Annotated in this window: 195 protein-coding genes, 5 pseudogenes and 1 riboswitch (2 of these 201 only partly in view); of the genes and pseudogenes, 91 read left to right on the forward strand and 109 right to left on the reverse strand. The window is 62.2% G+C overall.

Annotation, left to right across the window (positions count from 1 at the left end; genetic code table 11):
• The 3 genes from C5J26_RS10120 to C5J26_RS10130 all read left to right on the forward strand — a co-directional run.
• A protein-coding gene (locus C5J26_RS10120; protein ID WP_105401632.1) for a DUF1236 domain-containing protein crosses the window boundary here: on the forward strand, positions 1-690 show its 3' portion. 117 nt of this gene lie to the left of the window's left edge; 690 of the gene's 807 nt are visible here — the last part of the coding sequence; the start codon falls outside the window, past its left edge; the stop codon is at positions 688-690.
• Positions 691-712: 22 nt separating this feature from the next.
• The gene (locus C5J26_RS10125) at positions 713-898 is read left to right on the forward strand and encodes a hypothetical protein (RefSeq protein WP_105401633.1); all 186 of its coding nucleotides are present in this window, start codon (positions 713-715) and stop codon (positions 896-898) included.
• Positions 899-971: 73 nt separating this feature from the next.
• Positions 972-1,370 (forward strand): DUF1236 domain-containing protein, encoded by a 399-nt coding sequence (locus C5J26_RS10130; protein WP_046669456.1) that lies wholly within the window; start codon positions 972-974, stop codon positions 1,368-1,370.
• Positions 1,371-1,466: 96 nt separating this feature from the next.
• Here C5J26_RS10130 and C5J26_RS10135 read toward each other — a convergent pair whose 3' ends face one another.
• The 4 genes from C5J26_RS10135 to mscL form a co-directional block, all read right to left on the reverse strand.
• A complete protein-coding gene (locus tag C5J26_RS10135) occupies positions 1,467-2,249 on the reverse strand; it encodes a polysaccharide deacetylase family protein (protein WP_105401634.1) in 783 nt (260 codons plus the stop codon).
• Positions 2,250-2,379: 130 nt separating this feature from the next.
• On the reverse strand, positions 2,380-3,414 hold the full coding sequence (gene galE, locus C5J26_RS10140) for a UDP-glucose 4-epimerase GalE (protein ID WP_105401635.1): 1,035 nt from the start codon (positions 3,412-3,414) through the stop codon (positions 2,380-2,382).
• A gap of 159 nt (positions 3,415-3,573) precedes the next feature.
• Positions 3,574-4,743: a pyridoxal phosphate-dependent aminotransferase gene (locus C5J26_RS10145; protein WP_105401636.1), complete on the reverse strand. Its 1,170-nt coding sequence runs from the start codon at positions 4,741-4,743 to the stop codon at positions 3,574-3,576.
• A 118-nt stretch (positions 4,744-4,861) separates the two neighbouring features.
• The gene (gene mscL, locus C5J26_RS10150; RefSeq protein ID WP_046638281.1) at positions 4,862-5,287 is read right to left on the reverse strand and encodes a large conductance mechanosensitive channel protein MscL; all 426 of its coding nucleotides are present in this window, start codon (positions 5,285-5,287) and stop codon (positions 4,862-4,864) included.
• A gap of 197 nt (positions 5,288-5,484) precedes the next feature.
• Here mscL and C5J26_RS10155 point away from each other — a divergent pair, with 197 nt between their 5' ends.
• Positions 5,485-9,000 carry a PAS domain-containing hybrid sensor histidine kinase/response regulator gene (locus C5J26_RS10155; RefSeq protein ID WP_105401637.1) on the forward strand — a complete coding sequence of 1,172 codons (3,516 nt, stop codon included), beginning with the start codon at positions 5,485-5,487 and terminating at the stop codon, positions 8,998-9,000.
• A gap of 198 nt (positions 9,001-9,198) precedes the next feature.
• A complete protein-coding gene (locus tag C5J26_RS10160; RefSeq protein ID WP_105401638.1) occupies positions 9,199-10,434 on the forward strand; it encodes an OpgC family protein in 1,236 nt (411 codons plus the stop codon).
• Positions 10,435-10,502: 68 nt separating this feature from the next.
• Here C5J26_RS10160 and C5J26_RS10165 read toward each other — a convergent pair whose 3' ends face one another.
• Together C5J26_RS10165 and C5J26_RS10170 are read right to left on the reverse strand one after the other, a co-directional pair.
• Positions 10,503-12,035, reverse strand: a complete 1,533-nt coding sequence (locus C5J26_RS10165; RefSeq protein ID WP_105401639.1) for a UxaA family hydrolase — start codon at positions 12,033-12,035, stop codon at positions 10,503-10,505.
• A gap of 33 nt (positions 12,036-12,068) precedes the next feature.
• Positions 12,069-12,770, reverse strand: coding sequence for a FadR/GntR family transcriptional regulator (locus tag C5J26_RS10170; protein WP_046638285.1), 702 nt, complete (start codon positions 12,768-12,770; stop codon positions 12,069-12,071).
• Positions 12,771-13,064: 294 nt separating this feature from the next.
• On the opposite strand from C5J26_RS10170, the gene C5J26_RS10175 reads away from it, so the two are divergent.
• The 9 genes from C5J26_RS10175 (at position 13,065) to C5J26_RS10215 (ending at position 22,052) form a co-directional block, all read left to right on the forward strand.
• A complete protein-coding gene (locus tag C5J26_RS10175; RefSeq protein ID WP_105401866.1) occupies positions 13,065-14,615 on the forward strand; it encodes a sugar ABC transporter ATP-binding protein in 1,551 nt (516 codons plus the stop codon).
• A 9-nt stretch (positions 14,616-14,624) separates the two neighbouring features.
• A complete protein-coding gene (locus C5J26_RS10180; RefSeq protein ID WP_105401640.1) occupies positions 14,625-15,653 on the forward strand; it encodes an ABC transporter permease in 1,029 nt (342 codons plus the stop codon).
• A 98-nt stretch (positions 15,654-15,751) separates the two neighbouring features.
• Positions 15,752-16,693 carry an ABC transporter substrate-binding protein gene (locus tag C5J26_RS10185; protein WP_046607376.1) on the forward strand — a complete coding sequence of 314 codons (942 nt, stop codon included), beginning with the start codon at positions 15,752-15,754 and terminating at the stop codon, positions 16,691-16,693.
• Positions 16,694-16,767: 74 nt separating this feature from the next.
• Positions 16,768-17,781 (forward strand): aldo/keto reductase, encoded by a 1,014-nt coding sequence (locus C5J26_RS10190; protein ID WP_105401641.1) that lies wholly within the window; start codon positions 16,768-16,770, stop codon positions 17,779-17,781.
• A 3-nt stretch (positions 17,782-17,784) separates the two neighbouring features.
• Positions 17,785-18,603: an amidohydrolase gene (locus tag C5J26_RS10195; protein WP_105401642.1), complete on the forward strand. Its 819-nt coding sequence runs from the start codon at positions 17,785-17,787 to the stop codon at positions 18,601-18,603.
• 4 nt (positions 18,604-18,607) lie between these two features.
• Positions 18,608-19,615: a zinc-binding alcohol dehydrogenase family protein gene (locus C5J26_RS10200; RefSeq protein ID WP_105401643.1), complete on the forward strand. Its 1,008-nt coding sequence runs from the start codon at positions 18,608-18,610 to the stop codon at positions 19,613-19,615.
• An 11-nt stretch (positions 19,616-19,626) separates the two neighbouring features.
• Positions 19,627-19,956: an L-rhamnose mutarotase gene (locus tag C5J26_RS10205; protein WP_105401867.1), complete on the forward strand. Its 330-nt coding sequence runs from the start codon at positions 19,627-19,629 to the stop codon at positions 19,954-19,956.
• Between the two features lie 66 nt (positions 19,957-20,022).
• On the forward strand, positions 20,023-20,757 hold the full coding sequence (locus tag C5J26_RS10210; protein WP_105401644.1) for an SDR family oxidoreductase: 735 nt from the start codon (positions 20,023-20,025) through the stop codon (positions 20,755-20,757).
• A gap of 17 nt (positions 20,758-20,774) precedes the next feature.
• Positions 20,775-22,052, forward strand: coding sequence for an L-fuconate dehydratase (locus C5J26_RS10215; RefSeq protein WP_105401645.1), 1,278 nt, complete (start codon positions 20,775-20,777; stop codon positions 22,050-22,052).
• A 30-nt stretch (positions 22,053-22,082) separates the two neighbouring features.
• Here C5J26_RS10215 and C5J26_RS10220 read toward each other — a convergent pair whose 3' ends face one another.
• Complete coding sequence (locus C5J26_RS10220) at positions 22,083-23,492, reverse strand: mannitol dehydrogenase family protein (RefSeq protein WP_105401646.1); 1,410 nt, start codon at positions 23,490-23,492, stop codon at positions 22,083-22,085.
• A gap of 285 nt (positions 23,493-23,777) precedes the next feature.
• Here C5J26_RS10220 and C5J26_RS10225 point away from each other — a divergent pair, with 285 nt between their 5' ends.
• Together C5J26_RS10225 and C5J26_RS10230 are read left to right on the forward strand one after the other, a co-directional pair.
• Positions 23,778-24,350, forward strand: a complete 573-nt coding sequence (locus C5J26_RS10225; RefSeq protein WP_105401647.1) for a hypothetical protein — start codon at positions 23,778-23,780, stop codon at positions 24,348-24,350.
• A gap of 96 nt (positions 24,351-24,446) precedes the next feature.
• Positions 24,447-25,730, forward strand: a complete 1,284-nt coding sequence (locus tag C5J26_RS10230) for a cystathionine gamma-synthase family protein (protein ID WP_105401648.1) — start codon at positions 24,447-24,449, stop codon at positions 25,728-25,730.
• 418 nt (positions 25,731-26,148) lie between these two features.
• Here C5J26_RS10230 and C5J26_RS10235 read toward each other — a convergent pair whose 3' ends face one another.
• The 6 genes from C5J26_RS10235 to C5J26_RS10260 form a co-directional block, all read right to left on the reverse strand.
• Positions 26,149-26,406 carry a hypothetical protein gene (locus C5J26_RS10235; RefSeq protein ID WP_105401649.1) on the reverse strand — a complete coding sequence of 86 codons (258 nt, stop codon included), beginning with the start codon at positions 26,404-26,406 and terminating at the stop codon, positions 26,149-26,151.
• A gap of 1,356 nt (positions 26,407-27,762) precedes the next feature.
• On the reverse strand, positions 27,763-38,145 hold the full coding sequence (locus tag C5J26_RS10240; RefSeq protein WP_371681909.1) for a M10 family metallopeptidase C-terminal domain-containing protein: 10,383 nt from the start codon (positions 38,143-38,145) through the stop codon (positions 27,763-27,765).
• Positions 38,146-39,148: 1,003 nt separating this feature from the next.
• Positions 39,149-40,606, reverse strand: coding sequence for an HlyD family type I secretion periplasmic adaptor subunit (locus C5J26_RS10245; RefSeq protein WP_105401651.1), 1,458 nt, complete (start codon positions 40,604-40,606; stop codon positions 39,149-39,151).
• Positions 40,603-42,750, reverse strand: a complete 2,148-nt coding sequence (locus tag C5J26_RS10250) for a type I secretion system permease/ATPase (protein WP_105401652.1) — start codon at positions 42,748-42,750, stop codon at positions 40,603-40,605. The genes C5J26_RS10245 and C5J26_RS10250 overlap by 4 nt, the downstream gene beginning before the upstream one ends.
• A 522-nt stretch (positions 42,751-43,272) precedes the next feature.
• On the reverse strand, positions 43,273-43,836 hold the full coding sequence (locus C5J26_RS10255; RefSeq protein ID WP_105401653.1) for a YdeI family protein: 564 nt from the start codon (positions 43,834-43,836) through the stop codon (positions 43,273-43,275).
• 109 nt (positions 43,837-43,945) lie between these two features.
• Positions 43,946-44,275 (reverse strand): hypothetical protein, encoded by a 330-nt coding sequence (locus C5J26_RS10260; RefSeq protein WP_105401654.1) that lies wholly within the window; start codon positions 44,273-44,275, stop codon positions 43,946-43,948.
• 824 nt (positions 44,276-45,099) lie between these two features.
• Here C5J26_RS10260 and C5J26_RS10265 point away from each other — a divergent pair.
• The 3 genes from C5J26_RS10265 (at position 45,100) to C5J26_RS10275 (ending at position 46,504) form a co-directional block, all read left to right on the forward strand.
• Entirely contained in the window at positions 45,100-45,378 is a 279-nt protein-coding gene (locus C5J26_RS10265; protein ID WP_105401655.1) for a type II toxin-antitoxin system ParD family antitoxin, read from the forward strand.
• Complete coding sequence (locus C5J26_RS10270; RefSeq protein ID WP_105401656.1) at positions 45,368-45,679, forward strand: type II toxin-antitoxin system RelE/ParE family toxin; 312 nt, start codon at positions 45,368-45,370, stop codon at positions 45,677-45,679. The genes C5J26_RS10265 and C5J26_RS10270 overlap by 11 nt, the downstream gene beginning before the upstream one ends.
• A gap of 228 nt (positions 45,680-45,907) precedes the next feature.
• Positions 45,908-46,504, forward strand: coding sequence for a hypothetical protein (locus C5J26_RS10275; RefSeq protein ID WP_172724119.1), 597 nt, complete (start codon positions 45,908-45,910; stop codon positions 46,502-46,504).
• A 55-nt stretch (positions 46,505-46,559) separates the two neighbouring features.
• Here the strand turns inward: C5J26_RS10275 and C5J26_RS33645 are convergent, their stop codons facing one another.
• Entirely contained in the window at positions 46,560-46,751 is a 192-nt protein-coding gene (locus tag C5J26_RS33645; RefSeq protein ID WP_172724120.1) for an SEC-C metal-binding domain-containing protein, read from the reverse strand.
• A gap of 110 nt (positions 46,752-46,861) precedes the next feature.
• Between C5J26_RS33645 and C5J26_RS10285 the strand changes: the two genes are divergently transcribed.
• From C5J26_RS10285 to C5J26_RS10305, 5 genes and pseudogenes are all read left to right on the forward strand, one after another.
• Positions 46,862-47,062, forward strand: a complete 201-nt coding sequence (locus C5J26_RS10285; RefSeq protein ID WP_105401659.1) for a hypothetical protein — start codon at positions 46,862-46,864, stop codon at positions 47,060-47,062.
• Between the two features lie 47 nt (positions 47,063-47,109).
• Positions 47,110-47,421 (forward strand): annotated as a pseudogene (locus C5J26_RS33650) (ArdC-like ssDNA-binding domain-containing protein); the annotation flags it as partial.
• 170 nt (positions 47,422-47,591) lie between these two features.
• Positions 47,592-47,915: a zincin-like metallopeptidase domain-containing protein gene (locus tag C5J26_RS33655; protein ID WP_371674821.1), complete on the forward strand. Its 324-nt coding sequence runs from the start codon at positions 47,592-47,594 to the stop codon at positions 47,913-47,915.
• Between the two features lie 1,591 nt (positions 47,916-49,506).
• Positions 49,507-49,809, forward strand: a complete 303-nt coding sequence (locus C5J26_RS10300; RefSeq protein WP_105401660.1) for a BrnT family toxin — start codon at positions 49,507-49,509, stop codon at positions 49,807-49,809.
• Positions 49,793-50,071, forward strand: a complete 279-nt coding sequence (locus C5J26_RS10305; protein ID WP_105401661.1) for a BrnA antitoxin family protein — start codon at positions 49,793-49,795, stop codon at positions 50,069-50,071. The genes C5J26_RS10300 and C5J26_RS10305 overlap by 17 nt, the downstream gene beginning before the upstream one ends.
• A gap of 289 nt (positions 50,072-50,360) precedes the next feature.
• On the opposite strand, the gene C5J26_RS10310 is transcribed toward C5J26_RS10305, so the two are convergent.
• The 4 genes from C5J26_RS10310 to C5J26_RS10325 form a co-directional block, all read right to left on the reverse strand.
• Complete coding sequence (locus C5J26_RS10310; RefSeq protein ID WP_105401662.1) at positions 50,361-52,577, reverse strand: 3-hydroxyacyl-CoA dehydrogenase NAD-binding domain-containing protein; 2,217 nt, start codon at positions 52,575-52,577, stop codon at positions 50,361-50,363.
• Positions 52,578-52,602: 25 nt separating this feature from the next.
• Entirely contained in the window at positions 52,603-52,803 is a 201-nt protein-coding gene (locus C5J26_RS10315; protein WP_105401663.1) for a hypothetical protein, read from the reverse strand.
• A gap of 28 nt (positions 52,804-52,831) precedes the next feature.
• Positions 52,832-54,040, reverse strand: coding sequence for an acetyl-CoA C-acetyltransferase (locus tag C5J26_RS10320; RefSeq protein ID WP_105401664.1), 1,209 nt, complete (start codon positions 54,038-54,040; stop codon positions 52,832-52,834).
• A 108-nt stretch (positions 54,041-54,148) separates the two neighbouring features.
• Positions 54,149-55,942: an acyl-CoA dehydrogenase C-terminal domain-containing protein gene (locus tag C5J26_RS10325; RefSeq protein ID WP_105401665.1), complete on the reverse strand. Its 1,794-nt coding sequence runs from the start codon at positions 55,940-55,942 to the stop codon at positions 54,149-54,151.
• Positions 55,943-56,432: 490 nt separating this feature from the next.
• Between C5J26_RS10325 and C5J26_RS10330 the strand changes: the two genes are divergently transcribed.
• From C5J26_RS10330 to C5J26_RS10340, 3 genes are all read left to right on the forward strand, one after another.
• Positions 56,433-60,350 carry a peptidoglycan-binding protein gene (locus C5J26_RS10330; protein WP_105401666.1) on the forward strand — a complete coding sequence of 1,306 codons (3,918 nt, stop codon included), beginning with the start codon at positions 56,433-56,435 and terminating at the stop codon, positions 60,348-60,350.
• A 248-nt stretch (positions 60,351-60,598) separates the two neighbouring features.
• Complete coding sequence (locus tag C5J26_RS10335) at positions 60,599-61,525, forward strand: sulfite exporter TauE/SafE family protein (RefSeq protein ID WP_037086641.1); 927 nt, start codon at positions 60,599-60,601, stop codon at positions 61,523-61,525.
• The gene (locus tag C5J26_RS10340; RefSeq protein ID WP_105401667.1) at positions 61,525-62,328 is read left to right on the forward strand and encodes a TIGR02186 family protein; all 804 of its coding nucleotides are present in this window, start codon (positions 61,525-61,527) and stop codon (positions 62,326-62,328) included. The genes C5J26_RS10335 and C5J26_RS10340 overlap by 1 nt, the downstream gene beginning before the upstream one ends.
• Here C5J26_RS10340 and C5J26_RS10345 read toward each other — a convergent pair whose 3' ends face one another.
• Positions 62,329-62,847 carry a helix-turn-helix domain-containing protein gene (locus tag C5J26_RS10345; protein ID WP_105401668.1) on the reverse strand — a complete coding sequence of 173 codons (519 nt, stop codon included), beginning with the start codon at positions 62,845-62,847 and terminating at the stop codon, positions 62,329-62,331. It abuts the gene before it with no gap.
• A 94-nt stretch (positions 62,848-62,941) separates the two neighbouring features.
• On the opposite strand from C5J26_RS10345, the gene C5J26_RS10350 reads away from it, so the two are divergent.
• The 4 genes from C5J26_RS10350 to C5J26_RS10365 all read left to right on the forward strand — a co-directional run bounded on the left by C5J26_RS10350 (position 62,942) and on the right by C5J26_RS10365 (position 65,470).
• A complete protein-coding gene (locus C5J26_RS10350; RefSeq protein WP_105401669.1) occupies positions 62,942-63,502 on the forward strand; it encodes a dihydrofolate reductase family protein in 561 nt (186 codons plus the stop codon).
• 210 nt (positions 63,503-63,712) lie between these two features.
• Complete coding sequence (locus C5J26_RS10355; protein ID WP_371681910.1) at positions 63,713-64,582, forward strand: alpha/beta fold hydrolase; 870 nt, start codon at positions 63,713-63,715, stop codon at positions 64,580-64,582.
• A gap of 82 nt (positions 64,583-64,664) precedes the next feature.
• Positions 64,665-65,102, forward strand: a complete 438-nt coding sequence (locus tag C5J26_RS10360; protein ID WP_046665450.1) for a universal stress protein — start codon at positions 64,665-64,667, stop codon at positions 65,100-65,102.
• Between the two features lie 116 nt (positions 65,103-65,218).
• A complete protein-coding gene (locus C5J26_RS10365) occupies positions 65,219-65,470 on the forward strand; it encodes a hypothetical protein (protein ID WP_041364525.1) in 252 nt (83 codons plus the stop codon).
• Positions 65,471-65,611: 141 nt separating this feature from the next.
• Here the strand turns inward: C5J26_RS10365 and pdeM are convergent, their stop codons facing one another.
• Together pdeM and C5J26_RS10375 are read right to left on the reverse strand one after the other, a co-directional pair.
• Entirely contained in the window at positions 65,612-66,352 is a 741-nt protein-coding gene (gene pdeM, locus C5J26_RS10370; protein ID WP_172724129.1) for a ligase-associated DNA damage response endonuclease PdeM, read from the reverse strand.
• Between the two features lie 32 nt (positions 66,353-66,384).
• Entirely contained in the window at positions 66,385-68,919 is a 2,535-nt protein-coding gene (locus tag C5J26_RS10375; protein WP_105401673.1) for a ligase-associated DNA damage response DEXH box helicase, read from the reverse strand.
• 201 nt (positions 68,920-69,120) lie between these two features.
• Here C5J26_RS10375 and C5J26_RS10380 point away from each other — a divergent pair, with 201 nt between their 5' ends.
• Positions 69,121-69,408: a glucosaminidase domain-containing protein gene (locus C5J26_RS10380; RefSeq protein ID WP_256386075.1), complete on the forward strand. Its 288-nt coding sequence runs from the start codon at positions 69,121-69,123 to the stop codon at positions 69,406-69,408.
• A 156-nt stretch (positions 69,409-69,564) separates the two neighbouring features.
• Here C5J26_RS10380 and C5J26_RS10385 read toward each other — a convergent pair whose 3' ends face one another.
• Together C5J26_RS10385 and C5J26_RS10390 are read right to left on the reverse strand one after the other, a co-directional pair.
• Complete coding sequence (locus C5J26_RS10385) at positions 69,565-70,092, reverse strand: RES family NAD+ phosphorylase (protein WP_105401675.1); 528 nt, start codon at positions 70,090-70,092, stop codon at positions 69,565-69,567.
• A complete protein-coding gene (locus C5J26_RS10390; RefSeq protein ID WP_105401676.1) occupies positions 70,089-70,478 on the reverse strand; it encodes a hypothetical protein in 390 nt (129 codons plus the stop codon). The genes C5J26_RS10385 and C5J26_RS10390 overlap by 4 nt, the downstream gene beginning before the upstream one ends.
• A 268-nt stretch (positions 70,479-70,746) precedes the next feature.
• Here C5J26_RS10390 and C5J26_RS10395 point away from each other — a divergent pair, with 268 nt between their 5' ends.
• The 3 genes from C5J26_RS10395 to C5J26_RS10405 all read left to right on the forward strand — a co-directional run bounded on the left by C5J26_RS10395 (position 70,747) and on the right by C5J26_RS10405 (position 72,340).
• The gene (locus C5J26_RS10395) at positions 70,747-71,166 is read left to right on the forward strand and encodes a hypothetical protein (RefSeq protein ID WP_105401677.1); all 420 of its coding nucleotides are present in this window, start codon (positions 70,747-70,749) and stop codon (positions 71,164-71,166) included.
• A 161-nt stretch (positions 71,167-71,327) separates the two neighbouring features.
• Positions 71,328-71,828 (forward strand): Rrf2 family transcriptional regulator, encoded by a 501-nt coding sequence (locus tag C5J26_RS10400; RefSeq protein ID WP_105401678.1) that lies wholly within the window; start codon positions 71,328-71,330, stop codon positions 71,826-71,828.
• A gap of 47 nt (positions 71,829-71,875) precedes the next feature.
• A complete protein-coding gene (locus C5J26_RS10405) occupies positions 71,876-72,340 on the forward strand; it encodes a carboxymuconolactone decarboxylase family protein (RefSeq protein ID WP_105401679.1) in 465 nt (154 codons plus the stop codon).
• 33 nt (positions 72,341-72,373) lie between these two features.
• Here C5J26_RS10405 and C5J26_RS10410 read toward each other — a convergent pair whose 3' ends face one another.
• The 3 genes from C5J26_RS10410 to C5J26_RS10425 all read right to left on the reverse strand — a co-directional run bounded on the left by C5J26_RS10410 (position 72,374) and on the right by C5J26_RS10425 (position 74,975).
• Entirely contained in the window at positions 72,374-73,015 is a 642-nt protein-coding gene (locus tag C5J26_RS10410) for a YitT family protein (RefSeq protein ID WP_105401680.1), read from the reverse strand.
• A gap of 476 nt (positions 73,016-73,491) precedes the next feature.
• Positions 73,492-73,824 carry a hypothetical protein gene (locus C5J26_RS10420; RefSeq protein ID WP_105401869.1) on the reverse strand — a complete coding sequence of 111 codons (333 nt, stop codon included), beginning with the start codon at positions 73,822-73,824 and terminating at the stop codon, positions 73,492-73,494.
• Positions 73,825-74,024: 200 nt separating this feature from the next.
• A complete protein-coding gene (locus C5J26_RS10425) occupies positions 74,025-74,975 on the reverse strand; it encodes a class I SAM-dependent methyltransferase (RefSeq protein WP_105401682.1) in 951 nt (316 codons plus the stop codon).
• 128 nt (positions 74,976-75,103) lie between these two features.
• Between C5J26_RS10425 and C5J26_RS10430 the strand changes: the two genes are divergently transcribed.
• Genes C5J26_RS10430 through C5J26_RS10440 form a run of 3 tightly spaced genes read left to right on the forward strand, consistent with a single transcriptional unit; the run spans position 75,104 to position 77,222 of the window.
• The gene (locus C5J26_RS10430) at positions 75,104-75,370 is read left to right on the forward strand and encodes a DUF6460 domain-containing protein (protein WP_105401683.1); all 267 of its coding nucleotides are present in this window, start codon (positions 75,104-75,106) and stop codon (positions 75,368-75,370) included.
• A gap of 1 nt (position 75,371) precedes the next feature.
• Complete coding sequence (locus tag C5J26_RS10435) at positions 75,372-75,860, forward strand: CAP domain-containing protein (protein WP_105401684.1); 489 nt, start codon at positions 75,372-75,374, stop codon at positions 75,858-75,860.
• A 3-nt stretch (positions 75,861-75,863) separates the two neighbouring features.
• On the forward strand, positions 75,864-77,222 hold the full coding sequence (locus C5J26_RS10440; RefSeq protein WP_105401685.1) for an MATE family efflux transporter: 1,359 nt from the start codon (positions 75,864-75,866) through the stop codon (positions 77,220-77,222).
• On the opposite strand, the gene C5J26_RS10445 is transcribed toward C5J26_RS10440, so the two are convergent.
• Both C5J26_RS10445 and C5J26_RS10450 read right to left on the reverse strand, forming a co-directional pair.
• Positions 77,198-78,289, reverse strand: coding sequence for a quinone-dependent dihydroorotate dehydrogenase (locus C5J26_RS10445; RefSeq protein ID WP_105401686.1), 1,092 nt, complete (start codon positions 78,287-78,289; stop codon positions 77,198-77,200). The two genes, C5J26_RS10440 and C5J26_RS10445, sit on opposite strands and share 25 nt — an antisense overlap.
• Entirely contained in the window at positions 78,286-78,636 is a 351-nt protein-coding gene (locus tag C5J26_RS10450) for a DUF952 domain-containing protein (protein WP_105435395.1), read from the reverse strand. The genes C5J26_RS10445 and C5J26_RS10450 overlap by 4 nt, the downstream gene beginning before the upstream one ends.
• A gap of 82 nt (positions 78,637-78,718) precedes the next feature.
• Between C5J26_RS10450 and C5J26_RS10455 the strand changes: the two genes are divergently transcribed.
• The 3 genes from C5J26_RS10455 (at position 78,719) to C5J26_RS10465 (ending at position 80,759) form a co-directional block, all read left to right on the forward strand.
• A complete protein-coding gene (locus C5J26_RS10455; protein ID WP_105401688.1) occupies positions 78,719-79,138 on the forward strand; it encodes a hypothetical protein in 420 nt (139 codons plus the stop codon).
• 87 nt (positions 79,139-79,225) lie between these two features.
• Positions 79,226-79,873, forward strand: coding sequence for a response regulator transcription factor (locus C5J26_RS10460; protein ID WP_105401689.1), 648 nt, complete (start codon positions 79,226-79,228; stop codon positions 79,871-79,873).
• 220 nt (positions 79,874-80,093) lie between these two features.
• The gene (locus tag C5J26_RS10465; RefSeq protein ID WP_105401690.1) at positions 80,094-80,759 is read left to right on the forward strand and encodes a helix-turn-helix transcriptional regulator; all 666 of its coding nucleotides are present in this window, start codon (positions 80,094-80,096) and stop codon (positions 80,757-80,759) included.
• Positions 80,760-80,792: 33 nt separating this feature from the next.
• On the opposite strand, the gene C5J26_RS10470 is transcribed toward C5J26_RS10465, so the two are convergent.
• Positions 80,793-81,677, reverse strand: coding sequence for a transporter substrate-binding domain-containing protein (locus tag C5J26_RS10470; protein WP_105401691.1), 885 nt, complete (start codon positions 81,675-81,677; stop codon positions 80,793-80,795).
• Positions 81,678-82,732: 1,055 nt separating this feature from the next.
• On the opposite strand from C5J26_RS10470, the gene C5J26_RS10480 reads away from it, so the two are divergent.
• From C5J26_RS10480 to C5J26_RS10495, 5 genes are all read left to right on the forward strand, one after another.
• Entirely contained in the window at positions 82,733-83,017 is a 285-nt protein-coding gene (locus tag C5J26_RS10480; protein ID WP_172724130.1) for a helix-turn-helix domain-containing protein, read from the forward strand.
• Positions 83,007-84,329 carry a type II toxin-antitoxin system HipA family toxin gene (locus C5J26_RS10485; protein WP_105401694.1) on the forward strand — a complete coding sequence of 441 codons (1,323 nt, stop codon included), beginning with the start codon at positions 83,007-83,009 and terminating at the stop codon, positions 84,327-84,329. The genes C5J26_RS10480 and C5J26_RS10485 overlap by 11 nt, the downstream gene beginning before the upstream one ends.
• 259 nt (positions 84,330-84,588) lie before the next feature.
• Positions 84,589-84,825, forward strand: coding sequence for a hypothetical protein (locus C5J26_RS32645; protein ID WP_172724121.1), 237 nt, complete (start codon positions 84,589-84,591; stop codon positions 84,823-84,825).
• Between the two features lie 12 nt (positions 84,826-84,837).
• On the forward strand, positions 84,838-85,119 hold the full coding sequence (locus C5J26_RS10490; RefSeq protein WP_245441137.1) for a hypothetical protein: 282 nt from the start codon (positions 84,838-84,840) through the stop codon (positions 85,117-85,119).
• 333 nt (positions 85,120-85,452) lie between these two features.
• A complete protein-coding gene (locus C5J26_RS10495) occupies positions 85,453-86,295 on the forward strand; it encodes a DMT family transporter (RefSeq protein ID WP_105401695.1) in 843 nt (280 codons plus the stop codon).
• Positions 86,296-86,489: 194 nt separating this feature from the next.
• Here C5J26_RS10495 and repC read toward each other — a convergent pair whose 3' ends face one another.
• From repC to repA, 3 genes are all read right to left on the reverse strand, one after another.
• Positions 86,490-87,764, reverse strand: coding sequence for a plasmid replication protein RepC (gene repC, locus C5J26_RS10500; protein ID WP_105401696.1), 1,275 nt, complete (start codon positions 87,762-87,764; stop codon positions 86,490-86,492).
• A 153-nt stretch (positions 87,765-87,917) separates the two neighbouring features.
• Positions 87,918-88,925: a plasmid partitioning protein RepB gene (gene repB / locus C5J26_RS10505; RefSeq protein WP_105401697.1), complete on the reverse strand. Its 1,008-nt coding sequence runs from the start codon at positions 88,923-88,925 to the stop codon at positions 87,918-87,920.
• A gap of 4 nt (positions 88,926-88,929) precedes the next feature.
• Positions 88,930-90,123 (reverse strand): plasmid partitioning protein RepA, encoded by a 1,194-nt coding sequence (gene repA / locus C5J26_RS10510; RefSeq protein WP_105401698.1) that lies wholly within the window; start codon positions 90,121-90,123, stop codon positions 88,930-88,932.
• Between the two features lie 345 nt (positions 90,124-90,468).
• On the opposite strand from repA, the gene C5J26_RS10515 reads away from it, so the two are divergent.
• A complete protein-coding gene (locus tag C5J26_RS10515) occupies positions 90,469-90,765 on the forward strand; it encodes an Imm53 family immunity protein (protein WP_105401699.1) in 297 nt (98 codons plus the stop codon).
• Positions 90,766-90,815: 50 nt separating this feature from the next.
• A pseudogene (locus C5J26_RS10520) lies at positions 90,816-91,550 on the forward strand (IS5 family transposase).
• 1,149 nt (positions 91,551-92,699) lie between these two features.
• Here C5J26_RS10520 and C5J26_RS10525 read toward each other — a convergent pair.
• Complete coding sequence (locus C5J26_RS10525) at positions 92,700-93,578, reverse strand: MBL fold metallo-hydrolase (protein ID WP_105401700.1); 879 nt, start codon at positions 93,576-93,578, stop codon at positions 92,700-92,702.
• Entirely contained in the window at positions 93,571-95,070 is a 1,500-nt protein-coding gene (locus C5J26_RS10530; RefSeq protein WP_105401701.1) for an aminotransferase class V-fold PLP-dependent enzyme, read from the reverse strand. The genes C5J26_RS10525 and C5J26_RS10530 overlap by 8 nt, the downstream gene beginning before the upstream one ends.
• 98 nt (positions 95,071-95,168) lie before the next feature.
• Here C5J26_RS10530 and C5J26_RS10535 point away from each other — a divergent pair, with 98 nt between their 5' ends.
• Positions 95,169-95,651, forward strand: a complete 483-nt coding sequence (locus C5J26_RS10535) for an Lrp/AsnC family transcriptional regulator (protein ID WP_105401702.1) — start codon at positions 95,169-95,171, stop codon at positions 95,649-95,651.
• A 246-nt stretch (positions 95,652-95,897) separates the two neighbouring features.
• A complete protein-coding gene (locus C5J26_RS10540; protein WP_105401703.1) occupies positions 95,898-97,772 on the forward strand; it encodes a methyl-accepting chemotaxis protein in 1,875 nt (624 codons plus the stop codon).
• A 147-nt stretch (positions 97,773-97,919) separates the two neighbouring features.
• Here the strand turns inward: C5J26_RS10540 and C5J26_RS10545 are convergent.
• The 12 genes and pseudogenes from C5J26_RS10545 to C5J26_RS10600 form a co-directional block, all read right to left on the reverse strand.
• A pseudogene (locus C5J26_RS10545) lies at positions 97,920-98,321 on the reverse strand (IS6 family transposase); the annotation flags it as partial.
• 345 nt (positions 98,322-98,666) lie between these two features.
• Entirely contained in the window at positions 98,667-99,068 is a 402-nt protein-coding gene (locus C5J26_RS10550) for a type II toxin-antitoxin system VapC family toxin (RefSeq protein WP_105401704.1), read from the reverse strand.
• Positions 99,068-99,304: an antitoxin gene (locus tag C5J26_RS10555; RefSeq protein ID WP_105401705.1), complete on the reverse strand. Its 237-nt coding sequence runs from the start codon at positions 99,302-99,304 to the stop codon at positions 99,068-99,070. Before C5J26_RS10555 ends, C5J26_RS10550 begins: the two co-directional genes overlap by 1 nt.
• Positions 99,305-99,701: 397 nt before the next feature.
• Positions 99,702-100,405: pseudogene (locus C5J26_RS10560) on the reverse strand (IS6 family transposase).
• A 145-nt stretch (positions 100,406-100,550) separates the two neighbouring features.
• Positions 100,551-102,107 carry a flotillin family protein gene (locus C5J26_RS10565; protein WP_105401706.1) on the reverse strand — a complete coding sequence of 519 codons (1,557 nt, stop codon included), beginning with the start codon at positions 102,105-102,107 and terminating at the stop codon, positions 100,551-100,553.
• 23 nt (positions 102,108-102,130) lie between these two features.
• Positions 102,131-103,609 carry an aldehyde dehydrogenase family protein gene (locus tag C5J26_RS10570; RefSeq protein ID WP_105401707.1) on the reverse strand — a complete coding sequence of 493 codons (1,479 nt, stop codon included), beginning with the start codon at positions 103,607-103,609 and terminating at the stop codon, positions 102,131-102,133.
• Positions 103,610-103,621: 12 nt separating this feature from the next.
• Positions 103,622-104,965: an ABC transporter ATP-binding protein gene (locus C5J26_RS33660; protein ID WP_105401708.1), complete on the reverse strand. Its 1,344-nt coding sequence runs from the start codon at positions 104,963-104,965 to the stop codon at positions 103,622-103,624.
• Complete coding sequence (locus C5J26_RS10580; protein ID WP_105401709.1) at positions 104,958-105,689, reverse strand: ABC transporter ATP-binding protein; 732 nt, start codon at positions 105,687-105,689, stop codon at positions 104,958-104,960. The genes C5J26_RS33660 and C5J26_RS10580 overlap by 8 nt, the downstream gene beginning before the upstream one ends.
• Positions 105,686-106,627: a branched-chain amino acid ABC transporter permease gene (locus tag C5J26_RS10585; protein WP_105401710.1), complete on the reverse strand. Its 942-nt coding sequence runs from the start codon at positions 106,625-106,627 to the stop codon at positions 105,686-105,688. The genes C5J26_RS10580 and C5J26_RS10585 overlap by 4 nt, the downstream gene beginning before the upstream one ends.
• Positions 106,624-107,490 (reverse strand): branched-chain amino acid ABC transporter permease, encoded by an 867-nt coding sequence (locus tag C5J26_RS10590; RefSeq protein WP_105401711.1) that lies wholly within the window; start codon positions 107,488-107,490, stop codon positions 106,624-106,626. The genes C5J26_RS10585 and C5J26_RS10590 overlap by 4 nt, the downstream gene beginning before the upstream one ends.
• Before the next feature lie 65 nt (positions 107,491-107,555).
• The gene (locus tag C5J26_RS10595; protein ID WP_105401712.1) at positions 107,556-108,758 is read right to left on the reverse strand and encodes an amino acid ABC transporter substrate-binding protein; all 1,203 of its coding nucleotides are present in this window, start codon (positions 108,756-108,758) and stop codon (positions 107,556-107,558) included.
• A 44-nt stretch (positions 108,759-108,802) separates the two neighbouring features.
• Entirely contained in the window at positions 108,803-110,248 is a 1,446-nt protein-coding gene (locus C5J26_RS10600) for an aldehyde dehydrogenase family protein (protein WP_105401713.1), read from the reverse strand.
• 142 nt (positions 110,249-110,390) lie between these two features.
• On the opposite strand from C5J26_RS10600, the gene C5J26_RS10605 reads away from it, so the two are divergent.
• Positions 110,391-111,314 carry a helix-turn-helix domain-containing protein gene (locus tag C5J26_RS10605; protein ID WP_105401714.1) on the forward strand — a complete coding sequence of 308 codons (924 nt, stop codon included), beginning with the start codon at positions 110,391-110,393 and terminating at the stop codon, positions 111,312-111,314.
• Here the strand turns inward: C5J26_RS10605 and C5J26_RS10610 are convergent.
• Entirely contained in the window at positions 111,299-112,414 is a 1,116-nt protein-coding gene (locus C5J26_RS10610) for an FAD-binding oxidoreductase (RefSeq protein ID WP_105401715.1), read from the reverse strand. The two genes, C5J26_RS10605 and C5J26_RS10610, sit on opposite strands and share 16 nt — an antisense overlap.
• A gap of 215 nt (positions 112,415-112,629) precedes the next feature.
• Between C5J26_RS10610 and C5J26_RS10615 the strand changes: the two genes are divergently transcribed.
• Genes C5J26_RS10615 through C5J26_RS10630 form a run of 4 tightly spaced genes read left to right on the forward strand, consistent with a single transcriptional unit; the run spans position 112,630 to position 118,396 of the window.
• Positions 112,630-114,714, forward strand: a complete 2,085-nt coding sequence (locus tag C5J26_RS10615; protein ID WP_105401716.1) for a hydantoinase/oxoprolinase family protein — start codon at positions 112,630-112,632, stop codon at positions 114,712-114,714.
• 6 nt (positions 114,715-114,720) lie between these two features.
• Complete coding sequence (locus C5J26_RS10620) at positions 114,721-116,709, forward strand: hydantoinase B/oxoprolinase family protein (RefSeq protein ID WP_105401717.1); 1,989 nt, start codon at positions 114,721-114,723, stop codon at positions 116,707-116,709.
• Positions 116,706-117,029 (forward strand): (2Fe-2S)-binding protein, encoded by a 324-nt coding sequence (locus C5J26_RS10625; protein ID WP_105401718.1) that lies wholly within the window; start codon positions 116,706-116,708, stop codon positions 117,027-117,029. Before C5J26_RS10620 ends, C5J26_RS10625 begins: the two co-directional genes overlap by 4 nt.
• A complete protein-coding gene (locus C5J26_RS10630; RefSeq protein WP_105401719.1) occupies positions 117,026-118,396 on the forward strand; it encodes an NAD(P)/FAD-dependent oxidoreductase in 1,371 nt (456 codons plus the stop codon). Before C5J26_RS10625 ends, C5J26_RS10630 begins: the two co-directional genes overlap by 4 nt.
• 18 nt (positions 118,397-118,414) lie before the next feature.
• Here the strand turns inward: C5J26_RS10630 and C5J26_RS10635 are convergent, their stop codons facing one another.
• Both C5J26_RS10635 and C5J26_RS10640 read right to left on the reverse strand, forming a co-directional pair.
• Positions 118,415-119,320, reverse strand: coding sequence for a LysR family transcriptional regulator (locus C5J26_RS10635; protein WP_105401720.1), 906 nt, complete (start codon positions 119,318-119,320; stop codon positions 118,415-118,417).
• Between the two features lie 56 nt (positions 119,321-119,376).
• Positions 119,377-120,702, reverse strand: coding sequence for an FAD-binding oxidoreductase (locus C5J26_RS10640; RefSeq protein WP_105401721.1), 1,326 nt, complete (start codon positions 120,700-120,702; stop codon positions 119,377-119,379).
• Between the two features lie 235 nt (positions 120,703-120,937).
• On the opposite strand from C5J26_RS10640, the gene C5J26_RS10645 reads away from it, so the two are divergent.
• Positions 120,938-121,414 (forward strand): Lrp/AsnC family transcriptional regulator, encoded by a 477-nt coding sequence (locus tag C5J26_RS10645; protein ID WP_037086105.1) that lies wholly within the window; start codon positions 120,938-120,940, stop codon positions 121,412-121,414.
• 53 nt (positions 121,415-121,467) lie between these two features.
• On the opposite strand, the gene C5J26_RS10650 is transcribed toward C5J26_RS10645, so the two are convergent.
• From C5J26_RS10650 to C5J26_RS10680, 7 genes are all read right to left on the reverse strand, one after another.
• Positions 121,468-123,126 (reverse strand): ABC transporter ATP-binding protein, encoded by a 1,659-nt coding sequence (locus tag C5J26_RS10650; RefSeq protein WP_105401722.1) that lies wholly within the window; start codon positions 123,124-123,126, stop codon positions 121,468-121,470.
• Entirely contained in the window at positions 123,127-123,975 is an 849-nt protein-coding gene (locus C5J26_RS10655; protein ID WP_105401870.1) for an ABC transporter permease, read from the reverse strand.
• Positions 123,972-124,964, reverse strand: coding sequence for an ABC transporter permease (locus C5J26_RS10660; protein ID WP_371681911.1), 993 nt, complete (start codon positions 124,962-124,964; stop codon positions 123,972-123,974). The genes C5J26_RS10655 and C5J26_RS10660 overlap by 4 nt, the downstream gene beginning before the upstream one ends.
• Before the next feature lie 79 nt (positions 124,965-125,043).
• Positions 125,044-126,654, reverse strand: coding sequence for an ABC transporter substrate-binding protein (locus C5J26_RS10665; protein WP_105401724.1), 1,611 nt, complete (start codon positions 126,652-126,654; stop codon positions 125,044-125,046).
• Positions 126,655-126,732: 78 nt separating this feature from the next.
• Positions 126,733-127,449, reverse strand: coding sequence for an HAD-IA family hydrolase (locus C5J26_RS10670; protein ID WP_172745820.1), 717 nt, complete (start codon positions 127,447-127,449; stop codon positions 126,733-126,735).
• A 235-nt stretch (positions 127,450-127,684) separates the two neighbouring features.
• Entirely contained in the window at positions 127,685-129,061 is a 1,377-nt protein-coding gene (locus C5J26_RS10675; protein ID WP_105401726.1) for an aspartate aminotransferase family protein, read from the reverse strand.
• A gap of 13 nt (positions 129,062-129,074) precedes the next feature.
• A complete protein-coding gene (locus C5J26_RS10680) occupies positions 129,075-129,911 on the reverse strand; it encodes a GNAT family N-acetyltransferase (RefSeq protein WP_105401727.1) in 837 nt (278 codons plus the stop codon).
• 326 nt (positions 129,912-130,237) lie between these two features.
• Here C5J26_RS10680 and C5J26_RS10685 point away from each other — a divergent pair, with 326 nt between their 5' ends.
• Both C5J26_RS10685 and C5J26_RS10690 read left to right on the forward strand, forming a co-directional pair.
• Complete coding sequence (locus C5J26_RS10685; protein ID WP_046636055.1) at positions 130,238-130,906, forward strand: haloacid dehalogenase type II; 669 nt, start codon at positions 130,238-130,240, stop codon at positions 130,904-130,906.
• A gap of 15 nt (positions 130,907-130,921) precedes the next feature.
• Positions 130,922-132,196: an FAD-binding oxidoreductase gene (locus tag C5J26_RS10690; protein ID WP_105401728.1), complete on the forward strand. Its 1,275-nt coding sequence runs from the start codon at positions 130,922-130,924 to the stop codon at positions 132,194-132,196.
• 92 nt (positions 132,197-132,288) lie between these two features.
• On the opposite strand, the gene C5J26_RS10695 is transcribed toward C5J26_RS10690, so the two are convergent.
• The 6 genes from C5J26_RS10695 to argE all read right to left on the reverse strand — a co-directional run bounded on the left by C5J26_RS10695 (position 132,289) and on the right by argE (position 138,903).
• Positions 132,289-133,746 (reverse strand): NAD-dependent succinate-semialdehyde dehydrogenase, encoded by a 1,458-nt coding sequence (locus C5J26_RS10695; RefSeq protein ID WP_105401729.1) that lies wholly within the window; start codon positions 133,744-133,746, stop codon positions 132,289-132,291.
• A gap of 23 nt (positions 133,747-133,769) precedes the next feature.
• Positions 133,770-134,810 (reverse strand): tartrate dehydrogenase, encoded by a 1,041-nt coding sequence (locus C5J26_RS10700; RefSeq protein WP_105401730.1) that lies wholly within the window; start codon positions 134,808-134,810, stop codon positions 133,770-133,772.
• Between the two features lie 11 nt (positions 134,811-134,821).
• Positions 134,822-136,285 carry an aldehyde dehydrogenase gene (locus C5J26_RS10705; protein WP_105401731.1) on the reverse strand — a complete coding sequence of 488 codons (1,464 nt, stop codon included), beginning with the start codon at positions 136,283-136,285 and terminating at the stop codon, positions 134,822-134,824.
• Positions 136,286-136,445: 160 nt separating this feature from the next.
• Positions 136,446-136,802, reverse strand: a complete 357-nt coding sequence (locus tag C5J26_RS10710) for a cupin domain-containing protein (protein WP_105401732.1) — start codon at positions 136,800-136,802, stop codon at positions 136,446-136,448.
• 24 nt (positions 136,803-136,826) lie between these two features.
• Positions 136,827-137,750, reverse strand: a complete 924-nt coding sequence (locus tag C5J26_RS10715; protein WP_105401871.1) for a glyoxylate/hydroxypyruvate reductase A — start codon at positions 137,748-137,750, stop codon at positions 136,827-136,829.
• 19 nt (positions 137,751-137,769) lie between these two features.
• Positions 137,770-138,903 carry an acetylornithine deacetylase gene (argE, locus tag C5J26_RS10720; protein WP_105401733.1) on the reverse strand — a complete coding sequence of 378 codons (1,134 nt, stop codon included), beginning with the start codon at positions 138,901-138,903 and terminating at the stop codon, positions 137,770-137,772.
• Between the two features lie 280 nt (positions 138,904-139,183).
• Between argE and C5J26_RS10725 the strand changes: the two genes are divergently transcribed.
• Together C5J26_RS10725 and C5J26_RS10730 are read left to right on the forward strand one after the other, a co-directional pair.
• A complete protein-coding gene (locus C5J26_RS10725; protein ID WP_245441138.1) occupies positions 139,184-140,059 on the forward strand; it encodes a GNAT family N-acetyltransferase in 876 nt (291 codons plus the stop codon).
• 203 nt (positions 140,060-140,262) lie between these two features.
• Positions 140,263-140,817: a DUF3299 domain-containing protein gene (locus C5J26_RS10730; RefSeq protein WP_105401734.1), complete on the forward strand. Its 555-nt coding sequence runs from the start codon at positions 140,263-140,265 to the stop codon at positions 140,815-140,817.
• A gap of 76 nt (positions 140,818-140,893) precedes the next feature.
• On the opposite strand, the gene C5J26_RS10735 is transcribed toward C5J26_RS10730, so the two are convergent.
• The 5 genes from C5J26_RS10735 to aztD all read right to left on the reverse strand — a co-directional run bounded on the left by C5J26_RS10735 (position 140,894) and on the right by aztD (position 146,506).
• On the reverse strand, positions 140,894-141,658 hold the full coding sequence (locus tag C5J26_RS10735) for an ABC transporter permease (protein WP_105401735.1): 765 nt from the start codon (positions 141,656-141,658) through the stop codon (positions 140,894-140,896).
• Complete coding sequence (locus C5J26_RS10740; RefSeq protein WP_245441153.1) at positions 141,658-142,572, reverse strand: ABC transporter permease; 915 nt, start codon at positions 142,570-142,572, stop codon at positions 141,658-141,660. The genes C5J26_RS10735 and C5J26_RS10740 overlap by 1 nt, the downstream gene beginning before the upstream one ends.
• Before the next feature lie 8 nt (positions 142,573-142,580).
• Positions 142,581-144,077 carry an ABC transporter substrate-binding protein gene (locus C5J26_RS10745; RefSeq protein WP_105401737.1) on the reverse strand — a complete coding sequence of 499 codons (1,497 nt, stop codon included), beginning with the start codon at positions 144,075-144,077 and terminating at the stop codon, positions 142,581-142,583.
• Positions 144,074-144,883: a (2Fe-2S) ferredoxin domain-containing protein gene (locus C5J26_RS10750; protein ID WP_245441139.1), complete on the reverse strand. Its 810-nt coding sequence runs from the start codon at positions 144,881-144,883 to the stop codon at positions 144,074-144,076. Before C5J26_RS10750 ends, C5J26_RS10745 begins: the two co-directional genes overlap by 4 nt.
• Before the next feature lie 96 nt (positions 144,884-144,979).
• Positions 144,980-145,174: riboswitch (cobalamin riboswitch) on the reverse strand.
• 93 nt (positions 145,175-145,267) lie between these two features.
• The gene (gene aztD / locus C5J26_RS10755; protein WP_105401738.1) at positions 145,268-146,506 is read right to left on the reverse strand and encodes a zinc metallochaperone AztD; all 1,239 of its coding nucleotides are present in this window, start codon (positions 146,504-146,506) and stop codon (positions 145,268-145,270) included.
• 342 nt (positions 146,507-146,848) lie between these two features.
• Between aztD and C5J26_RS10760 the strand changes: the two genes are divergently transcribed.
• Positions 146,849-147,832, forward strand: a complete 984-nt coding sequence (locus C5J26_RS10760) for a substrate-binding domain-containing protein (protein WP_105401739.1) — start codon at positions 146,849-146,851, stop codon at positions 147,830-147,832.
• A gap of 75 nt (positions 147,833-147,907) precedes the next feature.
• On the opposite strand, the gene C5J26_RS10765 is transcribed toward C5J26_RS10760, so the two are convergent.
• Genes C5J26_RS10765 through C5J26_RS10785 form a run of 5 tightly spaced genes read right to left on the reverse strand, consistent with a single transcriptional unit; the run spans position 147,908 to position 152,953 of the window.
• Complete coding sequence (locus C5J26_RS10765) at positions 147,908-149,173, reverse strand: ABC transporter substrate-binding protein (RefSeq protein ID WP_105401740.1); 1,266 nt, start codon at positions 149,171-149,173, stop codon at positions 147,908-147,910.
• Between the two features lie 25 nt (positions 149,174-149,198).
• On the reverse strand, positions 149,199-150,035 hold the full coding sequence (locus C5J26_RS10770) for a carbohydrate ABC transporter permease (protein ID WP_105401741.1): 837 nt from the start codon (positions 150,033-150,035) through the stop codon (positions 149,199-149,201).
• A complete protein-coding gene (locus tag C5J26_RS10775) occupies positions 150,032-150,964 on the reverse strand; it encodes a carbohydrate ABC transporter permease (RefSeq protein ID WP_105401742.1) in 933 nt (310 codons plus the stop codon). The genes C5J26_RS10770 and C5J26_RS10775 overlap by 4 nt, the downstream gene beginning before the upstream one ends.
• Complete coding sequence (locus C5J26_RS10780; protein ID WP_105401743.1) at positions 150,957-152,126, reverse strand: ABC transporter ATP-binding protein; 1,170 nt, start codon at positions 152,124-152,126, stop codon at positions 150,957-150,959. The genes C5J26_RS10775 and C5J26_RS10780 overlap by 8 nt, the downstream gene beginning before the upstream one ends.
• Positions 152,123-152,953: a metallophosphoesterase gene (locus C5J26_RS10785; protein WP_105401744.1), complete on the reverse strand. Its 831-nt coding sequence runs from the start codon at positions 152,951-152,953 to the stop codon at positions 152,123-152,125. Before C5J26_RS10785 ends, C5J26_RS10780 begins: the two co-directional genes overlap by 4 nt.
• A gap of 266 nt (positions 152,954-153,219) precedes the next feature.
• Between C5J26_RS10785 and C5J26_RS10790 the strand changes: the two genes are divergently transcribed.
• Positions 153,220-153,513, forward strand: a complete 294-nt coding sequence (locus C5J26_RS10790; protein WP_105401745.1) for a DUF982 domain-containing protein — start codon at positions 153,220-153,222, stop codon at positions 153,511-153,513.
• 65 nt (positions 153,514-153,578) lie between these two features.
• On the opposite strand, the gene C5J26_RS32650 is transcribed toward C5J26_RS10790, so the two are convergent.
• From C5J26_RS32650 to C5J26_RS10815, 5 genes are all read right to left on the reverse strand, one after another.
• Positions 153,579-153,911, reverse strand: a complete 333-nt coding sequence (locus C5J26_RS32650; RefSeq protein ID WP_172745821.1) for a hypothetical protein — start codon at positions 153,909-153,911, stop codon at positions 153,579-153,581.
• A gap of 830 nt (positions 153,912-154,741) precedes the next feature.
• Entirely contained in the window at positions 154,742-156,004 is a 1,263-nt protein-coding gene (locus C5J26_RS10800) for a type II toxin-antitoxin system HipA family toxin (protein ID WP_105401746.1), read from the reverse strand.
• Complete coding sequence (locus C5J26_RS10805) at positions 156,001-156,231, reverse strand: helix-turn-helix transcriptional regulator (RefSeq protein ID WP_105401874.1); 231 nt, start codon at positions 156,229-156,231, stop codon at positions 156,001-156,003. Before C5J26_RS10805 ends, C5J26_RS10800 begins: the two co-directional genes overlap by 4 nt.
• Positions 156,232-156,456: 225 nt before the next feature.
• Positions 156,457-156,783 (reverse strand): hypothetical protein, encoded by a 327-nt coding sequence (locus C5J26_RS10810; protein ID WP_105401747.1) that lies wholly within the window; start codon positions 156,781-156,783, stop codon positions 156,457-156,459.
• A gap of 237 nt (positions 156,784-157,020) precedes the next feature.
• Complete coding sequence (locus C5J26_RS10815; RefSeq protein WP_105401748.1) at positions 157,021-158,094, reverse strand: ABC transporter ATP-binding protein; 1,074 nt, start codon at positions 158,092-158,094, stop codon at positions 157,021-157,023.
• Positions 158,095-158,190: 96 nt separating this feature from the next.
• On the opposite strand from C5J26_RS10815, the gene C5J26_RS10820 reads away from it, so the two are divergent.
• From C5J26_RS10820 to C5J26_RS10850, 7 genes are all read left to right on the forward strand, one after another.
• A complete protein-coding gene (locus C5J26_RS10820; protein ID WP_046665516.1) occupies positions 158,191-158,868 on the forward strand; it encodes a GntR family transcriptional regulator in 678 nt (225 codons plus the stop codon).
• Positions 158,865-159,848, forward strand: coding sequence for an alpha/beta hydrolase (locus tag C5J26_RS10825; RefSeq protein ID WP_245441140.1), 984 nt, complete (start codon positions 158,865-158,867; stop codon positions 159,846-159,848). The genes C5J26_RS10820 and C5J26_RS10825 overlap by 4 nt, the downstream gene beginning before the upstream one ends.
• Positions 159,849-159,874: 26 nt before the next feature.
• Positions 159,875-161,074 (forward strand): sugar ABC transporter substrate-binding protein, encoded by a 1,200-nt coding sequence (locus C5J26_RS10830; protein WP_105401749.1) that lies wholly within the window; start codon positions 159,875-159,877, stop codon positions 161,072-161,074.
• Between the two features lie 66 nt (positions 161,075-161,140).
• Positions 161,141-162,064, forward strand: a complete 924-nt coding sequence (locus C5J26_RS10835; RefSeq protein WP_105401750.1) for a carbohydrate ABC transporter permease — start codon at positions 161,141-161,143, stop codon at positions 162,062-162,064.
• The gene (locus C5J26_RS10840; RefSeq protein WP_105401751.1) at positions 162,061-162,891 is read left to right on the forward strand and encodes a carbohydrate ABC transporter permease; all 831 of its coding nucleotides are present in this window, start codon (positions 162,061-162,063) and stop codon (positions 162,889-162,891) included. The genes C5J26_RS10835 and C5J26_RS10840 overlap by 4 nt, the downstream gene beginning before the upstream one ends.
• Positions 162,892-162,959: 68 nt before the next feature.
• Positions 162,960-163,841 carry a sugar phosphate isomerase/epimerase gene (locus C5J26_RS10845; RefSeq protein ID WP_105401752.1) on the forward strand — a complete coding sequence of 294 codons (882 nt, stop codon included), beginning with the start codon at positions 162,960-162,962 and terminating at the stop codon, positions 163,839-163,841.
• Positions 163,838-164,833 carry a Gfo/Idh/MocA family protein gene (locus C5J26_RS10850; RefSeq protein WP_105401753.1) on the forward strand — a complete coding sequence of 332 codons (996 nt, stop codon included), beginning with the start codon at positions 163,838-163,840 and terminating at the stop codon, positions 164,831-164,833. The genes C5J26_RS10845 and C5J26_RS10850 overlap by 4 nt, the downstream gene beginning before the upstream one ends.
• 124 nt (positions 164,834-164,957) lie before the next feature.
• On the opposite strand, the gene C5J26_RS10855 is transcribed toward C5J26_RS10850, so the two are convergent.
• The 10 genes from C5J26_RS10855 to C5J26_RS10900 form a co-directional block, all read right to left on the reverse strand.
• On the reverse strand, positions 164,958-165,473 hold the full coding sequence (locus C5J26_RS10855) for a ferritin-like domain-containing protein (protein WP_105401754.1): 516 nt from the start codon (positions 165,471-165,473) through the stop codon (positions 164,958-164,960).
• Between the two features lie 64 nt (positions 165,474-165,537).
• Positions 165,538-168,186: an aconitate hydratase AcnA gene (gene acnA / locus C5J26_RS10860; RefSeq protein WP_245441141.1), complete on the reverse strand. Its 2,649-nt coding sequence runs from the start codon at positions 168,184-168,186 to the stop codon at positions 165,538-165,540.
• 17 nt (positions 168,187-168,203) lie between these two features.
• Positions 168,204-169,538, reverse strand: a complete 1,335-nt coding sequence (locus tag C5J26_RS10865) for an aminotransferase class III-fold pyridoxal phosphate-dependent enzyme (protein WP_245441142.1) — start codon at positions 169,536-169,538, stop codon at positions 168,204-168,206.
• Positions 169,539-169,580: 42 nt separating this feature from the next.
• Positions 169,581-171,023, reverse strand: a complete 1,443-nt coding sequence (locus C5J26_RS10870) for a M20 family metallopeptidase (protein ID WP_105401755.1) — start codon at positions 171,021-171,023, stop codon at positions 169,581-169,583.
• An 18-nt stretch (positions 171,024-171,041) separates the two neighbouring features.
• Entirely contained in the window at positions 171,042-172,247 is a 1,206-nt protein-coding gene (gene rocD / locus C5J26_RS10875) for an ornithine--oxo-acid transaminase (RefSeq protein WP_105401756.1), read from the reverse strand.
• Between the two features lie 51 nt (positions 172,248-172,298).
• Entirely contained in the window at positions 172,299-173,906 is a 1,608-nt protein-coding gene (locus tag C5J26_RS10880; protein WP_105401757.1) for a dipeptide ABC transporter ATP-binding protein, read from the reverse strand.
• Entirely contained in the window at positions 173,906-174,721 is an 816-nt protein-coding gene (locus C5J26_RS10885) for an ABC transporter permease (RefSeq protein WP_046635743.1), read from the reverse strand. The genes C5J26_RS10880 and C5J26_RS10885 overlap by 1 nt, the downstream gene beginning before the upstream one ends.
• Positions 174,718-175,671 carry an ABC transporter permease gene (locus C5J26_RS10890; RefSeq protein WP_105401758.1) on the reverse strand — a complete coding sequence of 318 codons (954 nt, stop codon included), beginning with the start codon at positions 175,669-175,671 and terminating at the stop codon, positions 174,718-174,720. Before C5J26_RS10890 ends, C5J26_RS10885 begins: the two co-directional genes overlap by 4 nt.
• Positions 175,672-175,674: 3 nt before the next feature.
• The gene (locus C5J26_RS10895) at positions 175,675-177,246 is read right to left on the reverse strand and encodes an ABC transporter substrate-binding protein (RefSeq protein ID WP_105401759.1); all 1,572 of its coding nucleotides are present in this window, start codon (positions 177,244-177,246) and stop codon (positions 175,675-175,677) included.
• 36 nt (positions 177,247-177,282) lie between these two features.
• Positions 177,283-178,443: a C45 family peptidase gene (locus tag C5J26_RS10900; protein ID WP_105401760.1), complete on the reverse strand. Its 1,161-nt coding sequence runs from the start codon at positions 178,441-178,443 to the stop codon at positions 177,283-177,285.
• Between the two features lie 104 nt (positions 178,444-178,547).
• Between C5J26_RS10900 and C5J26_RS10905 the strand changes: the two genes are divergently transcribed.
• Complete coding sequence (locus C5J26_RS10905) at positions 178,548-179,432, forward strand: GntR family transcriptional regulator (RefSeq protein WP_105401761.1); 885 nt, start codon at positions 178,548-178,550, stop codon at positions 179,430-179,432.
• A 58-nt stretch (positions 179,433-179,490) separates the two neighbouring features.
• Here C5J26_RS10905 and C5J26_RS10910 read toward each other — a convergent pair whose 3' ends face one another.
• The 7 genes from C5J26_RS10910 to C5J26_RS10940 all read right to left on the reverse strand — a co-directional run bounded on the left by C5J26_RS10910 (position 179,491) and on the right by C5J26_RS10940 (position 188,759).
• Positions 179,491-180,369 (reverse strand): galactose mutarotase, encoded by an 879-nt coding sequence (locus C5J26_RS10910; protein WP_105401762.1) that lies wholly within the window; start codon positions 180,367-180,369, stop codon positions 179,491-179,493.
• Positions 180,356-181,543: a galactarate dehydratase gene (locus C5J26_RS10915; RefSeq protein ID WP_105401763.1), complete on the reverse strand. Its 1,188-nt coding sequence runs from the start codon at positions 181,541-181,543 to the stop codon at positions 180,356-180,358. The genes C5J26_RS10910 and C5J26_RS10915 overlap by 14 nt, the downstream gene beginning before the upstream one ends.
• 11 nt (positions 181,544-181,554) lie before the next feature.
• Entirely contained in the window at positions 181,555-182,787 is a 1,233-nt protein-coding gene (locus C5J26_RS10920; RefSeq protein ID WP_105401764.1) for a mandelate racemase/muconate lactonizing enzyme family protein, read from the reverse strand.
• Positions 182,784-184,544: an ABC transporter ATP-binding protein gene (locus C5J26_RS10925; protein WP_105401765.1), complete on the reverse strand. Its 1,761-nt coding sequence runs from the start codon at positions 184,542-184,544 to the stop codon at positions 182,784-182,786. Before C5J26_RS10925 ends, C5J26_RS10920 begins: the two co-directional genes overlap by 4 nt.
• A gap of 7 nt (positions 184,545-184,551) precedes the next feature.
• Positions 184,552-185,673: an ABC transporter permease gene (locus C5J26_RS10930; protein WP_105401766.1), complete on the reverse strand. Its 1,122-nt coding sequence runs from the start codon at positions 185,671-185,673 to the stop codon at positions 184,552-184,554.
• A gap of 9 nt (positions 185,674-185,682) precedes the next feature.
• Positions 185,683-186,669: an ABC transporter permease gene (locus C5J26_RS10935; RefSeq protein WP_105401767.1), complete on the reverse strand. Its 987-nt coding sequence runs from the start codon at positions 186,667-186,669 to the stop codon at positions 185,683-185,685.
• Between the two features lie 140 nt (positions 186,670-186,809).
• Entirely contained in the window at positions 186,810-188,759 is a 1,950-nt protein-coding gene (locus C5J26_RS10940; protein ID WP_105401768.1) for an ABC transporter substrate-binding protein, read from the reverse strand.
• Between the two features lie 195 nt (positions 188,760-188,954).
• Here C5J26_RS10940 and C5J26_RS10945 point away from each other — a divergent pair, with 195 nt between their 5' ends.
• From C5J26_RS10945 to C5J26_RS10970, 6 genes are all read left to right on the forward strand, one after another.
• Positions 188,955-189,239 (forward strand): hypothetical protein, encoded by a 285-nt coding sequence (locus tag C5J26_RS10945; RefSeq protein ID WP_105401769.1) that lies wholly within the window; start codon positions 188,955-188,957, stop codon positions 189,237-189,239.
• On the forward strand, positions 189,239-189,958 hold the full coding sequence (locus C5J26_RS10950; protein ID WP_105401770.1) for a FadR/GntR family transcriptional regulator: 720 nt from the start codon (positions 189,239-189,241) through the stop codon (positions 189,956-189,958). Before C5J26_RS10945 ends, C5J26_RS10950 begins: the two co-directional genes overlap by 1 nt.
• Before the next feature lie 45 nt (positions 189,959-190,003).
• The gene (locus tag C5J26_RS10955; RefSeq protein ID WP_105401771.1) at positions 190,004-190,834 is read left to right on the forward strand and encodes an NAD(P)-dependent oxidoreductase; all 831 of its coding nucleotides are present in this window, start codon (positions 190,004-190,006) and stop codon (positions 190,832-190,834) included.
• Entirely contained in the window at positions 190,831-191,712 is an 882-nt protein-coding gene (locus C5J26_RS10960; RefSeq protein ID WP_105401772.1) for an SMP-30/gluconolactonase/LRE family protein, read from the forward strand. Before C5J26_RS10955 ends, C5J26_RS10960 begins: the two co-directional genes overlap by 4 nt.
• 10 nt (positions 191,713-191,722) lie before the next feature.
• Complete coding sequence (locus C5J26_RS10965; RefSeq protein WP_105401773.1) at positions 191,723-192,649, forward strand: dihydrodipicolinate synthase family protein; 927 nt, start codon at positions 191,723-191,725, stop codon at positions 192,647-192,649.
• A gap of 284 nt (positions 192,650-192,933) precedes the next feature.
• Entirely contained in the window at positions 192,934-194,070 is a 1,137-nt protein-coding gene (locus C5J26_RS10970; RefSeq protein ID WP_105401774.1) for a polysaccharide biosynthesis/export family protein, read from the forward strand.
• A gap of 2 nt (positions 194,071-194,072) precedes the next feature.
• Here C5J26_RS10970 and C5J26_RS10975 read toward each other — a convergent pair whose 3' ends face one another.
• The 14 genes from C5J26_RS10975 to tssA form a co-directional block, all read right to left on the reverse strand.
• Positions 194,073-195,002: a serine/threonine-protein kinase gene (locus C5J26_RS10975; protein ID WP_245437505.1), complete on the reverse strand. Its 930-nt coding sequence runs from the start codon at positions 195,000-195,002 to the stop codon at positions 194,073-194,075.
• The gene (tagF, locus tag C5J26_RS10980; RefSeq protein ID WP_105401776.1) at positions 194,995-196,359 is read right to left on the reverse strand and encodes a type VI secretion system-associated protein TagF; all 1,365 of its coding nucleotides are present in this window, start codon (positions 196,357-196,359) and stop codon (positions 194,995-194,997) included. Before tagF ends, C5J26_RS10975 begins: the two co-directional genes overlap by 8 nt.
• Positions 196,360-196,369: 10 nt before the next feature.
• A complete protein-coding gene (gene tssM / locus C5J26_RS10985) occupies positions 196,370-199,867 on the reverse strand; it encodes a type VI secretion system membrane subunit TssM (RefSeq protein WP_105401777.1) in 3,498 nt (1,165 codons plus the stop codon).
• Positions 199,864-201,408 (reverse strand): type VI secretion system protein TssL, long form, encoded by a 1,545-nt coding sequence (gene tssL / locus C5J26_RS10990; protein WP_105401778.1) that lies wholly within the window; start codon positions 201,406-201,408, stop codon positions 199,864-199,866. The genes tssM and tssL overlap by 4 nt, the downstream gene beginning before the upstream one ends.
• The gene (tssK, locus tag C5J26_RS10995; protein ID WP_105401779.1) at positions 201,405-202,745 is read right to left on the reverse strand and encodes a type VI secretion system baseplate subunit TssK; all 1,341 of its coding nucleotides are present in this window, start codon (positions 202,743-202,745) and stop codon (positions 201,405-201,407) included. Before tssK ends, tssL begins: the two co-directional genes overlap by 4 nt.
• The gene (locus tag C5J26_RS11000; RefSeq protein WP_105401780.1) at positions 202,735-203,931 is read right to left on the reverse strand and encodes a type VI secretion system-associated FHA domain protein; all 1,197 of its coding nucleotides are present in this window, start codon (positions 203,929-203,931) and stop codon (positions 202,735-202,737) included. The genes tssK and C5J26_RS11000 overlap by 11 nt, the downstream gene beginning before the upstream one ends.
• On the reverse strand, positions 203,921-204,985 hold the full coding sequence (gene tssG / locus C5J26_RS11005) for a type VI secretion system baseplate subunit TssG (protein WP_105401781.1): 1,065 nt from the start codon (positions 204,983-204,985) through the stop codon (positions 203,921-203,923). Before tssG ends, C5J26_RS11000 begins: the two co-directional genes overlap by 11 nt.
• A 21-nt stretch (positions 204,986-205,006) precedes the next feature.
• Positions 205,007-206,785, reverse strand: a complete 1,779-nt coding sequence (tssF, locus tag C5J26_RS11010) for a type VI secretion system baseplate subunit TssF (protein WP_105401782.1) — start codon at positions 206,783-206,785, stop codon at positions 205,007-205,009.
• Positions 206,778-207,287, reverse strand: coding sequence for a type VI secretion system baseplate subunit TssE (gene tssE / locus C5J26_RS11015; protein ID WP_105401783.1), 510 nt, complete (start codon positions 207,285-207,287; stop codon positions 206,778-206,780). Before tssE ends, tssF begins: the two co-directional genes overlap by 8 nt.
• Positions 207,280-208,110, reverse strand: coding sequence for a type VI secretion system accessory protein TagJ (locus C5J26_RS11020; protein ID WP_105401784.1), 831 nt, complete (start codon positions 208,108-208,110; stop codon positions 207,280-207,282). Before C5J26_RS11020 ends, tssE begins: the two co-directional genes overlap by 8 nt.
• Positions 208,107-209,495: a type VI secretion system contractile sheath large subunit gene (tssC, locus tag C5J26_RS11025; protein WP_105401785.1), complete on the reverse strand. Its 1,389-nt coding sequence runs from the start codon at positions 209,493-209,495 to the stop codon at positions 208,107-208,109. Before tssC (C5J26_RS11025) ends, C5J26_RS11020 begins: the two co-directional genes overlap by 4 nt.
• A gap of 121 nt (positions 209,496-209,616) precedes the next feature.
• Positions 209,617-211,098: a type VI secretion system contractile sheath large subunit gene (gene tssC, locus C5J26_RS11030; RefSeq protein WP_105401786.1), complete on the reverse strand. Its 1,482-nt coding sequence runs from the start codon at positions 211,096-211,098 to the stop codon at positions 209,617-209,619.
• Between the two features lie 123 nt (positions 211,099-211,221).
• Complete coding sequence (tssB, locus tag C5J26_RS11035) at positions 211,222-211,737, reverse strand: type VI secretion system contractile sheath small subunit (protein WP_046635796.1); 516 nt, start codon at positions 211,735-211,737, stop codon at positions 211,222-211,224.
• An 89-nt stretch (positions 211,738-211,826) separates the two neighbouring features.
• Positions 211,827-212,897, reverse strand: coding sequence for a type VI secretion system protein TssA (gene tssA / locus C5J26_RS11040; RefSeq protein ID WP_105401787.1), 1,071 nt, complete (start codon positions 212,895-212,897; stop codon positions 211,827-211,829).
• 233 nt (positions 212,898-213,130) lie between these two features.
• Between tssA and tssH the strand changes: the two genes are divergently transcribed.
• From tssH to C5J26_RS11090, 10 genes and pseudogenes are all read left to right on the forward strand, one after another.
• Positions 213,131-215,911: a type VI secretion system ATPase TssH gene (gene tssH / locus C5J26_RS11045; RefSeq protein WP_105401788.1), complete on the forward strand. Its 2,781-nt coding sequence runs from the start codon at positions 213,131-213,133 to the stop codon at positions 215,909-215,911.
• Between the two features lie 43 nt (positions 215,912-215,954).
• Positions 215,955-216,431, forward strand: a complete 477-nt coding sequence (locus C5J26_RS11050) for a type VI secretion system tube protein Hcp (RefSeq protein ID WP_041365441.1) — start codon at positions 215,955-215,957, stop codon at positions 216,429-216,431.
• A 136-nt stretch (positions 216,432-216,567) separates the two neighbouring features.
• On the forward strand, positions 216,568-217,650 hold the full coding sequence (locus C5J26_RS11055; RefSeq protein ID WP_245441143.1) for a hypothetical protein: 1,083 nt from the start codon (positions 216,568-216,570) through the stop codon (positions 217,648-217,650).
• Between the two features lie 94 nt (positions 217,651-217,744).
• On the forward strand, positions 217,745-218,590 hold the full coding sequence (locus tag C5J26_RS11060; RefSeq protein WP_172745822.1) for a hypothetical protein: 846 nt from the start codon (positions 217,745-217,747) through the stop codon (positions 218,588-218,590).
• Between the two features lie 28 nt (positions 218,591-218,618).
• Positions 218,619-220,943 (forward strand): type VI secretion system tip protein TssI/VgrG, encoded by a 2,325-nt coding sequence (gene tssI, locus C5J26_RS11065; protein ID WP_105401790.1) that lies wholly within the window; start codon positions 218,619-218,621, stop codon positions 220,941-220,943.
• Positions 220,944-220,950: 7 nt separating this feature from the next.
• A complete protein-coding gene (locus tag C5J26_RS11070; RefSeq protein WP_105401791.1) occupies positions 220,951-222,018 on the forward strand; it encodes a DUF2169 domain-containing protein in 1,068 nt (355 codons plus the stop codon).
• The gene (locus C5J26_RS11075; RefSeq protein WP_172745823.1) at positions 222,018-223,649 is read left to right on the forward strand and encodes a DUF4150 domain-containing protein; all 1,632 of its coding nucleotides are present in this window, start codon (positions 222,018-222,020) and stop codon (positions 223,647-223,649) included. The genes C5J26_RS11070 and C5J26_RS11075 overlap by 1 nt, the downstream gene beginning before the upstream one ends.
• 1 nt (position 223,650) lies before the next feature.
• Entirely contained in the window at positions 223,651-224,283 is a 633-nt protein-coding gene (locus C5J26_RS11080) for a hypothetical protein (protein WP_105401793.1), read from the forward strand.
• A gap of 37 nt (positions 224,284-224,320) precedes the next feature.
• A complete protein-coding gene (locus C5J26_RS11085; protein WP_105401794.1) occupies positions 224,321-224,560 on the forward strand; it encodes a hypothetical protein in 240 nt (79 codons plus the stop codon).
• Between the two features lie 33 nt (positions 224,561-224,593).
• A pseudogene (locus tag C5J26_RS11090) lies at positions 224,594-224,949 on the forward strand (transposase); the annotation flags it as partial.
• Positions 224,950-225,126: 177 nt separating this feature from the next.
• Here the strand turns inward: C5J26_RS11090 and C5J26_RS11095 are convergent.
• On the reverse strand, positions 225,127-226,539 hold the full coding sequence (locus C5J26_RS11095; RefSeq protein WP_105401795.1) for a S8 family serine peptidase: 1,413 nt from the start codon (positions 226,537-226,539) through the stop codon (positions 225,127-225,129).
• A gap of 121 nt (positions 226,540-226,660) precedes the next feature.
• Here C5J26_RS11095 and C5J26_RS11100 point away from each other — a divergent pair, with 121 nt between their 5' ends.
• The 5 genes from C5J26_RS11100 to C5J26_RS11120 all read left to right on the forward strand — a co-directional run.
• Entirely contained in the window at positions 226,661-227,203 is a 543-nt protein-coding gene (locus C5J26_RS11100) for an RNA polymerase sigma factor (protein WP_105401796.1), read from the forward strand.
• Positions 227,204-227,232: 29 nt separating this feature from the next.
• On the forward strand, positions 227,233-227,940 hold the full coding sequence (locus tag C5J26_RS11105; protein ID WP_245441144.1) for a hypothetical protein: 708 nt from the start codon (positions 227,233-227,235) through the stop codon (positions 227,938-227,940).
• 75 nt (positions 227,941-228,015) lie between these two features.
• Complete coding sequence (locus tag C5J26_RS11110; protein ID WP_105401798.1) at positions 228,016-228,732, forward strand: DUF6065 family protein; 717 nt, start codon at positions 228,016-228,018, stop codon at positions 228,730-228,732.
• Positions 228,733-228,912: 180 nt separating this feature from the next.
• Positions 228,913-229,272: a hypothetical protein gene (locus C5J26_RS32655; RefSeq protein ID WP_172745824.1), complete on the forward strand. Its 360-nt coding sequence runs from the start codon at positions 228,913-228,915 to the stop codon at positions 229,270-229,272.
• A gap of 32 nt (positions 229,273-229,304) precedes the next feature.
• Positions 229,305-230,686, forward strand: the 5' portion of a protein-coding gene (locus tag C5J26_RS11120; protein ID WP_105401800.1) for an SLC13 family permease. Its footprint extends 97 nt past the window's final position; the window shows 1,382 of its 1,479 coding nt (coding positions 1-1,382); its start codon is at positions 229,305-229,307; the stop codon falls past the right edge of the window.

Raw genomic sequence — 230,686 nt, forward strand, 5'->3', positions numbered from 1 at the left:
ATCCTGCCACGCAAAGGCACCCCAGGCTCGGACGGTTCGTCCGGCGCCAAACAGGCTCAACCGCAGCAGGATATGGGCGCCACAACACAACAGCCACAGGGTTCGACCGGCGGTAATGACAAAATGAACGCCCAGGCCCAGGGCGGTGACCAGCAGCGCCTGAAGCCGAAGGGTGATAGGGCGGCTCAGGAGAAATCCGGCGATACCACGAAGACGCAAGCCGGCGACGCCCAGTCGCCCGCCACGGACAATACGGCGCAGCAGAAACCTGCCGACCAGAGCGGCAGCTCCACGACCGCCAATTCGGGCTCGGGCTCTGGAACGGATGCCACCAAGCCGGCAACCGACGACACCGCCCGCCAGAATAGCGGCGCCCAGCAACCCGGTTCCGATCAGGCTGCCACCGATAAACCTTCGAACGAGACGACCGGCAGCATCAATATCTCGGCCGAACAGAGGACGGAGGTGCGCAACATCCTCGTTCAGAACAAGGTCGAGCCGGTCGATGTCGATATCAATGTCGATGTCGGCGTCGCCGTTCCGACAACCGTGGAACTGCATCCGCTGCCGCCGCGCATCGTCGAGATCGTACCGGCCTATCGTGGTTACGAGTACTTTGTGCTGGCGGACGGCCGGATCATCATCGTCGAACCCTCGAGCCACAAGGTCGTCTACATCCTGGTCGGCTGAGCGCTGACCGCGGGAGAGAACCATGCGTGACCGGGAACCGACAGTGATCCATACGGGCGGCGGCGGTTGGGCCGTCGCCGCCATCCTGCTGATCGTGGTCATCGCAGGCGCGCTCTTCCTGTTCGAAAGCGGCTACCTCGCAAACCGCGATATCGGCATCAAGGTGACCCTGCCGAAGATCGAACCACCTGCGCCAGTCACGAGATAGCAGCCTCGATCGCATTCCACGGCGCGGCGCGAACCGCTCGCCCGCGTCACAACACCCAGAAGGAGAACCATCAATGAAGACCAAGATCCTTATTCTTTCCGCCGCAATGCTCGGCGTCCTCGCCCCTGTTGCTTCGGCCCAGCAAGGCACGGTCAATGGTGCGGCCGGCGGCGCTGTCACCGGTGCGATCATCGGAGGCCCGGTCGGTGCTGCCGTCGGCGGCGTCGCCGGCGCAGTTGCCGGGACCGCCATCGACCCGCCGCCGGAACGCGTCGTGACCTATGTGGAACAGGCTCCTGCCCCGGCATCGCCGGTCGTCATCAAGGAGAAGATCGTCGTCGGCAAGCCCATCCCCGAGACCGTCGTGCTGACTCCGGTTCCGGACAGCCCGAAATACGCCTATGCGGTGGTGAACGAACAGCGCGTGATCGTCGATCCGCAGACCCGCACGGTCGTGCAGGTCGTCCGGTAAATATCACCCATTGCCGAAACGAGATCGGGGAGAGACGGAATCCCGTCTCTCCCCGATCTGCATTCAAGGAAAAAATGGGGCCGAGAGACCGCGGCCTCACTGGGTCGTGTCGTCGTCGCCCATGCCGTCGACGTCGGAAAGGCGTACGAACTCGACGCCGCGCCGTTTCAGGGCAACGAGCGCGCGGGCCACGCCGTCGCCGGCCGCATGCGTGGGCTGGTTGATATGCGCGAGGACGACGTCGCCGTCCTTGGCGGCGGCGATGCGTTTTTCGGTGACGTCGGCACCGAGCAGGGAGCCACCGTCGCCGTTCAGCGAATACCCGGCGACCCGATAGCCCATATCGCGGATCTGGCGTATGGCCGAAGGATCATATTTGGCGGTCGAGCCGCGGAACCAGCGTGGTGCGGAAAAACCAGCCGCCAACATGGCATCAGCGCCGCCTGACACTTCCTGGTGAACCGCCTCGGGCGATCCGGCAGCGGCGATGCCATAGATCAGGACCGGCACATCGACCGCCGGCACATGGTTCTGGCCGTGGTTTTCCAGTTCGAAGAGGTCGAGATTCTGCAGAAGGATTGCGACCGACTGTGGGTTGTTTCTCAGCCAGCGGGCCGTAACGAAGATCGTCGCCGGAATTCTTTCCCGGACAAGCGTCGAAAGGATACGCTCGTCGGCTCTGCCCATGCAGGCATCGAAGGTCAGCGCCACCCGGGGATGGCTGGCATTGCCGGACCGGCTGACATGCAGATGCGGCTCGACCAGTTTGGGAGCGGGCACAGCATTCTGGGCCGCAGGTTTCTGGGGCGCCGGCATGTTTTCAGCCGTTGCCACGACCGGGAGAAGGGCAAGAAAAGCACAAAGAAGAAAACGTCGCATGGGATACCGATAACGGGGTGCCCCTCGCTTTATCGCCAAATGCTTAAGATCGCCATGCGACCGAATGGCCCGGATAAAGAAATGGAAAAAGGCCGGACAGTGCCGGCCTTTTGTCTTCTGACCGGGACCCTCAAAAGCGGGCCGACGCCAGCCTGCTCTGCAGCGACTTGAGGTCTTCGGCCTTGCGGGAAGCCAGGCCTTTCTCCCAGGAGATCGCAGTATCGACGATGAGATCGAGATCGTCGTGGCGCGGTTTCCAGTCAAGCAGCCGGCGTGCGAGCGTCGAATTGGCGACCACGCTTGCCGCGTCGCCCGGCCGGCGGGGTCCATAGCGGATTTCGAACTTGCGGCCGCCAACCCGCATCACGGCGTCCAGAACCTCCAGAACCGAGTAACCGCGGCCGTAACCGCAATTGGCGATCAGAGGCTCGCCGCCGCGACGCAGGTAGCTCAGGGCCTTCAGATGTGCGTCCACCAGGTCGGTGACATGAATGTAGTCGCGGATGCCGGTACCATCGGGTGTCGAATAATCGGTCCCGTAGACATCGACCCCACGGCGCTTGCCGAGTTCCGCCTCGCAGGCGATCTTGATCAGATGAGTGGCGCCTTCGGTCGACAGTCCCGTGCGGCCGAGCGGATCGGCACCGGCAACGTTGAAATAACGCAGCGCCACGAACCGGAAATCATGCGCCGCGGCGGCATCGCGCAGCATCATCTCCGACATCAGCTTCGACTGGCCATAGGGGTTCTTCGGGTGCAGGTCGGCGTTTTCGAAGACGGGGGTGTCGTCTTTCTGGTCTCCATAAACGGCAGCCGTCGAAGAGAAGACAAAATGGCGGATACCGGCGGCGACCGCGGCTGCGGCAAGCAGCCGGGTATTGCCGGTGTTGTTCTCGTAATAATCCAGCGGGTTGGCGACCGATTGCGGCACCACGATCGAGCCCGCGAAATGCAGGATCGCGTTGATGTCGTTTTCCGCAAAGATCTGCGAAAGAACGGCGCGATCGCCGACGTCACCGAGATAGAAGCGCGCCTCGGTCGGCACGGCCCAGCGGAAACCGGTCGAGAGCCGGTCGAGAACGACAACCTCCTCGCCCGCGTCGAGCAAAGCCCAGGCCATGTGGCTGCCGATGTAACCCGCACCGCCCGTTACCAGAACTGCCATGTCTATACTTCCCTGCTTTCTTATCGTTGGCAGGACAAAAACACGGGCCGTCTTCAACAATGCTTACCCGACGCTGGTTACGCCGGGTTTATCTCGGGTCAAGGCGAATGGACTCTTGAGCAAATCGCTCGAATTTTAGCGTTTGCGTGCCGGATCGGATCAAAGACGCTTGATATAGTCGGAGAGGCGGCCTGCGGCCTCTTCGATCTGCTTCGGATCGCGCAGGAAACAGGCGCGCAGGAAAAGCTCGCCGCCCTTGCCGAAAGCCGAGCCGGGCGCCAGCGCCACGCCGATCTTGTCGACGATATCGAGCGCCGCACTACGGCTGTCGGTGATGCCGTCCACCTTGACGAAAGCGTAAAGCGCGCCATCCGGCTTCAAGGTTTCGACCCGGTTGGTTGCGATCAGCGCGTCGCAGAGAATGTCGCGGGCCGTGGTCGCCCGGGCGATATTCGCATTCACGAAGTCGTCGCCCTGGTCGAGTGCCACCACGGCACCGCGCTGCAGGAACTGCGCCACGCCGGAATTCGAATACTGCACCAGGTTTTCGATCACCTGTCCCATTTCCGGCGGAGCGACGATCCAGCCGACCCGCCAGCCGGTCATCGACCAGTTCTTGGAGAAGGAATTGGCGAAGATGATCCGGTCGCCTTCCTCCATGATGTCGAGGAAGGACGGAGCCCTTGGCGCGCCGCCGTAATAATACCGGGCATAGATCTCGTCGGCGACGATCCAGATGCCGTGCTTGCGGGAAAGCGCCAGGATGTTCTTCAGGTCCTCCAGCGTCGCGGTCCAGCCGGTCGGGTTGGCCGGGGTGTTGATGAACAGGCCCCTGGTCTTCGGGGTGATCTTCGCCTCCAGCTTGGAAAGATCGAGCGACCAGCGGCCACCGACGAAATCGAGCGGCAGGCCGACGGAATGGGCGCCGGAGATCTCGATCGCCGAGATGATGTTCGGCCAGGTCGGCGACAGGTAGATCATCTCGTCGCCGGGAGATGTCACGGCCTGCACCGCCAGCATGATCGCGTGCATGCCGGAACCGGTGACGTAAAAATGCTCGACCGGCAGCGAGACCGAGAAATGCCGCGTGTAATAGTTCGACAGCGCCTGGCGCAGCTCGGGAATGCCGCGCTGCCAGGTGTAGAAGGTCTCGCCGCCCAAAAGCGCCTCGGTTGCGGCGCGATTGATGAAATCCGGGCTCGGCAGATCGCCTTCACCGGCCCAGAGCGGGATCAATCCCTCCCGCCCGCGGGCGTAGTTGAGGACCTCGACAATGCCGCTTTCGGGCGCTGCGACGGCGCGGGGGCTGAGACTGGAGATGATCGACATGGAATTCCCTTGAGGCTTGTTTCCCACATCCTTAGCGCAGGAAAGCCGCGGAATCCCATGATAATCCGTGACGCGGAGATCGATTCCGCTGATGATTCCTTGACGCGTGATCAAAAGATCACTTCGACTTCAGGAGGTCGCGGATTTCGGTCAAGAGCTGGATATCGGCCGGCGGCGGAGCCGGCTTTTCATCGGCCGGCTTCTTTTCGTCGGCAAGACGCATCCGGTTCACCGCCTTCACCATCAGGAAGATGATCCAGGCGAGGAGCAGGAAATTGATCATCACAGTGATGAAGCTGCCATAGGCGAAGACCGCGCCCTGCTTGCGTGCCTCTTCGAGCGCCGGAGCGTTCACAGCGCTCGAAAGCGGCAGGAAGTAGTTCGAAAAATCGAAGCCGCCGCCGGTGATCGCGCCAACGACTGGCATGACGAGGTCGTTCACCAGTGAATTGACGATGCCCGTGAAAGCGCCGCCGATGATGATACCGACAGCAAGATCGACGACATTGCCCTTGGCAATAAAGGAACGGAATTCGCTGACCATTGACATCGCCAATATCCCCCATGGCTTTTCAGCTTCGATAAAACGCAACATAGCGCTTTCTGCCGACGTGAAAAGATGGCGTCCGCCGAAGCCCTAAATACGATCGTCTATTGGACTTTTTGCCGAGAGGCTCCCTGATTCCCAAGCGCATGCTTTTCCCCTAATGTTTGAGGCTCAAAGCCTTTTGCGGAGGAGCAATGCTTCCGGGCTGGATCATTTTCGTTTCGGCTTTCGCCTATGTGCTGCTGCTGTTTGCAGTGGCGAGTTACGGCGACCGGCGGAGCCGTGTCTTCGGCGTGGCGAAGAACGGCCGGCCGATCGTCTATGCGCTGAGCCTTGCGATCTACTGCACCTCCTGGACCTATTTCGGCGGCGTCGGGCTTGCCTCGCAAAGGGGCCTGGAATTCACCGGCATCTATATCGGCCCGATCCTCGCCTTCACGCTCGGCATGCCGATCATCCGGCGCATCGTCGAGCTCGCCAAGGCCGAGAAACTGACGTCGGTCGCCGATTTCATCGCCGCCCGCTACGGCAAGAATTCCACCGTCGCGATGATCGTGGCGATCATCGCGCTGGTCGGCGCCGTTCCCTATATCGCGCTGCAGCTGAAGGCGGTGTCGAGTTCGGTGGCCGCCATGGTCAACCCGTCGGATTACGGCATCGGCAGCGGCAATCTCTATTTCATCGACCTGGCGCTGATCGTCACGCTGATGATGGCCTGTTTCGCGGTCATCTTCGGCACCCGCCACACGGATGCGACCGAACACCAGGACGGGCTGATCCTTGCGGTGGCGATGGAATCGGTGGTCAAGCTGCTCGCTTTTGCGACGGTCGGTTTTTCGGTCTTCTTCATTCTCTTCGACGGGCCGGCCGACCTGCTCGCCAAGGCATCGGAAAACATGCTCGTCGGTTCGGCGCTCGCCTACGAGACGCCGATCAGCCGCTGGCTGATCCTGATCGCGCTGTCGGCGTTCGCGATCATCATGCTGCCACGGCAGTTCCACGTGACCGTGGTCGAGAACCGCACCGCCAAGGAGCGCAAGGTCGCCGGCGCGCTTCTGCCGCTCTACCTCATCGCCATCAATATCTTCGTGCTGCCGGTCGCGATGGCCGGGCTGATCACTTTCGGCGGCACCGGCGATGCCGATCTCTACGTGCTGACCCTGCCGCTTGCCGGGGAACTGAAGGTCGTTTCGCTGATCGCCTTCATCGGCGGCTTTTCCGCCGCCACCGCCATGGTGATCGTCGAATCCGTGGCGCTTTCGATCATGGTGTCGAACGACATCATCATCCCGATCTTCCTGAGGCAACGGCTGATGGCCGCCCGCTCCGGCCAGCGCACCGACTTTACCCGCACGCTGCTGCACATCCGCCGCGTCGCGATCTTCGGCGTTCTCATCCTCGGTTATGCCTATTACCGCATGGCCGACAGCCAGTCTGGGCTTGCCTCGATCGGGCTTCTGGCGTTCGCGGCGATCGCCCAGGTGGCTCCTGCCCTCCTCGGCGGCCTCGTCTGGCGCCGTGCCAATGCCCGCGGCGCGATCCTTGGCATGTCCTTCGGCTTCCTCGCCTGGGCCTACCTGCTGTTCGTGCCGAGCCTCGGCGGCCCGGACAATTCCCATGTGGCGACCGCTGTCCTCAATTTCCTGTTCCCCGGCACCGGCATATTCTCCGGGCCGCAGACGGACTCGCTGGTCAACGCGACGATCTTCAGCCTGACGCTCAACATACTCGCCTTCGTGCTCGGCTCGTTGTCGCGCAATCCGCGGCCGGTCGAGCGCATCCAGGCCGGCATCTTCGTCAAAAGGCATCTGCGCTCGCAATTTGCCACGCGTGGCTGGAAGACCCGCGTCAGCGTCGGCGACCTGAAGACGGCGATCGCCCGGTATCTCGGCGAGGAACGCATGCGGCGCTCCTTCTCCAATTACGAGAAGACAGCCGGCCGCAAGTTCGGCGACGACCAGCCCGCCGACATGGCGATGATCCATTTCTCCGAACAGCTGCTCGGCAGCGCGATCGGCTCGTCCTCTGCCCGGCTGGTGCTGTCGCTGATCCTGCAGAAGGCCGAGGACACCAATTCCGACACCGCCTGGCTGCTCGACCAGGCAAGCGAGGCGCTGCAATATAACCAGGACATGCTGCAGACGGCGCTGTCGCAGATGGACCAGGGCATCGCCGTCTTCGACAGTTCCGAGCGGCTGACCATCTGGAACCGGCGCTTCCGCAATCTCTTGGATCTGCCGGAACAGGTCGGCCAGGTCGGTTTTCCGCTGGCCGACATGGTCGCCATCCTTTCGGAACGAGGCGATATCGCGGCAGCCGAGCAGGCGGAGGTGATCCGCCAGTTCCAGACACTCGACGCGCCCTTCTCGCTGGTGCTGAACGGTGGCGAGCGGATCGTCGAGGTTCGCTCCAATGCCATGCCCGACAAGGGCATCGTCGCGACCTTTACCGATATTTCCGAGCGGGTCGCGGCCGACCAGGCGCTGAAGCAGGCAAACGAGACGCTGGAACAGCGGGTCGGCGAACGCACCGCCGAGCTCACCCGCGTCAACAAGGAGCTTGCCGAAGCCCAGGCATCCGCCGACGAGGCCAATATCGGCAAGACCCGGTTCTTCGCGGCCGCCGGCCACGACATCCTGCAGCCGCTCAATGCCGCCCGGCTTTATTCCTCGGCACTGGTGGAGCGGCTCGGCACCTCCGACAACAATGGCTCGCTGGTCCGCAATATCGATTCGGCCCTGGAATCGGTCGAGGCGATCCTTGGTGCGGTTCTCGATATCTCCAGGCTCGATACGGGAGCCATGAAGCCGCGTTTCACCTCGGTACCGCTCGACGACCTTCTGAAACGCATCGAGACCGACTACGCGCCGATGGCCCGCGAGAAGGACCTGGAATTCGTCGTCATGCCGACATCGCTGAAGGTCCGCTCCGACACCAACCTGCTGCGCCGGCTGGTGCAGAACCTCGTCTCCAACGCGATCAAATACACGATCGACGGCAAGGTGCTGATCGGCGCGCGCCGGCGCGGCGACCAGGTGGTCATCGAAGTGCTCGATTCCGGCATCGGCATCCCGCCCTCCAAGTTTCGCACCGTGTTCAAGGAATTCGCCCGGCTGGACGAGGGTGCGAAGACGGCAGCCGGCCTCGGTCTCGGCCTGTCGATCGTCGACCGCATTTCGAGGGTGCTCAACCATCCGGTCCAGCTCGCCTCCACGCCCGGTCGAGGCACCGCCTTCCGGGTGCAGGTGCCGATGGACCTGACCGCATCGCAGACAATCCATGCCGCCGACCAGTTGGAACGCCGCAAGCGCTCGCAGCCGCTGAACGGGCTGCGGGTGCTGTGCATCGACAACGAGCCGCGGATCCTCGAGGGCATGGCGCTGCTGATCACCGGCTGGGGCTGCAAAGTCGGCCAGGCGGATTCGCTTGCCGCGCTCGACGACATCATCGAGCGACGCGAGCCGCCGCCGGAAATCATCATCGCCGACTATCATCTTGACGATGGCAACGGCATCGAGGCCGTTCTCAAGCTCCGCCAGAAGTACCAGGCGGACATCCCAGCGCTGATCATCACCGCCGACCGCACGCCCGAAGTGCGCGCCGAAGCGGAGCGTCACGACATCGGCGTTCAGCACAAGCCGGTGAAGCCTGCGGCCATGCGGGCCTACCTCACGCAGGTTGCAGGGGTGAAGCGCGTCGCGGCGGAATAGTGTGAACCTCACCCAACCCAGCGTTCATCCCAGAGTCATCACGGACTGTTTACAGTAGATCAGGTCTAAACGCCCAGATTGGGCTGGAACTGTCCGGCTTTTTGCCGCGTTTAGCCGCGTACATCCTGGCCCGCAGAGGCCTTACGGACCGAAAGGCGAAAGCCCATCGGAACCGGCAAAAGACGGAGACCGCGACCGATGAAACGCTTTGATATTATTGATGGTATGCGAGGATATTTCCTCGTTTTCATGGTGCTGAACCATCTGATCTTTGCCGGCGGCTATCTTCTGGTGAAGATCAACCACAATCAGCTCGCCTTCGTTGAAGACGCCCAGGGCTTCGTTTTCCTGTCCGGCCTGCTGATCGGCATGGTCTATGCCAAGAAGATGCTGAAGAACGGTTATGCGGCCGGACGGACGGCCATCTACAACCGGGCGTTCGAGCTTTATCGTTATGCGATGGGCATCGTGCTGGTTGTGCTGGTCGCGCAGATGCTTCTGCCCGGCGCCTATTCGATCTGGTTCAATTGGCTGGGTTACACGACCTTCGACGACCCGCTGCGTCTCGCAGCGATCGCGACCTTCCTCTACCAGCCGACCTTCATGGACATCCTGCCCCAGTATATCGTCTACATGCTCTTCGCGCCGATGCTGGTGAAACTCGTGCTGGAGGACAAGTGGCATTACGTGGTGGCCGGTTCGGTGATCCTGTGGATGGCGGCCCAGCTCGGCCTGCAGCAGATCGCCACGACACCGCTCAACGACATGGTCATGGGGGCGGACGACCAGGGCATCCGCGTATCGTTCAACCTGCTCGGCTGGCAGGTCGTGTTCTATTCGGGCCTCGTGCTCGGCGCGCTGACCTCGTCCGGCAAGATCAAGTGGAGCAATATCCTGTCGCCGGACAATACCTTCATCCCGAAGCTGGCGCTGCTGATGGTTCTCTTCTTCCTGCCGCTGCGCCTGATCACCGCGCATGAACTGATGCCGCCGCACATGATCGGCAAGTTCGCCTCGATGGAGATCCGCGCCGATTTCGGCCCGGTCTATCTCCTGAACTTCGCAGCCGTCGCCATGCTCGTCACCTGGCTGATCGTGGCGGGCCCGAAGCACAAGGCCGAATGGGTACGCCGGATCGCCGGTGCCATCACCTGGGTGTTCTCGATCAAGTACCTGCAGCTTCTCGGCCGCCACTCGCTCTACGTCTATGTGTGGCACGTCGCGATCGTCTATTTCGTCTACTATTTCGACGGACGGACGCCGGAGCTCGACGAGTTCACCAAGACGGCGATTGCGCTGGTCTCGATCGCGCTGCTGTCGCTGCCGGCCCTGTGGCGCGAACGCGACAAGCTGTTCGGCACGGCGGAACCGGCGCCGGTCAAGGTGCAGCAGCCGGTAAAGCCCGGCGCACCACAGCAGATGGTCATTCGGTAAGCCCGCTCCAGGCAAAATTAAGGGCAGTGGCTCAGGCCACTGCCCTTGGAATTTCGGAGAGGGGTATTTTACGTCACTGCCCCGACCTGCCACGGCACGAATTCGTTGTCGCCATAGTCGTAGATCTCGCTGAGCGTCTTCTTGCCCGAGGCGACCGCGATCACATCCTCGAAAATCCGCAGCCCCGCCTGTTCGATCGTCTCCTCGCCGGTGACGATGCCGCCGCAGTTCAAGTCCATGTCTTCCTTCATGTGCTCGTACATTTCGGAATTGGTGGCGATCTTGATGCAGGGCGACGGCTTGAAGCCCGAAACCGAGCCGCGGCCGGTGGTGAAACAGATGACGTTGCAGCCGCCCGCCACTTGCCCGGTCACCGCGACCGGATCGTAGCCGGGCGTATCCATGAACACGAAACCCGGTTCCGTGACCGTCTCGGCGAACTCGTAGACCGCCTTCAACGGCATCGAACCGCCCTTGGCGACCGCGCCGAGCGACTTTTCCAGGATCGTGGTCAGGCCGCCGAGCTTGTTGCCGTGTGACGGGTTGTTGTTCAGCTCATCGCCGTTGCGGGCGGTATAGTCCCGCCACCAGTCGATCCGCTGCAGAAGTTTTTGGGCGACGTCCGGCGTCACCGCGCGGCGGGTGAGCAGATGTTCGGCGCCGTAGATCTCCGGCGTTTCCGACAGCACCGTCGTACCGCCGTTGCGGACGATCAGGTCCGAGGCATAACCAAGCGCCGGATTGGCGGAAATCCCGGAATAACCGTCCGAACCGCCGCATTCGAGCGCCAGTTTCAGTTTCGACAGAGGTTGCGGCGTGCGCGTCGCGGCATTCACGCCGGGCAGCATTTCCTTGATGATCGCAATTGCCGCATCGATGGTCTTGCGGGTGCCGCCATGCTGCTGGATGTTCATGGTCCGCAGCCGTTCGCCCTCTTCCATGCGGTAATGTTCGAGGATCGGCGCGATCTGGTTGGTTTCGCAGCCGAGGCCGATCATCAGGATGCCGCCGAAATTCGGATGCCGTGCATATCCCTGGATGGTGCGGATCAGCAGCCGGTAACCTTCCGACTTGTTGTTGAGCGCACAGCCGCCACCATGGGTGAGCGCCACGACGCCGTCGATATTGTCGAAACCGTCCAACCCGCCCAGACGGTTGAAATAGTCGGCGATGTAGCGCGACACCGTGGCGGAACAGTTCACCGACGAGATGACGCCGATATAGTTGCGGGTGCCGGCGCCGCCAAGGCCCCGGTCATAGCCCATGAAGGTGCGCCGCTCGGCGTCCGGCAGCATGCCCTTTTCCTCGATATCGACGCTGAACTGGTGCTCGTGCTCCGAGGGCAGCATGGCAAGGTTATGCAGGTGTACATGGCTGCCGGGGGCGATGTCCTGCGTTGCGACGCCGATCACCTGGCCGTATTTCTTGACCTCGCCGCCGTTGGGTATTGCCCTGATCGCTACCTTGTGGCCGCGGCCGATCAGTTCGCGGGCCGCAAGGTCGCCGAAACCGGTCGGCGCGCCGGCCTGCATCGACCGCCGTGCGACACCCACGTCGTCGATCGGGTTCAAGATGATGATAGGTGAAGCCGCAAAATCCATTTTTTGTTTCCTCCCGAAACCGCCACAGGAATATCACCGTGTCTCGTGGTTCATCCAGCGCTGTTTCGATTCTTCCAGATGGGCATGCATCATCGCCTGGGCGAGAAGCGGGTTGCGTGTTTCCAGCGCCGCATAGATCGCCTCGTGTTCGGCCAGGGCGGCGCCCCAGGTCTGCGGGGTCTCGAACCGCACCCGGATCTGCGCCGACATCGGGCTGTGGCGCTCGTCGAACAGGTCGCCGACGATATGCGCCAGCACCGAATTGCCCGACTGGCTGGCGATGGTCAGATGGAAAAGCCGGTCGAGGTCGAGCGCCTTGCGCCCTTCGGCGATCTCCGTGCGCATCTGGTCGAGCGTCTGGCGCAGCGACCGCAACGTCTCCGGCGTGATCCTTGCCGCTGCGAGCAGGATGACCGCGCCTTCGACGGCGGCCCTTGCCTGCATCAGTTCGAGCGGGCTTTCGCCCATGGAGCCGCTTTGCCATGGCCGGCGGTCCGGCTCGGCCGTCACGTAGATACCCGACCCCATTCGGATTTCGACGCTTCCGTCGATCTCAAGCGCGATCAGCGCTTCGCGCAAGGACGGGCGCGAAACGCCAAGCTGTTGGGCAAGCTCCCGCTCCGCCGGCAGGCGTGCGCCGGCCGGAAACTGGCCGCCCTGGATCAGCACCCGGATCTGGTCGGCTATCTGCTGATACAGCCGCCGCGGTTCTGCCGTCTTGATGGGTCCGTTCATAAATTCGCCGTCCTGACAATGTGGCCTTACCATATCAGCAGGCGTGCGGAGAGCAACAAACAAATTTCAGTCGTTGATTTTCAACGACTTTAATCACTTTTGCCTCCTGTTCCTTTCGCCGTCACGGGTCGGCACGTGGGTTCTGAAAAAATTGGCTTGACCACTTCCGCCCTCAGGTTTACCCATTGTCAACGCCGGAGGGAGGAGCCGCCGGTGAATGGGCCTGACCGGCCCGGGGAGGCAAATGTGGAAAACCGTCCGGCCGAGCTTGGGCAGACTATGCATGGCGCCGCCATGCTGCCGGGCCGTGCCGCATCGGCTTCCAACACCCAGCCGCTGCTCCGCCTCGACAATATCAGCAAGGACTTCCCGGGCGTCAAAGCGCTTGCCAACGTCCATTTCGACCTCCGCCGCGGTGAGGTTCATGCGGTCTGCGGCGAAAACGGCGCAGGCAAATCGACGCTGATGAAGATCGTCAGCGGCGTCTACCAGCCGAGCGCCGGCACGATCACCTACAAGGGCGAGGAACGGCATTTCTCCTCGACGCGGGAATCCGAAGCCGCCGGCATCGCCATCATCCACCAGGAACTCAATCTCGTGCCGCACCTGACGGTGGCGGAAAACATCTATCTCGCCCGCGAGCCGCGCCGTGGTTTCCTCGGCGGAAGCTTCCTCGTCGACCGCAAGAAGCTGCGCGCCGACGCCAAGCGCTGCCTCGACCGGCTGGGGGTCGACATCAATCCGGATCGTCCGGTGCGGGGCCTGTCCGTCGCCCAGTGCCAGATGGTCGAGATCGCCAAGGCGCTGTCTCTCGACGCCGAAGTGCTGATCATGGACGAACCGACGTCGTCGCTGACCGAGCAGGAGACGCGGCTGCTGTTCAAGGTCATCCGCGACCTGAAGGCGTCGGGCGTCGGCATCGTCTATATCTCGCATAGGCTCGACGAAATGTCCGAGATCGTCGACCGGGTCACGGTGCTGCGCGACGGCCGCTACATCGCCACCGACGATTTTGTCGCCACCAGCATCGACGCGATCGTCTCCAAAATGGTCGGCCGGTCGCTGGAGGAGAAGTTTCCGGAACGGACCTCGGTCCCGAGCGACGAGGTCATCTTCTCGGCGCAAGGCCTTTCGCGCGCCGGCGTCTTCCGCGATATTTCCTTCACGCTGCGCCGCGGCGAGATCCTCGGCTTTGCCGGCCTGATGGGCGCCGGACGCACGGAAGTGGCGCGCGCTATCTTCGGCGCCGATCCGCTCGATACCGGCACGGTCACCCTGCATGGCCATACGCTGACCATCACCTCGCCGCGCGATGCGATCACCGCCGGCATCGCCTATCTGTCCGAGGACCGGAAGGCGCAAGGGCTGGCGGTCAAGATGCCGGTCGACGTCAACATGACGCTCGCCAACATGGAGGCGGTCTCGAACCGCTTCGGCCTGATCGACTTTGCCAAGCATGCCCGGGCGACGAAAGAGTACATCGATCTCCTGAACATCCGCACGCCCTCGATCAAGCAGCCGGTGCGGCTGCTTTCGGGCGGCAACCAGCAGAAGATCATCATCGGCAAATGGCTGTTCCGGAAGTCGAAGCTGCTGTTCTTCGACGAACCGACCCGCGGCATCGACGTGGGCGCCAAGCTTGCGATCTACCGGATCATGGACGAGCTTGCGGCAAACGGCATCGGCGTCGTGCTGATCAGTTCCGAGCTTCCGGAAATTCTCGGCATGACCGACCGCGTCGCCGTCTTCCACCAGGGCCGGATCACCGGCGTGCTGGAGACTGCGAAAACCGACCAGGAAGAGATCATGCGATACGCCTCCGGCTACGCTCGGTCGGCAGGATGAGGGCATAACATGGCTGAAATCACCGAAGTTTCGAAACAGAAGAGCGGCACGTTCAGCGACCGCCAGAAGGATATCATCCAGAAATTCGCCGCGCTCGGCAGCCTGTTCGTGCTGATCGGGGTGTTTTCGGCGACCAGCAGCGCCTTCTTCACCATCGACAACGGCATGACGGTGGCGCTGCAGGTGACCTCGATCGCCTTTCTCGGCATCGGCGCCACCTGCGTCATCATCACCGGCGGCATCGACCTGTCGGTCGGCTCGGTCCTGGCGCTTTCCGGGGTGGTCGCGGCGCTGGCGGTCAAGGATTTCGGAACGCCCGTCTGGCTTGGCATGATCTGCGGCATTCTCACCGGCTCGGCCTGCGGTTACGTCAATGGCATTCTCGTCACCAAGATGAAGCTGCCGCCGTTCATAGCGACACTCGGCATGATGCTGATCGCCCGCGGTGTGGCGCTGCAGATCACCGGCGCGCGGGCCGTCTCGGGGCTTGGCGAATCCTTCGGCGAGCTCGGTAACGGCTCGCTCTTCCGGGTCGTCACCATCGGCGACGACGGCTTCCCGACCATCGTTTTCCCCGGCATCCCCTACCCGGTCATCCTGATGATCGCGATCGCCATCGCCGTCTCCTACATGCTCAACCGCTCGGTGCTCGGCCGGCATATCTATGCGGTCGGCTCGAATGCGGATGCTGCGCGGCTTTCGGGCGTCAATGTCGCCCGCATCGTCAGCTTCACCTACGTTCTCTCCGGCACGCTCGCCGGCCTGACCGGCTGCGTGCTGATGTCACGCCTCGTCACCGCCCAGCCGAACGAGGGCGTGATGTACGAACTGGATGCGATCGCCAGCGCCGTGATCGGCGGCACCTCGCTGATCGGCGGCGTCGGCACGATTTCCGGAACCGCGATCGGCGCCTTCGTGATCGGCATCCTTCGCAACGGCCTCAACATGAACGGCGTCTCCGCCTTCACGCAGCAGATCATCATCGGCCTCGTCATCCTGGTCACCGTATGGATCGACCAGTTGCGCAACCGCCGCTGAGATAAGGGCACGCGGACCTTTACCCGCGAGACGTCAAGGGAGTGAGGAGCTCTCTAGAAAAACCGGCCGTTTCAGGCCAACGAAAAGAGGAGGAAGACATGAAAAAGCTTGCTGCCGCACTGCTGACATCCGTGATCGCACTGACTGCGTTCTCGGCTCAGGCTGGCGAAATCGCCGTGATCGTGAAGACCGTCAATTCCACCTTCTGGCAGAATGTCCAGAAGGGTGCCGATGCCGCCATGAAGGCCGGCGGGGGCAGCAACACCATGACCTTCCAGGGACCGGCTGCGGAATCCGCGATCGCCGACCAGGTCAACATGGTCGAGAACGCCGTCAACCGCAAGGTTTCCGGCATCGTGCTGGCGCCGTCCGATCCGGACGCACTGGTTCCGGCCGTCAAGAAGGCCTGGGAAGCCCGCATTCCGGTCATCATCGTCGACTCGCTGCTCGCCAAGGGATCCGAGCAGTATTACCAGTCGTTCCTCGCCACCGACAACAAGAAGGCCGGCGAGCTTGCCGCCAAGGCGCTGATCGACAAGGTGGGCAAGGAAGGCAAGATCGCCGTGATGTCCTACGTCGCGGGTGCCGGCTCGGAAATCGGCCGTGTCGGTGGCTTTACCGACTATATCAAGGCGAACTCGAAGCTGACCATCGTCGGACCGTTCTACTCGCAGTCCCAGATGGCGACCGCGCTCAACCAGACGACCGACGTGCTTGCCGCCAATTCCGACCTCAAGGGCATTTTCGGCGCCAACGAGCCGACGGCGATCGGCATGGGCCGCGCGCTGAAACAGTCCGGCAAGGCCGGCAAGGTGGTCGCGATCGGGTTTGACGGAAACCAGGACCTGCAGGAATTCGTGAAAGACGGAACGCTTTCCGCCATCGCGGTGCAGGGCTCCTTCCAGATGGGCGAACTCGGCGTCAAGACCGTGCTCCAGTCGATCAACAAGGAGAAGGTCGAAAAGTTCGTCGATACCGGTGTCGTCGTCGTCACCAAGGACAATATCGACAAACCGGAAGCCAAGAACGTTCTCTACTAACCTTACCCCCAGCGGGCGCGCATCGCGAATGGTGCGCGTCCGTGATCCTATTCCAAAGGACTTCGGACGATCCCATGAATGTCACCGAGCGCCGCAAGCTGCCCCACGCCTCCGTCGAATTGACCCAGATGGGGCTCGGCTGCGCGCAGATGGGCAGTCTCTACCACAAGACCTCCTACGAGGAATCGGCCGGCGCCTTTGGAGCCGCCTGGGAGGCCGGCATCCGCTATTACGATACGGCGCCCTTCTACGGATATACGCGTTCCGAACGGCGGCTCGGCACCATGCTGACGGACCTGCCGCGCGGCGACTTCGTGCTCAGCACCAAGGTCGGCCGGCTCATGCAGCCGGACGAGACGGTCGGCTCGCAGGAAGATGGGTATGTCGAGCCGCTGCCCTTCCGGCCGGTCTTCGATTACAGCTACGACGGCATCATGTGGTCCTTCGAGGCAAGCCAGCAGCGGCTCGGCATCCTCAAGCCCGATATTCTCTACATCCACGATATCGGCAGCATGACCCATGGCGACCGGCATCAGCACTACTGGTACCAGCTCACCGCCGGCGGCGGCTTTCGCGCGCTGAAGAAGCTGCGTGAGGAAGGGCTTACCAAGGCGGTCGGCCTCGGCGTCAACGAATGGGAGATCATCCGCGACGCGATGCAGGTCTTCGATATCGACGTCGCCATGCTCGCCGGCCGTTACACGCTACTTGAACAGCAGAGCCTTTCCTTCATGGACGACTGCGCCAGCCAAGGCGTCGGCATCGTGGTGGCCGGGCCGTTCAATTCCGGCCTGCTCGCCGGCAACCGCAAATTCAATTATACCGACGCTCCTGCCGATATTCTCGCCCGCGTCGACGTGTTGCGCGCGGCTTGCGAGGAAGAGGGCGTCAGCCTGCAGGCGGCGGCATTGCAATTCCCCCTCGCCCATCCGGCCGTGGTGACCGTCGTCTCCGGCGCACGCACCGCCGAACAGATCAAGTCGAATGTCGACTGGTTCGGAGAAGAAATCCCGGCCTCCTTCTGGTCACGCCTGAAAACCCGCGGGCTGATCGCCGATGGCGCACCGCTGCCCTGCCAGGGGGGCTGAACCATGCGGATCGACGCGCATCAGCATTTCTGGCGGATCGCGGACCGGACCGGCCAATGGCCGCCGGCCGAGCTTCAGGCAATTCACCGGGACTTCCTGCCCGGCGATATGCGCCCGCTTCTCGATGCCGCCGGCATCGACGGCACGGTGCTGGTGCAGACCATGGAGAGCGAGGCGGACACCGCCTTCATGCTCGATGTCGCCGACAAGACGCCCTTCATCCTCGGCGTGGTCGGCTGGACCGATATGAAGGCGCCCGGCGCGCCGGCAGCCATTGCCCGGCTGGCCCGGCATCCGAAGCTTAAAGGGCTGCGGCCGATGCTGCAGGATATCGCCGACGACCTCTGGATCAACGATCCGGCGCTCGATGCAGCCGTGGCAGCTATGTGCGAGCACAATCTGGTCTTCGACGCGCTGGTGCTGCCGCGCCACCTCGAACCGCTGCTTGCCTTCGCCCGGCGACACCCGGATCTGCCGATCGTCATCGACCACGGTGCCAAGCCGCCGATTGCTGAAGGCCGTTTCATCGACTGGTATGCGCGGATGAAAGTGCTCGCCGAACTGCCGAACGTTCATTGCAAGCTGTCCGGCCTGCTGACCGAGGCGGGCGACCAGAAGCCCCAGGCGGTTCGGCCCTATGCCGAAACCATTTTCGACCTGTTCGGCCGAGAACGGGTCATCTGGGGCAGCGATTGGCCGGTGCTGAGGCTTGCCGGAGATTACCAGACCTGGCTGGACCAATGCCTCGATATCGTGCCCGCCGACGCTCATGGCGAGGTCTTCGGCGGCAATGCCCAGCGTTTCTATCGACTCGGAGCGTAAGAGTATGCTGACTATCATCTGCGACGAACCAGGCAAACTCAGCGCCATCGACCGCCCCAAACCTCTTCGCGGCGAGGGTGAAGTGCTGGTGAAGCTGCGGCGCATCGGCGTCTGCGGTACCGACCTGCACATCTTCACCGGCAACCAGCCCTATCTCTCTTATCCGCGCGTCATGGGTCACGAGCTCGCCGGAACGGTCGAGGAAGCACCGGCCGGCAGTGCGCTTGAGGTCGGCGATACCGTCTCGATCATGCCCTATATCTCCTGCGGCCACTGCCATGCGTGCCTCAAGGGCCGGACCAATTGCTGCCGCAACCTCGGCGTCCTCGGCGTGCATCGCGACGGCGGCATGACCGAATATCTGAGCCTGCCGGAAGAATTCGTGCTGAAGGCCGAAGGCCTTTCGCTCGATCAGGCGGCCATGGTGGAATTTCTGGCGATCGGCGCCCATGCGGTTGCCCGCGCCCGGATCGAGCCGGGACAGAGCGTTCTGGTCACCGGCGCCGGTCCGATCGGGCTGGCGGTCGCGATCTTCGCGACGCTTGAGGGCGCAGCGGTGACGCTTCTCGACAGCCGTGGCGACCGGCTGGACTTCGCCCGCCAGCAGCTTGGGCTCGCCTCCACGGTTCGACTTGGTCCGGACGACCACGATCAGCTCTCAGGCCTGACCGGCGGCGACTTCTTCGACGCCGTCTTCGATGCGACCGGCAATCCGAAAGCGATCGAACGCGGGTTCGGTTTCGTCGCCCATGGCGGCACCTACGTGCTCGTCTCGATCGTTTCGAGCGACATCACCTTTTCCGATCCGGAATTCCACAAGCGCGAGACGACGCTGCTCGGCAGCCGCAATGCGACGGCCGCGGATTTCGAGCGGGTGATGCAGGCCATGCGCGAGGGCAGGATCCCCGCGGCCCTGATCACCCATAGAATGGTGCTGTCGGAAGTACCGGAACGTTTTGCAGGACTGACCGATCCGGCGGCAGGCGTCGTCAAGGCGCTGGTGGAAGTCTGAAGGAGGCGATGATGCAGCGAATGGGCATGGTGATCGGCATCGAGCCGCAGATGATCGCGGAATACAAGCGCCTGCACGCCGCCGTCTGGCCGGACGTGCTCGCCCTCATCAGCCGCGCCAACATCCGGAACTATACGATCTTCCTGCGCGAGCCGGAGAACCTGCTGTTCGGCACCTGGGAATATCACGGCACCGATTTCGAAGCCGACATGGCAAAAATAGCCGCCGACCCTAAAAATCAGGAATGGTGGTCTCTCACCATCCCTTGCCAGAAGCCGCTCGACAGCCGCAAAGAAGGCGAGTGGTGGGCGATGATGGAAGAGGTCTTTCATCTGGATTGAGGATCTCCTCAATCAGACTGACGGCCCGCCAAAACGGTATGAGAACCGGCAATTCGAGGATAAGACATGACGATCAGACTTGATGGAAAAACCGCATTGGTGACCGCCGCAGGCCAGGGCATCGGCCGGGCGGCGGCGCTCGCCTTTGCAGAAGCCGGCGCGATGGTCCATGCAACCGATATCAATGAAGGCTTGCTGGCTGCGCTGCCGAAACTCGACAACCTGAGAACCGCAAGGCTCGACGTGCTGGATAACGCGGCCATCGTCGCCTGTGTCGAGCGCATCGGCACGGTCGACATCCTCTTCAACTGCGCCGGTTTCGTTCACGGGGGCTCGATCCTCGAGATGAAGGACAGCGACTTCGATTTCGCCCTCGACCTCAACGTCCGGGCGATGATCCGCACCATCCGGGCGGTGCTGCCCGGCATGCTTGCGAAAAAGGACGGCGCGATCATCAACATGTCTTCCGTCGCTTCCAGCATCAAGGGCGTGCCGAACCGCTTCGCCTATGGCGTCACCAAGGCCGCCGTGATCGGGCTCACAAAATCCGTCGCCGCCGATTATGTGACCGACGGCATCCGTTGCAACGCCATCTGCCCGGGCACCGTCGAAAGCCCTTCGCTACAGGACCGCATGCGGGCCCAGGGCAATTACGATGAGGCCCGCGCCGCCTTCATCGCCCGCCAGCCGATGGGCCGGCTCGGCACTCCGGAAGAAATCGCCGAGCTCGCCCTCTACCTCGCCGGCGCCACCTATACATCAGGCCAGGCTTACGCCATCGACGGCGGCTGGACCATCTGAGGCAATACGAGAGAACCATGACCCGCATCACCGATCTCCGCGTCTTCGATCTTCGTTTCCCCACATCGCAGAGCCTCGACGGCTCCGACGCGATGAACCCGGACCCGGATTATTCGGCGGCCTATGTCATCCTCGATACCGATAGCGGAGATCTTGCCGGACACGGCCTGACCTTCACGATCGGGCGGGGCAACGACATCTGCTGCATGGCGATCAAGGCGATGCGGCATCTGGTGGTCGGACAGGAACTCGAAACCTTCGCCAAGGCGCCCGGAAAATTCTGGCGGCATCTGACCAGCGACAGCCAGCTGCGCTGGATCGGGCCGGACAAAGGCGCCATCCACCTCGCCACCGGCGCCGTCGTCAACGCCTTCTGGGATCTGCTCGCCAAGCAGAAGGGCAAGCCGGTCTGGCAGCTGGTTGCCGAGATGTCGGCGGAAGAGATCGCCGATATCGTCGATTATCGCTACCTGACCGACGTGCTGTCGCGCGAGGATGCGCTGGCGATCCTGAAACGGGCGGAAGTGGGCAAGGCGGAGCGCATCGAGGTGCTGAAGCGCGAGGGTTATGCCTGCTACACGACGTCGGCCGGCTGGCTCGGTTATCCAGAAGAGAAGCTGCGCCGGCTGTGCAGGCAAGCCGTCGATGCAGGCTTCAACCATGTGAAGATGAAGGTCGGCCGCGATCTCGAAGACGATATCAGGCGCCTGACCATCGCCCGCGAAGTGATCGGTCCCGACCGTTACCTGATGATCGATGCCAACCAGGTCTGGGAGGTCGGCCAGGCGATCGACTGGGTCAACAAACTTGCCTTTGCAAAACCCTTCTTCATCGAGGAGCCGACCAGCCCGGACGACATTGCCGGCCACCGCAAAATCCGAGAGGCGATCGGTCCCGTAAAGGTCGCGACCGGCGAGATGTGCCAGAACCGCATCATGTTCAAGCAGTTCATCGCCGAAGGCGCGATCGACATCGTGCAGATCGATTCATGCCGCATGGGCGGGCTGAACGAGGTGCTGGCGGTGCTGCTGCTCGCGGCGAAATACGGCCTTCCCGTCTGGCCGCATGCCGGCGGCGTCGGCCTGTGCGAATATGTGCAGCATCTGTCGATGATCGACTACATTGCCGTATCGGGCACCAAGGAAGGCCGGGTGATCGAATATGTCGACCACCTGCATGAGCATTTCGTCGAGCCCTGCATCATCGAAAACGCGGCCTATATGCCACCGGTGCGACCGGGTTTCTCGATCGAGATGAAACCGCAATCGATCGCCGACTACACCTTCAAGGGCTGATACAAGAGCACGCCCACGAGGATGCCGGCATCAGCCGGCATTCAGTTTTTCAAGCTCCGCGTTCACCTGCGCGCGCCATGCGCTGTTCTCCGTGAGAGCCTGGGGGAACAGGCCCGCAATCGCGAAGAAGGGTGCCGACGGATCCTCCGCCGTCATCCTGGCGGCGGCAGTCTTCAGCTCAGCCGCGCGCGGATCGTTGATCTCCGCAGTCTTGCGCGCATAGGCGATCCAGAGCGCCACAACGTAAGCCGCAGACGACGCATCTCCACCATTCGCCAGCGCTTCCACGGCGCCTGCGAAGATGCGCTGCGGCAGTTTCTGGGTGCCGTCCATGGCGATCTGCTGCGTCTTGTGGGCGATGGTCGGGTTCTCGAAGCGCTCGATCAGCTGGTCCATATAGCCGCCGAGATCGATGCCCGGCACCGGATCGAGTGTCTTCACCGCCTCCGCCATGTGGCGGCGCACCAGCGCCCGGTATTCCGGCACGGCCATCACGTCGCGGACGAATGTGAGGTCCTTCAACTGGCCGAGATAGGCAACCAGCGAATGGGAACCGTTGAGCAGCCGCAGCTTCATCTTCTCATAAGGCTCGACATCGTCGACGAAAAGCGCGCCGCCGGCCTCCCATTTCGGCCGGCCGGCCAGGAAATGGTCCTCGATCACCCATTGCATGAAGGGTTCCGTGCCGAGCGCCAGCCTGTCCTCGGCGCCGATCAGCGTTTCGGCAAGCTCCCGCGTCTCGTCGGTGGCGGCCGGCACGATGCGATCGACCATGCTGGACGGAAAGGCGCCGTGGCCGGCGATCCAGTTGGCGAGCGCCGGATCCCGGGCGCCGGCCAGTTCGATCACCAGCCGCCGCACGATCCGCCCGTTGGTCGGCAGGTTGTCGCAGCAAAGCACGGTAAAAGGCGGCAGGCCCGCGGCATGGCGGCGCGAAAGGCCTTCGACCAGATAACCGATCACACCTTTTGGCGAGGTCGGATCGTCAAGATCGGCCTTGACGGAGGGATGGGTGCGGTCGAGCCCGCCGGATACCGGGTCGATGCCATAGGCCTTTTCGGTGACGGTGATGGTGACGATCCGGATTGCCGGGTCGGCCATCAGCGCCAGGATTTCCGCCTGGTCCTCGACGCCCGACAGGCCTTTTGTGACCGAGCCGACGACCTGGGCGCTGTCGCCTGCGGCGCTGCGGGCAACCACAGAATAAAGCCCATCCTGCGCCGCAAGATCATGGACGATGTCGACCGAGCGTAAGCTGACGCCGACAATACCCCAGTCCCCGAACTCCGCGGCCAGCGCGGCATCCGTATAGACCGCCTGATGGGCGCGGTGGAATGCGCCAAGCCCGATATGCAGGATGCCGGGCTTCAGAAGAGCCCGGTCGAAACCGGGTGCGGTGACATGGGGGGCAAGTGCGGTGGAGGCGGAAAGGCGTGGCATTCTTTGATCATGATGCCCTGAAATACTCGCGGGCATCCTCCCTTATTGACGCCAGCAGTGATAGCCCTGCGCAAGTGCATGGGTCAACGGGCATAGTCCCGATACCTGCCCCCGAAAGCCGGAGATTCCAATCGGGGCGGCACGCAAGAGCCGGGAGCGGCGCTTTCAAAACATGCAAAATCTGATAGTGACGAACCATCGGGGCGCGGGGGCGCCCGGCACATCCACCGATAGACCGGAGACCGGCCGGGTCTTTGGCACGGACGTTGCGGACAGGGGGCATTCATGCGTTTTCTGGCAGTTGTTTCGGTGGCGTTCGGCTTGGCTCTGGCGGGCTGCTCGCAGGTAGCGGAAAAGGCGGAAAATGCCGCCAACCGGTCCTTCACCAGCTATGCGATGGGCCGCCCCTATGCGGAGGTGGCCAATGTCAACCAGTCGACCCTGGCGCGGCTTTCCGGCTCCGAGGCGACGTTCGGGCCGATGATCGGCACGACGCCGCTGAAGAACGGGATGACGATCTACCGGCATATCGCACCGGCAGCAACGACCGAGACCGGTTCGAGCTTCGGCGGGCTGGTCGGCCGCTCGACCGTGTCGCAGACCAACCGGCTTTCCTATTTCCTGGTCGGTGCCGACGGCATCATCAAGGACTGGGCGACCGGCGCGGTACAGGGCAATGTCAGCGACTGCGTGCAATATGTCGGCGGCATCATCAACCGCTGCGCCGACATGCGCCAGGTCGAGGCCTCGCTTGCACTCTACGACATGCGCGTGACGACCAGGGGCGGACAGCCGATCTCGGCCTGGGGAGAGCCGGCGGCGGCAGCCGCACCTCCGGCTGTGCCCGCGGCGCGCTGAGCCACCCGGCTTTCGCAGGTGGCGCCCCTTGGCGGCGGCTTTTCCGATATTATCTCCGGTCATGGCATCCGCTTTTTTCACGCCAGGAGACCGACAATGACCGCCCCGCATCCGTCCAAGACGCATATCGGCAATCACAAGCTCCATCCCGAAACGCAGATGCTGAACTACGGTTACGATCCGGAGCTTTCCGAGGGTGCGGTCAAGCCGCCGGTCTTCCTCACCTCCACCTTCGTGTTCAAGTCCGCCGAGGAGGGCCGCGACTTCTTCGACTTCGTCTCCGGGCGCCGCGAGCCGCCGGCGGGCACCGGGGCGGGGCTGGTTTATTCGCGCTTCAACCATCCCAACAGCGAGATCGTCGAGGACCGGCTGGCGGTCTATGAGCGCACCGAAAGCTGCGTGCTGTTTTCCTCCGGCATGTCAGCGATCGCCACGACGCTAATGGCGTTCGTGCGCCCCGGCGACGCCGTACTGCATTCGCAGCCGCTTTATGGCGGCACCGAAACGCTGCTTGCGAAAACCTTCCTCAACATGGGTGTCGCGGCGGTCGGGTTTGCGGACGGAGTCAACGAGCAGTCGGTGACGGCGGCGGCCGAAGAAGCGATGGGCAAGGGCCGCGTCTCGGTGATCCTGATCGAGACGCCGGCGAACCCGACCAACAGCCTGGTGGACGTGGCGATGATCCGCCGGGTGGCCGAGGCGATCGGCGAAAAACAGGGCCATCGTCCGGTGATCGCCTGCGACAACACGCTGCTCGGCCCGGTCTTCCAGCGGCCGATCGAGCACGGGGCGGATATCTCGCTTTATTCGCTGACCAAATATGTCGGCGGCCATTCGGACCTGATCGCCGGCGCCGCACTCGGTGCCAAGGCGGTGATGAAACAGGTGAAGGCGCTGCGCGGGGCGATCGGCACGCAGCTCGACCCGCATTCCTGCTGGATGCTTGGCCGCAGCCTGGAAACACTGTCGATCCGCATGGAAAAGGCCAATACCAACGCGCTCGCCGTCGCCGATTTCCTGCGCGGACATCCGAATGTCGAGAACATCCACTACCTGCCCTATCACGACCCGGCATCGCCGGTCGGACAAGTATTTGCGGCGCAGTGCACGGGCGGCGGCTCGACCTTTTCCTTCGATATCAGGGGCGGCCAGCCGGCCTCGTTCCGGTTCTTGAACGCGCTGCAGATCTTCAAGCTGGCGGTGAGCCTCGGGGGCACGGAATCACTTGCCAGCCACCCCGCGACCATGACCCATTCCGGCGTGCCCGCCGAGGTGCGCTTAAGGATCGGGGTGCTCGATTCGACCATCCGCCTGTCGATCGGCATCGAGCACCCCGACGATCTGATCGCCGACCTGACGATCGCGCTCGACAAGGCGTGACGGGCACATGGTGCCGCCTGGAGACGGCCGGCATAGGGCGCCGTCATTCGCCTGCGTTCGGGCCTGCCGCTGCCACCCTCGGCTCGTCGTCGCCCTCGCCGCCGAGCCGCCTCATACCCGCCAGCACCTTCCGCTAACGCGCACCACCGGGGCCGATACAGCGCGGGAAGGCGCCGTGGCAACCTGGCTTGGCGCGATGCGCTTCCGAAAGCAACCCCTCTGCAGGCTTGGCCCGGCGGCAGGAAGAACGGTCGCAGTTTTCCAGAAGCCGAGATAGGTCTTGAAATACTGATGAGCTTCTGGACCTCGCGGGATTTCCAGCTTTTCGCCAACGCTTTGAACTCGGCCCAGGCCGATCCGGGCAGATAGGGTGCTTTGTCCTTCCTCCAAGAGGCGCAAGCACTCCAACAGTTGGCGGTCAGTGGCCGCTGGCCTCGCGCAGGAGCCGAGATACAGCAGCCGATCGACGGTTGTTGGCTATCTCGGCAGCACCGAGCCGCAAAGGGCTGCCGAGGCGACCGCCTTCATTGCATGGCGGGATGCCGCATTGGACTACTTGTTCCAGAACTTCGCCGCCGACGAGGCCGGCGAAGCAGCGCCGTCGACCATTGAAGACTTCATCAGCGGCATAGGCGCCGATTGCCTTGCCGAGCTTCAAGGGAGAATAGCTGCCCATGCAAGGGCCTGCGCCGGTCCGCCGTGGTGCAGGCCCCCAACCTGACGCAGAACAAACAGGTTCAAAAAGAAGAGGGCTCGCCCGTTTTTCCCGTTCGAGCCCTCAACAGTCTCTTGGCGGTGGGAACATCGCAGATAACCTGAGATACGTCATCCCCCGTTCAGGTTACGCCAAATGACGTAATCTCGCTCGCCGGCATGCCGGTCTGGTGGCTCCCAGCCGCCAAGAAGGCGCGCTTTAACCGTCGCATGTACAGTGAGCGCGGCGGGATGTACCTCACCTCAACAGGTCGTGCCTCGAAGGGGTAGCTGTCCCGCACGGGTAGGGCAATCGTCGGTACGTCGCTGATCGGAGCCAAAGGCGCAACACCTCACGACCAGGAGGCGATCGACGACACGGTCGCTGGTGTGTGGGGGGATTGCCGGGGGACCGGCGTCTGGACGCAGGGCGAGTGCCTGGCACATGACCAGAAAACGGCGAAGACGTTGCGTCCCGGACAAAGATCCAGCCCGCCGCGGCAGAAGTGCCGTGCACGGCCTCTCCCGCAGGGGGTAACCGCCGAGACATCAAAGAGCAGCTGGCAAGCTTGACTGGACCGCAGGATGAGACAGGCTGCTCGGATTTCGGCATTTTGGAAACGTCATTACTCCAGCGATGCCAATGCTCGCAATGACCGCGAAGTTCGCAACGTATGGGACGATGCGTCTCCTTGGTGGAGCCTTTCTGCTCCGGGCAACTGGCCACGGTCCGTATGGACCCTCATCGTTGCTGGTGTAGTAAATCAGTCCAATCACCATATGCAGCAACACCGACAATGTAGCCATGGACAACCAAAGAAGACCGCTGGTTAGATAGCTCGCGCCGCAGGTTGCAAATGTACCAGCAATATCAATATCCGTGGCAGCAAGATAAATTCTCCTTACTGGATGAAACGCAACCATCGAAACTGCCAAATAGTAAACGGCTACGGCCTTGTCCCTCCAAATGCTCATTGTTATCGATCCATTTGCAGTTCGCCGTCTCAGGCCTGAAGATCCTAAGTAGTCCGGCGCCTTATCCCATGCGAGTTCCGGTGAGCAACGGGGGCATGGTATGCCGGCGGCGCCGCACGGGCATCCTTGTGTTCCCGTGAATGGCTTTGTTGGGTGAGACTAGCATACCCACCCAGTGTCGCGGCAGTCTTTGCATGCAGTCTTTGCAACCGGGGTGCTCGCGCCAGTGCTCGAAATGCACCGCGGCGGACGGACAGGTGACCTGTCCCTCATCCAGGGACGCTGGTCAAGGCACGCCCTGTCGGACAATAGATCGCCCCCACTCCTCCCCGGCAGGATTTCCCGCGGAGAGTCCGAGCGGAAATCAAGTAAACTGGAAATCCCCCAACTGAAGGCTTGATAAGAGCACGTTCTGCAGCGTGATGGTATTGTCCGCATCGGCCGTAATGAGCGTATCGCCGCCAGATTGGTTGGATGCGGCGAGAAGCGATGCCCAATCGGCAAAGATGCTGTCATCGATCTTGATCGTGTCATGTGCCGTACCGGTTGCCACGAAATTTGTGATCGTATCGTGGCCCCAGTCTGGCAGATACACGAAGATGTCTGCGGCCGCTCCACCAGTGAGAGTATCGTTGCCTGCGCCACCCGTTAGCGTGTTGGAGCCCGCACCGCCGACGATAAGGTTGTCGAGCTCGTTACCGATGCCCGTGAATGCTGCCTTGCCCGTATAGATGAGGTTTTCCACATCACCGATGGTGCCCAATGTGTAGCTGGCAAGAGAAACCCGCACGGTATCGATGCCTTCATCAGTGTTTTCGGTGACGGTATCGCCGGCGTTGTCGACCACATAGGTGTCGTCGCCGCTGCCGCCGATCAGCGTGTCGGCGCCGGTCCCGCCGTTCAGCGTGTCATTGCCCGCCCCAGCGGTGATCGTGTTGGCGGCACCATTGCCCGTGCCCGAGAAGTTGCCGGTGCCTGTGTAGGTGAGGTTCTCGATATTCGCCAGTGCCGCAATCGAGTAGGTAGCGAGCGACGTCCGGATCTCGTCCGTGCCGGCTCCGGCTGCCTCCGTAACCACATCGGTCGCCATGTCGACGATGTAGGTATCGTTGCCGAGCCCGCCGACCAAGGTATCGGCGCCCGCGCCACCATCCAGGGTATCGTTGCCGGTTCCGCCGGTAATGACGTTCGCCAATGAATTTCCTGTTCCGGAAAAATCGCCGGTACCCGTAAAGGTCAGGTTCTCCACGTTGGCGACGTTGGTCAGCGCATAGGCAAAAAGCGCCGTCTTGACCAGATCGGTGCCTTCATTGACCACCTCCGTGACGACATCGGCGGCATCATCAACGATGTAGGTGTCGTTTCCGACACCGCCGATCAATATGTCTGCTCCTGCCTTTCCATCCAGCGTATCGGCGCCGACGGCGCCCCTGATTGTATTGGCGAGGCTGTTGCCTGTTCCGGCAAATGCTGCTGCGCCGGTATATGTCAGATTCTCAAGATTGCCAGCAATCGTATAGGCAGCCAGCGCGGTCCGGACGGTATCGGTGCCCTCGTCGGCGTTTTCGGTGACGGCGTCGGCGGCATTGTCGACGATGTAGGTATCGTCGCCGGTACCGCCGATCAGGACATCGGCGCCAGCCTTGCCGTCCAGCGTGTCGTCGCCGTCGCCACCCGACAGCGTGTCGACGGCAGCCCCGCCGGTGATCGTGTTGTCGAGGGCATTGCCCGTCCCGGCAAAGGCCACCGTACCGGTGAAGGTCAGGTTCTCGACATTGTCGGCAAGCGTGTAGCTCGCCAGTGCCGTCTGCATCGTGTCAGTGCCCTCAGCGGCACTCTCGACGATGGCGTCGGCAGCGTTGTCGATGATATAGATGTCGTTGCCGCTGCCGCCGATCAGCGTATCGGCGCCGGCCCCGCCGTTCAGCGTGTCGTTGCCCGCCCCGCCGGTGATCGTGTTGGCAAGCACATTGCCGGTGCCGGCGAAGTTGCCGCTGCCGGTATAGACGAGGTTCTCGACATTGGCGGCAAGCGTCAGCGCGGCAAGTCCGGTCTGGACCGTATCGCTGCCCTCGTTTGCCAATTCCGTCACCACGTCGGTGGCGATGTCGACGATGTAGGTATCGTCGCCGGTGCCACCGATCAGCGTGTCGACGCCTGTCCCGCCATCCAGCGTGTCGTTGCCCGCAGCCCCGGTCAGTCTGTCGGCTGCCGCTCCGCCCTTGATAATGTTGTCAAGCGTATTGCCGGTGCCGGTAAAGGCTGCCGCGCCCGTCGAGGTCAGGTTCTCGACATTGGCTCCCAGCGTGTAGGAGGCCAGGTTCGTCTGCAGCGTGTCGATACCCTCGTCGGCATTCTCGACGACGATGTCGCCGGTACTGATGACATAGGTGTCGTCGCCCGCCCCGCCCTTCAGCGTGTCGACACCCGTTCCGCCGGTCATGACGTTGTTCAGCGCATTGCCATTGCCGGCAAAGGCTGCCGTGCCGGTCTTGGTGAGGTTCTCGACATCGGTCCCAAGCGTGTAGCTTGTGAGGTTCGTCTGCACCGTGTCGGTGCCCTCGTCGGCGTTCTCGGTAACGGTATCGCCGGCATTGTCGACGACGTAGATATCGTTGCCCGTGCCACCCGAAAGCGTATCCGCTCCGGCGCCGCCGTTCAGTGTGTCATTGCCCGCATCGCCAGAGAGCGTGTCGTCGCCAATTCCGCCGGTGATGACGTTGTCGAGAGTGTTGCCGGCGCCCGTAAAGCCCCCGCTTCCGGTGAAGGTCAGGTTCTCGACATTGGCGATCGCCGCCAGCGAATAGCTCGCAAGATCGGTCTTCATGACATCGGTGCCGCCGCCGGATGCCTCGACCACTACATCGCCCAGGGTATCGACGATATAGGTGTCATTGCCGCCACCGCCGATCAGCGTATCGGCGCCGGCCTTGCCGTCGAGCGTATCGGCCCCCGCCCCGCCGGTGATTACGTTCACCGCGCCATTGCCGCTGCCGGTAAACGCCGCCGTTCCCGTATAGGTCAGGTTCTCGACATTCGTTCCAACGACATAGCTCGCAAGCGTCGTCTGGACCGTGTCCGTGCCCTCGTTCGGGTTCTCGACGATGATGTCGGTCGCAACATCGACCACATAGGTGTCGTCGCCCACCCCGCCCGACATCGTGTCGGAACCTGCTCCGCCCATCAACGTGTCGGCGCCCGCGCCGCCGCTTAGATTGTCGGCAGCCGCGCCGCCCCGGATCGTGTTGTCGAGGCCATTGCCGATCCCGGTGAATGCCGCCACGCCGGTATAGGTCAGGTTCTCGACATCGGCGACCGCCGCCAGCGAGTGGTTGGCGAGTGCGGTCCTTATCGTATCCGTACCTTCATCAGTGTTTTCGGTGACAGTATCACCGGCGTTGTCGACCACATAGGTGTCGTCGCCCGCCCCGCCGATCAGCGTGTCGGCGCCAGCCCCGCCGTTCAGCGTGTCATTGCCCGCCCCACCGGTGATCGTGTTGGCGAGCCCATTGCCGGTGCCGGTGAAGTTTTCAGATCCCGTGTAGGTGAAATTCTCGATATTCGCCAATGCAGCAATCGAATAGGTAGCGAGCGACGTCCGGATCTCGTCCGTGCCGGCACCGGCTGCCTCCGTAACCACATCGGTCGCCATGTCGACGATGTAGATATCGTTGCCGAGCCCGCCGACCAACGTGTCGGCGCCGGCGCCACCGTCAAGGGTATCATTGCCGGCGCCGGCAATGATGGTATTCTTCTGCAAATTGCCAATGGCGCTGAAGTTGCCAGCACCGGTAAAGATCAGATTCTCGACGTTCGAGAATTGCACGAGAGAGTAGCTCGCGAGCGTCGTCTTGATGAGGTCAATGCCTCCTCCGACATCTTCGATCACCAGATCATCGACATTGTCGACAATGTACGTGTCGTTCGCGCGACCACCCTGCAGCGCATCCGCCCCAGCACCGCCATCAAGCGTATTCGCAGCCAGGAGAGAGCCGACGATCGTATTGTTCAAGCCGTTGCCTGTTCCAGTGAAGGCAGCCGTCCCCGTATAGCTGAGGTTCTCGACGTTGGCCCTCGACGCCAGCGAATAACTTGCCAGCGCGGTCCTGACGGTATCGATGCCCTCGTCTGCGTTTTCGGTGACGGCGTCGGCGGCATTGTCGACGATATAGGTATCGTCGCCGGTGCCGCCGATCAGGACATCGGCGCCGGCCTTGCCGTCCAGCGTGTCGTCGCCACCGCCGCCCGACAGCGTGTCGACGGCAGCCCCGCCGGTGATGACGTTGCTGAGGGCATTGCCCGTCCCGGCATAGGCCACCGCCCCGGTGAAGGTCAGGTTCTCGACATTGTCGGCAAGCGTGTAGCTCGCCAGTGCCGTCTGCACCGTGTCGGCGCCCTGCGCGGCACTCTCGACGATGGCGTCGGCAGCGTTGTCGATGACGTAGATGTCGTTGCCCAGACCGCCGATCAGCGTGTCGGCGCCAGCCCCGCCGTTCAGCGTGTCATTGCCGGTGCCGCCGGTGATCGTGTTGGCAAGCACATTGCCGGTGCCGGCGAAGTTGCCGCTGCCGGTATAGACGAGGTTCTCGACATTGACGGCAAGCGTCAGCGCGGCAAGTCCGGTCTTGACCGTGTCGCTGCCCTCGTTTGCCAGCTCCGTCACCACGTCGGTGGCGATGTCGACGATGTAGGTATCGTCACCGGTGCCGCCGATCATCGTGTCGGCGCCTGCGCCGCCATCCAGCGTGTCGTTGCCGGAACCGCCGGAAACGACGTTCGCCAAAGCATTCCCGGTCCCCACAAAGTCGCCGGCGCCAATGAAGGTCAACTTCTCGACATGGGCGATACTGGTCAATTCATAAGTGGAAAGCACCGTCTTGATCAGATCGGTGCCTGCGTTGGCGGCTTCGGAAACGATATCGTCCAGGTCATCGACGATGTAGGTGTCGTTGCCAACGCCGCCAATCAACGTGTCGGCGCCGGCGCCGCCGTCGAGGATATCGGCGGCCGCGCCGCCCCGGATCGTGTTGTCGAGGCCATTGCCGGTCCCGGTGAATGCCGCCACGCCGGTATAGGTCAGGTTCTCGACATCGGCGACCGCCGCCAGCGTGTAGCTGGCGAGTGCGGTCTTTATCGTATCCGTGCCTTCATCAGCGTTTTCGGTGACGGTATCGCCGGCGTTGTCGACCACATAGGTGTCGTCGCCGCTGCCGCCGATCAGCGTGTCGGCGCCGGTCCCGCCGTTCAGCGTGTCATTGCCCGCCCCAGCGGTGATCGTGTTGGCGGCACCATTGCCCGTGCCCGAGAAGTTGCCGGTGCCTGTGTAGGTGAGGTTCTCGATATTCGCCAGTGCCGCAATCGAGTAGGTAGCGAGCGACGTCCGGATCTCGTCGGTGCCGGCTCCGGCTGCCTCCGTAACCACATCGGTCGCCATGTCGACGATGTAGGTATCGTTGCCGAGCCCGCCGACCAAGGTATCGGCGCCCGCGCCACCATCCAGGGTATCGTTGCCGGTTCCGCCGGTAATGACGTTCGCCAATGAATTTCCTGTTCCGGAAAAATCGCCGGTACCCGTAAAGGTCAGGTTCTCCACGTTGGCGACGTTGGTCAGCGCATAGGCAGAAAGCGCCGTCTTGACCAGATCGGGGCCTTCATTGACCACCTCCGTGACGACATCGGCGGCATCATCAACGATGTAGGTGTCGTTTCCGGCACCGCCGATCAATATGTCTGCTCCTGCCTTTCCATCCAGCGTATCGGCGCCGACGGCGCCCCTGATTGTATTGGCGAGGCTGTTGCCTGTTCCGGCAAATGCTGCTGCGCCGGTATATGTCAGATTCTCAAGATTGCCAGCAATCGTATAGGCAGCCAGCGCGGTCCTGACGGTATCGGTGCCCTCGTCGGCGTTTTCGGTGACGGCGTCGGCGGCATTGTCGACGATGTAGGTATCGTCGCCGGTACCGCCGATCAGGACATCGGCGCCAGCCTTGCCGTCCAGCGTGTCGTCGCCGTCGCCACCCGACAGCGTGTCGACGGCAGCCCCGCCGGTGATCGTGTTGTCGAGGGCATTGCCCGTCCCGGCAAAGGCCACCGTACCGGTGAAGGTCAGGTTCTCGACATTGTCGGCAAGCGTGTAGCTCGCCAGTGCCGTCTGCATCGTGTCAGTGCCCTCAGCGGCACTCTCGACGATGGCGTCGGCAGCGTTGTCGATGATATAGATGTCGTTGCCGCTGCCGCCGATCAGCGTATCGGCGCCGGCCCCGCCGTTCAGCGTGTCGTTGCCCGCCCCGCCGGTGATCGTGTTGGCAAGCACATTGCCGGTGCCGGCGAAGTTGCCGCTGCCGGTATAGACGAGGTTCTCGACATTGGCGGCAAGCGTCAGCGCGGCAAGTCCGGTCTGGACCGTATCGCTGCCCTCGTTTGCCAATTCCGTCACCACGTCGGTGGCGATGTCGACGATGTAGGTATCGTCGCCGGTGCCACCGATCAGCGTGTCGACGCCTGTCCCGCCATCCAGCGTGTCGTTGCCCGCAGCCCCGGTCAGTCTGTCGGCTGCCGCTCCGCCCTTGATAATGTTGTCAAGCGTATTGCCGGTGCCGGTAAAGGCTGCCGCGCCCGTCGAGGTCAGGTTCTCGACATTGGCTCCCAGCGTGTAGGAGGCCAGGTTCGTCTGCAGCGTGTCGATACCCTCGTCGGCATTCTCGACGACGATGTCGCCGGTACTGATGACATAGGTGTCGTCGCCCGCCCCGCCCTTCAGCGTGTCGACACCCGTTCCGCCGGTCATGACGTTGTTCAGCGCATTGCCATTGCCGGCAAAGGCTGCCGTGCCGGTCTTGGTGAGGTTCTCGACATCGGTCCCAAGCGTGTAGCTTGTGAGGTTCGTCTGCACCGTGTCGGTGCCCTCGTCGGCGTTCTCGGTAACGGTATCGCCGGCATTGTCGACGACGTAGATATCGTTGCCCGTGCCACCCGAAAGCGTATCCGCTCCGGCGCCGCCGTTCAGTGTGTCATTGCCCGCATCGCCAGAGAGCGTGTCGTCGCCAATTCCGCCGGTGATGACGTTGTCGAGAGTGTTGCCGGCGCCCGTAAAGCCCCCGCTTCCGGTGAAGGTCAGGTTCTCGACATTGGCGATCGCCGCCAGCGAATAGCTCGCAAGATCGGTCTTCATGACATCGGTGCCGCCGCCGGATGCCTCGACCACTACATCGCCCAGGGTATCGACGATATAGGTGTCATTGCCGCCACCGCCGATCAGCGTATCGGCGCCGGCCTTGCCGTCGAGCGTATCGGCCCCCGCCCCGCCGGTGATTACGTTCACCGCGCCATTGCCGCTGCCGGTAAACGCCGCCGTTCCCGTATAGGTCAGGTTCTCGACATTCGTTCCAACGACATAGCTCGCAAGCGTCGTCTGGACCGTGTCCGTGCCCTCGTTCGGGTTCTCGACGATGATGTCGGTCGCAACATCGACCACATAGGTGTCGTCGCCCACCCCGCCCGACATCGTGTCGGAACCTGCTCCGCCCATCAACGTGTCGGCGCCCGCGCCGCCGCTTAGATTGTCGGCAGCCGCGCCGCCCCGGATCGTGTTGTCGAGGCCATTGCCGATCCCGGTGAATGCCGCCACGCCGGTATAGGTCAGGTTCTCGACATCGGCGACCGCCGCCAGCGAGTGGTTGGCGAGTGCGGTCCTTATCGTATCCGTACCTTCATCAGTGTTTTCGGTGACAGTATCACCGGCGTTGTCGACCACATAGGTGTCGTCGCCCGCCCCGCCGATCAGCGTGTCGGCGCCAGCCCCGCCGTTCAGCGTGTCATTGCCCGCCCCACCGGTGATCGTGTTGGCGAGCCCATTGCCGGTGCCGGTGAAGTTTTCAGATCCCGTGTAGGTGAAATTCTCGATATTCGCCAATGCAGCAATCGAATAGGTAGCGAGCGACGTCCGGATCTCGTCCGTGCCGGCACCGGCTGCCTCCGTAACCACATCGGTCGCCATGTCGACGATGTAGATATCGTTGCCGAGCCCGCCGACCAACGTGTCGGCGCCGGCGCCACCGTCAAGGGTATCATTGCCGGCGCCGGCAATGATGGTATTCTTCTGCAAATTGCCAATGGCGCTGAAGTTGCCAGCACCGGTAAAGATCAGATTCTCGACGTTCGAGAATTGCACGAGAGAGTAGCTCGCGAGCGTCGTCTTGATGAGGTCAATGCCTCCTCCGACATCTTCGATCACCAGATCATCGACATTGTCGACAATGTACGTGTCGTTCGCGCGACCACCCTGCAGCGCATCCGCCCCAGCACCGCCATCAAGCGTATTCGCAGCCAGGAGAGAGCCGACGATCGTATTGTTCAAGCCGTTGCCTGTTCCAGTGAAGGCAGCCGTCCCCGTATAGCTGAGGTTCTCGACGTTGGCCCTCGACGCCAGCGAATAACTGGCCAGCGCGGTCCTGACGGTATCGATGCCCTCGTCGGCGTTTTCGGTGACGGCGTCGGCGGCATTGTCGACGATATAGGTATCGTCGCCGGTGCCGCCGATCAGGACATCGGCGCCGGCCTTGCCGTCCAGCGTGTCGTCGCCACCGCCGCCCGACAGCGTGTCGACGGCAGCCCCGCCGGTGATGACGTTGCTGAGGGCATTGCCCGTCCCGGCATAGGCCACCGCCCCGGTGAAGGTCAGGTTCTCGACATTGTCGGCAAGCGTGTAGCTCGCCAGTGCCGTCTGCACCGTGTCGGCGCCCTGCGCGGCACTCTCGACGATGGCGTCGGCAGCGTTGTCGATGACGTAGATGTCGTTGCCCAGACCGCCGATCAGCGTGTCGGCGCCAGCCCCGCCGTTCAGCGTGTCATTGCCGGTGCCGCCGGTGATGGTGTTGGCAAGCACATTGCCGGTGCCGGCGAAGTTGCCGCTGCCGGTATAGACGAGGTTCTCGACATTGACGGCAAGCGTCAGCCCGGCAAGTCCGGTCTGGACCGTGTCGCTGCCCTCGTTTGCCAGCTCCGTCACCACGTCGGTGGCGATGTCGACGATGTAGGTATCGTCACCGGTGCCGCCGATCATCGTGTCGGCGCCTGCGCCGCCATCCAGCGTGTCGTTGCCGGAACCGCCGGAAACGACGTTCGCCAAAGCATTCCCGGTCCCCACAAAGTCGCCGGCGCCAATGAAGGTCAACTTCTCGACATGGGCGATACTGGTCAATTCATAAGTGGAAAGCACCGTCTTGATCAGATCGGTGCCTGCGTTGGCGGCTTCGGAAACGATATCGCCCAAGGCATCGACGATGTAGGTGTCGTTGCCAACGCCTCCAATCAACGTGTCGGCGCCCGTGCCGCCGTCGAGGATATCGGCGGCCGCGCCGCCCCGGATCGTGTTGTCGAGGCCATTGCCGGTTCCGGTGAATGCCGCCACGCCGGTATAGGTCAGGTTCTCGACATCGGCGACCGCCGCCAGCGTGTAGCTGGCGAGTGCGGTCTTTATCGTATCCGTGCCTTCATCAGCGTTTTCGGTGACGACATCGCCGACGTTGTCGACCACGTAGCTGTCGTCGCCGCTGCCGCCGATCAGCGTGTCGGCGCCGGCCCCGCCGCTCAGCGTGTCATTGCCCGCCCCACCGGTGATCGTGTTGGCAAGCACATTGCCGGTGCCCGAGAAGTTGCCGATGCCGGTGTAGGTGAGATTCTCGACATTGGCACTGAGCGCATAACTTGCAATCGCTGTCTGGACGGTGTCGGTTCCTCCATTCAGGTTCTCGATCACAATGTCGGTCGCGATATCGACCACATAGAGATCGTCGCCCACCCCGCCCGACATCGAGTCGGAACCAGCGCCTCCAATCAACGTGTCGTCGCCTGCACCGCCGCCAAGCGAATCATTTCCGCCGTTACCCCAAAGGGTATTGCTTACTTCGTTGCCGACAATCGTGTCGTGGCCGGAGCCTGCCTGAACATTCTCGACCAGCGACGCAAGGTTGTTGTGATAAAGCAGCGCGTTGAAAATGTTACCGCGGGCATAACCATTGTTCAGGCTACCGCCCAGGTCGGCCAACTGGGCTTGGGAAAAGAAAGAGTAGCCCCCGGCTCTCAGGTCGATTCTAAGCCGGGTGGTATAGGCGCTCAGGTCATAGGTATCGACGCCGCCGCCGTCCCAGATCGTTGCGAATATCCTGTTAGCATTGGGCGTGATGGCCGCGACGCCATTGACATAGGTAACGCCCTCATTCGGATTCCACTTATAGGTGGTATCGTCACCGTTGGTCGTATAGTCCGCGCCATACATTTCCTGCAGAGCGGCGATGTCGAGCATCATGAAGCTCTGTGGCGCACTATTCTGCTCGTATTCGTAGCCGTTCGGAACGTCTCCGATATATGTGCGGTAGGTCATGATCGTATATTCGAGAGAATCGTAACTGCTCGGCACGATCTTCGGATTGCCATTGCTGTCCGGTTCATGAGCATGTTTCAGGCCCAGAGCGTGACCCAGTTCATGCGCCAACGTATGTCCCGCATAGTTGCCGAACTCCGGAAACCGATAATCATCGTTAGTGCCAGCATATTCCGTCCCGAACCAGATATCGCCGCCGGCGCTGCCGGTGCTGGGAAAATAGGCCCATGCCGTCGAAAGATCAGGGTCGGATGACTGAGCAAATCGCACCGTTGCAGTGTTTACGTCTCCGACCACAAAATCGGCGTTGGTAAATCCTTCTATGGAGAAACCGTCATTCGCCGTGTTTCCATAGGATTGTTCCATGAGGATCAAGGCAGCAGCCTGCTGCTGCGAAGAAATCGAGGAGAAACCGAAATCTCTCTCTCCACTATACGAGTACGAGGTCGAGCTGGTGGGAAACGCATAGGTTATCGTACCGTCCCACGCGTAGCCGCTGATAAGCCCGTCGATTTTCTGATCTCCGGTCAAAGGCACATTCTTTGTGGAAGTGATAATGCCCGTCATAAAATCCCTGCCTGCTATTCTACTCGATCATGGGTTATGCAGCTTCCCTGTGCTCCAGGTGAGCGGCCGAAGCATTTATTGGGGAACCAGTGGACTACATATCCTAGTTCCCGATTCGAGTGAGGTTACGGATTCGTGCAATAAGCTCCAGAATCTGCATCGAACATATCCAAATTAACACTGACGAAAGCCCGAAGGCCCAAAAGTAATATATAATATCATAGTTCTTATCACCAAGTACATAGCTTGCGACTCTGCAGTTTTTATCAACGCAATCCCTTTGCCTGTACTTGTAAATCGCGAAACAAACAAACAACAGTGGAATAAAAAGTAGAAGTAGTCTAGCTACTATTGTTGAAGTCAATTCTTCAACTGGTGCTGACCTTAATTTCGAGTAGATTCCTGACATATTTACCATTAACACCAAAAGAAGAAAAGCCGAAAGAGAGGCAACCGAGAATTCACGAATATTAGGCTCGGATCCAAACACAAGGAGCGCTATTGATACGCAAAATGAGCAAATTATAGTTGCAGATAGCAGCACCACTCCCGTCGGCATCGATCTGAACAGAGATAAAGTATAGAAAAATGCCGCGGCACAGAGCATCGCGATTGATGCGGGTCCAAACGGCCAAGGGAGCGAAAGGTCCATTACATGTCCTTTTCCAAAGGGCGGGCACTTAAGTCTCAGTACATTCCACGACAGGCCGTTGCGTCCACCGCTTTTCCCTGTTCGATCGCGACCTGAGGAGAATGGTGCTCGGGGCCGGTAGCGCGAGTTGCCGGTATAGCCGCAAGCGGTTCATCGTTCATGCATCGCTTCCTCCGCGACCTCAACCAGCGGCGAAAACACATACTCGAGTATCCGGCGCTCTCCCGTGCGAACCTCCGCGGTCGCCGACATGCCCGAACTGAGCTTGAACTCGCGTCCGTCCGCCGAAACCCGGTCGGCATCCAGGCTCAACGTCACCGGAAACACCAGGTTCTGCATTCTTTCGGCGCCGCCGAAGACGCTCCCCGCAAGCCTTGCTGCGGCATCGCCTTCACGGCGCGCGGCGTCGGGTTCCGGAATGGCATCCGCCGCAATTTTCGTGACACGGGCCGGGATGGTGCCATAGCGGGTAAAGGGAAAGGCTTCGAGCTTGACGACGGCCTCCTGGCCAAGCTTGATAAAGCCGATATCCTTGTTCAAGACGTAAACCTCGAGTTCCAGTGCGCTGCCCTCGGGCACGACGCGCATGACGTCCTGACCGACGCTCACCACTTGCCCGACACTGGTGATCGACGATGCCTGTACCGTGCCGGCAATCGGGCTGCGCAGCGTCATCTGCTCCCGCGAATTTCTTGCCTTCGTCAGGCGCTGCTCAAGCTCCTCGACCCGACGCTCCGCATCGCCGAGTCGCGCGAGGTGGTCGCTTAGAAACGCCCGCGTTACCCTGTCCTTCTCCCGCGCAAAGACCTCGATGCTTGCCACGGCGTCGGCAAGCCGGCCCTCCTGCATTGCAAGCTGCGTCGCCTGCTCCTTCAGCGTTTCCGTCGCGTCGATGACGCTTGCCATCGTCCCGGCATCCTTTGACGCGAGTGCGCTACGCATCGTCACGCGCTCGTTCAGCGTTTCGACCAGGGAATTCTGAGCCGCAAGCGTCACATTCAGACGATCGCGTTCCACTTCCTTCTGGTGCTTCTGAGCCGCAAGCGAGGCGACTGCGGCCTGGTGTTGTTCAAGATCTCCCCGGAGAATGCCGTCTTCCCTCCGGCGCAGCTCATCGGGCACATCCGCGTCCCAGTCGATCATCGGCAACGGCGCGTTCGGCACGCGCGAATGGACATGATCCACGATCGCTTTGCGGCGCCGGACCTCGGCACGCATGGACGCCAGGCCCTTTGCCGCATCCGTCTCATCGGCAATGGCATCGGTCGGATCGAGCCCAAGGAGGATATCGCCCTTTTCGACATGGGTACCGTTTGGCGGCGGAAGCTCCTTCACCTTGCCGGTCAGCAGCGGCTGGACGACCTTGACGCGCCCGGTCGGCTGGAGTTTGCCCTGGGCGGCAGCGATAATGTCGATGCGGCCGACATAGGACCAGACCAAAGCCGTTGCGGTGAAGGCGCAAATGATCAGGATCAGCGCCATGCGCACCGGCGAGGGTGGCGTCTCCAGGACTTCCAGAGCGGGCGCCAGGAACTCGTGATCGGACCGCTCTGCGGGCCTCATCGGAAGGTCGGCATATCGGGCGGTCGTGGCGGGCGCTTTCCTCATGCCCCGCCCCTGTCGTTCTGCAGGGCCCAAAGCCGCGCATAAAGCCCGTCCGGACGCTTGAGCAGTTCCTCATGACTGCCCATTTCGGCAATCCGCCCATCCGCAATGCCGATGATCCTGCTGCACGGCCTGATGGCGGCGAGCCGGTGTGCGATGATGATCACCGTCCTGCCCCGAGCGATCTGGTGCATGTTCGTCTGGACGACCCGCTCGCTCTCATAGTCAAGCGCGCTGGTCGCCTCGTCGAAGATCAGGATCGGCGGGTTCGTCGCAAGAGCTCGGGCAATCGCGATGCGTTGCCTTTGGCCGCCGGAAAGGTTGGCGCCCCGCTCCTCGATCATCGTGTCATAACCCTGGGGCAGCCGGGTGATGAATTCGTCTGCGCCGGCGAGCTTGGCAACGGCGATCACCTGGGCGCGGTGCATCGCAGGATTTGAGAAGGCGATATTGTCGTGGATCGTCCGATTGAAGAGAAGGTTCTCCTGCAGCACGACACCGATGTGGCTGCGCAGCCAGGCCGGGTCGAGCTGCGAGAGGTCGGCGCCGTCGAGCAGCACCTGTCCCTCTTCCGGGATATAGAGGCGCTGGACGAGCTTGGTGAGGGTCGATTTGCCGGAACCGGAGGCGCCAACGATGCCGATGACCTCGCCGGGATGAATGTCGAGAGAGATGTTCTTTAAAACCTCGGGCAAACCGGGCCGGTAGCGGAATGTGACATTGCGAAACTGGATCATACCCTTGGGTGGCGGAAGCGCCATGCGGGCGCCGGGGTGCCGTTCGATCGGCGTGTTCAGGATGTCGCCAAGGCGGTCGATGGAGATCTGCACCTGCTGAAAATCCTGCCAGAGCTGCGACAACCTCAAAACCGGCTGGGTCACCTGACCGGCGATCATATTGAAGGCGACGAGCGAGCCGACCGAAAGTTCACCGTCGATGACCGCCTTGGCCCCGAAAAGCAGCAGGGCCGCCGTCGAAAGCTTGCTCACGTACTGGATGGCGTTCTGGCCGCCGGCACTGAGCAGCGTGGTATCGAAAGCCGTCCGTACATAGGCCGCAAGCTTTTCTTCCCATTGCGCCTGCATGATGGGCTCGACGGCTGAAGCCTTGACGGTGTGGACGCCGACGATCGCTTCGACGAGGAACTGCTGGCTAGCGGCACCGCGATTGAACTTCTCCTTGACCAACTCCCGCAGCGGCGGACGCACGACCATGCCGATCAGCATATAGATCGGGATCGCGGCAACCACGATCAGCGTCAGCTTCCAGGAATAGGCGAAGAGCACCGCGATGAAGACGAAGGTGAAAAGAAGATCGATCGCCGAAAACAGCCCCTGCCCGGTCAGGAAAGCGCGGATGGTCTCGAGCTCGCGCACACGTGCCACCGTCTGGCCGGCAGAACGGGTCTCGAAATAGCCAAGCGGCAGCCGCAATAGATGGTGGAACAGCCGCTGACCGAGTTCGACGTCGATCCTGTTGGTCGTATGGGCCAGCGCGTAAGTCCGCAGATATTGAAGCACGACATCGAAGAGGCCGATGATGGCGATGCCGGCCACCAGCACGAACAATGTCGAGTAGCCTTTGTGCGTCAGGACCTTGTCGACGACGACCTGGAAAAATAGCGGGGTCACCAGTGCGAATATCTGCACGAAAAGCGAGGCGAGCAGAACATGCGCCAGCGGCTTTCGATATCGCCAGATGGATGGCACAAACCACTTGAACCCGAATTCCCGCGGATCCGAGCCCTCGCCGCCGAGCCGCCGCCCGACGAGAAGGACACTCCCTCCGATCTCCGATGCGATGTCCTCTGGCTCGATTTCCCGATCGACCCGCGTGACGGGATCAATCAGCCGGTACTTTCCGGAGGGATTGAGGCCGCCAAGCACCTGGAAAGCACCGCCTTTCACCCGCACGATTGCCGGCACCGGAATTGTCCGCAGCCGACGTTCGCTGACCTTCTCGACCGGGCGGGCTCTAAGGCCAATCAGCCTGGCGGCACGCTGCAGATCAAGCGCCTGCGAGGGCCGGCCCTTCAGGGCGAGATCATGTTGCAGTTGCTGAGGGTCGGCTGCGATCCGGTAGAAAGCCGCAATGCCGCACAGCGCACGGAGGCCGGAGTCGAGCTGCTGCGAAACGACGCCATCCATGCCGCGAAACAATCCCCTGAGCGTTTTCTTTGCCTGTGCAAGGCACCCTTCCCCGCAGCCGTTGCCGACGGTTTGCGCCTGCAGATGTAGGCGGATTCACATCTGCAATCTATGGGAATATTGCACTCGCGAGATTTCGGGATGGCGTGTGACGTATTACCCACGACTCACAACCACGGCGCGACGCTTGCTACTCCATGATTACCGATACGGACACCCTGCTCCCTTTTCTCATTGTCTCGATAAGATCAATCTATGGCGTCGCAGTCACCTTGGATTTATCGCCAGAGATATCCCTAAGATATACAACTGTGATAAATTCTGATGCGAACGGTCGGTGTTAGTGGACTTCCACGCTTTTCGCCGAACCGCTGCGATCTTCTTGATGTAGCCAATGAGGCACTGGATGAACGCCGCGTATGCTCGTAGCGGAACTTTCCGCTATCAGCCCCAAAGCGGACCGGGAGGCCTCATTTCCTGGACAAGGTATAGGTTCTTTTTTGAATCGCCGCCTTGGGCCGCCTATTTGGGTTTTTCTAGTTTCGCGACCGCCTTTTCGAGCCGCGCGCCGCGGATTTCCGGGGTCGTAGCCTTGAGGAGCGGAAGCACCACCGCATACTGGCCGGTCTTGTCGAGCTTTTCGAAGGCGGCGGCGGCGGTGGCATTTTCAGCGAGCGCCGCCAGCAGGTCGTCCGGCAGGCCGGCCTCGCGCTGCGGCGCATAAGCGGCCGCCCAGCGTCCGTCGGCTTTGGCCGCCTCGACCTCCGCCAGCCCCGCCGGCTGCATCCGCCCGGCCTGCGTCAGCGCTGCCACCCGATTGACATTGAGCTTCGACCACGGGCTTTTGGCGCGACGCGGCGAATACCGCTGCAGATAGGAGGTCGCGTCGAAGCCTTTGCGCTGGCTGTCGATCCAGCCATGGCAGAGCGCCTCGTCCAGCGCCTCGTCGATGGTGATCAGGGTCCGCTTCGGATTCTTCTTGCCGATCTTCAGCCAGACGCCGGACGAGGTGGCATGGTGAGCGGAAAGCCAGGAGGCCCAATCCGCGGGATCGGTGAAGGCGACGGCTTCGGTGGCAAGGTCCATGGGCGGCTCCCGGTTGGCGAACTGCCGATCCAGATGGCAGCCATTGCTCGTTGGGTTGGAAGGATTGGCGGGGTGGCGGTCGGATGACAAGCCCCGGCGCCTGGCGCGATCAGTGGTAGCCGAGCGACCTCAACGTCATGTCCATCCAGAAGAAACCGGTGACCGCAGCCACGGCGATGATCGCAAACAAGATCCACCCCGCCGTCGTCAACGTGCTGCGCTCGACATCGCGATAGGGATAGCGGTTGCCGGTGAAGAGCAAATAGAGGCCGAAAACCGCGCACACCGCCAGCAGAACAACGACGCGCGGCATCCATGTGACGGTGTCGGCGTCCAAATTCGCCTGCTGAAGCGGCTGCCATATGGCCGACCACCCCACGGCCGCGCCGACAACCAGGGCCAGCAAGCCACCCAGACGATATTTTACCTCTCCAAACATGACCCCTCCTGCAACCTGAGATTTGCGAATGCGGGGAAGATAGAAGGAAAAACGGCGTTGGGGAAGCGCGCCGGGAGGCGGCAAGGAGTGCACATAGACGACGGACCCTTTCTCCGTTCCCCTGCAATTTCTCGATTTCGGCAGTGCCCAGTCCTTCCCGCTTTAGCAGGATGTCGTCATGAACCAGATTGTCATAAAGATCGGGAAACACGGCCATCCGCCAGTCATCCAGGCCCAACATGAAAAGCGGGTCCAATTGCGACGAAAAGGTGCGCTGGATAGAGGCATATCGATTGAGGGGGGTGCCTACAATTTGTAGATCATACGATTCCTTTAGCTTGCCACGCAAAGGCTCACCACTATCGGGCATAAGAAGTGTGCCCATGCTCTGGTTTAACGCCAAGACAGGAAGAATATCGGCTGGAAACGGCGCGGCCAGATGGATCATCAGCACCGCCTCGCGCGCGTAGGCGGTGCGCTCCATTTTAGGTAAATGTTTCCCCGATCCGTTTCGAAGCGATGGATTTTTGCCCCGGTACAGCACGGATCAACTTCGGTAGGCTCAACACGCGATAGGCGTGAGCCGCCAACCATTCTTCCGCCCAAATAATTGTTGGATCCATGCTGAAGACTAGCGTTCCGACGGCTACCTCTGGCAAGCGTCCCGCCTGCACACGGTCTGGACTGAAAGGACTTCACTACCGAGCATGCAGCAGTAGGTGGCGATAGTGAAGAACGGTCAACCTAAGCCAGCCTTCCATAATTGTTGCCGGCGCTGTCAGTTGGTGGTAATAATTACTACCATAAGCAGATGGAGGTCAACCATGGCCAATGTTGAAAAAGTCAGCGTCTCGATGACACCGCAGCACGCCGAGCTGTTACGCGATGCCGTCAAAAGCGGCGCTTATGCCAGCGGAAGCGAAGTCGTCCGCGAAGCCATGCGCGACTGGTCGGCCAAATGGATGCAGAAGCGTGAGGATATCGCCAAACTGCGAGCCATGTGGAACGAGGGCAAGGCCAGCGGTCCCGCTATCGACGTGGATTTTGACGCTGCGCTGGATGAAGCGCGCGAGGAACTGTCTGCCGCGACCGATGCCCGCTAGACTTGTTTGGACACCGAAGGCCCGTGCCGACGTCAAGAAAATCTACGTCGATATCGGCAAAGACCAGCCCCGCAGCGCGGAGTGGTATTTCGCCAATTTCCGCTACAAGGCGGAAATGCTGATCGAGCATCCTCGCTTGGGCGAGCGCCATCCGGAAATCTTCCGTACCGCCCGGATGCTGGTCGAAGCGCCTTATGTCATCCTCTATGAGACCCTGCCGGACACTGACGAGGGCAATATCCATATGGTCGAAATCGTGCGGGTGGTGGATGGTCGGCGCGACCTTTCAGCACTGTTTTAACGCCGAACGGCGTCTGCGGAACGCACGGTGCCGTCTGGCACTCCAAATAGAGTTTAAGGTTTTGCGAGCCAGATCTCCGCAGGCACCTGCGCCTCGACCCCCTAAAAACCGGCGTCGGACGGCGACCCATAGGCTGAAACCGGTTCAGGCCAGAAATGCCCATGAATCATGAACCAAATCGCAACTCACACCGCCTATTTTCCATTGTGGTGATAGGGGGCGAATGACATGATTGCAGATATCGCACGGGCAGCGACAACAGGATTCGGTGCCAGCTTCGGGCGTGATGTGTACAGATCAGCGAAGAAGAATCCGTTGTTGTTCGTCGCCATAGGGGCGGGCCTGCTTGTATTCGGTTGGCGCAACCTCTTCATGGGTATCGGCCGTAGCGCCCTTTATTTCTTCTTCGTGAACCTGATCGGCTCCTTGGTGATGATTGTCGTCGGTGGAGGCTTAGTCATGACCGCGGCCCTGATCTTCGAAGATAAGCATTCGGCATCAAATGCGGCGGTTGGCTGGGGATTCCTTGCAGTGAGTGTCCTTTCTCTGGTCGGCATCCTCTGGGGCCTCCAGAGCCGCCGGGCCAAGGCGCACCGCATCGGAATCGAACGCCGAAACGTGGCATTCCTCGCGGCGCACGGTTTCACCGACGCCGGTTTTGAAAGCACGAATCTTCAGGACGCCGAGGGGCATATTCTCAAGTTAATCGAGCAGACGGACGATCGCCTGGTATTTTCCGTTGCAGGGCGGCGAGGTTTGCGAGCCGCAATCCGTATCGAAGACGGTGAGATGGTATCTTATACGGGCGTCGTGAAAGCCGCCTGAGGGAAGAGATTTCGCCCCCCTGCAGTCCCGTATCCATCGTCTATCAATCCACCGACTACCTCCCCGCGATCCCGCCGTGGCAATGCTTGAATTTCTTGCCACTTCCGCAAAAACAACGGTCATTTCTCTTCGTATACCTTATCGCCAGCTGGTAGCTGATGCGGGCATTTTCCGCTTGCAGAAGTTCTATCCGCCTGCTGAGCTCCGGTGTCACCTGGATCTGCCCAACGCCACGCAGCGTGTTCATCAGGCCATTGTGCCTCTTCGCATTGTCAAAAAGAGCCTGGATTAACGGGGCATGGGCGAGTGCAAGAGGATGATTATCGTGGCGCACTCCTTCGTTTTCGAAATCATAGAATGCAGTGGGATCTTCAAAAAAAGGCGATGAGTGATGTCGGGAAACTGGGTGGGCGTAACATCCAGTCAATTTCCTGCGGCATCTTCATGAACGGCATGATGCTCAGCTCCGAGATACACGCCCGGCCACTCTCAGATCGCCCAGCCGAAGACAACCCGACCACCTTCGTTCTGGACCTTAAGGGCACCGGTATCCGGTAAGATTGGCAAAAGGCTTGACCTGCCTGCTTCGCAGGCGAGGCTTTCCCATGAAACAGGACATTTACGAGAAGATCACCAACCACATCGTCGCCGAACTGGAAAAAGGCGTCAGGCCGTGGATGCAGCCATGGAACGCAGAACATACGGCAGGCCGGATCACGAGGCCCTTGCGGGCAAACGGTGTTGCCTATCGCGGCATCAACACGATCATGCTCTAGTCGGAGGCGGTCACAAAAGGGTATGCCGCGCCGATCTGGATGACGTAGAAGCAGTGCGCGGAACTTGGCGGGCATGTCAGGAAGAGCGAACAGGGCAGCCTTGTCGTCTATGCCAGCACGCTTCACCGCAGCGAGGCCGACGAGGCGAGCGGGGAAGAGGTCGAGCGCGATATTCCCTTCATAAAGGGATACACGGTCTTTAACGTCGAGCAGATCGAGGGATTGCCGGAACAGTACACCCGACCGGCGCTGGCGATCCTTGATCCGGTGCAGCGCATGCGGATGCGGAGGCCTTCTTTGCTGCTACCGGCATCGAGGTTGGCCATGGCGGCAACCGGGCGTTCTATTCCGAAAGCGTTGACCGGGTGCAGATGCCATTCGTCGAGACGTTCAGGGATGCCGAACGCTATTACGCCACGTTGGCCCATCAAGAAATTCACGCGACAAAGCACAAGAGCCGCCTCGCCCGCGATCTTGGCCGAGCCAGCTCTGTGCGCATCTGGCATGGGCGTTTTACGAATTCAGGCTGGATTTCCTATGGCCTATTCGACGGCAAGACGTTTCGGACCCATATAGACAACTTCTTTAATCGCCGGAGGCTTGCCGGGGTGCCACCTTCCCCAAATCGTAGGTGACCTGGGAACGGCGTGCGAAGTTGGCTTTTGGAACGTGGTTTAACGGCACCATGGACGTGGTGTCGGCGGACATCCGTTTGCGCCACAGACAAAAGGAACGGCTAGGCCCTCAGAGATCAAGGTCTGCCCAACATCGCGGCCGTTCACCTTAAGCGTCCCGCAACTCCTACCATGATTGCACTTCTTGGTGCCCTCGGTCCCAGGCGCACATGCACAGGCAACAAGCTTCACATCGGTTGAGGTTGCCGTCGCCACCAATTCCCTGAGACGCTCGGTTGCCCTGTTTCCAAGCGCGGCCTCACGGGAGCATCGCGGTTCGAACTTCTCTGGCGTGTTGAAGCCTACCAAACGAACCCGAGTCCCGTCATCCAGACGTATCGTATCCCCGTCAGTAATGGAGAAATTTGCACCACCCCGCTTCGCCGAAGCTCCGGGCTGCGGCGCGACGGAAGAACTCTTGAGCGTAATGTCCTCGGTGGTCGCATCAGGGGCCAAAAAGATTCCGAGAAAACCAACGATCATCACCATTACCAACGAACCGAGCGTGAGCCCACGTCCAAGAGTGGGCACTGAGCGGAACGCACGCGGGGGCCGCAAGAGATAACGGGGACGGAATGGATTGCTGACGCGGAAGGGGTTGCGGTGCAGAGGATTTCGCCCGCGTGGGCGCTGAACTCTTGATGGGCCACGCGGCGACGGTGGATACGGCTCAGGTCGCGGATTGTCAGCAACAATCCCAAGGTTCGGCCGTTCCGTTGGCGTCTGCGTAAGGCGCTTCAACATGGAAAGCTGTTTGTCACTGAGCCTGGTTCGAATCCCGTAGCGACTGATCTTATTTCGAATATCGCTTAGAAAGCGCCTCTGCCAATCTGTCAGAATCTCGTTTGAGAGCACTTCATCGATTCGACCTTTCATTTCAGCAATTTCAGTCTCGCTTAGCATTCCTCATCCCGGACGGCTGTATCTCAGTGGCTTACACCAGGTCGAAGTTCTTTAGAATTGGCCGGAGCAAGCGTTAGCTCGTCTGCCTGCTGATAGTTGATGGCGAGACAGTAGATCACCTGCGATACCTTAAGTCTCTGACATAGGAATCGGACGATACCAGTAGCGAAGCTTAGATCACGCAGTTGCTCGAGGTCTTGGGGACACTTCTCCCGCACTTAGCGGGCGCTCGTCAATCCGGCCAGACTTCGCTCACGCGCAGGTCAGTATTGAGGATGCATATATGTTGTGAGGCAAGGGATAGCTGCCTGATATCCTCCGCCCGGCATGCTGTGCTGACGAGAACAAATCATCCGCACCACGTCTCCAAAGGCTCGGCAAGCAATGGTGGGGTATTTCTCATGCGGGCACGCAAAACCTGGGACAAGAAACGGTAAGACTACGCTGGCCTCACACGCACACTTTCTCGCACAGCTCGATTTCTGCTATATTTATTTCTTTATCGTCATATACATAGCTATTGGCCACATGGATTTTGATACCGCCGTTAAGCACCAACGGGGCGCAGGATCCGGTTTTGGAAAAGCATCTTCCTCCTTCATTTCTCCTCCTGTCTTGAACTCAGCGTATATTATGGCAATATACATCGATGATCGATTGGGAACGGATTGCCGGATTCGAGTGGGACGAAGGAAATGCCCGCAAGAGTGCCGACAAACACGACGTAAGCCAGAGCGAAGCCGAGCAGGTGTTTTTTAACGAACCGCTGCTGATGGTGCCCGATCTGAGGCATAGTTTTTCAGAGCAGCGCATTCATGCGCTTGGTCGCACCGATGACGGAAGGTTGCTCCATATTACCTTCACGCTTCGGGCAAACGAAACGAGAATCCGGGTGATCTCCGCCCGGGATATGAGCCGGAAGGAGCGGAGCTATTATGAGCAGGAGGCCTGATCCCGTGCCGCACTTCAGTACGGAAGCCGAAGAGCGGGCTTATTGGGAACACAATGATTCCGCCGATCATGTCGACTGGAGCAAGGCAGCCAAAGTGCGATTGCCGAACCTGAAGCCGTCGTCCACGTCAATCTCATTGCGTCTGCCCAACTCGCTTCTGGAACAGATCAAGGTCGCCGCTGGCAGGCGTGATGTCCCATACCAGTCGCTGATCAAGATCTGGCTTGCCGAGAAGATCGAGACATCTGGAGCAAAGCGATAGTCTCTCGAGCCGGCGTGGGACACGGCAATGAGGGATCCCGGTGGCACAGGACATGGCGGCCGGAAGCCTCTACCGCGAGAACCACGCTAGATATGCCGTGAGCGCAATTTTGCCTCCTATCGGTACAAAAGGCGCACGGGGTTGATCTTCGCCAAAGAGTGCGCCTAATGCATCCACGCAGCCGCCAACGGCGACGAGCATTGGGTGCCTGGTTCCTCAGACGCCGCAGCTCGATGATACGACCAGCACTGCCGGGTCCAGCCCGTCCTTGGAACGCCTGTTCGCAGCCTTACGCCGCCTCCCCCACCTTCGCATAGGGGTCAAACCGCCCGTAAAAGGTCTCGCCCTTCGCCGCCATGTCCTTCAGGAGCGGCGTCGGCTTGAAGTGCGGGCCGTAGCTTGCGGCCAGTTTTTCGCAGAGCGCGACAAAGTTCTTCACGCCCATGCCGTCGATGTAGGAGAGCGTGCCGCCGGTATAGGGGGCGAAGCCGAAGCCGAGGATGGAGCCGACATCGGCTTCGCGCGGATCGGTGACGATGCCTTCCTCGACGGTGCGGGCGGCTTCGAGCGCGATCGTCACCAGCAGGCGCTGTTTGAGGACGGCGACATCGACCTCCGAGGCCTTTTTCTGCGGGTAGAGGGTTTTTAGCTCGGGCCAGAGGAATTTCTTGGCGGGCTTGGCCGGGTATTCGTAAAAGCCCTTGGAATTCTTGCGGCCGCGACGGTCGAACACGTCGACCATCTGGTCGACCAGCGCCATGTGCTCCGCCTTGACCGCATTGGGGCCGAGATCGGCGATCGAGGCCTTCATGATCTTCTGGGACAGATCGACGGCGACCTCGTCGTTGAGCGATAGCGGACCGACCGGCATGCCGGCCATTTTCGCGGCATTTTCGATCATCGCCGCCGGCACGCCCTCGGTCAGCATGTCATAGGCTTCGTTGATATACCGGAAGACGCAGCGGTTGACATAAAAGCCGCGGGTATCGTTGACGACGATCGGGGTCTTCTTGATCGCGGCGACGAAATCGAGCGCCACGGCCAGCGCCTTGTCTCCCGATTTTTCGCCGAGAATGACCTCGGTCAGCATCATCTTTTCGACCGGCGAAAAGAAATGCACGCCGATGAACTGGTCGGCGCGCTTCGAATTCTCGGCAAGGCCGGTGATCGGCAGGGTGGAGGTGTTGGAGGCAAAGATGGTGGTTTGCGGGATGACCGCTTCGACCGCCTCGATGACCGCCTTCTTGACAGCGCGATCCTCGAACACCGCCTCGACGACGAGGCTTGCATCCGACAGCGTCTGGTAATCCGGCGTCGGGGTGATCAGCGACAGCAGCTTTTCGCCCTCCTCCTTGGTTATCCGGCCCTTGCCGACCTGATCGGCCACCAGCTTTTCGGAATGGGCCTTGCCCTTGTCGGCGGCTTCTTGTGTCTGGTCGATGAGGGTGACGGGAATGCCGGCGGCGGCCGTCACATAGGCGATCGAGGCGCCCATGAAGCCGGCGCCGACGACGCCGATCTTGGAGAATTCCGTCTTCGGGATACCGGCCGGGCGGCGAGCACCCTTGCCGAGTTCCTGCATGGAGACGAACAGCGAGCGGATCATCGAAAACGCTTCGGTGGTGCGCAGGATCTCGGTGAAATACCGCTGCTCGACCTTGAGGCCCGTATCGAAGGGGAGCTGCAGGCCTTCATAGACGCATTTCAGGATGGCGAGCGCACCCGGGTAATTGCCGGCGCTTTCGCGGCGCAGGATGGCGGGGGCGGCCGGCCAGAGCTGGGCCGCGGCCGGGGTCCAGATGCCGCCGCCGGGGACCTTGAAACCCTTTTCGTCCCAGGGGGCGACGGGTTTCAAGCCGTCCTTGATCATCTGCTTGGCGGCGTTGATCAGCTCGGCGGGCTCGACGACCTGGTGCACGAGGCCCATGGCCTTGGCACGCTGGGCGGTCAGCGACGAACCCGTCGTCATCATCTGCAGGGCATCCTGGGCGTTGGCGAGCCGCGGCACGCGCTGGGTGCCGCCGGCGCCCGGGAAGATGCCGACCTTGACTTCCGGCAGCGCGATTTTCACCGACTTGGAATTGGCGGCGACGCGGCCATGGCAGGCGAGCGACAGCTCGAACGCGCCGCCCATGCAGGTGCCGTTGATCGCCGAAACCCACGGTTTGCCGTTGGTCTCGACCTTGCGCCACAGCCACGACATGCGGCCGGCGGCATCGAACAGTTTTTGGGCGGCGGTGGCCGGGTCCCTTGCCTGTTCCTCGGCGAGCATCGAGAACATCGACTTGATCATGGTCAGATCGGCGCCGCCGGAGAAGGACGACTTGCCGGACGTGAACACGACGCCCTTGACGGCCGCATCCGCGACCGTCGCGTCGACGATCGCGTCGATCTCGTCCATCACCTCTATGGTGAAGACGTTCATGGATTTGTCCGGCATGTCCCAGGTAACGAGAGCAATGCCGTCCGCGTCGGTTTCGACGGTGAAGTTCTTGTAGGTGCTCATGATGGGATTTCCTCTTCCCTGAAATTCAGAATACGCCGAATGCGAGGCAAAGCCAGCCGACGAGAAGGAGCAGAACGACGAGAAGAACGAGATTACCGAGCTTCAGCGACCGGACATGGCCCGCAGAAACGGGGAGCGAGGCCTTTTCGTGCGCCTTTGCCATGTCCTTCGCCAGGTTATGCTGGGCGAACTGTTTCTCCACGTCGTTCTTCTGGCTCTCATACATGCCGCGTGCCTCTTGCTTTGCCGGCAGATCAGACCCGTTCGATAATCGTCGCGGTGCCCATGCCGGCGCCGATGCAGAGCGTGACCAGCGCGGTGTTGAGATCGCGGCGTTCGAGCTCATCCAGGACGGTGCCCAAAATCATCGCGCCGGTGGCGCCGAGCGGGTGGCCCATGGCAATGGCGCCACCGTTGACGTTGATCCTGTCGTGGGGAATCTCGAAGGCTTGGCAGTAGCGCAGAACCACGGCGGCGAAGGCTTCGTTGAGCTCGAAGAGGTCGATGTCCGAGATCTTCATGCCCGAGCGCGCGAGCAGCTTTTCGGTGACGTCGACCGGACCGGTCAGCATCAGCGCCGGGTCGGAGCCGATATTGGCGAAGTGGCGGATGCGAGCGCGCGGTTTCAGGTTCATGGCTTCACCGCCGGCCTTCGAGCCGATCAGCACGGCCGCGGCACCATCGACGATGCCCGACGAATTGCCGGCATGGTGGACATAATTGATCCGCTCGATTTCCGGATGGGCCTGGATGCCGACCGCTTCGAAACCGCCCATCTCGCCCGGCATCTGGAACGACGGGTTGAGCGAGGCCAGCGATTGCATGTCGGTGGTCGGGCGCATGTGCTCGTCGCGGTCGAGAATGGTCAGGCCGTTCTGGTCCTTGACCGGAATGACCGAGTTCTTGAAGTAGCCGGCGTCCCAGGCCTTGGCCGCGCGCCTCTGGCTCTCGACGGCATAGGCGTCGACGTCGTCGCGGGAAAACCCGTATTTGGTGGCGATCAGGTCGGCCGAGACGCCCTGCGGCATGAAGAAAGCCGGGAAATTGACCGACGGGTCCATGTACCAGGAGCCGCCGGACATGCCCATGCCGACGCGCGACATCGACTCGACGCCGCCGGCAATGACGATGTCGTCGGACCCGGCCGCGACCTTGCCGGCCGCGAAATTGACCGCATCGAGGCCCGAGGCGCAGAAACGGGAGATCTGCATGCCCGGCGCCCTGGTGGAATAACCGGCTTCGAAGGCGGCGGCCTTGGGGATGACGGCGCCAGCATCCATGACCGGATCGACGCAGCCCATGATGATGTCGTCGACATAAGACGTGTCGAGGCCGTTGCGGTCGCGGATCGCTTCCAGCGTCTTGGCAGCGAGCCGCACGGACGGTACTTCGTGCAGCGCCCCATCCTTCTTGCCGCGGCCGCGCGGCGTGCGGACGTGGTCGTAAATGAAGACTTCGGTCATGGTGTCATCTCCCTGGGTGGCAATTTATATTGCCTCAAATCTCGGACATGGGAGGAAAGCCCCTCCCCAGCCCTCCCCACAAGGGGGAGGGAGCGCGTCGGCGCAAAATCAAAACGCGTCGGCGGCCAGTTCCATCACGCTGTCGGCGCCGGCTTCGATGCGGACTTTCCGCATCGCGGTTTCCGGCATGATCTTTTCCATGAAAAACTTCGCCGTCACCAGCTTGTTCTTCAGGTAGTCGGCGCGGGCGTCGCCGGCGGCAAGTCCGGTCTGGGCTGCCTTGGCGATCTTGGCCCACATGTAGCCGAGCGTCACAATCCCGAAGAGGTGCATGTAGTCGGTCGAGCCGGCGCCGGCATTGTCGGGCTTGGCCATGGCGTTCTGCATGAACCACATGGTGGAGGCCTGCAGGTCGTTCAAGCCCTTCTTGAGACCCTTGGTGAAAGGAGCCATGTTCTCGTCGGCGCGGTTTTCCTCGCAGAAATCGCCGATCTCCTTGAACATCGCCATCACGGCGCGGCCGCCGTTGAGCGCCAGCTTGCGGCCGACGAGGTCGAGCGCCTGGATGCCGTTGGCGCCTTCGTAGATCATGGTGATGCGGGCATCGCGGACATACTGGCTCATGCCGTGTTCCTCGATATAGCCGTGGCCGCCGAAGACCTGCTGGGCCATGACGGCATGCTCGAAACCCTTGTCGGTCATCACGCCCTTCAATATCGGGGTCGCAAGGCCGAGGAGATCGTCGGCATTCTGGCGCTCGGCCGCATCCGGCGAGCGGTGGGCGATGTCGGATTTCAGCGCGGTCCACAGCAGGAAGGCGCGGCCGGCCTCGTTGAAGGCGCGGATGGTCATCAGCGTACGGCGGATGTCCGGATGAACGATGATCGGGTCGGCTTTTTTGTCGGGCGCCTTGGCGCCCGACAGCGAACGGCCCTGGATGCGCTCGCGGGCATAGGCGACGGCATTCTGATAGGCCGTCTCCGCAATCGACAGCCCCTGCAGGCCGACGCCGAGGCGCGCCTCGTTCATCATCACGAACATGGCGGCGAGGCCTTTGTTCTCGGGCCCGATCAGGAAGCCGGTCGCCTCGTCATAGTTCATGACGCAGGTGGAGTTGCCGTGGATGCCCATCTTGTGTTCGATCGCGCCACAGGTAGCGCCGTTGCGCTTGCCCAGCGACCCGTCGGCATTGACCATGAACTTCGGGACGATGAAGAGTGAGATGCCCTTGGTGCCCTCCGGCGCGCCTTCGATGCGGGCAAGCACCAGATGGACGATATTGTCGGTCATGCCGTGTTCGCCGGCGGAGATGAAGATCTTCTGGCCGGAAATCTTGTAGGACCCGTCGGCCTGCGGCACCGCCTTCGACCGGAGAAGGCCGAGATCCGTGCCGCAATGGGGCTCGGTGAGGTTCATCGTGCCCGACCAGGTGCCGGCGACCATGTTCGGCAGGTAGGTCTTCTTCTGTTCTTCGGAACCATGCACGAGGATCGCGGCAATCGCGCCCTGGGTGAGGCCCGGATACATCATCAGCGACATGTTGGCCGACGACATATATTCGCCGACGGCGGCATGCAGCGTGTAGGGCAGGCCCTGGCCGCCGAATTCCTCCGGGACGGCAAGGCCGATCCAGCCGGCCTGGCAATACTGGTCATAGGCCTGCTTGAAACCCTTGGGCACCGAGACCGTGCCATCGTCATGGCGGGTGCAGCCTTCCTGGTCACCGGAGAGGTTCAGCGGAAAAAGGACGTCTTCGGCCACCTTGGCGGCTTCTCCGATGATCGCTTCCAGCATGTCCGGAGTGGCATCGGCAAAGCCCGGCAGATTGCCGTAGCGCTCGATGCCGAGCACATCGTTGAGAATGAACAGCGTGTCGTTCACCGGGGCCTTGTACACTGGCATGGTCGAGCTTCCTCCAAATCCTCGTCTTCCGGATCCGCCTCGTGGCCCATGGCTCACGGCAGGATCCGTATTCCTCCTACCACAAATAATTGACGTTCGCGTAAACGTCAATTGCGACGACGGGAACTTCGGCGATCTACACCACCGCCATACCTCCGTCCCGGGCACAGTCTTAACGGACCGAACAGTTGCGAGGCTGGATGGGAAAGCCGGAAGATAGAGGCGGCAGGCGCAACGTCATCATCGCAAAGCCGCCAAAGACATCGAAAAGGTTAAAATTTTCGTCCGGGTTAACGACTTGTTTACCACGTCTCGCGAAATAGTGGGCTCTTAAGCGACGCAGTGCATTTATCACCAAGACGTCCCGCGTCCGCTGAAATGGCAGTCCTGCGCAAGGCATTTCTAATATACGACCCTTTGGGGATCATCCTATCCCTGAAACAAGGCCGGTACGAGAGCCAGCAGGTACAACGTCGAAACGAGCGAGCACATGAACGGATCACGACCGACCCCTTCCCGTCCCGGCGACCGCTCTTCCCTGGATGCGTTGAACCGCACCATCGAAGGGCTCGAGGCGCGTATCGAGGGGTTGATGTCTGGTACCGCACGCGACAGCCGCGCGCCGAAGCCTGCCGAGCCGCGCCAGGAGCGCCGGCCGACCGCGGCTCCTGCCTATCGCGAACCGCCGCTTGCAAGCGATCCGCTCGCCCAGATCCGCGAGCGCCAGCGCATGCTCGAGGCCAGCCGCGACCGTGCCGCCCGCCCCGAGCGCCAGCGTGCACCGGATCTGCGCCGCGAAGAACCGCGTCATGCCGAACCGCGCCGAACCGAGCTGCGCCCGCCTGAGGCCTACCGCCCGCCGGCGCGCCAGGCCCCCGTCCGTGCGGAAGCGCCCCGTTACACCGAACAGCGCCCCATCGCGCCGGCGCCGCGCCGCGAAGAACCCCGTCGCCCGGCCGCACAGCCGCGCATGCCGGCACCGCCGCCGCAGGTCGACAATGGCATGCGGGACATCGCCCAGGCGCTGATCGGCCTGCGCCAGGAGCTGAAGCAGGATATTTCCGACAGCGTCGCGCGAGAAATGACGGCGCTGCGCTCCGAAATCCGCTCGATCAAATCCATCGCCGAGGACCAGCATTTCACCGAGGACCTGCGCAGCGACCTTGCCCGGCTTGCCGAAGGCATCAGCCAGCTCGGCTACCAGGCGACGCCGGAGGCCGCCGGCCTGCGCCACGAATTCGAGGAACTGCGCGCCGTCATGGACGGCCTCGCCCGCGAAGATTCCGTGCGGCGGATGGAAACCCGCTGGCAGGGTCTCGAAGATCGCATGCACGGGCTGGACTCCACGGCCCTGCGCGAAGAGCTCGTCTCGCTCGCCTACCGCATCGACGACATCAAGGGCCAGCTCGGTGAAATGAGCGACAGCCCGGTGATCCGGGCGCTCGAACAGAAGCTGATCACGGTGGCGAGCGCCATGGAACAGCTCGGCTCGCGCATGCAGCCGAACGATTCGGTCATTGCCGAACAGTTCGCGACATTGGACGAGCGGCTGGACGAGATCAGCCGCGCGATTGCCGCCGGCAGCCGCGCCTCGGCCTCGGCCTCGATCGACCAATCCTTCCTGCAGCGGCTGGACGGACGGATCAGCGCGCTTGCCGACCAGATCGATGCGATAAGCCAAGCGACCCATGCCCAGTTCGATCCGACGGAAGCGCTGTCCGCCCGCATCGAGGCCTTGACCGGCCGCATCGAGGAACTCACCGACGAGCAGGCCGCGATGCGCCTGGAGGAACGGCTCGAACAGCTTTCGCTGATCCTGGAACAGGCCCAGAAACCTTCCCAGGACCCCGACCTTTCAGCCTACCTCGCCGATATTTCCCGCAAGATCGACGGCCTTGAGCAGGGGAGCGTCAGTGACGTGCTCGCCGAACGGCTCGACTATCTTGCCCGCCGGATCGAGGAAATCGCCTATCAGCCGCCGGCCCAGCCGGCGATCGACGAAAACGCCTTCGGGCGGATCGAAGACCGGCTGACTGACATTGCCGCCCGGCTTGACGAGGCCACGGCGTCGCCGCGCGGCGACGACGGCGCGCTCCGCAGTCTCGAAGACCAGATCGCCCATCTTTCGGTGCTGATCAGCCAGCCGCAGCAAGGTGCCGGCACCCTTCCCGCCGAATTCGAAAACCGCATGACGGCGCTCGAAAGCTATATGGCGACCAATGACGAATACATCATCGAGGCCGCCCGCCAGGCGGCCGAGACGGTGGTGGAAGCCTATTCGCGCAACGGCATGGCGGGCACGCCGGGCGCCGCCGCCGACATGGCGGCACTTTCGGCGCTTGCCGACGACCTTCGCCATCTCGAAGACCTGACCCGGCATTCGGACGACCGCACCCACCAGACATTCGAAGCCCTGCACGGCACGCTGGTGCAGATCGCCGACCGCCTGGACGGCATGGAAGAACGGCTCGTCGCCTCCGCTCATGCGGAGCGCGATCGCCATCACGAAGAACCGGCCCGTTACGAAACCCGCCCTGCCCCGGCCATGCCGGCGGCCGCGCAGCTTTCCGTCGCTGCAGCCGAAGAGCTGATGCGCTACGAGCTGGCGGAGGCCGAGGCGGACGAACAGCCGGCAGCGACCTTCGGTCACCGTGCAAAAGCCCCGGAAGAAGCATCCTCCGACGAAACGGTGCTTCGCGCCGACTATGCCGACACCAAAACCGCCGCCAAGGGCAATCCCGCCAGCGAAAAGCCCGCCAAGACCAGCCTTCTGACCGAGCTTTCCCGCCGCTTCCTGCCCGGCGGCAAGGGCGAGGCGCCGAAGGGTGGCCGCACCGTGATCGAGCCGACGCCGCCACTCGACCCCTCCGACGTGCTGCCGGCGGATCGCGAAAACGACCTTCTGGAGCCCGGCTCCGGCGCACCCGACGTCAAGAAGATCCTCGAGCGGGTTCGCGCCAGCCAGGTCGCCGGTGAATTCGATACCGACCGGACGAGCGCCGCGGAACGCGCCGACTATATCGCGGCCGCCCGCCGCGCTGCCAAGGCCGCTGCCCAGGAAACCGATCCTTCGCAGGGCGGTTCGCCCTCCAAGGATTTGCGCAAGGCCGCCAAGGCCTCCGCCAACAAGGGTTTCGGCGCCATGCTTTCGCAGCATCGCCGTCCGATCCTGATGGCCGTCGGCGCCGTGCTTCTGGTGCTGATGGCGATGCCGCTCGCCAAGACGCTGACAAGCGGCACGAAGGCTCCCGCGGCACCGGCCCCGACGATCGAGGCCCCCGCACGGCCGGCCGCACCGGCCAATATGAGCGGCAGCAACGGGATCCCGGCCGTCGAGGATCAGGCTGCGACCGACGGCGCCGAAAGCGACGCGGATATCGCCGACGCACCGACGCGACCCGTCGAACAAGCGCCGGCCCCCGCGATGGCGAACCATCTGACCGATCCGCGCCCGGCAACGGGCCAGCCCTCCGTGATGGAGCCTGCCGGCAACCCGCTTCCGGCCCAGAACAGCTTCGCGGCTGTGCCCAAGGCCGAGGCTCCGGCCGCGATCGTGGTTCCGGTCGGCATCGAACCGAAGTCGCTTGCCGACGCGGCCGCTGCCGGCGACCCGAACGCGCTTTTCGAGATCGGCGCTCGTTTTACCGACGGAAAAGGTGTGAAGAGCGATCTCTCGGAGGCCGCCAACTGGTACAAGCTCGCCGCCGACCGCGGCCTGGCGCCGGCGCAATACCGGCTCGCCAACCTCTTCGAAAAAGGCACGGGCGTTTCCCGCGACCTGACCAAGGCGATGACCTATTACAAGCAGGCCGCCGATGCCGGCAATGCCAGCGCCATGCACAATCTCGCCGTGCTCCAGGCTTCGGGCGCCGCCGGCCAGCCGGACTATGCCGCAGCCGTCTCCTGGTTCGCCAAGGCCGCTGACTTCGGCGTCGCCGACAGCCAGTTCAACCTCGCCATCCTGCTTGCCCGCGGCAACGGCGTGAAGCAGGATCTCGAGGAATCCTACAAGTGGTTCGCGGTCGCGGCCAAGGGAGGCGACAAGGACGCCGCCCAGAAGCGCGACGAAGTGGCCAACGCCATGCGCAAGGAACAGCTCGAAAGCGCCCGCGCCAAGGTCGACCAGTGGAAGGTGAAGCCGCTCGATCCGAAGGCCAACTCCATCAATCTCCCGGACGAATGGGCCTCCGGCAAGCCGCTCACCACGGCTTCGGTCGACATGGAAAAGGCGATCCGCAATATCCAGGCGATCCTGAACAAGAGCGGTTTCGACGCCGGCACCGCCGACGGCAAGATGGGCGCCAAGACCGTGACCGCCATCAAGGCCTTCCAGACCTCGGTCGGCCAGGAACCGAACGGCAAGATCACCGACGCGCTGGTCAAGGAACTACTTGCGAAGAACAAGTAAGTCTACTTACCCGACCGGGATCGGGGAGTTGCGCGATATTAATCACGCCCACACAAAAACGGTAAAATTGCCGCATTATCCAGCACTTGCGAATTGACTTGCAGCGGCGCCCGGGCGCATGACGGGTGACACCCTTCATGCCCTGTTCACATGGCATGTGAGATCACGTTTCCTTCGCCGCACCGGGCGGACAACCACATCGCGAACACCCGCGAGGGCGTCGCTTTTTGCCGTGTCGAGGTTCTGCCGTGACTGTCTACCTGCCGATCGCAGAGCTGTCGGTGAACATCTTCATCATTCTGGGCATGGGCGCGGCCGTGGGCTTTCTCTCCGGCATGTTCGGCGTCGGCGGCGGCTTCCTGATCACGCCGCTGCTGATCTTCTACAACATCCCGCCTGTCGTGGCGGTCGCGACCGGCGCCAACCAGGTCGTCGCCTCCTCGATTTCCGGCGCGATCACCCATTTCAGGCGCGGCACGCTCGACATGAAACTCGGCTCGGTCCTGCTTGTCGGCGGTCTAGCGGGCGCGACGGCGGGTGTCTGGGTCTTCTCGTGGCTGAGGCGGATCGGACAGCTCGACCTGTTCATCTCCTTGCTCTATGTCGTGCTGCTGAGCTCGATCGGCGCGCTGATGCTGCAGGAAAGCGTCCGGGCGATGCGCCGGGCGAAGAACAACAATCCACTGCCGATCAAGCGTCCCGGCCAGCACAACTGGGTGCACCGGCTGCCGCTCAAGATGCGGTTCAAGAAATCGAAGATCTATCTTTCCGCCATTCCGATCGTCGGGCTTGGCTTCGGCATCGGCGTGCTGACCTCGATCATGGGCGTGGGCGGCGGCTTCATCATGGTGCCGGCGATGATCTATCTCCTGCGCATCCCGACAAACGTGGTGGTCGGCACCTCGCTGTTCCAGATCATCTTCGTGACCGCCTACACGACCATGGTGCAGGCGGCGACCAACTATTCCGTCGATATCGTGCTGGCGACGATCCTGATGGTGGCGGGCGTGATTGGCGCCCAATACGGCGTGCGCGTCGGGCAGAAGCTGCGCGGCGAACAGCTGCGCGCGCTCCTGGCGCTGCTCGTGCTTGCCGTCGGCATTCGCCTGGCGGTCGGGCTGATCGTCACGCCGAACGACGTCTATTCGGTCGCGGTCGGGGGGATGTCCTACTGATGCGCCGTTTTCTCCGCACCGCCCTCCTCCTGCCGCTCCTGGCGCTCGCCTTCCCGGTCGAGGCGCAGGTGCCGTTCGGCCAGGCATCGGGCGTCAAGGAAGGGTTGGAGATCGGCACTTCGACCAGCGAAATCGCCATCGCCTCGGATTTCCGCGGCGCCGACCTGACGATCTTCGGGGCGCTCACCAATGCCGACGAGCTGTTCCTGGCGATTGGCCAATACGACGTGGTGGTGACGCTCGAAGGGCCGAAGGACTATGCGACGGTGCGCAAGAAGGAGCGCGTCTTCGGGATCTGGATGAATACCGAGGGGCTGACCTTCGAACAGGTGCCGGAAAGCTACTCGCTCGCCAGCACCCGGATGATCGACAGCATCGACGAGGCGCCGAGCCTCAACAATATCGGGGTCGGCATCGACCACCTGGCGCTGAACCCGGTCGGCTACATCCCCGATTCCGGCATGATCGGCGAGTTCCGCGACGCCTATCGGCGCCTGAAGCTGTCGAACGGACTTTACCAGCGCGACACGAGCGGCGTGCGCTTCGTCTCGTCGAGCCTGTTCCGCGCCTCGCTGAAACTGCCGGCCAACATCCCCGACGGGATGCACATGGTGCGCGCCTACCTGTTCAAGAGCGGCCAGTTGATCAACCAGCGGGAAATGCCGCTGCGGGTCGTCAAGACCGGCATCGAACAGGCGATTACCGACGCCGCCCACGACCGACCGCTCGCCTACGGTTTCCTCTGCGTGCTGATCGCCGTCATCACCGGCTGGGGCGCCAGCATCGTCTTCCGCAAGGACTGATCATTCCGCGGCATCGGCCGCCGCCGCGTTTCGAGCGACGACTTCGAGATAGGCGGCGCGCAGGCGGTCGAACACGGAAGGTTTGGCCGGATCGCGCGGCGCATGCAGATGCAGGACGCGCAGTTCGTCCATGAAATCCTCCCAGAGCGGCCGGCCGCCTTCCTCCAGCAGTTGCGCGCGGATCGAGAGTTCTTCGGAGACCGGCATGAAACGGCGGCCCCAGGCGCCCATTTCCGCAAAGATCGGCACCAGGCGGATCGACATTTCGGTAAGGCTGTAGATTCCCTTCTGCTTGTGGCTCGGGTCGTCCTCGCGGGAAAGCAGGCCCCGCTCGACCAGCCGCTTCAGCCGGTCGGCAAGGATGTTGGACGCGATGCCTTCCTCGGAATTCTGCAGCAGTTCACGGAAGTGACGGCGATTGCCGAACATGATGTCGCGGATGACGATCAGGCTCCAGCGGTCTCCCAGAACCTCCAGCGTCAGATTGATCGGGCAACCCGACCGATAGGTGTCGTTCATTTTTTTCTCCAATACCGCTTGCATTCTACAATCAGTTTGGCTAACTTTCAACCACTTGCATTTTGCAACTGGTTTAAACGCGATGGAGGATGACATGAGAAAGCTGGTGGCCTGGAACCTGATGAGCCTCGACGGTTATTTCGAGGGGGAAAAGCCGTGGGATCTCGCCTTCCACAACTATGCCTGGGGGCCGGAACTGGAAAAGCTTTCCGAACAGTTCGGCGAGGAAGGCGACCTCCTGGTATTCGGCCGCAAGACCTACGAGGGCATGGCAGCCTATTGGCCGACCGCCGAGGAAGGCAGCAAGGTCAAGAACTACATGAACAATATCGCCAAGATCGCCGTGTCGAAGACAATCAAGGATGCCCCCTGGAACAATACCCGGGTCGTCAGCGATCCGGTCGCTGAACTTACCAGGCTGAAAGGCGAGGACGGCAAGACGATCTTCATCTTCGGCAGCGCCGACCTGGTGGCCTCGCTGATGAAAGAAGGCCTCGTTGACGAATACCGGCTGTGCATCGCGCCGGTGCTTCTCGGCTCCGGCAATCCGCTCTTCAAGAAGGCGGAGCAGCAGACCGAGCTCAAATTGCTGAGCTCCAGCACAACGGCCAACGGCGCCGTGATCCTGGCTTACGCGGTGGCCAAGGCGGCCTGACGCCGCAGGCGAAGGGCGGGCTGCGCTGCGCGGCCGGATCTTCAGATCTGAGCCGCCTTCTCCCTTCGGCTAATTGCGCCTCACGGAGCGCGATATATGGTCACCGTTCCAGGGAGAAGGACGATGGCCGATACGGAATGCGAAGCGCCTGCGGATCGGGAAAACGACGGCGACGCCCGTTCGTCGCGGCCCGCCGGGCAGCCTGTCGGCATGGCCTGCCGGGACGGTATCACTCTCCACGGACACTTCTGGCAGGCACGGTCCCCGGCCATCGGCAGCGTCGTCGTCAATCCGGCGACCGGGGTGCTTGCCCGTTATTACCACTATTACGCCGACTTCCTGGCCGGCGAAGGTTTCGACGTGCTGACCTACGACTATCGCGGCATCGGCCTTTCGCGCCCCGGAAGCCTGAAGGGATGCGGCTATCGCTGGCGGGAATGGGGCGAGCAGGATTTCGACGCAGCGCTGAGGTTCATGGAAGCGGCAAGGCCGGGGCAACCGCTTTATGTGGTCGGCCACAGTATCGGCGGCTACCTGCCCGGGCTTTCGCCGATGGCCAAACGTATCGACCGGATGCTGACCATGGGCGCCCAATATGCCTACTGGCCGGACTATGCCAGCGGCCGCCGCCTGCGGCTGTTTCTGAAATGGCATGTGGTGATGCCAGCCCTGACTGCCGCCTTCGGCTATTTCCCCGGAAAGCGTCTCGGATGGCTGGAGGACCTGCCGGCGGGGGTGGCGAACGAATGGAGTTTTCGCGGCGCACGGATGGAGGCGACCCATCCGGCAGCGGAACGAGGCGATGTGCTGCGGCGGTTCGAAGCGGTGACGGCGCCGATCCTGGCGGTGACCATGTCGGACGACGACATCGGTACGGTGGCGGCAATCCGGCGCACGCTCTGTTATTATCGCAATGCCCAGGTGACGCAGGTGCTGCTGAACCCGGAGGATTACGGCCTGGCCGCCATCGGACATTTCAGCCTGTTCCACTCCCGGCACCGGGAAGGCTTCTGGCAGGATAGCCTTCGCTGGCTGCGGGACGGCATCAATCCCTGGTCCGGACATGTGATAACGTCGTAACGCCCGGGCCTGCGGCTTGCGCTGGATCAACGAATGATCCGAGGCACCTGCGATGATGTCACCAGATGAAAAGGAGGCACAAATGTTCAAACATGTTCTCATCCCGACCGACGGCTCTCCGCTTTCGACCAGCGCGCTGGAAAAAGCGCTCGACTTCGCACGTGAGATCGGCGCCGAAGCCACTGTTCTGGTGGTGATGGAACCGTTGCAGGTCCTAACGCTCAACCCGACGGGCATGGAAGTCGCCTATGCGGAATACGACCGCCAGAACAACGAGGCGGCCGACGGCATTCTCGCCGACGCGAAGGAAGCGGCGAAACAACGGCTGGTCGCCTGCGAAACGGTAAAGCTTGGCAGCCTCGATCCGGCGAGCACCATCGTCGAGACCGCCGGCACCTACCATTGCGACGTCATCGCCATGGCCTCGCACGGCCGCTCCGGTTTCAAGGCCTTCATGCTCGGCAGCGTGACGATGAAGGTGCTGGCGCATTCCAAGACGCCGGTGCTGGTTTATCGGTGAGATCTGGTCTACGCCGGCGCTGGCTGCGGATGTTCGTTCAAAACCGGCCGGTCATGCGGTGCTTTACACCTTCGATATTGCGGCGCACAATGCTCCCTTGGCCCGGGGGACAGCGAATGATGACCGTATTTGAAGGCCTAAAAGGGGAACTCGCCGCCGGCACGACCGTCTTGGCGCTGGTCGACTACAATGTCACCGAATTTCGCGACGGCGACAGTTGCCGTTATGTCGGGCACGTTCGCACCAAACCGTCCATTCTACGAACTGCACTGAACGCTCCGACCCTCCGGCTCGGCGGTCACCGCATAACCCTCAATGCGGTCGAGCATGAGGATTGGGTATCGTTTCATCTGGACAGGTTTCCTTAGAGCGGAACGCTGGTTGTTGGATCTGGTGAGATCGTAATCGTTGTCAGTCCAGCCTGTTCGGCGTCGTCAGGGCTGTCGATGATGGATGGCATCCGCGTCCGCGCATGTGGTAGGGCGCTTGGACAGGTTTAAACCAGACGGTCAGCCGATCAGATTGGCGTAGCGCACCGAATAGATGCGGTCGCGGCCGAGAAGATGTGCGACCAGGGCTTCGCGGTCGAACAGGCCGTGCATGGCCCGATGGCGCAGATCGAGACCGCCGGCAAGCACGCCGAAGGCCGGCATGAGGAGGCGGCTGCCGTCGCTGGCGAAACACGGGCGGCGGACGGATTTTTCGCGACGGCGGACGGTGGCCGACGGATGCAGGTGACCGGCGATCTCGCCCTTGCTTCCCCCCGGGCCGGAAATCAGGCTCGGCTCGTGGCGGAAGACGAGGCCGCCATAAAAGAGTTCGTCGGTGCAGGTGCCGGGCAGGTCGACCGTGCCGTCCGGATCATGGTTGCCGTTGATCCAGACCCACTCGCGGCCGCACGCCATGGTCGTGATCAGCGAACGCAGGTCGGCGGCAAGATGCTCCGATCCCTTGCGGTCGTGGAAATTGTCGCCGAGCGAGACGACGGTCTTCGGATCATAGCGGGCGATGACGGCGGACAGGATGTTGAGCGTGGCGATCGTGTCGTAGGGCGGCAGCATCATGCCGCGGCGGGCAAAGGCAGCACCCTTTTCCAGATGCAGGTCGGAGACGACGAGAACGCCGGTTTCGGGCAGGTAAAGACCTCCGAGCGGATCGCAGACGGCGAGGACGCCGTTCACGACGATCTCTTCCGCACCGGTTGCGGCAGGTCCCCCTGAAATCGTTCGCGCCAAGGCGAGGCGGTGCATCAATTCAACGTCTTCCAGTCCAGCGTACCGCATCAGCCAAGCGCCTCCGCGATCAGTTCGTCGGCGGCTTCCTGCAGCACCGCGTCGTGCGCCTCGCCCGGTACTGGCTCCTTGCCGATTTCCAGCATGATCGGAACGGCAAGCGGCGAAACGCGGTCGAGATCGCGGTGGGTGATGTGCCCCCTGATTCGCGCCAGCATATCGCCTAATCGGGCAAGATCCAAAAGACCGGATGCCGCATCCCGCCGCGTCGCTTCCAAAAGCACGTGGTCCGGTTCGTGGCTACGCAGCACGTCGTAGATGAGATCGGTCGAGACAGTAACCTGCCTTCCGGTCTTTTCCTTGCCCGGATGGCGCCGCTCGATCAAGCCGGAAATCACGGCGCAATTGCGGAAGGTGCGCTTGAGCATATACGATTCGTCGAGCCAGGCTTCCAGGTCGTCGCCGAGCATGTCCTCGTCGAAAAGGTCGGAGAGGCTCAAGGCACCGGCGCGGATCATCGCGCCGATATCGTTGAGGCCCCAGACGGCCAGCGAATAGTCGGTGGCGACGAAGCCGAGCGGCCGGGCGCCGGTCCGTTCCAGACGGCGGGTGAGCAGCATGCCGAGCGTCTGGTGGGCGAGCCGCCCCTCGAAACAATAGGCGATCATGAAGAACCGTTTTCCGCGCGGAAAGGTCTCGATCAGCAGTTCATCCCGGGCAGGCAGCATCGAGCGTTCGCGCTGGATGTTCAGCCAGTCGCGCACCTGGTCCGGCAACACGCCCCAGCGATCGGGATCGGCGAGCATGCCGCGCACCTGGTCGGCGAGATAGGTGGAGAGCGGAAATTTTCCGCCGGCATAGGCGGGGATTTTCGGATCCAGCGAGAAGGCGTTGGAGACGAGGCATTCGTTCTCGCGGATGCCTTCGAAGCGCAGCACCTTGCCGGCGAACAGGAAGGTATCGCCCTGCACCAGCTGTTCGAGGAAATATTCCTCGACCTTGCCGAGCGACATCCCGCCCCGACCGACGGTTCCCTTTGCCAGCCCTTGGGCATTGCGCTTCACCAGCCGGACATTGAGCTCGGTCGCCTCAACGATCGTGCCGAGGTTCAGGCGGTATTGCTGGGCGACCGCCGGATTGGAGACCCGCCAGCGGCCTTCCTTGGTTTTCCTGATCTTGGCGTAACGCTCGTAGGAGCGCAGCGCATAACCGCCGGTCGCGACGAAATCGACGATGCGCTCGAACATCTCCCAGGAGAGGTTGGCATAGGGCGAGGCGCTGGTGATCTCGTCGTAGAGTTCGACCGGATCGAAAGGTTCGGCGCAGGCCATGCCGAGCACGTGCTGGGCGAGCACATCGAGCGCGCCCTCGCCGACCGGCGGCGTATCCTGGGCGCCAAGATAATTGGCGTCGAGCGCCGCCTGGCACTCCATCACCTCGAAGCGGTTGGCCGGCACCAGGATCGCCTTCGACGGCTCGTCCATGCGGTGGTTGGAGCGGCCGATGCGCTGGGCGAGGCGGCTGGCCCCCTTCGGCGCGCCGACATGCACGACGAGATCGACATCGCCCCAGTCCATGCCGAGATCGAGGGTGGAGGTAGCGACGACAGCGCGCAATCTGTTGGCGGCCATGGCGGCCTCGACCTTGCGGCGCTGGCCGGCATCGAGCGAGCCGTGATGCAGCGCGATCGGCAGGTTGTCCTCGTTGATCGTCCACAGCGTCTGGAACAGCAATTCCGCCTGGAAGCGGGTGTTGACGAAGATCAGTGTCGTCTTGTGGCGCTTGATCTCCTCGTAGACCTCGGGAATCGCGTAGGTCGAGACATGCCCGGACCAGGGGATGCGGTCCTCGGTGCGCATGATGGTGATATCGGGTGCCGCGCCACCTGTGACATGCACGAGGCCGGCGGGCGGGGCTGGGTTTTCACCCTGCGGCACCAGCCAGCGCTGCAGGTCCATGGGATCGGAGACGGTGGCCGATAGGCCGATCGTGCGCATGTGCGGCGCGTGCCGGCGGATGCGGGCAAGGCCGAGCGACAGAAGGTGGCCGCGCTTGGAGGTGACCAGCGAATGCAGTTCGTCGAGGACCACGTATTTCAGGTCCTTGAAGAAACGCTCGGCCTCCTTGTTGGCCAGCAGCAGCGCCACCTGTTCCGGCGTGGTCAGCAGGATATCCGGCGGGTTGAGCTTCTGGCGCTGGCGTTTGGCCTGCGGCGTGTCGCCGGTGCGGTTCTCGATCGAGATCTCGAGGCCCATTTCGAAGACGGGCTTCATCAGGTTGCGCTCGATATCGACCGCGAGCGCCTTCAAGGGCGAGATGTAGAGCGTGTGGATGCCGGTGAAGGCGGAGCCGGGCGGGATCTTGCCGCGCCGCGTCAGATCGGTCAGCGACGGCAGGAAACCGGCGAGCGTCTTGCCGGCGCCGGTGGGCGCAATCAGCAGCATGTTTTCGCCGGATGTGGAGCGCGACAGCAATTCCAGCTGATGGGCGCGCGGCTGCCAGCCCTTCTCCGCGAACCATTTCTGGAACGGCCGGGGCAGAAGCGCGGCGTCACGGCCGGAGGAATGGGTTTCGACGATATCCACGCCGTTAAGTTAAGAGCGCGTCGTCGACATGGAAAGTGAGAGGATAAAATTCAACTCAAAAACGAATAAGCATCCTCTTCCACTTCTGGTTATTTACGATATTAAACAACCTATAGGGATATTTAAAAGGGGGAGCACAAGCATCCCTTTAGATAACCAGTTTTCCACCCTGATCCAACCATACCGGACATCCGATGTGGAATTTCCGCATTTGAAGCCGTTACACTTGCGATGTGGATTCTCGAATCTGGCTGGGGAGCGTCGATTCTCTCCCGAGAGCATATGAACTACGCGGGTATGAAATATCGCAACCAGATGCAGTCATACGCCACGCCCATCGAATACGAGGCGCATGACGGGCGAGACACCTATTGCAAATTCGCTTCGCTCGAAAACTTCATCCTGGGCTTCTGGGTCTTTCTTGCCGCGTGCCTTATAACGGATGGCGGAGGAAAGCGGCTGATCCCGCTGAATTTATCCATTTCGTAGGCCCGATATGGGCACAAAACACACAACATGCTAAGCAAAGATCTCGTCGATGCCATGAACTACGGCGGGATCGGCGACCGAGATCGGAGGACAGCCAGTCCGTCGTTGACGAATTCCGGAGCTGATCTCCGCGACAAGTCAACTTGAGGGATGTGGCTAGTGCGGCCAAGAAGATTGGTCACGCGGCAATCGGTTGTCTGGATCGTAAACGCATACTTCATCGCCTGTAACGAGGTTCGCTGGAAAAATCACAAGATTGGTTCCGCCAGCATGTCGTAGGGACGGAAAAAGAAGCCCGCGATAGCTGGCCGAGATTACCTCATCGGCCAACTTCCAAGACGGAGGCACCTTCTTATCAATGCGGGCGATCTTTCGCCATGCGCAGTCCCACTGTGCCCAAGCGACGTCCCAATGAAGCGGATCGAAGCCTTCCGACAGGTCGGCGACCTCGCCAAGCGTGATCTTGTACGCGGCAAGCGTAGCCGGCGGTGTGATGCTCGCGCCCTGTCGATATTCCTCGAGCGCGGTCTGGGGTCCCACGGAAAGATAGAGAGCCTCCACGCCGGGGCGATTGAAGCGGCCACCATCAATGGCAGCGCCGGCTCCGCTGGTCGGAAGAAATGCCCATTTCGGTGTCAGGTAGCGATGAAAGACCGCGTCCGGGCCAATGCCGGTGATCTTCACCCGCGCGCTCCATTCTCCAGATCTCGGATATAGGCTAGCACAGCCTCGATCTCACCATCGGCAACAAGCTCTGCCGCTGTGCGATAACCATAGTCGGCAATCGGTTCGTTTCGATACCAATAGATTGCCTTTTGAAGATCGCCGCTTAGCTCGGCTGCCGCCGAGATTGCCTTGATCACTTCCCGCATCCTGCCCTGCAGGCGCTCGGAGGACGGATTACGCAAGGTGTTGCGGTGAACGCCGGTCAACTCCGCGAGGTTCGCCACCTTGACGCCGAGCGCCTTCGACAGGCGCGACGGCGAAATATAAGGTGTCCGCGGCTCCTGAAGGCTATCGACAAACCCCGAAACGACTGCGTAAGGAGATGCTACCTGAGCCTGTGCCATTTCTAATCTCCGCTCACTTCAAAGCACAATATATGCACATTTTCACGCACATCAAGTTTCTTTGACAAGTAGAGCCTTTTCCTCGACGAATATTACAGCCACTCGCTCAGGGCCTGCGCGTCGAAACGGAGCTTGCGCTTTCGAGCGCAAGCCCTCGGCTGCCTGGCGCCAGCAGCGGGTCACTCAACTGCGACCATTTTAGTAGTAGCCGGTATAGTCGGGACCAAGATCGAAAGCCCTGGCCAGCTCCTCGAGAACGACGAGAACAATGGAAAGCAACATCTTCGGGCGCTCCAGACTTAAAGCCGTCGTTGCTACTTTTCCCATCGTGAAAGGGGTTGTTCCGTACGGTCTGGCAAAAGCCGATGACCTGCCAAAGCTCAGATGTGCCATCAGGAAAGGCCACTGGTCTAAAAGCCAGCGATCTATCGTCGCCGACGATCTGCTTTTTCGGGTTCGCCGCGATCAAAGCCGCAGCCGCTTCACATATTTTATTTTCTCCTTCCCATCGCTCTCGAAGTTGTCGCCATCCAGCCTCAGCGGGCGGACCAGGCTCCGTTCTCTTGAGGTAGCTGTTGGACTTAAGCGCATATTCAAAACGCGCGAAAAAGTAGAGAAAGTCAAAGGCGAGAGACTCCAGATCCTGACCAACGTCGTTTCTTCGCATATGCCCACCCACCGTTCCTAGAGAACTGTAATGCCGACGCCCAGGGAACTCATGGACGCCGCTTTTTAATCCATCAAATGCGGCACCGGAGATAATGCACGCCCCTTCTCCGGTTTTGGAATCAGGCTTGACTTACGCGTCCATATCGTGGATAAGTTTTATCCACGATATGGAGATGAGCGATGAAACTCGGCGACGGTGTCGAACAGGCGATCCACAGCATCAGCATGATGTCCAGCCTCACCGAAGGCGGGGTCCTGTCGGCCGCGGCGCTGGCGGAATTCCACGGGGTTTCGACCAGCTACCTGCTGAAACATCTCCAGGCGCTTTCGGGCGCCAGGCTGGTGGAAACGGTGTCGGGTCCGAAAGGCGGATACCGGCTCGCGAAGAAGCCGGCGGAGATCACGCTTCTCGATATCGTGCTTGCCGTCGAAGGACCGGCGCCGGCCTTCCGCTGCGCCGAGATCCGCCAACGCGGGCCGAACCCGCTGCCGGGACGGTATTTCACCAAACCCTGCGGCATCAACGCCGCGATGCTGAAGGCTGAAAAGGCCTATCGCGCCGAACTCGCCAAGGTGACGATCGCCGACATCCTGGCCGACCTCAACGCAACCGACGACGGCGGCATCGCCGCGCGCGGCTGCGCCTTTTTGGAACTCAACGAACGCAGAACCGCCCGCTAAGGGCCATAGGCACGCCGAAGGCGGCCAAAACCCCAAGGAGAAGACCCATGCATCAGCGTCTCAACATGCTCAAGGCCGCCCCGGAAGCCGTCAAGGCCGTCACGGCGCTCGAAAACTACGTGCAGGCTTCCGGTCTGGAGCGCCGCTTCATCCACCTCATCAAGCTGCGCGCCTCGCAGATCAACGGCTGCGCCTATTGCGTTGACATGCATGTGAAGGAATCACGGCATGACGGCCTTTCGGAACAGTGGATCAACATGATGTGCGTCTGGTGGGAATCGCCGGTCTATGACGACAAGGAACGCGCCCTGCTCGGCTGGGTCGATGCCGTGACCCGCATCGCCGATACCGGCATTCCGGATGCCGCCTTCGACGCGCTGAAGGCGCATTTCACGGAGGAAGAGATCGTCAAGATCACCGTCGCTCTCGGCGTCATCAACACCTGGAACCGACTGGCCGTCGGCTTCCGCAACCAGCACCCGATCGACAAGCCGGCCAGCAAGGCCGCCTGATCGGGGGCCGCCTGACGAAAGCTCCCGCCTCAATCACCGCGCGACGATATACCGGTCGGAGCGGTGATTGATGGCCAGCACGAGATTGAGCACGATGGCGCCCAGCACCGACCATGCGACGGTGATGGGCGAAACGACGGCAAAGGCGCAGAGCATGACGCAGAGATCGAAGGCGAGCTGGATGAGGCCCGCCTGGATGCCGAAGCGCTCCTGGATATAGATCGCCAGGATGCCGACCCCGCCGAGCGACGCGCGGTGGCGATAAAGTCCGAGCAGGCCGTAACCGAGCACCAGGCCGCCGAGCAGGGCTGCCCAGAACGGGTGCAGGTACTGGATCAGGAAGAAATGGCTCTCCAGTTCGGTGATCACCGAGACCAGCGCGATGGCGATGAAGGTCTTCAGCGAGAAGGCAAGGCCGAGCCGCTTGAACGACAGGTAATAGAACGGCAGGTTGACGATGAAGAACAGCAGGCCGAACGAAATCCCGAACGCATAATGCAGCAGGAAGGCGACCCCCGCCGTGCCGCCGGTCAGAAGGCCGACCTCGTTCAGGAAATAGAAGCCGAGCGCCGACACCATGGCGCCGATGAAGAGGCCTTGCCCATCTTCCAGCAACGTGTGTTGTGCCGGATCGGCGCTGTAAAATCCGAGACCGCGCCTCTGCTGCTCAGCCAATTTGAACCCCTCAGGTTTTCGGTGATATTGCACTGCAATAAAACTGTCGGCAAGGATCTTCAAGTGTTCATCGGCGGGCGCGGAAAAAAGCAGGAATCGGCGGGTTCAGCCCAGCCACTTACCTGGACGTGGAATCCCGCGAATATATGCTGAGAACATCGACTCTGTGGAAGCCCGTCCCTTTAGATCAAGGCTTCCACGAACTGCCAATTGAGGCGGCTTCATCGATGCCATCCGGCAGGTCAGTAACCTTCTGGCGTCTTCAGGTCTTCTACCAGGATTGCTGGGGTGGAGAGTTGTTGTCGATAAAATCTTTGACCTCGGAGTCCTCGGGGCAGGAGATATCGCTTGTTAGTTCATCGTAGACGGCATCGACGATGACAATCCTCATGTCCAGTGCAAGCGGAAGATCAAGCCGATCAGCCATCCAGGGCTGTTGATCGGACCCGCATCTGGCGGGACGATCGTGCACCTCTTCATTCCATTCTCCAGAGCTTGGCGAAGGTGGCAGCTTGATTTTCGATCTCGTGTGCCGGGGGAAGCGGCATCGGAAGGTCAGCATCCCCTAGCGCGACCAGCAGGTCCGCATAGTCTCTTAGCCCAAGGCGGCGGACGACCTCGCGCCGAGAGAGCAAGCCCTTGGAATAGGCCAGCAGTGGGTCCTGGTCGGAAATTTCCTTCTCCGGCTCGGTGATTACCTCAAAATGCTCACGGACAATGGCCGTCATGGTTGTCCGGTTTTGTGCTGCGTACGCTCTTACCCTGGCGACCAGTTCATCTGGCAGATTCATGGTCGTGTTCTTCAACATGCCGCAATCCTCCATCCTCTTCACATATAAATGTGAGATGCATGCGGCCAACAAGAATTTCCTTGGGAGAGAAGGGCCGCATGCAGTATGGGGCCTATGAAAAAACTCGGTATCGGGAATGCTGCTTGAGCGGCTGCAATCCTATGGGTTACTTCTGCCCCATCATTTAAGATTCCACATTTGAGTTCGTGGCTGGGCGTTCAGCCGCGCTTTTTCGACAGAAACAGAACGCCGTGCACAGGTTTTCCGGCATCCATGCGAATGACGGTGTTTTCCACGCAGAGCAGATCGAAGCCGAAGCGGGAAAGCAGCGCGCGGATATAAGCTTGCGAATGGGCGTAACGCAGAGAATCCCGCAGCACGAAACCAGCCCCCCGGCCCTCGTCCTCGCCCGCATCCTCGGCCGAGAACGCGAAGACACCGGCCGGCGCCAGCAGTTCCAGGACCAGCGGGAAGACGGTTTCGAGCGAGCCCAGATACATCAGCACGTCGGCCGCCGAGACCAGATCGGCACGGTGGACCGTCAGGTCGCCGAACAGGCCGGAATCGTCCGATGCAAGGCTGAGGTCCGACTGGCCGAGATGGTCGTAAAGACCCTTGGCCTGCGCCTTCGCCAGCATGTTGGTCGACAGGTCGAACCCTTCGAGGCGCGCGGTCCTGGTTCGGATTTCGGCACCGAACAGGCCGGTGCCGCAGCCGAGATCGACCGTATTGCGGAAAGGTCCGTGCGGCGCGACCAGCGTCGCCAGCTTGCCGGGCACGGAGTAGCCGAGCTTCTCCACCAGAGCAGTATCGAACCGGTCGGCATAGTCGTCGAACAGGCCTTCGACATAACGGCTCGGCGGCCGGTCCGGCGTCTGCTCGGCGCCGATCAGCGCGAGTTTCAGGCGGGCGCCAAACACATCGTCCGGCCGCAGTACTAGCGCTTGGCGATAGGCATCCGCGGCCGTGCCGAGACCGGCCTTGCCGCGATACTCGCCGAGCCGGAACCAGCCGGCCGCCCAGCCGGGTGCCAGTTCGAGCGCCTGTTCGATCAGCTCCGCCGCAGCCGCGAAATCTCCGCCCTCCGCCAGCATGCGGGCGTAATCGGCGCGGCGATCGGCGGTGGCATCGCCCGAGGAGAATTGACTGGAAAACGGGCTGGGCGGCATGGATGATCCTCCGAGGTGGAGGTTCTTTGCCGAAGCCACAAAAAAACTCAAGTTCTATCTGAGGGGAAACGCTTGCGGCGGCAACGGCTGCCGATTATCTCTCATGGGAAATTCGGAGAAGGACAAGGATGGCGGACGGGGTCAACAAGTTCCTGGGCGATACGCCAGGTCGCACGATCATCAAGCTGATCGTGGTGTGCCTGGTGGTGGGTTTCGTGCTGGCATTCTTCGGCTTCACGCCGGACAATATCGTCGACACGATCCGCTACTGGTTCCTGGACCTCTGGTATAACGGTTTCCGGGCGCTCGGCCGGGTCGGCAATTATCTCGTGCTCGGCGCGATCATCGTCATCCCGATCTTCGTCATCCTGCGCCTGATGAGCTACCGCCGCTGACATGACTTCACTGATCAAACCTTCCCGGCGGGACCTCCTCGTCTTTTCCGGCCTGGCGCTGGTGCTTGCCGGCTGCTCCACCACATCAGTCCTGACCCCGACTGCCGGCGCCGAGGACGAGACCCAGGCAGCCCTTCCGATGGTCAACAAGTTGCGGCAGAGCCGCGGCCTGTCCGCGCTCGCGCTCGACATGCCGGCGCGCAAGGCGGCGGCCCGCCAGGCGGTTCGCATGGCGAAAGCCAACCAAATGAAGCACCTGATCGGCTTCGGCGACAGCTTTGGCGCCCGGATGAAGAGCAGCGACGTGGCGCTGCCGGCGGCCGAAAACATCGCCAGCGGCCAGGATACGGTCGCAGCTGCCGTGCAGGCCTGGATCGATTCGCCCAAACATCTCGAAAACATGCTCGGCTCCTACCGCGGCCTCGGGGTTGCCATGGCGCGAACCTCTGCCGGCGCCCAACCCTATTGGGCCATGGTCCTTTCCGGCTGACCCATGGAGAGCGGGGGGCGTAACCAGGAGACCGGGGTGGCCAGGCCGTTCGACGTGACGCACCGGCTGGTGCTTGGGATCGCCATCCCGATGACGCTCGGCTTCCTGACGACGCCGCTGCTCGGTCTCACCGATACCGCGGTGGTCGGGCAATTGGGCCAGGCAGAGTCACTCGCGGGTCTGGCGATCGGCGCCATCCTCTTCGATCTCATCTATGGCAGCCTCAGCTTTTTCCGCACCTCGACCACTGGGCTGGTGGCGCAGGCCTTCGGCCGCGGCGACCGCCGGGAACAGCAGGCGGTGTTCTGGCGAGCCTTCTTGAGCGCGCTCGGCCTTGGGGTGATCATGCTGGCGTTCTCGCCACTGATCCTTCGATACGCGCCGGACCTGATGACCAGCGATCCGGCCGTGGCCGACGTGACGCGCCACTATTTCGGCATCCGGGTGCTGACGAGCCCGGCAACCTTCGCCAATTTCGCCATCCTCGGCTTCGTGCTCGGGCGCGGCCAGGGCATGCTCGGGCTGACGCTGCAGATCATCCTCAACGGCACCAATATCGTGCTCGCCATCCTGTTCGGCCTGGTGCTCGGCTGGGGTGTGGCGGGTGTCGCCTGGGCGACCGCGGCAGCGGAAGTGACCGCCGTGGTGATCGGCCTCGTCATCGTCAGCCGGCAATTTTCCGCCGCCGACCGGCCAACGCGCGCAGACATTTTCGACGCTACCAAGCTGCGCCAGCTCTTCCAGCTCAACGCCGACATCCTGATCCGCTCGCTGATATTGAACGGCGCGTTTGCGGTACTGACCCGCGTCGGGTCGAGCTTCGGGGCGGTGACGCTGGCGGCCAACGCGGTGCTGATGAACATCTTCATGCTCTCGGCCTTCTTCCTCGACGGGCTCGCGGGTGCCGCCGAACAGCTCGCCGGCCGGGCGGTGGGCGCGCAGTACCGGCCGTCCTTCGATCGGGCGCTGAAGCTGACCGGCCTCTGGTCCTTCGTGATGGCCGGCGTCGTCGGACTTTTCTTCATCGGCTTCGGCCAGCCGATCATCCAGCTTCTCACCACGTCGGAAGCGGTGCGGCAGGAAGCCTATGTCTATCTCGGCTGGGCGGCGGTGACGGGGCTGACCGGCGCGCTCGCCTTCCAGATGGACGGCGTGTTCATCGGCGCCACCTGGTCGCGCGAGATGCGCAACATGATGCTCGTCTCATTTGCGGGCTATTGCGTCAGCCTCGCCGTGCTCGTGCCGATGATGGGCAATCACGGGCTCTGGCTGTCGCTCAACCTGTTCCTGTTGATGCGCGGCTTCTTCCTGGCGGCCATGGTGCCGCGCAAGGCGCGTCAGAGCTTTGTCCCGGCCCATTGATCGAGGCGGGCATCCCGCAGCTCGCGGATCGAGGAGACCTTCTCCCGGTCGACAAGGCCCGAAAGCCCCTTTACGATCGTCGCCGGCAGGCCGGGGCCTTCATAGACCATGCAGGAATAGAGCTGCACGAGGTCGGCACCGGCGCGGATCTTTTCCAGCGCATCCGCCGCACTCGAGACGCCGCCGACGCCGATGACGGCGAGGTCCGGGCCGACGCGCTTGCGTACTTTTGCAAGGACTGCCGTCGAGCGCTTGAAGAGCGGGGCGCCGGAAAGACCGCCCGCTTCCTTCGCCTGGGCCTGGTCCTTCAATCCATCTCGGGCGAGCGTCGTGTTGGAGACGATCAGCCCGTCGAGCGGATGCGCGGTCGCCTCGGCCGCGATATCGTCCAGGCCCTCCTCCGTCAGATCGGGTGCGATCTTCAGGAAGACCGGAACGGTCCGGCCATGGCGCAGCGCCTCTTCGGCGCGGGTGGCCAGAATGGCGTCGAGCAGCGCCTTCAGGCTGTCGCGCGCCTGAAGATCGCGCAGGCCCGGCGTATTGGGCGAGGAGATGTTGACGGTGAAATAGGTGGCGAGCGCATAAAATTTTCGGATGCCGGCGACGTAGTCGGCAACCCGGTCGGCCGCATCCTTGTTGGCGCCGATATTGACGCCGACGATGCCTGGCGCATTGCGCCGTGCGGTCAGGCGCGTGAACGCCGCCTCATGGCCCTCGTTGTTGAAGCCGAGCCGATTGATGACGCCGCGGTCCTCCACCAGGCGGAAGATGCGCGGCTTGTCGTTACCCGTCTGGGCCTTCGGCGTCACCGTGCCGATCTCGGTAAAACCGAAGCCGAGCTTCAGCATCGCATCCGGCACCTCGGCATTCTTGTCATAACCGGCCGCAAGCCCGATCGGGTTCGGAAACCGAATGCCGGCGACCGTCTGGGCAAGCCGCGGATCGAGGGCCAGGCGGCAGGCGGGCACGAGGCCGGTTTTGAGGGCAGCGATCGACAGCCCGTGCGCAGTTTCCGGATCGAAAACGAAAAGGCTGCGCGAGGCAAACCCGGCAAAGGGGCCGATCATGGCATTTTCTCCGGAAAGGCATGCAGGCCATCGACGCCGATCAGCAGCGGCATTTCCCAAAGGACGGCCGAAACAGGCAGGGTGCCGTAAAGATGCGGGAAAAGATCACCGCCGCGTGAGGCTTCGTATTTCAGCGCCTCGCCGAGACTGGGCGCATTGACCGCGACCAGCATCAGGCCGGCGACGCCGGCAAAGTGCAGCCTTGCGGTCTCCTTCGCCTGCGTACCGGTGGAAAAATGGATAAAGCCGTCCTTGAGGTCGATTTCGGCGCCTTCGAAGACACCTTTTTGCTTTGCCTGGCGCCAGAGCGTTTCCGGCACGATCTTGTACACTATATCCGTCATCATCAACTCTCGGGGACCTGCTATTCTCCGACCGTTTGCCGCAAAGCCCGGCGCTTGTCCACCGTTACAGCAGGAGGACCACAACATGAAAACGCTCGCATTGGTGACTTGCGTACTGCTCTTGCCGCTGGCCGCCACGGCGCAACAAGCGCCGACGAACCGTTTCCAGCTTCAACGCACCGAGACCGGCATCGTCCGGCTCGATACCGAAACCGGCGCGATGACGCTCTGCCGCGACGAGAACGGCACGCTCGCCTGCCGCATGCAGCCCGACGAGAGGGCAGCCTACGAACAGGAGCTCGACCGGCTGGCCAAACGGGTCACCGCGCTCGAGGAGCGGCTGAGCAACATTCCGCCGGACGCCTTGCCGAAAGCGCTGCCGAGCGATGCGGAAGTCGATCGCTCGCTGTCGATCATGGAGAAGTTCATGCGGCGCTTCATGGCGATCGTCGGCGAGTTCGTGGACGAACGAGAAGCCGATAAACCACAACCCAATCGTACGTGATCTCCCGCACTTGTTTCGGGTCTGCGAGAGGTTTACAACTTTCTAAGATTCATTGGCACGACTATGCTCTTGGGAGGGGGCGTGGACATGCAGACACTCACGATCATCATAGCAGACGACCATCCGCTGTTTCGCGGCGCGCTCAGCCATTCCGTGCGCGGCATTGGAGAAGAACTCGTGATCATCGAGGCCGGCGATTTCGAGGCGGCGCGGCGTGCGGCCGAAGACAATCCCGATGCCGACCTGATGCTGCTCGATCTCGCCATGCCGGGCGTCAGCGGCTTTTCGGGACTGATGTCGCTGCGCGCCGAATTTTCCGGCCTGCCGATCGTCATCGTTTCGGCCAGCGACGATTGCGCCACCATCCGCAGGGCGCTGGAACTCGGCGCTTCCGGCTTCATCTCGAAATCCTCCGGGCTCGACGATATCCGTGCCGGCATCCAGACGGTGCTGGAAGGCGACATCTGGGCGCCGAAAGACTACCTCGCCGGACCGGAAGAAGATTCGGGCCTCACCGAGATCATTGAACGGCTGAAGACGCTGACGCCGCAGCAGAACCGGGTGCTCTCCATGCTCGGCGAGGGACTGCTCAACAAACAGATCGCCTATGAACTCGGCGTCTCCGAGGCGACCATCAAGGCGCATGTCTCGGCAATCCTGCTCAAGCTCAATGTCGACAGCCGCACCCAGGCGGTGATCAAGCTCGGCAAGATCAACATGGCGCTGGTGGCCTGACACGGTTGCGACTGGAACAGGATTTTATTCCTTTCGTCCCTTTACGCGAGGCTGAGGTTCCGTTAAAATTCGGGGTGCGCGCGAGCCGGCAGCCCGCTGGAGCGAGGCGTTCAAGGAACCGGTCGACAAAAGTCTGATCGGTAGGGTTCTGATCGAGAGGTTCGCAGAGCGCTGGATTGTCCGGCCTTGTCTCGCGCACCGGTCACGGGTACGGACGACGATGCTGTCACATGATACGATCTGGAGCGCGATAGATACTCTCGCCCAACGCCACCAGCTGACGCCTTCCGGGCTGGCGCGACGCGCCGGTCTCGACCCCACCTCGTTCAACAAGTCGAAACGGCTCGGGCCGGACGGACGGTTGCGCTGGCCGTCGACGGAATCGATTGCCAAGGTGCTCGAGGCGACGGGCGCCACGATCGACCAGTTCATGAGCTACCTGCCCGCCGTTCCCGGCCGCTCCTCGATCCCGGAAGGCAATTTCCCGCCGCAGAACGGCTCCATCCCGCTGCTCGGTTTTGCGCAGGCCGGCGCCGGCGGCTTTTTCGACGATGGCGGGTTTCCGGCCGGCCAGGGCTGGGACGTGGTGGAGTTTCCGGTCGATCCGTCCCGCAAGGCCGGCGTCTATGCGCTGGAAGTCCAGGGCGAATCGATGATGCCGCTTTATCGCGACGGCGACGTGCTGATCGTCGAGCCGGGCGCGCAGGTGCGCCGTGGCGACCGTGTGGTCCTCAAGACCAAGGAGGGCGAGGTGATGGCAAAAGTGCTCGCTCGTCAGAGCGCCCGGACTGTGGAGCTGCTCTCCCTCAATCCGGAACATCCGAACCGCAGCTTCGACCTTTCCGAGGTGGAATGGATAGCCCGCATCATCTGGGCCAGCCAATAAGCGAGGGAGTAGGAAACTGCTCCTACCCGGCCATCAATAAAGCCCGTTCGGAAAATAGCGCAGGTAGATATCCTGCAGCCGGCCGTTGCGCGACAGGACGCTGAGCGCCTGATCGAAGGCGGCGACCAGGAGTGGGTCGTCCTTGCCGAGCATGATCGACAGGCCTTCACCGAGGAATTTCTCCGAGAGATAGGGGCCGTCGAAGAGGGCGCAGCATTTCGCCGACCCTTCGCCCGCCACCCAGAAGGGCAGTCTCAGGCCATCGGAAAAGGCGGCATCCACCTTGCCCGTCTTCAGGGCTTCCAGCACCGCCTCGTAATTGTCGAACGGTACGGCGGCGATCTTCGGAAAAAACGCCTTCAGCATCAGCTCATGGGCGGTACCCCTGACGACACCGACCGGTTTGCCGGAAAGCGCTGCCGCCGTATCGCCGTCGATCCTGGCCTTCAGGTTGCGGGCGAAACGCGCCGGCACGCCGAGATAAGGCCGCGAGAAGGCAAACCGCTGGCGCCGCTCCGGCGTCACGGCCATGCCGGCCATGACCGCTTCGCCGGCGCCACCCTCCAGGGCCTTTTCCAGTTCGTCGAAGGGCAGCGCCTGGATCTGGCACTTCGCCTCGATCTTCAGCTCGGCGCAGATTTCGCGGGCAAGGTCGACATTGAAGCCGGCAAGCCTGCCTGTCTGGTCGGCGAAGTTGAACGGCGGGAAATCGACGCTCGTCAGGATGCGGACCCGGATCACGGTGGAAAGATCGGGGCGGGCGAGCCGCTCCTTGGCATCGAACATCAGGGGCAGCGGGCTGCTGCCTTCGGCAGCCCGAGCCGGGACCGCGGCGGCAGCAATTCCTCCGGTCAGAAGGCAAAGCCGCAGAAGACGGAAGAACCCCTTGATTTTCGGGGATGCAATCATGGGATGCATCTCTATGATCCAGATCGGGACAGGTTGGGGCGCTCGCCTGCGGGCGGTGTAGCAGAGACATGCGCTTGAGGGAATATCCGCCAGCAGCGCTGCCGGTGCAAGATGATGCGCGGAACAATTCGGCGCCGTCCGGAAACCCGTCGGCCGACGACGGCAGCGCTGCCGGCGATCCGGAATTCCTCGCGCTGTCGGCGCTCGGCTTCTCCAAGCCACTGCTTTCGACGCTGACCGACAGGGCGCGGCGCAACGGAACCAGCATCGAGAGCGAACTGCTTCACAGCGGCCAGGTCGACGAGCGGCCTATTGCGGTGCCATGGCGCGTTACCTTCGCCTGCCCTTCATCCCAGCGATCGATCCGGCTCGGTCGCCGACATGCCGGGCTTGGAAACCAGTTGCCACGCCCGAACCGGGTCAGGATCAACCATCGCCGCCAGGCGCCCACGTGGCGGGCGTACCCGAGGCGAGAAGGCTTGCGGACCGGAAGGCGGCACTGCTTGCAATGCCGCTGCTCGGACAGGACCTTGCGATCGCCATTCCATCTTGGGCACCCCGGGCCGTCTCGAGATCAGGCGCGACGCGACGCGTCCGCGAGACGATCAACGGGCTGTTCGAGCGTTTCCTGAGTTCTCGGCCCGCGTGGTACTCTCAAGCTCCCAGGTTTTCCGCCGGGCTCGGATTGGCCGCCCTCCCCACTGCGCTGATCGGGACGCTGCTTTTTCTGCACATTGTTCTGCTGATCTATTTCGCGTTCGCCGCCGTCAACCGGCAGCAGTTCGCACGCCCGTGCCTCCTCCGCCGGGTCGTCCGAAGCCTGACGGACCGCGCTCACGCCGATCAGCCTTTACCGAGGAACCCGGCTACGGATTGCCGAAATTATGACCACGAACGAGCCTCAAGACCAATCTATTGAAGGAAATTTGACTTGGTCCCTTACTCACGGCACAATGCCTAAAATTATGTACATAAGCGCGAGCTGTGTCCATTTGAATGAACAAAGGTAACTAACCTTGCCCCGCAAGAGAAGCTATTCGCGAGTGACGCGCCAAGCCCTCACCATGCTTGGAAAGCTGATCCGCATCGGCCGGGCCGAGCGCGGCCTGACGGCGCAGGAATTGGCCGACCGAGCCGGCATCAGTCGGACAACCCTGTCCAGTATCGAAAAAGGCGCGCCAGGCCCCGAGATCGGTATCGTCTTCGAGGTCGCCTCACTCGTCGGCCTGCGTCTGTTCGAATCTGACGAGCGCATGTTGCAGGTTCACAGTTCCCGCGTCGACGAAAAGCTGACGCTGCTTCCCAAGAGCGTCCGCCACGCCGTGAAGGAGGTTGATGATGATTTCTAGGGCGAGCGCCACGGAAGCCTTTGTCTGGATTTGGCTCCCCCAGGCAACGGAACCGGTTGTGGCAGGGCGCCTCGTACAGGATCGCGAGCGCCTGCTCTTTGCCTACGGCGCCAGCTACCGGAGCCGAAAGAGCGCCATTCCTATCTATGACCCCGAACTTCCCCTTCGGGAGGGCGTAATCAGGCCCATCAACGGATTGCCGATGGCGAGCTGTATTCGCGATGCCTCGCCCGATGCCTGGGGCCGCCGCGTCATCATCAATAGGCTGACCGGCAAGACGCCCGACGCCGTCGGCGTGCCGGAGCTCAGCGAGTTGACCTTCCTGCTCCAGTCAGGCTCCGACCGGATTGGCGCCCTCGATTTTCAGGCATCGGCAACAGAATATGTCCCCCGCCTTGCCGCGCAAGCCTCTCTCGACGAACTCATGGAAGCGGCCGAACTGATCGAAAAGGGAGTGCCGCTTCCCCCGGCGCTCGACCAGGCTATCAATCACGGCACCTCGATCGGCGGCGCGCGCCCCAAGGCGCTTATCGACGACGGCACCACGAAGTTCATCGCTAAATTCTCGGCAAACAACGATACCTACAGCGTCGTGAAGGCTGAATTCATCGCGATGAAGCTGGCATGCGCCGGCGGGCTCAACGCGGCATCCGTGTCGATAACCCGTGCCGCGCATAAGGACGTGCTGCTGATCGAGCGCTTTGACCGCGGGCGTACAAAGGACGGGTGGACGCGGCAGGCCATGGTCTCGGCGCTGACGATGCTTGGCCTTGATGAGATGATGGCCCGTTACGCTTCTTATGAGGACCTGGCGGAACTGATCCGTCATCGCTTCACGGCCCCCAAGGATACACTCAAGGAGCTCTACGGGCGGATTTGCTTCAACGTGCTGTGCGGCAACACCGACGACCATGCCCGCAACCATGCCGCGTTCTGGGATGGTAAGATGATGACACTGACGCCCGCCTATGACATCTGCCCGCAAAACCGTACCGGCACTGAAGCCACACAGGCCATGCTGATTAAAGGCGACCGACGCGCCAGCACGCTGGCAACCTGCCTTGCGGCCGCGCCGGATTACCACCTGAAAGAGGCGGAAGCCGCCGCGCTGATCGAACACCAGATCATGGCCATAGCCAAACAGTGGCAACCCGTCTGCGAGGAAGCCAGGCTGAGCCCTGTCGACCGCATGCTGTTCGCCGGACGTCAGTTTCTCAATAGCTATGCCCTGGAGGGGCTCGATGGCCACAAGGCACTGCACGATGCATTTGCTGCCGCCCGGAATGCACTGATCGCAAGTGGAGACGCCTAAAGAGGTGAGCACCGCAGCGGCTCAGAAGACGCGCTTAGGGCGGGCATTTCTCAGCTCAATAGACCACGCATCATGGGCTGCTGAGCAGAACACATCAGGGATCAACTTCCAACGGTCGTTCGGGACAAACGACCACTTGGCCCGGAAATGCGTACTCACAACGAGATCCTGCGCCAAATCTGACGGGTGTGCTGCGATCCGATCGGCGCCCTTCAAGAGTGCGTCCCCGTTAGGCACCGATCCAGGCGCCAGCACGAGATTGTCGGCTAGGTCCGCTGTAGCTTACGGCTTCACTGAGGAGCGCTCCAACTCGAAGCGGATCGGCGTGCCACTCTACTGGATGATGAACTCTCCGGCGACGTGGCGGGCGGAGGATCGAGATGCGGTCGAAAACCTCTCCTGGAACAAGACGCCGCATCAGCCGACCGGCAAAACAAGCGGATCCTCAGTCACGCGTGGCATGCCGGAACATTTCCGCTCCCTGGGCGTCAGGTAGGAGGCTCTGACAATGGAGGAGATAATGCACACCTACTACCGTTATGACGGCGGCGCACCCGCACCCGCGCCCGGCGCCCTTATCATCAGGTTCTACCACTCCGGCGACGAGATCCGCGGCTTTGTCCGCAAGATCGCCGAACCCTCCGAAGACGACGCGATTTTTCCGGGAGAGGAAATGGAACCGGAAGCCGCCTTCCGGACGGCCGAGAACAGGAACCGCGGACCGGACAAGCCGCCGATCTTCGTCGAGCTTTCGGAAGGGTTCAATGGGACCCAGCCTGGGGCAGATTGATGTGATGTCGGGGCTTGAGACCTAGACCCGGCCTCATGCCGTTCCTTGCGCAGAAAGCGGGTTGCGCGCTTGTCACTTCTTCATGCCCACGTGAGCCGGGGTAACCATCGCGCCGATCCGCCCGCTCCCGCTGGTTAATGCTTGGGCGTTGTCAGGGAGACGCTGATGCTTCGAATTGGACTATTCACAACGACAGACCTTCCGTCGTATCTACCCCGGCCAGGACAAGCCGCCCCGGTGCATGGCCGAGCCCGGTTGTGATCCTCGTGCTGCGCGGCGGGATGAAAGACAGACGTGGAAAATAAGCAGTCAAATATCAGGGCGGCCGCATGGATGATGACATCCATCGCATTGCTCCTGCTCATGGCCGTCTCGGGTCGTGCCGTAACCCGCGAGATCGACGTTTTTCAGGTGATGGAGATGCGCTCCGTCATCGCCTTTTTCATGCTGCTGCCGCTTGTCCATCGCGAAGGCGGCATTAAGGCGATGCGAACCGGCATTCTGCCGAGCCACATAGGCCGCAACGTTGCCCACTACGTTGGCCAGTTCGCCTGGCTGATGGGCCTTACACTGATCCCGTTGGCGCAGGTCATCGCCATCGAGTTCACCGCCCCAATCTGGGCAGCTCTGATGGCCGCGGCGTTTCTCGGGGAACGGCTGACCTGGCGTAAAAGCGTGGCGATCCTGTTCGGTCTGGTCGGCGTGGCGCTGATCGTGCGCCCGGGCGCGGCAGCGCTCAACCCGGGTCACCTCATCGTGCTCGGAGCAGCCTTCGTATTCGCCATATCCTTCATCACCACGAAGGCCCTGACACGTTCCGACAGCGCAACGAAGATCATTTTCTGGATGCTCGTCATTCAATCGGTGATCGGAATAGTACCGGCGCTGAACGTTTGGGTCTGGCCGTCTGCAGCAATATGGCCGTGGATTTTCCTGATCGCGTTTACAGGTACATTCGCTCATTATTGCATGGCGAGAGCATTGTTTCATGCCGACGCAACGGTGGTGATGCCGATGGACTATCTGCGTGTGCCGTTGTCGGCCCTCCTTGGTTACCTCCTGTATGCCGAGGCGATCGACAGCTTTACCGCGATTGGCGCAGGACTGATCCTCGCAGGCAATCTTTTCAACCTGCGCCGACCCCATGCCAACCGGATACAGGCCACTCCGTCCTGATGGTCGTCCGCAAAACCTGCCCTATTCCGCGTCCCGGTGGTTCTCCTTGAGCAAATCCCTTGCTGACGCCCGGGTCATCGGGGCCATCCATTTGGGCGGTTTCATTCATTTATGCAGTAGATAACCGCACACCCCGTCGACCGAAAAAACATGCCGATTCTGCATCTCCGCGGCCCCGAGCGCTTTCCCCACGCTCAGCCCGCGAGGCGACGACCGTGAACGCCTGCCCGCGCAAGGGCCATCAGCATCGGGCCGACAGCGAACTCGCCTCTTTCGGTACGGCGGGTGAGATCGCACAGATAGCCGCCGGCCGAGTTGATGTGCCCTCCCCTCTCGAGAATGCAGGCAATGACGGTTGCGGCATTTTCCCTCCCCATCGCCACACACGCTTGCTCATAGGCGGTAGGGCTGACCCCCAGCATGGTACGGACAACGACCGCCGCCGCCATCAGGTCGCGCCAGTTGTCGATTCTCCCGCCTGGCCCGTAGTCTGCGATCTGCGGGCAGGCCTGGAGCACGAGCCCAAGTGGGAAGGATTGCAGAGATCCTCTGGCGACACCGTCGTTGCGGGACCCCCTTTCGCTGCTTTGGTTAGCTCCAACGCGTCCGCTCAACGGCTTGGGTTCGTTCGGCAAGGGTGCGACACGCGTGATCTCCAAGCGGGGTTCAGATTCAAAATGGTAGTTAAGATTAGAATTCTGTTTGTGGCGCTCAATCTGAGACTCCCTGCCGTCGATTTTTTGCGTTTTTACCCGGATTTCCAGGAGGTTGATGATCTCCGAGCGCAACATTTCCATCTCGTCCAGAATGGGAGCGAGGGTTTTGATGGTGGCGACACGCGGAATCCGCCCGACCAGCGCTCGGAACATGTCGAGGATCGTCGCCCAATCCCCGGGAACAGCTTCGTCGAAGGCTGCGGCAATCAGCTTGGCGACATCACGCCGGCAGACGGTGAGCCGGTCGCGGGTGATCCGCAACAGTTCTCGATCGGCGACCACCTGGGCGGCCAGGCTCTCGATCTCGGTGGCACGTGCCAGAAGCGGTGCGAGGCTGAAGCCGAACGCCTCGCGGATCTCTCCAGCCCTACTGCGACGGGCGTAACGTTTCCCGTTTGGGCTATCCTTGCGCAGGATGAGACCGGCCTCGATGAGAATGGCAAGATGTCGCCTGAGGGTCGCAGCCGTCATTCCACGGGCGCGGAGGGAGAGCTGGGCGTTGGAAGGGAAGACGACGAGGCCCCTCGCCTCAGTAATCTCGTCATCCGGATAGAAGGTCAACAGCGCATCAAGCACGGTTAGGGCGCGATCGGTCACGCCCAGCAACGGCCGTGCTTCGCAGACGGCTCTGAACAGTTTCCATTTGTTACGGGTGAATCCGGGTTCAATTGTCTCGGCAAGTTGCTGATTTACCAACATGCCAAGCGACATCGCCCGCCGCCCAAAGGGCGTCGTCACATACCTATTCTCCATCTGCCTTCACTTTCGCTAAGGCAAAAGAAATCCGCACGCCCAAACGGCGCCTAAACTCTTGACAGTGATTCGAGGAAATGCGATTCTTGATTTGCTAAGATCTGAGAAGGGCTTCCACGACCATGTCGCTTGGGGGCCTTTTTCTTTTGCGGTTTACGCTCCTTTATTCTGCTGGAATTCTGCAAAGAGGCCCTGGAGTCTCTCCTGCACGAATTGGTCGAACCCGGGCGCGGCCTTGTTATCGAAAACAAAGGTTGCGCTCGATGCGTTCTTCTTGAACTGGACCGGAACTCCGGAAATTTGCGGGTTGACGACGGGGGCCTCGGTTACGGCCGGCCTTCTGACGGCCAGCGCCAGCGCCAGCGCCCGGTGAAACCGCTCGTCACTTGATAGCGGCCGCGAGTTGTCCGCGGACAACTCGGCCAGAATCAGATCAGGCTCCACACTCTCAAGGCGCTCACCCAATTCCAGCCAGCGTCTGCGGCCGATCTCCGGTGCCACGCCGATGGCGGTGATCAAGGCGATCGGCACCTGCCGCGTCACGATCAGCATCTTGGAGAGCGCGGCTTTATCCACACCCAGCGCCGCCATGATGATGTCGCGCGTAAAGCCCCGTTGCTCGAGGCGCAAAGCGAAAAGCGCCCGCTCGATATAGGAGAGGTTGGTTCGGGCGCTGTTTTCCTGCCCTTGGCTGACCACCAGCTGATCATCGGTGAGTTCGCGGACAACGGCCCGTACACGGATACCAAGTTTCTTGACCGCAGCCAGCCGGCGATGGCCGTAGGCGACCTGATAGCGGCCTTTCGTCTGCGGGTGGGGCCTCACCAGGATGGGCACCTGCTGGCCATGCTCGCGGATCTGCTCCACCAGCTCGTTCAGCTGAACGGCGTCGATTTCCAGTCGGTCTTCGACGAAGGACGCATCGATAAGGCCAGGATCGATCTCGACGACCATCTGGCCCTGGGCCAGCTGCCGTTCAAGGTCGTTCGCCCGTTCGACCTTCTCGGTGATGTTGCCGAGGGTCTTGGTGATCCCGCCCACGGGGGCCGGATTGCGGGCCTGTGGCACAAAGCCGGCGATCGGGCGATTGTCCCTCAGGGCAGTGGGCTCGGGGCGCACCGCGGTGGACGAGGATATCTCGATGAGGTTTTTTCGTGCCATCTAATTACTTCCTTCCCCACGTGGATCGGATATGGGCCTCGATCTCTGCATTCACGAGATTGAGTGATTCCCAGGCGCGATCGTAGGTGCCGCGGACAAACAGCGACCTGTCCACTTCATAAAGCGTTTGCTTCGTCACCCCGGCATCGGCGATGGCGGTCGATTTCAGCATCGCATTCTGAAGCATGCGGTTGCCAAAGATGGCGCGCATGAAGCCCGTCATCTGGCTTTGCGGGCCGTCATTGGGTTCAAATCTGGTGACGAGATACCGCATCCAGTCGTAACTCGTCCGGCCCCCTGCCCTTTCGACCACGGACATGAGCTCGCTGGTCATGGTCAGGAACTGCGACATCGACATAACGTCGAGCATTTGCGGATGCACGGTGATCAACACGGACGTGGCAGCGCAGAGCGCCGACATTGTCAGGAACCCGAGCTGCGGCGGGCAATCGACGACCACGACATCGTAGAGGCTTTCGATTTCGGTCAGCGCCTCGCCGATCCGGGCGAAGAACATTGTCTCCGCGGTTCCGGATGCCATTGCCTTCGGGGTCTCATGCTCGAACTCCATGAGCTCAAGATTGCCAGGGATCAGGTGGAGATGGGGGGTATAGGTGGCGCGCACGATATCGGCAATCGGCCGCGGATCTTCATAGCGGATCGCGCCGTAGAGCGTCTCTGCCTCGCCGACGTCGAGTTCCGGCTGATGGCCGAACAGGGCCGAAAGAGAAGCCTGCGGGTCGAGATCGACGGCCAGAACGCGGTAGCCTCTCAAGGCCAGATATTGCGCCAGATGCGCGGCGGTGGTCGTCTTGCCCGAGCCGCCCTTGAAGTTCATCACCGACACGATCTGAAGCTTGTCGGTGCCCTTGCGGGCCGGGACGTATTTCGGCGTCCCGTTGCGTTCATCGAGAACCCGACGGATCCGATCCATATCGTCAGCACCATAAAGGCGCCGGCCATTGGCAAGGGGGTCCGGGCCGTGCCCCTCGGCTGCGACCTGCCTGAGATAACCCTCGCCGATGCCAATGAAACCCGCTGCCTCGGCAGGGGAAAAGACCCGCATCGTCTTTTGAGAAAGGGGTGGGAAGATTTTGGCCTGGTGCTGCTGGAGCTGATAGGACAGCTCCTGCGCGTCTGTTGCCAGAAGGGAAGGAAGATGCTCTTGATCGTCCTGGATAACGAGACTCGGCTGCATTTGATGTTTTCCCGGTTAACTGCGCAATTTCCACAAAAAGCGCTTTAACTGCGCAGTTACATTATGCTCCGATTCGTTACTGATTGACAAACGCTTAACCAAACCGTCGTTCTCTCCTGCTTTCCGCGTAAGTTGCACCCGTTGACGCGTCTTCTGGATTCATTTTTCGATGGTTATAGGCAGGTGGGTTTTGGATCAGGAGCTGAGTAGTCCGCGGACTACTCAGCTCCTCACCTCATCGATGAGGGGTATTCAAATCCGGTCCTGAACTGATCAAGGTGGACTGCACATCGGTAGGCGCGGTCAGTTCTTTCCAATCGGGCGCCTCACGGATGACCTGGCGCAATGGACGTTGTGGACTGGTTTGCGCGCTGGCACGAAGGGCAATGCGACGGAGATTGGGAGCACGGCGTCGGTGCTTCGATCGACACTCTTGATAATCCTGGCTGGTTGCTAAAGGTCGATCTCGCCGGCACGGACTGCGATGGCCGGATACTCGATCGGATCACTCAAAATTACGAGCATAAGCTGGACTGGTGGACGTGCTGGACGGAAGACAACGTGTTTTGTGGCGCTGGCGGCCCCCGTCAACTTCGGTCGCTTCTTGAGGCGTTTCGAGACTGGGCAACGAGCGTCCGCTAGGATGCCTGCAGGCATTTTGACGCCGCAGCAAATTCTGACCCGTATGCCGAATGAGGCGATATGATCCGGTCGACTTCGGGTGGCGCGCGACCGGCCGCTTCAGCCGAACAAGTCTGAAGGCGCTCCTCGCGTGAATGATCGTTGCGTGCTGAGCGGCACCTTCTGGGTTTTGCGATCACCTTCGGCGTCGCGTGGCCGAGCGTTTATGGCCACTCACCATTTGCTACAGCTGCTTCGTGGGATGAGGAAAGGCGAGTGTCTGGGATAGGAATGATGGGCGCCATCATCCGCAACCTCTGACGGCCGCATCCAGGTGACCGATAGGACGTCCGTCCGCGCTCACCAGCAGGCTGCCACGGCAAAGGGGATCGGGAGCATCGTCTCGTCGGCCCCGAGACGGGCTCGCATCCATGCGGTCGTCGAGGCACAACGGCTTTCGATCCGGCTCAAGCCTTACTCCTTGCCGAGCACACGATCGGCCTGTTGCCGACCAGCCGCGCGAGCACGTTGGTCGGGATGCGGTCGTTTGGCCGATAAAGCCCATGACGCGGATCGTATCGGCGCATCTCTGTGCAGCAGAGGTGCTTTGGCCACTGTCCACCCGGGTCCAGCCGGTGCTGGAAATTCCGCGTCAGCGCGGGCTAAACCGCGAGCGCAACCGGATCGAGCGCGTCTTTTCCAAACTGAAGCACGTCCGCCGCGTCGCCACTCGCTCCCACAGGCTTGACGAGAACGTCCTGGCAATGATCCAATTCGCCTCAATGCGGTTGCGGACGTGCGCTTGAGGCTGGGGATCGAAGGACGTCATCCTTGCCATTGGTAGTCCGCGGACAACTGAGAAATTATCCAAGAATCTTGGGTGTGCGATCGGTACGGGGGAGCGCGGATCCAGGGACTACCCTCGAGACCCTGTTCGGCAATCCAAACGTCCCGTTGATGATCGGGGAGGAGGCACCGGCGGCTGATATGGGTGCAACGACCTGGGGCTGAGAATGTCCCGTGGCAGGCCGGTGGTGCGGGGGACGTAGAGACTGCACGCCTCTACCTCTTCAACGAATGCAAACCCGACATGACGCCGCGAACACGTCAGGCTGCTGACCGTGTCGAGCTTCGAGCGAAACCGTCGCCGCGACAGGTGGCGCGGCGACGCGGTTCCCACCGGTCCGTGGGCTCTGAGAGAGAACCGTGAGAGCGACGGCCATTTGGTCGAGCCTGTCGCGGATCCCGCCGTCGGCCATTCGGCGGTCGGCGCGGGAGGGATCTGGCGATGAAAGGGGCCGCGTCCGACAGGCTGCCTCAGCGATCGAGCCGGGCGATGGCTGGGCCAGGCTTCTTTCCCGATGACCCCATGGACGAGATGAGCGCCGGCGATTTTAAGCAACGGGCTCGATCTGCGAACTGAGGTCCAGAAACACCACTTTGGTCGTCAAGGGACGGCGGGACGGCTCTCGCGCCAGGGATAGCAGTCTCCGTTTGGGCAAGCGACCGCGTCGGTGCTCGCATGGGTGAAGCGCCCGAATGAAACGTCGCCAAGTCTTTAGGTCCGCTATCGCCGCGTGCGGATCCCTGGATGCCGCAGGATCTTCCGGACTCATTTTAAACGGCGGCGGGCAGGGGAGGGGTGGTTAAACTCGCTTGGGACGATCGAGGTTGGAACTGCCACAAATCATTATGACGTTTGGGTTAGCGATAGTTCGACGAATCGAAATTTCATCCGCATAGTGCCTTTCCAGGATGAGATCGGATCCAAAGGCATCGACGGATTGCGATGTGGCCTCCGCGGAGGCGGCGGAGCCTTCCAAAACGATAAATTTTCGGTCGACACATCGTGCGGTTTCTCTAGCCAATTTTGCCAGAAACCGCACTCTCCCGGTCTATCCCACCTGAACTCGCTGCCAACCGTACCGCTGGCACTCAGACGGATCGTCCTGTACTCAGGACCAGGCGCAGCCTTGAAACGCACCGATGGGCAGCTTCAGGTATCGCATGCCGTTGGCTTCCGGTTCCGGAAGCCGGCCGCCATTGATGTTGATCTGCAGCGCGTGCAGGATCAGTTTCGGCATCGGCAGGGTGCGATCCCGCTTTTCGCGGATGGCGACGAACGCGTCCTTGTCGGAAGACTGCTTGAGATGGATGTTCTCCGTTCTCTGGCGCTCCACCGTGCTTTCCCACTGCGGCTGCCGGCCGCCGGGCTGATAGTCGTGTCCGACGAAAATCCGCGTATCTCCCGGCAGTGCCAGGATGGCCTGAATGCTGGACCACAGCGCACTTGCGCTGCCGCCGGGAAAATCCGTGCGGGCCGTGCCGCCGTCCGGCATGAACAGCGTGTCATGCACGAATGCTGCGTCGCCGGCGACATAGGTGATCGACGCAAGCGTATGGCCGGGCGAATGCATGACGTCGACCTCGATCTCGCCGATGGAAAACGTTTCTCCATCGGAGAACAGGCGGTCCCACTGGCTGCCGTCGACAGGCAGGTTTGTCCAATTGTAGATCTGCGCCCAGATTTTCTGGACATCGATCACGTGAGCGCCGATGGCCATCGGCGCGCCGGTCACGCCTTTCAGGTAGGCGGCCGCGGAAAAATGGTCGGCATGCGGATGAGTGTCGAGGATCCACTGCAGGCGCAGGTCGTGCCGGCGGACATGGTCCAGCAGGGCATCAGCGTTATGGGTCGCCGTCGAACCCGACTTCTCATCGAAATCGAGAACCGGATCGATGACGGCGCAGGCCCTGGTTTGCGGGTCGCTCACCACGTACTGGATCGAACAGGTACGCGGATCGAAGAACGCGGCGACGTCAGGTCTATGCATAACGAGCCTCCCGAAGGTCCGGCGTGCGCGGAGAAAAGATCGCCCGTGCGGGATCGAATGTATAAAACTCGGTATAGGAAGCCGCATCTCGCGCCAACTGTGCGACAGATTGAAGGATGAACTGGACTTTCTCGTCCGAAAGCAGAACGCTCAGATTGAGCCGTGTGAAGCCCGGCTTCTCGATCTCGTTGCCGCTCAGGATTGCCTGCCTGATCCGCTCCGACGTCTCGGGATCGATCGACAGCAGCCGGTGCACATACGGACCTGCGCAGGCGCAGCCCCCGCGGGCCTGAATGCCGAACCGGTCGCTGAGCATGCGGGTGACCAATTGCTGATGAACGTAGCCGCCCTGGCCGTCCCTGATGCGAAACGAGAATATCGGCAGCCGCGCCATCGCGGCGGAGCCCAGAAGTTCGATCTGCGGCACGTCCTGCCAGGCGGCGAGCGCCCTTTGCGTGAAGATGTCGTTCAGCCGGCGGATTTCCTCCAAGCCGATCGCATGCTTGACGAGGAAGACCAGTGCCGCCCGGATGTCGCCGACGACGTTGGGCGTTCCGGCTTCTTCGCGGGCTTCCAGGCTGTCGCTGTAATCGTGGCAGGTGGGCGATACGAATTTGACGGTGCCGCCGCCCGGCCAGGACGGCTTGTTGGTGACGACGGCGTCATGCCGCACGATCAGGACGCCGGAGGCGCCCGGTCCGCCGAGGAACTTGTGCGGCGATACCACGATCGCGTCGATCTCGGCGCCTTGCTCCGGCGTCATCGAGATCGGCATGTAGGGGCCGGCGCCGGCATAGTCCCAGACGATCTTGGCGCCCGCCTGTTTCGCAAGCCTGGTGACGGCGGCAACGTCGGTCGAGATCCCGGTTATGTTCGATGCGGCCGAAAACGAGCAGATTGTCAGGTCGGCAGCGGTGCCCTGAAGGGCCTCGTCCAGAAGGACAAGATCCGGGCCGCCGCCGCTGCCTTCGGAAATTTCGACAATCTCAGCGCCACTCTCGCGCCAGGGCAGGATGTTCGAATGATGCTCGTAGGGTCCGACGATCACGCAAACCCGCCGACCGGCAGCGATCGCATCGGTAATGCCCAGCAGGTTGACGAGCCGATTGAGGCCCGCAGTCGCGCCGGATCCCGCAAAAATGGCGGCATGCCGGCTGTCTGCTCCGCAGCATTCTTTGATGACCGACCGCGCCTCACGCCGCAAGCGGGTCATCATTCCCCCGCAATAGGAGGCCTCCGTATGGCTGTTGGCGTAATAGGGCAGGACCTCGTCGAGAACAAACTGCTCGACCTGCCTGAGCGCCCGTCCCGAGGCGACGTAGTCGGCATAAACGAGATCCTTCAAGCCGAACGGCCCGTCGACCTTCGCCTTCGAACCGATCAATCCGTCTTTCAACGCGGTGATCCGATCGGCGACTTCGAGGCTGCTTTTGAACTTGCCAAGAACGGTGACGAGTTCCTTTGATGGATTGAGATCGGCCTGTTCACGCATCGTCGGTTCTCCAGACAGCAATTGACAGCGATTATAATCTCGACCACCGTCTGAAACCTTCACCTATTTTTCAGGCAACAAGCGGAAATGCGGGTCACATGATCGATAAATCTGTCAGTTTTGATCATATCGATCTGAAAATCCTGACCTGCCTCCAGCGCAACGCCGCACTCTCGCAACGGGATCTGGCCGAGCAGGTGGGACTTTCGCAAAATGCCTGCTGGCGCCGGCTGCAGCGGCTCCAGTCAAGCGGCGTGGTGGGCGGTTCCCGCGCCGAGGTCGATCTCGAGATGCTGGGCTTTGACCTGACGGTCATCGTGATGATCCGGACCCGTCACCATTCCAAGGAATGGTCCGAGGATTTCCGCAAGCATGTCGACCGGCTGCCGGAAGTCATCGATTTCTATCGGATAGGCGGAGACTGGGATTATCTGATCAAGGTCGTCACCCGCGGAATTTCGGGCTACGACGCCTTCTATCAAAAGCTCATCACCAATTTCGACCTGGCGACCGTGACCGGATTTTTCGCCATGGAGGCCATCATTCGCAATCGGGCCGTGGACCTAAGCCGCCTGAGGTGAACCCACGAGGCCGGCGGCATATCCCGATCGGTCAACTCAAGCCTCTCCTGCGTTGACGCGAAATTAGGCGATATCCGCAGATTCAGCAAATGCGGGTGGGGGTTGGATGCAGCGGCGCGGTCTTCCGTTACGAAGGGGCGCGAGACGGGCAATCTATTTTAGTTAATTAGAAATTATCAATATGGTGTGACATTTTGCCCTGACGATCGAGCCGGTCGCCCCTAAGCGCCTTTGGAGAGCCGCAGCATGAACCGCCCAAGCATCAAGCAAGCCCTCGTCCTGAAGCTTTCGATTATCAGTGTGTTCATGATTGGTTTATCCTATGTCTCCCTCAGCACGATCGCGACACTCAGCGCCAATGCGGAGCAGATCGGGACCTTCTGGATACAGCGGCTGTTGACGGCCCGTGAGATAAAAGGCGATTTCCTCGATCTCAAGCTTGTCTATGCCAGCTACATCCTCGACGATACGGCGGAGGAGCAGAGTATCGGGAAGCGAAAGATCGACGCCGCTGTCGCTGCTGTCGAAAAGGTTATTGCTGACTACGAAAACGGCGTCCGGACTGAGCGCGGGAGGGAACTGATCAAGCGGATCAAGCCGGAGTTCAGCAAATACCGCGCCTCGGCTGAGCAAATGGTCGCACTTCATAAGAGCGGAAAGACACCGGAAGCGGTTCATTTATTCAAGAAGGACATGGAGTCGCAAGCCGAACTGGTGGACAAGGGGGTCACCGATCTGGTTGCGTTCATCCTCAACCAGGCTGAAGGCTTTGTGGCGGCAAGCGGTGCCTCCGCGAAGTCCGCTTTCCTGCAGACGGCGGCGATCGCCGTGCTTGCGGTGCTCATAGTTCTCGCCGGCATCGTGTTTGCGATCTCAGGCGTCGCGAATCCGATCCGAAGGATCACCTCCGCGATGAAGCAACTGTCGGACGGAGACCTTGATAGCGATATTCCTTACGCCGGGCGCGCCGACGAAGTTGGTGAAATGGCCGGTGCAGTTGAAGTTTTCCGTCACAACGCCCTCAACCTCGTCAGGCTCGAGAATGAAGCGGCAGAATCCCGCATCGAGATGGAGGCGGCGCGCGCTGCCGCCCAGCAGCGCGCAGAACGGGAGGCCGAACAATTGCGCTTCGCGACCACGACATTGGGCGGAGGTCTGCAGCGGCTTGCGGAGGGCGACATCTCATTTCAGCTTTCTGAGCAATTTGGGGCCGAATACGAGGCGCTGCGCGAGGATTTTAATGCTTCGCTCCGCCAACTGGGCACGACAATCGGCGCGGTACTCCAAACCGTACAGAGCATAGACAGTGGGACCGGTGAGATTGCATCCGGTGCTCAGGACCTTTCCAAGCGCACAGAACAACAGGCAGCCTCTCTCGAGGAGACGGCTGCAGCCTTGGATGAGATTACGTCCAATGTCGCGATGTCGACGAAACGTACCGACGAGGCACGCAATGTGGCCCTAGAAGCCAATGCCAGCGCCAAACGGTCAGCGACGGTCGTATCGGAAGCCGAGAAAGCCATGCGGCGCATCGAGGACAGTTCGCAGCAGATTTCGAACATCATCGGTGTAATTGATGAAATCGCCTTCCAGACGAACCTTTTGGCGCTCAACGCCGGTGTCGAAGCCGCCCGTGCCGGTGAGGCGGGCAAAGGTTTCGCAGTCGTCGCACAGGAAGTCCGCGAGCTTGCTCAGCGGGCTGCTCAAGCGGCCAAGGAAATCAAAGGGCTCATCCAGAAATCATCGACCGAAGTGGAAAATGGCGTGAAACTGGTTCTCGAAACCGGGACGTCGCTCAAGTCGATCGGTGAGTACGTTGTACAGATCAATCAGGTCATGGATGCGATTGCCACCTCGGCGCGCGAGCAATCGACCGGACTTGCCGAAATCAATACGGCCGTCAATCAAATGGACCAGGCGACGCAGCAGAACGCGGCGATGGTCGAGCAGTCGACAGCCGCCGTCGCTTCGTTATCCTCCGAGGCGAGCCGCCTGCGGCATCTTGTCAATCAGTTCCAATTGAAGAGCGACAATACGACCGACATCCAGCGGATTGCGCGGTCCTTGCAAACCGGCCGGCCCGTGGAGACGATCGCTCCCCGCCGCGCGAGCCAAAGATGAAGCGCGGCGGTTGTACGGGCACCACTTCGCCTTTGCCCTACAAGGGGCTTCCTGAGGCGGTGGTTCTACCCCGCGACGGGCTTCGCAACGCCACTTCCGGCCTCGACGCGGTCAGCCAAAAAGAGGTCGTCACGTTCCTGCAGGAGAACGCTTCGGCAAACATCCCTGCTTCTTCATCAGGCGGATCAGCAGGCGCTTGGCAGCCTTGGTACTGCGGCTGGTCTGAACGATCTCGTCGAGAACGTAGCCGTCCTGATCGACGGCCCGTCAGAGCCAGTGCTTGCGGCCACCGATGGTCACGACCACCTCGTCCAGATGCCAAATGTCGCCCGGGCTTGGCGGCTTGCACCGCAAGCGACCGGCATAGTCCGGGCCGAATTTCTTCGCCCAACACCGGATCGTCTCATGGGAAACGACGATGCCGCGCTCCAATAGCATTTCCTCTATCAAGCGCAGGCTCAGCGGAAATCGGAAATACAGCCAGACCGCATGGGCGATCAAAGACGGCGGGATATGATGACGCTTGTAGCTGATTGTGGATTGGATCATGACCGGCGACTACCGCCGAAACCTTCTGTACCGGTTAACCTGATATCATCGTTCAAACATAACTCAATTACCGCCTCTGTCTGACAGGGGCGGTTTTGTCGTTTGTGGCGCCCCGCCTCCCAGGACCAGAACCGCTGGCAGACCTCGGTGTCAGGCGAAATGAGAAACTGGCCCCCGCAAATCTTCACTTCGCTTGACACTCCGTGGAGCGGCAATCGGGTATCGCACTGAATCACTCGACGATCTGATCCGGGCCGCCATGGCTCGGCTGGCGCGATCGCCTCAAGGAAGCGGACCGGATCAGATCTCGATTCCTCAGAACCGCGACTAGGGTGGTGTTACGCTTCAGGCATCTAGCCAGTTCTCGGTGTTCAGCCCGGGATACGCCGCAAAGTCTCGCACATTGTTCGTAACCAGAATGGTGTTCAGCGCGATTGCATGCGAGGCGATCAACTTGTCCAAATGGTCTCTTTTCCGCTCTCGCGTCGCCATGCGAACCGGCCCATAGGCACGCGCCGCGATCATGTCGAAAGGTTCCACCGTAATCAGCATGGACAGTGCATCGAGGTTGGCGCGCTCGCGCTCCGGATCATCCGACGCGGAAACGCCATAGTCCAGCTCCGCGAAGGTAATGGCTGATATGACCACATCGCCCACATAACAACCGGCAAAGCGGCGAGCCACTTGTTCCGGCTGGTTCTTCATCAGGTAGATGCACATATTGGTATCGAGCATGTAGCGCGGCATCAGATCTGATCCCGCTCGGCCTGCTCATGGTCTTCCCTGCCGTCCTGCAGGAAGGTTGGCGAAAAACGGGCGAAGACGTCCAGAACGCCGGCGAGCGACTGGCGAACGGGTCGGATGCGTAGTTCGTCACCGACCCGTTCGATCTCCAGCTCGACATCCGTGCGATCAAAGGCCAGCTCGGCCGGGATACGGACGGCCTGCGAATTGCCGTTCTTGAAGGCTCTAGTGGTCTGCATGGCGCGCTCCTTGTATGTACGAGGATGTACTATATGCCTCAACCACCTAAATGTACATCCGACGTGTGTATTTCAACGGATCATGTCTTGTCAATTCTCGAGCCGTCGTTTGGACCCCGGCCAGATCCGTAGAAAAGTCTGGCTGGCCCGAATTCTGCTGCTTCGCACTCTCGCGAGTGACTAGGATGAGTTGCTGATGGAGCCGATGCGTCGATCATCCGGTCGCGAGTTTGTCTGGGGTTGATGGAAAAGCTGGCCTTACCGCGTTATCACCGATCGATGGTGTGCCACCGACGGTCATCAGAATCACCAAAGCGTGGGCGACATGCCGTTCGTCGTCGAGCTGGTGATGTCAGGTTAAGTCTGACAGTTGCGGATCGGGGATGCTCCGGAGTGATCAGGTCGCAATTCCGGCAACATCCTTCCAATGGGCAATCGCTGCAAGGCGATGCAGATGGATGGCGAAGGCGGAACGATTGGATCGTGCTGGACAAACAGATTTCGGACCGCAGAAAAGATGCTGACGAAACGTTGCAGCGCGCCCGGCGAACGGAACCGCTGCATCACTGGCTCCCGCTTCCGCAAAGGAAGATGGGAGTTCTCGGCGCGATTGTTCAGCCCCTTATGTGATCGATGCTCCCCGGCAGGTATGATCTGACGCCGCACGGCGCCATAAGAACCAAGCCTGTCGGTGACAATACACTTCGGCAAACATCCCTGCTTCTTCATCAGGCGGATCAGCAGGCGCTTGGCAGCCTTGGTACTGCGGCTGGTCTGAACGATCTCGTCGAGAACGTAGCCGTCCTGATCGACGGCCCGTCAGAGCCAGTGCTTGCGGCCACCGATGGTCACGACCACCTCGTCCAGATGCCAAATGTCGCCCGGGCTTGGCGGCTTGCACCGCAAGCGACCGGCATAGTCCGGGCCGAATTTCTTCGCCCAACACCGGATCGTCTCATGGGAAACGACGATGCCGCGCTCCAATAGCATTTCCTCTATCAAGCGCAGGCTCAGCGGAAATCGGAAATACAGCCAGACCGCATGGGCGATCAAAGACGGCGGGAAACGATGACGCTTGTAGCTGATTGTGGATTGGATCATGACCGGCGACTATCGCCGAAACCTTCTGTACCGGTTAACCTGATATCATCACCGTGTGAGGTCGTCGGTCACGGCACCATCAGAGATGCCCGTGGCCGATCGACGCCGTTTCCCACGAATCCCTCGATTGGCTTGAACGTCTTTCTCAGCTCTTGCGCGGCTCCTCGGGGACAAGGCTTTCCAGGTTCAGGCCAAGCGCATCACCGAGCCTCTTCATGGTCGGCAGGGTCACGGCCATATCGAGGATCGAGCTGACGGTCTGGTCGACGGGGGAGGGCATGCGTTCGCCGGCCTCGCCTGAGCGGCCAAGGCCGGTGATGTGGTTGATCGAGATGCCCTTGATCTTCTCGGCCGGCTTGACCATCTCGCCGATGATAGCGGGCAGGGCGGCGAGCCGCGCCTTTTCCATCTCCATGGCCGCCAGTTCCGGCGAGCGGGTGTTTTCCGCCTCGATCCGGGCGGCCTCGCCGTCGGCCTCGGCCTTCTTCTGGATGCGCAGCGTGTCGGCCTCCTCCCGGCGGATCAGGCCGCGGGTCTTGGCGGCGATCTGGTCGCTTTCGGAAGTGATGCGCACGCGTGTCGCCTGCGCTTGCGCATCCTGTTCGGCCGCCAGCAGCGCCAGCCGCTTGCGGCGCTCGGCCTCTGCCACCTGGCGCACCGTCTCGAGATTTTCCTCCGCGGTGATCACGGCCGCGCGCGCGTCCGCCGCCTCTGCCTTGGCCTGGCTTTCCTCCTGGCTCTTTGCCGAAATCAGGATGGAGCGATCCTGCTCGGCGATTTCCAGCGCACGCGCCTGATTGATCTCGGCCTCGCGGATGATCTGTTCGCGGGCGATAGAGGCGGACTGGATGGCGCGTTCCATGCCGATGCGGGCTTCCGCCGCCGCGGTCTCGGCCTCCGCCTTGCGGCGGGCGACTTCCGTCAGTTGCTGTGCCAGCAGCAGTTCGATCTCCTGGGTCTGTTGAATTTCGGCGCGACGCTGTTCCAGCTCGATTTCCAGCTTGCGGCGGTTGGAATCCACCTCGGCGCGGCGCACGCTGACCTGGCTCTCGCCCTCGATCTCCGCCCGCTCCTTCTTTGATTTGGCAATCACCTCGGCGAGCTTGCGCATGCCCACGGCATTGAAGGCGTTGTTTTCGTCCAGAGCCGAGAACGGCGTCTGGTCGAACGAGGTCAGCGAGACGCTGTCCAGCTGCAGGCCGTATTTGGAAAGAGTGCCGGAAAGGGCTTCATGCACCTGTCGCACGAACTCCCCGCGATTTTCATGCAGTTCGTCCATGGTCATCTGGGCTGCGACTGCGCGCAATGCATCCACCATCATGCCGTCGACGAGGGACTTGAGCTGATCGGCCTGGAAGGTGCGCCGGCCCAGCGTCTGCGAGGCCCGCACCACCGCGGCTTTTTCCGGAACGACCGAAGTGTAGAACTCGGCGCCGACATCGATGCGCATGCGGTCCTTGGTGATCAGGGCGCTGTCGCCGGTGCGCGTCACGTCCATGCGGATGGTCTGCATGTTGACGCGTCCGACCTCGTGGAAATAGGGGATCGCCAGCGTGCCGCCGTCGATCACCACCTTGCGGCCGCCGATGCCGGTGCGCACGAGGCTCACCTCATTGGTGGCCCGCTGGTAGAACAGGGCGGCCAGCACGATCAGGATGGCCGCAAGAATGAGTATGATGATGATCCAGCCCAGAGCGCTCATGGTAAAAGTCCTTTCGGTGCCGGTCAGAACTGCGGCGGGAAATGGCGGCCGCCGCGATCGAGCGTGATCCAGCGCAGCTCGGTGAAGGCGTCGAGCGACCAGCGCCCGCCATATCGCCCGACGCCGCTGGCCTTGGTGCCGCCGAAGGGCACATGCGGCTCGTCGTTGATATTCTGGCAGTTGATGTGGCAGATGCCGGTTTCCAGCCGCTCGGCCAGCCGCAGGGCCCGCGCCTCGTCCTTCGACCACACCGCGGCGGTCAGCCCGTATTCTGTGTCGTTGTTGAGCGCTGCCGCCTCGCCATCGTCGCGGAACGGGCAGACCACGACCACAGGCCCGAAGGTCTCGTCGTGCCATATGTTCATGGAGCTGTTGACGTTCGTAAGCACGGTCGGCTCGACGAAATTCTCCCAGGCGCGGCCGCCGAGCTCCACCTTGGCGCCCTTGGCCACCGCATCGTCGATCAGTGCCTTGACGCGAAGCGCCTGGCGGGTGTTGACCAGCGGGCCGATGACATTGGAGGGATCGTTGGTATGGCCGGTCTTGAGCTTGCGGGCGCGCGCCAGGAAGCGTTCCATGAACGGTTCGTAGATCTTCTCGTGCACCAGCAGCTTTTCGGTGGACATGCAGACCTGGCCCTGGTGCATGAAGCTGCCGAAATTGGCGGCACGCGCGGCGGCGTCGAGGTCGGCATCCTCCAGCAGGATCATCGAATCCTTGCCGCCCAGCTCGACGCAGACCTTCTTGAGATAGGCGCCGCATTTGGCGGCGATCTGGCGGCCGACGGCGGTGGAGCCGGTAAAGCTGATCGCCTTGACCTTGGAATTACCGATCATCTCATCGCCCACGGCGCCGACGCTGTCACGCGAGCAGGTGACGACATTGAAGACGCCGGCCGGTACGCCGGCCTCCTCCAGGATCTCGGCAAAGTAGAGGCCGCCTGAATAGGGCGTGTCTTCCGAAGGCTTCAGCACGATCGTATTGCCGACGGCAAGGGCTGCGGCAAAGCCGCGCGAGGTCAGGATGCCCGGCATGTTCCAGGGGCTGATGACGCCGACCACGCCCAGCGGAAACCGGGTGGCCATCATGAACTTGTGGTGTTCGGATGGCAGCACGTCGCCGATCGACTGGTAGCAGAGCGCGGCCGCAGAGCGGAACACTTCCGCTACATAGCCCGCCTCGAACATGCCTTTGCCCTTCCAGCCGCCGCCCTCGGCCATGGCCGCGGCACAGAAGTCGGCCTTGCGCTGATCCCAGACGTCGGCGATCTTCAGGAGCAGGTGCGCGCGTTCGTGAAAGGCGCGGCCCGCCCAGTCGCCGAAGGCCGCCTGGGCGGCATCGATCGCCCGGCGCATGTCGGCAGCGGAGCCGTCCGGAATACGCGCATAGACGGAGTTGTCGGAGGGGTTGAGGTCTTCGAAGGTGCGGGCGGCAGGCACCCATTGCCCGCCGATGAACATGCCCCTGACGGAGGGGGTGGGGGACGTGACGACATCAAGCATAATGCAATCTCCTCAGTTGCGGTTGGGATCATGGCGCCATGCCCGAGCGCGGGCAGCGGCTTCCTCGATCTCTTTCAGGACGGATTTCAGTCGATCCTGGCTGTTGCCCATCTCAAGCGAGGGCGAGGCCGGATAGGATGGCGGGACGGCGGTGTGGCCGCGCGGCGGCGCGGACGGCATGGCGGTGCCGTGTTCGGCCCGGCTGGCGCGGCTCGCCTCGGCGATGATGTCGCCGAGCGACAGGCCTCCGAGCAGCGCATCCGCCGCGCCGCGCATGGCGGGGGCAGGGGATGAGACCGGACGAGGGATGGAAGCAGACCCGGCTGGTGTGGGCTGTTCCTCATCCCCCTGCCGGGACCTTCTTCCCGCCTGCGGGGAGAAGGGAGAAGCCGCGGCGTTTCCGTTCCCCCTCGCCCCGCTTGCAGGAAGAGGGTCGCCGAGCGCAGCGGAGGCGGGGTGAGGGGCGGCCGCATCCCGTCGCGCCGCCGTTGGCAGGGCAGCAAGAGCGGCGGCTGCGATATCGGACGGTGACGCGCCCGATGTCCGTGGCGGGACATACGTGGGAGTTGCGAAGTGGGTGGGTGTGGACCCAGGCGCAGTTGGCGTCGCCGTACGCGCGCCCGGCCGTTGACCCGATGCCGAGCCCTTGCCGCCACCCAGATAGGCAGCCTGCACCGCCGGATCGTTGCGCAGGTCCTGCGCCCGGCCTTCGTGGATGATGTGGCCATTCTCCAGCAGATAGCCCCGGTCGGCGATGGCCAGGCTCTGCTTGGCATTCTGTTCCACGAGCAGGATGCCGATGCCGGTGTCGCGCACCACCTTCAACGCCTGGAACAGCTCCTTGCAAAGCAGGGGGGAAAGACCGAGCGAGGGCTCGTCCAGTGTCAGCAGAGCGGGGTTCGACATCATCGCGCGGCCGATCGCCACCATCTGCTGCTCGCCGCCGGACATGGTCCGCACGATCTGCCTGCTGCGCTCCTGCAGCTTGGGAAAGAGCCGCAGCACGCGCTCCAGGTTGCCGGCCTCTTCGTCGCGGGCGCGGGGTGCATGGGCTCCCAGCCGCAGGTTTTCGGCAACCGACAGGTCGGCGAAGACACCTCGGCCTTCCGGCACGAGAGCGATGCCTTCGTCGACGATCCTGTTGGCGGCAAGCCCCAGTATGTCGCGACCCTGCATGGTGATCGTGCCGGTCGCGCGTCCCTCGCAGATGCCGGAGACGGCCTTGAGCAGGGTGGATTTGCCGGCGCCATTGGCGCCCAGGATGACCACGATTTCGCCCCGGCCGACTTTGAGCGATGCGCCTTCCAGCGCACGGTGCTGGCCGTAGGAGACAGACAGTCCCTTCACCTCAAGCATCGTCGTCGTCTCCCAGATAGGCGCGGATCACGGCGGCGTCGGACAGGACTTCGGCGGGGGTTCCCTCGGCGATCTTGGTGCCGGCGGCCATGACGACGCAGCGGTCACAGAGCGAGCGGATCGCATCCATCACATGCTCGACGAGGATAACCGTCCGGCCTTCGTCGCGCAGGCCGCGGATCAGGCGGATTCCCTCTTCCAGTTCGGTCGGGTTGAGACCGGCAAGCCATTCGTCCAGCAGCACCACGCCCGGCTCTCCGGCGAGCACCCGGGCCAGTTCGACGCGCTTGGTGTCGATATATGTCAGCTGCCCCACCATCATATGGCCGCGGCCGGCCAGACCCACCTTTTCCAGCATCGCCTCGGCGACCGCATCCGCCTCATGGCCCCAATGGCGGCGATAGCCGAAGACTGCACCGGCCTTGACGTTTTGCAGCACGGTCATGGAGGGCAGCAGACGCACCAGCTGGAAGGTGCGCGCCACGCCGCGCCGCGCGATATCCTGCGCGGCCAGATGGGTGATGGGTTGTCCCCGCAGGCTGATCGCCCCCGAGGTGACGGGAAAGGCACCGGAAATCAGGTTCAGCGTAGTCGATTTTCCCGAACCGTTCGGCCCGATCAGGCCCAGCACCTGATGTTCGGTCACGTCGAAATCCATGCGGTTGACGGCCACCAGGCCGCCGAAGCGCTTGGTCACGCCACGAAGCGACAGAAGCGCGCTCATGCATAGCCCTCCGCCGACCGCATTCTCCTGGCTGCCAGATCGATCAGCCCGACAAAGCCCTTGGGCAGCAGGTAGACGATGACGAGGAAGCAGACGCCGAGAAGCAGGGTGGTCTGGTTGGGGAACGACACGGAGATCGCCTCCCACAGGAAGGTGAAGGGGATGACGCCGACGAGCGGCCCCCACAGCCGGCCGGTGCCGCCCAGGAGCGCCATGATCACCACCTGGAAGGACAGCATCGGCGAGAAGGCGAGCGACGGCTCGATATAGACATAACGCGGAGCGACAATGGCGCCGGTGATGGCGGCCACCGCGCCCGGCACCATGAACAGCAGGATCTTGGCGCGCGCCGTGTCGATGCCGGAATGCCGCGCAACCGCCTCGTCGTCGCCGATGATCCTGAGCGCAAAGCCCAGCCGCGAACGGCCGATCAGCCAGCCCAGCAGCCAGACCAGTGCGGCAAGCCCCAGCAGCTGCCAATAGATGTGCATCTCGCCGATCGAGGTCAGCACGTAAATGCCCTTGGTGCCGGAAATGTTCTGGCTCCAGGTGATGATCTGGCGCACGAATTCGGCCAGCCCCAGCGTGAAGATCACGAAGTAGACGCCGGACAGGCGCAGCGTCGCCAGGCCGACAAGGGCGGCCATGACGGCGCCGCTGACGCCGGCAATCGGCAGCAATGTCCAGTAGGGCAGATACTGGATGCCGATGCCGGTCACATAGGTGCCGACGCCGAAAAACGCGGCACTTGCGAGCGAGATGTAATGGGTCGGCCCGGAAAACAGCGCCCAGCTGGTGGCCAGCACCGTGTACATGGCAATGGTAACGCCGATGCTCAGGCCATAGGCGCCTGCGGTCCAGGGGAGGCAGGCCGCAATGGCGAGCGCTATGGCGCACAGCGCCAGATTGCCCCAGTCGCGAGAGGAAAGAGCGCTCATGTGGTCGGCCTCCCGAACAGGCCCTGAGGGCGAAACAGCAGGATCACGACGAACAGCAAATAGGCGGCTGCCAATGTCAGGCCGGGATCGATCAGGCGGGCGACGAAAGTTTCCAAGAGACCCAGCAGCAGGGCCGCAACGACCGTGCCGCGCACGTCGCCCACGCCGCCCATGATGACGATCACCAGCGCCTTCAGCGTGAAAATCACGCCCGTCGAGGCATCCAGCGTCAGGAAGGTCGAGATCAGTGCGCCGCCGGTGGCCGTGACCGCGCCGCCGAGCGCAAAGGCCAGCGCCGCGGTGCGCCGGACATCGATGCCGACCAGCCGCGCGCTTTCCGGGGCAACCGAGATGGCGCGGATTGTCATGCCGGCCCGGCTGCGGTTGAGCCACAGCCACAGCAGCCCGCAGACGACGACAGCCGCCAGAAACGCCGCGACGCGATTGGCGCCGTAGGTATCGCCCAGGATATGGACGGGCTCCGAAAGATAGGAATAGCTGAAATAATCGCCGCCGAAAAAGGCCAGCATCAGGCCGACGGCCACGAAGGACAGACCGAAGGTCGTGAGGATGGAATCCACCTCCAGCTGGCCGCGCGACTTGGCGCGCTTTACCAGCGGGCGCAGGAAAACCAGATAGATCAGCCAGTTCAGCAGAAAGGCGACCGGTGCCACGACGAACACGGTCAGCAGCGGGCTGATCTGGCTTCCGGTCCAGAGCCAGAAGGCGACGAACCCCCCGGCCACCAGCATTTCGCCGTTGGCGAGGTTCATGATCCGGGCCATGCCGTATTGCAGGTTCAGGCCCATGGCGATCAGCGCATAGGTTCCGCCCAGCAGTAGCCCTGTTATGAGTATGTCCATGCCATTCCCCGGCTTGAAAGATGCCCCGGGATCCGGCTTGCGGATCCCGGGAATGCCTGTTGCTTTTACTTCCAGGCAGCTTTTTTCTTCACGTCGACAGCGCCGTCGCGACCGGTCGAGGCCACGCCCTTGAACACGCCGCCCTGCCACTGGCCGACCGTCCAGAACGAGGGGTTGTTGTTGTGTCCGTCGAACTTGATCGGGCCGATCACGGTGTCGAAGCTGTTTGCCTTGATGTGCTTGATGATGGCGGCATTGTCGAAGGAGCCGACAGCCTCAATCGACTTTTCAAGGACCTGGAAAGACGAGTAGACCATGGCGCTCGCCCAATAGTCCGGCTTGGCGCCCGTGACCTCTTCGTGGCGTTTGGCATAGGCCTTGAAGGCCTCTCCGTCGGCATTGACACCGCCGATGCCCAGCACACCGTCGACCGCCGTGCGGAACCGGCCCGCATACGCCGGGAATGCCGTGGCGACGGCGGTGAAGAATGCGCCGACCTTGAGATCTTCGACAATTGCCTGTTCGGTCAAAGCGAAGGTGTCCGGCGGATAGGACCAGGCAATGAAGGCATCCGGAGCGGCGGCCTTGGCGGCCTTCATGACCGGCGACAGGTCCTGGGTGCCGAGCGGATAGGACGTCTCGTAAACCAGCTCGAAGCCGGCTTTCTTGAAGGCGGGCTTGGCCTCGTTCATCAGTTCGATGCCGAAGGCGTCCGCGACGTTGACCATGGCGAGCTTCTTGCCGATATCGCCTCGATCGCGCAGCTTGACCATGGTGTCCACCACACCCTGCACCACCGGCTTGGCGCCGCCGAGCGTGATGAAGACGTTGGGGAACTGAGCGGATAGGGCGTCGGCCTTGTCGGTGGTCGCCGTCGAGGTGATCATCGGCAGGCCGTAGCGTGCGTAGATCGGAGCTGCGGCCAGGTTGAGGCCGGTCGAATAGGGCGGCAGCACGATCTTTGCCTTGTCCTGGTCGACGAGACGCTGCACGGCCTTGATGGTTTCGCCCGGATTGGTCTGGTCGTCGTATTCGATGGCTTCGAGCTTGTAGGTCTTGCCGCCGACCTTCAGGCCGCCGCGACCGTTCACGTCGTTGATCCAAAGCTTGACGTTCGGCCAGTAGCTGACCGCCGCCCCGCCGGCCAGAGGCCCGGTTTTGGGCGCAACGGCGCCGACCTTCAGAACCTCCTGCGCCATGGCCGGAGCTCCGGCCACGCCGGCTGCAAGCGCCAAGGCGGCCAGCCGGGTAAATGTCCTGCGTTTCATTCTCTTCTCCTCCCGTTGTTGCATGCTAAGTCCGTGTGACGGGCTCATCCGACTTGGTCGGGCAGGTCCCGTTCGGTCATCCACTGGATTTCGGTGAACTCCTCGATCACCGCCCTCCCGCCAAAGCGGCCGTAACCGCTTGCCTTCACGCCCCCGTAGGGCATCGTCGGATCGTCGCAGACGGTCGTCCCGTTGATATGCACCGCCCCGACCTCTATCCTCCGCGCGATTTGCCGTGCACGCGGCAGGTCAAACCCGAAGACGGCGGCTGTCAGGCCGTATTCCGTATCGTTGGCAACGGTCACCGCCTCGTCGGCATCCGCCACCCGAACCACGCCGACCACCGGGCCGAAGGTCTCTTCCTCGTAGATCCGCATGCCGTAGGCGACATGGTCGAGTATGGTCGGCTGCATCAGCGTGCCGGCGTTCTTGCCGCCCGTGACCAGCACCGCACCCTTGGCCAGAGCATCGTCGACCAGACCGTGGAGGCGCGCCGCGGCCTCCGGACTGATGACGTGGCCGTAGAGCGGCTGGCCGGTGGCCGGATCGCCGCACAGCCGGTCGGCCTCCACTTTCAGCCGGGCAATGAAGCTGTCGGCCAGGCTCTCCTCGACGATGATCCGGTCCGTCGACATACAGACCTGGCCCTGGTTGAAAAAAGCGCCGTGGGCGACCGCCCTGGCGGCTCCATCCAGATCCGCATCGGCGAGCACGACCGACGATGCCTTGCCGGAGAGTTCCAGCAGGCAACGCTTGAGATGCCGCGCCGCCATCTCGGCGATCTGCCTGCCGACCCGGGTCGAACCGGTGAAATTCACGCGCCGCACGGCCGGATGGGCAATCAGCGCTTCGACCACATCATGGGCATCCTCGGGCGCGCTGCTCACATAGTTCAGCACACCGTCCGGCAGGCCCGCGTCGATCAGGATCTGTGCCACGGTCTCGTGCACCTTGGGGCAAAGCTCCGAACCCTTGAGCACCACCGTGTTGCCGAGTGCCATCGGCGCTGCAACCGCCCGGACGGCCAGCGCCACCGCGGCATTCCATGGCGCAAGCCCCAGGACCACGCCGGCTGGCCGGCGGATCAGGCGGTAGCGCACACCCGGCGGCCCGCCTTCCACCTCGTCGTCGCGGATGGCATCGACGAGGCTCGCAGCCTGACACAGGGTCGCCTGGGCAACCTCGACATTGAAGCGGACCCATTCGGGAGTTGCGCCGACCTCGAGATGAGCGATCGCGCACAAGCTGTCGACGCGTTCCATCAGCAGGTCCGCCCCGCGCAGGAGCAGCGCCGAGCGCTCCTGCGGTCGAAGGCCGGACCATGCCGGAAAAGCTCCGGCCGCAGCATCGGCGGCCGCTTCCGCTTCCGTCGCACCGAAGGCCGCGGCCCGCGTCAGTACCGTTCCCGTTGCCATGTCGCGGCGTTCGTAACTGCGCTCATCCAGCGCGGAAACGGACGCTCCACCGACGATACCCCTAGCTACGAACATGCGTCCTCCCAAACGGCCGTTCGTTGATCCTCCCGCAGCCCGTCTTGTTATTTTTTCAGGGTTACGAGCCCTATTTTGATTGACATCGCCGCAGAGTAAATGACGTTCTGTGGGAATGTATTTCCTCGTTGTGGGATTTTAGATGCCCGACCGTAAACGGCTTTCGCCCAGCCCCGCCCCGCGGCCGGAAGCACCTGTTCGTGCAGAGCGGTTCCGGGCCGCGCTGCAGACGCGCGTGCTCGGCCGGGCGGGTCTCGGCGACGCGGAAAACTTCCGGGCGCTGATCCTCGAAAAGGGCGAGGCGGCTCTGCGCGACGGGGATGAGCTGGTTCTTCCCCTGTCCGGTCCGGTCATGGGGTGGATACCGTGGCGGGACGGCATGCGGCTGGAATTGGGTGCCGGCGCGCAGGGGACCCATCTGCTGCTGGGCGCTTCGACGCTCGACCGGATCCTGCAGCGCCGGGCGGAAGCATCCCAGCTACGCTTCATGGTGGAGCGGTCCTCGTTCATGCGTCTGGGTGCCGGCAACAGTGCCAGCGATGCGGTCGCCGCCTGCTTTACCGGCATACTGGCCGAAACCCTTCGCCCCGGCCCAATGTCGGCGGCCGTGGTGGAATCGCTGCTGCACATTCTGCTCGTCCACCTTCATCGCAACCTGCCGGCCGGTCATGGCGCGGGCGCCCAACCCGGCGCCCCCAAGACGCTTTCCAGCCAGTTCACCGCATTGGTCGAAAGCCATTTCCGCAAGCACTGGACGGTCGCCCGCTATGCCGGCGAACTCGGCATTTCGCGCGACCGGCTGAACGACATCTGCCTGCGCGCCTATGGCCGGCCGCCGGCGCGGCTCATCCGCGAACGGCAGTTGATGGAAGCCCGCATCTATCTTGCGAGCTCGCCCCTGTCGCTGGGGCAGGTCGCCGGTGTCCTCGGTTTTGCCGGTGCCGCTCAGTTCAGCCGGTTTTTCAAGTCGCTGCAGGGCCAATCCCCCGCGCGCTACCGCCTCGATCTGCGCCGCTTCAGCCCGGTCGAGGCGTCAAGCCAGAACGCTCTTCACGCTTGGCCGTGAAATCGCTCTATCCGGAAGTCATGGATGGGCGTCTCGGTCGCGCCGGTCGAGATCAATTCCGCCATCACGTCGCCGACGCCGGGGCCGAGCTGGAAGCCGTGGCCGCAAAACCCGAAGGCATGGAACAGCCCCGGCGTCGTCGCCGACCGTCCCATAACCGGAAGTCCGTCGCCGACATAACCTTCGCAGCCGGACCAGGTGCGGATCACCGAGACATTGGCGAGCGCCGGCAGGATCGGCAGCAGGGCACGCAACTGGCCGGGAAGTCGGGCGGGGTCGGCCTTGGCATGGCCGGCATCGAGCGAAACATCGGTACGTTCCGCGCCGCCACCGAAGACGATGTTTCCGCGCTCCACCTGGCGCAGGTAACCGCCGCCGTGGTCATGGCCCCAGACGCCGACAACCGGCAGGATGCGGTGCGGCAGCGGCTCGGTCACCCCCATCTGCGGCCCCTTCGCGACGATCGGGACGGCTTCCCCGAATTGCGCGGAGATCCGGGCGCCCCAGGCGCCGGCGGTGTTAAGGAGGCAAGCAGCGGCGTGGACGCCGTTCGAGGTCTCTACCTCGAAGCCATAGGCGCTTCGCCGGATCGCTTTCACCTCCACGTTCTCGACGATCTTAGCACCGATACGTCGCGCGGCACCGGCGAAAGCCGGGGCGATCAGGCGCGGATTGCCACTTCCATCCTCCGGAGAAAAGGAGGCGGCGATCGCCTCGGGTCCGAGCCCCGGAAAACGTGCACGGAGTTCCGTCGCGGTAAGTTCCTCGAGGTTGAGACCCCAAGGTCTGGCGGCTGTCGCGAAACTGCGCATTTCCTCGAGACCCGCCTGGCTGAACACCAGCCGGACATGGCCGGTCGCCCGAAACTCGACGTCCCGATCCAGCATCTCCGCCGCCTTGCCCCAAAGCGTCAGGGATCGTCGGGCGAGGGGAAGTTGCGGCAGGTGGCGGCCGCTGCGGCGGATATTGCCGAATGAAGCGACCGTCGCGCCGCTGCCCACCCGGTTTCGCTCGATGAGCGTCACGCGCACCCCGCGCCGGGCGAGAAAATAGGTCGATGCGGCCCCCATCAGGCCACCACCCAGCACGATCACATCCATAAGGCCGTTTCCGCAATGTCTCTTGTCCCCGCCACCATTCCGGTGCGGCCGGCCCGTGTCAAAGTCGAGGTTTTCATCGTCCCATAAGCCGGACCTATGGGACGCCCCCTGGCAAGGCATAAGCGGCACTTATGGGCAGCGGCTTTTTCGCTCTTGGACCGCCTTTGCCCATTCGTGCCAGCTTCATGACAAGCAGCAGGAAAGGACTTCGCGACATGGACAGTGCGGCCGCGCCAGGCAAGGGAACCAGTGATCAGCAGGACTGGAAGATCGGCGTCGATATCGGCGGGACCTTCATCGACTTCTGTGCACTGGAAACGCGATCCGGCCGGGTTGCCTCGCTCAAGGTTCTGACGACACCGGACGATCCGGGTGCGGAACTGATGACGGGACTGTCGCTTCTGGCCGAACGGGAAGGGCTCGAGCCGGCCGCCGTCAGCCGTTTTGTCCACGGAACGACCGTCGGCATCAACACCGTGATCCAGCGTCGCGGCGTGTCGCTGGCGCTGATGACCAATGCCGGTTTCGAAGACGTCATCGAGCTGGCGCGGTTGCGGATGCCGGACGTCTATTCCCTGTTCTGCTCCCGGCCGGACCAGCTCATCGCCCGCGACATGATCTTCGGCATCCCCGCTCGCTTGCGTGCGGATGGCAGCGAGGTCGAGGCGCCGGATCTGGAGGCGGTTGCGGCAGCGGTCGCAAAAGCGAAGGCCAATGGCGCCGCCGGCATCATCGTCTCCTTCCTGCATTCGTGGCGCACCGACATCCATGAGGTGGCGGTCAGCCGGGAAATCGCCAGGCTCGCCCCAGAACTCTTCGTCTTCACGTCGTGCGAGGTCTGGCCGGTGATCCGCGAATACGAGCGGACCACCACCGCTATCCTCAACGGTTACGTCCATCCGCGTGTCTCCGGCTATCTGACCGCACTCGAAGAAAAGCTGTTGTCGCGTGGCGTCACGGCGCCGGCGCTGCTGACCAAGTCGAACGGTGGCGTGATGAATGCCGACGAAGGCAAACGGTCCTGCGTGCAGATGCTGTTGTCCGGCACGGCCTCCGGTGTCATAGGCGCCGCCTGGCTCGCCCGCCGTGCCGGCGAAAAGCATATCCTCACCCTCGATATCGGCGGCACCTCGGCCGACTTTGCGCTGATCATCGACGGCGAACCGCAATTCGGCACCGGTGAACTGGTCGGCGAATTCCCGCTTCATATTCCGTCCGTGTCGGTCAGCTCGATCGGCATCGGCGGCGGTTCGATCGCCAGCGTCAATGCGCAGGGCGTGTTGCGGGTCGGGCCGGAATCGGCCGGCTCGACACCTGGACCAGCCTGTTACGGACGCGGCGGAGAGCAGGCGACCGTGACCGACGCCATGGCCGTCTGCGGCTGGCTCGGTCACAGCCAGATGGCCTACGGGCAGCTGCAGATCGACGTCGGCCTTGCCCGCGCGGCCGTCACGCGGCTCGCTGAAAAGATCGGCCGGACCGCGGAGGAGGCCGCCCAGGCCATCCTCGAGGTCGCCATCTCGGAAATGTTCGTGGAGGTTGAGAAACTCGCATCGCGCGCCGGCGTCGATCTCAGGGAGTTCACGCTGATGCCGTTCGGCGGCGGCGGCCCGATGCTCGGTGCGTTTCTGGCCCGCGAATTTCGCATGGCGAAGGTGATCGGCGCACCGCGCCCGGGTGTCGTCTCGGCGCTCGGGGGTCTGGTGGCAGATCTGCGCGGTGACTTCATCCGCACGGTGTTTACCCATCTCTCCGACCAGGCGGCACCGCACATGCGCGAGGCGCTGGACGCGCTTGCCGTCGAGGGGCGCAACTGGCTCGCCAAGCAGGGGCATGCCGGCGCCGCGACGCTCAATGTCTCCGCCGACATGCGTTATGTCGGCCAAAGCTTCGAAATCGAAGTGCCGATCCAGCCAGCCTGGATCGCCGAGGGCAGGCTCGGTTCCATCGAGGAAGCCTTTCACGCGATGCACGCCCGGCTCTACGATTTCCACGATCCGGTCGGAGCGATCGAGATCGTCAACCTGCGGCTCTCGGCCATCGGCGCCGGCCCGGCACTGGAAATCCCGGTCGACGCCCGCGAGGACGGTGAGGCGGTCAACCCCGAGCGCGAGATCCCGGTCTTTACCGGCAAGAGCTTCGAGTGGATCGGCCTCTATCGGCGTGATCGCCTGCGTCCGGGCAGCCGCTTCGCCGGACCGGCGGTCGTTGCCCAGGAAGATACGACCTTTGCAATCCCGAGCGGAGCCCATGTCGAGGTCGATCGTCAACTGAACCTGCATCTCACCTTTTCGGAGTAATGGCCCATGTTCGATCCCTTGAATCTTCAGGTGTTTGCCAATCACACCCGCGCTGCCGCCGAAAACATGGCCTATACGCTGCAGCGGACCGCGCATTCCGCTTTCGTCAAGGAGACGGAAGACTTCACGGTCATGCTGGTCAACCGCAAAGGCGAGACGTTCGGCGTGCCGATGGGATTGGGCGCGACCTGGTATCCGGGCCTCACCTATAGCCGCGCGATCGCGATGATCGACGACTACAAGCCCGGCGACGTGGCCTTCACCAACGATCCCTATTCCTGCTTCGTGGCGACGCACGCGCCGGACACCCATCTGTGGAAACCGGTCTTCTATGATGGCGAGATCATCGCCTGGACCGGCGGTCATATCCACAACACCGACATGGGCGGCGCGGTGCCGGCCTCGCTGTCGCGAGCGTTGACGGAAATCCATCAGGAGGGCATCCGCTTCCCGCCGATGAAACTGGTCAACGAGGGTGTTTTCGACGAAGACATTCTGAAGATCATGACCACCAATGTCCGCAAGCCCGATCTCAATATCGGCGACATGAAGGCCCTAGTCGGGGCGCTCAACACGGGCGAACGCAAGATCCTCGCCATGGTCGAGAAATTCGGCATTGAAGCCTTTCTCGAAGGAACCGAGGTCCTGCTCGACCATGCCGAAGCGCAGGCCCGCGATCTTCTGCGCGCGATGCCGGACGGGACCTGGGAATTCGTCGATTATGCCGACGAAGATTCGGTCGAAGCCAACCCGTGCCGCCTGAAGCTGACGCTGACGATCCGGGGCGACGAGGCAATCCTCGATTTCACCGGTTCCGACCCGCAGCTCGGCTCGTCGCTCAACGTGCCCTCGGGCGGCGACCCACGCCATACGATGCTTCTGGTCGGTGTCTATTACGTACTTTACACGCTGAACCCGAAGATCCTCCTCAATACCGGCCTGACGAGACCGTTCACCTGCATCACGCCAAAGGGCAGTGTCCTCAATCCGATCGCGCCGGCTGCCGTCGGCATGCGCTCGCTGACCTGCGCGCGGCTGCGCTCCGTCATATTCGGCGCCTTCTGCCAGGCCGTGCCTGAAAAGCTGCCGGCAGCACCGGCGGGCAACAATTGCATCGTCAACGTCATGACGACCGACGAACGGAACGGCCGCACCGTCATCGCCGCCGTCAATCCGGTGGTCGGCGGCGGCGGCGGCATGCCCCACCGCGATGGCACCAACGGCTCCGGCGCCGATGCCGCCTATCTCAAGAATACGCCGATCGAGATCACCGAGACGGAAGTGCCGATCGAGTTCGTCAAATATGGCCTGGCAAAGGACAGTGGCGGGGCCGGACGCTGGCGCGGCGGGCTGGCGACCGAAATGGCCTTCCGGGTCTTCTCGCCCGGCAGCCGCATCACCGCGCGCAACCGCGACCGCAGCTTCTTCCGCCCCTGGGGCACGCTGGGCGGCAGGGCTGCCGGCCTGTCCGACATGGCGCTGAACCCCGGCCGTGACGACTTCCAGCGGCTCGGCAATATCGATACCGCGGTTCTGCAGCCCGGTGATGTCCTGGAGATCCGCTCGGCCGGCGGAGGCGGGCGCGGCAACCCGGTCGAGCGCGAGACCTGGCGCGTGGCGCAGGACGTCGCACGCGGTTATGTTTCTTCCCAGGCTGCCGAGCGTGACTACGGCGTCGTCATCCGCGACGGCATGGTGGACGAGGCTGAAACCGAAAAGGTGAGAGCCGCTCGGACCGCGCCGACCGGATACTTCCACTATGGTCCCGAGCGCGAGGGTTACGAGGCGCAATGGACGCCGCAGGCCTACGACCTGCTGACCGACCTGCTGCAGGGCCTTCCCATCCATTGGCGCTTCTTCACCAAGACGGAGATCTTCCGTCGGATGAAGGGGCGGGTCGGAGCCGAAGGCGTGGCCGCCGCGTTCGCGGATGTGCGCGCACGTTTCACGAACATGCCAAGCCCCGCCGAGGCACGGAAAGAGGCTGCCGAATGACATCGGAATTGCAGCCTGCCGATCTCGGGGGCCGAATTGTGCGCCTTGCCGAAAAAGGCAGGCCGCAGGTTCGGTTCCGGCTGGATGGCGCCGATTGCCAGGCACTGGCCGGCGACACGGTGCTCACCGCCGTCCTGGTCTGCGCGCCCGCCGTGCGGCAGTCGGAATTCGGCCGAGAGAAACGGGCCGGTTTCTGTCTGATGGGAGCCTGCCAGGATTGTTGGCTATGGCAGGAAGACGGCGGCCGGCTGCGGGCCTGTTCGACAGTGGTCGCCGAGGGTATGCAATTGCGGACCGTGCCGCCGGAAACATGGCCATGACGGCGCCGGGCGTTGAAAAAGTGATGATCGTCGGTGCCGGCCCGGCCGGTATCCGCGCCGCCGAGCGTCTCGTTCAGGCCGGGATCAGACCCATCGTCATCGACGAGGGCATCAAAGCCGGTGGCCAGATCTATCGACGCCCGCCACACGGTTTCGCACGACCGCCGGAACAGCTCTACGGATCGGAAGCCCGCAAGGCCGTGGCACTCCATACGGTGTTCGACCACATGGTTGCCGCCGGACAGATCGACTACCATCCGCAAAGCTCGGTCCTGACGATCGCCGGCAATTTTCTGCAGGCGCTGACGCCCGCCGGCCGCAGGGATTTCACCTGGGATCGCCTGATCCTTGCCACCGGCGCCATGGATCGCCTGGCGCCGATCCCCGGCTGGCAGGCGCCGGGTGTCTACAGCCTCGGGGCGGCACAGATCGCCCTGAAGGCGCAGGGAGTCGCCCTCGGCAGCCGGATCGTTCTTGCCGGTTCGGGACCGCTGCTGACACTCGTCGCCACCCAGTTGCTGAAAGCTGGCGCTAAAATCGCCGCAATCCTCGACACGTCCGCGATCCGTGACCAGGCGGCGGGTCTTCCGGGCATGCTGGCAAGGCGGCCGGGCCTGGTCCTGCGTGGCCTGCTGATGCGGGCAAAGCTCGGCCGGCTTTATCATGCCGGCGTGACCTTGGACCGGATCGAAACCGACGAACGCGGCCCCGTCGGCCTGTGCTGGCGGGATGCTCGCGGCCATGCGCATGTGACGGCATGCGACATGGTCGGCCTCGGCTGGCACCTGCGCGCCGAAACGCAGCTCGCGGGCCTGGCAGGCTGCACGTTCGACTACGACGAAAGCTGGTCGCAATGGTTGCCCCGGACCGACCGGATGGGAAGGGCGGCCGAGGGACTGTATCTGGCCGGTGATGGTCTGAGAATTCTCGGTGCGGATGGGGCGGAGGTCGCCGGTCGGCTTGCCGCGACCGCCTGCCTTGCCGATATGGGTCTTCCTTCGCCGGATGCGAGATCGGATCTGCGCCGGTTGGGCCGCTACGAACGGTTTGCCCGCGCCATCGCGCGCGCCTTTCCCTGGCCGGGCGACATGATCCGCGCCGTTCCGGACGATACCGTCGTCTGCCGCTGCGAAGGGGTGACGGCAGGCCAGTTGCGCGAGAGCGTCGTCTATGGCGGGGGCGAAGCCAACCGGGTCAAATCACTGGCACGCATCGGAATGGGCCGCTGCCAGGGGCGTTATTGTCAACTCGCCGGTGCCGAACTGATCGCCGAAAAGGCCTGCATCAAGGTCTGCGACGCGGGACGGCTCCGCGAACAGGCGCCCGCCAGGCCCCTGCCGATCGGCCTCTGGGTTCGCGATGCCTGATCGGTTTGGCTAGGAGGTTTACGATTCCAGGCCGCTTGCCTTCAGGACGCTGGCACAGGCTTCGCGCAGATCGTCGCGCATGGCGAGATGGCTTCCCGTCAAAGGCCGGTCCCGACTGGTGAGCAGGGCAATCGGCACGGAAATCTTCTGCCGCAGCTGCCTGAGGACAAGGCCGGGGAACTGCTGCCATGGCAGGAGCCCATCGACGATTGCGACACCAAAGCCGTCGCGGACGAAGGGGAGGGCGGTAATCGAGATATCGATCTCGATCGCCGGGTTGAATATCTGCATTTCCGCGGCCGCGGCGCTGACCAGTAGGCGGCCCGGCAGTGTGCCGGCCCGGTAGGAGATCAAAGTTTCGTCCTGCAGGTCGGCAAAGCCGATTTGATCCAATTCTGCCAGCCGATGGTGTTCAGGAACGATGCAGACAAGCTGCGTATGCCCGAGTGTCTCCACCTCGATGCCCGGACGGGCCGTGTTGTTCATCACGATTCCGAGCGGCGCATCACCGTCGCGGATCATGTCGACGACGTTGACCAATGGGGCGATCAGCGAGCGCACGACGATATCGGGATGAGCCGCACGGAACGATAGAAGCGCTTTGGGTACGATCGACATCGCCGGGGGTGCCGACGCGGCGACCCGGATCAGTCCGGTGCGGCCGAAACGCATGTCCGTGGTGCGGCGTCGGAGGGCGCCGAGCTCGGAAAAAATCCGTTCGCACTCCGGATAAAGCTCCTCGGCCTCCCGGGTCGGAACCAGCTTCCCGCGGACCCGGTTGAAAAGCTTGAAGCCCAGCTGGTCCTCCGCATGCAGCAGGATCTGGCTGAGCGCCGGCTGCGATATGTTGAGCATTGCCGCAGCGCCGGTCACTGTCCCGGTCCGCATGAGCATGCAGAAGACCTCGAGCTGGCGTGCCTGCATCCGGTTCACCGTGTCCTTTGGTTCGCGGGTTTTACTCTAGTCTATAGGCCCCAGGATCAGAAATCCGCCACCTTGCCCCAGGCGGAGGTTTGAAAACGTTTCGGATGATAGGGTAGCGGATCGACGATCGGGTTGGCGGCGGTGACGATGTCGGCGATCAGGTGGCCGGCGCCGGGTCCGATACCAAAACCGTGGCCGCTGAACCCCGCGGCCAGAATGAAGCCCGGAACACTCGCGACTTCGCCGATCGCCGGAACCCCGTCCGGGGTCGAGTCGATATAACCGGCCCAGCTGGCAGTGATGCGGCGCCCGCCGAGCGCCGGCAGCAGTTCGACGGCGCGCTCATAGGTCAGCTTGATCGTGCTGGCGTCGACGGCCGGATCGAGGATGCGCATATGCTCCATCGGCGTCGGCCGGTCCAGCCGCCAGCGGGCCAGGCTTTCATGACCGCTGCGGAGACCTTCGAGGCCGCCGGGTGACAGGCTGCGCCAGCGGCGAATGAACATCGGCAGGAACTGCGCCGCGAAACGCATGTTCTGGGCCGTCAGGTCGATCCGTCCGCGCCCGCTGATGGCGAGCGTGTGGCCGCCGTCACCCCGGCGGGTCACCGAGACCCGGGCGGTGTGAAGCGCATCCGGCAGGTTCCCGTCACCGGGCCCGACGGAGAGAATGGAGGAGCGGGTCGAGGCCTGCGGGAAACGAATGCCGAGCTGGCGGCAGAAGGACGACGCCCAGGCGCCGCCGGAAAGGATTGCGACCTTGGTCCGGATCGTGCCGTGTTCGGTCACGACAGCCGAGAGCCTGCCGCCTTCCGTCTCGATGCCGCGCGCCGCGCAGTTCTGGAGCACCGCCCCGCCCAGTTTTACGATCGCGCGGGCGACTGCCGGGGCCGCATTGGCGGGGTCGGCCGTCCCATCCGTCGGCGAATACACGCCGCCTTTCCAGGTGCGGCGCGTCGCCTTGCCGCGCTCGGTTGCCTCGGCGCTGTCGAGCATGTGGGTGGTGACGCCCACCGTGCGGGCGAAATCCCGCCAGCGGGCCCAGCCTGCCAGTTCTTCCTCGTTGTCACTGAGATAGAGGAGACCGCAGCGCCGGAAGCCGGTCTCCTCGCCGGTCTCGGCGGCAAAGCGTTCCCACAGGTCGAGGCTTTTGGTCGCCATCGGAAGTTCGCGCGCATCGCGGTTCTGCTGCCGGCACCAGCCCCAATTGCGGCTCGACTGCTCGGCGCCGACGCGCCCCTTTTCGACGAGCACCACCTTCAGGCCGCGTCCGGCGAGGTAATAAGCCGTGAAGACGCCGACGATACCGGCACCGATGACGACCGCGTCGGCGGAAGGCGGCAGTCGGGCGTCGGTTTCGACGAGCGTGAGCGGTGCTGGCATGACGATCGATCTCCTGGCGCAAACGGGTCGGTGCGCCAGCATAATGGTGCAGCCCGCGTCGAGGTTACTGCACACGCCGCTTGAACCGCACAAGATTCCGCTCATGGCCGATGATGCAACTTATTGTGCTGACCGTTCGTGCGCAGAATGGAATAGACAAGACAAGCCAATGCGTTAAAGTCGATCTCGGAAATATGCGGCATAAAATGCCGCTGCCCTTGGGAGGTGTCCTCACGTGAAGCTCGATCGTATCGACATCAAGATCCTCTACGAGTTGCAGAAGAACGGCCGCATCACCAATGTCGAGCTTGCCGAGCTGGTCAATCTTTCACCCAGCCCCTGCCTGATGCGCGTCAAGAAGCTTCAGCAAGAAGGTTATATCGAAGGTTATTCGGCCCAGATCAACATCGGCAAGCTTGGCCAGACCCTGACGGTCTTCACCGAGGTCACGCTCAAAAACCATCGGCAGATCGACTTCGCGCGTTTTCTCGCGGCCGTGGAAAAAGTCGACCAGGTGATAGAATGCCACCTGGTGTCGGGCGGGTACGACTATATGCTCAAGTTCGTCACCGCCGGTATCGGCGAATATCAGACGATCATGGAACGGCTGACCGATATGGATATCGGCATCGACAAATATTTCAGCTTCGTTGTCCTGAAGTCACCGATCGTCAAAGCCCATATGCCGCTCATCAGCCTGTTCCGGGTATAGCCGCGTACGGTCCAAGCCGAATTGTCCACGGACGTGAGACGGCAATTGCCGCCTCAGCCGTGCACATAGGTTTTGACGAGTTCCGGATCACGCTCCAGGCGATCGAGCCAGCTCGGATCGAGCTTCGGCACGGACGAGAACAGCAGTTTCGAATAGGGGTGCTGCGGGACCTTCGAGATCGCAGGTGTGATTTCCTCGACCTTGCGGCCGTTATACATCACGACGATCTCGTCGCAGATCGCTTCGACAACCGACAGATCGTGGCTGATGAAGATGTAAGAGAGGGAAAGCTCCCGCTGCATTTCCTTCAGGAGATCGATGACCGCCGCCGCAACGACGGTGTCGAGGGCAGAGGTGATCTCGTCGCAGACGATCAGTTTCGGCTCGGCGGCGAGCGCCCGGGCAAAATTGACGCGCTGTTTCTGACCGCCCGAAAGCTCGGCGGGGGTTCGGCTGCGAAGCGTTTTCGGCAGGCGGACCATGTCGAGAAGCTCGTCGATCCGGGCATCCCGGACCTTGCCTTTCATGCCGTGGTAGAATTTCAGCGGCCGCCCGAGAATTTCCTCGATCGTTTTCGCCGGATTGAGCGAGGTGTCCGCATGCTGGAAGACGATCTGCAGCTCGCGCAACTGCTCCCGGCTTCTCTGCCGGGCGGAGCGGGCAAGTTCGCGTCCATCGAGGGTCAGTTGACCGGCTGATGCGGGCAGGATACCGGCAATCGAGCGAGCAAGCGTGGACTTGCCGCAGCCGGATTCACCGATGATGCCGAGATTGCGGCCTCGTTCGAGGGAAAGGCTTGCCTCCTGCACGGCCTTGACGAGCGGCAGACCGTCGGCCTGGATCGGGCCGTAGCCGGCGATCAGGCCATTGACCTTCAGGAGCGGCGTGTGTTCCGTTGCAGCAACAGCGACACTGTCGCCGCGAGACTTCGGTTCGAAAGCCGACAGCAGTTCGCGCGTATAGGGATGCTTGGCATCGGACAGGATATCGGCGGTGCTGCCGACTTCCTGCACATCGCCGCCACGCAGTACGACGATGCGATCGGCAATCTGTGCGACGACCGCCAGATCGTGGGACACATAGACACCGGCAATGCCGCTTTTCTTCATCACGGACTTGAAGGCGCGCAGCACCTCGATCTGGGTGGTCACGTCGAGCGCGGTGGTCGGCTCGTCGAAGATGACGAGCTTCGGATCGGCGATAAGGGCCATCGCGGCGGCAAGACGTTGCAACTGGCCACCGGAAACCTGGTGCGGATAACGGTTGCCGATCTCCTCGGGATTGGGCAGCGAAAGCGCCCTGAACAGGGAAACCGCCTTCTCTCTGGCCTGCGCCAGCGGCATCAGCCGATGGATGCGCGTAACTTCGACGACCTGGTCGATGATGCGCTTCGACGGGTTGAACGCGGCCGCGGCGGACTGCGGCACATAGGAGACCTCGAGGCCACGCACACGTGCGCGCTGACGCTCGCTCAGCGTCACCATGTCCTTGCCGGCCACTGTGACGCTGCCGCTCGAGATCCGACAGCCGGGACGGGCATAACCCATGATCGTCAGCGCGATCGTCGTCTTTCCCGATCCGCTTTCTCCGATCAGGGCGACGATTTCGCCCGGCGCGACATCGAGATCGATGCCTTTGATAATCTCGATGCGGCGGCCCGCATCTGTCGTTGCCTCTACCCTCAGATCGCGAATTTCAACGAGATTTTCCATTCACGTGCTCCGATCGCGAATCTTCTTGGGCAAATTGTCGATCAGCAGATTTACGCTGATGGTGAGGCTCGCAATCGCCAGCGAGGGAACGATGACGGCGGGCGCCCCGAACGGCAGGCCACCGATATTCTCGTGAACCAGTGCTCCCCAATCCGCATAGGGCGGCTGCACGCCGAGACCGAGGAAGGAAAGGCCGGAGAGAAGGAGGACGACGAACACGAAGCGGATGCCGAAATCGGCAAGCAGCGGCCCGGTGATGTTCGGCAGGATTTCCGAAAAGACGACATAAGGAATGCCCTCGCCACGGGTCCGGGCAACCGTGATGTAATCCATCGTATTGACGTTTACGGCAAGCGACCGGGCAAACCGATAGGCGCCGGGCGTGTAGATCACGGCGAGCATGAGGATCAGAACGGGGAGCGACGACCCGACTGCGGCAGCGACGACCAGCCCCGAAAGCTTGCTCGGAATCGAGTTGAGGGCATCGAGCAGGCGGCTCAGCAGCGTATCGAACCAGCCACCGATAACGGCAGCTGCCATGCCGAGCGCCGCACCGCTGAAACACGCAAGGCAGACGGCGGCAAGCGAGATGCCGACCGTATAGCGGGCGCCCATGATGATGCGCGAGAACATGTCCCGGCCCAGATAGTCGGAGCCGAGAAGCAGTTTGCTGCTCATCGGGCCGAAATAGTCTTCGTCGATGATCTCGCCGACGGGATAGGGGATGATATGGGGCGCGAGAAGGGCAATCATCGCCCAGAAGAGAATGATCGTAAAGCCGATCATTCCAACCCAGCTGAAACGATAACTCACTCTGCGGGGCAGCGTCGTGGACGTAGTCATGGTCAGCGCACCCTCGGATTGGCCAGGATTGCAACAATGTCGGCGAACGTGATGAGTGCGAGGTAGCCGACGCAGAAAATGATGGCGCAGGATTGAATGAGCGGCAGATCCCGGGTGGAAACACCATCGACCATCAGCTTCGCGACGCCGGGGTAGTTGAAGATCGTCTCGACGATGATGACGCCGCCGACGAGATAGGAGAGCGAGAGAGCAATCGCATTGGCGATCGGGCCGACCGCGTTCGGCAGTGCGTGCAGCAGGACTGCGCGCCAGCGTGAGGCACCTTTGAGGATCGCGGCCTCGACATAGGGCGTGTTGATCGTATCGATAACGGCGGCGCGGGTCATGCGGATCATCTGGGCTGAGACGACGAAGGTGAGCGTGATGACCGGCATGGCGTAGATCCTCAGCACCTGCCAGAAGGACGTGACGTCGCTGGCGAAAGAAAGCGCCGGCAGCCATTTGAGATAGACGGAAAACAGGAGCACGGCCGAGGTCGCGATCATGAACTCGGGCACCGAGATGATGCCGATCGTCAGGATTGTCACGATACGGTCGTAGACCGAGCCGCGAAACATGGCGGCGGTGATGCCAAGCGTCAGCGACAGGGGAACCGCAAAAAGAGTGACGATGCCGGCAAGGCGCATCGTGTTGACGAACCGCGCCCCGATCAGCTGTGCGACCGGTAGATTGTTGACATAGGATATCCCCAGATCGCCCTGCAGCAATCCGATGAGCCATCGCCCGAAGCGCAGGAAGGCGGGTTCGTCAAGATGCATCGCAGCCCTGAGGCCGGCAACGGCTTCCGGCGTCGCGGCTTGACCGAGCAGGATCGTGGCGGTATCGCCCGGCAGCATTGCCGTTGCGAAAAAGACCGCGAAGGACACGATCAGCAGCGTCAAGGCGGAACTGCCGAGCCGGTTCGCGATAAGTCCAAGGACATAGGTGCGCAATGGGGTTTCCTTGCCTGAAAAGTTCGAGATAGCCGGCACCATCCATGGACGAACCAGGACAGCGCTATCAGGCGCAACCACGGCGGCAGAAGAAGCTTCCCCTGCCGCCAAGGGTCAAGCCTCAGGCGTCGAGCCAGACGTATTCGGCAAAGGCGTAACCCATCATGCCGCCGAGCGGGTTGGCTTCAAGGCCCTTCAATTTTTCAGAGATCGCATCCACGTTCGAAATGTAGACCGGGATGACCGTACCGGCTTCCTCGGAAATCATCACCTGCATCTGGCCGTAGATTTCCTTGCGCTTGGCCTCGTCGAGAAGACCGCGTGCCTCGACGAGCATATTATCGAATTTCTCCGACTTGTACTGGCTTTCATTCCACGGCGCGTTGGAGGCATAGAGAAGCGAAAACAGGATGTCCGGCGTTGGCCGCGGGTTGATATTGCCGAAGTGAACCGGTGCCTTCAGCCAGTAATTCGACCAGTAGCCGTCGGAAGGAACGCGCTGAACGTCGAACTTCATGCCGATCTCGGAACCCGACTGCTGGAGGAGCGTCGCCATTTCAACCGCCGCGTTCGGCGCTTCCGACGTGATCATCGGGATGGACTGGCCGAGTAGGCCGGCCTTCTGGAAATGGAACTTCGCCTTGTCCGGATCGTAGGCTTTCGGTTTGAGGTCCGCATTATGATAGACGCTGGCCGGAGAGACCGGCTGGTCGTTTGCGATTTCGGCGAGGCCACGCAAAACGGATTTCTGAATCTGCTGCCGGTTGATCAGATACTTCATGCCGGCAGCGAAATCGGCCTTGTTGCCGGGGGCGAGATCGAGACGGATGTTGAGGTCGGTATAGTTGCCCGACGTGGTTTGCGACAGCACGAAGCCGGGTTGGCTTTCGACCAGCTTCATCGAGCGTGGCTTGATCGACGCCGCGAGATGGATGTCTCCCGAAAGCAGGGCGTTGACGCGCGCGTTGTCGTCGCTGATGGCGAAGAACTCGAACGAATCCACGTTGGCACCGCCAGCCTTGAAGTAGTTGGGGTTCTTGGTGAAGATCGATTTGACGCCCGGCTGGAAGGTTTCCATCTTGAACGCGCCGGTACCGATGCCCTTCGAAAAGTCGGTCGTCCCATCCTGCACGATCATGAAATGGTGCTGCGACAGGATGGTCGGCAAGTCGGCATTCGGGTTGGCCAGGATAATCTCGACCGTCAGCGAGTCGACGTCCTTGACGTCGGTGATCTGCTTGGCGATCGCGTTGACCTTGGAGCCGACGGCAGGATCGAGATGCCGCTTCAGCGAGAAGACGACGTCTTTCGACGACAGCGACTTGCCGTCGTGGAAGGTGACCCCGGAGCGAAGCTTGACGGTCCAGACCTTGGCGTCTCCGCTCTTGATGCTTTCGGCGAGTTCCATCTGAACGGTGCCGCTCTGATCAAGGAAGGTTAGGCGATTGTAGATAGCGCAACAGCGGACGTAGTCGGTCGACAGCGACGCCTTGGCCGGGTCGAGTGTATCGGCGGTCGACGACGACCAGCCGGCCGCCTTCAAATGCCCGCCTGACTTCGGGGTGGCAGCCACCGCGCTGGAAGCGCGGCCGAGGATCAGGCCACCTGCGGAAAGCGCAACGCCACCTGCCAACATCATCGTCAGCAGTTCGCGGCGGCTTGCGCCCCGGCGGATGGCGGTCTCGATCATGGCGTCGTCAGACGTCGTCCAGTTCGTGATCTTGTCGTTCATGTCATTCCCCTTTTCGCTGGTTGGCGGGCACCCCATCTTCCGTGGTCTTGGCCCGATGCTTGAAAATCGTGAATTCCGTCAGTTGCCGTGCGCGGTCCTCACAGCTTCGGCCAATCCGGCCATGGACGTGAAATGATAGTCGGGTTCGGTGAACTGCGACGGTTCGATCGTGCCGCCGTAGCCGGGCTGCGCATGTCGACGCTGGATCCAGCAATTCGTCATGCCGAGATCGCGGGAAACGCCAATGTCGTGATACTGGCTCTGGGCGACATGCAGGATGTCGCTCTTGTCGCCCCCATCCTTGGCAACGAAGTCGAATACCTTGTGGAAGAAGGCCGGATCGGGCTTTTCCGTGCCGGTGTCGTCGGCGGTGAAGGCGGCATAAAATGGATTGCCGAGCGCCGCTGCGAAATAGTCGAAAGCCCAGCGGCGCGCATTGGTCATGGCGATCAGGCGATAACGCCGGCCAAGCTCCGCCATCGCCGCGGCACTGTCGGGGAAAGCCTTCCAGATCTTGGCGGAATCCCGAAGACGAATGCCATAGGTCTCCTCGGCCGGCAGTCCGAGCTTCGGCGCAATCGCAAGATAGACGCGCACCAGGTCGTCGGGGAAAAGATCGGCATCTCCGGAATACCGGGCGGCGCGATACAGGGAAAGCGCCTCTTCGCTGTCGATGGCGACATTGGCTTCGGCGGCGATGCCCTGCAGGCAGGACGTCAGACCGCCCTCGAAATCGATGAGCGTGCCGACCACGTCGAAGGTCATGTACTTAAATTCCGGAAGAGCTTTCGTCAATTCCATATCCCCAGTTGATGCTGCTGGCCGAGCGCCGTCTGCGAAAGAATATGCTGTTGCCAACCTGGACCTTTTTCTATCAAAAATCCCGGATTTTAGGGGCTTCAAGGCCCTCGTTAGCGACAATAGTGACAGTTCGACGGAACGGTTTTCGCCGAATCGGTAGGGCCGCTCGGCACAAAATTTCGAAAACGGGCTGCCGACGATATTTCAGCCGGCAGCACCGAGGCCCAAGTCAACCCTTCACCGCGCGGCGGACATCGGGATCTTCCAGGGTCTGATCCAGTGTCTTTGCGGTGCGTTCGATAATCGCGTCGATATCCGCCTCGGTGCAGCAGAGCGGCGGGGCATATCCGATGACGCCGTTGGCAAAGGCCCGGATCACCAGGCCATTGTCCCAGGCGCGGTCGAATACCCGGCGGGCCGGCGCGGCTTCGGCCGGAAGCGGCGTCTTGTCGGCCTTGTCGGTCACCAGCTCGATGGCCGCCAGCATGCCGCGACCCCGGACATCGCCGACCAGCGGGTGGGACTTGAGGCTTTCGAGACCTGCCATGAGCCGCGCGCCGGCCTTGATGCCGTTTTCGAGCAGCCCGCCTTCGTAGAGCCTCAGCACTTCCAGACCCACGGCGGCGCTGACAGGGTGGGCCGAATAGGTGTAACCGTGCCCGACCGCCGAGGCACCGGCGCCATCGGCGATCACCTGGTAGACATGATCCGCCATGAGCACGGCGCCCATCGGAACATAACCCGAGGTCAGGCCCTTGGCCGTGGTCATGAAATCGGGGACGATGTCATCCTCGCTGCAGGCGAACAGCGGTCCGGTGCGGCCGAAGCCGGTAATCACCTCGTCGGCGACGAACAGGATGCCGTATTCCTTGCAGAGGTTGCGGATCGCCTTCATCCAGCCCCTGGGCGGAACGATGACGCCGCCGGAGCCCTGGATCGGCTCTGCATAAAAGGCCGCCACGCGATCGGCGCCGACCGCCTCGATCTTCGCTTTCAGCGCAGCAAGCGAGGCTTCGATGATCGATTTCGCGTCCTCGCCGACCGGGTTTCGATAGGGGTAAGGTGACGGAATCTTGTGCTGCCAGTCGAAGGGAATGCCGAAGCCCGCATGGAAGTTCGGCAGTGCCGTCAGGCCGGCGCCGACCGTGGAGGAACCGTGATAACCCTGCTCGATCGAGATGAACTGATCGCGCTGTGGCTGACCCTTGGCAATCCAGTAATAGCGGATGAAGCGGATCGTGCTGTCGACGGCGTCCGAGCCGCCGAGCGTGAAGTAGACATGATCGAGATCGCCCGGCGCACGGTCGGCAAGCTCGGCGGCAAGCCGGATGGCCGGCTCGGAACCGAGGCCGAAATAGGCGGTTGCGTAGGGAAGCTCCCGCATCTGACGGGCCGCGGCCTCGACGATTGTCTCATGCCCGTAACCGGCATTGACGCACCAGAGGCCGGCAAAGCCGTCGATCAGCTGGTGTCCTTGCGCGTCGGTGACGGTCGCGCCCTTGCCCGAGGCGAGCACCCGCACGCCCTGCTTTTCATGGCCGCGATAGGACGCGACAGGATGGACGAGATGGGCGCGATCGAGTTCGACGAGCGAATTGCTGAGCATGGTTGTCTCCGGATTAGCCGAGGGCTTGGTTGGCCAGGGCAAAGGTGGTGAATGTCGAAGTGGCGGGACGGGCCGCGACCGGGCGTGCCATTGCGATGCCGCCGCCCGCATGGGCGAGCGAATGCTTCGCCAGCCAGGCGGCGAGGCGGGCATCGCCGGTATCGACCCTGAGGAAGGCGCCGGACCTGCGGCTCATGAAATGGCTGACGAGCGCCTTGGCGTCCTCGAGATCCGTCGCGACGACGGGCCCGACGACTTCGCCGCGACCGAACGTCCTGATGCAGGCGAACCCCGCGATCTTGCCATTGCGGCGGATCACCGCGAACGCGCCGATTTCGGCAAGTTTTGCGATCAGCGCCGAACGGGTGGCGCCGAAGGCGTCGCGATCGATGGCGGCAATCTCGGAGAGATCGGCAGCCGTGGCGGTTTCAATGGCGGTGGGCGCCGGCACTTCGCCGACGGTGCCCTGATGCTGGAAAACGGCGCCGGTCTTCCGGAAACCCAGTTTTTCATAAAGCGGCAGGCCGTCGGAGGTGGCGATCAGCCGAAGCGGGCGCTCGCCACCAAGTCTAAGGACTGCGTCCATCAGGCGGCGTCCGACGCCACGGCCACGCAGGTTGGCGCCGACGATCACCATGTTGATGGTGGCGCAGTCATCGCCGTAGGGGGTCATCAATGCCGTGCCGACCACTTCGCCGCTCTCGTCCAACGCGACCACGCCCTGGCTCAGATGCAGGGCGACCTGCCAGTCCTGCAGGCGGTGCGGCCAGCCGGCTTCGCGCGAAAGGTGGATGGCGCGATCCAGGTGCTCGATGCCGAAAGGTATGGTTTCGATGTCTCCGACTTGCATCGACAATGCTCTCCATTTTGAGCTTCGAGTTTCGAGGGGAAGGGGCCGGACGATTATCCGAAGGCGGGGTCGGCGGCGGTATCTTTCGCCAAACCGGCGGCATGGGACCGCATCTTATGCCGCGCGTCCGCAATCATGGTCGAAAAAAGCCTGGTCGTTGGCCGCCACGCCGGCCACGATCTGCAACCAAATGCCAAACCGGCCTCATGATACGAAACTTTCTGCTTCGGATTGGGGGAAATCAGTCGGCTCGGGTGCCATAAGCGGCCTTATGATCATGTCGTCAACCGAAAGGCTCGATGGGCCATCACGCAAGGACCAAGCGCATGACGACGTTCCGCCCGAAATACATCACCTTCGACTGCTACGGCACGCTGACCAACTTCCAGATGGCCGAAGCTGCGCGTGACCTCTATGGTGACCGTCTCGACGAGCCGCGCATGGTGAAGTTCATCAAGAATTTCGCAGCCTACCGGTTGGACGAGATCCTGGGCGACTGGAAACCCTATGCAGACGTCGTCCACAACTCGCTGGAGCGCAGTTGCAAGGCAAACGGCGTCGCCTTCAAGGATGAAGACGCCAGGATGGTCTATGAGCGCGTGCCGACATGGGGTCCGCATGCGGATGTTCCTGCCGGTCTTGCCAAGGTCGCCAGAGAAATTCCTCTCGTCATCCTCTCGAACGCGATGAACGACCAGATCCACTCAAACGTCGCAAAGCTCGGCGCGCCGTTCCACGCCGTTTATACGGCGGAACAGGCAAACGCCTACAAACCGCGCTTTCAGGCCTTCGAATACATGTTCGATATGCTCGGCTGCGGCCCGGAGGACATTTTGCATTGCTCCTCGTCCTTCCGTTACGACCTGATGTCGGCGCATGACCTCGGCATCAAGAACAAGGTCTGGGTCAACCGGGGTCACGAGCCGGCCAATCCCTTCTATGGCTATGTGGAAATCTCCGACATTTCCGGCCTGCCGGGCGTGGTCGGTCTCTAAGGAAGGCCGAAGCCGATGCAATATGTCTCCTACTGGCATGATACGGCGCCCCGTTTTACGGGCGCCGTGGAAGGGCCGATCGAAGGTCACTACGACGTTGCCGTGGTCGGCGGCGGCTTTACCGGGCTCGGTGCGGCGCGGCAGCTCGCCATGGCCGGCGCGAAGGTTATCGTGCTGGAGGCGGAGACGGTCGGCTTCGGAGCGTCCGGCCGTAACGGTGGCCACCTGAACAACGGCCTCGCCCACAGCTATCTCTCGGCCAAGCAGGAGCTCGGCAAGGAGCGGGCGATCGCGCTTTACAAGGCGCTCGACAGCTCGATCGACACCTTGGAAGCAATCATCGCCGAGGAAGGCCTCGACTGCAACTTCCGCCGCGCCGGCAAACTGAAGCTTGCTTCCAAGCCGCAGCATTTCGAAGGGCTTGCCCGGAATTTCGAGGCGGTTCACGCGGAGGTCGATCCGGATACGGCACTGCTGTCGCGCCAAGACCTCGCCCAGGAGATCGGATCACCTTTCCACGGCGCCATGCTGTCGAAGAAGAGCGCCATGATGCATATGGGACGCTACGTGGTCGGCCTCGCCGAAGCGGCAAAAAGGCGCGGTGCCATCATCGTCGAGAAGGCGACGGTCACCGATGTTTCGAAATCGGGCGGCCGACATGTGCTGAAGACGGCCAAAGGCTCGGTCACCGCCGACAATGTCCTGATGGCAAGCGGCGCCTACACGACGCCGAATTTCGGTTATTTCCGCCGGCGGATCATGGCGGTCGGCAGTTTCATCATCGCCACGCGGCCGCTTTCGGAGCAGGAAGTCGCCTCGACGATGCCGGGCAACCGCACCTGCGTCAACAGCATGAATATCGGCAACTACTGGCGCCTGTCGCCGGACAATCGGCTGATCTTCGGCGGCCGCGCTCGATTTTCGGCGACCTCCGACCAGCGTTCGGATGCCAGAAGCGGCGCAATCCTTCGCGATAGCCTGACCCGCATCTTTCCCCAGCTATCCCATGTGGAGATCGACTATTGTTGGGGCGGTTTGGTGGACATCACCAAGGATCGTTACCCGCGGGCGGGCTTCCATGACGGGTTATGGTACGCGATGGGTTATTCCGGCCATGGCGCGCAGCTGGCAACCCATCTCGGCATGACGGTCGCCGATGCAATCCTCGGCCGGCCTGACAGAAACCCGGTCAAGGGGCTCGACTGGCCGGCAGTTCCGGGTCATTTCGGCAAGCCGTGGTTCCTGCCGCTGGTCGGGCTTTATTACAAGATGCTCGACAAGGTCCAGTAACGGAACTCTTGCCATGCTGAGAACAAAAAAAGGTGGGGTTGCGACCGCAACTCCACCTTTTTTGGATAAGCGCTCCGGGCGCGGAAACGGGCTCAGTTGAGCCCGCCGATATGGAAGGCCTTCACTTCCAGATATTCCTCGATCCCGAGCTGCGAACCCTCGCGCCCCAGGCCCGACTGCTTGACGCCGCCGAACGGGGCGACCTCGGTCGAGATCAGGCCGGTATTCAGCCCGACCATCCCGAATTCCAGCGCCTCGCCGACCCGCCAAGCCCGCTTGAGGCTTTCCGTATAGAAATAGGCGGCGAGCCCGAAGGGCGTGCCATTGGCAATGGCGATCGCTTCCTCCTCGGTCTCGAAACGGAAGAGCGGCGCGACCGGACCAAACGTCTCTTCGCCGGCAAGCTGCATGTCGGTCGTGGCTCCGGTCAGCACGATCGGAGCCGTGTATTGGCCACCGGCCGGCAGATCGGCCTTGGCCGTGACGATCGTCGCGCCTTTGGCGAGCGCATCCTCGATATGACGGTTGATCTTGGCGATTGCGGCATCGTTGATCATCGGGCCGATCGAAACGCCCGGCTCGGTTCCGGGGCCGACCTTCATGGCATTCACGCGGGCGGTGAGCTTCTCGGCGAAACGATCGTAGATGCCGGCCTGCACGAGAATGCGGTTGGCGCAGACGCAGGTCTGGCCGCCATTGCGGAATTTCGAAATGATTGCCCCTTCGATGGCAAGGTCGATATCCGCATCGTCGAAGACGATGAAGGGAGCGTTGCCGCCCAGTTCGAGCGACAACCGCTTGATGCTGTCGGCCGCGCCGCGCATCAGCAGCGAACCGACCGGCGTGGAGCCGGTAAACGAGATCTTCCGCACGGTGGTGTTGGCCATGATCTCGGTGCCGATTTCCTTCGGCATGCCGGTGACGATGTTGACGACGCCTGCCGGAATGCCGGCCATTTCGGCGAGAACGCCGAGCGCAAGTGCCGAATAAGGGGTGAATTCCGAAGGTTTCACCACGACGGTACAACCGGCGGCGAGCGCCGGCGCGATCTTGCGGGTGATCATCGCGTTGGGAAAATTCCAGGGCGTGATGATGCCGCAGACGCCGACCGGCTCCTTCAGGACGATGATACGGCGGTCAGGCGTCGGTGAGGGAATGGTCTGGCCGCCGATGCGGCGTGCCTCTTCCGCAAACCACTTGACGAAGGAGGCGCCGTAACGGATTTCACCGCGCGCCTCGTCGAGCGGTTTGCCCTGTTCGGTGGTCAGCATCAGCGCCAGATCTTCGAGATGTTCGATCATCAGGCCGTACCAGGTTTCAAGCAAGGCGGCGCGCTCTGCATGGGTACGCTTCTTCCAGGCCGGATAGGCCTTCTCGGCAGCCTCGATCGCCGCGCGTGTCTCGTCGCCTCCCATGTCGGGAACGGTGCCGATCACCGCTTGGCTCGCCGGATCGAAGACGTCGACGGTCTTGCCGGAGCGGGCGCCGACCCAGGTGCCGCCGATCAAACCTGCTTGCCGAAACAGGGAGGGGAGCTTCAAATTCCGCATATGTCCAATCCTCGATACGATGTTTAAAGTGCGGCGAGCAGCGCCGCAGTGATGGTGTCCGTGCGGTCCTTGCCAGGAACCGTGCCGATGCCGCTGGCCGTGACCGCTTCGATCGCCGTCATGACGGCGTTCGCCGCATGCTTTTCACCCAGATGATCGAGCATCATTGCGCCGGACCAGACCGTTGCGATCGGGTTGGCGATCCCGAGATGGGTGATATCGGGCGCCGAGCCATGCACCGGTTCGAACATCGAAGGCGCATTGCGCTCGGGGTTGATATTGGCCGAGGCGGCAAAACCGAGGCCGCCCTGAATGGCCGCACCGAGATCGGTCAGGATATCGCCGAACAGGTTGGAAGCGACCACGACGTCGAGCGTTTCCGGGGCCATCACCATGCGCGCCGCCATGGCGTCGATGTGATAGCTGGTGACCTCGACGTCAGGATATTCCGCCGAAAGCTGCCGGGTGACGTCGTCCCAGAACACCATCGAATATTTCTGGGCGTTCGACTTGGTCACCGAGGCCAGCTTGCCGCGCCGCGACCGGGCCTGTTCGAAGGCAAAGCGCAGGATGCGCTCAACGCCCTTGCGGGTAAAGATCGACGTCTCGACGGCAACTTCATCGGCCGTGCCCTGATGGATACGGCCGCCTGCGCCCGAATATTCGCCCTCGGTGTTCTCGCGGATGCAGAGAATGTCGAAGGCGGTCGCCTTCAGCGGTCCTTCGACGCCGGCCAGCAGGCGGTGAGGGCGGATGTTGGCATATTGCACGAAACTCTTGCGGATCGGCAGCAGCAGGCCATGCAGCGACACCGAATCCGGCACGTCCGCCGGCCAGCCGACGGCGCCAAGCAGGATCGCGTCGAAGCTGCGCAACGTTTCGATCCCGTCCGCCGGCATCATTGCGCCGGTTTCCTTGTAGAAGGCGCAGGACCACGGAAATTCGGTAGCCTCAAATGCAAAGCCGTGCGCTTTGGCGGCCTTCTGCAGCACCGACCATGCGGCCGCGGTCATGTCGCGGCCGATGCCGTCACCGGGGATCAGGGCAATCCGGTATGATTTCATGTTCTTCGTCCTCAAAGTCTGATCAAGACGCTCTTGCTCTTGCGGTTGGCGTGGAAAGCTTCCCGGCCGAGATCCTTGCCGATGCCGGACTGCTTGTAGCCGCCGGTCGGCAGGATATGGTCGCGCGAGCGGCCGTAGCGGTTGACCCAGATGGTGCCGGCCTGCAGCCGGCGGGTAAGGCGGATTGCCCGCGAAAGGTCGCTGGTAAACAGGCCGGCGGCAAGCCCGTAGCTCGGATGATCGGCAAGCGTCATGGCCTCTTCCTCATCTTCGAACGTCTGCAGCGTCAGAACGGGCCCGAAGATCTCCTCAATCACCGCCGGCGACGTCTGGTCGACGCCGGTGACCAGGGTCGGAGAGTAGAAATATCCGGGAGCGTCCATGGGGCGGCCGCCCGTCAGGCATTCCGCCCCGGCTGCGACGGAGGCCGCAATGATGTCGTCGATGCGCCGGCGCTGCCTGTCGGAGATGATCGGCGAATACTGGCTCGCCGCATCCCAGGTCGGCCCGGGGACGATCCCCTGCATTTTCTTCAAAATGGCATCGATCAGCGGCGCGGCAACGCTTTTTTCGACGATCAGGCGCGATCCGGCGACACATGCCTGGCCGGCATTGCTGGTGATGCTGGCCGTCACCGCGGCCGCGGCCCGGTCGATATCGGCATCCGCGAAGACCAGCTGCGGGCTCTTTCCGCCAAGTTCCAGCGTCATCGGCTTGATGCCGGTGCGGGCGATGTTTTCCATGATCGCCGATCCGGCGCGGGTGGAGCCTGTAAAGCTCACCTTGGAGATATCGGGATGGCCGGTGATGGCGTTGCCGGTGGTCATGCCGTCGCCGAGCACGATGTTGATCAATCCGGGCGGGATGCCGGCCAGCACGGCAAGCTCCGCCAGCCGGATGGTCGAAAACGGCGTCATCTCGGACGGCTTCAGCACGACGGCATTGCCGGCGGCAAGCGCGGGACCGAGTTTCCATACGGCCATGTTGATCGGGAAGTTCCAGGGCGTGATGGCGCCGACGACGCCATAGGGTTCCGTCATGATCATGCCGAGATTGCCGTCGTCGGTCGGCACCAGGTCGCTGCCTTCCTTGTCGGCGAATTCGGCGAAGAAGCGGATCTGCTCGGCCGACACCGCGATGTCACCCTCGACCAGGTGGCCGACCGGACGGGTGGAGGAGACGGCTTCCAGCCTTGCAAGCGCCACGGCGTCCTGTTCGATGAGATCGGCCCAGCGATGCAGCACCTTCACACGCTCGCGCGGGCGGATGCCGCCCCAATTGCTTTGCTTCAGAGCCGTCTTCGCCGTCTGCACCGCCTGGTCGACGAGATCCGCATCGGCGACGGGGCAATCGGCATAAGCCTTGCCGTCGGATGGCCGGTGCATTGCAATGACGCCTTCGGCCGCCACGAGGCGATCGCCGATGAAATGTCCCATCGGCAGGGCCAGGCTGTCGGGATCGAAACTCAGGCTCATCGGCTTATCTCCGGTCACTGGACGGCAATATTACCGGATCGGTGGAACGGCTTGATCCGGTAGAGTGAAGGGCCGCAGCGGAAAAATCCGTTTTGGCGGTCAATCACGGCGTATTCTGCGGAGCGGCCCGGAAGCGGTTGCCGCGCCGCGGCCGCACCTATCAAGGGGTGACGGTGACGTAGATCTTGCGGACGGTCTCGATGGTCTTCCAGGTGCCGACGAAACCCGGCTTCATGACGAAACTGTCGCCCGCCTTGTAGACAATTGGCTGGCCGCCTTCGGGGGTGAGTTCGACGACGCCCGACAGGATGTGGCAGAATTCGAAGGTCTGGCCCTTGATCGAATGTGTGACGCCGGGCGTCGCTTCCCAGACGCCGGTATGCACCAGTTCGCCATGGGCCTCGTCCTGCGCCCAGGTCTTGAACTGCGGATCGCCGGCGATCAGCCGGTCCGGTGCGGGAACGTTTTCGCGCGGCGCAAAGGTCGGGTGAGGCTCGATGGTCTTGAGAAGCGACATGGTATTCCTTTCGAGGTTGAAGATTCAGTAACCGCGCTGCCGATCGATCAAGCCGACCGGGTCGAGCCCGGCGCGTAGCCGCTTGATATTGTCGATGACGGCGCGCGCGGCGGTATGCGGCTGGGTGATGCTGGCAATATGCGGGGTGAGCAGGATGCGTGGGTGATGCCAGATGGGATGGCCAGGCGGCAGGGGTTCCGGGTCGGTGACGTCGATCACGGCGCCGGACAGGTGCCCGCTGTCGAGTGCAGCGAGAAGCGCGTCCTGGTCGAGCTGGGGACCACGTCCGACATGAACCAGTCCAGCGCCCGCCGGCAACCTGGCGAAAAGCTCCGCGTCGAGAAAACCGCGGGTCTCGTCGGTCAGCGGCAGGAGGCAGATCAGTACATCGGTCTCGGCAACCATGATCTTCAGACCATCATCGCCGGAGAAACACCTGACACCTTCAATCTCTCGCGCGGACCGGCTCCAGCCGGACAAGGGAAAGCCGAAGGGTTTCAGCCGCTCAAGCACGGCCTGGCCGAGATTGCCAAGCCCCAGGACGCCGATACGGCGCTCTCCCGCCTGAGCCTGCGGCAGGACCTTCCAGACCTCCGCCTGCTGCTGCGCCAGATAGGCCGCCAGGTTGCGGTGGAGCGACAGGACGCCGAGGACCACATATTCCTGCATCATCCGCACGATGCCTTCTTCGACCATGCGCACGATCTTCACCTCGTCAGGCACACTGGCGGCGCGGAACTGGTCGATACCGGCGCCGGTCGAAAACAGCACTTCGAGATTGCGGTAACGCGCCAGATTTTCCGGCACCGTCCAGGTCATGAGATAGCGCACCCGTTCGGGATCCACGGTCGCCGGATCCATGGAGAATGGCAGGTCCGGGACTTCCCGAGCAAAGGCATCCTGGAAAATCCGGCCGCGGGCCGCATCGGAATTGAAGAGGAATGTCATGGTCGGGATACGTTCCTGCTCATTGGAGTTTTGCGCGGCAATGCCGACCAAGCGCTTCAATCATCGCCTGGCAGTCGTCGAGTTCGCTCGCCAGAATGAATTCATTGGGTTTATGGGCGCGGGCGATGTCGCCAGGCCCGCAGATGATCGCATCGATGCCGGCGCGCTGGTAGAGACCTGCCTCCGTGCCGTAGCTGACAGCCGCCAGCGGCTCGGCCCCCGTCAGATCTTGCAAAAGACCGGCGAGGGGAGAGGTTGGCGCCAGCAGCAGCGCCGGATAGGCGCTGAGAACCTGCCAGTCGACATCGAAGCCCTTCATCGCCAAGGCTTCGGCAACCGCCCGCACCGGGGCAAGCAGCGCTTCGGGATCGACCGAAGAGATGGCGCGGGCTTCCAGTTCAAGACTGCAGATTTCGGGTATGATGTTGACCGCCTGACCGCCACGGATCGTGCCGATCGATAGAGAGGAGTAGGGTGGCTCGAATTCTGCCTCGAACGGTCCGCGGGAAAGACCGACGGCCGCGGCAACCGCAGCCTGCTGCACGTCCGTCATGGCGTGGATCGCGTTGAGGCCGAGATCCGGACGGGATGAGTGGCCCGAACGACCCTTGAGCGTCACCCGGGCTGCCGCCTTTCCCTTATGGGCTAGAATGGCCCGCATCCCGCTCGGCTCCCCGATGATCGCACCCAGCGGCGGGGCACACAGGTCCCGCAACCGCGCGAGAAGATGCGGCACGCCCCGACAGCCGGCTTCCTCGTCGTAGGAAAAGGCAAGGTGGATCGGGCGGGAAAGCGGAGTGGCGAGAAGCGCGGGCACGGCTGCCAGAGCGGTCGACAAAAACCCCTTCATATCGCTTGTTCCGCGTCCGTAAAGCCGGCCTTTCTCGTTCCTCAACGAAAAGGGATCGCTGTCCCAACCCGCCTCGGCGGCCGGGACCACGTCCATATGGCCGGACAGGATGTAGCCCGGCCGATCGACTGGACCGATCGTGGCAAAAAGATTGGCCCGGTCGCCTTCAGGCCCCGGCAGGATATGCGCGGCGATCCCGAAGGATTTGAGATAGTCCGCAATCCATTCGATGATATTGCCATTGGGCGTGCCAACGACCGAGGGAAAGCCAACCAGCTTCTCCAGGATGTCCAAAGCGCGCATCGACTGTTCCCGCCTCTAAAAAGCCATGACCTCGTGGCCGCCACACCTTGCTTTTGCAGGGCATGCGAACCAATCCTGGCAGGCAAGGTTAGAGGCAGAAGAAACCAATGGCTGCCGAAAGTGGACGCGATACGGTCAAATCTTGTGTTCGGTTTCGCTTCAGCAGTGAAATGTTTCGCGGGATCTCGACTAACGTGACTGCCGGGATATCCGAGCGGTTCGCCCCAGGAGGATATACGATCTCGGCTGGATAATGATGGATAGTGAATTACCAGGAACCTTGAATGTCGATAACTTCGAGATGCGCTTTGCGGATATCTCGAGTGTCGAAATCTCCAAGCTGCAGGCTTTGTCGATCTCGGTGGGCTGGCCCCACCGGGCAGCCGACTGGCAGCATCTGCTCGACATCGGGAAAGGATATGTCGCGCTTGACGAGATCGGCCGCGTGGGAGCCTCGGGCATGTGGTTTCCCCATGGCGACGGCTTCGCCACGTTCGGGATGCTGATTACCTCGCCGCGGCTGCAGACCAACGGCGCGGCCAGGTGGTTGATGAAACGGATCATGACAGACTGCGGCCGCAACCGCATTCGTCTCAACTCGACGCGGGAAGCCCAGCGGCTTTACGCTTCGTTGGGATTGAAGCCGAAGCAGACGGTTTATCAGTATCAGGGCACAGCGATCGCGCCGATGGCGCTTCCGCCTCTGGAGAAGGGGCTTGTTTTGAGGCGGCTGGACCGCGGCGATCTCGACACGGTCATCGCCTTCGATGCTCCAGCCTTCGGTGCTGATCGAAGCCTGCATCTCCTGCGATTGTTCGAGAGTTCGATCTGTTACGGTCTTTACCAGGGCGAGCGGTTGCGCGCCTTTTCGATGCGCCGGCGCTTTGGTCGGGGGCATGTGATCGGGCCGGTGGTCGCCGGCAACGACGAGGACGCCATCACGGTGACCCACCCGCATATTGCCGCCCATGCCGACGGGTTCCTGCGCGTAGATACACATTTCGATAGCGGCCCATTTGCCGCGCTCATCCAGCAGTGCGGGCTCAGCATCTACGCTACCCTGACGACGATGGTGACCGAGGAGGTAGCCGGCTACGGCGCCGGACAAAATGGCAATGCGAGGGTTTATGCCCTGGCTTCGCATTCCCTGGGATGAGCCTTCGTCTGTGGCGGCTCCGACAGACGAAGCCGTATGGAAATTCGAACCGGTCCACTCCAATGACCGTGGCCGGAACTTGAGCGAAGGGCGAGAAGCAACCTCTTCCATCCTGGCTTTGACCTCAGTCGAGAAATAGAGCTAACATCCGGACAGCGGCGGCGGCCTGTCGGCTGGGGAACGCCCTGTGAACGGAGATGCAGATGAGGCGCGCGCTTTTCCTCCTGAAATTCACGACGATGATGATCGGCACGGTTTGCCCGGCATCCGGCGTCTTTGCAGGCGCTCAGCCGGTTCTTTGGAGCGCCCTGCGGCCTGCGGATCAATCGAGGTTGGATGCTGCCCTCCCGGGCATGGCGTCCAGCCGGCCCCAAGGAGAAACGCTTGCCTGGCGTGACGAAGCCCGGACTGTGGAGCTGACCGGGTTCATCCTGCCGGTCGACCAGGACGGCGAGAACGTCTACGAGTTCATGCTGGTCCCCTGGGCGGGAGCCTGCAGCCACAGCGCGGCGCCGCCGCCGAACCAACTGGTGCATGTGGTCGCTGCCGAGCCGTTCCATCTTTCGCGAGTTTATGAAGTCGTCACCGTGACGGGAAATCTGCGGCCCGGTTTGGACAAGGCCCAGCTCTTCATCATGGACGGGGTCCGCGTCCTCGACTACGGCTACAGCATGAGTCAGGCCCAGGTGGCAAAGGCGACCGGCTTCGTGGACCCGGACCTGAAGACCATCTCGCCATTGGGGGTTCTTGCGCGATAAGCGAACCGCTATCGCCAACGGCGGCAGGGTCCTCCATTCTCCCGAATGGATGTGAAAGCCGGGCCTTCGACCAGCGTCACGCTCGATCGTCATCAAAAAACCCGTTGAGCAAGACGGTGACCAGGGCGATCGCGGCGCCTGGCCAGATCATCAGCATTGGGTGGTCGAAAATGAACATGCGGTATTCAAACAGCATCGATCCCCAATCCGGCTTCGACGGATCGGCCCCGAGACCGATGAAGGCGAGCGAGGCATAGGCGACCGCCGCAAGTCCCGCCTGGTTGCCGACATAGGCGTACATCAGGGGCAGGGTGTTGGGCAGTAGATGCCGGGCGATCATCCGCAAGGGTGCAACGCCCAGGCTCCTCGCTGCCAGGATGAACGGCTGGCCAAGCACCCGCTGGCTCAGCGAATGCGCAAGCAGCGCATGCGGACCGATGCCGGCCAGACCCAGCGCCAGTCCGGCGCTGAGCGGCGAAAGGCCAAAAATCGCCGCTGCTGTCAATGCGACGATGAGCGTCGGCACCATAACGAAGAATTCGCAGAAGCGCAGGATCACCGTTTCGCGCCAGCCGCCAAGGACGGCGGCGGCGGTGCCCAGGAGGGTGCCAAACGAAAAGCCGATGGCACCGACCGAGAGGATGACGCAGGCCGTCCGCCACCCGCCGGCCATGATGCGCGACAGGAGATCGCGACCGAGATGATCGGTGCCGAGCGGATGGCTGGCGGTCATGCCGGAATGGCGGGCAAGCATGTCCACCGCATCGGGGTCATGTGGCTGCCAAAAACCGCCGACGCAGAGAAAACCGGCGAGCGCCGCGAGCATGATCAGCCGGGGCATCAGGCGAGACGCGGATCGAGAAGGCGCATGGCGAGATTGGCGCCGGCATTCATCACAAGCATCCAGATGGCGATGACCATGACATAGGCCTGCAGCACCATCTGGTCGCGCGCCGCGATGCTCTGCACCAGGAACTGGCTGATGCCGGCAAGGCCGAAGAGGATTTCCATGGTCGCGGTGCTGCCGATCACCCAGCCGGCTTCGGAACGGACTGCCGACAGGAGGGCATAGAGCGCGCTGCGGTGGCCATGCCGCCAGAGAGCCTGCTTTTCCGACAGGCCCTTGGCAAGCGCCGTGCGGAAATGCGGCTGGCCGGCGGTCTCCTTCAGGTCGCGCCGATAGACGCGGGAGAGAACGGCAACGGAATGCAGCGCGATCAGCAGGACCGGCAGGACGATCGTGGTCCAATCATTGGCGAAGGGTCTGAGCCAGCGCAGCTGCACGCCGAGCACCCAGAGAAGAACAAGGCCAAGCCAGAAGGCCGGCACCGCCTGGACGAAGATCGACAGAGCCCGGCTCATCCGATCGGCAGTGCCCCCGGGATAGGCCGCCGCGAAAAACCCGAGCGGAACCGCCAGCACGATCGCCAGCGCCAGGCCGGCGAGACCGAGCGACAGCGAAACCGGCAACCGCTCGGCAAACTCGGCAAGCACCGGCTCTCCGGTCCGGAAGGAGCGGCCCCAGTCGCCGCTGAGGAAATCCGCCAGCCAATGCAGATACCTGACCGGCAGCGGCTGATCGAGCCCCCACTCCGCCCTCAACGCGGCGACGGTTTCCTCCGTCGCCGGCAGGTTCCAGACACGAATGGCGATCGCGACCGGATCGGCCGGCATCAAGGTGATGACCGAGAAAGAGGCGAGCGAAACCGCCAGCAACCCCGTTATCGATTGTATGCCGAACCGGGCCAGTCGCATCACGTGGCCTACTCCGCCTCGCCGATATCGGCGCGCAGGACGTGGTAGTCGGATCCCCACGGCTCGTAGTTCTTCAGCCGCTTCGACAGGCCGACATACCACACGGGCGATACCAGGAAGGAGGCGGGCGCATCGGCGAAGAGTTTCTGCTGGGCATCCAGCGCGATCGCCACCCGCTTTGCCGGATCGCCCTCGGTCGCAAATCGGTCGAGGATCGCGTCGAAGTCCGGCGCGGCATATTTCGCATGGTTCAGCGAAGCGCCGCTTCTCAGCATCGAGTTCAGGAAAAAGGCGGCGTCGCCGCTCGGGGCCGTGTGCTGCGCCCAGAGCGCGATGTCGAAGTCGCCGCCCGAAGCGACCTGCTGGATGTTCTCCACCACCTGCGTATCGACCGCGATGCCGATCTTGGCGAGTTCCGCCTTGACCACCGGCAGCATGGTGACGAGATCCGGGCGCTGCGGATAGGTGATGACCAGCAGGCGCAGCGCCGTGCCGCCCTTTTCGCGCATGCCGCCACTGCCTCTGGCCCAGCCGGCTTCGTCGAGCAGCGCGCCGGCCCTGGCTAGATCGGTCGGGCGTGCCTCCTGGCCGGCAAAGGGGAAATAGGCGGCGTAGGCACCGGTGGCCGGTTCGCCGCCGTTGATGGCGGCTGCAAGCTCCTTGCGGTCGAAGGCCAGATCGATCGCCCGGCGCACCTTGACGTCAGCCAGCAGCGGCCGGGCGGTATTGAAGAAAGCAAGATACTGGTACCCGACCGGGAACGATTTGATCGTCAGGTCCGGATTGGTCGTGAGCCGGCTCACGACCTCCGACGGCAAGCCGAAGGCCATGTCGAGTTCGCCGGCTTCCAGCGCCAGCGTCAGGGTCTGGGCATCACCGAACTTGCGGAAATTGACCGGCGAACGCTGGTCGGCGCCAGCGAAATGCACGTTGGGCTCCAGCGTGATCGAGGCATCCGTCTTGAAGGCGGAGATCCGGTAAGGACCGCTGAAGACGGCATTGCCGGCCTCGGTGGGTTTGTAGGCAATCAGCGGCCATTCGGCGAAGAGTGCCTGAATGAACGGCACCGGCTTTTCGGTCGTCACCTTCAGCGTCAGGTCGTCGACCGCCTCGAAGCTCAGCTTGCCGCCGGTCGCGAGCGCCGCCTTGTTGTTGGCGAACGTGGTATCGAAACCGGCTGCCAGTGCCCTCGCGGTGACGGGCGTGCCATCGGAGAACAGGCGGCCGGGTTTCAGGGTCACGGTCCAGGTCAGGTCTGCGATGCGCTGCGCCTTCTCGGCCAGCTCCGGCACGAGCTTGCCGTCCCGATCAACGGTGAAGAGGTTCTCGCCGACGCCATGGCTGACCAACGCCCAGCCGTTCGACCCCTTGGCCGGGTCCGTGCCGCTGGTGATGTAGGTGGCTCCGACGCGAAGCGGCTCGCCTGCGAACACCGTGCCTGCGGCGGCAAAGGTGGCGGCGGTGAACCAGGCGGCGGCCAAGCGCGATAGCGTCTGTGACGTCAATTCTCTCTCCTGTTGTTCTGTTCGGATGGGGTGCGAAGCCGCTGCTTGCGGCCCGTTGGGTGATAGGCGAAGTTCTCGACGATCCGGCCGCCAAGCAGGTGCTCGCCGACGATCCGGTCGATCGCATCTTCGGTGACGCCGCCGTAATAGGTGCCTTCCGGAAACACCTGCAGCACGGGCGCCAGACTGCAGGGACCGAGACAGGTGGATTTTGCGGTCATCGTGCCGTCGCCGGCAGCGCGCAATTTCTGCCGCTCCTGTTGGTTGCGCAGATGTCCCCAGATCACATCGGCTCCGGCCGCGTTGCAGGGGCCGCCCTGGCAGACGAGTGCGCGGCGTTTCTGGGCTGGCACGAGTGAACCTTCGATGACGGGTGGGTTTTCGGTTTTCGGGACATCCAGCTCCTCGGCCGTCTCCAGCAGTTCGCCGAGAAGCTGCGCCATCAGCGTGCTGGAGGCGATATCCTTGGCGACGGACAAGGCCGGCCAGGGGCGGCTGTCGGCGGCCTTCCAGCGCGTCAGCGATTTCGTTAGCCAGATATGGAAGCTCGGCTCCATGGGCAGGACGAGCGGCACGATGACGACGGTTTCGACATCCTCGTCGAGCAGATTGGACAGCGCTTCGCGCAGCGAGGGGGTTCCCTGTTCGGTAAAGGCGAACCGCACCGTTCCGGCCCCGGTCATGCCGGCCGCAAGTTTCGCGAGCCGCTGCATTTCCAGATGCGGCGATGCCGCAAAGGCGGATTTGGCGATCAGGAGGACGGCGCGCCCGGATACGTTCTGGGAAGATAATCCCTGTGTTTTCACTGCCTTCGTCTCACTCAAGGAGGCGGCAGCAAAAATGAAGGTTGCGGCAGGCACGATGGCCCGACGGAACCGTCATTCCTGTGGCACACCCCGACCACGGAACTTCTATCGTCAGGCAGGTCTCCTGGCTCGCGGGTCAAAGCCTTCATCGTCCGTCTTCCCGGCATTGACTGCCAGTGACATGTTGGACGAACGGCTCACCGCTCACAGTTGCGGGACAGCTCCGGTTTTTACCGGATTCCCTCTTAGCTTCCATCGCGGGATGGAAGAACCTTGACGCCGCCAACCTACACTCCCGCTGCCGACTGTCAACGGCGCCGCTTCATGCAGCATCACGCGGCTGGTCCGGAACTGCCGTAACAATTCCGGACCAAGGTTATTGCATCAATGCGATGCTCCGGAGCCGCCGACGGCAACGATCGTAAAGGGTTTTCCTTCGACGGGAATCGTCCGGACCTCCTTCAGGCTCTCCGCATCGACAACGCGAACCAGCGAGTGCCGCGGATCGGTAATGACGATATGGCCGTCCGCAACGGCAAGACGCGGCCGCGGATCACGCCAATGGCCGTCCTTGCTGTAGGGCTCGGTGACCTTGGCTTTGCGAACGATCTCGCCCTTGATCACGTCCAGCACATGAAGATCACCGTCCTCCGTCAGGATGTAGGCACTGCGCGGCGTTGCTGGGTCCAGCAGGAAGTCGACGCGGCGGGTGGGCAGGGCGATCAGCCGGAAGTGCTTCTCGGCATCCGGATCGATCAGGACGATTTTGTCCTCGCCGTAGTTGCCGAGGAAGAACTGCATCGCCTTGCCACCAAGCAAGGTTCCGGTGCTGCCCTTTGGCAGGTCCGCCGGGTAAGCGAGCATTTCCAGCTTCGGGCCATCGATGCCGCCGGGCCGGGCAACGAGAACGCCTTGCTTGCAACCGAAGGCAACCAGCCGGGCCGAGGTGGCCTCGCCGTGAAGATCGGTGCATTTCGCGACCTCGCCGAACTGCTTGCCCGCCTCATCGACGACGCGAAGACCGACCCTCGGCGGCAGTTCGTCGGGCTTGGTTTCGATTTCAGTGTTTGGGACCGACACAAGCACGAAACGACCCATCGTCACCGCTACGCCGTGATGCGGCTTCGTCGTGTCGACTGTCTTCACGTCAGCCCTGCCTTCGAGCAGAGCTGTTTCGTCGATGATATCCGCCTTGCCGCCTCGATCGTAAAAGAGGACCGCATGGTCGTCGTGCGGAACGACGTGGAAAGGACGCTTGCCCTCGAAAGTCACGGGCAGCAACCCGACCTCGGAAACCTCCAGATCCCGATGCTCCCCGTGATCGGAGAAATCGATGCCAGTCCTGATGACGTGCACGATGTCATGATCTGACTGGGTAACGAATACGGTCTGGCCGGACGCGCTGGCGGTCAGGGCCGCAGGCCCCTTGACGTCATAGCGGCCGAGTTCCTTGCCGTCCTCGAAGTTGATGGCACGCACGACGGGGTTCGTGTGATCGCCGACAAACAGGCGCCATGCCTCCTTCGTCTCATGATCTTCATCGGCAGACGCTCCGGACGCCGCGAAGATAAGACCTGATGCGACAGCAGCTAGCAGACGATTTGGAGTGAGGGACAAATTCATGAGGTCTCTTCCTTATTGTTTGAACTTTTGTCGCGCCGAGAGCCTATCCAGCATATGACTATGTACGTTATATCGTTACATTCAACGTCGAGGATGTAATAACATTACATAGGCGGCCGTTGTCAACCCCTGCGAGGGCGACATTTGCCTGGTTCACGCTGGTAGGGCATGCAGCCTGCGGGTTTGACGCGGCAGGACAAATGGACCTCAAAGATTGCCTGGCGGCAGTCGGCCTTGCCGCTCGAGGAAAATCCGTCGTTGCTGACATAAAACTCTTACATATCGGGAGGAAATCTGCCGGGCGGGCCGTGGGACTTGGCAAACGGAAGAGGACCTTCTCCGATGACGACATTGCAACAGGTGGCGACACGAGCCGGATGTTCGCTGGCGACGGCGAGCCGGGCGCTCAGTCGCAACGGCAATGTCAGCGACCGCATGGCCCGCAGGGTCCGTCGCGCGGCGGCAGAACTCGGGTATCGGCCGATCAATTCGACGGCCGGCAGGCCCGGGCAACGGCCGGTCGTCGGCGTGCTGATCCCCAGCATCACCAATCCCGTTTTCGCCTCGTCGCTTTCCAGCATCCAGAACCGCATGCTGGTCGCCGGCCATGGCGTGCTGATCGCCCAGTCGAACTACGACCCTGCCCGCGAGGCGGACGCAGTCGCCTCGCTTCTCAACGACCGGCCGACCGGGCTGATCCTGACCGTCTGCGATCCCGCCACAAGCGTTGCCCTCACATCCTCGCTGCCGCCAACCGTGCTTCTCAACAACATGCCGACCTCGCTGTTTCCGGCCGCCGTGACCGTGGACAATCGCGGTGCCGGCCGGGAGCTGACGCAGATGCTGATCGGTCTCGGCCATCGACGCATCCTGTTCGTCTCCGGAAATTTCGCGGCCTCCGACCGCGCGCGTCGCCGGCATGAGGGTTATCGCGATGCGATGAACAACAATGGCGTTGAGCCCTTGGGAGCGGTCGAGATTTCCTTCCTCAACGGCTACGACCAGCTCGATCTCAGCGTGGCGCTCGCGACCGTGTCGCCGACGGCGATCATTGCCTCCAACGATCTTCTCGCGCTCGGCGTTATCAGCGCGCTGCGGCGCGAAGGACTTTCCGTACCCCGTGACATTTCCGTGGCCGGTTTCGACGGGATCGCCATTGGACGGCTGATGGACCCGCCGCTGACGACGGTGGAGATGCCGGATGCGAGCATGGGGGCAGCGGCGGCCTCGCTGTTGCTGGACATGGCCGAGAATGCAGCACCCCCCCGGCATCTCGACGTTGGCTATATGCTGCGCCGGGGCGGCACGGTGCGGGCAATCCGCTAGCGCTTCGTGCAAAAGGAAAACCGCCGCTTCCGATCGGAAACGGCGGCTCGTCGTGCGGTTGGGCCGGGCTGACGCTTAGCTGCGCGGCAGCAATCCCTTCACTTCGGAAGCGGCATCCTCCAGCGCTTGCCTCGGGGTGGCCTGCTGTTCGACGATGCGCGACAGGTTTTCAACGATCGCCTGGGTGACCTTGACGCCGTTGGTGCCCGGGAAGGCGTACCAGGGAACCATGCGGTCCATCTGGCTGAGGCCGGCGACGAAGAGCGGGTTTTCCTTGTAGAAATTGCCGAGGTAGTCCGGCGACTTGGCGGCAAGCGCATTGTTCGGAACGTAGCCGGTGCCCGGAACGACGACGGAGGCGCCATACGGACCGGCGGCGAACTTGGCGAACTTCCAGGCGGCCTGCTGCTTTTCGGCATTGCGGGCAAGGATGACGACGGCATTGCCGCCGGTCGGCAGCTTGCCCTTGACCGGATCGATCAGCGGGATCTGCGCGGTGCGCAGGTCGAACTTGTCGCCGACGCTCTTGATCGTGTTGCGCAGGGCGCCAGTCGTCTTGAACTCGATGCCGACCTTGCCGGCGAAGAAGGCCTGTTCACCGGCCTGGGCGGTGAAGACCGGCAGGCCGCCCTGCTTGACCATGCGGTCGAGCGTTTCGACAGCCTTCAGGCCTTCCGGTCCGGCGAAAGCGACGGACTTTTCGTCGGCGCTCAGCATCTGGCCGCCGGCGCCGAACAGAAGTGCCGAGAACATCCAGTCGTCACCCTGCCAGCGGAAATCGATGCCTTCGACGCCGTTGCCGAGCGCCTTGATCTTGGCGCCGAGCGCGATGACTTCGTCCCAGGTCTTCGGCGGAACGTCCGGATTGCCGCCCGCAGCCTTCACGAGGTCGGCATTGTAGTACATGATCGGGTTCGACGTGGCGAAGGCGAGGCCGACCTGCTTGCCGCCCACCTGCGCGAGCTTCAGGATGTTGCTCGAGAAGCCGAGCTTGTCCATGTCGCCTTCCTTGGCGATGAACGGGGCGAGATCGACCGGCAGGTCGCGCTCCTGAACCATGCGCAGGCGGTTGAGGCCGATGAAGGTCAGGTCCGGCATTTCCGCCGTGCCGGCCTGGCGCATGATCAGCTGGATGCCTTCTTCATAGGTCGCGGACGGGTTGGCGAACCGGATCTTGATGTCCGGATTTTCCTCCATGAACTTCTTCGAGATCGTGTCCATCACGTCCTTGAAGAAACCCGGCATCGGATAATGCACGGTCAATGTCGTTTCGGCATGGGCCGGAAGCGACACCGTCATGGCAATCGCCGCGGCGGCGAGGATGTTGGTGAGATGCTTCATCGCATAGTCTCCTGGTTGATGCCGGTCAGCCTTTGAGACCGGTCATGGTGATGCCCTCGACGAAGCGCTTCTGTGCCAGAAGAAAAGCAGCAACGAGGGGAGTGGTGATGATCAGCGTGGCGGCCATCAGGGCGCCGTAGTCGTCGCCGGCCTCGGCGGCTCGAAAATAGAGGAGGCCGAGCGGCGGCGTCGCATAGGTCTGGTTGGAAACGACGATCAACGGCCAGTAGAGGTCGTTCCAGTGCGCGACGACCGAGAAGATCGCGAACGCGGTGATCGCCGGCCAGGCATTCGGCACGATGACGCGGCCGATAATGCCGAGCTCCGACATGCCGTCGAGCCGGGCGGCATGTATCAGGTCGTCCGGTATCGCGCGGAAGAACTGCAGGAAGAGGAAGATGCCGAACACGGAGATGGTGAAGGGGGCAACCAGCGCGAAATAGCTGTTGAGCACCGCCATCCGGTCGAAGGCGACATAAAGCGGCAGGGCGGTGGCATGGATCGGCACCAAAAGGCCGAGCATGACCAGCACCATCATCAGCCTTGCCGCCCGGAACCTCAGCTTCGCCATGGCATAGGCGCAGGGGATGGCGATCATCACCTGGAAAACGAAGATCAGCGCGCAGACGGCGACGCCGTTGAAAAGCAGCCGCGTCATCGAGACGCGCGTCAGCGCCTTGGCGAAGTTCTGGACATAGGACCAGTGCTGCGGGATGAGCGACAGCGACGAGGAGAAGATGTCGCTCTGCGCCTTGCCGGCGGTCGAAATCATGAAGACGTAGGGGGCGAGAAATATCGCCGCCCCGAAGATCAGGATCGACAGGCGGAGGGCGCGCCCGGGGGTGAAGGCTGAAGCGTTCATGAGTAGTGCACCTGCTTGTCCTGGACGCGGTATTGCAGGAACATCAGCACCACGAGGATGATCAGGAAGACGACGGTCATCGCCGAAGCGTAACCAACCTTCAGGTAGACGAACCCTTCCTGGTAGATGGTGAAAAGCAGCACTTCGGAAGCCTTGTTCGGTCCGCCCTCGGTCAGCGTCTTGACCGTCTCGAAGACCTTGACCGCATTGATGATGCTGATCGTCGTGACGAACAGCGTCGTCGGTCCGAGCATCGGCCAGGTGACCAGCCGGAACCGGTCGAAGGCGGAGCGGGCGCCGTCGACATGCGCGGCGTGATAGAGCTCGCGGGGGATTGCGGTGAGTCCGGCCAGGAACAGGACAAGGTTGAAGCCGACCGATTGCCAGATGCCGATGATCGTCAGGCTGTAGAGGACGGATGTCGAGGCGCCCAGCCAGTTGGGACGCGGCAGGCCGCCGAGCGCCAGAAGCGCGTTGATCGGGCCGATCGTCGGATGGAAGAGATATTGCCAGACCGTCGCCATCGCGACGAGCAGCGAGGCAACCGGCAGGAAATAGGCGGTTCGAAAGAAGGAACGGCCGATATTCTCGCTTTCGATCAGCATCGCCAGGCCGAGCGCCATGAAGATCGAGATCGGTGCGACGATCGCGGTATAGACCGTCGTGTTCCACAGCGAGCGGCGGAAGGTCCGGTCGGCAAAGAGCTCGGTGTAATTGTCGAAGCCGACGAACCGGAAACCCGCATACCCGAGTTCGTAATCGGTAAATCCGAACAGGATCACCACCGCGACCGGCAGCAGGATGAAGACGAACAGGAGAACCATAGCCGGCAGCGACAGCACGAGCGCAGCGCGCGCCTCCTGCCGCTCGGCAGCCGAACGGGCAGGTTTTCTGATGAGGGGGAGTGCAGCAGCGACCGCGTCAGCCATGAGCCGTCTCCAACCTGACGGCAGCATCGACCGGTGCCGAGGGCAGGCGATGGCCCTCCTCGGCAAAGACGAAGAGACGGTCGGCGGAGAAGTCGAGACGCACCGGCATGCCGGCGACAAGGCCGGCGCCCTCGGCGGGTGAAAGTTTGGCGACCACCGGTTCGCCGATCGCATCCAGGCGGCAATAGAGGACGATCTCGGAGCCCAGGAACTCGATGCGGTCAATGCGTGCCGGCAGGCCCTGCTGACCGCCGCGGGAGACGCGGATGAATTCCGGCCGAATGCCGATCGTCACGGATGCGCCCGCAGCAACCGTCTCACGGGGCAATCCGAGCCGGATATCGCTGAACGCTAGCGTGCCGTCGGCCCCGACCTGCGACGGGAAAAGGTTGATGCGCGGCTGGCCGATGAAACGGGCAACTTCGACATGCGCCGGATCGTCATAGATCACCTGCGGTGAGGCGAGCTGCAGCAGCGAACCGCCGATCATCACCGCAACGCGGTCGGCCATGGACAGTGCTTCCGCCTGGTCATGGGTGACATAGAGCGTCGGCACGCCGGCGCGGCGGTGCAGTTCGACGATCTCTCCACGGGCGTGGACGCGCAGGTTGGCATCCAGGTTGGAAAGCGGTTCGTCCATCAGGAAGACGGAGGGACGCCGCACCATGGCGCGGCCGAGCGCGACGCGCTGGCGCTGGCCGCCGGACATCTGGCCCGGTTTGCGATCGAGCAGGTGGTCGATCTTCAGCGACACCGCCATCTCGCGCACGTCGCGCTTGATCACCGCCACCGCCTTGCGCTGGCCGCGCATCAGCGGGCCGATCAGCGGCAGGCGCTGCGCCCGCGTCAGCTTGCGCATGACCAGCGGCACCGCGATGTTCTGCGCCGCAGTCAGGTGCGGATAAAGCGCGTAGGACTGGAACACCATGGCGATGTTGCGGTCGGCCGCCGGCACCGGCGACAGGTCGCGCTCGCCAAGCACGATTTCGCCGGCGTCAGCGCTTTCGAGGCCGGCGAGGATGCGCAGAAGCGTGCTCTTGCCGCAGCCGGAAGGGCCCACGAGGGCGATGAACTCGCCCGGACCGGCGTCAAAGCTGACGCCCTTGAGGATAGGGTTGCCCGAGAACGACTTCTCGATGCCGCGAAGCGAAAGGGCGGTCATTCGACGCTCTCCGTTTGCTTGGCGCCGGTCGGGTAGACTTCCTCGATGACGTCGTCGAGGACATAGGCCGTCATGCCGGGCACGGCGACGATATCGCTTTCAACGTCGTCGCCGAATTCATGCACGACCGCGCCGACCAGCCGCTCGCCCGGCATTTCGCGCACCAGTTTGTCGAGGATGAAGGCGGCCGACGGACCCCAGGTAAGCGCGGTGTTTTCGAAACGGCCCTGCCAGGCCCAGTGCAGATGGCCGCTCGCGAAAAGCGCCACGTCATGGGCGGCGATCAGGTCGTAGAGACGCTTGCGTTGCGCCGGGCGGACGCTCCAGTAGCCCGTGTCGCCCTCATGCGGCTCGTCGACGAACAGCGGCTTGTGGGCAAACAGCGCGATGCGGCGGCCACGACGCTCTTCGAGGGTTTCGCGCAGCCATTCGAACTGGGCTTCCTCCTCATCGTCCTCATGACCGAGCAGGAGCGAATTGAGGCCAATGAGACGCCAGTCGGCGGTGTCCTCGAACCAGCGGTCCTCGCCGACGAGGTCCCGCCAGCGGGCAAGGCGCTCGGCATTGACGGGCTGTTCGCAACCCGGCAGGTGGCCGACATCGTGATTGCCCGGCAGGATCAGCATCGGGATCGAAGTCTGCCGCATCAGGTCCATGCAGAAGGTGATGTCGCCCGGCTTATCGGCGCCATCGACGGTCAGATCCCCGGTATGAATGATGAGGTCGGCGCGGGCATCCTCGATCCAGGTCAGCAGCGGCGCCCAGTTGCCGTTGAAATGCGACTTCTCCGGGCTGAAATGGGTGTCGGTAATCTGGATGATCTTCACGGTAGCTCTCCGGTCTCGCGAGTGCCTTCCACAGGTGGGGAAGGCGTTTACGGTTCCTTAGAGCGCTATCGTGTCAGGCCGGTTACAGAGTTTTCCAGCTTTCTTTCAATTCTGTCACAGGACTGTAAAACAGGCCGGTTTCCGCCTGGCGGATTACTTCATCGCGTTCCAAAATGCCCTCGGGCGAACAACCTCGGTGTCTTGAACCCACGGTCCCATTTCCTAAATCAATCTGCGGTCCACGGCGAAAAGGAAAGGAGGTCGCGATGGCTAATACGTTGTTTGACAAACCGCTGTTTGTGAAAACATCTCGCTATGTTCAGGAGCTTGCCAGCCTTGAAGACGTCTTCGACTTTCTCGACGAGTGGCCGATCGACAAAAGGGGCGACACATACGAGGTGTTGTCGAAGGCTTGTCGGATGGCCGCTCAGGGCATCTTCCCCTTGCCGGCAATCCGAGAGAACGTGCGCCGGTTCCTGCTGAAGGAGCGCGTGTTGGCGAACATCGAGGAGGTGCCTCTGTTTACAGGGCGCACGACCGACCGCAATCTCGGCTCATGAGACAGATAAAGCCCCGCAGCCGGTTCGGGTTACGGGGCTTTAGACGAACGAACTGCCCGGTCGTGTCAGCAGGAATTTGCCTGGTTGGTCGGGCTGTTCGGGTCGGAGGTAGACGCGTGGGTGCCGGCCGGCCCCGCAGTGGTTGGGCTCTTGCCGCAATTGGAGTTGCTGCTGCCGGCCGTACCTGCGCCCTGGGTGTTGGCGGTACCCGTTGCTGCCGTACCGGATGTTGCCGTGCCTCCGGCACCGGTGCCCGGGACTGCGGTCGATGTGCCGGTGCCAGAAGCGCCGGTCGAACCCGAACCACCAGTGCCGGAACCACCGCCAGCACCCTGTGCGAATGCAGAAGTAGCAAGACCGAGCGCGAGAGTGCTCGCAGTGAGAAGTTTTACGATCATGAAGTGTTTCCTCTCTGTTTTTGTTACGGCCTCCTAACCGCGGGTCGTATCGAAAGTTCCCGTCACTGAACCATTCGGCCACAGGCTGGAACCGTGAGAGTTTCGGCGTTGCGTCAGGCACACCATAGGTCGCCTCCGCTAGCGGAACCGTGGGGCAATCGCCCGAGCTGCACCAGAACCTCGACCGGAATTCCGGCTCGATAAAAGTCGGACATTTTTGCGGGTTCATAGGCCTTGCGACTCAAAACCGGAATCTGGAATCCGTCTGGATTGGGCGGCGTTGGTTTAGTGCTGTGCCATCTTGGCATCAGACCAGCCGAGATTGCCATCGACGGATGTCGGTCGCGCCGGCCTCGGCGAGAATGGTTGCGGACGCCCTTTTGAGGCCGTGTGACGAGCATTCCGGCAAATCGGCATCTTGCGCCACTGGCGCATCTTGTTTCCGAAGCCGTTCCGCCGAATACCTCGCCGTGGTCGGTGATGAGGAAGGTCGGCTGATCATGCGTGATCGCGTCCAGCGCCTCGATTGGCTCGTCTGTGATGGGCAGGCTGAGAGACTGCGCATAGTTGCCAGAACCCTTCTCCGGCATGAAATTCGGTGCGCTCGCCGACCAGGTTCCGCCAGCCGAGCTTGACGAGATCGGACCGCCGGACCCCGAAATTGACCATGAGTTCCATCGCCAGCCGCGCAGTCCTGCCGAGCGAATAGGCGGCGCGAAAGCGCCAGTTCCGCCTTGCTTTAGGTGTGGAAACCGGGCGATCTGTGAATTTTTGTGACGCTGTTTGCCGGATTGAAGGTCGCATCTGCGGAGATGGCTGGCACCGTTGAGCTAAATGGTCAGCGCTACGAGTTTCGCACGGTTCGCAATCAAAGCTGTCACGTGATTTAGTGGCACAGGATCTGCGGCAATTGGCGATATCTTTTCTGATAATTGGGAAATCGCTTTTCCTGTGGCATCGGCTAGCTCCTTCACCCGCCGGCGTACCAAGAGCAGGCCGACACCCGTCTCCTTCGAGAAAGCCTGCCAACCAGCGGCGTCCATTTCTGCAAGCGTTGCGCGTTTTCCGACCCGCATAGCCATTTTCGGAGAAAGGCCTGGATAGGCCACCGTCGACAGCAGATCATACAGCGGAGCCATTCGTGCTCCCCGATCATCATAAAGGATTGAGAAATTCTTGCCGTGAGCGTCCGCATTTCCGACAATGAGATTGAAGATCGCAGCATCCAGGAGCTTTGCGATGTCCGAGCCCGGCCGCTCAGATACCCGCCGCAACAGCTCAAAACAATCCCTGAAGGTCGGCCCGCCCTCGCTTGCGTACTTTGATTCAGGTGGCACACCGAGTGCTTGGCAAAAGTCTTCCTGATGGATGCGGCGAACCACACCGTCGGCATCGCGGTAGCGATCGTATCGCTCGACCAAAAGGAAAGGGCGACCATTCGCGGACTTCGGCTCGACAGGAGCAACGGCGAGCCCGATTGCGGCAGCAAGCCTCATCACCAAGGCCTCATTCTCGGTGGTCCCTGGAAATCGCGCAATTGGTGGCTTCAGGATGTGCGTCGTCGCCTGGCCTGGAAGCGGAAGCGCGACTTGGCCATCGATGAGAACAACTGGAACTTTTGATTGGGCGCCCGCAAGCGACAGCCTCAAGCCCTCCTGGCCGGCCAGTAGCGGCCGTGTCGGAAGTGCGTCCATTATCCGAACGATTCCCGCCTCATCCAGAGGTGCCGTTTGCTGATCCGCAATCGGTCCTGCCCCGATCGGTTCCTGATCTTCAGGCAAAAGCTGAAGCGCGCCGGCGACGTCGCCGCCCAAGCGATCAAGAAGCGCGAAGTCGTTGGCAGGTGAAACACCCAACGCCTGCGCCGCAACAAGACGCTGGTTTTCTTCGGGCAGCAGACCGCCGAAAAATGGTCGGCATTCACGGCGAGAGAAACGCTCCGGACGCTTTGGAAGTGAGGCTGACAGTGGAAGCGCCTTTTCGTCATCAAGCCAAGCTTCAGTGTAGGCGAAGCCGATATCGCCATGCTTATCTTGGGTGAATTGTCCGACAATGCGAGCATCCCACCAGACGTTGAGAACCCTTGCCGTCATTTTTTACGTTCACCAGGGGCCAGAATATCAATCGAACAACCGAGCGTTTGCAGAACCTGCAAAACCTTTCCTATCTGAGCTGTCGGCTTGCCGGCTTCCAGGTCCACAATGAACCGGAGGCCAACTCCAGAGACCCCGGCAAGCTCGTCCTGTCGCAAGTTTTGCTCCTTGCGGGCGCTGCGTATCAGGGCGCCGATATCGGCTGGATTTTTAACTCGTTTCGCCATCATTATTCCCGATCGGGAAAATAGCAGCACATCAGCCGTCTTGTCGAGAGAAATTTCCCGATCGGGAAAATGGCCCACCCAGATGGTCCATATGCGGAAAATTTCCCGATCGGGAAACTCAAGTGGACCCGTGCAATACCGTGAACTTCGGCGGATTGGGAGTTTAGGTTCTGCTGATTGGGAATGGCATCGGTTCCTGCCCCTCCGGAAGCCTTGCAGACCAAATCACACCACCGGATTTCCATTCAACGGCACGTAGCCACGGCTTTTTCGGTCCAGCCAGTCGAGCCTGGATTTACCGGACGCCCGGAGATAGGCGGCTGCTTTGAGGACAAGCGGATGACGCAAATCCTGTTTTTTCAGCCAGTTCCTTGCTTTGCCCCTGTACCACCCCATCAGGGCGGCCGTTTCCGGTTCGTCGCTGTATGCGCGCACCAGAAGGGTCAAAACTCCGTCTGAAAACTCATAGACATCGTATTCGTAATGGTAGTCGTAGAACCCGTCGCCGTCAGGTTCGGATGCATCGATATGATGCGAGACCTCCACCGTCATGGGCCACGCCGGGGCGCTCTGCCCGCGAAGGGCGGAAATCCGCCACAGGGCCACCCGAACCGGGTAATACAGTCGTTCAATCTGGGACAAATTCACCCGCCAACAAGTTTGCCTGCAAGGCACTGCATTTTACCCAAAGCGCTCGAAACCGCCGCCACGACTTCAGTCCTCCCGGCCTGTACCTCTACGATGGTCGTCTTCGATGGCATCGCCACACGATCACCAACGGCTCCGGGCTTAGTTCAGCCTTTTGCCGGTCTCGGCGTCGAACAGGTGCGCCCTCTCGGGATTGCCCTTCACATGTATCATTTCGCCGACGGCGATGTCGCGGTCTCGGGGGAACTCGACGGTCAGCATTTTCGAATGGCCGACTTCGACATAGCCGTAGGTCTGGCTGCCGAGCCGTTCGGCCACCATCAGTTCGCCGCTGAACCAGGCCTGTTCGGGGGAACAGGGGGTCAGTTCTTCGGGCCGAATTCCGAGCGTGACTTCCTCGCCGGCAAGCGTCCTTGCGCCTGGAATGCTGCCGGCCGCCGTCTTTCCCAGAAGTTTCAGGCTTTCTCCATCGGAGGCGATCTCCGCTGGCAGGGTGTTCATGGTCGGGCTGCCGATGAAGCGGGCGACGAACAGGCTCGACGGGTTGTGATAGAGATCGAGCGGCTTGCCGATCTGCTCCACCACGCCGCCGTTCATCACCACGATGCGGTCGGCCAGCGTCATGGCCTCCACCTGATCGTGCGTGACATAGACCGTGGTCGCCTTCATGCGGTTGTGCAGTTTTGCGATTTCCAGGCGCATCTCGACGCGCAGCGCAGCGTCGAGATTGGAAAGCGGTTCGTCGAACAGGAAAGCCGCCGGCTCGCGGACAATCGCACGGCCCATGGCGACCCGCTGGCGCTGGCCGCCCGACAATTGTGCCGGCCGGCGATCAAGATAATCCCTGATCTTCAGGACATCGGCAGCCTGACCGACGCGGCTTTCGATTTCACGGTCGTCGCCGCCGCGCATTTTGAGGCCGAACGACATGTTTTCCCGCACGCTCATATGCGGGTAAAGAGCATAGTCCTGAAAGACCATGGCGATGTTGCGCTCGGCCGGTGGAAGCAGGTTGACCGTGCGGCCTTCGATATCCAGTTCGCCGCCCGAGATCTCCTCCAGCCCGGCGATCATGCGCAGCAGCGTCGATTTCCCGCATCCGGAAGGGCCGACGAGAACCAGGAATTCGCCGCTTTGGATCTCGATATTGATGTCGTGGATGACCTGCAGGGCGCCATATGACTTCCGGATCTTCTTCAACGCTATGCCAGCCACGAGGTCCTCCCAAACATTTTCAAGCTTGACGCCACTTATCGATATCAATATCGATAATGATAACTTTGGAAATGTGCAACCGGCTGGATGAGTGAGATGGCCTATTTTTCCGCTAGATCGACATCGGTCAGATCGCCCAAGGCGGGCGCCGCCTTCAATGCGTTGAAGCGCGACATCATGCTCGGGACGCTGGCGCCGGGGACCGGCCTTACGGAATTGGAACTGGCGGCCCACTTCCAGTGCAGCCAGGGCACCGTCCGGGAAGCGCTCCTGCAACTTCAGGAGGAAGGGCTGGTCCGTCGTCGCGGGCATCGTGGGACGCAGGTTTCCGAGTGCACGGAAGACGAGGCAATCGAGATGTTCCGGCTGCGTCAGCAGATAGAGGGCAACGGCATGGCGCGCGTCATGCGCGCTCGCAGCCGCACGCTGGTCAAGGAACTCGAGAGCCTGCTCGACAAGATGCTGCTTGCGGCTGCGGCGGGTGACGAGTTGGAGCTTGCGGCCTTCGACCGCGATTTCCATCGGCGCATCTTCGAGGATGCCAACCTGCCGGCGCTTGATCCCATCCTTCACCGTTGCCTCGTGCATAATCACCGGTTCAAGATTTCCCGCAGCCCGATGGCGCGGGATCTTGAGGCGACGGCATTGCGGCATCGCAGCATCATCGACGCGATCGAAAGCGGTGATGCCGGGCGGGCGACCGCCGCCATGCGTCATCATATCGCGACCATCGTCGATCTCGGGCCTGAAGTTTTCCCGGAGGCGACACAGTGAATGACCTCTCTCAACTGTCGGACACGCTTTCGGACGAAATGCTGGCGCTGACGCAGCGGGTTGTGGCGGATCTCGGACCTCTGCCGGATCCGACGACCCTTCCGCCGGCGGAAGGTCGTGTACAGACGCTTGCCGCCAATGTGCGATGGAATGTCAATCTGCCAGCCATGGCAAACGTCGGGGAGGTTTGGGTAGCGGAAGATGCGCGCCTTGGTTCGGCCCACTGTCGCCTCAAGGTGTTCGTGCCGCCGGATGCCGCGGATGGCGCCATTCTGTTCGTGCATGGCGGCGGCTTCGCCTTCTGCTCGCCGGAAACCCATGAGCGTTGCGCCCGGGTTCTGGCGCTGGAAAGCGGCCTGCCGGTCGTGATGCCCGATTACCGGCTGGCCCCGGAAGCCCCCTATCCGGCCGGGCTCATGGATGTCGTTGCGACGCTCCGAGGTCTTTTCGAGGGGACTGCCGGCGAAGGCGTCCGCCCTGGTCCCCTGGTCATCTCCGGCGACTCGGCGGGAGCCAACATTGCTCTGGCAGCGATACTGCATGAACAGGCCGAGGGCCGACGGCTGCCGGATGCCGCGCTGCTCTTTTACGGCACTTATGCGCGCTCTTTCGAAACGGCATCTTACGTCCGTTTCGCCGAAGGCCCGGCACTTACGCGCGGCAAGATGCAGCGCTACTGGTCGTTCTATGCCGGTCAGCGCGCGGTCGAGGACGATCCGCTTGCCTGCCCCCTTACGGCGTCCGATGCGGCCTTGGTGGCGCTGCCGCCGCTTTATCTGATGGCGGCGGCGGTGGACCCGCTGCTTTCCGACACCGTGAGCCTGAGCCAGCGTCTCAGGGCTCTCGGCCGGGACGACGAGCTGCACGTCGTGCCGGGGGTCATCCACGGTTTCCTGCAGAACACCAATGAACTTTCGGCCGCGCGGGAGGCGTTGGCGGCCGCAGGCAGTGCAGCAAGGCGACTGACACAACGTCGATGACGTGAACGGATCAAGAGGAGGAGACTATGAAATTTCTGAAGACACTCGCGCTTAGCGCCGCTCTTGCGGCTTCGGCCGCATTCGGTCAGGCGAAAGCGGAAACCGTCCGCTTCTGGTACCATTTCGACAACCCGGCAAACCCGATGTCGGACCTGGTCAAGAAGTTCGAGACAGCCAATCCCGGCATCAAGATCGAAGCCGAGAACGTGCCGTGGAACAGCTACTACGACAATCTTTACACTGCGCTGGTTGGCGGCAATGCGCCGGATGCGGCGATGGTGAAGCTCTTCGCCCAGCCCCGGCTTGCGGAAATGGGAGCGCTGGAGCCGATCGGCAAGCAGCTGGACGCGTGGAAGGGCAAGGCCGACCTGCTGGACAACCTGCTCGACCTGAACAAAGGTCCGGACGGAAAGCAGTATTACCTGCCGATCCAGTACGTGGTCCTTTATCTCTATTACCGGACCGATCTCTTCCAGGCGGCCGGTCTGCAGCCGCCCAAGACCTGCGAAGATTTCCGCAATGCGGCGATCAAGCTCACCAATGCGCCGCAGACCTACGGCTTCGGCCTGCGCGGCGGCAAGGGCGGCTGGGACCAATGGGGCGCTTTCGTGCTCTCCCAGGGCGCCGAGCTGAAGCCGGGTGGCCTGACCAAGCCCGAGGCGATCGCCGCCAACCAATGGCTGGTCGACCTCTTCCAGAAGGACAAGGTCATTCCGCCGTCCGCGCCGAATGACGGTTTCCAGGAAATTGTCGCCGCGTTCAAATCCGGCAAGACGGCCATGACCATCCACCATATCGGTTCGTCCAAGGATCTCGTTGCGGCTCTCGGCGACAAGGTGTCCGCCGTGCCGGTTCCGAAATGCGGCAATGGTCAATGGACGTCTTACGGCGATGAGTCGCTTGCGATCTTCTCCTCGTCCTCGGTCAAGGACGCGGCCTGGAAGTGGATCTCCTTCCTGGCCGAGGGCAAGAACAACGTCGCCTTCAACGGCGCGACGGGCCAGCTGACCGTCACGAAGAGCGGCTCTGCCGACTGGAAGCTCCATGAGCGCCGTTTCGTCGAAGCGACCGTCCAATCCCTGCCGTTCGCCAGGGTGCTGCCGCAGAACTCCGCGGTCTCGGAATTCGTCAACACGGCCTGGCAGACCAACATGCAGCGGGCGTTGACCGGCCAGATCACGCCCAAGCAGATGATGGAACAGTTGCAGACGCTGTTTGCCCAGTAAAAGTCGCCTCCGGCCCCGGCACGTCCTGTGTCGGGGCCTCTTTCCCCGCCTCGAGGCTGGATCCGCATGTCCCGATCGAACCATTCTACCGTGGAGCGCCGCACGCTGTTCCGCTGGCATTCGGAACGGCTTCTGCCGTACTGGCTGCTTGCACCGGCTGTCGTGGTGACCCTCGTCATCGTCTTCATGCCGATGGTGCAGGCCGTCTTCACGAGCTTCTACGACTTGATCCTGTTTCGCCCCAATGCCAGCAAGTTCGTGGGCTTCGGCAACTACGTCAAGCTGTTCAGCGATCCGGTCTTCTGGACGGCGTTGTGGAACACCGTCATCTGGATCGGATTGACCGTGCCATTGCAGATGGGGCTCGGGCTTGTCGCGGCCCTGCTCCTCAATCGCGAGTTTCCCTGGCGTGGGTTGGCACGGGCGCTCATCATCATTCCCTGGGCGCTGCCGAGCGTTGTGATCGCGCTGATGTGGCGCTGGATCTATGACCCGAATACGGGCGTGCTCAATGACATCCTCATCTACCTGTCGATCGTCCAGTCCGCAGTTCCGTGGCTCGCCGATCCCAACGTGGCGATCTATGCGATCATCGCCACCCTGACCTGGCAGGGCTTTCCTTTCTTCGCGGTGATGATCCTTGCCGGCCTCCAGGGTATTCCGCGCAGCCAATATGAAGCGGCGTCGATCGATGGCGCCTCCACCTGGCGGCAGTTCGTCCATATCACGCTGCCGGGCATCGCGCCGGTGCTCGCAACGGCCGGTTTGCTGCGGGTGATCTGGGTCGCCAATTCCATGGACGTCATCTTCGTGATGACCGGCGGCGGCCCCGGTTATGCCACGCACACCCTGCCGCTTTATGCCTTCATCAAGGCGCGCCAGAACCTCGATTTCGGCTACGGCACCGCAATCGCCGTCACCTTCACGATCCTGCTCGGCGCCTTCGTGGTTCTCTATCTCTCCCGTACGATGCGCGAGGTGGAACGATGAAACAAAGTGCACTTCGCCGGATCATCACCACCGACCTTCCGGTCCTGCTGATCGTCCTCTTCGCCATGGCGCCCTTCGCCTGGATGATCCTGACATCGCTGACGCCGACCGCGGTGTTGAATGCCACGGGCGTGTCGCTTTCGCCGCTCGGCTGGAGCCTCGACAACTACGTGCGGCTCATCGAGCAGACATCCTTCCTCAAGAACATGCTGGACAGCCTGATCATCGCCGCCGGCACGGTTGTCGTCGGGCTGATCGTCTCGGTCACGGCGGCCTATGCCTTTTCGCGCTTCCGGTTTCCGGGCCGCAAGCTGCTGATGCTGCAGTTCCTTCTGATCAACATGTTCCCGATCGTGCTGCTCATCCTGCCGCTCTTCGTGCTGATGCGCCGTTTCAACATCCTCGACACCCATTTCGGCCTGATCCTCGCCAATGCGACGGTGGCGATCCCGTTCGCGGTGTGGATGCTGACAAGCTATATCGGCGCCATCCCGAAAAGCCTCGACGAAGCGGCCATGACCGACGGATGCTCGCGCCTGACGGCGCTGCGCAGGATAGTCCTGCCGCTGACCATGCCGGGCATCATCTCGACCGGCATCTACATCTTCATCACCGCCTGGAACGAATATCTCTACGCGCTGACGCTCGGCGGGCGGAACGTGCGCCCGGTCACGGTCGCGATCCAGACGCTGATCGGCGAATACCAGATCGAATGGGGACTGCTGGCGGCAGGCGCAGTGGTCGGCGCAATGCCCGCGACCATCCTTTTCCTTCTCGTGCAGCGGCGCCTGATCGGCGGGCTGACCCAGGGCGCGGTCAAGGGATGAGGGCAAGGGGTAAGGGCAAGGAATGGTCGGCGTAGCCGACGAAACGGAACGTAAAAGAGGACGTAACAATGAACCCCATCGGGTTGATTTCCATGCAGTATGCAAGGCCCTTCACGGCCGAGCATTTTCCGCTGTTTGCAAAGATGCGTCAGCACGGTTTTGACTTCGTGGAGCTTCTGGTCCCGGAAGTCGGCGAACTCGACATCCGGGAAACGAAGAAAGCGCTCGATGATGTCGGTCTCGGCGTCGTGCTCGCCGCCCGCGTCAACCTGCAGCGCAACCTTGCGTCGGCCGATGCCGAAGCCCGTCGCGCCGGTGTCGAATATCTGAAATATACGGCCGATTGCGCGGCAGGCCTCGGTTCGAAGATCGTCGGTGGGCCGCTGACGGGCAATCCTCTCGTGTTCGCCAGCCGTGCCCCGCAGCCGGTCGACGAGGCCGAACGGCTGGCCCGCAAGGAGCGTTGCGTCAAAGGCCTGAAGGAAGCCGGAGACCACGCAGCCAAAATGGGTGTTTTGCTGGCCGTCGAGCCGCTCAACCGCTTCGAAAGCGACGTTCTTTGCACCACGCATCAGGCGATGGAACTGCTGGATACCGTCGATCATCCAGCCGTCAAGCTGATGCTCGACACTTTCCACATGCACATGGAGGAAAGCTCGATCGCCGAGGCCATCCGGCTTGCCGGTGACCGGCTGGTGCATTTCCAGGCCAATGAAAACCACCGCGGCTTCCCAGGCACGGGTTCTACCGACTGGGTCGACGTCTGCCGGGCGCTCCACGAGATCGGCTATAAGGGGCCGGTTTCGCTGGAACCGTTCCGGCGCAACGACGACCGCTTCGGCGTGCCGTTCGCCCAATGGCGCCCGCCGCACGAGGATGAGAGCGATCGCCTCGCGGCCTCGAGCGCATTCATGAAATCCCATCTCCTGCTTACGGAATATCGTCGATGACTTTGAAAATCGGTTGGATCGGTTGCGGCGTTCATGCAACCCAGATGCTGCTTCCCCAACTCGTGCGCCATGACGTCGAGATCGTCGCGCTGTGCGATATCGACGGCAAACGCCTGAAGGACGCCGGCCGGCAATTCGGCGTTGCCAACCTGACGACGGACGCGCAGGCCCTGCTTTCGACCCGCGGCATCGATGCGGTCGGGATGGCCGTCGGCCCGGATCAGCACCTCGCCTTCGGCAAGGCGGCGCTCGAACGAGGCTTGCCTGTCTTCATGGAAAAGCCGCCATCGGGTTCCGTCGCCGGGGCGCGGGAACTTCTGGCCGCTTCGGAAAAGGCGAACAAGCCGCTGCTGCTCGGCTTCATGAAGCGCTATTCGATCGGCAACCGCATGGCGGCGAATATCGTCAAGTCCGGCCGCTTCGGGGAGGTGTTCGGCCTGACCGGTTATTACATGACGGCACCGGGCTATTTCGCCGGCAATGTCGATTACACCGGCTTTTTCCTGCATCACTGCGTTCATTACATGGATCTGGCGTCCTTTCTGGTATCGCCGGTTCGTTCGATCTCGACGCGCAAGGTGGAGAAAGCTCCGGGCCGGCTGCTGTTCCATGTCGCCTTCGAGTTCGAATGCGGAGCGATCGGCAACATTGCCATGGGTACGATCCAGTCACGCGGCACGCCGGTCGAGCGGATCGAACTGATGGGCGACCACCAGCGTATCGAGGTGGAGGACGTGATCGAAATCCGCTGGCATCGCAATCCACCCTTCAAGATCGACGACCTGGGCGCGACGCTGAAGGAGGACTGCGACACGCTGACGTGGAAACCGAACTTCACCGCCGCAGCCAACGAGGATCCGAAGGGTTACCATTCGTTGCTGGCCGATGTGGTTCCCGCGCTCGGGGGGGCGACGACACCCGCGCCGACGATCGCCGATGGCGTGATTGCCATGGAGCGTCTGGAAACGGTTCGACGCGAGCTCGCGCTTTGAGGAAGATCCGGCCCCTGTTTGTCGCCAGGCATGTATCCGCTACTTCATGGATACCGGCAGTCGGGCCACAACGTCGATCCTGCGGGTTGGCCCGCAGGATCGACCGGGAAAGGAACGGCGTTGGTCAGATCTTGGCACGTTCGCCCGCTTCCTTGAGCGAGGCGAACTTCATCGTCACGCTCTTCAGATTGTCGTCCAGCCATTTGGCCATGGCGATCTCTTCCTCGAGATTGCTTTTCAGCGTCGGCGCCAGTCCCGGAAAGCCGCCATGTTCGGCGATGGTGATGAGCGACTTGTAGGCGGCGATCTCGTAATTCTCGAAAGCGAAATTTGCGAGCGAGTTCTTGATGATTTCGTCGCCGGCAACGCTGTGTCCCATCGCCGCCATGCTGCCGGTGAGGGACAATGCCATGTCCTTCAAGCTGGAACGATCTTCCCCAAGGCTCTTGAGAACGTCTTCGATCCTGGCGATCTGTCCCTCCGTCTCACGGATATGCTGCTCGAGCCGCGCCGCCACTTCCGGATAGTTTTCGATCCGCGAGACCTGCGGCTTCATGATCGACAGGGCCTGGTTTTCCATGGCGTGCGCGTTCTTGAGGCCGGTCACGAAGATGGAGCGGGTTTCGGATGTATCTGCCATCGCATTTCCTCTTTGGTTGTGTGGGACCCACTAACTGAGAGAAGGAGCGATAGTTCCAGGACGCTTAGGCCCGGAGAAATTCCGGGGATCCAGCGCCGGGTGCCGACTTGGCAAGGTAACGCCTGAGGATCAGCGGAAGGATGCCACCGGCGCGCAGCAGTTCGACCTCGGCATTCGTTTCGATTGCAGCCGACGTCTTGAATATCCTCGAGGAGCCGTCGGTTCGCCTGACAGATACCGGCACGTCGCAGCGCGGAGAAATCATCTCCGGTTCAGCCTGGACGGTCAGGACATCGCCGGGGCGGAGTTTGAGTGTCTCCGGCGCCTGATCATGCGGAAGGCGCAGAGGAAGGATGCCCATGCCGATCAGGTTCCAACGGTGAATGCGCTCGAAGCTGGAGGCCAGAACCGCCCGCACCCCGAGGAGCGCCGCACCCTTGGCCGCCCAATCGCGGGACGAGCCCATTCCGTATCGTGCGCCGGCGACAATGACGACGGACCTGCCTTCGGCCTTGTAGGGCTGCGCCGCATCCCACAACGGCAGCGGTTCTCCCGACCCGACATGGACTGTGAAGCCCAGCGTGATATCCGGCGCCAGGAGGTTGCGCGCCGCCTTGTTGGTGAACAGGCCGCGGATCATGACCTCCCAGTTTCCGCGCCGCGAGGAAAAGACGTTGAGATCGCTGGGGTTTTCGCCGCGCTCGATGAGATATCGTCCGGCCTCTCCCTGTGCCGGGATCGCACCGGCCGGCGAAATATGGTCGGTCGTCATGTCGTCGCCGAGAACAAGGATCGGATAACCCTGGTAGGTGCCGAGCCGGGTTCCTTCCCCGAAGCTCGCGAAGGGCGGGCGCCTTATATAAGTGGAGTTTTCATCCCACGGGAACAGGATGCTCGACGGGGCGGCGAGGTCTTTCCAGGCCGGGCTCGTCTCCGCCGCCTCGTAGGTCGCCGCGAAGTCGCTGACACTCGAAGCCTTGGCGAAAAGCAGGTCGATTTCCTCGGCGCTGGGCCAGAGCATCGCGAGCGTCACGGGCGTGCCGTCGGCGGAAACGCCGATCGGGTCGTGGAGGATGTCGATCTCGACAGTTCCGGCGAGCGCGAAAGCAACGACCATCGGCGGCGAGGCGAGGAACCCGGCTTCCAGCTGCGCATGAACCCGGCCGGGGAAGTTCCGGTTACCGGAGAGGACCGCGACGGGCAGTATCTGGCGCTCGGCCATCGCGTCTGCGACGGGCTTGGTCAGAGGACCGGAATTGCCGATACAGGTCGTGCAGCCGTAACCGACGATGCCGAAGCCGACCGCTTCCAGGTCATTCAGCAGGCCGGCGCGGACGAGATAGCGCCCGGCGGTTGGCGATCCCGGGGCAAGCGAAGTCTTCACCCAATGCGGCGGCCGCAGGCCATAGCCGCGAGCCTTGCGCGCGAGAAGACCGGCGGCCACGAGAAGCCGCGGATCGGAGGTGTTCGTACAGCTGGTGATCGCGGCGATCGCCACCGCTCCGTCGTTTGGTCTGCCTTCAAGGGGAGGATTTTCCCGGGTCCCCTTTATTCTCCGGATGGCTGCTCGCGTTTCGCCGACGGCGATCCTGTCCTGCGGACGGCGCGGGCCTGCGAGGCTGGGTTCAACGTCGCCGAGATCGAGGTTGAGCGTCGAGCTGTAGCGGGGATTGGCCTCCGGATCGAACCAGATGCCAGCCCGTTTCGCATAACATTCGACAAGCCGCACGTGCTCGTTGCTGCGGCCGGTTTGCAAGAGATAGTCGATCGACCGGCGATCGACCGGGAAGTAGCCGCTATTGGCACCAAACTCAGGCGCCATATTGGCCACGACCGCGCGGTCGCCGGCGGCCAGATTGGTGACGCCAGGCCCGTAAAACTCGACGAACTTGTCCTGGAGGTCGATCTGACGCAGCAGATGCGTCACCACGAGCGCGAGATCGGTCGCAAGAACCCCTTGTCTCAGCTTTCCTGTCAGGCGAACGCCGACGACGTCGGGCACACGCAGCGTGACCGGCATGCCGAAAAGGACGCTCTCCGCTTCAAGACCACCCACACCCCATGCCAGAACGCCGATCCCGTTGATCATCGGCGTGTGGCTGTCGGTTCCGATCAAGGTATCCGGGATAGCCCAAAGCCGGCCATCCCGCTGATGCGCCGACACCACGGTCGCCAGGCGTTCGAGATTGAGCGTGTGCATGATACCGGTGCCGGGCGGATGGGCGCGGAAACCGGTGAGCGTATTCGTCGCCCATTTCATGAAGCTGTAGCGCTCGGCATTGCGCTCATATTCCCGCTTCATATTGTGTTCTGCGGCGCCGGTCGTCCCGAAAACATCGACCGCCAGCGAGTGATCGGTGGAAACGTCGACGGGGACGACGGGATTGAGCAGCGCCGGATCGCCTCCTGCTTCCGCCAGTGCGGAACGCATGCCGGCGATATCGACCAGCGCCGGGCCGCAAGTGGTGTCATGCATCAAGACGCGGTTCGGCAGGAACGGGATTTCGACGTCGCTCTGGCCCGTCTTCAGCCATGCGGCGATGGCGGCCTTGGCCCGCAAAGCATCCTCGCCGGCCGTCCTTAGAACGTTTTCCAGCAATATCCTATGGATATACGGCATGCGTGCGAGACCGTCGCCTGCCTCGGCCGGCAAGTCGATCAGATCATAGCTCAGGCCGTCGATCTCGATTTTCGCACGCATATCGGTCAGCATGCCATCCGCCGCCCGCGCTACAATGTCTTCAAGCCGGCCGCGATGGCTGAAAACAGCATATCGATTTCCGTCTCCGAAATGACAAGGGGAGGAGAAAGAACGATGGTGTTTGCCACAGGCCGTATCATCACGCCCTGCTCGAAACAGAAATCGTAGACCTTCCTTGCCATGGCCTTGCCGACGGCGACGTCTTCGCCAAGTTCGATGCCGGCAAGCAGCCCGAGATTGCGGATGTCCACCACGGCAGGCAGGCCCTTGAGCGAATGGGCCTTCTCCTGCCAGACCGGCTCGATCGCCGCTGCCCGCTCGAACACGCCGTCGTTGAGATAGACGTTCAGCGTCGCCAGGGCCGCCGCGCAAGCCAGCGGATGACCTGAATAGGTATATCCATGCGAGAACTCCACGGCACCTTGCGGGGCGATTTCCATCAGCGTTTCGTGGATATTGTTGGAACTGATGACGCCGCCCATCGGGACCGCACCGTTCGTCATGCCCTTGGCGATGGCGATGAGGTCGGGGGTGACGCCGAAACGGTCGGCCGCGAACGGGCGGCCGAGGCGGCCGAAGCCGGTGACCACTTCGTCGAAGATCAGCAGAATGCCGTGGCGCGTGCAGATTTCCCTCAGCCGTTCCAGGTACCCAGCCGGCGGGATCAGCACGCCCGTCGAGGCGGCAATCGGCTCGACGATCACCGCCGCGACTGTCGATGGATCGAAGGTCTGCAGCATCTGTTCGAGCGCGTCGGCGATCTCCGCGCCGTGGCCCGGCTGGCCGCGGCTGAAGGCATTGCGGACGGGATCATGCGTATGGGGCATATGGGCCGCACCCGGCAAAAGCATGCCGAACTGCTTCTTGTGCGGTCCCATGCCTGCCGCTGAAAGCCCTCCGAAACCGACGCCGTGATAACCGCGCTGGCGACCGACGATGCGCTGCCGCTGTCCTTCGCCGCGCGCATGGTGATAGGCGAGGGCAAGCTTGAGCGCTGTATCGGTGGCCTCCGACCCGGAATTGGTGAAGAAGACGTGATCCAGCCCTTCGGGGGCGACGGCTGTCAGCCGACTGGCATATTCGAAGGCGAGCGGATGGCCGAGCCCGAACGAGGAGGCGAAATCAAGCCGTGCGGCCTGTTCCTGGATCGCCTCGACGATCTTTGGATGCCCATGCCCCGCGTTCACGCACCAGAGACCGGCGATCCCGTCCAGAAGCCGGTGGCCGTCACTCATGTGGTAATACATGCCCGACGCGCCGGTGATGATCTGCGGCTTCTTCTTGAAGTCCCGGTTGACCGTGAAAGGCATCCAGTAGGATTCCAGCGAATTGGCGTTGAGCTGCTGCATGTGCATTGCTTTCATTCTTCGATCAGATGAAGTCGGTCTTCCTGGGTATCTGCACCGTCACTCCGCCGCATCCAGCCGGTCGACGGAGGGTGGTGGTATCGGCGGCATCACGTCGTCCGGGATGGGGTTGACGAAGGGATTGCCATCCAGCCGGTCCCGAAGATCCGCCTTGGCCGCCTCGACCAGCGCCGGATTACGGATGAGTTCGATGGCGGTGCCCGCCATGACCTTTGCGGCATGCGCCATGCCCTTGTGGGCGGCGGGTAACTTGCCCTGGGCAACGAGCTGCCACGAATGGCCGGGCGTGCCGATCGCATATGTGGCCCCGCGCATCTGTACGGTCGGCACCACCCAGCTCACGCTGCCGACATCGGTCGATCCGACCATCGATCCATCGCCTGCATAGAGCGGAACGATGAGATCGCAGAGCGGTTCGTCCTTCTTCGCTCTGAGATGGAAGCGGGCGTATGACGAGGCGATCTCCTCCGGCGTGAAGGTCGCCTGGAATTTTAGGGCGGTCGCCTTGTCGGTTTCGTCGAATACGACAGGACCCAGGCGCTCGAGCTGCGCATGCATGCATTCCTCCAGCGGCTCGTTGCCCATCAGGTTGGCATCGCCGGATATGATTTCCTGCTTCATGGTCGTTTCGGTCATCCAGGCGGCGCCTTCGGCTACACGCTTGACCCGGGCGACGAGCGAAAGAAGCTCGGGAAGCGTTCTCGCCCGCACGAGATAACGAACCGTGGCATTGGCCTGGACCACGTTCGGCGCCGAACCGCCCGCATCGGTAATCGCGTAATGAATACGGGCGGTCGTCGACATGTGTTCCCGCAGGAAGTTCACACCGACATTCATCAACTCGACCGCGTCGAGGGCGCTGCGCCCGAGATGGGGCGTCGCCGCCGCATGCGAAGCGCGCCCGCAGAAATGAAAGTTCATCTCGCTGCAGGCAAGCGAGATCGGGTTGTTGACGCCGCTGAAGGCGGCGGGATGCCACGAAATCGCGATGTCGACATCGTCGAAGACGCCGGCACGCACCATGAAGCCTTTGGAAGACCCGCCTTCCTCCGCCGGGCAGCCGTAATAGCGGACGCGGCCCTTCAATCCGTGGGCAGCGAGATAGTCCTTCACCGCGGCGGCGGCCAGCATCGAGCCGGCCCCGAGAAGGTTGTGACCGCAGCCATGGCCGTGGCCGCCGGCAACGACGGGCCGCGGTTCGGGGACGCCTGCCTCCTGGCTGAGCCCTGGAAGCGCGTCATACTCCCCGAGAATGGCGATGACCGGACCAGCCTCGCCGGCCTCTCCCATGACGGCGGTCGGAATGCCGGCAATGTTGCGCTCGATCCTGAAGCCCTCGGCCTCGAGAAGCCGCAGATGTTCGGCTGAGGAACGGACCTCCTCGTAATTGATCTCCGGCGTCCCCCAGACGCGGTCGCTGAGGTCAAAAAAAGCGGCGCTTTTGTCGTCGACGATTGTCCAGATGGATTGGGAATTCTGCATCGCGTCCTCGTTTCCTGATCAGTGCATGCCGCTCAGAACCGGCGTCAGCCGTTCCAGCGCCCAGTCTATCTGCCCGCGCTCGATCACCAGTGGGGGCGCAAGACGAATGGTGTGATCATGCGTCTCCTTGGCGAGGATGCCCGACATGCGGAGTAGCTCGCAGTAACGGCGTGCGCCGCCGGCCTGCGGATCAAGTTCCACGGCAAGCATCAGCCCGCGCCCGCGCACGTCGCGAATGGAGTCGCTGCGAATGTCCTTCAGCCCCCGAAGGAAATAATCGCCCTGCTCGGCGGCATTCTCGATCATGCCCTCTTCTGTCAGCGCCCTCAGTGCCGCGCCGGCGACAGCACAGGCGAGCGGGTTGCCGCCGAAGGTCGAACCATGCTGCCCCGGTTTCAGCGTGCCCAGCACCTCGTTGTTGGAAAGCACCGCTGAGACGGGATAGAAGCCGCCGGACAATGCCTTGCCGACCAGGGTCACGTCTGCCTCGATCGCCTCATGTTCTTCCGCAAGCAGCTTGCCCGTGCGTCCGAGGCCGGTCTGGATTTCGTCCAGGATCAGCATGACATTGTTTGCCGTGCAGAGTTCGCGGACCTTTGCAAAATAGCCCGCCGGCGGGATCAGCACGCCCGCCTCGCCCTGGATCGGCTCAACCAGGAAGGCGACCGTGTTTTTATTGATCGCCCCCTCGAATGCCTCGGCATCGCCAAACGGCACAACCCGGAAACCGGGCAGGAAGGGACCGAAATTCCTGCGTGCCGTCTCGTCGGTGCTGAAGCTGATGATGCCGAGCGTCCGGCCGTGGAAATTGTTGGAGCAGACGATGATTTCCGCCTGTTCCTCGGGAATGTTCTTGACCTCGTAACCCCACTTGCGCACGGATTTGACGGCGGTTTCGACGGCTTCCGCGCCGCTGTTCATCGGAAGCACCCTGTGCGACTTGGTCAGCGCCGCGAGCTCCTCGTAGAACAGCGCGAGCTGGTCGTTGCGGAATGCCCGGGAGGTCAGCGTCAGCTTGCCCGCCTGCTCTACCATCGCCGCCAGGATCTTCGGATGGCAATGTCCCTGGTTGACGGCGGAATAGGCGGACAGGCAGTCCAGATAGCGGTTTCCGTCCGTATCCCAGACATAGACGCCGGCGCCGCGCGCCAGAACCACGTCGAGCGGCTTGTAGTTGTTTGCGCCGAGCCGGCCTTCGATCGCGATGAACTCTTCCGTTAACATGGTGGATATCTCCTGCCCCAGAGAGGCGATACTCGTCGAATTTTTATCCCGTTACGCCGCGACGCCGAGGGTCGGCGTCGCCTTGAGCAGAGCCTGCGTATAGGGGTGTTGCGGGTGATCGAGGATCTGGCCGACGCTGCCTTCCTCGACGATCAAGCCCTGCTGCATGACGACGATCCGGTCGGCGACGCGGGAGACGGCGCCGAGATCGTGCGAAATGAAGAGGCAGGCGAAGCCGTGGTATTCCTGCAGTTTGCGGAAGAGATCGAGAACCTGCTTCTGGATCGTCATGTCGAGCGCCGAGACGGGCTCGTCGGCGACGACGAAAGCGGGATTGCGGATGACCGCACGCGCAATCGCGACGCGCTGCCTCTGCCCGCCCGACAAGGCATGCGGATAACGGTCGCCAAGTCCGGCAAGGCCGACTTCGTTGAGAATGTCACTCACCCGCTCGGCCTTTTCCAGGCCGCTGAGTTTGGGGCCATGTACCAGCGGCTCGCCGACGATTTCTGCAATCTTCTGCCGCGGGTCGAGGGACGAATAGGGATCCTGGAAGACGAGTTGGCACTGCAGGCGATAATCACGGGCAGCGGCCCGGTCGGCGGATGCCATCGAGTGCCCGCGAAACAGGATGTCTCCGCCGGACAATGGCAGCAGGCCCAGCATTGCCCGCCCGAGCGTGGTCTTGCCGGAACCGGAGCCGCCCACGACGGCGACCACTTCGCCCGGGCGCACGCCAAGCGAAACATCCCTCACGGCAAGCTTCTTTTCCGCCGTGCTGAACATGTTGCCGGCGCCGGAGAAGGTCACCTCGACACCGCGGGCCTCGATGAGCGGCTCCGCGTCGGCGGGTGGCGCGCGGCCATGGTCACGTTTCGGCAGGGCGTCGATCAGCGTGCGGGTATATTGCTCCTTCGGCCGATGCAGAACCTCCTCGACCGGACCGGACTCGATCAGTCTGCCCCGCTCCAGAACGAAGACCTTCTTCGCGTATTGGGCGACGAGGCCGAGATTGTGGGTGATCAACAGAACCGAGGTGCCGAAGGTGCGCGTCAGATCGACCATGACCTCCATGACCTCGCGCTGGGTGAGCGTATCGAGCGCCGTCGTCGGTTCGTCGGCGATCAGCAGTTTCGGCCGAAGCAGCATGACAGAGGCGAGCATGATGCGCTGGCGCATGCCGCCCGAGAACTGATGCGGGAATGCGGCCAGGCAGGCTTGGGGGTTCGGGATTTTCACCCGCTCCAGCATTTCCGTCGCACGTGCGCGCGCCGCCTCGAGGCTCAGCCTCTCATGCAGCCGCAGCCCCTCGACCAGCTGTTCGCCGATCGTCATCGCCGGATTGAGCGATACCATCGGCTCCTGGAAGACCATGCCGATCTCGGCGCCGCGAACTTTGCGGATCTCGCCGCCTGTCATCTTCAGGACGTCATTGCCTTCGAACAGGATCTTTCCGGAGACCGGCGTGATTGCCTTTGGGAGCAGCCGCATGGCTGCGCGTGCGGCGACCGTCTTGCCGCTGCCGCTTTCGCCGACCAGCGCGACGATGCTGCCCGCCTCGACGTCGAACGACACGTCATGGAGGATCGGGTGCCCGTTCGAGGTCGTGACGCGGAGATCGCGAACGTCGAGCAATGGCCGGGAAGTGTCTGGGTTCATCACCGTTGCTCCATTCTTGGGTCGAAGCGGTCCCGCAGCGCATCTCCGAGCAAATTGATGCCGAGCAGCGTCATCGAGATGCAGATGCCGGGGGCGAGCCCGAGCCAGGGGGCCTTTTCGATATAGGTACGCGCCGCAGACAGCATGTTGCCCCAGGTCGGCGCCGGCGGAGGCACGCCGAGGCCGAGGAAGCTCAGGCCGCTTTCCGCCAGCACCACCCAGCCGAACATCGAGGTAGCGAGCACCACGATCGGCGCGGTGCAATTGGGCAGGACATGGCGAAACATGGTGGCGAATTCGGAATTGCCGATGACGCGCGACGCCTCGACATATTCCCGCTCTCTGGCCGACAATACGCTTGCCCGCACAACACGCAGCACGGAAGGGGAATAGGCGATCCCGAGCGCCAGGATGATGCCGTATTTGTTGGGGCCGGAAATCACCATCAGGCCGAGCGCCAGCAAGGTGCCGGGAAAGGCGAGGAGCGCGTCGCTGAAGACCATCAGGATCCGGTCGACCAGCCCTCGCGTATAGCCTGCGATCAGGCCGGTGATCGTGCCGACAGTGATCGCGAAAGCGACCGTCAGGATGGCGACCGTCATGCTCTGCACTGCCCCGGTCATCAGTCGGGAGACGACATCGCGGCCGAATTCGTCGGTGCCGAGCCAGAATTGCGCCGATGGCGGTTTCAGCTTGGCGATGAGCTTGATCGCGGCGGGCTCGTAGGGCGTCCAGAACAGAGCGAGAAGAGCCATGCCGCCGATGAAAATCAAAAGGGCGGAGCCGATGATGAGGTTTGCGGGCTGCCTGATCATGAGGCGGTGACCCGCGGATCGAACAGCGGATAACACAGATCGACGATCAGATTGACGATCACGTAGATCAAGGCCGTGAACAACAGACATCCCTGTACCACCGGATAGTCGCGAGCAAAGATCGCATCGACGAGAAGGCGCCCGAGGCCGGGCAAGGTGAAGACGGTTTCCAGGACCGCAATGCCGCCGAGGAGCCCGCCAAGCACCAGCCCGATCATCGTCCAGGTCGGAGCGAAGGCATTGGGCAGCACATGGCGAAGCAGGACCTTGGCTTCAGAAAGACCCTTGGCGCGAGCGTGCATGACATATTCCAGCCGCAAGATCTCGATGGCGCTGGCGCGCATCATCCGGGTGAGCACGCCGACCTCGATCAGCATCAACGTCACGACCGGCAAGATGACGTAGGTGATCGCGGTCCAGGGCTTTTCGGTGAAGGGCACGTAGCCGACGACCGGCAGCCATCCGAGCTTCAATCCAAAGACCAGCAGAAGGACGAGGCCGAGCCAGAAGCTGGGAACCGACATCAGCAGCGTCGAGGCGGCGACGATGGCGATATCCACATGCTCGTTCTGCCGCCATGCCGCCACAAGGCCGGCCGGAACCGCGATCAGCGTCGCGAGCGCTACGGCGACCACTACGATGGTGGCGCTGACCTGGAACCGGTCGAGCATCAGGGGCAGGACCGGCGCGCCGTTGGAGATGGAATGGCCGAGATCGCCCCGCAGGACATTGCCGAGCCAATACAGGAACTGCACCGGCACCGGCCGATCGAGGCCGAGATTGGCGCGCAGGTTGGCAAGCTCGTCCGGGCTGGCGCTATCGCCGAGGATCAGCTGGGCGGGGTCGCCGGGGATCATCCGCACCAGGAAGAACACCATCACGGCCACGATCAGGAGTGTCGGAAGCGTCCATAACAGTCGCTTCGCGATATATTTCGAAAGGGCGTGCATCAGCTATTTGCCTTGTGCGAAGGAAACGCCCCACATGCGCGGATAACCGACCGGCCACGTCTTGTATCCTTCCACATTGGCGCGCACTGCGCCGATGCGGGTGCCGGAATAGAGCGGGATCAACGGGACGTCGGCGCGGATCATGCCTTCCAGCTTGTCGAACAGCACCTGCCGCTCCCTGGCATCGCCGATCGTTGTGCTCGCGGCGATCAGCTTCAGGCCTTCCGGATTGTCCCACACCTTGTTCGGGCTCTTGTCCTTGCTGCCGCTGACCATGTCATAGGAGAGCGAGGGATCGAGGCGTGCGGAATAGGTGAACGACATGGCGGAGTAGTTGCCGGCCGTGTAGCGGTCGAGCAGTGTCGCCCAGTCGAGTGTCTCGATCTCGATATTGATGCCGGCTTCCTGCGCCATCGCCTGGACCAGAACCGCGGCATCGAAGAGCGACGGATAGAACTTCGTCGCCAGCCACTTGATCGGCTGGCCCTTGTATCCGGCGTCCGCCAGCAGCTTCTTCGCCTCGTCGAGATTGCGGGCCGGAATTTCCTTCTGCAGCTTGCCGGAATAGGGGCTCGGGACCGGAATGACCGAGAGGTTCGCCGGCGACTGGCCGTTCGTCAAGGCTTCCGAGATCTGCGCGATATCGAGGGAAAGCAGTAGCGCCTTGCGGATACGGATGTCCTTGAGCAGCGGATCGCGGGTCTGGAAAAGAAGACTGGTCAGGCCCATGCTGGCGACCTTGTCCACCTTCAGCTTGTCGCTGCCGGAGAGTTCCTCGACATCGGCGTTGTTGACGTCGCTTAGCACGTCGATATCTCCGGAATAGAGCGCGGCCTTGGCCGCAGCATCGTCCGGAATGACCATGAAGCGCGTGGCCGCGATCTTCGGCTGCTTGTCGCCGACATAGCCGGTGCGCGCGCCGCCGGGCGAGACGTAGTTGGGATTGGCGGCGAGCTGCACATACTGGCCGCTGCGCCATTCCTGCAGCATGAAGGGGCCGGTGCCGACAGGCTTCACCCACTTGCCCTGCGCATCGAGCGAGCTCTTATGGTAGATGCCGGTGCCACCGCAATCGGTGCGGGCAATGGTGGCGAGGAACAGGGCGGTCGGCTTCTCCAGCGTGAAGACGACGGTTGCGGCATCCGGCACAGCCACGTTGGTGACATTGGCGACGCCGGATCCCGTCACGTCCTTGAGGCACCGCCAGGCGGTCTTGGGATCAACGTAGCGCTGCCAGGAGGACAGGACATCGGCGGAGGTCAGCGGCTCGCCATTGCTGAACTTCAGCCCGTCACGCAGCTTGAACGTATAGGCCTTGCCGTCGGGGGAAATGTCGACCGACTTTGCCAGCAGCGGCGCGATCGAGGCGTCGTCCTTGTACCCAACGAGGCCCTCGACCATGTGCAGGACGATGGCGTCGCTATTGGCGTCGCGGTTGACGCCGGGATCGGTCGAGCGGATGTCCGCATTGATGCGCACCCGCATTGTCTTGTCCTGCGCCAAGGCCGTGCCCGCGGCGGTCGTGGCGAGCAGCGCGATCGCTGCCGTCGTCTTCAACAGACTTTGAACTTTCATTGGAGGCTCCCGTATTTGTTCCCTTATTGATTTTGGTTAGGCCGCGTTCGTTTGAGCCTTGCGGGGCTCTTCGACGGGCCTGATCCTCATATCGAGGCTGTAATTCCAAAAGTGCGGCCCAAGCGCCGGCAGCAATGCCACCTCCATGCGGCCTTCTCCCGGCACCATGACGATCATGGCGACCGTTGCGGACTGATTGTTGGACAGCGATTTGCGCGGCGGGCGGCAGACCGACCAGGGACTTTCGAACGTATCGGAAAGCGCGGTCTTGACGGTGTCCACCGTGACCTTGCCGACATGCGGTTCGATCAGCTGGCGGACGCGCAGGTCACGGTAGAGCGAGTCCGGCATGTTGACGACGCCCTTGTCGAGCAGCTTTGACAGCGCAACCTGGCTCTGGAAATGGTTGGCATGCACCAGCACGCCGTTTTCCGGGTGAACCAGAAAAGTTTCGTCGGGCGCGCATTCGAAATCGATTGCGACGCCATGGGCGTGGCCGATCATCATGTTGTTCGACGCCGACTTGCGGGTTCCGTAAACCGCCTGCATCGCCATCGCCAGATGGTCCTGTTCCAGAACCTTGCGGCGGATGATGGCGAGCGGCACGCCGAGTTCCCGATAGTCCCGGTCGGTTTCGAGGTAGTTGCCGCTGATCGAGATACCGGCGGCGTTGAAGCCCGTACGCGCAAGGCCGCCGGCTTCGGTGAAGGTGATGATATCGGGTCCATCGCTGCGTTTGATCTTGAGCACGATCGCCGTTTCGGCGCATTCAGCCTTCCAGTCCCAGTTCTGGGCGTGGATGAAGACGTTGTCAGGCGTGGCGGAGGGCATGACGAAAACGCCGGTGCAGCCGTCCGACTGGATGAAGTCCGCCTGGCCCTTTTCCCGGCGGCGCGCAAGCTTGAGGATTTCGGTGCGTGCATTGAGCAGCAGGATTGCGGCCAGATCGGTATTCACGGCCTTGGCGATGCCGCGCATCTCCTCGATATACTGGGGGCCATAGTCCTCGATCGCGCTGGCAAAACGGTCGATCATCGCCGCCAGGTCGCCGTCTTTCAAGCCGGAGGAATGCAGCTGGTCCTTGTAGTGCCCGATGCCCTTGAGGATACGCTGCGCCGCCTGTTCGCCATATTGTTGCCCGCGCTCGAATGGCGTACCAGAAATCTCGATGAGCGGGCAGGCAAGAGGCAAGGTCATGGTGGCGTGTTCCAGATGCTGTATGGCGGCAGGCCGAACGCTTGCCTTCACCTAAAAAGTATTTCATACAACAAAAACCAAAAAAATCGGAAAGGCAAGCGGAAATGTCAGACGCATCCACGCCTCTTCAGCAGGACCTGATGCGTCGCATCGTCGACGTCATCCACGAGGACAATCTTCAGCCAGGGGCGAGACTTCGCCAAAACCAGTTGGCGGACCGGCTGCGCGTGTCCCGCACGCCGGTTCGAATGGCGCTCGAATTGCTGAAATCGCGCGGCTTCGTGCAGCACGAGCAAAACAAGGGGATGACGCTTTCGGCAATTCCTCCCAAGGTAGAGACACTGGAGGCGCCGCCCGCCGATGAAGAACTTCTCGTCGCGATCGCCAAGCTGCGGCGGGACGGCGAATTGCCGGAGCAGTTCGCCGAGCTGGAACTGATGCGGTTGACGGGGCAGGAGCGGACGCCTGTCCGCCAGGCGCTGATCAAGCTGGAAGGCCTCGGCGTGATTCAGCGCCGAAAAGGTTATGGGTGGCAGTTTTTCGACCCGGTCCGCGACGTGCGTGCTCGAGAAGAGAGCTATGATTTTCGGCTGCTTATCGAATGCGCAGCCATCCTGTCGCCGGATTTTTCGCTTTCCGCCGATTGGATCAGGTCGATGCGATCACGGCACGAGGCAATGCTGAGTGCGGCCTGGACCGACGCGTCCAGCGTCACTCTGTTCGAAATGAACGCGGAATTCCACCTCGGCATCAGCGCAGCGTCGGGAAACCGCTATATCGAGGAGGCGATGAACCGCCAGAACCAGCTTCGTCGTCTATCCAACTACAACTGGCAGCATGGCGCAGATCGCGTAGCCGTCACCTGCCGGGAGCATCTGGAAATACTCGAGCGACTCGCGGTGGGCGACAACGAAGTCGCGGCGGCTCTCATGCGCAAGCATTTGACCGGCGCCCGCGGGACCTCGAAGGCGAGAAACGGCATTTTGTAGTATAAAAACCCATAGTGAGACTATCGCACCGCTACAGTGGCCCGATCTCCCGGCGTTCTCAAAAGACCTTGAAAGAAAAGGCAAAGCTTGCCGAGCGCTGTTCCCCCGCCCGCAGCACGAAAAGCCCTGAACCACTGCCAAGGGGAAAACCGAAGGCGCCGGCAACGTGCGATACGGGTTCGAGGCAGACATAGTCCGCAGTGCGATGAGCGACGAGGTGTTTCAGTTCCGGCCCAGCCGTCAACGTGGCCTCGATGCCTCCGTTGGTGACAACCGTGGCCCGCTGCCAGTCCGAAAGAAAAAGGGTATGAGCCTCGTTCGGCAGCAGTTTCGCATTGCGCGCTTCAGATCGGGCTCCGTCTGGAACGCCCGCGTCACCTGGCGGCCAAATCTTGCCGGCATCGCAGGATGCCGGCCTGCCGAGATCAGCCGCAAAATACGGATGCCAGCCCAATCCACCGGGCATGGAGGCCCGTCCTGTATTGGTCATTGAAAGCTCGATATCGAGCCGGTCGTCGCCGAGCACCAAGCGCTGTACAGCGCGAAAGTCGAAGGGCCAGTCCGGATCGGCGCGGTAGTCCAGCACCAGTTCGATCCGATCGGTGCCGAGCGAGGCCACCTGCCAGGCGCGGCGATGGGCCGGGCCGTGCTGGGCATCGGTCCGAAGCGCCGGGTGCGGCAGAACTTCATGACGCTTGCCGTCATGCAGGAAAGCCGCACCGAGGAGCTTGTTGTGATAGGGAAACAGCGGATAGGCGCCGGCCTTCGGCCAGTTCAGCGGCTCGAACGCCGGACCAGCGGTCGGCACGAGGATATCGCCCAGCCGGTCATGGACGAGATGGGTCATCCGGCCGCCGTTTTCGGGCAGGAAACGGGCCGCAAGCGGCCCGCTTCGAATGCCTGGCCAATCCTTCTCCGTCATGTCAGGCGAAGGCATAGGACCCGTCCGGCCGCTTCGGCACGCGACGCTGCCAATGGACGTAGCCGTCCTCCTGCATCGCCTTTTCGTCCATCTCGACGCCCCAGCCGGGACGGTCCGGGCGAAGCTCGAGATATCCGTCCTTCGGCAGGTAGGGATCGGCGACGTAACGCGCCGACGCTTCCCGGGTCTCGACTTCGGTCCCGCCATAGACGTAGGCCTGGCCCGTTGGTAGGCGGTATTCGAGGATCTTGAAATTCTGCTGGGCGGCCGAGAAATGCACGTTGACCGCGGTTGCCAGAGGTCCCATCGGGTTGTGCGGGGCCACGCCGACATAAAAGGCCTCGGCAAGCGTCGCGATGCGGCGCATTTCCGAAAGCCCGCCGACGACGCAGATGTCCGGCTGGATCAGATCCGCGCCCTTCACCTGCAGTAGACGCAGGAATTCGTAGCGGCTGTAGAGGCTTTCACCCGTCGCCAGCGTGCATTCGAGCCCCTGCTTGAGTTCGCCCCATGCCTCGATGTTTTCCGGCCGGAGTGGCTCCTCGTAGAACAGCGGGTCGTAGGGTGCGAGTGCGTTGCCGAGCTGCCGGGCGGCGGTGGGCTCGTAGATCTTGGCATGCGCATCGAAGGCAATCTCGTAGTCGTCGCGGACCGTCTCGCGGAGTTGGCGAAAGTAGTCGGCCGACGCCTTCACCACATTGCCCCAGCGGTTGGTATGCATATCGATCCGCCAGGGGCTGAGCTTGAACGCGGTGAACCCCCAGCCTTCGTTCAGCCGATCGAATTCATCGCGCGCCGCCGGTGCATCCGGCGCGGTGTAGACGCCGGCATAAACCTTGATCTTGTCGCGCACCTCGCCGCCGAGCAGCTTGTAGACGGGCAGGCTCGCAGCTTTCGCAGCCAGATCCCAGAGGCAATGGTCGAGGCCGGCGATTGCCGCAAGCCCCATGGCGCCGGGAGGAAACCGGCTCTGCTGGATCATCAGATTGACGAGGTAGTCCACCCGCGTCGGGTCCTGGCCGGCAACAAAGCCGTAAAGATAGTCGAGAAGCGGCGGCAGCGCCTTGTCCGGACCGTGGTTGTAGCATTCGCCCCAGCCGGTCAGGCCGTCGTCGGTATCGAGCGCGACGATGACACGCGGGCGGTCCTTGTCGCGGGTCATGAAAACCCGCATCCGGTCGATCTTCATCTTCTGTGTCCTTACTTACCGAAATACTGCCGACGCGACACACGCGTCTGCACATAGAGATGTTCGCCCCAGGTGCCCGGCGCATAGGCGCCGCTATCCGGCTGAACCTGTAGGGAAAGATTGCCCTGGCTCGGGTAGCGGGCAACGAATTCCTCGTCGATATCGCAGCCCAGTCCCGGCGCGTCCGGCACCACGATCAAGCCGTTTTCCTGGACCGGATGCGGCACGATCACGCTCTTGCGTCCCTCCCAGTCGTCGTCGAGGCGTTCCAGGATCAACGCATTCGGGATCGCGGCCATCAAATGCAGAGCGGCATATTCGGCGACCGGCCCGAGCGAGCCGGAATGCGGCGCGAACTGGATGTGGTGCGCCTCCGCCATGGCGGCAATCTTCTTCATCTGGGTAATGCCGCCGGCACGTCCGGTATCCGGCTGGATGATGTCGACCAGTTCCTTCTCGATCAGCTCGCGCTCACCGAAAATCGTGGCGCTGCGTTCGCCGGCGGCAAGCGGCACATGCGCTGCATCGCGGATGCGGCGGTAGCCGTCTACGTTCTCCGGCGCGATCGGGTCTTCCACCCACATCAGCTCATAGGGTTCGAGCTTGCGCACCAACCGGCAGGCATCGGCGGGCGTCATCCATGGCGCACCGTGAAGGTCGATGGCGATATCCACTTCGTCGCCGACCGCTTCGCGCAACGCGGCGACCTTTCGGACTGGATCGGAAACGCCGCCGCATTTGATCGCCTTGATGCCGCGGCTCTTCACGGCAAGCGCCTGTTCCACGGTATTGGCATGCGAATAGATCGGAATATGGTCGCGAACCTTGCCGCCGAGCAGGTTCCAGACTGGCACGCCGAGCGCCTTGCCCTTGATGTCCCAGAGCGCCATGTCGATGCCGGTCATGGCACCGCCGCCGACCGTGCCGAGCATGCCGTGGCCCATCATGGCGATCATCATCTTCTGCCACAGCTTTTCGATATGCGTCGGGTCCTCGCCGATCAGGAGCGGCGCGAGATCCTTGATCGCCGTCTCGATGACGCGCGGCCAGCCGGAGCATTCGCCGATGCCGGTAATCCCCTCGTCGGTATCGATCTTCAGGAACAGCCAGTTGCGGGTGCCGCCGAAATAACCTCGTTCGGACGATCCCGGACCGGAAGAAGCAGATGCGTCGTCGGACGCCCATTTTGAACGGTGCGGCTGGCCCACATGCATGAGAAAGGTGCGGATTCCCGTGATCTTCATCGCACAGAACTTCTATTCTTGACGTTGCTGGGATCGATGTGGGGGCTTGGCTCGATGTACCGGAACCGCTTGGAGCGATCGCGATCGCGGGGATCCGGCCGGGGAATGGCCGAAATCAATGCCTGCGTGTAGGGGTGATCAGGGTTGTTGCAGACCTTGTCCGCTTCGCCGACTTCGACGAGCCGGCCGCGATACATGACGCCGACCCGGTCGCACATGTAGCGAATGACGCCGATATCGTGGCTGATGAAGATGTAGGCGAGCTTGAGCTCGTCCTGCAGCCGCATCAGGAGATCCAGAACCTGGAAGCGCACCGAGACGTCGAGCGCCGAGGTCGCCTCGTCCGCGACGATGATGCGCGGATTGAGCGTGATCGCCCGCGCGATGCCGATGCGCTGGCGCTGGCCGCCGGAAAAGGCGTGCGGGTAGCGTTCCCGCCCTGCCGGGTCGAGGCCGACCTGATCCATCAGGTGGCAGACCCGCTCGTCGAGTTCCTTGCCCTTCGACAGGCCGTTGACCAGCAGCGGCTCGCCGATCACCTGCGCGACCGTCATGCGCGGGTTGAGCGAACCGAACGGGTCCTGGAAGACCATGCGCAGCTCGCGACGGGCGGCTTTCAGTTCGCGCCCCTCAAGCCTGGCGAGATCGACCACCCTGCCATCGGCGCGGCGGTAGTGCATCTCGCCGGATGCCGGATCGTAGAGCCGCATGATCGAGCGGCCCAGCGTCGTCTTGCCGGAACCGCTTTCGCCCACGATGCCGAGCGTCTCGCCGGGCAGGAGAGCGATCGACACGTCGTTCAGCGCCTTCATCTCCCCGAAATGCATGGACAGGTTGCGGATGTCGAGGATCGGTTCGGCGGTCGTGTCGAGCGGCGGTCGGGCGAGGCGGATTTCCGCCTTCTGCTCCAGCTTCAGCACGGAGCCGATAAGCATCTTCGTATAGGGATCCTTCGGCGTATGGAAAATCTGGTCGACCGGCCCGTATTCCTTGATGACGCCGTGATGCATGACCAGCACGTCGTCGGCAATCTGTGCCACCACGCCCATGTCGTGGGTGATGAACAGCACCGCCATTCCGGTCGTCTGCTGCAGGCGCTTGATCAAGTCGAGGATTTCCGCCTGGGTCGTCACGTCGAGCGCGGTGGTCGGCTCGTCGGCGATCAGCAGCTGCGGCTTGCACGCAAGCGCCATGGCGATCATGGCGCGCTGGCGCATGCCGCCGGAATACTGGAAGGCGTAGCGGTCGAGCGCCTGTTCCGGATTGGGGATTTCCACCTGCCGCAGCAGTTCGGCCGCTTCCTTACGGGCCTGCGCCTTGCTCATGTTCAAATGCAGCCGCAGCACCTCGGTAATCTGGTCGCCGACGGTGTGCACCGGCGAAAGCGACGACATCGGCTCCTGGAAGATCATCGCGATGTCGCGGCCGCGGACGGCGCGGATCGCCTTGCTGCGCGGATCAAGCCTCGCCAGGTCGACCGACGTGCCGTCCTGGCGGTTGAGGATGATCGAACCGGAGGCGATGCGACCGGGCGAGTCGATGATCTGCAAGATCGAGCGGGCGGTGACGGATTTGCCGGAGCCGCTTTCGCCGACCACGCACAGGGTCTTGCCGGGCTCGATCGAAAACGAGATGTCGTTGACCGCCTTGAAGATGCCGGTGCGAAGTGGAAACTCCGTCACCAGGTTCTTCACGTCGAGCAGCGTCTTGCCCGCTGCCATCGAAGGACGGGGCGTGATGGATAGGATATCGGTCATCCGCGCCTCACTTGTTGTACGGGTCGGCCGCATCACGCAGACCGTCGCCGAAAAGGTTGAGTGCCATGACGGCGATGACGACCGCGAGCCCGGGCATGAACAGCCATGGCGCGGTGGCGATGGAGCGGATGTTCTGCGCCTCGCGCAGAAGAACGCCCCAGGAAACTGTCGGTGGCTGCAGGCCGAGGCCGAGGAAAGAGAGCGATGTCTCCGCCAGGATCATCGCCGGCACGGCCAAGGTCATCGAGGCGATGATATGGCTCGAAAAGCTCGGCAGCATATGGCGGAAGATGATGCGGCCCTCCGAGACGCCGTCGAGACGAGCGGCGGCGACAAATTCCTCGGTTCGCAGCGACAGGAAGCGGCCGCGCACGACACGGGCAAGCTGGGCCCAGCCAGTGAACGACAGGATGATGGTGATCATCATGTATTGCAGCGCCGCCGGCCACCCCTGCGGCAATGCCGCGGCGAGTGCCAGCCAGATCGGAATGGTCGGCAGCGACAGCACGAAGTCGATGACGCGCTGCATGACGAAGTCGATCCGGCCGCCGTAATATCCGGAAATGCCACCGAGCACGATGCCGAGCAGCAGCGACAGGAACACGCCGACCAGGCCGATCGACAGCGAGATCTGTGCCCCCTGCACCGTGCGGCTATAGACGTCGCGTCCGAGACGGTCGGCGCCGAAGAGATAGAGCGGCTTGCTGTTGTCGGTGGTGGCGATGAGGTGGATGTCGGTCTCGAACAGGCCAAGCACCGAATAGGTGTAGCCACGCCCGAAGAACTGGATCGGGATCTTCGTATTGGTATCCTTGACGAAGATGGCGGCAAGCGTGTTCGGATCGCGCGTCAGCTTCATCCCGTAATAATAGGGGCCGAAACTGAACCCGTTGGCCGTATCGAGGAAATGAATGCTCTGCGGCGGATGGAAAGTCGAACGGGCGTTCTGCAGGATCGGGTCGTTGATCGCGAAAAAGCCCGGGAAGATCGCGACAATGTACATCGCGACGGTGACGACAAGGGCGGCCATGGCGAGCTTGTGCCGCTTGAAGGCCCACCAGATCAGCTGCCATTGCGCTGCGACGGCGACGCGATCGGGGCGATCGTTGAGGATGGTTGCATCGACCATTCGGGTCTCCTATTCGAGCCGGATGCGCGGATCGACCAGCGCAAGCAGGATGTCGCTGATCAGCGAGCCGATCAGCGTGAGAGCGCAGATCAGGAGCACGAAGGCGCCCGCGAGATACATGTCCTGCGCCATCAGCGCCTGGAGAAGCAGGGGCGCCGCTGTCGGCAGGTTGAGCACGATCGCCACCACGACCGAGCCGGAGATCAGGTTGGGCAGAAGCCAGGCGATCGTCGAGATGAACGGGTTGAGGGCGATGCGCAGCGGGTATTTGATCAGCAGCCGGAACTCCGAGAGCCCCTTGGCACGGGCTGTCGTGACATAAGGTTTGGGCAGCTCGTCCAGCATGTTGGCGCGCATGACGCGGATCAGGCTCGCAGTCGAAGACACCGCGAGGATCGCCACCGGCAGCCACAGACGCGACAGAAGGTCGAGCGTCTTGGCAATGCTCCAAGGCGCCGTCTCGTATTCCGGTGAGAAAAGGCCGCCGACATCCGCGCCGAACTCGACGGCGGCGATATACATCAGCACCAGCGCCAACAGGAAAGACGGGATCGACAGGCCGAAGAACGTGAAGGCCGTGAATGCATAGTCGCCGATTGAATATTTCTTCACCGCCGAATAGACGCCGATCGGCAGCGCGATCGCCCAGGTCGCGAGCAGGCTTGCGAGCGCGAGGACCAGGGTCAGCGCCATGCGTTCCCAGATAAGGCCGGAGACCGGTTGCTGCCATTCGAACGAGATGCCGAAATCACCGCGGGAAAGAATTCCCCAGATCCATTTCAGGTATTGCACCAGCATGGACTGGTCGAGGCCGAACCGCTCGCGGAGTGCGGCTGCGGTGTTCTGATCGACCACTTCGTTGGAAGAGGCAAGCGTCGCGATATAGGTGGTGACGAAGTCGCCCGGCGGAAGCTGGATCAGAACGAAGGCGAGGAAGCTGACCGCAAACAGCGACGGGATCATCCATAGCAGACGTTTGATGATAAATTTCAGCATGCAAAGCTCGCAATTCGGATTGCACGGCATGCCAATACGAAAGCCTTCGACCATCGTTCGGGCAGGTGATGCAATGGGACCGGAAGGGTGCCGCCGCCGGTCGGGCGGCGGCACAGTTGGAGTAAATCAGCTCGTGCCGCTCAGCTCGTGAACGTGAACTGCTGCGGCAGGGCAGGGCCAGGGTTCGGCCAGGACCAGCTGTCCGGCTGTTTTTCCGGAACGTTGCGCAGGTTGTTGCGGATCACGCCGAAGCCACCCACAGCGAGGCAGATCCCCATGACTTCGAATTCTTCCGCAGCGATATCGAAGACCTGCTTCATGATCGCGCCGCGCTTGTCGACATCGGCCGTGGAACGGGCCTCGTCATAGAGCTTGAAGCGCTTCTTCTGGCTTTCCGGGGGCTCTTCGCCCTTGGCGCCGTTGGACGTGTACCAGAGCGTCCACGGAATGGCGTAACGCGATCCCTGCGGATGGAAGGCGAAGAAGTCGCGCGGATCGAGCATCGGGTCGAGGCCGCCGGGACCCGGCCAGACCTGCGCATCATGGGCGTTGTCGTCGCCTCTCGTATAATAGAGCGCGCGTTCGATGGTGTTGACCTTCATGCTGATACCGATCTTCACCCAATGCGCCTTCACCAGTTCCAGCACGTCGACGAGGTCGGGATAGAGCGTCGGGATGACGTCGACCGCGAAGAAGAGCGGCTGGCCGTCAGGCCGGAGACGGATGCCATTGGCATTCTTCTTGTCGAGGCCAGCCTTGTCGAGCATGGCATTGGCCTTGTCCGTCGCAAATTCGGTGAACTGCCGTGCCAGCTTCTCGTGATACCACGGGTGGCCGGGGCGCGGGCCGGTCTGGTAGCCCTCGCTCTGCCCGAAGTAGACGATGTCGATGATTTCCTGGCGGTTGATGCCCATCGACAGCGCCTGGCGGAACGACTTGTCTGCAAAGATCTTCCGCAGCACCGGATCCTTGTGGGTCATGTTGAGGTAGAGCGAGCACTGCTGCGCCGCCGACGGTACGAGCGACAGCAGGCGGTAATCGCCCTTCTTCATGTTCTGCGACAGCGTCGGCTTGTTCGCGAGCGAGTTGATATGACGCTCCTGAATGTCGATCTTGCCGGAGATGACGTTGAGCATCAGCGACTCGACGTCCTGCGAGATGCCGAAATTCAGCTCGTCGACATAGGGCAGCTGGTTGCCCTCGGTATCGACCTGCCAGAAGTAAGGATTGCGAACCATCAGCACCCGGGTCGCGCCGCCGGAATAGGCCTCCTTGATCATCCAGGGATCGAGCACCGGCTTCTCGGCATTGCCCCAGCGCTGCGGAATTTCGATGTCGCCGCACTTGGCGCGGAAGAGGTCCGGCCAGCTCGATGAACCGGCCGCTTTCACGTCCGCGTCGAGGTTCGGGTTGTATTTCGGCAGGAACTTGCTGCAGTAGTGCTTGGCAAACAGCGTCGGATGCTGGCCGAGCGGGGTCGCAAGGTTTTCCAGATAAAGCGCGTTGGCTGCGGCGAAGGTGAACTTGACGGTGTAGTCGTCGATCTTTTCGACCACGACCGGCTTGCCCGCCACGGAAATCTGCGCCGGCGTCGAGCTGTAGAGTTCCTTGTTCTTGACGACATCCTCGATGGCGAACACCACGTCGTCGGCCGTGAACGGATGGCCGTCCGACCACTTCACGCCCTTCAAGAGGTGGAAGGTGAACTGCGAAGCATCTGCATTGACTTCCCACTTCTCGGCGAGATTCGGCAGAGCTTGGGTGAAGTCCATGTTCCAGCGCACCAGGCCCTGGTTGCCGACCATGCGCAGGATGCCGTTATGGTCAGACGAGCCGCGAAGGCCGCGCCGCAACGTGCCGCCGTAGGTGCCTATCTTTTCCCAGGGTTTTACGACCATCGGGTTCTTCGGAAGACGTTCGGCAAGCGGCGGAAGCTTGCCGTCCTTGACGAGGGCCGCAAGCTGCGGCGCCTCCTTGGTCGCAGCCGCGCTGGCGCTGCCGCCCGCAACTGACAGGGCAACCGCCCCGCCAACGCCTGCGAGGAACGTCCGGCGAGTAACGCCGGAAGACATATTTTCGTCGTCGCGCATTAATTTCCTCCCAAATGAACCGCCGACCTGAAAGGCGATCGATGACAGGTTCCCTACCGCCACGACCGCCGAGGACCTCCATCCCATCGGCTAAAACGACCATAAGCAGGTTTTCAGATGATTACAAGTATTGACAGATTTTTACAGGTTAAATACTGCTGGTTAAAAAGAGCCATGTCGACAGGGAGGAGACGCATGACTTTCAGCGAAGACTCGCGCCAAAAATTGAAGAGCGTCTCGACAGCCACGCTGACGTCGGTGCTTCTGAAGCACGGCCTGCGGAACGTCTCCATTCGCAACGTGTACAAGATCAACAAGGGCGCTCCGCGCCTTGTCGGGGCTGGAACCTTCGAGCAGACCGTTTTCGAGGATTTCGCCGAAGAGCGTGTGAGGGCGGGCGAGGGCATCTTCGGGCTTTATCCGCCGGAAGCCGAAGCCGAGCAGGCGTTTCGCGCATGGAGACGTGAAAAGGGACGGTGATGAACCAGTCGGGCGTGATAGCGGCCGCCAAGGCGGAACCTCGTTTCAGCGACATCATCTACGAGAAGATCGTAGGCATGATCGCCGACGGCCGTTTTCCCATCAACGAGCGCCTTCCCTCCGAGCCGAACCTTGCAGTTCTGTTCGGGGCATCCCGGCCCGTGGTGCGCGAAGCCCTGGAGCGGCTTCGCAGGGATCAGTTGATCGTGTCTCGCAAGGGATCCGGCTCCTATGTGCGGCAGCGGCCGGATTCGTCGGTGCTGAGGCAGGTGCCGGTCGGATCGCTTGCCGATGTGCAACGGTTCTTCGAGTTCCGCGCCGGACTTGAGGCGGAAGCGGCAGAACTGGCGGCCCGCAACTGGCAGGCCAATGACAGGATCCGTATCCTTGCGGCGCTTGCTGCCCTCGAACACTGTCTGGAAATCGGCGAACTCGGTGCGGAAGAGGACCAATACCTGCACGACGCCATCGCCGCGGCGACCGGTAACCAGTTCCACGTCACTGTCCGCGATTGGTTCAGGCCACATTTTTCGATCGGCATGTCGGTGACCCGCAGCCTCAGCCTGAAGCGGACGCCGCTGCATGTGCGGCACGTGCAGGACGAGCATCAGGCGATCGTGGAGGCGATCCTGGCACGGCGGGAAACGGCGGCCCATGACGCCATGAAGAACCATATACTGAATGCACGCGCCCGCATGTTCCAGGGCGTGGGAGGCTAGGAGACCTTCGATTTCATGCGATGCGAGGCATCGCGAGGAGGGGTGTTGAAACGGATTGCGATAACGGGTGGCGCGGGCAATATCGCCACGCAGCTTCGGGGATTTCTGCGCCTCGAGGCGGAGCATATCAGGCTGATCGACATCAGGCCGGCGGAAGAACTCGCGTCGAACGAAAGCTTCTTCGAGGGCGACCTCGCGGATGCAAGCGCCATGCGTGCCGCACTCGAGGGCATGGACGGCGTCATTCACCTCGGCGGGCTTCCCCGCGAGGCCGATATCGGCGACATGCTGCAGGGCAATATTCTTGGCACGTACAATCTGTACGATGCCGCCCGGGCCAACGGCACGAAGCGGGTCGTCTTTGCGTCCAGCAACCACGCGACCGGCTTCTATCCCCGTTCGCAGACGATCACGCCCCTCGACGTGCCGCGGCCCGACACCCGCTACGGCCTGTCGAAATGCTGGGGCGAGATGGTCGCCGGGTTTTATTACGACAAGGCGGATATCCGCACGCTGTCGATCCGCATCGGCAATGCCGGTCCCTATCCGAACAGCGAACGGGCGGCGGCGATCTGGATCAGCCCGCGCGACCTGTTCCAGCTTGTGAAGATCGGCCTCACCCATCCCGACATCGCTGCTGCGGTCGTCTACGGCATGTCGCGCAACGATGCCGGCTGGTGGAAGGATGAACTTGCCGAGCGGCTCGGCTACCGGCCACAGGATTTGTCGCGCGATCATCTGCGCCTCGAGCCGGTGGATGAAAGCCCGGTTGCCGCATTCTTCCAGGGCGGAGGTTTCTGCGATCCGCAGCACGACGGGACAATCCGGCTCCGGGACGAGAACGGACTGATCGTATTCACGGAGGCTGCGCGATGAGCGAAACAAAGATCATCACACCGAGGGTTCGCCGCGTCATCGACTTTCCCCTTAAGGTCGGAGAATCCCCCACCTGGGACGCGCGCACCGGCGATCTCTGGTTCGTCGACATCCTGGCACCCGCGGCAATCTGCCTGCGGGCCGGCGGCGCCGTTAATCGGTTCGAGATGCCGGCGAAGATCGGCTGCCTGGCTCTTTGTGAGAATGGCGAAGTCGCGGTGGCGCTGGAAAGCGGCGTATACCTGCTGAACCCCCAAACCGGTTCGATGAAACTGCTTTGCAACCCGGACGGCGGTCGGCCGGACAGTCGGCTCAACGACGGAAAGGCCGGGCCGGACGGCTGCTTCTGGGTCGGTACCCGCGACGAGGCGATACCGCAGACGGGCAATGGCCGCCTTTACCGGGTGAAGCCGGACGGGTCGTTCGACACGGTGATCGATGGCGACCTGATGACCTCCAACGGTATCGCCTGGAGCCCGGATGGGCGGGCGATGTACCATTCCGACAGCAGTGGGCTCTACGCGCAGATCTTCGATTTCAATCCCGCGCACGGCGTCACAGGTCCTCCTCGCCGCCTGCATGACTTCACACCGCAGGAAGGACGGCCGGACGGGGCCGCCGTGGATGCCGACGGGTTCTATTGGATCGCCGGCCAGCAGGGGGGACGGCTCAACCGCATCTCGCCGGATGGAACGGTTGTCGAGGCCTATCTGATGCCCGCCAAGGGGCCGAGCATGCCCTGCTTCGGCGGACCCGATCTCGCTACTCTCTACGTGACCACGCTCTCGACCGACAACAACGGTACTTTCGAAGACGGCACGATCTACGCCTTCGAGCCGGGGGTCTGCGGCACGCCTGTTCATCGCTTCGCAATCTGAGGAAAAGCTTATGGATATCCTGACATTCCGCGAAATCCTGACCGGCATTTCCGGCGTACCGATCACCGCCTACGGAGCGGATGGCGAGGTCGACATCGGTGTCACCCGTGCGATTTACGGGCGGGTGGCGAAAGCCGGCATCCACAATATCGTCGCGGCCGGCAATACCGGTGAATTTTATGCGCTCACTCCGGCGGAAATCACGGTCGTCACCGAAGCGGCAGTGGCGGGCGTCGATGGCAAGGCGCCGGTGACGGCTGCCGTAGGGCGCTCGTTGCGAGAGGCGATTGCCATGGCAAGGACGGCGAAGACGATCGGTGCGTCCGCCGTCATGTCGCATCAGCCGGTCGATCCTTTCGCGGCACCCGCCGCCCAGATCGACTATTTCCGCAATCTCGCCGATGCCTCCTTGCTGCCGATGGTCGCTTACGTCAGGGCCGACGGTTTCAGCCTTGACGACCTGCTACGGCTCGCGGCTCACCCGAACATCGCCGGCATCAAGTTCGCGACGACCGACATCCTGCTTTTATCTCGGGTCGTCGCGGCATCCGCTGCCGGCAACGCGCTGTTCATTTGCGGTCTGGCGGAAAGCTGGGCGCCAGCCTTCACCGCTGCCGGCGCCCGCGGGTTCACGTCCGGTCTCGTCAATGTCGCGCCCCAAATTTCGCTGGCGATTCATGCCGCACTTGAGGCTGGAGATTATCAGGAGGCTCGCCGGATGATTGACATCATCGAGCCCTTCGAGCGGATGCGCACGCAATACCGCAACGGCGCAAACGTTACGGTCGTCAAGGAAGCCGTGGAAATAGAGCTTGGCGTTTCGGTCGGCGAAGTGCGGGTTCCCGGCCTGCGGCGGCTCGCTCCGCAAGACCGGGTAAAATTGACCGAAACGCTCGGCCAATGGCCATCTCTGATGAGCCGAGCATCCGGCTATTGAAGTCGGGGGCATCGGCCGAGCTTCGCGCGAAACTTCGGGCCGAATCAGGGTGCCGCCCGTCGCAAATTCCTCGCTTGTAAGCGCACCAAGCGAGGCCGATTGGGGGCAATTATCAAGGCTGGTTCGGGATCGGACAGGCCGACCAGCGGGGGTAGAGTTGCACATCAACCACAGGTACTCGCCCCCAAGCTGTCATAATGGCTTTTTTGTGCCCGGTTCGTATTGCGGTGAGGCATCGACTTGATACTTGTCAAGGAAACGAGGCTTTTCCAAAAGGATACGGGATGCGGAAGCTTGCCCCTTGCGTCTTTGTTGCGTTTCTCAGCGCCTGCGCCGCACCGTCGGACGGCCCGACAGCCGGCAGGTTCTACGACGCGACGGATCCCCAGACCGGCCAGAAGATTCCCGTCGTGCGGCTGGCGAATGCGCCGATGGAACCGTTCAACCCTGCTCCGCTTGGTTATTCCGCGACCGATCAAGGCCTGAGCGTCCTGCACTCAACAGGTTTTGCGGATAGCCGGCTGCGCCGCGGCGACGTCATCGAGGTCACCATCCTCGATACCGGCGAGGAAGGCATGTTCTCCTCGACCCAGAGCAAGACGCTGAATCTGGGGCGCTTCACCGTCGATTCCGCCGGCACCGTGACCCTGCCCTTTGTCGGAAAGCAGCGTGTGCTGGAATCCTCGCCGGAGGCGCTGCAGGCGCGGATCGCATCCGGCCTGAAGGGTTCGGCAGTCAACCCGCAGGCGGTGGTCTCCGTGGTCGAAAAGCCCACGACCGGCTTCACGGTCAATGGCGATGTCCGCGCGGCTGGCCGGTTTCCGCTCACCGCACGCAAGGAGCGTGTTCTCGACGCCATCGCTCTCGCAGGCGGGGCCTCCTCGGCGCCGACTGCCGCGACCGTGACCGTCATTCGCGGCAAGCAGAGGGCCAGCGCGCCGCTCGAACGGGTGCTCAACGAGGATCGCCAGAACATCCACCTCCTGCCGGAAGACCAGGTCTATATCGGCAAGGATGCGCCCTCGTTTACGGCTTTCGGGGCGTTCAAGAGCGTCGGGGAGTTCGAGTTCGAGCCCGGCAAGCTTACCCTGATGCAGGCATTCAGCCGTGCGGGCGGGCTGCTCGACGACCGGGCCGACGCCAGCAATTTCTATGTGGTGCGTAACCAGCCGGTCTACAGCCAGGTTACGGTGGCAAACGCTGCCAAGAACCCCGGCACGGCCGTGATGACGACCAAGCCGGTCATCTACCGCGTGGACATGAAGGACGTCGCCAACCTGTCGCTGATGCAGCGGTTCAAGATGGCGGACGGCGACATTCTCTATGCCAGCAATTCGGGCCTGGTGGATTTCGCCAAGCTCTTCACGATCTATCAGAAGAGCGCGCCGACGGCCGCCGCGCCGCTGCCCGGCAGCAACTGACCCTAACTCCGGTTTTCTTTGCCAAGGCCGCCCAGCAGATGCAGGGCGGCTTTCGCGTTTTCGGGCCTCTCCTGCGGTTCCGGACGCGCCAGTTCCGCAGCGAGCTGGCGCAACCACTCCACCATCGCGCCAGCCTCCCGGCAATGATCGAGAAGCGTCGACAGAATAAGGCCCGCTGCGTGGAGATCGGAACGGCCGTCAAGGGCCAGTCCCGCCAACTGTTCCGGGGGCGCGAATTGCGGGCGGCCGGCAAAGGCGATGTCGAGATCCCGATGACGACGCCCCGTTTCCAGCGCGATGCCGAAATCGCCGATCTTCAGTCGTAAAAGATCACCGTCGCGACAACGAAGATTGGAGAGCGAAAGGTCGCCATGAACGAAGCCGGCGGCATGGATCGCGTCGAGCCCTTTCAAGATGGCGGCGGTGATATGCGTGATGTCGTCGACCGAGAGCGGTGTCTCCCCGACAAGATCGGCGAGGCTGTGGTCGATCCATTCAAGGACCAGGGCCGGCCGGCCGTCGGCAAGCCGCAGTAGTGTCTCCGTGGCGGCCACGTTCGGGTGGCGGATGGCGCCGCCGACTCTCGCCTCGCGCAGCAGGAGTTCTCGCGCGACTGGGTCGTCTGCCTGGTCGGGGCGGAGCGTCTTGATGGCATGCAGGCTATCGAGGTCGCGATGACGGGCGCGATGGATCCGTGTCGACGTGCCCTCGTGGACCACGGCTTCGAGTACGAAAGTATTGGCGACGATCGTGACATCGTGGCCGGCGAGGCGGTCTTCGCCCCTATCGAGGGCGTTGCGGACCTGATCGATCAGAGAGCGGCGCCATGCTGGGTCGCGGACGCTGCCTCCGGCGGCGGCGAGCGCCTGCCAGAGCGCTGCAAATTTGCGCGCGACCTCTTCAAGATCTGCGTTTTCGGGATGATCATCCACGATCGGCCTTCACGTCAACAACCGTGACGCTGAGGTTTTCCCGGCAATTTCCGATCAGGGCTTCCTGTGCCAGCACGGCGGAAACCTTGCCGAGTTCTGTCGAGAGCATGATGTTCGCGATGCTGCGTTCGGACAGGACCTGGGGCATGGGACTGCTGCAGAGCAGGAACCGGTCGCCGGGATGCAATCGGCCCGAGACAACATCGGGTACCAGTTGGCCTTTCAGGCCGATCCCTCTCGCCAGCGAGCGCCTGAGACCGATTTTGGTGTGGTCGCGCGTGAGGCAACGCATCATGCCGTCGCGCAACAGATAGCAGCGGGCATCTCCTGCCCACAGAACCGCAAAACTCTCATGCAGCGATGCCAGAACGACGATGCTCGCCGAGGGCGCCGATCGCTCCGAGGTGAGGTGGCCGGATTGCAGCACTCCATGGGCCTGGCCGAGCTTTCCCTTGATTTCCCGGACGAGAGCCTCGATCGTCTCCTGGGACGCCGCGTCCCCCAACATGCCGGCGGCGATCTTGCTGGCTTCGACCGCGCTATTCCCATCGCCAACCCCATCCACAATCGCGAACATCGACGGTACTGAGGAGATGAAGACGGTGTCGGCGTTGACAGACAGGCGGGTTCCGGGATGGCTGGCATAGCTGTGGAGAAGCTTCAAATGTCCGGGAGCTTCAACCGTCGCCTGTTGTCGGCGGGCGGCGGATCCAGGTTGCTCCGCCTCCCTGACGGTGTCTTCGGCAAACAGCCTCAGGAAATCCGACGGGCCGGGAGCGCCGCTGACGCGGAACCCCTTCATTCGCCGGTCTTGCGAATTCATTCGCCACCAGAACGTTCCCGGCAGCGTGAAGCTGTTTTGCTTCACCCCGTCATCGAACTGACCGGGCCTTGGCGGTCTTAGCTGTTTCAGGCTCGCCGTGAAGGTGTCGATGTCGAAATCGCGGCGAGCTGACGTCTCGGCCAGTCCCTCGGTTGCAACGAACCACGTATCATCGAGGCAAAGGCGGCGCGGATCTCCGGAAAACCCGTGAAGCTGGGCGGCAACCACAAGCGGAAAGCTGCGGCCGACGCGGTCGAGGCTCGGCACGATGACACCGGCGACGGTGGCCGGTACCCAGAGGTCCTGCTCGACGATGAAACGCCAGGACGGCATGGATCTGAATCGGCGTTCCCACTGGCTGCCGAACTCCGCCTGGATGGCCTCAAGACTGGATTGCAGCCAGGCATCGATCGCGCCGTGCAGTTTTCGCCCCAGTCCGGTCCAAACGAAATCGCCATGGGTCGGCAGCTTGCCGAAGAAGCCGATACGGTCAGCGTCTGACGAAGTCTGGCCCAGCGTCGCGCGTTCGTTCATGGCGTGCCGATCAGAATTGCGTGGGGCAGGAGAAGGCATTGAGGGCCTCCAGGCGGAACGGGTTCAGGACGGAGCCGAACTGCACGTCGAATTCCGCCGTCCGTCCATTCTGCTGGAACCGGGCGCGGAAGAGGTCGTCGCCCTGCATGGCGATATTGGCACCATCGAAGAGCCTGAAAGGCGACCAGTCGCCGTTTTCCGTCATTGCCTCCTGCCAGCCTCCTGGCTGGAAGGCGATACGCGAAGCGTTGCTCGGTCCGGTCGAGGGCCAGGTGATGGATTTCGACTGGATCGGTCCATGGAAATAGACGACGCGCTCTCCTTCGATCTCCAGCATGACGGCATTGGCGCTATCGGTCAGCGAGACGGGCTTGATGTTGATGGCGACCGACGGTGTCTCGCTGTCTGCGGAAAAGAAGGCACGGTTGATCTTGTCGGCATTCTCGAATTGGGCGATCGCCTCGCTCGGAATGCTGGCGGAGCCGAAGGTACCTTTCCAGCCCCAGGGCGAGGAGCTGGTATCGACAAAAGCGGCGAGCCTGTCGTTGAAGAAGGTCTTGAACAGACCCTTCGGACCGAACAGGCGGACAAAATCGCTCATCGCGACATCGCGCGGCGATTCCCGGTCGAAGGGGTAGCGGCCGGTGACCACGCTGGAGCAGAAATTGGCACCCTCGGCGGTCCATGCATTGCTGATGCGGGTGCGGGCGGACTTGACCGCTAGCGAACCGACATCCGCGGCAAGCCCGGCCATCCAGGTATCGACGGGCGCCGGCAGGCGACGCGCCTGCTGCAGCAGATCCTGGTTGGCGTTGGTCAGCTGACTGTCGACATCAAAGACCTTTGCCACTTCGGCGGTGGAAGTCGCGGCACGCGATAGCTGCTCATGCACTTTTTGCAGGACCGGTTTCAGCTGAGCGACCTGAGATTTGGGTGCGTCCTGCGCCTGACCGGCCGGCAGCTGGGCGGTGGACAACGGATCGGATTGGGGCGGTTCGAGCGCGGCGCGCAGCGGTGCGAACGGGTCGGGCGCGTTCGCAGCGCTCGCAAGCGCGGTAGTCGAGGCGGGCAGGCTGTCATTCGCAGCAGACGCAACCTCGGCACCGGGCCGACGAAGATCGGTCGCCGCGGCGATGGACTTGGCGATACTTTCCACCGGGTTCGGCTCGCCTGCGAGGATGCGGGTCGTCTCGGCCGCATTGCCGATCGTCTGCGACGGCTTGACCCTGAGGTCCGCCAGCAGCCCTGTCCAGCGCTGTTCGAAATTGTCGAAGTAGAGCTGCAACGCGGCCTGGGCGACGGTATCGACGGTCAAGCCGACCGCGTTGGCCTCACCGCGCACCCAATGTTCCTCGAGCGCCGCGCGGGCCGCATCGGTAATCTTCGGCAGAACGACCTGCCGGTAGCCTGTGCTGGAAAAGAGCCCGGGCACGCCTTCCCCTATCGGTGCCTTGGATAGGCGTTCGAATGCCTGTTCGCCGAGCGGGCCCAGCGCACCGGCGGGCGTCCAGGCAGGCAGCGAGCGCGACTGACGGTCACCGGCGAGAATATCGTAGGCCCGGCTCGGGACGCTCTGGGAGCGGATTGTCTCGCGGGCCTTGGCGATCAGGGCGCTGTCGAGTTCGATCGGTGGGAGCGACCCACGCGCCATGGTGCCGGCATGCGTAATCAGCGCCTGCCGCGCCGCTGATCGACCTTCGCCGGGATAAAGCCTGGCGAACATTTCTTCCGCTTCCAGTGAAACGAAATCCGCATCCATCGGGCCCAGCCCGCCAAGCATGCCGTAGAGCTTGAGGGCGTCGAAGGTCGCCGCCCGCTCCTTGCTCTCGGTCATTTCCCTCTGTAGCTGAACGAGCATGCGGGGCAGAAGCAGCGCGTTCAAGGCGCGCTGGTAAGCGTCGCGCTGTCGGCCGGCCACCTTGTTTTCCTGGTCGAGGCCGAAGCCGACCGGCCACACGCGGGTTCGCGAAAACTCGCTGGTGACGGCGGCGAGATTGTCGAGTGCCGGGAGCACGCGAAGGAAATCGCTATCCGTCACGTCACGGACGGGCACCCCCCGCGCCAGCTCTTCATAGGCGTCGATGCGCCGCTCGGCGCTGGCAAGTGCTGCGGCATTCTGGAAATAGGTGGCGGTCCAGCTGGTGAGCACGACGGCCAGCGCCAGAACCGCGGCGGCATAGGCCGTGCGGCGGAAAAACACCTGTCGGCGGGAAAGCCGCTTGTCGCGGGCGACCAGGGACGCCTCGTCGAAAATGACGTCCTTGAAGAGCCGCGACAGGAAATAGCTGCGGCGCGGCCGTGCCGCTGAAGGCAGGCTTGTCTCTTCGGCCTGCGTGCCGGAGGCAAAATAGATGCCGCGCAGCATTGGCGGTTCGACCAGCTTGGAACCGGAGCAAAGCTCCGTCATCACCTCGTGCAGCCGCTCCTTCAGCGCGGCGAGTTCCGCGGGGAAACGGAAGATGCGGCCTCGCAGCTCCGGATTCGGCTCCTGTTGAAGACGCTCGATCAGCATGGCGCCGACGCGTTCCTGCAATAGGGCGAATTCCTCGAGGAAACGGTCCGGCAATCTGGCGGCCGTGTAACTCTCCTCCAGGCCGAATGTCGTGCCCCAGACCTGTTCGCGATCGGTCTTGCTGAACCCGTCGAAGAATTCCACGAAACCGGTGAGGAGGTCTGCCTTGGTCAGCACGAGATAGACCGGAACGCGGGCCTGCAGGTGTTCGTCGAGTTCCGAAAGCCGCTGGCGGATTGCCCTGATCTCCTCCCGCTGCGCTTCCGCGTCACGGGTCAGCAGATCGCCGATCGAAAGTGTCAGCAGAGCGCCATTGATCGGCTGTGAACGCCGGTATTTGCGCAGCAGCCCGAGGAAGCCTTCCCAGCCGGCCTTGGCGGTGCCGTCCAGATCGTCCTGGGTCGTGTAGCGACCGGCGGTGTCAATCAGGATCGCTTCGTCGGTGAACCACCAATTGCAATTGCGGGTGCCGCCGATGCCCTGGACGGAATTGCTGCTCAGGGCATCGCCCAGCGGGAATTTCAGGCCGGAATTGGTGAGAGCGGTGGTCTTGCCGGAACCGGGCGCGCCGAAGATCACGTACCAGGGGAGTTCGTAGATATAGCCGAAACGCTTGCGGGTGATGCGCCGCAGGAGCTGCAATGCTTCCTTCAGGCGGTTGTGGATTTCACCCACCTCCGCCTGTTGGTTGGCGGCGGCCTCCGCCTGCCCATCGCGCTCGATGCTCTCGACCAGTTGCTTGTCGCGGCGGCGGTCGCGGATGACCGTGAAGATGAGATAGCCGAGCCAGACGGCAATGACCACGCCGATCAGAAGCAGGCGGGAATTGACGCTGGCCAGCGGCTTGAAATTCCCATAGGCGGCCAGATATCCGTAGAACCAGATGACGACGCAGATTGCCGCCACCCAGATGACGGAGATGAAGCGGCGCCCGATAAGGCCCGCATAGGCCTCCACATAGGAGCGCAGCGTATAGAAGAAACCTAACGGGTTCATCGTGCCGCTCCTCCGGCTGCCGGCGGGATTTCGGGCTTCGGCCTTTCAGCCTGAACCGGCGGCACCTTGAGGCCCGCGTCGCTCAGTCTTTCTGTGGAATCCGTGAGGACCAGGATTTCCGTACGGCGGTTCATCTCGCGCCCTTCGGGCTTGCTGTTGTCGGCGATCGGATCGCTGTCGGCGCGGCCTTCGGTCAGGATCGCATCCGGCCCGGCATAGGAGGCCAGAATGTCGCCGACCGCCTTGGCGCGCGCTTCGGACAGATGCCAGTTCGAAGGGAACTGGACAGTGCGGATCGGTACGTTGTCGGTATAACCGACGACGACGGCACGGAATTTTTCCGCGGCGAGGGCGCTGCCGATCCGCTGGATGAGATCGTGGAACTTCGTGCTGACTTCGGCGCTGCCGGTATTGAAGAGACCGGAATTGTTGATCCGCACCAGCAGTCGGCCGTTCGAATCCGACAGCGTCACGAGCTTCTTTTCCACCTCCGGCTGGAGGAAGGCGAGGAGATTGTCGAGGCGGCTCGGCGGCGCTGGCTGCTTCGGCGGGGGCTCGACCGGCGCGGGCTTGACCTCGACGACGGGCTGGTCCGGTCCAGGCGACTGCGTTGGCACCTTGATCAGCACGCTCGGCGTCTCGCGCGGCGGCAGGCTGGCCAGGCGCTGGAACGTTCCGTCGGAGGCGCTGTTGAGCGACAGGGTGAAGAAGAGATAACCGAGCGCGAAGGCGAGCGCGAGGATGGAGAGCAGCGTCCAGAGCGCCACGGCGGTGCGCAACGGCTTGTGGCGGGCCGAAACACCTTTCCAATGGGGCGACAGCTCCCGCTCGAAGACACCATACTGGCCAAGCAGCGTCTTGTAGAGGCTGTCGCGGATGCGACCGAGTTCGAGGCTGCCGCGCGGCGAAACCCGGGTGCGGCCTTCGAAGGCAAGCGACAGGCTGAGATAGATGAGAAGCAGCAGATCCTTGTTGGCGCCGGGGCTTTGATGGAAATGGTCGAGCAGGTCGAACACCCGGTCGCCGCCGGTCACGTCCATGTGGAAGGTGGAGACGAGGCCGGAGCGCGCCCAGCCGGCGCGCACGCCCCAGGGCTTGCTCAGGACCACGTCGTCCACGGTGGCGCAGACGACATAGTGGGCGGCCCGGGCCCGGTCCGGACTGATGCGAGCGCTGGCCAGATCGCGTTCGTAACGCCCGATGGCCTCGACCGCGATCTTGCGGAGCTGATCGATGTCCGGTTGCTCCTCGGCGTGGCGCAGCGCGTGGGCCAGGTTGAGCAGCGGAGCCGCCGAACGCACCAGGGTCGGCACTTCCTCCCCTCCGAAACGAAAATCCCTGACCAGCGTCTCGACCGACCAGCCTCCCTTGCGGGAAGGTGCCTGCTGCAGGTCCTTGCCCGAGGGGCTTTCCGAGAACTCGAGGACGTCGTCCAGCATTTCTGCCATCTTTCGGGCGGATTGCTTTTTTTTGACGCCGTCCTCGGTGAGTTCGACGATGGTTGGCAGGTTCTGCCAGGCGGATGCGGGTTCGTTCTTCATTCTCTAAGGGCCCACAGTTCCATTTCGAGGCCCGGGAAATCGCCGGCAAGATGCATGGCGATGGCGCCCGAGGTGTCGAGTTGCTTCCAGAGAGGATTCTTGGTGTCGAGTTCGAAGTAGATCGTGCCGGATCGGTAAGGCAGCTGGCGCGGCAGGACCGGCAGCGGCCGGACGGGAATACCGGGCAGTGCCACGTTGACGAGATCGGCAATGCGTTCCACTGGACCGACCTTGATTTGGGCCGGCAGTTTCCGGCGAACATCCTCGGCCGACATTTCTGCCCTGACCGCCAGCACGAAACCGGCATCCTTGAGCAGCGAGCGATCGTTGATCGTGCCGACGCGCACGCCATGGCGGCGCTCGGCAAGTTCGATTGCAACGGCCGCCTGTTCGAGAACCGCGGAGAGCGATGCGCGCAGGTCGTCGAAGACGGCTGCGAAGGTCGCCTTCAGGTCGTCATGCCGGTAGGGCGGAAAATCGGTCGCTCGCTTCCGCTCGGTCGTAAAGGTCGCGAGTTCGCCGGCAAGCTGGATGCAGGTCTCGTAGAATTCGATCGGATGGATGCGTGTCGCATTGGAAAGGATATGTTTCAGCATCGGATCGGCGCGATTGAGGATCTGCAGCAGGAAATAGTCGCCGACCTCTGCCGTGCCGCGGATGGTGGGATCGCCGATTCTTTCGGCAATCGCCTCCGCGCGGTGGCGGACGATGCCAAGCAGTTCGGTCATCAGCTCGGTGAGGCGCGCCTCGGCCGCGCAGTTGAGGCTCGGCGCGATGAATTCCGGATCGAGGATGACGGCGCGGTCGGAGCGCACCTCGATAATCCGGGCGAGGCCGAGGAGCTCGTATCCGCTGAGTTCGTCGCCGGTTTTGAGATAGCGCATGCTGAGCCGGCCGACATCGATCGGCGCCATGAAATCCGTCTCGACATTGGCATCGGGTGCTTCGTAAAGCGAGGCGACGAGGCGGACGCTGTTGAGCTTTGCGCCGCCGTTCAGCGCCACATCGGCTTTGCCGGGCTGGCGGGCGGGAAGGGCAAGATAGACGATCGCGTTCCTGGTGTTCTCGTCGAGGTCGAGCGGCGGCGGCAGATCGGCATCGATCGGGGCCTCGAAAGGTGTGCCGTCGGGCATCATGCCGCGCAGGTTGGAAAGAGCGAACTGGCCGATCGCCAACGCGCTGCGGTCGATGCCGATCTCGGACACACCCCAGGGATAGGGGGCGAGCCCGCGCGTGGTGGTGCGGACCAGCCTTTCCGTCCAGCGATCCGCCTGCTGGAAATGCTGCACGCGCAGGAACATGCCTTCGCTCCAGGCGACCCGGTTTTCATTCCTCATGTCTGCTGTTTCCCTTTCGTCCTTTCGGCATGGTCTCGCGCTGCCCGCCGTCCGCCGCCCGCATCATCGTGTCGCGGAAGACCTCGCGGATCGATTGCGTCCTGCCGTTCTTTTCGAATTGCGCCTTGTAAGCCTGCCAATAGTCCCGATCGCGGGAACCGAAGCGAAGGCCGCGAGACCCGGCATCGATCCGGGCTTCCAGGACGCGCGGTTCCATCTGCCGCCCGGCTTCCCGCACAAGCTCTTCCAGCGCCGCATTGAGCCTCATCTGCCGGTCAAGCAGGGCCTCGGCGCGGATGATGAGCGCCTCCTCGCGGCCGCGGCCAAAGATATCCGGCTCCGAAGATGGTAGCGGGGGCTCCATATCGAAGATGGCAAAGGCGTTTTCCAAGGCTTCATCGAGCCGGCCGAGCAATGGCTCCAGCCTCTCCGCAAGCTCGCCGGTCCGGCCGATCGAGAGGCGCGGGAAATCATCGATCAACGGCTCGGGCGGAGGTATATTGTCGTTGACGGTTTCCAATGTCTCCACGGGGCGGACACGCAGTGCCGGTGCGGACACATGGGTGGCCGATCCATGTTCCAGACGGCTCCCGTAGTCAGACCCTTCGTCTGCATTCCAGTCGTCCGGAAGGAAGTTGGTGGCGGACCCGATTTCGGGCGGGCCATTCCAGCCGATTTCGACATTGCGGGATGGGCCGGAGCCCTCCTTCTCGGTCGCGACCGGTATAGACCAGTCCTCCGCGACGCGCTCGCCGAGAATGCCGCCGGCAGCGCGGCCCCCGGGTGCGATATCCGCCAGGATGGCGGAGATGGTCAGGGGTTCATCGCTGAGCAGGAGCCCGGCATCGGGATCCTCCAGATCTTCATCCCGTTCGCCGGAGATGCGGACCTTGAAAGCCAGGTTTCCAACCTCGACCATCGACTGGTCGGCGAGCCTTGCCGATTCTCCTTCATGGACGATAAGGCCATCGACCTTCGATCCGTTGGCGCTCTGATCATGCAGCAGGAAACCGTCGCGATCCCGTTCGATCGTGCAATGGAATTTGGAAACCGAGCGCTGGTCCTCCGGCAGCCGCCAATCGCAATCCGGCGCTCGCCCGAGCGTGCGTCGGCCGCGTTCGAAGTACCATTTCCTTGCCGCTGGCGACGTATCGTCACCATCGATCTGACGCAGTTCAAGCCGCATGTCCGCCTCCCTCCAAGTGCCGCGGGCGTTCGACGATCACCGCATCGCCGCTGTCTTTCGCGGCCGGGGCGACGCGCGCCCAGCTGTTCCAGCCGAGGCGCGGCGGGTCGCCGGCCTTTTCGCCGCCGAGCTGGCAGAACGGGACATCGTCCTTCCTGAGGATGACCTGGATATCGAAGTCGAGAGCGGAACCGACGAAAAGCCGAGTGAGTGCGAAGAGTTCGGTGATGTTGCGACCGCCGGGCGCGAGCGACAGGTAGTCGGCGTACCCGAGTGGACCGATGACGATGCGGAAACCGCCACTGAAATCGCGGATGGCGGCGCCGGCGGTGGCGTTGATACCGAGCTGGACGCCGCGCGGCTGGCCCATACGGCTGCGCTCCTCCTCCGGAATGGTAAGCCAGCGGCCGCGAAAGAGCTTGATTTCGATCGGTAGGCCGCTGAATTCCTCAAGCATCGCGCGCAGGTTTGCCGCATTGCGATTGCGTGCGGCAAAAAAGCCGGAGAAGCGCAATACGAGATCCTCATCGACGCCGCTTCGTTCGGTCAGGCCCTTGGTACCAAAACCGGTCAAGGCAAGGAGGGTCGTGATGAAGGCATTGTCCTTGCGGTTGCCGTTCCAGCGCAGCCGGCGTGCGATGCGATATTTCTCGCAGGCATCGACGAACAGCTCGGTCATGCGGGCGCTGAAAAGATCGAAGAAGCTTGCGAGAGCCTTCGACCTGTTGCGCTCTTCGCGAAGGATGATTTCGTTATAAGCGGATGGCATGGAGCCGAGCGGGCCGATCAGGCCGGCAAGCGCGCTCTTGACCGACGCGCGCATGCCGTTCCGCTTGAAGCCGCTGACCGCGAGCGGTGCGGGAGAGACGCCGACATGGGATGAGACATCCAGCTCCAGCCCTGGATATTCAGAGACCGCCGCCTGCGCCACGCGGAATGCCGTCACCGGTTCGAAGCGGCCCGGGTTGCGTTCGAGCAGGTCGGAGAGAGCGTTCGCTGGGGCACCAGACAAGACACCGGATGGTGCGTCAGGCTTGCGGGTGGCAAGGTCCATGGTCGGTTCGCAATCCTTTCGTCAGAGCAATGGCCGCTCGGCGGCGCGTGCCGGCCAGCTGGCGATGGGTTTTGATTGCCCCTTCATAGACACGGTCAGCCGGGTGAAACTGTTGACCGAGGTGTAGAGGCTGAAGAAACGGTCGAGCACTGCGCCGAACAGGAAGGCGGATGGCCGGTCGATGGCGGCGGGATCGAATTCCAGCGCAATCTCGGTGCCGGGCACCATGCCGCCGCTGCCAAGCCGTGCCGTCGAATTGCCGGCCTTGATGCGGATCAGCGCATCGACGAGCTGTTTGGTTTCCGGGCTGTCGCGGAAGGCGTAGAGCGACAGGATATCCTTCAGCGCCGCGCCCTCTTTGTCGAACAAGGAGAGGTGATTGAGCAGCAGGTGCGACACGAGCCGCCAGTTGCGGCCGTCCTGATCGTTCATGCGGACGGAAGGGGTCGGCGGGATCAGCGCCTCGACGCCGGCGACCGCCTCATGGCCCGAAGCCAGTTGCAGGAAAGGATGGCCGCCGCCGAAGGGCAGCTGTTCCGGCAGGTCGCGGTTGAGGCAGAGCGTATCGACGCTCGCCACCGCATCCATCGGCCCCGCGAAGCGGCGATTGCGGTCGACGAAAGCGATCTCCATGTCGCTCGTCCCGTCCTCGTCGAAGCGGCGATAGGCCTGCCAATAGGAGGGACTGTTGCCCGCCCGCTGCGAGCGGCCGAAGAACGGCTGGCAGAATTCTTCCTGCCCGCGGGAGCCCGCCAGGAGCACGCGGTCGACCGCATAGATTTCGCGCGTCCTCTGGCGGCGGGCGTCCGGCAGCAGGCGATGTTCGGTGCGGGTGCCATCGACCGAAATCGGCTCGCAGGTCTGGCGGAAGAGGTTGACAACCGGCGTGGCATTGAGGGTGAAATCGCGGGCCGAGACGGTGCGTTCGAGCTTCGCGTCCGTCTCATCCAGATAGATGAAGATCTCCAGCGCTTCGCCCTTCCAGGCGTCGAGCCCGTCGAGGTCGAGGAACAGGAATTTCTGCGGCAGGGCGAAAAATTCGGTCAGCAGCCGGTAGCCGATGAAGCTCGGCGCCGGATAGGGCAGCATGGCCTGTTCCGGTTCGAAGCCGACCGGCTTCAGGTTCCGGGCCGGCAGGAAGATCGCGTTGCGATCGTCGGCGTGTTTTGCAAGCGCGATGCCGAGCGTGTGGTTGGCGAGCAGTTCGTGGATCGCGACGGCCTGCTGCCAGGGCGAGGGGACATGCAGCCGCAGTGTACTGACGCCGAGAGCTCCGAAGGGCTGGCGCGGGTCGAGCGTGCGGACCGATAGTCGCAGGCAGCCGGCAACGCCGGAATAGGGAGACAGCGGCGCGTTGATCGGCTGGCCCGACAATGCGGCACCGGCGATCTCGATCGGCGCCACATCGACATCCTGGGTGGTGCGGAACCGGCAGGCCTCGCCGCCGATCGGCTCGGCGAGGATTTCCGTATGGCGGGGCACTGTCTGCACCGAGGCAAGCGTGCCGCTGGGCTTGAAGCGCACGATGCTCATCGAGGGGAGCGGTGCGAGATAATGCGGATAGAGCGTTTCGAGCAGTCCGTCCGTCAGTTCCGGGAATTCGTCGTCGATCTTTTGGCGGACGCGGGCGGCGGAATAGGCAAAGCTCTGGATCAGTCGCTCCACATGCGGATCGTCCGCGACGTCGCCGGTCATGCGCAGGCGGCCGGCAATCTTCGGAAACGCATCCGCAAACCGCGCCGCCCGCTGGCGCAGCGCCAGCAATTCGTCATTGTAGCGGTTGAGGAAGCCTTCAGCCATTCGCCGCCTCCACCAGGAACCGCTGCGTCGACGGATCGATCGTGGATTCGAAGCTTATCGGCGGCATGCCTTCATGCAGGCGAAAGCTCGCCTGGATGCGCATGCGCAGCGCCCGCTCCGTCATCGTCCGGCTCTTCAGGATCGTTACGCGAACATCGGATAGGCGTGTTTCGAAAAGCGAAATGCGGCGCTCGATCATCTGGGCGAGCTTGAGCTTGGCCTCGTCCGTCACGAGGTTGGCCGATACCATGCCGTCGACCCCGTAGCTCACCAGCGCGTCCTTGAGTTCGCCGAGCACGATCGGCGGTGCGGTCGGGCAGCGGCGCGTGTTGAGCAGGGCTTCCAGGTCGCGGCGGATCGATTCCCGCATGTCGCGCACCTGGTCGACCAGGCTTGCCGGTGCGTCGAAGGCGCGATCCGGTGCCTCGTCGATCAGCCGGTCGAGGATCGAGCGGGCAAGAATGCGGTCGCGCGGCCGGTAGCGTTCGAGTGGGTCAGCCATGGACGACCTGCTTGCGACGGGCCGCCGTCGCGACGGTTTCGAGGTTTTCGGTATCGTGGAAGGAGACGAGTTCGTCTCCGGCAAGGAAACAACGCTGGCCGCGGCCGGTGGTGATCCCCGTCGGTTCTTCGATCCAGTCCGTCTCGCGGCCGAGGATCAGCGCTGGATCGGACGCCGTGCCATGATAGATGGCGGGCAGCAGCACGGGCGCCACGGCGCCGTCTATCAATGAGAGTTCGGCGCGCCGGAAGGCGAGGTCGCGCGGCCTCGCAATCGGTTCGACCGTCACCGTTGCGATCTTGGCATAGTCGATCCACAGATAGGCGCCGCCCGTCATGATGACTTCCAGGGCATGGGGGATCCGGTCATCGAGATCGCGGAAGTCGGCAACCCATTTGCCGTTCCAGAGCATCGGAAATTCGCCGCGCTGATCTTCCAGGGCCGCGAGCATCTCCTTTGCATCGGTCTCATCCCGCATCCGGTGGGCGAGGCCGAGGCGGACCGCAAGCTTGTCGAGATTGCTTGGCCCTCCAGGGAATTCCGGCACGGCGCTGCTCCGGAACCAGGCGTCGCGTGCCGCCATGCCGCGCAACTGATTGCGCAGAAGGGCAAAGCCCATGGTCGCGTCGGGGGCGAAGGTGACGGCCAGGCTGCATTGGGTGTCGGCGCGCTCATAGTCACCGGCAAGCACCAGCAGGTCGATATAGAGGTGGCGGGCCTCCTGGTCCGAGGGATTGGACTTCAGGTGCGCCTTTGCCATGTCGAGCGCAGCATCGAGTGCATTGTCGCTCAAGCGGTTGGCGATGCTTTCGGAAAGCGTCATGCGGACATCCTCTCGGTAGTGGCGACGGGGCGGCGAACGATCTGGTCCGGGTTCGCGGTGTCGGCGATGAGGTGGAAGCTCGTGGAGACGTCGTCGAGCTGGAAATGCGGCTGCAGGCGAACGGTGCAGGAGAAGGTGCCCGGCTTTCCCGGGATTTCCGCGACGGTGATGCCGGCCGAACGCAGGGGAAAGCGGGTGCGCAGCGAAAGATCGGCGTCGTCATTGCCGAGCGTATAACCGGTCAGCCAGTCCTCGAGCTTCCGCTGGATGGAGTTGGCGTCGGAGAGCTGGCCGATCTCGTCGCGCATGATGACCTTCAGGTAATGCGAAAAGCGCGAGGCGCAGAGCACGTATTGCAGCATGGCGGCGAGCCGGGCGTTCTGGCGTGCATGCTCGCTGGAATAATGCGGCGGCGCGTGCAGCGACTGATTGGAGTTGAAAATCGCCGAGGCGGAGAGATAGGTCGTCGCGACGGGGATCAGGCCGAGATCGCAGAACTGCTGCTCCTGAACGCTCGTCAGGCGGATTTCCACCGGCGCCTGGGCTGAAAGCCCGTTGCTTTCGGTGCCGAAGTCATAAGGGCGGAGCTCCGACGTGCTCAACAGACCGCCGTCGATCCTGTCCTGGGTGACGCCGCGGATATCGGCGAACCAGCCGGAATCGATAAAATTGCGGATGACGATGGCGCCGAAGGCGAAAGCGCCGTTGCCCCAGAGCAGCGAACTGCCGTCCGCGGCGATCTCCTCGCGGAAGGGAAAGCCGTCATTGCGCCGACGGTCGTAGGGCTCGAGCGGCGAGCGCATCAGGATTCGCGGGCCGACGAGGCCAAGGAAACGCGAGTCCTCCCGGGCGCGAAGCGCGTTCCAGCGGATACGGGTCGGATCGTTGGCGAGCCAGGAAAAATCCTGGACGCGGCCGAGTTCGTCAAAGTCCTCAAGCCCGATCGCCTGGGGCGAGGCACCGGCAACGAAGGGGCAGAAGGCGGCCGCAGCCACCATGCCGAGCTGCGTCAGGAGGCTGACCGCGTCTCCGCCTTGCGGCTCGCTCGGCGAGAAGTGGTAGTCGCCGATCAGCAGCCCGTAGGGTTCGCCGCCCGGCGTGCCGAATTCGCGGCTATAGATCAACTCGAAAAGATGGCTCTGGTCGAAATCCGAGGCGCGTTCCATGTTCCGCGCAAGTTCCTGCGAACTGATGCTCAGAAGCTTGACCTTCACATCGCCGCTCGGTCCGGATGCGCGCACCAGCATGGCAAGGCCGCGCCACCTGGCCTCCATGGCCTGGAAGTCCGGGTGATGCAGGATCGCGTTCACCTGGCGGTTCAGGGCGTCGTCGATCAATGCGATCAGCCGGTCCACCCGACGCCTCCATTCTGTGCAAGAACCCATCGTCATCCTGGTGTCAAATCCGGTCAGTCCACAAAAGCCTAGTCCTGTGCCGGTCCGGAACTGCGTGAAAACAAATGCGGGAGGGTCACGCGCGGCGAGGGGACGCCGCGCGTGCGTCGCATCAGGATTTGGAGGGGATCCGAGCGACCATCCGCAGCGAGGTCGTCAACTCCTCCATCTGCAGCCAGGGGCGCATCCAGGCGACCGCATTGTAGGCGCCCGGCTTGCCGGGAATCTCCTGAACGGTCACCCGGGCATCGCGCAGCGGATATTTGGCACGCGATTCCTCGCCCGCCTCGTCATTGGCATTGACGTAATTGGCGATCCAGCGATTGAGCCAGGCTTCGCAGTCTTCTGCTTCCATGAAGGAGCCGATCTTATCGCGGCCCATGACCTTCAGGTAATGGGCGAATCGCGACGTCGCCATCATGTAGGGCAGGCGGGCAGAGACTGCCGCATTGGCGTTGGCTTCAGGCCGGTCGTAGAGCTTCGGCTTATGGGCCGTCTGCGCGCCGAAGAACACGGCATAGTCGGTGTTCTTGTAGTGGCAGAGCGGCAGGAAGCCGAGTTTGCCGAGTTCGGCATCGCGGCGGTCGGTGATGCCGACCTCAGTCGGGCACTTGAGGTCGAGATCGCCATCGTCGCTCGAGAAGATGTGCATCGGCAGGCCCTCGACCTTGCCGCCGTTTTCCGCCCCGCGGATCGCGGTGCACCAGCCGCTCTTGGCGAAGGCCTCGGTCAAACGCGTGCCCATCACATAGGCGGCGTTCATCCAGCAATAATTGTCATGCGGCAGTTCGCCGGTATCGGAGCCGCCCGTCTCATCGTAGTTGAACTCGTCGATGGGGTTGGTCTTCGGGCCATAGGGCATGCGCGCGAGGACGCGCGGCATGGCGAGCGTCACGAACCGCGAATCGTCGCTGTCGCGGAATCCGCGCCATTTGGCGTACTCGACCGTATCGAAGATTTTTTCGAGGTCGCGCGGCTTTGCGACTTCGCGGAAGTCCTCGAAACCGAACATGCGCGGGCTGGCAGCCGAGATGAACGGCGCGAAAGCGGCCGCGGCGATCATCGACACGCCCTGCAGCAGCTGAACGTCTTCAAAGGAATTGTCGAATTCGTAATCGCCGACCAGCGCGCCCATCGGTTCGCCGCCCGGTGTGCCGAACTCGTCTTCATAGACCGACTTGAAAAGGCGCGACTGATCGAATTCGACCGCTTTGGCCAGATCCTTGGAGATGTCGCGCTTCGAGGCGTTCAGCACGCGGATCTTCAGGTTGACGCTGGTCTCGGTGTTCTTGACCAGATAGTTGAGGCCGCGCCAGGCTCCTTCGAGCTTCACGAACTCGGGTGCCTGCATGATCGCCGCAAGCTGCCGGGAGATCGTCTTGTCGATTTCCGCGATCGCGTTGTTCAGGGTGATGGTCAGATTGCGGTCATAGGTGACCGTGCCTTTCAAGGCCTGGTCGGTGAGGGTGCGCAGCAGGTCCTGCGCGCGGTTCGGCTCCGTCTGGCGGGTCGCCGCGACCACCTTCGTGAGAAGGTCCTGATCCGGAACGAAATCGATCTGTTCCGTCGTCTGCAATTGCGTGTCAGTGCTCATGTCTCAAATCCTTTTCAGGGAAGCAGCGGTCTCGAAGTGTTGACGCCTTCGAGCAGGCGGCTGCTCCAACCAACAGATGGGCAGGAATTTCAAAGCGCGCAGTCGGCCGCGCGCGAACGACACTCAGTTCACTGCGTCTTTCTTCTTGTCGTTGCCGAGCTCGGCGACGAGCTGGGAGAGGTCGGCCTTGTTCTGAAGGATGTCTTCGAGCAGCCGTTCCAGCTCCTCGGAACGGTCGGCCTTGCTCATCAGGTCGCGGAGCTCGTTGCGGGCGTTGAGAAGGGCTTTCAGCGCGGGCACCTGGTTGACGACGGAGCCCGGCTCGAAATCCTCCATGCTTTCGAATTTCAGGGAAACCGGAAGCTCGGTTCCGTCGTTCTGCAATGTGTTCTCGACGGAAATGGTGAGACCCGGGGTCATGCGGCGCATCACGTCGTCGAAATTGTCCCGGTCGATCTGGACGAACTTGCGCTCGCCGAACGGTTTCAACGGCTGGGTCGGATTGCCGGAGAAATCGCCGAGCACACCGACGACGAAGGGCAATTCCTTCACCACCATCGCGCCTTCGGTCTCCACTTCATATTTGATGTGGACCCGGGGTTTGCGAACCCTCTCCAGTTTCTCATGCACGCTTGCCATCGGGATTCTCCTTCCTGCCATCGGCAGATTACGAATTCAGACTGTTGCAGATTGCTGTCGGGCGGCAGCCCGTAGCGGTCGTAGACCCCTCAACCTCCCCTGTCGGCTGAGGGCTGGATGCCGGCCGCCGTCAGCACCGCATTGCGCGCATGCTGTTCGGGCAGAAGCTCGGCAAGAAGCTCGGAAAAATCCATGCGGCCGCGGCGCACGAGCGTCTCGATCGACATGGAAATCGGTGAATGGGGTTCGGTCCGGCGAAAATAGCGCGCCACCGCGATCAGCAGCTCGAAGGCCTCCTCGCGGGAGCGAAGAGTTTCGGCGGTGACCTGACGGGGCTGGGCTGCAGGTTCCGTCTCGGCCTCGTTCGTGTTGGCGGGGCGGAGGTCCGGCTTGTGCGGCAACTGTTGTTCCGGCGCGAGAACGACGGCTTCGATACCCGCCAGAACACGAATTGCAGAAGCCGCCTCATGCAATACATTGCGTGTATTCGAACTCGGTGGCGCCTGATCACCGCAGCGAGCATCAAGTATAGCGACCAGACGGTCGAAAGCGGCAATGCATTCCGTGAGTACCGTCAGGTGGCCTGACATGCGTGCGACACCGGCTTCCGTCGCCGCCTGCTGTAATTCCTGGCGCCGCTCGCTTTCGGTCGCCCGCTGGGAAAGCTGGAAATCCCAGAGGGAAAACTGAGCGAACTTTCCGCCTGGAATCAATGAAGTCAGGCGGATCGCCTGAATGATCGTCCCTTCGCCGCCGACGCCGTTCAGGCCTGCGAGAGGCGCAAACCGTTCCTCGAAATCGGCATCGCCGATCGAATACAGAGAGTCAAAATGATTGTCTAAAAGCGACACCATGGCTTCGTAAACGTCGCGCAGACCCTCGAAGCCACGCAGCCGCAGCTGAGCCTCTGCCAGCCAAGCCAATACTTCGATGTCCTTGCTCACTGAAGAAAGAATCTGCAATCCAAGATTGCTGACATCATGCCAGGCAGGTGAAAGACCAATAGCTTCACCTGGAACAGTTCCCCGTTCGGCGGTCCTTGCGGCGTTTCTCGCATCCTTAATTCTATAGTATATTTCGCGCACAGAAGTATTATCTCGAAGATTTTCTCCGCACGGGCCGCCTTCTTCAAATGGGGTGGCTATTTTTAGCACATTCACGCTATCATATTCTCCAAAAACGGGAGCATAAATTTGCAGATCGTCATCTTGTGAGCCATATACTGGCTTGTCAAGCTCCGGAAGCAGGTGACATTTTCATGACAACTATCGTAACCGCTATTTTTTGACATAGCGCAACTTTTGATCTGGACAAGGTCCGGTAACCGCCCTAGTTGTTGCCTCGCATCTCGAAAGAACACTGCACCTCGATCAAAAGATACAGGGCTTGCCGGATGTCGCACATCGATCTCAGCCGTCTGATTAGAACGCTTGAGCCAAATTTGCGTGTCGGTCTTGAGACAGCCGCTTCGCTTGCTGCACGTCATCAGCAGCCTGTCGTCGAGGTCGGTCACTGGCTTCGCGCGATTTTGGATATCCCTGAAGTTTCAGCTGTATTCGAGGATCTCAAGGTTCCTTCGGAAACGCTCCGCACCGAGCTCGATGCGGCGATTGCCGATATACGCCGGGAAGACGGCGCGTCGCTCGTGCTCTCCCAGAACCTGCTTTCGCTGGCTCGCGAAGCATGGCTTGTTGCCTCGCTTCAATTCGGGCGCAGTACCATCACGCTGGCGGATCTGCTGGCTGCACTGACCGCCGATCACGCTCTGCGATCCGTCGTGCGCGGGATTGCGCCTTCGATGCGCGGCCTCGACCGGACGCGTCTCGACGAGAAGCTCGAGAAAGCGACGATCGATCAAGCGGGTAACCCATCCGAGCCGGCTCTTTCGAGGCCGGCTTTTTCGTCGGCGGAGAACGAATTTCTGCGCCTTTATACCCGCGACATGACGGCTGATGCGCGTGCCGGAAAGCTCGACCCCGTCATCGGTCGCGACCGGGAGCTGCGCCAGCTGATCGACATCCTGATGCGGCGGCGGCAGAACAATCCGATCCTGGTGGGCGAGGCCGGCGTCGGCAAGACGGCGGTCGCCGAAGCGCTCGCCCTGGAGATTGCCGCTGAACGCGTGCCTGAGCGGCTGAAGCAGGTGAAGCTGCAGCTTCTCGATCTCAGCCTGCTGCAGGCCGGGGCCGGCGTGAAGGGCGAGTTCGAACGACGGCTGCATGGTGTCGTCGATGCCGTGAAAACCTCACCCGAACCAATCATCCTGTTCATCGACGAAGCCCATGGGCTGATCGGCGCGGGCGGACAGGCCGGGCAGGGTGATGCTGCCAATATCCTGAAGCCGGCCCTGGCGCGGGGCGAGCTGCGGACAATCGCGGCAACGACCTGGAGCGAATACAAGCGCTATATCGAGAAGGATGCGGCACTCACGCGGCGTTTCCAGATGGTACAGGTGCAGGAGCCGGATGAAGAGACGGCGGTGCGCATGCTGCGTGGGGTGGCCGAGAGCCTGAAGACACACCACAAGGTGCGGATCCGCGACGAGGCGCTGGTGGCCGCCGTTCGCCTTTCGGCCCGGTATCTGCCGGCCCGGCAGCTTCCCGACAAGGCGATCAGCCTGATCGATACGGCTGCAGCCGGGGTTGCGCTGGCGCGGCAGACGTCGCCGGAAGCGTTGAAGCTGCTGAACAACGAGCGGGATCTTCTGGAAACCGAAGCCAGATGGTTGTCGGGCGAGCCTGAAACACCGGGAAATGTCGCCCGGCTTGCCGAGATTGCGCGAGAACGAGACGAGATCGGTGCCGAAATCGATGCTCTGGGGGCGAAGTTCGACGAGGAGATGCGGCTTGCGCGCGAAGCCGATCGCCTTGAAGACGTCTTTTCGCATGACCCCGCCATCGTGCCGTTGTCTGCGGCCGGGGAGGCGAGCGGCAGCACCAATATCGCGCCTTTCCCGCCGCAGGCGATGACGCCCGAAAGCGCCCGCACCGCCTTTGCCGGCACCGAGCGAAGCCTTGTGGCAGTTGCCGGGGAGGCACCGCTCATGCCACGTGTTGTCGACAAGGAGGCGGTCGCGGCAGTGGTCGCCCGCTGGACCGGCATCCCGGTCGGCAAGCTTCTGTCCGACCAGGTCGAGACGGTGAAGACGCTCGATGTGCGGCTGAAGGAGCGCGTGCTCGGCCAGAATGCGGCCATCGAACGGATCGCATCGACGATGCGTGCTGCCCGCGCCGGTCTCACCGATCCGCGCCGGCCGCCGGCCGTCTTCCTGCTCGTCGGCATGTCCGGTACCGGCAAGACGGAGACGGCGCTGTCGCTTGCCGACATGCTTTATGGCGGCAGCCGATATCTGACGACTATCAACATGTCGGAATTCAAGGAAGAGCACAAAATCTCGATGCTGCTCGGCTCGCCACCCGGTTATGTGGGCTATGGTGAAGGCGGCGTCCTGACGGAGGCGGTGCGGCGCAGGCCCTATGGGGTGCTGCTGCTCGACGAGATCGACAAGGCGCATCCGGGCGTTCAGGAAATCTTCTACCAGGTGTTCGACAAGGGAACGCTGCGCGACGGCGAGGGTCGCGACATCGATTTCAAGAACACTACGATCTTCATGACGGCCAATACCGGTTCGGAACTGCTTGCGGCGCTTGCCGCGGATCCGGACACGATGCCGGAAGGCGAGGCGCTCGAAGCGCTTCTGCTTCCCGAGTTGCAGAAACATTTCAAACCGGCCTTCCTCGGACGCACCACGGTCCTTCCCTTCATGCCGCTCGGCCGCGGGACGTTGTCCGGCATCGTCGATATCCAGATCGGACGCATTCGCGACCGCGTTGGCGCAGCCTACGGCACGGCGCTCGACCTGTCGGCCGACGCGCGGGAAGCGCTGGTCTCCCGGGGGAAAACCAGCGAGATGGGCGCCCGCGCCATCGAGATCATGATCGCTCGCGATCTTCTGCCCGTGCTTTCCACCTTCTTCCTCGATGCCGTCGCGGAAGGTCGCAAGAGCGCCGGCATCACCATCAATTTCGACGGTCAACGCTTCGGCATCGATACCGAAAGCGCGGCCGTCCAGCACAAATTCGCCGAACCGGATCATAGCCGGCAGGCGGATGAAGAACCCTCGGGCCGCAAGCGCACCCGGGGAGGAGCAAGACGAAAGGCAACTGCGCCTTAGACGCAACTAGGCATTTTAATCCGATAATAGGAGAGCTGATAGCATGCCGATTTATCTGCAGATCGACGGTATTCAGGGTGACGCAACCCATGAACAGCACCGCAAGTGGATGGATATCGAAGCCATCCATTGGAACGTTGCCCGCAACATGAACACGTCTGCCGGTTCCGCGGCAAACCGTGAAGCTTCCGAGCCGACTGTCTCGGAAGTCATCCTCACCAAGGTCAGCGACTCCTCGTCGACCAAACTTTTCCAGGAAGCCTGCTCGGGCCGCACCGGCAAGCGCACTGTGATCCACCTGGTGACCACGGGTAACCCGGGCGACACGTATATCGAATACTCGCTTACCAACACGCTGATCGCCAGCTACTCGATCGATTCCAACGGTGACCGCCCGATCGAAACGATCAAGCTGAACTTCACCAAGATGGAGGTGAAGTACACGCCTTACGACGAGAATCATTCGCCGCAGTCGCCGATGATCGCGTCCTACGATCTTTCCACGGCCAAGGCCGCCTAAGGCCGCTCAACATTGCCGGCGCCGGCCTTTCGGCCGGCGTCGCATCCATGCGCTACCCCACCCGTCTACGCTTGCGCGGGTGACGGACGTTTTCGCAGATAGTTGAGAGATATTTTTTGGCTTTGGACGATGGGAGATGATCGTGGCATCCGCAAATCAACGCTTGAGCGATATTCTTGTAAAGCTTCCCAAACATAAGTCCCAATGGGAGCTGAACGTCGCCAGCCCCTACGTGCGCGCATATGACGCCGCGGTATTGAGTTACAATAACGAAATGAAGGCCCAAGGCGAGCGCGATCGCGCCACCGCCGAGATGTTTGTGCTGGCGGCTTCGATCCTGACCGGCAGTGTCATGATGGCCGCCTTCGCCACGACCTCGGTACGCGTGCTGGCGGGCCGCGCGATTGTCCGCGTGATCTGCAATAACAATCTCAACCGCACTTTCAATCTGATGGCCGCCGCGAACAATAACAAGGCGTTCATGTTCGCGCTGGGCGGTGTTCTGGACGAGGCCAAGAAGGTCGCCAACAAGCAGGTGACAAAACTGGTGGAAGGCCTGACGAGCACCGGGACACAGGTCTCCGCACCGACCTCGGTCAACTACGAGTCGCGTCTCATGGACTTCATCCGTGCCAGCCATATCTGCACGCATGAGTTCATCGAAGGCGTGAAGGAAGACAATTCCATCAGCGAGGCACACAAGGGACAAGTTGCGGACATGGCCGCCAGGATCCCGTTCTGCAACCCGCCGACCGGCAGTAGCGTCGACGAGAGGAAGCTGGCCGAAAAGATGGAACTGCTCTTCTACATGAGCGCAGTCTTGGATTCCGACAGGCTCGTCACCTACGCACCGTCTTATGGCGGAAGCGTCGGTGCCATAGGCCGCGAAACGAAATACGGCGAAAAGTCGATCTCGCAGATGCCGTCCGACCCCCGTTACCCGAAGGCCGTTCATCCCCGATTCAACGGCAGGCCTTTTGCGTCCTACGATCCGGGCCAGCGCATCGAATACGAGAGTATCGGTTCCGGTATCCGGGAGCGCGTCAACAAGCTCAGCATCAGCACCGGGAACGGACCGTTCTATCCGAACCAGAGTTTTGTGGAGAGGAAGCTGTTCGACCCGACTGGCCACGCACAGATGATGAAGGCCGAGCAGATCATCAACAAGCTCTACAACGACGCCCGCCCCAGGCAACTGACAGAAGTGCGGATGATCTGAGGTGCGGTGGATGAAGTTGATCGGTTTTCCTTCGCCATCGGTTCGGGCAGGCACCATTCCGCGACGGTCGCGGAATGTCGCCCTGGCATTTTTAATGACGGTATCGGCGCCCGCCATCTCATCTGCTTCGGGCGAAATCGACGAGGCTCTTCTTCACATAGAGCAGATCGGCGCACGCCTTTCGGCAATGCCGTCGGAGGTTGAAAACGTCGTGAAGGCCGCGACCGATCGAGGAAAAGCCGAGGCTTCGAAGGCGGGGCCTATCCTTGAACCGGCCGTCCGCGCTTCGTTCGATCCCAAAGTCATGGTGGCCGAGATATCGGACAGCCTGGCCGAGGTGGCTGACGGGAAAGTCGACCGCGCGGCCTTGGCCAAGGCCGCCATGGCGTTCGAGGATGGCCGCAAGAAAATCATCGCGATGTACGAAAGCCAGGATCGGGTGACCGCAAAACAGATCGAGGCCCGCATCTCCGGCGCCGATGACGGTCCCCGCATCAAGCAGTTGGCGGACCTGATGGCGTCGCCGGACCTGGCTGCCGAAACCGCTCTCACCATGCAGGTCATGTATGTCTCGCTGGAGGCATTTTCCGACGCGAATTCGGCTGAACTGGCATCCGCGTCACCGGAGAAACTGAAGTCCGAGCTTGGAGGCGTCATCACATCCCTGCGCGACAGGACCGAGAACGAAAAGCCGGTGCCCAAGGATGTTGCGCGGATGGAAGAAAAGGCGCGGCTGACGTTCATCCTTGCCGCTTTGCCAAAGGAAGATCTTTCGGTTCTTTCCGATTTTTATCAAAGCGCAGAAGGCAAGGCTAAGCGGCAAGCGCTTGTTGACGCTTACCAAAAGGTATCCGACCAGGCCAATACCAGGATGCTCGAACGATATTTCCCGGCATTGGCGGGATATTTCAAAACTCATCCCCGACCGCAGCAACAGTAGTTGAGCGTTTTTAGACGGGACTTGACGTATGGACGATTTGCAAACCTTTGCCGCCGATTTCATCCAGGCGAGCCGCATTCTGAAGGTCGTTTCGCCGCTCGGTGAGGACCAGCTTCTGCCGGAGCGGGTGACGATCGAGGAGGGCGTTTCTTCGCTTTTCGAGATCAAGCTGTCGGCGCGCGCCAAGAAACCGACGGTCAAGCCGGAAGAGCTTATCGGCCGGTTGATGGATGTTTCGGTGGAGGTGCAGCAGGGCGAAGGGGAGGGCGGCGTGCGCCGTCCGTTCAACGGCCTGGTGACCGAACTCAACGAAGGGCCGCCGGTCACCCGTGGCCTCAGATCCTATTCGATGGTGCTGCGGCCGCAGATGTGGCTTCTGTCGCGACGTTCCGATTGCCGTATCTGGATGGACAAGACCGCGATCGACATCGTCGAGACGCTGTTTTCCGAGCACGGCATTCCGGCGCCCGATACGTCCGGCATCGTGACGCCACCGCCGCCGCAACATTATTCGGTGCAGTGGAACGAGACCGACCTTGCCTATCTCACCCGCCGTTTCGAAGAGGACGGGCTGTTCTACTGGTTCAGCCATGAGGACGGAAAGCACAAGCTGCATGTGGGAGACAATGCCAGTTCCTGGCTTGGTCCATCTCCCTCGGCGCAGGGCGAGGGACGGGTACGTCTGGCGCAGGGCTCTTCCGACCGCAATCATATCAACGACTGGAGCCGGCGGTATTCCTACGTGCCCGGCCAGCGCGCCGGCGCCGACTGGAATTTCGAAACACCGCGTATGGTGCCTGGCACGATGACGCCGTCGCTGGTGCAAATGCCCGAGGCGATCAAGCGCGAGCTTTACGAATACCCGGCCCGCATATCCACAGTTGCTCAGGCCGAGCGTGCCGAAAAGCTGCGCATGCAGGCGAGCGAGGCCGATCACGACCGCGTCTCGAGTTCGTCGACATCGCGCATCCTCGAAGTCGGACGTCGGTTTACGCCCTACGAAGTGGCCCATCCGGACCATGTTTACGAGGAGCATGTGGTGACGAAGATGACCCAGAAGGTCGTCGATCGCTCCTATGAGACCAATACGAACGAGCCAGAATATACCAACACGTTCGAAGCGACCCCATCCCGCGTGCCGATGACGCCGCATCGGGAAACCAGGCGTCCGCGGATCGAAGGAACGCAGGTTGCGATCGTTGCAGGGCCGGCCGGCGAGGAAATCCATCCGGATCAGTACGGCCGCATCAAGCTCTGGTTCCCCTGGGACCGCAAGGCGAAGAAGGACGGCTCCGACACCTGCTGGGTGCGCGTGGCGCAGAACTGGGCCGGCTCCGCCTGGGGTGGACAGGTCATTCCGCGCATCGGCATGGAGGTCATGGTCGCCTTCATCGACGGCGATCCGGACCGGCCGCTGGTCACGGGCGTCGTGCCGAACCCGTCAAACGGGGTGCCCTATGACCTGCCGGCCAACAAGACGCGCATGGTGATGCGTTCCAATACCCATAAGGGCAACGGCTTCAACGAGATGACGTTCGAGGACGATGCCGGCCGGGAGAACATGTTCTTCCATGCCCAGAAGGACCAGACCACCCGCGTCCTCAACGACCGGACCAAGCGCGTCGACAGGCACGAGGTGTCGGCGATCGGTTCCAACCGCACGGTCGAAGTCGGCGGCAACCAGAAACACGAGGTCGGCGGCTCGATGAACACCGTCGTCGGTGGCACGGGGCCTGCAGCAATGGCGCTAATGTCCGCGGTGCAGGGGCTTGCCGGCCAGACTGCGACGCTTCTCGGCCAGGCAGGTCAGATCGCCGGCGGCGGCGGACCTGGCCTTGCCGCATTCGCGGGTACGCTTGCCTCCTCGGCGCTCGGGTTCCTGAATGCCGGCGGTCTCGGCAGCCGCCAGGGCGTCGTTTCCGGTCCGAGTCCTCGGGCCGACGCCGGCACCGCGCTGGCCGGCTCCGGCAGCGGTGTCGGCGATGCGGCCTCGAGCCTCTTTCCGCTGTCGGGGATCATGAACACCATCGTCGGGTCGTTCAAATCCGACACGGTGGGGGTCGCCCGAGTGGAGCAGATCGGTGTCAGCAAGGTTACGAATGTCGGCCAGACGTCTCTCGAAAAGGTCGGGAAGTTCAAGAAGGTGATCGTCGGCGAGGAGTTCGTCATCGAATGCGGCGCCTCCAAGTTCATCATGCGCCAGGACGGCACCGTCATCATCCTGGGCACGCATTTCAACTTCACCGCATCGGGCCCGACCCAGATTAACGGCAAGGTCGTCGACCTGAACAAGCCGGGCGGAGGATTTTCGGAAGCATCGCCTACCTCGTCCGACACGACAGCAAAGGGCTGACGCTCCGATGTCGGTCGATAATCGCACGCCTTTCCCAGCGCTCGCGTTCCGGCAGTACGGCCTGGAAGGAGAGCTCGCCGGCATCGTAGTGGCTCGCGGCACATTCAAGCTGACCGATGGTGGGCCCCTTCAGGTCGCGGAGGAGCAATATCCTCTGGTCATGTCGGACACCTATGAAGGTGACCCCCATGAAACACCGCAGATTGCCTGCACCGATTTGGCGCCCTTCAAGCCAGGAACGGACGTTACGTTTCTCGGCGCGACGTTTTCACCGGGCGGAGAAGCCGCATCCTCCTGGACCTGCGGTCTCAAGCTTGGACCGGTCAGCAAGCGGTTGCGTGTGCATGGACCTCGCGTCTGGCGCGCCCATACACGTAAAACCTGGAAGGGCCTTCTCGATCGAACCAAGGAAGATGCCCTGGATCATTGGGAACTTACTGAGGGAGAGCCGATCGAGTATCTTCCTATCGACTGGAGGCTGGCATTCGGCGGTCGGGAAGCGAACGAGACCGAAAAGCCGCCGGCAAGAAACCCGATAGGCAAAGGCCTTATCGATCCGACCATCTTTTTCAAAAGATCGGAATGGCCGGCTCCGCAGATAGAAGACGAGTCGCAGCCGATCCTAACAGTCGACGATCAGCCGGATCCGGCCAGTCTTGGGCCGCTGTCTCCCTTCTGGAAAGATCGCGCCCAACGCGCCGGGACCTATGATGACGCATGGCTGAAGGAGCAGCATCCGCTGCTGCCGCGGGATTTCGATTATCGTTTCTGGCAGGCTGCTCATCCCGACCTGGTCGCCGAACCCTGGCTTCAGGGAGACGAAGAGTTTGAGTTGCAAAACCTGCTGCCACGGCGGGAAACGCTCAAAGGGCTTCTTCCGAACATAGGGCTCTACGTCGAAATCGATCAAGAGCCGGTATCAAGCGAGGGATGGATGGTGCTCGATGGCGTGCACTTCGACATGCGCCCTGGGATCGGCCGCGTCTTTCTCACATGGCGCTGCAACTTTCCTTGGCCCGAGCGGCAGGGGCAACCCAAGCTCAGCATGGCCAGGCTGACGGAGAGTGTCAGCTAATGGCCGAAAACGAGCCCGCCGTCTCCGATCCGGAGCCCATGGAATATGTCCGGGTCGATCCGGTCAGCGGCAAACTCCTGCCATTGGAAGGGCAGGGGGGCAACAAGGCGCCTATTCAAAAGCCTACGGCGCCCGCTCCGCCGCCGCCGGAAATCATCCCCAAGGAAAGCACCGCGCTGGCGATCGTGACCTCGCCGGATGTGTGCCGCTCTCCGCAGACCCCGATCCCTTACATGACGTGGGGAAAGGGCTCCGACAATCTGAATTATTCTCCCGACGTCCGCGCCAATGGCCAGGTGATAAAGCTCCAGAGTTCCAAATTCTGGTGTTGCTACGGCGACGAGCCGGGCGTCGGGCGCGGGATCAAATCCAATACTGTCGGCGACGTGGTCGAGCCGGTGACGTCATCGACCATCGTGCGGGCGAACGGCCAGTGGGTTCAGCGTCATACGGACCGCTGCACGCTCAACAGAGGCAACGCTCCCGGCGAGTATATTTTCGTAAAGTCGGTTCAGACAGACAAGGCACCCGACGGAAACGACAAGCAGGACAAAACCCGGGACGAGCAGATCGCGGAGTATGCAGCGTCCAAAGGGTGGACACGTGCGGCCGATGGCGGCTGGAATACCAATCCCGGCGGATTCGGTTGGGCTTCCAACGACAAGGTCGGGGAGGAAATGGACTACGTGAACAGCGGCCGGGGCAATGTCCAGCCGTTTTCGATGGGCTCGGGTCCATCGGAACTCAAGCCTTACACACCGTCATGGACGGAGAATATCGAACATTCCGTTCAAGACCGGCTGATGTCCTGGGGCATGGACAAGTACGAGGCTGGCGAATACGGACGCAAGGTGGGCGGCCTGGCCGGTTTCGTGCCAGGCCTCGGAAACGGGCTTTCCGCCAACGATGCTTCCCGCTCTTTTGGTTCGGGCCAATATCTGCTGGGAGGCATCCAGTCGATCGGCGCCGTCATCGGCATTGGTCCGGGGCGGCTGTTAACCAAAGGTTTGGAGAAAGGCGCAGAGAAGGTCGTTCAGAACCAGGTCGAACGCGCTGCCGTGAAGGCTCTCGAAGAGAAGGCTGCAAAAGAGGCAGCGGAGGCGGCGGCAAAGAAAAAGGCGGAGGACGAAGCTGCTGCTACGGCCGAAAGCGGTGCAAAAGGTGGAAGAGTAACTCGACGGCTGCGGACTAAAGAAGAGTTGCTTCCTAACGGTAGCGTGCCAGGTAATCGTAACGGCGCGTTCGCACGCTGGTTTGACGACCTATCGCCGGATGAATTGGATATGCTCTGGAAGGATGGTAAAATTCGTGACGCCATCGAGGACAGAATCCGCAGCCCAGGCAATCTTCATGAATGGTTTATGGTGTCGCGGACTCCGACCTTCAAAAGGTGGGGCGTGCCCATGAGCGATATTAAAGATCTGAGAACACTTACTAGCGAGACAGGGGGAATTAATCCTGATTGGGTTCACGGCGGGGTAGGATCGACAACAGCCCACAACGAGCTCCTCAATATCATTGACAACTCCCTGAGCCGAGAAGACTTTACGCGCCAATTGAATAATTGGGCAAACTACCGCTTGACCAATGGTGTGAATGATCTTCCGCCGGGACTTCGTTTAGGAAATTAAAATGAGTTTACTCGACGATTGGACGATATTTTGCAGCGATGCAAATGCATTTCCCAATGGGCATTTTGCAAATCTCTTCCGAGAGCATCAGAGCTTTGCAGAACTCAAGACGATTTTTGCACCATTCGAGCAAGGCGAAGCCGCCACAAGCCGATTGCATGCGTTCTTCGAAGGGAACGTCAATCGCGGTTATTGGAGGCCGGATGAAAACAAGCGGGTTTCAAGTGCTGAGGCGTTAGAGATCGCAGCAAAGTTTCAGCTAGAAGTCACGAAACTTTTGTCAGACAAAAATCTCAATGACCTCAGCGATGAAATTCTTGCGCTCCCGGTATCTTTTGTGACTAATTCCAAAGAGGTGGAAGATCACACTAGACGAGATGACATTATTCACGCGGACTATGTGGATTTTATATCAGATATGTTTAGAGATAATTACTTGGTTTCCGAAGAAATAATGCTTGAACTCAAGGAAGCTGTGTATCAACTTTCCACAAATTTGGACGTAACGCGGTATTTGCTATCTCCGTTAACGTCTTTGGCTAATTCTTTCGATGAGGCTTACAGGCTCTGGTCGGCGGGGGGGGTTTACTGCTTCATGAACGACGCTTTAGAAGTTTCGATACTTCCTCGTTAGAAGTGAAGTTCTCTATCGGAAACAAAGGCTGCTCGCGTTGAATAATGCGCAAGAGGGGCTTGCCGACGATATCCACGACCGCGTCACGGAACTTTCCGAACAGGGAAATGATCTGTTTGATCGCGGAGATGCGAAAGCGGCAATATCGGTTTGGCGCTGGGCTCTCCAATTGCTGCCGGAGCCGCGCTGTAAGTGGGAGGCGGCCGTCTGGCTTCATGCTTCCATCGGCGAGGCGCAAAGGGTAATCCTCCCCGTGAATAAGGGTCTTCAAAAGTAGAATTTTCTCGGCAAGATGCTCGAGGAGATTTTGATGAAGAAAAGCCGATTTACCGAAGCGCAGATCATGGCGGTGTTGCGCCAGGCGGAAGGCGGAGTTCCTGGGCCTGAGCTTTGCCGGGAGCATAGCATCAGCACTGCCAGTTTTTACAAGTGGCGGGCGAAGTATGGCGGTATGGACGCTTCGATGATGAGCCAGATGAAGGCTCTTGAGGAAGAGAACCGCCGATTGAAGCGGATGTATGCCGACTTGAGCATGCAGGCGGATCTGCTGAAGGAGGCTCTCGGAAAAAAATGACGCGGCCATCTCAGCGCTGAGAGCCGGCCGAGAAAGCAGTGGCGCAACGCGGTGTGAGTATAGCGCTGGCATGCCGGACATTTGGCGTCAGCAGGGCGCTTGAGATGACCGATAATATGATCCGCAAGCCTGCGCCTTTTACCGGCATAATACCTCCAAATATATTGTTCCCGGCTGAAACACGGCTATTCCTCAGCACCACGTTCCAGCTGTTCCCGCCTGAAGGTTTAGACCTTCAGATTCTGGACACGAGCGCCCGACGCTCGGGCTCATAGGGCGGATGGCTTGATCTCGCCGTTGCCTTTGCAAAGCTCACTTGCGTCTAGGAGACCCCAACCGAACACAGGGTCTTTCCCGGGCTCCCCAATGTCGTCCGTCAATTGACTTATCTTGGCTTCCAGTCTTTCAAGCGACATACCCGGCTCCTCAGCAATCAACATCGAGACTGCTGCCGTTACGAAGGGTGCGGCGAAGGATGTTCCGGTTTTCTGTCGGGCACCGGAAATGGACGCCGCAGTCCAGACGCCGACGCCGGGAGCAGCAATGTCGATATGATCGCCCCGGACGGCACGTCGGTAAGGGTTGCGCGCCTTGTCGACTGCCGTCACGGCAATCACATCGCCATAGGCCGCGGGGTAAACGGGCTTGGCATTTGGACCGTCATTGCCGGCGGCCGCCACGAGGATCATGCCGCGGCCGGTCGCCGCTTCCACTGACCTCTCCAGCAGCGCGTTTGCCGGACCGGTCAAGCTCAGGTTGACGACCTTGACGTCACGTTGGCTTAGCAGATCGAGCGCGCGCACGAGATCATACGTGCTGGCAATATCCGCCGATCTGCCAAAGCGCCGAAAGGCATCGACGGCGATGAGTTCGGCTCCCGGCAGCAGGCCTGGAACCCGACTGTCTGAGGTGCCGACCAGAAGGGCGGCGACAGCAGTGCCATGCTGCGCCCCGGATTTCGTCTCCTCCTCGTTACCGAGACGAATGACCTCCAGCCGGCTGTTCATCAGGGCCATGTGGTCGATATTGATCGCCGTGTCGATGAGACCGATGCGGTGTTGCTTCGAACATCCCGCGACCTCGCCGGCCGGCCAACCAACGATCTCGCGGACAAGGGCACAGCCATGCCCCGTGCAGCCTCCTCTGGTTTCCGTTTGCGGCTGGTAGAAGTGGTTGAAATCGACCGACGCCGTCGCGCTGCCAGCAACAACTGCAGCACGCGCTGCAGCGAGCGTCATGTTACGCGGCACGGTAAGCCGGACCATTTCGCTGCCAATGATCGAAACCTGGGTGCGATCTTCAATGACGAACCCCTCCTGGACCAACCCGATGATAGCGGCTTCCTCAAGGTCCATCGCGACAAGCTCGTTCTGCGAACGGACTGGCACTGGGATCGCACCGCTCGCGGGTGCACGACGCTCCCGGGAAGGCCAGCGAAAGAGCGAACGTAGGTCGGTTAACCCGCCTCCACCACGATAATATCCGTCGCTGCCACCGCGTCCTCCACTTTCACCGCCGCCGTCATCGTCGCCACCATCGTCATCTCCATCGTCGTCATCGGCAAGCGCGGCGGGAATGGTGAATGCAACTCCGCTCAGGGGCAGGGGCAGGGCCATGATTGCTCCCACGGTGACTATGGCAGCAAGACAGCGCAATGATTTTACTATGACTATGAGCAGCATGATCTGTCTCCGTGGCAGCTTTCCCGATCCAGTTTCTCAGACTGCGAAGCTGCTTCCGATTAACCTATCCCGGAAGTACGTTTGACTCGACAGCTTATTCCCTGCCATGCAAAAAAGTGGGATGGCCACCGACATGCAGACAGTACCGGAACGGCTGGTTGCCTTCCTGCCGAACCTGAGACGGTTTGCGATATCGCTCTGCCGCTCAAGGGAGCTTGCCGACGATCTGGTGCAGGCGGCGTGCGAGCGCGCGATCCTTGCCGCTGACAGTTTTGCGCCCGACAGCAGGTTCGACGCGTGGATGTTTCGCATTCTACGCAATCTGTGGATCGACCATCTGAGGCGCCAAAAAACGGCCGGTCCTCAGGCCGACCTGGAAGAAGCAAGCGGGATCTCCATTCCATCCGGCGAGGCCGCATCGCTTGCTCGCATGGACCTGCTCCAAGTCATCGCTGCGCTACAGAAGCTGCCGGACGAGCAGCGCGAAGTGCTGGTGCTGGTCTGTGTCGAAGAGCTGAGCTACCACGACGCAGCCGACGTGCTGTCGATCCCGATTGGAACTGTGATGAGCCGTCTCGCCCGGGCACGAAAAAATCTTGCAGAGCTGACAGGAATAAGTTTCGGGGAACGACGTTCGTCCGATGCGAAAGGCGGCATCGTATGACCCGATATGATTTTGACGACGAGACATTGATGGCGTTCGCAGACGGCGAACTCGATGAGGCGACAACCGTCAGGCTTGAAACAGCCCTTGCGGCGGACGAGGCACTGGCCGAGCGGCTGGCTGTGTTCCTCGAAAGCCGCCTGCTGGTCGCCAGCGCGTTGAAACCGTTGATCGACGAGCCGTTGCCGGAGGCGCTGCTGGCATCCGTGCGCCGCATGGCGGACGAAGCGCAAGGCAGGCAATCCGAAGGCAGCAACGTCGTGGCCTTGCGCCCGAGGCAGCAACAGGTGAAGCGCTGGGCAGAGCACCGCTGGGTCATGCCCCTGGCGGCAGGCATTGTTCTGGTGATCACCGGTGTTGTCGGTTTCACAATAGGTCTCAATCGGAACCCATCCGCAATGAATTCCAGCGCCCAGGTCGCCGGGGTGCTGGACCGCGAAGCCTCCGGCCGGGATATTGCGCTCGGGTCCGGAGAGATGCTGCATATCATCGCCACCTTTCGCGACAAAAACGGCTCTCTCTGCCGCGAATACGAATTGAAGCAAGCGTCGGGCAGCACGCTCTCCATCGCCTGCCGACATGATCAAGCCTGGGTGACACAGCTCGCGCTGACATCTGCGACAGCCGAGGGCTATGTGCCGGCCTCCTCGCAAGAAACGATCGATGTATATCTTTCGTCGATCCAGGCCGGTACACCGCTGTCCGCCGAAGAGGAGCGAGCGGCCCTCGCACCCTGACGATTATTTTCGCAAATCAGGAATAAATCTTTCCCGGTGTCGTTCTTCTCGCATCAATTCATGAGGAGAACCGCCATGGCACTTGCCCTTCTGAGGAAGCCACAGCCCCGACTGATCTTTTCGTGCCGCAAGGAAGACGAAGGAGTGATCCCGCCGCCGGTTCGGGCCAAAACGGCGCTCCCGGACTGGTTCCGGAAGCTTCCACCGGTGGACCACGCCCATGTCTCCCCCACAAACAGCGGCCTGACGGTGAAGCGCTGCATGCCATTCCTCGATGCCATGGCAGCTGGCTGGATTATCGGCCTGTCAGCCACTGTCCGGCTGGAAATTTCTGCTGACGGCAAGAACGTCGATTGCGGTTGGGATTTCGACCGGACGATGGTCAGCAATCACGCCGGCCATCAGGTCGCCGGCCATCCGCGTGATTCAATGCCACCCTGTAAGTTCCACAACCACTGGACCATCCGCACTTCCCCCGGCTGGAGCTGCCTGTTCGTGCCGCCGCTCAACCGCCCGAACGGTGTCTTCGAGGTCGTCGCAGGCGTCGTCGACACAGACACCTACCAATCGGAAATTCACTTCCCTTTCTTCGCCACCGGCGAGGACGGCCTGCATGTGCTGGAACGTGGCACGCCGATCGTCCAGGTTATCCCCTTCCACCGCGAGACATCCGACCTCGCCGCCGATATCCGCGCCGAAAGCGCTGCCGAGGGCACTGTGCGAAAGACGATCTGGCGCAAGACGCTTGCCGCCGATGGCTGGTATCGCCGGTTCGCCCGCGCCCAGCGATGACCTTTTCAACGAGGACCGCCCGATCTGCCCGTCGCTGACTCGCACAGCGGCGGCGATGCCGCGTGGATCCTGTCTATGGCCTATCTTGTTGAAAAATATTCTGTTTTGCCTGGAATAATCCTCGCCCATTGCCGTTTCTCACTCGCAGCCAACGAGGCTGTCCCTCAAAGGAGAAGTGCCATGAAGAAGTTCATCTCAGCCCTGAGCGCATTCCTGTTGATCGGCGCCGCAGCACCCGCACCTGCTGCAGCCGACGACCCGGTGCATCGCTTTTTGCAGAAAATGACGCGCGGCAGCACGGCGAGCCACGTCCGCTACAGCCGCAGTCGGGATGACGATCGGCGCGGTGACTGGAGCTCGAACCGCAATTCCAACAGCTCGTCGAATTCCTCGAGCAATTCCAGCTCGAACTCGAACTCCAACAGCAATTCCAATTCGTCGAGTAATTCCAGTTCGAACGGCTCGTCTAACTCATCGAGCAACTCGAATTCGAATTCTTCTTCCAATTCCTCTTCGAATTCGTCGTCCGACGACGACTGAACCGCAGCCTGAGAGACCGAAAGGAGGGTATGATGGCCCTTTATGCAATCGCCCCTCCCGGACCCCACGCCGATCGGCGTGGGGAACCGTCTGCGACCTTGGAGCGCACGGTACCGCTCACCCGCGTCAAGCAGATCGCGGCGGCAATCGTGCTCGCATTCAGCGGCATGCTGATCTTCCTGGCAATTGACGGCCTCACCATGCCCATGCGGCTGACGCTCGCTGTCTTTGTCGCAACGACGACCGCCTGGACCATCCTCGACCTGCCGGATACGCCCGTTGCACTCGCCGGTGCTGCGGTTCTGGCTGTCTTCGGCGCGATCGACGAGGACGTGCTCTATCGCTCCCTCGGCAATGAAATCGTCTGGTTGATGCTGGCAGCGTTCGTCGTTGCCGGTGTGCTGCGGCAGGTCGGCGTGATCGAACACATCATCCGCCGGCTGCTCGCTCGGTTCGGGACCGTGCAGGGCCTGTTCTGGGCACTCACCTTCTTGATCTTCGCCACCGCCTTCATCATTCCCTCGACCTCGGCCCGAGCGGCAATGTTGGCACCCGTTTATCTCGGGCTCGCGGCGGCGATCGGCAATGCGCGGGTCAATCTGGCACTCGCGCTGCTTTTTCCCTCGGTCATCCTGCTTTCCGCTGGAGCGTCTCTGATCGGCGCCGGCGCCCATCTCGTGGCCGCCGGCATGATGGAGCACCTGCGCGGACAAAGTCCCGGCTTTTTGGGTTGGATCGTGCTGGCCGGCCCGTTCTCGCTGCTGTGTTCGCTCGGCGCCTGCGCGGTGCTGCTGCGCCTTTTCCTTACCGGGGACGAGCGGGCGATGGCGATCGCGAAGCCGGTCGCCGACGAAACTCCCACCTCCCTGACACCCCAGCAATGGACCGTGCTCGCCATCACCGGCGCAATGATCCTCCTCTTCGCGGCCCAGCCCATGCACGGCATCGGCATGCCTCTGATTGGCATCGCCGCGGCCCTTCTATTGGCCAGCCAAAGGGTCTCCGGCCTGCCGCTGAAAACAGCTCTCAAGGGCGTGGAGTGGAACCTCCTGCTCTTCCTGGCCGGCACGCTCGTCATCGGCGAGGCGTTGCTCGAGACGGGGACGGCACAGGTGCTGGCCGAGCGGGTGGTTGGGCTTGCAGGCAATGGCATTGCCACCTGGCCTGCGCTGATCGTCGCCTTCGCAGCAATCGTCTCGACGCTCTCGCACCTCGTCATCACCTCGCGCACGGCGAGGGTAACCATCCTCATACCTGCGCTTGCCTTGCCGGCCGCAGCTCTCGGTGTTGATCCGCTCAATTTGGTGATGGTCGTCACACTGGGAAGCGGCTTCTGCCAGACGCTGATGGTATCCGCCAAGCCGGTGGCGCTATTTGCCGCAATGGATCCGCCGCCTTTCGGACAAGCCGACCT

This window comes from Neorhizobium sp. T7_12, assembly GCF_002968535.1.
Classification (GTDB): Bacteria; Pseudomonadota; Alphaproteobacteria; order Rhizobiales; family Rhizobiaceae; genus Neorhizobium; species Neorhizobium tomejilense.

Coding starts and splice junctions, on each gene's coding strand:
- C5J26_RS10245 (WP_105401651.1), bottom strand. CDS start 40,606: ATGAGGAAAGCGCCCGCCACGACCGCCCGATATGCCGACCTTCCGATG.
- C5J26_RS10835 (WP_105401750.1), top strand. CDS start 161,141: ATGTCCCGATCGAACCATTCTACCGTGGAGCGCCGCACGCTGTTCCGC.
- C5J26_RS10935 (WP_105401767.1), bottom strand. CDS start 186,669: ATGCTGAAATTTATCATCAAACGTCTGCTATGGATGATCCCGTCGCTG.
- C5J26_RS11050 (WP_041365441.1), top strand. CDS start 215,955: ATGCCGATTTATCTGCAGATCGACGGTATTCAGGGTGACGCAACCCAT.
- tssL (WP_105401778.1), bottom strand. CDS start 201,408: ATGAAGAACGAACCCGCATCCGCCTGGCAGAACCTGCCAACCATCGTC.
- C5J26_RS10390 (WP_105401676.1), bottom strand. CDS start 70,478: ATGGCACAGGCTCAGGTAGCATCTCCTTACGCAGTCGTTTCGGGGTTT.
- C5J26_RS10870 (WP_105401755.1), bottom strand. CDS start 171,023: ATGCAGAATTCCCAATCCATCTGGACAATCGTCGACGACAAAAGCGCC.
- C5J26_RS10605 (WP_105401714.1), top strand. CDS start 110,391: ATGCCCGACCGTAAACGGCTTTCGCCCAGCCCCGCCCCGCGGCCGGAA.
- C5J26_RS10180 (WP_105401640.1), top strand. CDS start 14,625: ATGGCTGAAATCACCGAAGTTTCGAAACAGAAGAGCGGCACGTTCAGC.
- C5J26_RS10190 (WP_105401641.1), top strand. CDS start 16,768: ATGAATGTCACCGAGCGCCGCAAGCTGCCCCACGCCTCCGTCGAATTG.
- C5J26_RS10205 (WP_105401867.1), top strand. CDS start 19,627: ATGCAGCGAATGGGCATGGTGATCGGCATCGAGCCGCAGATGATCGCG.
- C5J26_RS10830 (WP_105401749.1), top strand. CDS start 159,875: ATGAAATTTCTGAAGACACTCGCGCTTAGCGCCGCTCTTGCGGCTTCG.
- C5J26_RS10430 (WP_105401683.1), top strand. CDS start 75,104: ATGGCGGACGGGGTCAACAAGTTCCTGGGCGATACGCCAGGTCGCACG.
- C5J26_RS10235 (WP_105401649.1), bottom strand. CDS start 26,406: ATGGGCAGCTATTCTCCCTTGAAGCTCGGCAAGGCAATCGGCGCCTAT.
- C5J26_RS10515 (WP_105401699.1), top strand. CDS start 90,469: ATGGACGTTGTGGACTGGTTTGCGCGCTGGCACGAAGGGCAATGCGAC.
- tssC (WP_105401786.1), bottom strand. CDS start 211,098: ATGAGCACTGACACGCAATTGCAGACGACGGAACAGATCGATTTCGTT.
- C5J26_RS10665 (WP_105401724.1), bottom strand. CDS start 126,654: ATGAACGACAAGATCACGAACTGGACGACGTCTGACGACGCCATGATC.
- C5J26_RS32655 (WP_172745824.1), top strand. CDS start 228,913: ATGAAGAAGTTCATCTCAGCCCTGAGCGCATTCCTGTTGATCGGCGCC.
- C5J26_RS10850 (WP_105401753.1), top strand. CDS start 163,838: ATGACTTTGAAAATCGGTTGGATCGGTTGCGGCGTTCATGCAACCCAG.
- C5J26_RS10675 (WP_105401726.1), bottom strand. CDS start 129,061: ATGCTCAGCAATTCGCTCGTCGAACTCGATCGCGCCCATCTCGTCCAT.
- C5J26_RS10250 (WP_105401652.1), bottom strand. CDS start 42,750: ATGGATGGCGTCGTTTCGCAGCAGCTCGACTCCGGCCTCCGTGCGCTG.
- C5J26_RS10615 (WP_105401716.1), top strand. CDS start 112,630: ATGGACAGTGCGGCCGCGCCAGGCAAGGGAACCAGTGATCAGCAGGAC.
- C5J26_RS11055 (WP_245441143.1), top strand. CDS start 216,568: ATGATCGTGGCATCCGCAAATCAACGCTTGAGCGATATTCTTGTAAAG.
- C5J26_RS10155 (WP_105401637.1), top strand. CDS start 5,485: ATGCTTCCGGGCTGGATCATTTTCGTTTCGGCTTTCGCCTATGTGCTG.
- C5J26_RS10345 (WP_105401668.1), bottom strand. CDS start 62,847: ATGAACGACACCTATCGGTCGGGTTGCCCGATCAATCTGACGCTGGAG.
- tssE (WP_105401783.1), bottom strand. CDS start 207,287: ATGGCTGACCCACTCGAACGCTACCGGCCGCGCGACCGCATTCTTGCC.
- C5J26_RS10485 (WP_105401694.1), top strand. CDS start 83,007: ATGATTTCTAGGGCGAGCGCCACGGAAGCCTTTGTCTGGATTTGGCTC.
- C5J26_RS10275 (WP_172724119.1), top strand. CDS start 45,908: ATGATTGCAGATATCGCACGGGCAGCGACAACAGGATTCGGTGCCAGC.
- C5J26_RS10470 (WP_105401691.1), bottom strand. CDS start 81,677: ATGCATCCCATGATTGCATCCCCGAAAATCAAGGGGTTCTTCCGTCTT.
- C5J26_RS10130 (WP_046669456.1), top strand. CDS start 972: ATGAAGACCAAGATCCTTATTCTTTCCGCCGCAATGCTCGGCGTCCTC.
- C5J26_RS10945 (WP_105401769.1), top strand. CDS start 188,955: ATGACTTTCAGCGAAGACTCGCGCCAAAAATTGAAGAGCGTCTCGACA.
- C5J26_RS10145 (WP_105401636.1), bottom strand. CDS start 4,743: ATGTCGATCATCTCCAGTCTCAGCCCCCGCGCCGTCGCAGCGCCCGAA.
- repC (WP_105401696.1), bottom strand. CDS start 87,764: ATGGAGAATAGGTATGTGACGACGCCCTTTGGGCGGCGGGCGATGTCG.
- C5J26_RS10340 (WP_105401667.1), top strand. CDS start 61,525: ATGCGCCGTTTTCTCCGCACCGCCCTCCTCCTGCCGCTCCTGGCGCTC.
- C5J26_RS10215 (WP_105401645.1), top strand. CDS start 20,775: ATGACCCGCATCACCGATCTCCGCGTCTTCGATCTTCGTTTCCCCACA.
- C5J26_RS10900 (WP_105401760.1), bottom strand. CDS start 178,443: ATGACCTTGCCTCTTGCCTGCCCGCTCATCGAGATTTCTGGTACGCCA.
- tssC (WP_105401785.1), bottom strand. CDS start 209,495: ATGGGTTCTTGCACAGAATGGAGGCGTCGGGTGGACCGGCTGATCGCA.
- C5J26_RS10525 (WP_105401700.1), bottom strand. CDS start 93,578: ATGCATAGACCTGACGTCGCCGCGTTCTTCGATCCGCGTACCTGTTCG.
- C5J26_RS10790 (WP_105401745.1), top strand. CDS start 153,220: ATGGCTAATACGTTGTTTGACAAACCGCTGTTTGTGAAAACATCTCGC.
- C5J26_RS10895 (WP_105401759.1), bottom strand. CDS start 177,246: ATGAAAGTTCAAAGTCTGTTGAAGACGACGGCAGCGATCGCGCTGCTC.
- C5J26_RS10225 (WP_105401647.1), top strand. CDS start 23,778: ATGCGTTTTCTGGCAGTTGTTTCGGTGGCGTTCGGCTTGGCTCTGGCG.
- C5J26_RS10770 (WP_105401741.1), bottom strand. CDS start 150,035: ATGAACGCTTCAGCCTTCACCCCCGGGCGCGCCCTCCGCCTGTCGATC.
- C5J26_RS10305 (WP_105401661.1), top strand. CDS start 49,793: ATGAGCAGGAGGCCTGATCCCGTGCCGCACTTCAGTACGGAAGCCGAA.
- acnA (WP_245441141.1), bottom strand. CDS start 168,186: ATGCTGACCGATATGCGTGCGAAAATCGAGATCGACGGCCTGAGCTAT.
- C5J26_RS10440 (WP_105401685.1), top strand. CDS start 75,864: ATGGAGAGCGGGGGGCGTAACCAGGAGACCGGGGTGGCCAGGCCGTTC.
- C5J26_RS11060 (WP_172745822.1), top strand. CDS start 217,745: ATGACGGTATCGGCGCCCGCCATCTCATCTGCTTCGGGCGAAATCGAC.
- C5J26_RS10450 (WP_105435395.1), bottom strand. CDS start 78,636: ATGATGACGGATATAGTGTACAAGATCGTGCCGGAAACGCTCTGGCGC.
- C5J26_RS10845 (WP_105401752.1), top strand. CDS start 162,960: ATGAACCCCATCGGGTTGATTTCCATGCAGTATGCAAGGCCCTTCACG.
- C5J26_RS10600 (WP_105401713.1), bottom strand. CDS start 110,248: ATGTTCGTAGCTAGGGGTATCGTCGGTGGAGCGTCCGTTTCCGCGCTG.
- C5J26_RS10325 (WP_105401665.1), bottom strand. CDS start 55,942: ATGCCAGTGTACAAGGCCCCGGTGAACGACACGCTGTTCATTCTCAAC.
- C5J26_RS33660 (WP_105401708.1), bottom strand. CDS start 104,965: ATGCTTGAGGTGAAGGGACTGTCTGTCTCCTACGGCCAGCACCGTGCG.
- C5J26_RS10610 (WP_105401715.1), bottom strand. CDS start 112,414: ATGGATGTGATCGTGCTGGGTGGTGGCCTGATGGGGGCCGCATCGACC.
- C5J26_RS10630 (WP_105401719.1), top strand. CDS start 117,026: ATGACGGCGCCGGGCGTTGAAAAAGTGATGATCGTCGGTGCCGGCCCG.
- mscL (WP_046638281.1), bottom strand. CDS start 5,287: ATGGTCAGCGAATTCCGTTCCTTTATTGCCAAGGGCAATGTCGTCGAT.
- C5J26_RS10910 (WP_105401762.1), bottom strand. CDS start 180,369: ATGCCTTCGCCTGACATGACGGAGAAGGATTGGCCAGGCATTCGAAGC.
- C5J26_RS10185 (WP_046607376.1), top strand. CDS start 15,752: ATGAAAAAGCTTGCTGCCGCACTGCTGACATCCGTGATCGCACTGACT.
- C5J26_RS10540 (WP_105401703.1), top strand. CDS start 95,898: ATGAACCGCCCAAGCATCAAGCAAGCCCTCGTCCTGAAGCTTTCGATT.
- C5J26_RS10405 (WP_105401679.1), top strand. CDS start 71,876: ATGCATCAGCGTCTCAACATGCTCAAGGCCGCCCCGGAAGCCGTCAAG.
- C5J26_RS10690 (WP_105401728.1), top strand. CDS start 130,922: ATGCAATATGTCTCCTACTGGCATGATACGGCGCCCCGTTTTACGGGC.
- C5J26_RS10960 (WP_105401772.1), top strand. CDS start 190,831: ATGAGCGAAACAAAGATCATCACACCGAGGGTTCGCCGCGTCATCGAC.
- C5J26_RS10940 (WP_105401768.1), bottom strand. CDS start 188,759: ATGCGCGACGACGAAAATATGTCTTCCGGCGTTACTCGCCGGACGTTC.
- C5J26_RS10595 (WP_105401712.1), bottom strand. CDS start 108,758: ATGAAACGCAGGACATTTACCCGGCTGGCCGCCTTGGCGCTTGCAGCC.
- C5J26_RS10195 (WP_105401642.1), top strand. CDS start 17,785: ATGCGGATCGACGCGCATCAGCATTTCTGGCGGATCGCGGACCGGACC.
- C5J26_RS10820 (WP_046665516.1), top strand. CDS start 158,191: ATGGCCTATTTTTCCGCTAGATCGACATCGGTCAGATCGCCCAAGGCG.
- C5J26_RS10640 (WP_105401721.1), bottom strand. CDS start 120,702: ATGCCAGCACCGCTCACGCTCGTCGAAACCGACGCCCGACTGCCGCCT.
- C5J26_RS10570 (WP_105401707.1), bottom strand. CDS start 103,609: ATGCTTGATGTCGTCACGTCCCCCACCCCCTCCGTCAGGGGCATGTTC.
- C5J26_RS10420 (WP_105401869.1), bottom strand. CDS start 73,824: ATGTTGAAGAACACGACCATGAATCTGCCAGATGAACTGGTCGCCAGG.
- C5J26_RS10285 (WP_105401659.1), top strand. CDS start 46,862: ATGCAGTGGGATCTTCAAAAAAAGGCGATGAGTGATGTCGGGAAACTG.
- C5J26_RS10865 (WP_245441142.1), bottom strand. CDS start 169,538: ATGAAAGCAATGCACATGCAGCAGCTCAACGCCAATTCGCTGGAATCC.
- tssI (WP_105401790.1), top strand. CDS start 218,619: ATGGACGATTTGCAAACCTTTGCCGCCGATTTCATCCAGGCGAGCCGC.
- C5J26_RS10685 (WP_046636055.1), top strand. CDS start 130,238: ATGACGACGTTCCGCCCGAAATACATCACCTTCGACTGCTACGGCACG.
- C5J26_RS10660 (WP_371681911.1), bottom strand. CDS start 124,964: ATGGTGCCGGCTATCTCGAACTTTTCAGGCAAGGAAACCCCATTGCGC.
- C5J26_RS10735 (WP_105401735.1), bottom strand. CDS start 141,658: ATGCCCCGGCTGATCATGCTCGCGGCGCTCGCCGGTTTTCTCTGCGTC.
- tssH (WP_105401788.1), top strand. CDS start 213,131: ATGTCGCACATCGATCTCAGCCGTCTGATTAGAACGCTTGAGCCAAAT.
- C5J26_RS10230 (WP_105401648.1), top strand. CDS start 24,447: ATGACCGCCCCGCATCCGTCCAAGACGCATATCGGCAATCACAAGCTC.
- C5J26_RS10680 (WP_105401727.1), bottom strand. CDS start 129,911: ATGCAAGTCGGAGACATCGAAACCATACCTTTCGGCATCGAGCACCTG.
- C5J26_RS10905 (WP_105401761.1), top strand. CDS start 178,548: ATGTCAGACGCATCCACGCCTCTTCAGCAGGACCTGATGCGTCGCATC.
- C5J26_RS10700 (WP_105401730.1), bottom strand. CDS start 134,810: ATGAAATCATACCGGATTGCCCTGATCCCCGGTGACGGCATCGGCCGC.
- C5J26_RS10590 (WP_105401711.1), bottom strand. CDS start 107,490: ATGGACATACTCATAACAGGGCTACTGCTGGGCGGAACCTATGCGCTG.
- C5J26_RS10780 (WP_105401743.1), bottom strand. CDS start 152,126: ATGACCGCCCTTTCGCTTCGCGGCATCGAGAAGTCGTTCTCGGGCAAC.
- C5J26_RS10455 (WP_105401688.1), top strand. CDS start 78,719: ATGAAAACGCTCGCATTGGTGACTTGCGTACTGCTCTTGCCGCTGGCC.
- C5J26_RS11080 (WP_105401793.1), top strand. CDS start 223,651: ATGAGTTTACTCGACGATTGGACGATATTTTGCAGCGATGCAAATGCA.
- C5J26_RS10330 (WP_105401666.1), top strand. CDS start 56,433: ATGAACGGATCACGACCGACCCCTTCCCGTCCCGGCGACCGCTCTTCC.
- C5J26_RS10355 (WP_371681910.1), top strand. CDS start 63,713: ATGGCCTGCCGGGACGGTATCACTCTCCACGGACACTTCTGGCAGGCA.
- aztD (WP_105401738.1), bottom strand. CDS start 146,506: ATGAATTTGTCCCTCACTCCAAATCGTCTGCTAGCTGCTGTCGCATCA.
- C5J26_RS10920 (WP_105401764.1), bottom strand. CDS start 182,787: ATGAAGATCACGGGAATCCGCACCTTTCTCATGCATGTGGGCCAGCCG.
- C5J26_RS10555 (WP_105401705.1), bottom strand. CDS start 99,304: ATGCAGACCACTAGAGCCTTCAAGAACGGCAATTCGCAGGCCGTCCGT.
- C5J26_RS10565 (WP_105401706.1), bottom strand. CDS start 102,107: ATGAGCGCTCTGGGCTGGATCATCATCATACTCATTCTTGCGGCCATC.
- C5J26_RS10855 (WP_105401754.1), bottom strand. CDS start 165,473: ATGGCAGATACATCCGAAACCCGCTCCATCTTCGTGACCGGCCTCAAG.
- C5J26_RS10585 (WP_105401710.1), bottom strand. CDS start 106,627: ATGAGCGCTCTTTCCTCTCGCGACTGGGGCAATCTGGCGCTGTGCGCC.
- C5J26_RS10240 (WP_371681909.1), bottom strand. CDS start 38,145: ATGGAACAATCCTATGGAAACACGGCGAATGACGGTTTCTCCATAGAA.
- C5J26_RS10950 (WP_105401770.1), top strand. CDS start 189,239: ATGAACCAGTCGGGCGTGATAGCGGCCGCCAAGGCGGAACCTCGTTTC.
- C5J26_RS10695 (WP_105401729.1), bottom strand. CDS start 133,746: ATGCGGAATTTGAAGCTCCCCTCCCTGTTTCGGCAAGCAGGTTTGATC.
- C5J26_RS10400 (WP_105401678.1), top strand. CDS start 71,328: ATGAAACTCGGCGACGGTGTCGAACAGGCGATCCACAGCATCAGCATG.
- C5J26_RS10435 (WP_105401684.1), top strand. CDS start 75,372: ATGACTTCACTGATCAAACCTTCCCGGCGGGACCTCCTCGTCTTTTCC.
- C5J26_RS10460 (WP_105401689.1), top strand. CDS start 79,226: ATGCAGACACTCACGATCATCATAGCAGACGACCATCCGCTGTTTCGC.
- C5J26_RS10125 (WP_105401633.1), top strand. CDS start 713: ATGCGTGACCGGGAACCGACAGTGATCCATACGGGCGGCGGCGGTTGG.
- C5J26_RS10175 (WP_105401866.1), top strand. CDS start 13,065: ATGCTGCCGGGCCGTGCCGCATCGGCTTCCAACACCCAGCCGCTGCTC.
- C5J26_RS10260 (WP_105401654.1), bottom strand. CDS start 44,275: ATGTTTGGAGAGGTAAAATATCGTCTGGGTGGCTTGCTGGCCCTGGTT.
- C5J26_RS10200 (WP_105401643.1), top strand. CDS start 18,608: ATGCTGACTATCATCTGCGACGAACCAGGCAAACTCAGCGCCATCGAC.
- tssF (WP_105401782.1), bottom strand. CDS start 206,785: ATGGCTGAAGGCTTCCTCAACCGCTACAATGACGAATTGCTGGCGCTG.
- C5J26_RS10890 (WP_105401758.1), bottom strand. CDS start 175,671: ATGCACGCCCTTTCGAAATATATCGCGAAGCGACTGTTATGGACGCTT.
- C5J26_RS10425 (WP_105401682.1), bottom strand. CDS start 74,975: ATGCCGCCCAGCCCGTTTTCCAGTCAATTCTCCTCGGGCGATGCCACC.
- C5J26_RS10930 (WP_105401766.1), bottom strand. CDS start 185,673: ATGGTCGATGCAACCATCCTCAACGATCGCCCCGATCGCGTCGCCGTC.
- C5J26_RS10135 (WP_105401634.1), bottom strand. CDS start 2,249: ATGCGACGTTTTCTTCTTTGTGCTTTTCTTGCCCTTCTCCCGGTCGTG.
- C5J26_RS10620 (WP_105401717.1), top strand. CDS start 114,721: ATGTTCGATCCCTTGAATCTTCAGGTGTTTGCCAATCACACCCGCGCT.
- C5J26_RS10580 (WP_105401709.1), bottom strand. CDS start 105,689: ATGAGCGCGCTTCTGTCGCTTCGTGGCGTGACCAAGCGCTTCGGCGGC.
- C5J26_RS10740 (WP_245441153.1), bottom strand. CDS start 142,572: ATGCGACTGGCCCGGTTCGGCATACAATCGATAACGGGGTTGCTGGCG.
- C5J26_RS10350 (WP_105401669.1), top strand. CDS start 62,942: ATGAGAAAGCTGGTGGCCTGGAACCTGATGAGCCTCGACGGTTATTTC.
- C5J26_RS11095 (WP_105401795.1), bottom strand. CDS start 226,539: ATGCTGCTCATAGTCATAGTAAAATCATTGCGCTGTCTTGCTGCCATA.
- tssB (WP_046635796.1), bottom strand. CDS start 211,737: ATGGCAAGCGTGCATGAGAAACTGGAGAGGGTTCGCAAACCCCGGGTC.
- tssM (WP_105401777.1), bottom strand. CDS start 199,867: ATGAACCCGTTAGGTTTCTTCTATACGCTGCGCTCCTATGTGGAGGCC.
- C5J26_RS10495 (WP_105401695.1), top strand. CDS start 85,453: ATGATGACATCCATCGCATTGCTCCTGCTCATGGCCGTCTCGGGTCGT.
- C5J26_RS10885 (WP_046635743.1), bottom strand. CDS start 174,721: ATGATCAGGCAGCCCGCAAACCTCATCATCGGCTCCGCCCTTTTGATT.
- C5J26_RS11020 (WP_105401784.1), bottom strand. CDS start 208,110: ATGACGCTTTCCGAAAGCATCGCCAACCGCTTGAGCGACAATGCACTC.
- C5J26_RS10805 (WP_105401874.1), bottom strand. CDS start 156,231: ATGGCGAAACGAGTTAAAAATCCAGCCGATATCGGCGCCCTGATACGC.
- C5J26_RS10210 (WP_105401644.1), top strand. CDS start 20,023: ATGACGATCAGACTTGATGGAAAAACCGCATTGGTGACCGCCGCAGGC.
- C5J26_RS11105 (WP_245441144.1), top strand. CDS start 227,233: ATGGCGTTCGCAGACGGCGAACTCGATGAGGCGACAACCGTCAGGCTT.
- argE (WP_105401733.1), bottom strand. CDS start 138,903: ATGCGCGCTTTGGACATCCTGGAGAAGCTGGTTGGCTTTCCCTCGGTC.
- C5J26_RS10710 (WP_105401732.1), bottom strand. CDS start 136,802: ATGTCGCTTCTCAAGACCATCGAGCCTCACCCGACCTTTGCGCCGCGC.
- tssG (WP_105401781.1), bottom strand. CDS start 204,985: ATGGACCTTGCCACCCGCAAGCCTGACGCACCATCCGGTGTCTTGTCT.
- C5J26_RS10925 (WP_105401765.1), bottom strand. CDS start 184,544: ATGACCGATATCCTATCCATCACGCCCCGTCCTTCGATGGCAGCGGGC.
- C5J26_RS10765 (WP_105401740.1), bottom strand. CDS start 149,173: ATGAAGCATCTCACCAACATCCTCGCCGCCGCGGCGATTGCCATGACG.
- C5J26_RS10490 (WP_245441137.1), top strand. CDS start 84,838: ATGGAGGAGATAATGCACACCTACTACCGTTATGACGGCGGCGCACCC.
- C5J26_RS10360 (WP_046665450.1), top strand. CDS start 64,665: ATGTTCAAACATGTTCTCATCCCGACCGACGGCTCTCCGCTTTCGACC.
- C5J26_RS10650 (WP_105401722.1), bottom strand. CDS start 123,126: ATGGAAAATCTCGTTGAAATTCGCGATCTGAGGGTAGAGGCAACGACA.
- C5J26_RS10715 (WP_105401871.1), bottom strand. CDS start 137,750: ATGACATTCCTCTTCAATTCCGATGCGGCCCGCGGCCGGATTTTCCAG.
- C5J26_RS10320 (WP_105401664.1), bottom strand. CDS start 54,040: ATGACCGAAGTCTTCATTTACGACCACGTCCGCACGCCGCGCGGCCGC.
- C5J26_RS10760 (WP_105401739.1), top strand. CDS start 146,849: ATGACGACATTGCAACAGGTGGCGACACGAGCCGGATGTTCGCTGGCG.
- C5J26_RS10220 (WP_105401646.1), bottom strand. CDS start 23,492: ATGCCACGCCTTTCCGCCTCCACCGCACTTGCCCCCCATGTCACCGCA.
- C5J26_RS10255 (WP_105401653.1), bottom strand. CDS start 43,836: ATGGACCTTGCCACCGAAGCCGTCGCCTTCACCGATCCCGCGGATTGG.
- C5J26_RS10480 (WP_172724130.1), top strand. CDS start 82,733: ATGCTTGGAAAGCTGATCCGCATCGGCCGGGCCGAGCGCGGCCTGACG.
- C5J26_RS10730 (WP_105401734.1), top strand. CDS start 140,263: ATGAGGCGCGCGCTTTTCCTCCTGAAATTCACGACGATGATGATCGGC.
- C5J26_RS10550 (WP_105401704.1), bottom strand. CDS start 99,068: ATGCCGCGCTACATGCTCGATACCAATATGTGCATCTACCTGATGAAG.
- C5J26_RS10625 (WP_105401718.1), top strand. CDS start 116,706: ATGACATCGGAATTGCAGCCTGCCGATCTCGGGGGCCGAATTGTGCGC.
- C5J26_RS10310 (WP_105401662.1), bottom strand. CDS start 52,577: ATGAGCACCTACAAGAACTTCACCGTCGAAACCGACGCGGACGGCATT.
- rocD (WP_105401756.1), bottom strand. CDS start 172,247: ATGTTAACGGAAGAGTTCATCGCGATCGAAGGCCGGCTCGGCGCAAAC.
- C5J26_RS33645 (WP_172724120.1), bottom strand. CDS start 46,751: ATGAACACGCTGCGTGGCGTTGGGCAGATCCAGGTGACACCGGAGCTC.
- C5J26_RS10530 (WP_105401701.1), bottom strand. CDS start 95,070: ATGCGTGAACAGGCCGATCTCAATCCATCAAAGGAACTCGTCACCGTT.
- C5J26_RS10535 (WP_105401702.1), top strand. CDS start 95,169: ATGATCGATAAATCTGTCAGTTTTGATCATATCGATCTGAAAATCCTG.
- C5J26_RS10775 (WP_105401742.1), bottom strand. CDS start 150,964: ATGGCTGACGCGGTCGCTGCTGCACTCCCCCTCATCAGAAAACCTGCC.
- C5J26_RS10300 (WP_105401660.1), top strand. CDS start 49,507: ATGATCGATTGGGAACGGATTGCCGGATTCGAGTGGGACGAAGGAAAT.
- C5J26_RS10915 (WP_105401763.1), bottom strand. CDS start 181,543: ATGAAGATCGACCGGATGCGGGTTTTCATGACCCGCGACAAGGACCGC.
- C5J26_RS10365 (WP_041364525.1), top strand. CDS start 65,219: ATGATGACCGTATTTGAAGGCCTAAAAGGGGAACTCGCCGCCGGCACG.
- C5J26_RS11110 (WP_105401798.1), top strand. CDS start 228,016: ATGGCACTTGCCCTTCTGAGGAAGCCACAGCCCCGACTGATCTTTTCG.
- C5J26_RS11100 (WP_105401796.1), top strand. CDS start 226,661: ATGGCCACCGACATGCAGACAGTACCGGAACGGCTGGTTGCCTTCCTG.
- C5J26_RS10705 (WP_105401731.1), bottom strand. CDS start 136,285: ATGAGCCTGAGTTTCGATCCCGACAGCCTGGCCCTGCCGATGGGACAT.
- repA (WP_105401698.1), bottom strand. CDS start 90,123: ATGCAGCCGAGTCTCGTTATCCAGGACGATCAAGAGCATCTTCCTTCC.
- C5J26_RS10270 (WP_105401656.1), top strand. CDS start 45,368: ATGCCCGCTAGACTTGTTTGGACACCGAAGGCCCGTGCCGACGTCAAG.
- C5J26_RS10965 (WP_105401773.1), top strand. CDS start 191,723: ATGGATATCCTGACATTCCGCGAAATCCTGACCGGCATTTCCGGCGTA.
- C5J26_RS10170 (WP_046638285.1), bottom strand. CDS start 12,770: ATGAACGGACCCATCAAGACGGCAGAACCGCGGCGGCTGTATCAGCAG.
- C5J26_RS10970 (WP_105401774.1), top strand. CDS start 192,934: ATGCGGAAGCTTGCCCCTTGCGTCTTTGTTGCGTTTCTCAGCGCCTGC.
- C5J26_RS10265 (WP_105401655.1), top strand. CDS start 45,100: ATGGCCAATGTTGAAAAAGTCAGCGTCTCGATGACACCGCAGCACGCC.
- C5J26_RS10160 (WP_105401638.1), top strand. CDS start 9,199: ATGAAACGCTTTGATATTATTGATGGTATGCGAGGATATTTCCTCGTT.
- repB (WP_105401697.1), bottom strand. CDS start 88,925: ATGGCACGAAAAAACCTCATCGAGATATCCTCGTCCACCGCGGTGCGC.
- pdeM (WP_172724129.1), bottom strand. CDS start 66,352: ATGCACCGCCTCGCCTTGGCGCGAACGATTTCAGGGGGACCTGCCGCA.
- C5J26_RS10465 (WP_105401690.1), top strand. CDS start 80,094: ATGCTGTCACATGATACGATCTGGAGCGCGATAGATACTCTCGCCCAA.
- C5J26_RS11000 (WP_105401780.1), bottom strand. CDS start 203,931: ATGCGGCTTGAACTGCGTCAGATCGATGGTGACGATACGTCGCCAGCG.
- C5J26_RS11075 (WP_172745823.1), top strand. CDS start 222,018: ATGGCCGAAAACGAGCCCGCCGTCTCCGATCCGGAGCCCATGGAATAT.
- C5J26_RS11070 (WP_105401791.1), top strand. CDS start 220,951: ATGTCGGTCGATAATCGCACGCCTTTCCCAGCGCTCGCGTTCCGGCAG.
- C5J26_RS10800 (WP_105401746.1), bottom strand. CDS start 156,004: ATGACGGCAAGGGTTCTCAACGTCTGGTGGGATGCTCGCATTGTCGGA.
- C5J26_RS10840 (WP_105401751.1), top strand. CDS start 162,061: ATGAAACAAAGTGCACTTCGCCGGATCATCACCACCGACCTTCCGGTC.
- C5J26_RS32650 (WP_172745821.1), bottom strand. CDS start 153,911: ATGATCGTAAAACTTCTCACTGCGAGCACTCTCGCGCTCGGTCTTGCT.
- galE (WP_105401635.1), bottom strand. CDS start 3,414: ATGGCAGTTCTGGTAACGGGCGGTGCGGGTTACATCGGCAGCCACATG.
- C5J26_RS10395 (WP_105401677.1), top strand. CDS start 70,747: ATGGAAAGCAACATCTTCGGGCGCTCCAGACTTAAAGCCGTCGTTGCT.
- C5J26_RS10810 (WP_105401747.1), bottom strand. CDS start 156,783: ATGACGGTGGAGGTCTCGCATCATATCGATGCATCCGAACCTGACGGC.
- C5J26_RS10635 (WP_105401720.1), bottom strand. CDS start 119,320: ATGCAGGCACGCCAGCTCGAGGTCTTCTGCATGCTCATGCGGACCGGG.
- C5J26_RS10445 (WP_105401686.1), bottom strand. CDS start 78,289: ATGATCGGCCCCTTTGCCGGGTTTGCCTCGCGCAGCCTTTTCGTTTTC.
- C5J26_RS10165 (WP_105401639.1), bottom strand. CDS start 12,035: ATGGATTTTGCGGCTTCACCTATCATCATCTTGAACCCGATCGACGAC.
- C5J26_RS10880 (WP_105401757.1), bottom strand. CDS start 173,906: ATGAACCCAGACACTTCCCGGCCATTGCTCGACGTTCGCGATCTCCGC.
- tssK (WP_105401779.1), bottom strand. CDS start 202,745: ATGAGGAATGAAAACCGGGTCGCCTGGAGCGAAGGCATGTTCCTGCGC.
- C5J26_RS10315 (WP_105401663.1), bottom strand. CDS start 52,803: ATGTATGAGAGCCAGAAGAACGACGTGGAGAAACAGTTCGCCCAGCAT.
- tagF (WP_105401776.1), bottom strand. CDS start 196,359: ATGAACGAACGCGCGACGCTGGGCCAGACTTCGTCAGACGCTGACCGT.